Source organism: Pseudomonas sp. PAMC25584 (assembly GCF_058135675.1).
The window spans coordinates 461,374-692,059 of record NZ_CM176870.1; the positions used below are offsets into that span (position 1 = coordinate 461,374).

193 protein-coding genes, 2 tRNA genes, 4 pseudogenes and 1 riboswitch (2 of these 200 running past the window's edge) are annotated in these 230,686 nt (G+C 61.9%); of the genes and pseudogenes, 105 read left to right on the forward strand and 94 right to left on the reverse strand.

Annotation, left to right across the window (positions count from 1 at the left end):
• Positions 1-1,656 carry the 3' end of a glutamate synthase large subunit gene (gene gltB / locus ACS5Q8_RS02045; RefSeq protein WP_276195950.1) on the forward strand. The gene continues 2,790 nt to the left of window position 1, outside the view, so the window shows 1,656 of its 4,446 coding nt (coding positions 2,791-4,446); its start codon lies beyond the left edge, outside the window; its stop codon occupies positions 1,654-1,656.
• Positions 1,657-1,688: 32 nt separating this feature from the next.
• The gene (locus ACS5Q8_RS02050) at positions 1,689-3,107 is read left to right on the forward strand and encodes an FAD-dependent oxidoreductase (protein ID WP_426100465.1); all 1,419 of its coding nucleotides are present in this window, start codon (positions 1,689-1,691) and stop codon (positions 3,105-3,107) included.
• A 92-nt stretch (positions 3,108-3,199) separates the two neighbouring features.
• Here ACS5Q8_RS02050 and ACS5Q8_RS02055 read toward each other — a convergent pair.
• Positions 3,200-4,575 (reverse strand): IS3 family transposase gene (locus ACS5Q8_RS02055; protein WP_465159541.1). Its coding sequence is split into 2 segments (ribosomal slippage): positions 3,200-4,072 and positions 4,075-4,575, totalling 1,374 coding nucleotides; the frame shifts between segments, so codons are not numbered across the junction.
• A gap of 234 nt (positions 4,576-4,809) precedes the next feature.
• Here ACS5Q8_RS02055 and hemE point away from each other — a divergent pair.
• Positions 4,810-5,877, forward strand: a complete 1,068-nt coding sequence (gene hemE, locus ACS5Q8_RS02060) for a uroporphyrinogen decarboxylase (RefSeq protein ID WP_276195951.1) — start codon at positions 4,810-4,812, stop codon at positions 5,875-5,877.
• Positions 5,878-5,925: 48 nt separating this feature from the next.
• Here the strand turns inward: hemE and ACS5Q8_RS02065 are convergent, their stop codons facing one another.
• Positions 5,926-7,194 (reverse strand): MFS transporter, encoded by a 1,269-nt coding sequence (locus ACS5Q8_RS02065; protein ID WP_276195952.1) that lies wholly within the window; start codon positions 7,192-7,194, stop codon positions 5,926-5,928.
• 124 nt (positions 7,195-7,318) lie between these two features.
• On the opposite strand from ACS5Q8_RS02065, the gene ACS5Q8_RS02070 reads away from it, so the two are divergent.
• The gene (locus tag ACS5Q8_RS02070) at positions 7,319-8,233 is read left to right on the forward strand and encodes a LysR family transcriptional regulator (RefSeq protein WP_276195953.1); all 915 of its coding nucleotides are present in this window, start codon (positions 7,319-7,321) and stop codon (positions 8,231-8,233) included.
• A 202-nt stretch (positions 8,234-8,435) separates the two neighbouring features.
• On the opposite strand, the gene ACS5Q8_RS02075 is transcribed toward ACS5Q8_RS02070, so the two are convergent.
• The 20 genes from ACS5Q8_RS02075 to ACS5Q8_RS02170 form a co-directional block, all read right to left on the reverse strand.
• Positions 8,436-8,831 (reverse strand): hypothetical protein, encoded by a 396-nt coding sequence (locus tag ACS5Q8_RS02075; protein ID WP_465159787.1) that lies wholly within the window; start codon positions 8,829-8,831, stop codon positions 8,436-8,438.
• A gap of 25 nt (positions 8,832-8,856) precedes the next feature.
• Positions 8,857-10,083 carry a beta-ketoacyl-ACP synthase gene (locus tag ACS5Q8_RS02080; RefSeq protein ID WP_276195956.1) on the reverse strand — a complete coding sequence of 409 codons (1,227 nt, stop codon included), beginning with the start codon at positions 10,081-10,083 and terminating at the stop codon, positions 8,857-8,859.
• Positions 10,083-10,811, reverse strand: coding sequence for a 3-oxoacyl-ACP reductase FabG (gene fabG, locus ACS5Q8_RS02085; RefSeq protein WP_247402202.1), 729 nt, complete (start codon positions 10,809-10,811; stop codon positions 10,083-10,085). Before fabG ends, ACS5Q8_RS02080 begins: the two co-directional genes overlap by 1 nt.
• Positions 10,808-11,269, reverse strand: a complete 462-nt coding sequence (locus ACS5Q8_RS02090; RefSeq protein ID WP_276195957.1) for a hotdog family protein — start codon at positions 11,267-11,269, stop codon at positions 10,808-10,810. The genes fabG and ACS5Q8_RS02090 overlap by 4 nt, the downstream gene beginning before the upstream one ends.
• Positions 11,266-12,432 carry a beta-ketoacyl-[acyl-carrier-protein] synthase family protein gene (locus ACS5Q8_RS02095; protein WP_465159788.1) on the reverse strand — a complete coding sequence of 389 codons (1,167 nt, stop codon included), beginning with the start codon at positions 12,430-12,432 and terminating at the stop codon, positions 11,266-11,268. The genes ACS5Q8_RS02090 and ACS5Q8_RS02095 overlap by 4 nt, the downstream gene beginning before the upstream one ends.
• On the reverse strand, positions 12,429-12,911 hold the full coding sequence (locus ACS5Q8_RS02100; RefSeq protein WP_276195960.1) for a hypothetical protein: 483 nt from the start codon (positions 12,909-12,911) through the stop codon (positions 12,429-12,431). The genes ACS5Q8_RS02095 and ACS5Q8_RS02100 overlap by 4 nt, the downstream gene beginning before the upstream one ends.
• On the reverse strand, positions 12,908-13,642 hold the full coding sequence (locus ACS5Q8_RS02105) for a class I SAM-dependent methyltransferase (RefSeq protein ID WP_321850089.1): 735 nt from the start codon (positions 13,640-13,642) through the stop codon (positions 12,908-12,910). Before ACS5Q8_RS02105 ends, ACS5Q8_RS02100 begins: the two co-directional genes overlap by 4 nt.
• Positions 13,639-14,886 (reverse strand): NAD(P)/FAD-dependent oxidoreductase, encoded by a 1,248-nt coding sequence (locus ACS5Q8_RS02110; RefSeq protein WP_276195963.1) that lies wholly within the window; start codon positions 14,884-14,886, stop codon positions 13,639-13,641. The genes ACS5Q8_RS02105 and ACS5Q8_RS02110 overlap by 4 nt, the downstream gene beginning before the upstream one ends.
• A gap of 33 nt (positions 14,887-14,919) precedes the next feature.
• The gene (locus ACS5Q8_RS02115) at positions 14,920-17,232 is read right to left on the reverse strand and encodes an MMPL family transporter (RefSeq protein ID WP_465159789.1); all 2,313 of its coding nucleotides are present in this window, start codon (positions 17,230-17,232) and stop codon (positions 14,920-14,922) included.
• Positions 17,222-17,908, reverse strand: a complete 687-nt coding sequence (locus tag ACS5Q8_RS02120) for an outer membrane lipoprotein carrier protein LolA (protein ID WP_276195965.1) — start codon at positions 17,906-17,908, stop codon at positions 17,222-17,224. The genes ACS5Q8_RS02115 and ACS5Q8_RS02120 overlap by 11 nt, the downstream gene beginning before the upstream one ends.
• Entirely contained in the window at positions 17,902-18,330 is a 429-nt protein-coding gene (locus tag ACS5Q8_RS02125; protein WP_276195966.1) for an acyl-CoA thioesterase, read from the reverse strand. The genes ACS5Q8_RS02120 and ACS5Q8_RS02125 overlap by 7 nt, the downstream gene beginning before the upstream one ends.
• Positions 18,323-19,864, reverse strand: coding sequence for an HAL/PAL/TAL family ammonia-lyase (locus ACS5Q8_RS02130; protein WP_276195968.1), 1,542 nt, complete (start codon positions 19,862-19,864; stop codon positions 18,323-18,325). The genes ACS5Q8_RS02125 and ACS5Q8_RS02130 overlap by 8 nt, the downstream gene beginning before the upstream one ends.
• Positions 19,848-20,783: a lysophospholipid acyltransferase family protein gene (locus tag ACS5Q8_RS02135; protein ID WP_465159790.1), complete on the reverse strand. Its 936-nt coding sequence runs from the start codon at positions 20,781-20,783 to the stop codon at positions 19,848-19,850. Before ACS5Q8_RS02135 ends, ACS5Q8_RS02130 begins: the two co-directional genes overlap by 17 nt.
• Positions 20,780-21,514, reverse strand: coding sequence for a glycosyltransferase family 2 protein (locus ACS5Q8_RS02140; RefSeq protein WP_276195972.1), 735 nt, complete (start codon positions 21,512-21,514; stop codon positions 20,780-20,782). Before ACS5Q8_RS02140 ends, ACS5Q8_RS02135 begins: the two co-directional genes overlap by 4 nt.
• Before the next feature lie 167 nt (positions 21,515-21,681).
• Positions 21,682-23,352, reverse strand: coding sequence for an acyl-CoA synthetase family protein (locus ACS5Q8_RS02145; protein ID WP_276195973.1), 1,671 nt, complete (start codon positions 23,350-23,352; stop codon positions 21,682-21,684).
• On the reverse strand, positions 23,349-23,894 hold the full coding sequence (locus ACS5Q8_RS02150; RefSeq protein ID WP_276195974.1) for a COG4648 family protein: 546 nt from the start codon (positions 23,892-23,894) through the stop codon (positions 23,349-23,351). Before ACS5Q8_RS02150 ends, ACS5Q8_RS02145 begins: the two co-directional genes overlap by 4 nt.
• Entirely contained in the window at positions 23,891-24,145 is a 255-nt protein-coding gene (locus ACS5Q8_RS02155) for an acyl carrier protein (protein WP_276195975.1), read from the reverse strand. Before ACS5Q8_RS02155 ends, ACS5Q8_RS02150 begins: the two co-directional genes overlap by 4 nt.
• 9 nt (positions 24,146-24,154) lie before the next feature.
• Entirely contained in the window at positions 24,155-24,424 is a 270-nt protein-coding gene (locus ACS5Q8_RS02160) for a phosphopantetheine-binding protein (protein WP_247397227.1), read from the reverse strand.
• Complete coding sequence (locus tag ACS5Q8_RS02165; protein ID WP_276195976.1) at positions 24,402-25,214, reverse strand: lysophospholipid acyltransferase family protein; 813 nt, start codon at positions 25,212-25,214, stop codon at positions 24,402-24,404. The genes ACS5Q8_RS02160 and ACS5Q8_RS02165 overlap by 23 nt, the downstream gene beginning before the upstream one ends.
• Positions 25,190-25,909 carry a beta-ketoacyl synthase chain length factor gene (locus tag ACS5Q8_RS02170; protein ID WP_276195977.1) on the reverse strand — a complete coding sequence of 240 codons (720 nt, stop codon included), beginning with the start codon at positions 25,907-25,909 and terminating at the stop codon, positions 25,190-25,192. The genes ACS5Q8_RS02165 and ACS5Q8_RS02170 overlap by 25 nt, the downstream gene beginning before the upstream one ends.
• A gap of 337 nt (positions 25,910-26,246) precedes the next feature.
• On the opposite strand from ACS5Q8_RS02170, the gene ACS5Q8_RS02175 reads away from it, so the two are divergent.
• On the forward strand, positions 26,247-27,017 hold the full coding sequence (locus tag ACS5Q8_RS02175) for a ParA family protein (RefSeq protein ID WP_247397237.1): 771 nt from the start codon (positions 26,247-26,249) through the stop codon (positions 27,015-27,017).
• Positions 27,018-27,058: 41 nt separating this feature from the next.
• On the opposite strand, the gene trxC is transcribed toward ACS5Q8_RS02175, so the two are convergent.
• Positions 27,059-27,493, reverse strand: coding sequence for a thioredoxin TrxC (gene trxC / locus ACS5Q8_RS02180; RefSeq protein ID WP_276195980.1), 435 nt, complete (start codon positions 27,491-27,493; stop codon positions 27,059-27,061).
• Positions 27,494-27,730: 237 nt separating this feature from the next.
• On the opposite strand from trxC, the pseudogene ACS5Q8_RS02185 reads away from it, so the two are divergent.
• Positions 27,731-28,017, forward strand: a pseudogene (locus tag ACS5Q8_RS02185) (type II toxin-antitoxin system HigB family toxin).
• Positions 28,018-28,024: 7 nt separating this feature from the next.
• Positions 28,025-28,426, forward strand: coding sequence for a helix-turn-helix domain-containing protein (locus tag ACS5Q8_RS02190; RefSeq protein WP_443696664.1), 402 nt, complete (start codon positions 28,025-28,027; stop codon positions 28,424-28,426).
• Positions 28,427-28,466: 40 nt separating this feature from the next.
• Here the strand turns inward: ACS5Q8_RS02190 and selO are convergent, their stop codons facing one another.
• Genes selO through ACS5Q8_RS02205 form a run of 3 tightly spaced genes read right to left on the reverse strand, consistent with a single transcriptional unit; the run spans position 28,467 to position 35,154 of the window.
• Positions 28,467-29,930 (reverse strand): protein adenylyltransferase SelO, encoded by a 1,464-nt coding sequence (gene selO, locus ACS5Q8_RS02195; protein WP_465159791.1) that lies wholly within the window; start codon positions 29,928-29,930, stop codon positions 28,467-28,469.
• Positions 29,931-29,978: 48 nt separating this feature from the next.
• Positions 29,979-33,362: a mechanosensitive channel MscK gene (gene mscK / locus ACS5Q8_RS02200; protein WP_465159792.1), complete on the reverse strand. Its 3,384-nt coding sequence runs from the start codon at positions 33,360-33,362 to the stop codon at positions 29,979-29,981.
• Between the two features lie 49 nt (positions 33,363-33,411).
• The gene (locus ACS5Q8_RS02205; protein WP_276195987.1) at positions 33,412-35,154 is read right to left on the reverse strand and encodes a potassium/proton antiporter; all 1,743 of its coding nucleotides are present in this window, start codon (positions 35,152-35,154) and stop codon (positions 33,412-33,414) included.
• Positions 35,155-35,846: 692 nt separating this feature from the next.
• Here ACS5Q8_RS02205 and ACS5Q8_RS02210 point away from each other — a divergent pair.
• A complete protein-coding gene (locus ACS5Q8_RS02210; RefSeq protein WP_276195988.1) occupies positions 35,847-36,077 on the forward strand; it encodes a hypothetical protein in 231 nt (76 codons plus the stop codon).
• Positions 36,074-36,367: a cell division protein ZapA gene (locus tag ACS5Q8_RS02215; RefSeq protein WP_253392967.1), complete on the forward strand. Its 294-nt coding sequence runs from the start codon at positions 36,074-36,076 to the stop codon at positions 36,365-36,367. The genes ACS5Q8_RS02210 and ACS5Q8_RS02215 overlap by 4 nt, the downstream gene beginning before the upstream one ends.
• On the opposite strand, the gene ACS5Q8_RS02220 is transcribed toward ACS5Q8_RS02215, so the two are convergent.
• Entirely contained in the window at positions 36,364-38,166 is a 1,803-nt protein-coding gene (locus ACS5Q8_RS02220; RefSeq protein ID WP_276195990.1) for an acyl-CoA dehydrogenase, read from the reverse strand. The genes ACS5Q8_RS02215 and ACS5Q8_RS02220 overlap by 4 nt on opposite strands.
• A gap of 167 nt (positions 38,167-38,333) precedes the next feature.
• The gene (putA, locus tag ACS5Q8_RS02225; protein ID WP_465159793.1) at positions 38,334-42,287 is read right to left on the reverse strand and encodes a trifunctional transcriptional regulator/proline dehydrogenase/L-glutamate gamma-semialdehyde dehydrogenase; all 3,954 of its coding nucleotides are present in this window, start codon (positions 42,285-42,287) and stop codon (positions 38,334-38,336) included.
• Positions 42,288-42,749: 462 nt separating this feature from the next.
• Here putA and putP point away from each other — a divergent pair, with 462 nt between their 5' ends.
• Positions 42,750-44,234, forward strand: a complete 1,485-nt coding sequence (gene putP / locus ACS5Q8_RS02230) for a sodium/proline symporter PutP (protein WP_247397270.1) — start codon at positions 42,750-42,752, stop codon at positions 44,232-44,234.
• A 92-nt stretch (positions 44,235-44,326) separates the two neighbouring features.
• Here putP and ACS5Q8_RS02235 read toward each other — a convergent pair whose 3' ends face one another.
• The 3 genes and pseudogenes from ACS5Q8_RS02235 to ACS5Q8_RS02245 form a co-directional block, all read right to left on the reverse strand.
• Positions 44,327-44,716, reverse strand: coding sequence for a hypothetical protein (locus ACS5Q8_RS02235; RefSeq protein ID WP_465159794.1), 390 nt, complete (start codon positions 44,714-44,716; stop codon positions 44,327-44,329).
• Positions 44,706-45,653, reverse strand: a pseudogene (locus ACS5Q8_RS02240) (hypothetical protein). Before ACS5Q8_RS02240 ends, ACS5Q8_RS02235 begins: the two are co-directional and overlap by 11 nt.
• Before the next feature lie 299 nt (positions 45,654-45,952).
• The gene (locus ACS5Q8_RS02245) at positions 45,953-47,230 is read right to left on the reverse strand and encodes an O-acetylhomoserine aminocarboxypropyltransferase/cysteine synthase family protein (protein ID WP_443700744.1); all 1,278 of its coding nucleotides are present in this window, start codon (positions 47,228-47,230) and stop codon (positions 45,953-45,955) included.
• Positions 47,231-47,480: 250 nt separating this feature from the next.
• On the opposite strand from ACS5Q8_RS02245, the gene ACS5Q8_RS02250 reads away from it, so the two are divergent.
• Complete coding sequence (locus tag ACS5Q8_RS02250; protein ID WP_247397281.1) at positions 47,481-48,317, forward strand: 23S rRNA (adenine(2030)-N(6))-methyltransferase RlmJ; 837 nt, start codon at positions 47,481-47,483, stop codon at positions 48,315-48,317.
• A 114-nt stretch (positions 48,318-48,431) separates the two neighbouring features.
• Here the strand turns inward: ACS5Q8_RS02250 and msrA are convergent, their stop codons facing one another.
• The 4 genes from msrA to aceE form a co-directional block, all read right to left on the reverse strand.
• Complete coding sequence (gene msrA, locus ACS5Q8_RS02255; protein ID WP_276195998.1) at positions 48,432-49,079, reverse strand: peptide-methionine (S)-S-oxide reductase MsrA; 648 nt, start codon at positions 49,077-49,079, stop codon at positions 48,432-48,434.
• Positions 49,080-49,152: 73 nt separating this feature from the next.
• Positions 49,153-51,846: a putative bifunctional diguanylate cyclase/phosphodiesterase gene (locus ACS5Q8_RS02260; protein ID WP_276196000.1), complete on the reverse strand. Its 2,694-nt coding sequence runs from the start codon at positions 51,844-51,846 to the stop codon at positions 49,153-49,155.
• Positions 51,847-52,138: 292 nt separating this feature from the next.
• Entirely contained in the window at positions 52,139-53,773 is a 1,635-nt protein-coding gene (gene aceF / locus ACS5Q8_RS02265) for a dihydrolipoyllysine-residue acetyltransferase (RefSeq protein ID WP_465159795.1), read from the reverse strand.
• Between the two features lie 11 nt (positions 53,774-53,784).
• Complete coding sequence (aceE, locus tag ACS5Q8_RS02270; protein ID WP_247407726.1) at positions 53,785-56,430, reverse strand: pyruvate dehydrogenase (acetyl-transferring), homodimeric type; 2,646 nt, start codon at positions 56,428-56,430, stop codon at positions 53,785-53,787.
• Between the two features lie 383 nt (positions 56,431-56,813).
• On the opposite strand from aceE, the gene glnE reads away from it, so the two are divergent.
• The 16 genes from glnE (at position 56,814) to ACS5Q8_RS02350 (ending at position 75,598) form a co-directional block, all read left to right on the forward strand.
• Positions 56,814-59,753: a bifunctional [glutamate--ammonia ligase]-adenylyl-L-tyrosine phosphorylase/[glutamate--ammonia-ligase] adenylyltransferase gene (glnE, locus tag ACS5Q8_RS02275; RefSeq protein WP_426100445.1), complete on the forward strand. Its 2,940-nt coding sequence runs from the start codon at positions 56,814-56,816 to the stop codon at positions 59,751-59,753.
• Between the two features lie 204 nt (positions 59,754-59,957).
• A complete protein-coding gene (gene waaF / locus ACS5Q8_RS02280) occupies positions 59,958-60,992 on the forward strand; it encodes a lipopolysaccharide heptosyltransferase II (protein ID WP_443693748.1) in 1,035 nt (344 codons plus the stop codon).
• A 1-nt stretch (position 60,993) separates the two neighbouring features.
• Positions 60,994-62,055 carry a lipopolysaccharide heptosyltransferase I gene (gene waaC / locus ACS5Q8_RS02285; RefSeq protein ID WP_465159796.1) on the forward strand — a complete coding sequence of 354 codons (1,062 nt, stop codon included), beginning with the start codon at positions 60,994-60,996 and terminating at the stop codon, positions 62,053-62,055.
• Entirely contained in the window at positions 62,055-63,179 is a 1,125-nt protein-coding gene (locus tag ACS5Q8_RS02290) for a glycosyltransferase family 4 protein (RefSeq protein WP_465159797.1), read from the forward strand. The genes waaC and ACS5Q8_RS02290 overlap by 1 nt, the downstream gene beginning before the upstream one ends.
• On the forward strand, positions 63,176-63,982 hold the full coding sequence (gene rfaP, locus ACS5Q8_RS02295; RefSeq protein WP_276196007.1) for a lipopolysaccharide core heptose(I) kinase RfaP: 807 nt from the start codon (positions 63,176-63,178) through the stop codon (positions 63,980-63,982). Before ACS5Q8_RS02290 ends, rfaP begins: the two co-directional genes overlap by 4 nt.
• Entirely contained in the window at positions 63,982-64,716 is a 735-nt protein-coding gene (locus ACS5Q8_RS02300) for a lipopolysaccharide kinase InaA family protein (protein WP_276196008.1), read from the forward strand. Before rfaP ends, ACS5Q8_RS02300 begins: the two co-directional genes overlap by 1 nt.
• Positions 64,713-65,465 (forward strand): lipopolysaccharide kinase InaA family protein, encoded by a 753-nt coding sequence (locus ACS5Q8_RS02305; RefSeq protein WP_426100439.1) that lies wholly within the window; start codon positions 64,713-64,715, stop codon positions 65,463-65,465. Before ACS5Q8_RS02300 ends, ACS5Q8_RS02305 begins: the two co-directional genes overlap by 4 nt.
• On the forward strand, positions 65,465-66,916 hold the full coding sequence (locus tag ACS5Q8_RS02310) for a lipopolysaccharide kinase InaA family protein (protein WP_276196012.1): 1,452 nt from the start codon (positions 65,465-65,467) through the stop codon (positions 66,914-66,916). The genes ACS5Q8_RS02305 and ACS5Q8_RS02310 overlap by 1 nt, the downstream gene beginning before the upstream one ends.
• Positions 66,917-67,011: 95 nt before the next feature.
• Positions 67,012-67,368 (forward strand): YceK/YidQ family lipoprotein, encoded by a 357-nt coding sequence (locus tag ACS5Q8_RS02315; RefSeq protein ID WP_276196013.1) that lies wholly within the window; start codon positions 67,012-67,014, stop codon positions 67,366-67,368.
• A 142-nt stretch (positions 67,369-67,510) separates the two neighbouring features.
• The gene (locus ACS5Q8_RS02320; RefSeq protein ID WP_276196014.1) at positions 67,511-69,268 is read left to right on the forward strand and encodes a carbamoyltransferase family protein; all 1,758 of its coding nucleotides are present in this window, start codon (positions 67,511-67,513) and stop codon (positions 69,266-69,268) included.
• Complete coding sequence (locus ACS5Q8_RS02325) at positions 69,252-70,382, forward strand: glycosyltransferase (protein ID WP_276196015.1); 1,131 nt, start codon at positions 69,252-69,254, stop codon at positions 70,380-70,382. Before ACS5Q8_RS02320 ends, ACS5Q8_RS02325 begins: the two co-directional genes overlap by 17 nt.
• A complete protein-coding gene (locus ACS5Q8_RS02330; RefSeq protein WP_465159798.1) occupies positions 70,382-71,278 on the forward strand; it encodes an antimicrobial resistance protein Mig-14 in 897 nt (298 codons plus the stop codon). Before ACS5Q8_RS02325 ends, ACS5Q8_RS02330 begins: the two co-directional genes overlap by 1 nt.
• Positions 71,275-72,672, forward strand: a complete 1,398-nt coding sequence (locus tag ACS5Q8_RS02335) for a PIG-L deacetylase family protein (RefSeq protein WP_465159799.1) — start codon at positions 71,275-71,277, stop codon at positions 72,670-72,672. The genes ACS5Q8_RS02330 and ACS5Q8_RS02335 overlap by 4 nt, the downstream gene beginning before the upstream one ends.
• Positions 72,673-72,683: 11 nt before the next feature.
• On the forward strand, positions 72,684-73,652 hold the full coding sequence (locus ACS5Q8_RS02340) for a glycosyltransferase family protein (protein ID WP_465159800.1): 969 nt from the start codon (positions 72,684-72,686) through the stop codon (positions 73,650-73,652).
• Positions 73,653-73,704: 52 nt separating this feature from the next.
• Positions 73,705-74,466 (forward strand): glycosyltransferase family 2 protein, encoded by a 762-nt coding sequence (locus tag ACS5Q8_RS02345; RefSeq protein ID WP_426100427.1) that lies wholly within the window; start codon positions 73,705-73,707, stop codon positions 74,464-74,466.
• 46 nt (positions 74,467-74,512) lie between these two features.
• Positions 74,513-75,598 (forward strand): glycosyltransferase, encoded by a 1,086-nt coding sequence (locus ACS5Q8_RS02350; protein WP_465159801.1) that lies wholly within the window; start codon positions 74,513-74,515, stop codon positions 75,596-75,598.
• Here the strand turns inward: ACS5Q8_RS02350 and ACS5Q8_RS02355 are convergent.
• Positions 75,587-76,153, reverse strand: coding sequence for a BUD32 family EKC/KEOPS complex subunit (locus ACS5Q8_RS02355; RefSeq protein ID WP_276196023.1), 567 nt, complete (start codon positions 76,151-76,153; stop codon positions 75,587-75,589). The genes ACS5Q8_RS02350 and ACS5Q8_RS02355 overlap by 12 nt on opposite strands.
• Before the next feature lie 148 nt (positions 76,154-76,301).
• Here ACS5Q8_RS02355 and ACS5Q8_RS02360 point away from each other — a divergent pair, with 148 nt between their 5' ends.
• The 4 genes from ACS5Q8_RS02360 (at position 76,302) to ACS5Q8_RS02375 (ending at position 81,778) form a co-directional block, all read left to right on the forward strand.
• Complete coding sequence (locus ACS5Q8_RS02360) at positions 76,302-77,480, forward strand: O-antigen ligase family protein (protein WP_465159802.1); 1,179 nt, start codon at positions 76,302-76,304, stop codon at positions 77,478-77,480.
• Between the two features lie 9 nt (positions 77,481-77,489).
• Complete coding sequence (gene msbA / locus ACS5Q8_RS02365; protein ID WP_426100423.1) at positions 77,490-79,298, forward strand: lipid A export permease/ATP-binding protein MsbA; 1,809 nt, start codon at positions 77,490-77,492, stop codon at positions 79,296-79,298.
• Positions 79,299-79,425: 127 nt separating this feature from the next.
• Positions 79,426-80,850: a bifunctional D-glycero-beta-D-manno-heptose-7-phosphate kinase/D-glycero-beta-D-manno-heptose 1-phosphate adenylyltransferase HldE gene (gene hldE, locus ACS5Q8_RS02370; protein ID WP_276196027.1), complete on the forward strand. Its 1,425-nt coding sequence runs from the start codon at positions 79,426-79,428 to the stop codon at positions 80,848-80,850.
• Positions 80,843-81,778, forward strand: a complete 936-nt coding sequence (locus ACS5Q8_RS02375; RefSeq protein ID WP_465159803.1) for an NAD-dependent epimerase/dehydratase family protein — start codon at positions 80,843-80,845, stop codon at positions 81,776-81,778. Before hldE ends, ACS5Q8_RS02375 begins: the two co-directional genes overlap by 8 nt.
• Before the next feature lie 61 nt (positions 81,779-81,839).
• Here the strand turns inward: ACS5Q8_RS02375 and ACS5Q8_RS02380 are convergent, their stop codons facing one another.
• The 4 genes from ACS5Q8_RS02380 to ACS5Q8_RS02395 all read right to left on the reverse strand — a co-directional run bounded on the left by ACS5Q8_RS02380 (position 81,840) and on the right by ACS5Q8_RS02395 (position 85,254).
• On the reverse strand, positions 81,840-82,808 hold the full coding sequence (locus tag ACS5Q8_RS02380) for a metal ABC transporter ATPase (protein ID WP_276196030.1): 969 nt from the start codon (positions 82,806-82,808) through the stop codon (positions 81,840-81,842).
• Between the two features lie 40 nt (positions 82,809-82,848).
• Positions 82,849-83,661 carry an aldo/keto reductase gene (locus ACS5Q8_RS02385; RefSeq protein WP_276196032.1) on the reverse strand — a complete coding sequence of 271 codons (813 nt, stop codon included), beginning with the start codon at positions 83,659-83,661 and terminating at the stop codon, positions 82,849-82,851.
• On the reverse strand, positions 83,658-84,833 hold the full coding sequence (locus ACS5Q8_RS02390) for an NAD(P)/FAD-dependent oxidoreductase (RefSeq protein WP_465159804.1): 1,176 nt from the start codon (positions 84,831-84,833) through the stop codon (positions 83,658-83,660). Before ACS5Q8_RS02390 ends, ACS5Q8_RS02385 begins: the two co-directional genes overlap by 4 nt.
• An 85-nt stretch (positions 84,834-84,918) precedes the next feature.
• Complete coding sequence (locus tag ACS5Q8_RS02395; protein WP_247408357.1) at positions 84,919-85,254, reverse strand: DMT family transporter; 336 nt, start codon at positions 85,252-85,254, stop codon at positions 84,919-84,921.
• Between the two features lie 103 nt (positions 85,255-85,357).
• On the opposite strand from ACS5Q8_RS02395, the gene ACS5Q8_RS02400 reads away from it, so the two are divergent.
• Entirely contained in the window at positions 85,358-86,248 is an 891-nt protein-coding gene (locus ACS5Q8_RS02400; protein ID WP_426100421.1) for a LysR family transcriptional regulator, read from the forward strand.
• A gap of 23 nt (positions 86,249-86,271) precedes the next feature.
• Positions 86,272-87,549, forward strand: coding sequence for a lipid IV(A) 3-deoxy-D-manno-octulosonic acid transferase (gene waaA, locus ACS5Q8_RS02405; RefSeq protein WP_276196035.1), 1,278 nt, complete (start codon positions 86,272-86,274; stop codon positions 87,547-87,549).
• A 161-nt stretch (positions 87,550-87,710) separates the two neighbouring features.
• Here waaA and ACS5Q8_RS02410 read toward each other — a convergent pair whose 3' ends face one another.
• Positions 87,711-89,150, reverse strand: a complete 1,440-nt coding sequence (locus ACS5Q8_RS02410; protein WP_276196037.1) for a TolC family outer membrane protein — start codon at positions 89,148-89,150, stop codon at positions 87,711-87,713.
• Between the two features lie 196 nt (positions 89,151-89,346).
• A riboswitch (TPP riboswitch) is annotated at positions 89,347-89,452 on the forward strand.
• 149 nt (positions 89,453-89,601) lie between these two features.
• On the opposite strand from ACS5Q8_RS02410, the gene thiC reads away from it, so the two are divergent.
• Together thiC and cytX are read left to right on the forward strand one after the other, a co-directional pair.
• The gene (thiC, locus tag ACS5Q8_RS02415) at positions 89,602-91,491 is read left to right on the forward strand and encodes a phosphomethylpyrimidine synthase ThiC (protein ID WP_253393041.1); all 1,890 of its coding nucleotides are present in this window, start codon (positions 89,602-89,604) and stop codon (positions 91,489-91,491) included.
• 144 nt (positions 91,492-91,635) lie between these two features.
• On the forward strand, positions 91,636-92,925 hold the full coding sequence (cytX, locus tag ACS5Q8_RS02420) for a putative hydroxymethylpyrimidine transporter CytX (protein WP_443699815.1): 1,290 nt from the start codon (positions 91,636-91,638) through the stop codon (positions 92,923-92,925).
• Here cytX and ACS5Q8_RS02425 read toward each other — a convergent pair.
• Positions 92,894-93,640: an RsiV family protein gene (locus ACS5Q8_RS02425; RefSeq protein WP_276196040.1), complete on the reverse strand. Its 747-nt coding sequence runs from the start codon at positions 93,638-93,640 to the stop codon at positions 92,894-92,896. The two genes, cytX and ACS5Q8_RS02425, sit on opposite strands and share 32 nt — an antisense overlap.
• Before the next feature lie 192 nt (positions 93,641-93,832).
• On the opposite strand from ACS5Q8_RS02425, the gene ACS5Q8_RS02430 reads away from it, so the two are divergent.
• The 8 genes from ACS5Q8_RS02430 (at position 93,833) to ACS5Q8_RS02465 (ending at position 102,766) form a co-directional block, all read left to right on the forward strand.
• Positions 93,833-94,450, forward strand: a complete 618-nt coding sequence (locus ACS5Q8_RS02430) for an NUDIX domain-containing protein (protein WP_276196042.1) — start codon at positions 93,833-93,835, stop codon at positions 94,448-94,450.
• Positions 94,441-94,890 (forward strand): DUF1249 domain-containing protein, encoded by a 450-nt coding sequence (locus tag ACS5Q8_RS02435; RefSeq protein WP_276196044.1) that lies wholly within the window; start codon positions 94,441-94,443, stop codon positions 94,888-94,890. Before ACS5Q8_RS02430 ends, ACS5Q8_RS02435 begins: the two co-directional genes overlap by 10 nt.
• A gap of 97 nt (positions 94,891-94,987) precedes the next feature.
• Positions 94,988-95,803, forward strand: coding sequence for a 3',5'-cyclic-AMP phosphodiesterase (gene cpdA / locus ACS5Q8_RS02440; protein ID WP_276196045.1), 816 nt, complete (start codon positions 94,988-94,990; stop codon positions 95,801-95,803).
• 178 nt (positions 95,804-95,981) lie between these two features.
• Positions 95,982-96,590: a YqiA/YcfP family alpha/beta fold hydrolase gene (locus ACS5Q8_RS02445; protein ID WP_276196046.1), complete on the forward strand. Its 609-nt coding sequence runs from the start codon at positions 95,982-95,984 to the stop codon at positions 96,588-96,590.
• Positions 96,591-96,644: 54 nt separating this feature from the next.
• Positions 96,645-98,549: a DNA topoisomerase IV subunit B gene (gene parE / locus ACS5Q8_RS02450; RefSeq protein ID WP_276196047.1), complete on the forward strand. Its 1,905-nt coding sequence runs from the start codon at positions 96,645-96,647 to the stop codon at positions 98,547-98,549.
• On the forward strand, positions 98,549-99,544 hold the full coding sequence (locus ACS5Q8_RS02455) for an esterase-like activity of phytase family protein (RefSeq protein WP_465159805.1): 996 nt from the start codon (positions 98,549-98,551) through the stop codon (positions 99,542-99,544). Before parE ends, ACS5Q8_RS02455 begins: the two co-directional genes overlap by 1 nt.
• 73 nt (positions 99,545-99,617) lie before the next feature.
• Positions 99,618-101,882 (forward strand): DNA topoisomerase IV subunit A, encoded by a 2,265-nt coding sequence (gene parC / locus ACS5Q8_RS02460; RefSeq protein ID WP_443694627.1) that lies wholly within the window; start codon positions 99,618-99,620, stop codon positions 101,880-101,882.
• Positions 101,883-102,058: 176 nt separating this feature from the next.
• Entirely contained in the window at positions 102,059-102,766 is a 708-nt protein-coding gene (locus ACS5Q8_RS02465) for a PqiC family protein (RefSeq protein WP_276196050.1), read from the forward strand.
• 180 nt (positions 102,767-102,946) lie between these two features.
• Here the strand turns inward: ACS5Q8_RS02465 and ACS5Q8_RS02470 are convergent, their stop codons facing one another.
• Positions 102,947-104,479 (reverse strand): AhpA/YtjB family protein, encoded by a 1,533-nt coding sequence (locus ACS5Q8_RS02470; RefSeq protein WP_443694628.1) that lies wholly within the window; start codon positions 104,477-104,479, stop codon positions 102,947-102,949.
• Between the two features lie 134 nt (positions 104,480-104,613).
• Between ACS5Q8_RS02470 and serB the strand changes: the two genes are divergently transcribed.
• A complete protein-coding gene (serB, locus tag ACS5Q8_RS02475) occupies positions 104,614-105,828 on the forward strand; it encodes a phosphoserine phosphatase SerB (protein ID WP_247401834.1) in 1,215 nt (404 codons plus the stop codon).
• Positions 105,829-105,898: 70 nt separating this feature from the next.
• Here the strand turns inward: serB and asd are convergent, their stop codons facing one another.
• From asd to ACS5Q8_RS02490, 3 genes are read right to left on the reverse strand one after another with little or no spacing between them, the layout of a single operon-like run.
• Complete coding sequence (gene asd / locus ACS5Q8_RS02480; RefSeq protein WP_465159806.1) at positions 105,899-106,759, reverse strand: archaetidylserine decarboxylase; 861 nt, start codon at positions 106,757-106,759, stop codon at positions 105,899-105,901.
• A gap of 16 nt (positions 106,760-106,775) precedes the next feature.
• The gene (gene rhdA / locus ACS5Q8_RS02485) at positions 106,776-107,591 is read right to left on the reverse strand and encodes a thiosulfate sulfurtransferase (protein WP_426100407.1); all 816 of its coding nucleotides are present in this window, start codon (positions 107,589-107,591) and stop codon (positions 106,776-106,778) included.
• Between the two features lie 57 nt (positions 107,592-107,648).
• Complete coding sequence (locus tag ACS5Q8_RS02490; protein ID WP_276197887.1) at positions 107,649-109,184, reverse strand: HDOD domain-containing protein; 1,536 nt, start codon at positions 109,182-109,184, stop codon at positions 107,649-107,651.
• A gap of 167 nt (positions 109,185-109,351) precedes the next feature.
• Here ACS5Q8_RS02490 and motA point away from each other — a divergent pair, with 167 nt between their 5' ends.
• The gene (gene motA / locus ACS5Q8_RS02495; RefSeq protein ID WP_276196056.1) at positions 109,352-110,203 is read left to right on the forward strand and encodes a flagellar motor stator protein MotA; all 852 of its coding nucleotides are present in this window, start codon (positions 109,352-109,354) and stop codon (positions 110,201-110,203) included.
• 3 nt (positions 110,204-110,206) lie between these two features.
• Positions 110,207-111,223: a flagellar motor protein MotB gene (gene motB, locus ACS5Q8_RS02500; protein ID WP_247401846.1), complete on the forward strand. Its 1,017-nt coding sequence runs from the start codon at positions 110,207-110,209 to the stop codon at positions 111,221-111,223.
• Positions 111,224-111,272: 49 nt separating this feature from the next.
• Here motB and rsgA read toward each other — a convergent pair whose 3' ends face one another.
• On the reverse strand, positions 111,273-112,304 hold the full coding sequence (rsgA, locus tag ACS5Q8_RS02505; RefSeq protein ID WP_071491684.1) for a small ribosomal subunit biogenesis GTPase RsgA: 1,032 nt from the start codon (positions 112,302-112,304) through the stop codon (positions 111,273-111,275).
• A 108-nt stretch (positions 112,305-112,412) separates the two neighbouring features.
• Here rsgA and orn point away from each other — a divergent pair, with 108 nt between their 5' ends.
• Together orn and ACS5Q8_RS02515 are read left to right on the forward strand one after the other, a co-directional pair.
• The gene (orn, locus tag ACS5Q8_RS02510) at positions 112,413-112,955 is read left to right on the forward strand and encodes an oligoribonuclease (protein WP_276196058.1); all 543 of its coding nucleotides are present in this window, start codon (positions 112,413-112,415) and stop codon (positions 112,953-112,955) included.
• Positions 112,956-113,113: 158 nt separating this feature from the next.
• Entirely contained in the window at positions 113,114-113,731 is a 618-nt protein-coding gene (locus tag ACS5Q8_RS02515) for a trimeric intracellular cation channel family protein (protein ID WP_276197888.1), read from the forward strand.
• Here ACS5Q8_RS02515 and queG read toward each other — a convergent pair.
• The gene (gene queG / locus ACS5Q8_RS02520) at positions 113,725-114,792 is read right to left on the reverse strand and encodes a tRNA epoxyqueuosine(34) reductase QueG (RefSeq protein ID WP_247401853.1); all 1,068 of its coding nucleotides are present in this window, start codon (positions 114,790-114,792) and stop codon (positions 113,725-113,727) included. The genes ACS5Q8_RS02515 and queG overlap by 7 nt on opposite strands.
• Positions 114,793-114,855: 63 nt before the next feature.
• Between queG and ACS5Q8_RS02525 the strand changes: the two genes are divergently transcribed.
• From ACS5Q8_RS02525 to ACS5Q8_RS02580, 12 genes are all read left to right on the forward strand, one after another.
• Positions 114,856-115,716: an NAD(P)H-hydrate dehydratase gene (locus ACS5Q8_RS02525; protein ID WP_465159807.1), complete on the forward strand. Its 861-nt coding sequence runs from the start codon at positions 114,856-114,858 to the stop codon at positions 115,714-115,716.
• A complete protein-coding gene (gene tsaE / locus ACS5Q8_RS02530) occupies positions 115,704-116,174 on the forward strand; it encodes a tRNA (adenosine(37)-N6)-threonylcarbamoyltransferase complex ATPase subunit type 1 TsaE (RefSeq protein WP_247408696.1) in 471 nt (156 codons plus the stop codon). Before ACS5Q8_RS02525 ends, tsaE begins: the two co-directional genes overlap by 13 nt.
• 15 nt (positions 116,175-116,189) lie before the next feature.
• Entirely contained in the window at positions 116,190-117,611 is a 1,422-nt protein-coding gene (locus ACS5Q8_RS02535) for an N-acetylmuramoyl-L-alanine amidase (RefSeq protein WP_276196062.1), read from the forward strand.
• Positions 117,611-119,524 (forward strand): DNA mismatch repair endonuclease MutL, encoded by a 1,914-nt coding sequence (mutL, locus tag ACS5Q8_RS02540; protein WP_276196063.1) that lies wholly within the window; start codon positions 117,611-117,613, stop codon positions 119,522-119,524. The genes ACS5Q8_RS02535 and mutL overlap by 1 nt, the downstream gene beginning before the upstream one ends.
• Positions 119,524-120,495, forward strand: coding sequence for a tRNA (adenosine(37)-N6)-dimethylallyltransferase MiaA (miaA, locus tag ACS5Q8_RS02545; RefSeq protein ID WP_276196064.1), 972 nt, complete (start codon positions 119,524-119,526; stop codon positions 120,493-120,495). Before mutL ends, miaA begins: the two co-directional genes overlap by 1 nt.
• 94 nt (positions 120,496-120,589) lie before the next feature.
• Positions 120,590-120,850, forward strand: coding sequence for an RNA chaperone Hfq (gene hfq, locus ACS5Q8_RS02550; RefSeq protein WP_276196066.1), 261 nt, complete (start codon positions 120,590-120,592; stop codon positions 120,848-120,850).
• Positions 120,851-120,862: 12 nt separating this feature from the next.
• Positions 120,863-122,164: a ribosome rescue GTPase HflX gene (gene hflX / locus ACS5Q8_RS02555; protein WP_247398214.1), complete on the forward strand. Its 1,302-nt coding sequence runs from the start codon at positions 120,863-120,865 to the stop codon at positions 122,162-122,164.
• Between the two features lie 96 nt (positions 122,165-122,260).
• Positions 122,261-123,436, forward strand: coding sequence for an FtsH protease activity modulator HflK (gene hflK / locus ACS5Q8_RS02560; protein ID WP_276196068.1), 1,176 nt, complete (start codon positions 122,261-122,263; stop codon positions 123,434-123,436).
• Positions 123,436-124,302 (forward strand): protease modulator HflC, encoded by an 867-nt coding sequence (gene hflC / locus ACS5Q8_RS02565; protein WP_247398201.1) that lies wholly within the window; start codon positions 123,436-123,438, stop codon positions 124,300-124,302. Before hflK (ACS5Q8_RS02560) ends, hflC (ACS5Q8_RS02565) begins: the two co-directional genes overlap by 1 nt.
• A 280-nt stretch (positions 124,303-124,582) precedes the next feature.
• Positions 124,583-125,770, forward strand: a complete 1,188-nt coding sequence (locus ACS5Q8_RS02570) for an ATP phosphoribosyltransferase regulatory subunit (protein WP_276196070.1) — start codon at positions 124,583-124,585, stop codon at positions 125,768-125,770.
• Positions 125,771-125,824: 54 nt separating this feature from the next.
• Positions 125,825-127,114 carry an adenylosuccinate synthase gene (locus ACS5Q8_RS02575; RefSeq protein WP_276196072.1) on the forward strand — a complete coding sequence of 430 codons (1,290 nt, stop codon included), beginning with the start codon at positions 125,825-125,827 and terminating at the stop codon, positions 127,112-127,114.
• Between the two features lie 139 nt (positions 127,115-127,253).
• Complete coding sequence (locus ACS5Q8_RS02580) at positions 127,254-129,188, forward strand: methyl-accepting chemotaxis protein (RefSeq protein ID WP_276196073.1); 1,935 nt, start codon at positions 127,254-127,256, stop codon at positions 129,186-129,188.
• A 111-nt stretch (positions 129,189-129,299) separates the two neighbouring features.
• On the opposite strand, the gene ACS5Q8_RS02585 is transcribed toward ACS5Q8_RS02580, so the two are convergent.
• The 3 genes from ACS5Q8_RS02585 to ACS5Q8_RS02595 form a co-directional block, all read right to left on the reverse strand.
• Positions 129,300-130,865 carry an ABC transporter permease gene (locus tag ACS5Q8_RS02585; protein WP_426100403.1) on the reverse strand — a complete coding sequence of 522 codons (1,566 nt, stop codon included), beginning with the start codon at positions 130,863-130,865 and terminating at the stop codon, positions 129,300-129,302.
• A complete protein-coding gene (locus tag ACS5Q8_RS02590; protein WP_276196076.1) occupies positions 130,865-131,890 on the reverse strand; it encodes an iron ABC transporter substrate-binding protein in 1,026 nt (341 codons plus the stop codon). Before ACS5Q8_RS02590 ends, ACS5Q8_RS02585 begins: the two co-directional genes overlap by 1 nt.
• A gap of 144 nt (positions 131,891-132,034) precedes the next feature.
• A tRNA-Leu gene (locus ACS5Q8_RS02595) sits at positions 132,035-132,121 on the reverse strand.
• On the opposite strand from ACS5Q8_RS02595, the gene ACS5Q8_RS02600 reads away from it, so the two are divergent.
• A complete protein-coding gene (locus ACS5Q8_RS02600) occupies positions 132,096-132,290 on the forward strand; it encodes a hypothetical protein (RefSeq protein ID WP_276196078.1) in 195 nt (64 codons plus the stop codon). The genes ACS5Q8_RS02595 and ACS5Q8_RS02600 overlap by 26 nt on opposite strands.
• Positions 132,291-132,299: 9 nt before the next feature.
• Here ACS5Q8_RS02600 and ACS5Q8_RS02605 read toward each other — a convergent pair.
• Positions 132,300-132,386: transfer RNA gene (locus tag ACS5Q8_RS02605), tRNA-Leu, on the reverse strand.
• 224 nt (positions 132,387-132,610) lie between these two features.
• Between ACS5Q8_RS02605 and rnr the strand changes: the two genes are divergently transcribed.
• The 10 genes from rnr (at position 132,611) to ACS5Q8_RS02655 (ending at position 143,876) form a co-directional block, all read left to right on the forward strand.
• A complete protein-coding gene (gene rnr, locus ACS5Q8_RS02610; RefSeq protein WP_443694634.1) occupies positions 132,611-135,247 on the forward strand; it encodes a ribonuclease R in 2,637 nt (878 codons plus the stop codon).
• Complete coding sequence (gene rlmB, locus ACS5Q8_RS02615) at positions 135,244-135,999, forward strand: 23S rRNA (guanosine(2251)-2'-O)-methyltransferase RlmB (protein WP_465159808.1); 756 nt, start codon at positions 135,244-135,246, stop codon at positions 135,997-135,999. The genes rnr and rlmB overlap by 4 nt, the downstream gene beginning before the upstream one ends.
• 309 nt (positions 136,000-136,308) lie before the next feature.
• Positions 136,309-136,731, forward strand: coding sequence for a 30S ribosomal protein S6 (gene rpsF / locus ACS5Q8_RS02620; protein ID WP_226505553.1), 423 nt, complete (start codon positions 136,309-136,311; stop codon positions 136,729-136,731).
• Between the two features lie 28 nt (positions 136,732-136,759).
• Positions 136,760-136,990 carry a 30S ribosomal protein S18 gene (rpsR, locus tag ACS5Q8_RS02625; RefSeq protein WP_002551829.1) on the forward strand — a complete coding sequence of 77 codons (231 nt, stop codon included), beginning with the start codon at positions 136,760-136,762 and terminating at the stop codon, positions 136,988-136,990.
• A 36-nt stretch (positions 136,991-137,026) separates the two neighbouring features.
• A complete protein-coding gene (locus tag ACS5Q8_RS02630) occupies positions 137,027-137,917 on the forward strand; it encodes a YybS family protein (protein WP_276196226.1) in 891 nt (296 codons plus the stop codon).
• A gap of 18 nt (positions 137,918-137,935) precedes the next feature.
• Positions 137,936-138,382, forward strand: a complete 447-nt coding sequence (gene rplI, locus ACS5Q8_RS02635) for a 50S ribosomal protein L9 (RefSeq protein ID WP_247399617.1) — start codon at positions 137,936-137,938, stop codon at positions 138,380-138,382.
• A 111-nt stretch (positions 138,383-138,493) separates the two neighbouring features.
• On the forward strand, positions 138,494-139,888 hold the full coding sequence (gene dnaB, locus ACS5Q8_RS02640; protein ID WP_276196228.1) for a replicative DNA helicase: 1,395 nt from the start codon (positions 138,494-138,496) through the stop codon (positions 139,886-139,888).
• Positions 139,889-139,986: 98 nt separating this feature from the next.
• Positions 139,987-142,290 carry a YgiQ family radical SAM protein gene (locus ACS5Q8_RS02645; protein WP_276196230.1) on the forward strand — a complete coding sequence of 768 codons (2,304 nt, stop codon included), beginning with the start codon at positions 139,987-139,989 and terminating at the stop codon, positions 142,288-142,290.
• Between the two features lie 219 nt (positions 142,291-142,509).
• The gene (gene ssp4 / locus ACS5Q8_RS02650; protein WP_465159809.1) at positions 142,510-143,436 is read left to right on the forward strand and encodes an Ssp4 family T6SS effector; all 927 of its coding nucleotides are present in this window, start codon (positions 142,510-142,512) and stop codon (positions 143,434-143,436) included.
• Positions 143,436-143,876, forward strand: a complete 441-nt coding sequence (locus tag ACS5Q8_RS02655) for a hypothetical protein (RefSeq protein ID WP_426100395.1) — start codon at positions 143,436-143,438, stop codon at positions 143,874-143,876. Before ssp4 (ACS5Q8_RS02650) ends, ACS5Q8_RS02655 begins: the two co-directional genes overlap by 1 nt.
• Before the next feature lie 15 nt (positions 143,877-143,891).
• On the opposite strand, the gene ACS5Q8_RS02660 is transcribed toward ACS5Q8_RS02655, so the two are convergent.
• Positions 143,892-144,380, reverse strand: coding sequence for an Hcp family type VI secretion system effector (locus ACS5Q8_RS02660; RefSeq protein WP_247399627.1), 489 nt, complete (start codon positions 144,378-144,380; stop codon positions 143,892-143,894).
• A gap of 187 nt (positions 144,381-144,567) precedes the next feature.
• Here ACS5Q8_RS02660 and ssp4 (ACS5Q8_RS02665) point away from each other — a divergent pair, with 187 nt between their 5' ends.
• The 7 genes from ssp4 (ACS5Q8_RS02665) to ACS5Q8_RS02695 all read left to right on the forward strand — a co-directional run bounded on the left by ssp4 (ACS5Q8_RS02665) (position 144,568) and on the right by ACS5Q8_RS02695 (position 154,028).
• Entirely contained in the window at positions 144,568-145,482 is a 915-nt protein-coding gene (gene ssp4 / locus ACS5Q8_RS02665) for an Ssp4 family T6SS effector (protein ID WP_443693589.1), read from the forward strand.
• Positions 145,479-145,973, forward strand: coding sequence for a hypothetical protein (locus tag ACS5Q8_RS02670; RefSeq protein WP_443693587.1), 495 nt, complete (start codon positions 145,479-145,481; stop codon positions 145,971-145,973). The genes ssp4 (ACS5Q8_RS02665) and ACS5Q8_RS02670 overlap by 4 nt, the downstream gene beginning before the upstream one ends.
• A gap of 115 nt (positions 145,974-146,088) precedes the next feature.
• A complete protein-coding gene (locus ACS5Q8_RS02675) occupies positions 146,089-146,484 on the forward strand; it encodes a hypothetical protein (RefSeq protein WP_443693586.1) in 396 nt (131 codons plus the stop codon).
• 3 nt (positions 146,485-146,487) lie between these two features.
• Positions 146,488-146,982, forward strand: coding sequence for a hypothetical protein (locus ACS5Q8_RS02680; protein ID WP_443693584.1), 495 nt, complete (start codon positions 146,488-146,490; stop codon positions 146,980-146,982).
• A 202-nt stretch (positions 146,983-147,184) separates the two neighbouring features.
• Complete coding sequence (locus ACS5Q8_RS02685; protein WP_465159810.1) at positions 147,185-150,475, forward strand: transglutaminase family protein; 3,291 nt, start codon at positions 147,185-147,187, stop codon at positions 150,473-150,475.
• A 176-nt stretch (positions 150,476-150,651) separates the two neighbouring features.
• A complete protein-coding gene (locus ACS5Q8_RS02690; protein ID WP_426100385.1) occupies positions 150,652-153,138 on the forward strand; it encodes a circularly permuted type 2 ATP-grasp protein in 2,487 nt (828 codons plus the stop codon).
• The gene (locus ACS5Q8_RS02695) at positions 153,138-154,028 is read left to right on the forward strand and encodes a transglutaminase family protein (protein WP_247405602.1); all 891 of its coding nucleotides are present in this window, start codon (positions 153,138-153,140) and stop codon (positions 154,026-154,028) included. The genes ACS5Q8_RS02690 and ACS5Q8_RS02695 overlap by 1 nt, the downstream gene beginning before the upstream one ends.
• Before the next feature lie 47 nt (positions 154,029-154,075).
• Here the strand turns inward: ACS5Q8_RS02695 and ACS5Q8_RS02700 are convergent, their stop codons facing one another.
• Positions 154,076-154,264 (reverse strand): hypothetical protein, encoded by a 189-nt coding sequence (locus tag ACS5Q8_RS02700; protein WP_276196243.1) that lies wholly within the window; start codon positions 154,262-154,264, stop codon positions 154,076-154,078.
• A gap of 333 nt (positions 154,265-154,597) precedes the next feature.
• Here ACS5Q8_RS02700 and azu point away from each other — a divergent pair, with 333 nt between their 5' ends.
• Entirely contained in the window at positions 154,598-155,044 is a 447-nt protein-coding gene (azu, locus tag ACS5Q8_RS02705) for an azurin (RefSeq protein WP_276196245.1), read from the forward strand.
• Between the two features lie 135 nt (positions 155,045-155,179).
• Here the strand turns inward: azu and nadE are convergent, their stop codons facing one another.
• The 3 genes from nadE to ACS5Q8_RS02720 form a co-directional block, all read right to left on the reverse strand.
• On the reverse strand, positions 155,180-156,007 hold the full coding sequence (gene nadE / locus ACS5Q8_RS02710) for an NAD(+) synthase (RefSeq protein WP_276196247.1): 828 nt from the start codon (positions 156,005-156,007) through the stop codon (positions 155,180-155,182).
• 3 nt (positions 156,008-156,010) lie between these two features.
• Positions 156,011-157,225, reverse strand: coding sequence for a nicotinate phosphoribosyltransferase (gene pncB, locus ACS5Q8_RS02715; RefSeq protein ID WP_276196249.1), 1,215 nt, complete (start codon positions 157,223-157,225; stop codon positions 156,011-156,013).
• Between the two features lie 196 nt (positions 157,226-157,421).
• Positions 157,422-158,309: a LysR family transcriptional regulator gene (locus ACS5Q8_RS02720; RefSeq protein WP_276196250.1), complete on the reverse strand. Its 888-nt coding sequence runs from the start codon at positions 158,307-158,309 to the stop codon at positions 157,422-157,424.
• Positions 158,310-158,463: 154 nt separating this feature from the next.
• Between ACS5Q8_RS02720 and amaB the strand changes: the two genes are divergently transcribed.
• From amaB to ACS5Q8_RS02775, 11 genes are all read left to right on the forward strand, one after another.
• The gene (gene amaB / locus ACS5Q8_RS02725) at positions 158,464-159,954 is read left to right on the forward strand and encodes an L-piperidine-6-carboxylate dehydrogenase (RefSeq protein WP_276196251.1); all 1,491 of its coding nucleotides are present in this window, start codon (positions 158,464-158,466) and stop codon (positions 159,952-159,954) included.
• A 170-nt stretch (positions 159,955-160,124) separates the two neighbouring features.
• Positions 160,125-161,408, forward strand: a complete 1,284-nt coding sequence (gene amaA / locus ACS5Q8_RS02730) for an L-pipecolate oxidase (RefSeq protein WP_276196252.1) — start codon at positions 160,125-160,127, stop codon at positions 161,406-161,408.
• Between the two features lie 386 nt (positions 161,409-161,794).
• Positions 161,795-162,931 carry a branched-chain amino acid ABC transporter substrate-binding protein gene (locus tag ACS5Q8_RS02735; RefSeq protein WP_276196254.1) on the forward strand — a complete coding sequence of 379 codons (1,137 nt, stop codon included), beginning with the start codon at positions 161,795-161,797 and terminating at the stop codon, positions 162,929-162,931.
• Positions 162,932-163,114: 183 nt separating this feature from the next.
• Positions 163,115-164,029: an ABC transporter permease subunit gene (locus ACS5Q8_RS02740; protein ID WP_048727385.1), complete on the forward strand. Its 915-nt coding sequence runs from the start codon at positions 163,115-163,117 to the stop codon at positions 164,027-164,029.
• A gap of 2 nt (positions 164,030-164,031) precedes the next feature.
• On the forward strand, positions 164,032-165,309 hold the full coding sequence (gene livM / locus ACS5Q8_RS02745; RefSeq protein WP_276196256.1) for a high-affinity branched-chain amino acid ABC transporter permease LivM: 1,278 nt from the start codon (positions 164,032-164,034) through the stop codon (positions 165,307-165,309).
• The gene (locus ACS5Q8_RS02750) at positions 165,306-166,181 is read left to right on the forward strand and encodes an ABC transporter ATP-binding protein (RefSeq protein ID WP_247397735.1); all 876 of its coding nucleotides are present in this window, start codon (positions 165,306-165,308) and stop codon (positions 166,179-166,181) included. Before livM ends, ACS5Q8_RS02750 begins: the two co-directional genes overlap by 4 nt.
• Positions 166,178-166,894 (forward strand): ABC transporter ATP-binding protein, encoded by a 717-nt coding sequence (locus ACS5Q8_RS02755; RefSeq protein WP_276196258.1) that lies wholly within the window; start codon positions 166,178-166,180, stop codon positions 166,892-166,894. The genes ACS5Q8_RS02750 and ACS5Q8_RS02755 overlap by 4 nt, the downstream gene beginning before the upstream one ends.
• 735 nt (positions 166,895-167,629) lie before the next feature.
• The gene (gene hflK, locus ACS5Q8_RS02760; RefSeq protein WP_426100377.1) at positions 167,630-168,664 is read left to right on the forward strand and encodes an FtsH protease activity modulator HflK; all 1,035 of its coding nucleotides are present in this window, start codon (positions 167,630-167,632) and stop codon (positions 168,662-168,664) included.
• Positions 168,661-169,542 (forward strand): protease modulator HflC, encoded by an 882-nt coding sequence (hflC, locus tag ACS5Q8_RS02765; protein WP_276196261.1) that lies wholly within the window; start codon positions 168,661-168,663, stop codon positions 169,540-169,542. The genes hflK (ACS5Q8_RS02760) and hflC (ACS5Q8_RS02765) overlap by 4 nt, the downstream gene beginning before the upstream one ends.
• Positions 169,543-169,650: 108 nt before the next feature.
• Positions 169,651-170,868, forward strand: a complete 1,218-nt coding sequence (locus ACS5Q8_RS02770; RefSeq protein ID WP_426100375.1) for a TerC family protein — start codon at positions 169,651-169,653, stop codon at positions 170,866-170,868.
• A gap of 86 nt (positions 170,869-170,954) precedes the next feature.
• The gene (locus tag ACS5Q8_RS02775; protein ID WP_276196265.1) at positions 170,955-171,719 is read left to right on the forward strand and encodes an SDR family oxidoreductase; all 765 of its coding nucleotides are present in this window, start codon (positions 170,955-170,957) and stop codon (positions 171,717-171,719) included.
• 125 nt (positions 171,720-171,844) lie between these two features.
• Here the strand turns inward: ACS5Q8_RS02775 and ACS5Q8_RS02780 are convergent, their stop codons facing one another.
• From ACS5Q8_RS02780 to ureE, 5 genes are all read right to left on the reverse strand, one after another.
• Positions 171,845-172,966 carry an AGE family epimerase/isomerase gene (locus ACS5Q8_RS02780; protein WP_443693574.1) on the reverse strand — a complete coding sequence of 374 codons (1,122 nt, stop codon included), beginning with the start codon at positions 172,964-172,966 and terminating at the stop codon, positions 171,845-171,847.
• A gap of 187 nt (positions 172,967-173,153) precedes the next feature.
• Positions 173,154-173,726 (reverse strand): HupE/UreJ family protein, encoded by a 573-nt coding sequence (locus ACS5Q8_RS02785; protein ID WP_426100371.1) that lies wholly within the window; start codon positions 173,724-173,726, stop codon positions 173,154-173,156.
• Between the two features lie 22 nt (positions 173,727-173,748).
• Positions 173,749-174,363, reverse strand: a complete 615-nt coding sequence (gene ureG, locus ACS5Q8_RS02790; protein WP_017849719.1) for an urease accessory protein UreG — start codon at positions 174,361-174,363, stop codon at positions 173,749-173,751.
• Between the two features lie 38 nt (positions 174,364-174,401).
• A complete protein-coding gene (locus ACS5Q8_RS02795; RefSeq protein ID WP_276196271.1) occupies positions 174,402-175,076 on the reverse strand; it encodes an urease accessory protein UreF in 675 nt (224 codons plus the stop codon).
• Positions 175,073-175,573 (reverse strand): urease accessory protein UreE, encoded by a 501-nt coding sequence (ureE, locus tag ACS5Q8_RS02800; protein ID WP_247400546.1) that lies wholly within the window; start codon positions 175,571-175,573, stop codon positions 175,073-175,075. Before ureE ends, ACS5Q8_RS02795 begins: the two co-directional genes overlap by 4 nt.
• A gap of 338 nt (positions 175,574-175,911) precedes the next feature.
• Here ureE and ACS5Q8_RS02805 point away from each other — a divergent pair, with 338 nt between their 5' ends.
• The gene (locus ACS5Q8_RS02805) at positions 175,912-176,418 is read left to right on the forward strand and encodes a C40 family peptidase (protein ID WP_426100367.1); all 507 of its coding nucleotides are present in this window, start codon (positions 175,912-175,914) and stop codon (positions 176,416-176,418) included.
• Positions 176,419-176,422: 4 nt separating this feature from the next.
• On the opposite strand, the gene ACS5Q8_RS02810 is transcribed toward ACS5Q8_RS02805, so the two are convergent.
• Both ACS5Q8_RS02810 and ACS5Q8_RS02815 read right to left on the reverse strand, forming a co-directional pair.
• Positions 176,423-177,055: a TetR family transcriptional regulator gene (locus tag ACS5Q8_RS02810; RefSeq protein WP_253393162.1), complete on the reverse strand. Its 633-nt coding sequence runs from the start codon at positions 177,053-177,055 to the stop codon at positions 176,423-176,425.
• A 160-nt stretch (positions 177,056-177,215) separates the two neighbouring features.
• Positions 177,216-177,587, reverse strand: a complete 372-nt coding sequence (locus tag ACS5Q8_RS02815) for a hypothetical protein (RefSeq protein WP_276196274.1) — start codon at positions 177,585-177,587, stop codon at positions 177,216-177,218.
• 358 nt (positions 177,588-177,945) lie between these two features.
• On the opposite strand from ACS5Q8_RS02815, the gene ACS5Q8_RS02820 reads away from it, so the two are divergent.
• Positions 177,946-180,015 (forward strand): AsmA family protein, encoded by a 2,070-nt coding sequence (locus ACS5Q8_RS02820; RefSeq protein ID WP_276196275.1) that lies wholly within the window; start codon positions 177,946-177,948, stop codon positions 180,013-180,015.
• Between the two features lie 212 nt (positions 180,016-180,227).
• On the opposite strand, the gene ACS5Q8_RS02825 is transcribed toward ACS5Q8_RS02820, so the two are convergent.
• Positions 180,228-180,758, reverse strand: coding sequence for a ferritin-like domain-containing protein (locus ACS5Q8_RS02825; protein WP_276196276.1), 531 nt, complete (start codon positions 180,756-180,758; stop codon positions 180,228-180,230).
• A gap of 176 nt (positions 180,759-180,934) precedes the next feature.
• Here ACS5Q8_RS02825 and ACS5Q8_RS02830 point away from each other — a divergent pair, with 176 nt between their 5' ends.
• Positions 180,935-181,825 carry an esterase/lipase family protein gene (locus ACS5Q8_RS02830; protein WP_443693568.1) on the forward strand — a complete coding sequence of 297 codons (891 nt, stop codon included), beginning with the start codon at positions 180,935-180,937 and terminating at the stop codon, positions 181,823-181,825.
• 113 nt (positions 181,826-181,938) lie between these two features.
• Here ACS5Q8_RS02830 and ACS5Q8_RS02835 read toward each other — a convergent pair whose 3' ends face one another.
• Positions 181,939-182,826, reverse strand: a complete 888-nt coding sequence (locus ACS5Q8_RS02835) for a DMT family transporter (protein ID WP_426100363.1) — start codon at positions 182,824-182,826, stop codon at positions 181,939-181,941.
• 98 nt (positions 182,827-182,924) lie between these two features.
• Between ACS5Q8_RS02835 and ACS5Q8_RS02840 the strand changes: the two genes are divergently transcribed.
• The 3 genes from ACS5Q8_RS02840 to ACS5Q8_RS02850 all read left to right on the forward strand — a co-directional run bounded on the left by ACS5Q8_RS02840 (position 182,925) and on the right by ACS5Q8_RS02850 (position 185,259).
• Positions 182,925-183,713, forward strand: a complete 789-nt coding sequence (locus tag ACS5Q8_RS02840) for an AraC family transcriptional regulator (RefSeq protein ID WP_276196282.1) — start codon at positions 182,925-182,927, stop codon at positions 183,711-183,713.
• Between the two features lie 71 nt (positions 183,714-183,784).
• Positions 183,785-184,084 carry a PsiF family protein gene (locus tag ACS5Q8_RS02845; RefSeq protein WP_247400740.1) on the forward strand — a complete coding sequence of 100 codons (300 nt, stop codon included), beginning with the start codon at positions 183,785-183,787 and terminating at the stop codon, positions 184,082-184,084.
• Positions 184,085-184,245: 161 nt separating this feature from the next.
• A complete protein-coding gene (locus tag ACS5Q8_RS02850) occupies positions 184,246-185,259 on the forward strand; it encodes an AI-2E family transporter (RefSeq protein ID WP_276196285.1) in 1,014 nt (337 codons plus the stop codon).
• Between the two features lie 321 nt (positions 185,260-185,580).
• Here the strand turns inward: ACS5Q8_RS02850 and ACS5Q8_RS02855 are convergent, their stop codons facing one another.
• Positions 185,581-186,849, reverse strand: a complete 1,269-nt coding sequence (locus ACS5Q8_RS02855; RefSeq protein WP_247400746.1) for an Hsp70 family protein — start codon at positions 186,847-186,849, stop codon at positions 185,581-185,583.
• Between the two features lie 286 nt (positions 186,850-187,135).
• On the opposite strand from ACS5Q8_RS02855, the gene ACS5Q8_RS02860 reads away from it, so the two are divergent.
• Positions 187,136-188,080: a DnaJ C-terminal domain-containing protein gene (locus ACS5Q8_RS02860; RefSeq protein ID WP_276196287.1), complete on the forward strand. Its 945-nt coding sequence runs from the start codon at positions 187,136-187,138 to the stop codon at positions 188,078-188,080.
• 88 nt (positions 188,081-188,168) lie between these two features.
• A complete protein-coding gene (locus ACS5Q8_RS02865; RefSeq protein WP_465159811.1) occupies positions 188,169-193,340 on the forward strand; it encodes an NEL-type E3 ubiquitin ligase domain-containing protein in 5,172 nt (1,723 codons plus the stop codon).
• 58 nt (positions 193,341-193,398) lie between these two features.
• Here the strand turns inward: ACS5Q8_RS02865 and ureC are convergent, their stop codons facing one another.
• The 12 genes and pseudogenes from ureC to urtA all read right to left on the reverse strand — a co-directional run bounded on the left by ureC (position 193,399) and on the right by urtA (position 203,564).
• The gene (gene ureC / locus ACS5Q8_RS02870) at positions 193,399-195,099 is read right to left on the reverse strand and encodes an urease subunit alpha (RefSeq protein ID WP_426100359.1); all 1,701 of its coding nucleotides are present in this window, start codon (positions 195,097-195,099) and stop codon (positions 193,399-193,401) included.
• 113 nt (positions 195,100-195,212) lie between these two features.
• The gene (locus ACS5Q8_RS02875; RefSeq protein WP_465159812.1) at positions 195,213-195,518 is read right to left on the reverse strand and encodes an urease subunit beta; all 306 of its coding nucleotides are present in this window, start codon (positions 195,516-195,518) and stop codon (positions 195,213-195,215) included.
• Positions 195,515-196,048 carry a GNAT family N-acetyltransferase gene (locus tag ACS5Q8_RS02880; RefSeq protein WP_276196296.1) on the reverse strand — a complete coding sequence of 178 codons (534 nt, stop codon included), beginning with the start codon at positions 196,046-196,048 and terminating at the stop codon, positions 195,515-195,517. Before ACS5Q8_RS02880 ends, ACS5Q8_RS02875 begins: the two co-directional genes overlap by 4 nt.
• Before the next feature lie 5 nt (positions 196,049-196,053).
• Positions 196,054-196,566: a GNAT family N-acetyltransferase gene (locus tag ACS5Q8_RS02885; RefSeq protein WP_426100355.1), complete on the reverse strand. Its 513-nt coding sequence runs from the start codon at positions 196,564-196,566 to the stop codon at positions 196,054-196,056.
• Positions 196,567-196,575: 9 nt separating this feature from the next.
• The gene (locus tag ACS5Q8_RS02890) at positions 196,576-196,878 is read right to left on the reverse strand and encodes an urease subunit gamma (protein WP_010213535.1); all 303 of its coding nucleotides are present in this window, start codon (positions 196,876-196,878) and stop codon (positions 196,576-196,578) included.
• A gap of 147 nt (positions 196,879-197,025) precedes the next feature.
• Positions 197,026-197,865, reverse strand: coding sequence for an urease accessory protein UreD (locus ACS5Q8_RS02895; protein WP_443693561.1), 840 nt, complete (start codon positions 197,863-197,865; stop codon positions 197,026-197,028).
• Between the two features lie 30 nt (positions 197,866-197,895).
• On the reverse strand, positions 197,896-198,594 hold the full coding sequence (gene urtE, locus ACS5Q8_RS02900; protein ID WP_276196302.1) for an urea ABC transporter ATP-binding subunit UrtE: 699 nt from the start codon (positions 198,592-198,594) through the stop codon (positions 197,896-197,898).
• Between the two features lie 22 nt (positions 198,595-198,616).
• Positions 198,617-198,703 (reverse strand): annotated as a pseudogene (locus ACS5Q8_RS02905) (outer membrane lipoprotein carrier protein LolA); the annotation flags it as partial.
• A 25-nt stretch (positions 198,704-198,728) separates the two neighbouring features.
• Entirely contained in the window at positions 198,729-199,577 is an 849-nt protein-coding gene (urtD, locus tag ACS5Q8_RS02910) for an urea ABC transporter ATP-binding protein UrtD (RefSeq protein WP_247407980.1), read from the reverse strand.
• Positions 199,574-200,653: an urea ABC transporter permease subunit UrtC gene (urtC, locus tag ACS5Q8_RS02915; RefSeq protein ID WP_247407981.1), complete on the reverse strand. Its 1,080-nt coding sequence runs from the start codon at positions 200,651-200,653 to the stop codon at positions 199,574-199,576. Before urtC ends, urtD begins: the two co-directional genes overlap by 4 nt.
• A complete protein-coding gene (gene urtB, locus ACS5Q8_RS02920; RefSeq protein ID WP_443693558.1) occupies positions 200,653-202,155 on the reverse strand; it encodes an urea ABC transporter permease subunit UrtB in 1,503 nt (500 codons plus the stop codon). The genes urtC and urtB overlap by 1 nt, the downstream gene beginning before the upstream one ends.
• A 143-nt stretch (positions 202,156-202,298) precedes the next feature.
• Positions 202,299-203,564: an urea ABC transporter substrate-binding protein gene (urtA, locus tag ACS5Q8_RS02925; protein WP_276196305.1), complete on the reverse strand. Its 1,266-nt coding sequence runs from the start codon at positions 203,562-203,564 to the stop codon at positions 202,299-202,301.
• Positions 203,565-203,844: 280 nt separating this feature from the next.
• On the opposite strand from urtA, the gene ACS5Q8_RS02930 reads away from it, so the two are divergent.
• On the forward strand, positions 203,845-208,485 hold the full coding sequence (locus ACS5Q8_RS02930) for a DUF4329 domain-containing protein (protein WP_465159813.1): 4,641 nt from the start codon (positions 203,845-203,847) through the stop codon (positions 208,483-208,485).
• A 62-nt stretch (positions 208,486-208,547) separates the two neighbouring features.
• On the opposite strand, the gene ACS5Q8_RS02935 is transcribed toward ACS5Q8_RS02930, so the two are convergent.
• From ACS5Q8_RS02935 to cbiE, 9 genes are all read right to left on the reverse strand, one after another.
• Entirely contained in the window at positions 208,548-209,918 is a 1,371-nt protein-coding gene (locus tag ACS5Q8_RS02935; protein ID WP_465159814.1) for a PepSY-associated TM helix domain-containing protein, read from the reverse strand.
• 113 nt (positions 209,919-210,031) lie between these two features.
• Complete coding sequence (locus ACS5Q8_RS02940; protein WP_465159815.1) at positions 210,032-212,107, reverse strand: TonB-dependent copper receptor; 2,076 nt, start codon at positions 212,105-212,107, stop codon at positions 210,032-210,034.
• Between the two features lie 93 nt (positions 212,108-212,200).
• Complete coding sequence (locus ACS5Q8_RS02945; protein ID WP_426100339.1) at positions 212,201-212,626, reverse strand: DUF2946 domain-containing protein; 426 nt, start codon at positions 212,624-212,626, stop codon at positions 212,201-212,203.
• An 11-nt stretch (positions 212,627-212,637) separates the two neighbouring features.
• Positions 212,638-213,120, reverse strand: a complete 483-nt coding sequence (locus ACS5Q8_RS02950) for a copper chaperone PCu(A)C (RefSeq protein ID WP_247407431.1) — start codon at positions 213,118-213,120, stop codon at positions 212,638-212,640.
• Positions 213,121-213,167: 47 nt separating this feature from the next.
• Entirely contained in the window at positions 213,168-213,563 is a 396-nt protein-coding gene (locus ACS5Q8_RS02955) for a DUF2946 domain-containing protein (protein ID WP_465159816.1), read from the reverse strand.
• 96 nt (positions 213,564-213,659) lie between these two features.
• Positions 213,660-213,950 (reverse strand): addiction module antidote protein, encoded by a 291-nt coding sequence (locus ACS5Q8_RS02960; protein WP_198718356.1) that lies wholly within the window; start codon positions 213,948-213,950, stop codon positions 213,660-213,662.
• Between the two features lie 3 nt (positions 213,951-213,953).
• Entirely contained in the window at positions 213,954-214,256 is a 303-nt protein-coding gene (locus ACS5Q8_RS02965; protein WP_247407437.1) for a type II toxin-antitoxin system RelE/ParE family toxin, read from the reverse strand.
• A 373-nt stretch (positions 214,257-214,629) separates the two neighbouring features.
• Positions 214,630-215,349, reverse strand: a complete 720-nt coding sequence (locus ACS5Q8_RS02970; RefSeq protein WP_276196311.1) for a cobalt-precorrin-6A reductase — start codon at positions 215,347-215,349, stop codon at positions 214,630-214,632.
• The gene (cbiE, locus tag ACS5Q8_RS02975; RefSeq protein WP_276196312.1) at positions 215,346-216,551 is read right to left on the reverse strand and encodes a precorrin-6y C5,15-methyltransferase (decarboxylating) subunit CbiE; all 1,206 of its coding nucleotides are present in this window, start codon (positions 216,549-216,551) and stop codon (positions 215,346-215,348) included. The genes ACS5Q8_RS02970 and cbiE overlap by 4 nt, the downstream gene beginning before the upstream one ends.
• Positions 216,552-216,589: 38 nt before the next feature.
• On the opposite strand from cbiE, the gene cobG reads away from it, so the two are divergent.
• The 5 genes from cobG (at position 216,590) to ACS5Q8_RS03000 (ending at position 221,946) form a co-directional block, all read left to right on the forward strand.
• Entirely contained in the window at positions 216,590-217,942 is a 1,353-nt protein-coding gene (gene cobG, locus ACS5Q8_RS02980) for a precorrin-3B synthase (protein ID WP_276196313.1), read from the forward strand.
• The gene (locus ACS5Q8_RS02985; RefSeq protein WP_276196314.1) at positions 217,935-218,561 is read left to right on the forward strand and encodes a precorrin-8X methylmutase; all 627 of its coding nucleotides are present in this window, start codon (positions 217,935-217,937) and stop codon (positions 218,559-218,561) included. Before cobG ends, ACS5Q8_RS02985 begins: the two co-directional genes overlap by 8 nt.
• Positions 218,558-219,292 carry a precorrin-2 C(20)-methyltransferase gene (locus ACS5Q8_RS02990; RefSeq protein WP_465160346.1) on the forward strand — a complete coding sequence of 245 codons (735 nt, stop codon included), beginning with the start codon at positions 218,558-218,560 and terminating at the stop codon, positions 219,290-219,292. Before ACS5Q8_RS02985 ends, ACS5Q8_RS02990 begins: the two co-directional genes overlap by 4 nt.
• Positions 219,292-220,929, forward strand: a complete 1,638-nt coding sequence (gene cobJ, locus ACS5Q8_RS02995) for a precorrin-3B C(17)-methyltransferase (protein ID WP_465159817.1) — start codon at positions 219,292-219,294, stop codon at positions 220,927-220,929. The genes ACS5Q8_RS02990 and cobJ overlap by 1 nt, the downstream gene beginning before the upstream one ends.
• Positions 220,930-221,166: 237 nt before the next feature.
• The gene (locus ACS5Q8_RS03000) at positions 221,167-221,946 is read left to right on the forward strand and encodes a hypothetical protein (RefSeq protein WP_276196316.1); all 780 of its coding nucleotides are present in this window, start codon (positions 221,167-221,169) and stop codon (positions 221,944-221,946) included.
• On the opposite strand, the gene ACS5Q8_RS03005 is transcribed toward ACS5Q8_RS03000, so the two are convergent.
• The 3 genes from ACS5Q8_RS03005 to purD form a co-directional block, all read right to left on the reverse strand.
• Positions 221,943-222,539, reverse strand: a complete 597-nt coding sequence (locus ACS5Q8_RS03005) for a MarC family protein (RefSeq protein ID WP_221809711.1) — start codon at positions 222,537-222,539, stop codon at positions 221,943-221,945. The genes ACS5Q8_RS03000 and ACS5Q8_RS03005 overlap by 4 nt on opposite strands.
• A gap of 881 nt (positions 222,540-223,420) precedes the next feature.
• Positions 223,421-226,192, reverse strand: a complete 2,772-nt coding sequence (locus ACS5Q8_RS03010; RefSeq protein WP_276196317.1) for a hybrid sensor histidine kinase/response regulator — start codon at positions 226,190-226,192, stop codon at positions 223,421-223,423.
• 101 nt (positions 226,193-226,293) lie between these two features.
• Positions 226,294-227,586, reverse strand: a complete 1,293-nt coding sequence (purD, locus tag ACS5Q8_RS03015; RefSeq protein WP_276196318.1) for a phosphoribosylamine--glycine ligase — start codon at positions 227,584-227,586, stop codon at positions 226,294-226,296.
• Between the two features lie 21 nt (positions 227,587-227,607).
• Between purD and ACS5Q8_RS03020 the strand changes: the two are divergent.
• Positions 227,608-227,721, forward strand: a pseudogene (locus tag ACS5Q8_RS03020) (outer membrane lipoprotein carrier protein LolA); the annotation flags it as partial.
• 15 nt (positions 227,722-227,736) lie between these two features.
• On the opposite strand, the gene purH reads toward ACS5Q8_RS03020, so the two are convergent.
• From purH to dusB, 3 genes are all read right to left on the reverse strand, one after another.
• Positions 227,737-229,344 carry a bifunctional phosphoribosylaminoimidazolecarboxamide formyltransferase/IMP cyclohydrolase gene (purH, locus tag ACS5Q8_RS03025; protein ID WP_276196319.1) on the reverse strand — a complete coding sequence of 536 codons (1,608 nt, stop codon included), beginning with the start codon at positions 229,342-229,344 and terminating at the stop codon, positions 227,737-227,739.
• An 81-nt stretch (positions 229,345-229,425) separates the two neighbouring features.
• Positions 229,426-229,746, reverse strand: coding sequence for a DNA-binding transcriptional regulator Fis (fis, locus tag ACS5Q8_RS03030; RefSeq protein ID WP_043049474.1), 321 nt, complete (start codon positions 229,744-229,746; stop codon positions 229,426-229,428).
• Positions 229,743-230,686: the 3' portion of a tRNA dihydrouridine synthase DusB gene (dusB, locus tag ACS5Q8_RS03035; protein ID WP_247398770.1), read on the reverse strand. 70 nt of this gene lie beyond the right edge of the window; the window shows 944 of its 1,014 coding nt (coding positions 71-1,014); the start codon falls outside the window, past its right edge; the stop codon is at positions 229,743-229,745. The genes fis and dusB overlap by 4 nt, the downstream gene beginning before the upstream one ends.

Here is a 230,686-nt window from a genome sequence, read left to right on the forward strand (position 1 = left end):
GTCGCCCAGGGTGCCAAGCCCGGTGAGGGCGGCCAACTGCCGGGCGGCAAGGTCAACGGTCTGATCGCCAAGCTGCGTTATGCGGTGCCGGGCGTGACCCTGATTTCGCCGCCGCCGCACCACGACATCTACTCGATCGAAGACTTGTCGCAGCTGATTTTCGACCTTAAACAAGTCAACCCGCAGGCCCTGGTCTCGGTGAAATTGGTCGCGGAAGCCGGCGTGGGCACCATCGCCGCCGGTGTGGCCAAGGCCTATGCCGACCTGATCACCATCTCCGGCTACGACGGCGGCACCGGCGCTTCGCCGCTGACCTCGATCAAGTACGCCGGCGCACCGTGGGAGCTGGGCCTCGCCGAAACGCACCAGACCCTGCGCGGCAACGACCTGCGCGGCAAAGTCCGCGTGCAGACCGACGGCGGCCTGAAAACCGGCCTCGACGTGATCAAGGCCGCCATCCTCGGCGCCGAAAGTTTCGGCTTCGGCACTGCGCCGATGATCGCCCTGGGCTGCAAATACCTGCGCATCTGCCACCTGAACAACTGCGCCACCGGCGTCGCCACTCAGAACGAGAAGCTGCGCAAGGATCACTACATCGGCACCGTCGACATGGTGGTGAATTTCTTCACCTACGTCGCCGAAGAAACCCGTGAGTGGCTGGCCAAACTGGGCGTGCGCTCCCTCGAAGAGCTGATCGGCCGCACCGATCTGCTGGACATCCTCGAAGGCCAGACCGCCAAGCAACAACACCTGGACCTGACGCCGCTGTTGGGCAGCGATCACATCCCGGCAGACAAGCCACAATTCTGCCAGGTGGAGCGCAACCCACCGTTCGACAAAGGCCTGCTGGCCGAGAAGATGGTCGAGATGGCCACTTCGTCGATCAACGACGCCAGCGGCGGCGAATTCAGCATGGACATTTGCAACTGCGACCGCTCCATCGGCGCACGCATCTCCGGCGAAATCGCGCGCAAGCACGGCAACCAGGGCATGGCCAAGGCGCCGATCACCTTCCGCTTCACCGGCACCGCGGGCCAGAGCTTCGGCGTGTGGAACGCCGGCGGCCTGCACATGTACCTGGAAGGTGACGCCAACGACTACGTGGGCAAGGGCATGACCGGCGGCAAGCTGGTGATCGTTCCGCCTAAAGGCAGCGTCTACAAGACCCAGGACAGTGCCATCATCGGCAACACCTGCTTGTACGGCGCCACCGGCGGCAAGCTGTTCGCCGCCGGTACGGCCGGTGAGCGTTTCGCCGTGCGTAACTCCGGTGCCCACACGGTGGTGGAAGGCACTGGCGATCACTGCTGCGAGTACATGACCGGGGGCTTTGTCGCGGTACTGGGCAAGACCGGTTACAACTTCGGTTCGGGCATGACCGGCGGTTTCGCCTACGTGCTGGACCAGGACAACTCCTTCGTCGATCGGGTCAACCACGAGTTGGTCGAGATCCAGCGGATCAGCGGCGAAGCGATGGAATCCCACCGTAACCACTTGCAGCACGTGCTGGACGAGTACGTCGAGGAAACCGGCAGCGAATGGGGTCGTAACCTCGCTGAGAACCTTGATGATTACCTGCGTCGTTTCTGGCTGGTCAAGCCCAAGGCTGCCAACCTGAAATCGTTGCTTTCCAGCATCCGTGCCAACCCGCAGTGATATGCGCCTGAAGAGTTTGATGAGGTTTTAACATGGCTGAACGTCTGAATAACGACTTCCAGTTCATCGATGTCGGGCGCAAAGATCCGAAGAAGAAACTGTTGCGTCAACGCAAGAAAGAGTTCGTGGAAATCTACGAACCCTTCAAACCCCAGCACTCGGCCGACCAGGCCCACCGCTGCCTGGGGTGCGGTAACCCGTATTGCGAATGGAAGTGCCCGGTGCACAACTTCATTCCCAACTGGCTGAAACTGGTGGCCGAGGGCAACATCCTCGCCGCCGCCGAGCTGTCGCACCAGACCAACACCCTGCCGGAAGTCTGCGGCCGGGTGTGCCCGCAGGACCGTCTGTGCGAGGGTGCTTGCACCCTCAACGACGGCTTCGGCGCGGTGACCATCGGTTCGGTGGAGAAGTACATCACCGACACCGCCTTCGCCATGGGCTGGCGCCCGGACATGTCCAAGGTCAAGCCGAACGGCAAGCGCGTCGCGATCATCGGCGCGGGCCCGGCGGGTCTGGGCTGTGCCGACGTGCTGGTGCGTGGCGGCGTGACCCCGGTGGTGTTCGACAAGAACCCGGAAATCGGCGGCCTACTGACCTTCGGTATCCCCGAGTTCAAGCTGGAAAAAACCGTCCTGAGCCACCGTCGCGAAGTGTTCACCGGCATGGGCATCGAGTTCCGCCTGAACACCGAAGTCGGCAAAGACGTGACCATGGAGCAACTGCTCGCCGAATACGATGCCGTATTCATGGGCATGGGCACCTACACCTATATGAAAGGCGGCTTTGCCGGTGAAGACCTGCCGGGCGTGCACGACGCGCTCGATTTCCTGATCGCCAACGTCAACCGCAACCTGGGCTTTGAAAAGTCGCCGGAAGACTTCGTCGACATGAAAGGCAAGAAGGTCGTGGTGCTGGGCGGTGGCGACACCGCGATGGACTGCAACCGCACCTCGATCCGCCAAGGCGCCAAGTCGGTGACCTGTGCGTATCGTCGTGACGAAGCGAACATGCCGGGCTCGCGCAAAGAGGTGAAGAACGCCAAGGAAGAAGGCGTGAAATTCCTCTACAACCGCCAGCCGATCGCGATTGTCGGTGAAGACCGGGTCGAAGGCGTGAAGGTGGTCGAGACCCGTCTCGGCGAACCGGACGCCCGTGGCCGTCGCAGCCCCGAGCCGATCCCGGGTTCCGAAGAGATCATCCCGGCCGACGCCGTGGTCATCGCGTTCGGCTTCCGCCCAAGCCCGGCGCCGTGGTTCGAGCAGTTCCAGATCCAGACCGACAGCCAGGGCCGCGTCGTCGCCCCGGAACAAGGCCAGTACAAGCACCAGACCAGCAACCCGAAAATCTTCGCCGGTGGCGACATGGTGCGCGGCTCCGACCTGGTAGTAACGGCGATCTTCGAAGGCCGCAATGCCGCCGAAGGGATCCTGGATTACCTGCAGGTCTAACCCATTTCATCTTTGAAATGTGGCCAAAATGTGGGAGGGGGCTTGCCCCCGATAGCGGTGTGAAGTGCGCCCCAAAAGTTGGACAGTGATTGTTAGGCTACAGCGGACCTGGCTCTGTACGCTACAGGGCTCAGTCCGCCAAGTTTCGTTTTGATTCGCTTATGGTTGTAGTAATGGATGTATTCAGCCAGTCCAGCCTGCAACTGAGCCACACTCTCGAAGCTTTCCCGGTAGTAAAACTCTGACTTCAACGTGCCGAAGAAGCTCTCCATTGTGGCGTTGTCATAGCAGTTTCCTCTGCGTGACATGCTCTGTTCCAACCCTGCTTTTTCTAGTCGATCCCGGTACTTCGGGTATCGATAGTGCCAACCTTGATCCGAGTGCAACATGGGCTTGACGCCCTCAGGCAAGCGCTCAAGAGCTTGTTCCAGCATGTCGCCCACCAGGGCATATTGGGGGCGCGTGGCGGTTTGATAGGCCACAATTTCTCCGTTGTACAAGTCTAAAACTGGAGACAGATATAGCTTTTCGCCTGCCACTTTGAACTCGGTGACATCCGTTACCCATTTCTGATTCGGTTGCTCAGCCTCGAACTGACGAGCCAGGATGTTAGGCGATACTTCTCCCATTGGTCCTCGATACGATCTGTATTTCTTCGGTCGCACCGTACATTTCAGACTCAACTCCCCCATCAGTCGCCGCACAGTTTTACTGTTGATCAACTGTCCGTCGCTCCGCAGAGCTAAAGTCATACGGCGATAGCCGAATCGCCCCTTATGCTCGTCTTGAAGGCTCTGGATAGAGGCTTTTAGCGAAACGAACCGGTCTGCTCCGTCCATCGCCTTGAGTTGGTAGTAGTACGTGCTGCGGGCGAGCCCAGCCAGCTTGAGCAAATGGTCCAAGGGGAAGCTGTGCCTCAACTCAGAGACTAATTGGGCTTTTTCTTCGCTTCTTTCTCGCGCCTCATCACTGCCTCGCCTAACTCCCCAAGCTTTTTTAGGTAGGCGTTCTCCATGCGCAAATACTGGAGTTCATCAAGTAAAGCCTTGTGAGCACGTTCTTGGTCGGTGAGTGGAATGGCCGTTTTTCGAGGTTTAGCAGGTAGCTTGGACATAGCGGTATTCGATCCTTTTTCCCCTGAGGCCAGGGCTTCAATACCGCCACTGTAATACTGCTGCTGCCATCTGCCCACTTGGGTAGAGTCACCCAGATTGAAGAGTGCCGCTGCGCGGCGAAAAGAAAGGGAGTCACGCCACATGCGTTGCAGAACGGAGAACTTGAACAAAGCACTGTAACGTCCACCGGTACTACTCAGACTGGCCTCACCGTGCAGCCGGTAAGCTTCCACCCAACGGCGAAGTAAAGTGGGGTCCATATGAAATCGAGCAGCAATATGGCGAAAGCCTCGGCCTCGTTCCAGGAAGGCGGTAATGGCGGAAAGCTTGAACTGCGTTGTGTACTTGCTCATGAAAAAGCCCCAGGAGTTGGATGGGTGTCCAACTTCTGGGGCGCACTTCAGTGGTTCAGTTAAAGATACTGAGACTGACACACTGCAATCGGGAGCAAGCCCCCTCCCACATTTGGTGTTGATGTGCCCAAGAGATTGTCGTAAATCAACCCGATAGACAAAAGGCACGGCTCATCCCGTGCCTTTTGCGTCGCGCTCTGAGAAAATGCCCGTACTTTTTTTGCGGATGCCGACATGACTGCCCTCAAGAACGACCGTTTCCTTCGTGCCCTGCTCAAGCAGCCCGTTGACGTCACCCCTGTATGGATGATGCGTCAAGCCGGTCGCTACCTGCCGGAATACCGCGCCAGCCGCGCCCAGGCCGGTGACTTCATGAGCCTGTGCATGAACCCGGAGTTCGCCTGCGAAGTCACCCTGCAGCCGTTGGACCGCTACCCGGAACTGGATGCGGCCATCCTCTTCTCCGATATCCTCACCATTCCTGACGCCATGGGCCAAGGCCTGTACTTCGAGACCGGCGAAGGCCCGCGTTTCAAGAAAGTCATCAGCACCCTGGCTGACATCGAAGCGCTGCCGATCCCGGACCCGCACAAAGACCTCGGTTACGTGATGGACGCCGTCAGCACCATCCGCCGCGAGCTCAATGGCCGCGTGCCGCTGATCGGCTTCTCCGGCAGCCCCTGGACCCTGGCCACCTACATGGTCGAAGGCGGCTCGTCGAAAGACTTCCGCAAGACCAAGGCCATGCTCTACGACACCCCACAGGCCATGCACTTGCTGCTGGACAAGCTGGCGCAGTCGGTCACCTCTTACCTCAACGGCCAGATCATGGCCGGCGCGCAAGCGGTGCAGATCTTCGACACCTGGGGCGGCAACCTGTCGTCGGCGGCGTACCAGGAGTTCTCCCTGGCCTACATGCGCAAGATCGTCAGCGGCCTGATCCGTGAACACGAAGGCCGTAAAGTGCCGGTGATCCTGTTCACCAAGGGCGGCGGCCTGTGGCTGGAAAGCATCGCCGATGTCGGCGCCGATGCCCTGGGCCTGGACTGGACCTGCGACATCGGCGAAGCCCGCCGCCGCGTCGGCAACCAGGTCGCGCTGCAAGGCAACATGGACCCGACCGTGCTGTACGCCAAGCCGGAAGCCATCTGCACCGAAGTCGGGCGTATCCTGGCCAGCTACGGCAAGGGCAGCGGGCATGTGTTCAACCTGGGTCACGGCATTACGCCGGAAGTGAACCCGGAACATGCCGGCGCGTTCCTGCGTGCGGTGCATGAGTTGTCGGCGCAGTATCACGAGTGATTGGCGCGCAATAAAAAACGCCCGGCTTATGCCGGGCGTTTTTGTTTGTCAGGCCGTTTGCAGCGGCGCCAGTTTCGCCAGCTTCAGCGCCACCAGCAACGCGCCGATCAACAGTGCGACGATGAACCCACCAATCCCGTTCCACCCGGCGAAGTGCCAGAAGAACCCACCCGCGGTGCCGGCAACGCTCGAACCCGCGTAGTAGCAGAACAGGTACAACGACGACGCTTGCCCCTTGGCCTTCACCGCGCGGCGGCCGATCCAGCTGCTGGCCACCGAGTGGGCGCCGAAGAAGCCGAACGTGAACACCAGCATGCCGGGTATCACCAGCCACAGCGGGGTGAACAGGGTCAGGACGATGCCGGCAAGCATCGACACGATGGTGGCCCACAGCACGCGGCGGCGGCCGAGGCGGTCGGCCAGGGAGCCGATTTTCGCCGAGCTGTAGATGCCCGAGAGGTACACCAGCGACAGCAGACCGACCACGGCCTGGCTCAGGTCATACGGGTCGGCCAGCAAGCGGTAGCCGATGTAGTTGAACATCGTCACGAACGCGCCCATCAGCAGGAAGGCCTCGAGGAACAGCCACGGCAGGCCCGCGTCCTTGAAGTGCACGACAAAGCCGTCCACCAGGCTGCGCGGCTTGAGGCTACTGGCGCGGAAGTTGCGCGATTCGGGGAGGATTTTCCAGAACACCGTCGCGGCGATCAGGGCCAGGGCGCCGATGATCAGCATTGCCGTGTGCCAACTGACGAAGTCGATCAACACACCAATGATCAGCCGCCCGCTCATGCCGCCGATGGCGTTGCCGCCGATGTACAGGCCCATGGCGAGGCCGATGTGCTGGGGGTGGATCTCTTCGCTCAGGTACGTCATCGCCACGGCGGCCAGGCCACTCAGCGACAGCCCCACCAGCGCGCGCATCAGCAAAATCCCTTCCCAGCTCGGCATCAGGCCGCTGGCGATGGTGGCCAGCGCGGCGCAGAACAACGCGGCGACCATCACCGGCTTGCGCCCCAGCGTGTCGGAAATCGGCCCGGTGATCAGCAGGCCCAGGGCGAGCATCGCCGTAGACACCGACAGCACCAGGCTGCTTTGCGCCGCATTGATGGAAAACTCGTGGGACAACGCCGGCATCATCGGCTGCACGCAATACAGCAGGGCAAACGTCGCGAACCCGCCGGAGAACAGCGCCAACACGGTGCGCATGAACATCGGCGTGCCTTTTTCGATGTACGCGTCATTGAGCTGCGCCACGACCTCATCCAGGGCGGTCGGCGGGACTTCTTGAGCGAATGGAGCGACAGCAGATTTCACGGGGACCTCGGGGAGGAAAAGCCTGCCAGGACCGGCAATCTGAAAAAGAATATAGCTGCCTAATGATTCTTTCCAATATATTGTTCGACCTGTTTGATAGCTTTTACGACCTAATGGTATTGCTATGGAATTACGTCATCTACGGTACTTCATTGCCGTCGCCGAAGAACTGCATTTTGGCCGGGCGGCGCAGGTCCTCGGCATCTCGCAACCGCCTCTGAGCCAGCAGATCCAGGCGCTGGAGCACGAGGTGGGCGCGCGCTTGTTCGAACGCACCAACCGTCGGGTCGAGCTGAGCGAAGCCGGGCGGTTGTTCCTGCACGAGGCGCGACTGGTGCTGGCGCAAGTCGATAAGGCCGCAGATGTGGCACGCCGGGCGCAGTTGGGTGAGCTGGGTGAACTGAAGATCGGCTTCACGTCGTCGGCGCCGTTCAATTCGAGCATCCCCCAGGCGATCTTTGCGTTTCGTCAGGCGTTCCCGGCGGTCCACCTGAATTTGCAGGAAATGAGCAGCGCTGTGGTCGCCGAGTCGCTGGTGGATGAGTCGATCCAGGTCGGCTTGATGCGCCCGCTGCCGTTGCCGGATTCGCTGAGTGTGGTGGAGTTGATGCGCGAACCCTTGGTGGCGGTGCTCAACGCCGGTCATCCCTTGGTGCAAGGCAGCGAGTGCGGTTTGCACCTGGCGCAATTGGCAGACGAACCGTTCGTGTTTTTCCCGCGCAGCTACGGCAGCGGCCTCTACGCGCAACTGCTCAACCTCGCCCGCGACGCCGGCTTCAGCCCGCACTTTGCCCAGGAAGCCAGGGAGGCGATGACCATCATCGGGTTGGTGGCGGCGGGGTTGGGCGTGTCGGTGCTGCCGGCGTCTTACCAGCGCATCCGCATCGATGGCGTGGTCTATCGCACCTTGCTCGATCAGGAGGCGGTGACGGCGGTGTGGCTGGTGCAGCGCAAGGACGTGCAAACGCCGATGGCGAAGGCGTTTGTGGAGTTGTTGAGGCGTAAGGCGGCGGTTCGCAGCGCGCTTGGGTTGCGGTGAGTTTAGCGGCAGATGAGCGGCGGTTTGCCAGCAATTGCTGAGGGGAGGTTTTCAGGCATACTGCCCGAGTTCCCGAAAGGGGCTTGTGAGACTCTGAGGATCCTGGGCAACCAGCAATCGCAGAGCCAGGCAGGAAGCGGCGATGACAAGCCAACCTGTTTGTGAAGAGGGCGCCGAAAGGCGCCCTTTGTCGTTTCCGGGTCTACTGCATTCCAGCCGAACGCAACCCCGCCATGATGTCCCGATCCAGCATGCTCACCCAACGGTTGTAGTTGCGATGGATCTTGCCGTCCTTGTAGCCCAGGTCGCGGCTGTCGCGGTAGGTGATGGCGTAGCTGTTGCGGGTGTAGCGGATGTCGATGGCGGCGTAGTACTGGTTGCGCACAGTGATCTCGGCCTGCACCAGTTGGGGGCTCTGGCGTAGCACGGTCCATTCGCGTTTTTGCAGGGCGGCGACGATCACCTGTTTGACTTTTTCTTCGCTGATCTGGGCACTCGCTGGCAAGTCGTGCTGGGTGTTGAGCACCGGTTTGCTGGTGCAACCGGCGCTGGTCAGCAGGGCCAGGGTGATCAGGGTGGCGCGTAGCAAGGAAGACATTCCGTTTTCTCCAGTCGGTTAAAAGTCAGGGCCAGCGGCGGAAGATCAACGAGGTGTTGACGCCGCCAAAGGCAAAATTGTTGTTCATCACGTAGTCGTGGTGCATCTCGCGAAACTCACCTTGCAGGTAATCCAGCTCGCCGCACTTCGGGTCGACTGAATCCAGGTTGAAGGTGTGGACGTACTGGTCGCGGTTCATCATCTCGATGCTGAACCACGACTCCAGCGCCCCGCACGCGCCCAGGGTGTGGCCAAGGAAGCTCTTCTGCGAACTGATGGGCATGCGGCTGCCGAACAGGCTGTGGGTGGCCAGCGTCTCGGCGATGTCGCCCTGGTCGGTGGCGGTGCCATGGCCGTTCACATAGCCGATGGCCGAGGGCTCAAGCCCCGCGTCTTCCAGGGCCAGCTCCATGGCGCGGCGCATGGTTTTCTGTTCCGGGCGGGTGGTGTGCTGGCCGTCGGCGTTGCTGCCGAAACCGACAATTTCGGCGTGGATATGCGCGCCACGGGCCAGGGCGTGTTCCAGTTCTTCGAGCACCAGCATGCCGCCGCCTTCGCCGATCACCAAGCCGTCGCGGCCGCTGTCGTAGGGGCGCGGGCTGGTCTGTGGTGCATCGTTCTTCAGGCTGGTGGCGTAGAGTGCGTCGAACACCATGGCTTCGGTGGGGCACAGCTCTTCGGCGCCGCCGGCGAGCATCAGCGGCAGGCGGCCGAACTTGATCGCCTCGTAGGCATAGCCGATGCCCTGGCTGCCGCTGGTGCAGGCGCTGGACGTGGGGATCAAGCGCCCGGTGAGGCCGAAGAAGATGCTGATATTCGCCGCCGTGGTGTGGGGCATCATGCGCACATAGGAGTTGGCGTTCAGCCCCTCGGCCACCGAGTTGAGCAGCATGTTGCCGAAGGCCTTGATCTCGTCGGTGCTGCCGGTGGACGAGCCGCAGGCCACGCCCATGCGCCCGTCCTTGATCGACTCGTCGCCGAGTAAGCCGGCGTCTTTTAACGCCTGTTCCGCCGCCCACACCGCCAGGCGCGATACGCGGCCCATGCTGCGCAGTTGTTTGCGCGTCCAGTGCGCGGGCACGACAAAGTCATCGATCGGCCCGGCCAGACGCGTGTTCAATTCGCTAAAACGGTCCCACTCGTCCATGCGCCGGATGCCGCTGCGGTTGGCGCGAAAGTTGGCGGCGATGGTGTCCCAGTCGCTGCCCAGGGAGGTCATGCCGGCCATGCCGGTTACTACCACGCGCTTCATCAGCACAGACCTCCGTTCACGGCCAAGACCTGGCGGGTGATATAGCCTGCTTCGGCCGACATCAGGAAATTCACCGCGCCGGCGACTTCTTCCGGCGTGCCCATGCGCTGCGCCGGGATCATCTTCATCAGCTCTTCCACCGGCACGTTTTCATCGAGCATCGCGGTGTCGATCAAGCCCGGGGCGACGCAGTTGACGGTGATCTTGCGCTTGCCCAACTCGATGGCCAGAGCCTTGGCCGCGCCGATCAGGCCGGCCTTGGAGGCGCTGTAGTTGACCTGGCCGCGATTGCCGATCAGCCCGGACACCGAGGTGATACACACGATACGCCCGGCTGCGCGCCGACGGATCATCGGCATCATCACCGGGTGCAGCACGTTGTAGAAACCGTCGAGGTTGGTGCGCATCACCACGTCCCAGTCGTCTTCCGACAAGGCCGGAAACGCGCCGTCGCGGGTCAGGCCTGCGTTGAGCACCACGCCATAATACGCGCCATGTTGCTCCACGTCGGCTTCGAGGATTGCCTTGCAGTCGGCACGCTCGGAAACGTCGAATTGCAGCACCCGCGCCTTGCGGCCCAGGGCCTCGATCTCGACCTGCACCGCGTCGGCTTCTGCTCGACCGCTGCGGCAATGCAGCACGATGTCGTGCCCGGCCTGGGCCAGGCGCAGGGCAATGGCGCGGCCGATGCCACGGCTGGAGCCGGTGACCAGTACGGATTCAGTCATGGCGTTTCGTCCTTCGATTCATCTAAATAGGTGGCCGCCTGGGGCGGTCTAAATACGTTCAGGCGGGCACTGGCGTGGATACCCTCGCCGGTCAGGTGGCATTCGAACACACCCATGCCGTTGTCGTCTTCCAGGGAACGCAGGCCGTGGATGGTCAACTCGGCACCGGCTGGGAAGTGCTCGACGTTGCACTCGAACTTACGTGTGCCCAACAGGAAGCCCAGCTCCACCGCCTGGCCGTTCTGGCGCGCGCGGCAACCGGCGTAGGCCGCGACGCTTTGCGCCATCAGCTCGATACCGACCCAGGCCGGCAGGCTGCCGTCCGGGCGATTGAACAAGCCACCGGGCTTGACGCTGAGGCGGGTGTGAATCTGCTCTTCATCGAACGACAGCACCTGGTCGAGCAGGATCATGTCGCCCGCATGGGGCAGCAGTGTGGCGAGTGGCCAATCGATCATGGGGCCTCTCCGATAATCAGGCTGACGTTGTTGCCACCGAACGCAAACGAGTTGCTCATCAGGCAGCGTTTTTCCAGGGCGGCGCCGTTGCGTGCCCACTGCAAGGCGGGCAGCGCCGGGTCGCCCTGGCCGTCCCATACGTGGGGGGGCAGCCGGCCGTGGGCCAGGCTCAGCCAGCAGAACGCCGCTTCCAGCGCGCCGGCCGCGCCCAGGGTGTGGCCGCTCATCGGTTTGGTCGATGAACAGGCCACGCCGTCGGGGAACAGGCTGGCGACGGCCAGGCTTTCCATGGCGTCGTTGTGTTGGGTGGCGGTGCCGTGCAGGTTCAGGTAGCCGATCTGCTCCGGCGTTAAGCGAGCGCTGGCCAGGGCCTTGCGCATCGCCTGCAAGGCGCCTTTACCGCCAGGCTCCGGCGCGGAGATATGGTGCGCATCGCAACTTGCGCCACTGCCCAGCAGCGCGATGGGGGCGGGTTCCCGAGTCATCAGGAACAGCACCGCCGCTTCGCCGATGTTGATGCCGTTGCGGTTCACCGAAAACGGGTTGCAGCGCTCGCTCGATACCGCCTCCAGCGCGCTAAAGCCGTTGAGGGTCAGCTTGCACAGGCTGTCGACGCCGCCGCAGATCACCGCATCGCACACCCCCAGGTCCAGCAGGCGCCGGGCGCTCATCAAGGCGCGGGCGCTGGAGGTGCAGGCGGTGGAAATCACATAGGCCGGGCCGCTCAGTTGCAGCCAGTCGGCGAGGAAGTTCGCCGGGGCGCTGAGTTCCTGTTGTTGGTAGTCATAGTCGCCGGGGAACTGGTGATCGCGCAGGTAATGGGCAATGCCGCGACTGGCTTCGTCGATGCCCGAGGTGCTGGTGCCGAGCATAATGCCGACCCGCGCCGCGCCGTAGCGTTGGATCGCCTGGCGGATCTCGTCCTCGATCTGTAACGCGGCTTCCAGCAACAACTGGTTATTGCGGCTGCTCTGCTGGCCCAGCTCGGGCGGGATGGTCGCCAGTTCGCCCGGCACACCGGCAACCGGCAGCACCCGCTCGGGCACCCAGCCGCTTTCGGCGCGCATGCCGGAGCAGTCGCCGGCAAACAGGCTGCGGCTGACGTCGGCCTGGCCGCGCCCGAGGGCGCAGATCACGCCGAGGGCATTGAGGTAGGCGGTCATCGCGCCATTCCCAGCGGGGTGATGCGATAGCTCAGGGGCTGCCCGCTCATGTTCACGCGAAACACCTCGGATGACTGATACACGATTTGCCAATGGCCCGGCAGGGTGCGCGTCAGGTCCATCGCTTGGGCGTTCGGGTAAAGCGCGCGGAGGTCATCCGCCGAGCTCAGTGCAAACAGCAACGCGGCGAACAGCTCGCGCGCCTGGGGATTGGGCGGCAGCAACCCGTCGGCCTGCCACTGGCCGTCGATCAGTTTTTGCCGGGCCAGGGGGATGCCCAGCGGGTCCATCATCGACCAGCGAATCGCACGGCCTTCGCGCTGGATCACCAGCAACCAGTCCTGGCTCTGGCCGTCCGCCAGGCGCTGCACGTGCAGTTGCATTGGCAAGGCGAGTGCCGGGGCTCTTTCCGGCAATGACGGTTGGCTGGCGCAGGCGCTCAGCAGCAACAGGCAGCCGATCAGCAGCAAACGCATCATGGTGCCGCGCTCGCCAAGGGCTTGCGTGCCACGCAGTTGACCAGGGTTTCCTCGCGCTGGCCCACCGGCGGTGCCTTGCGCAGGCCCCAGCGTTCCAGCAGGCCGAAATCACTGGCCCGGCTCCACCACAAGTAGGGGTACGAGACGTTCTGCGCGCCGAACTCAAAGCCCTGTTCGTGCAGCATCTGCAGGTACTCTTCGGCGCTTTTCTGCACCTGCATGGGGTGGCGGAACAGCCAGCGAATCACCCAGGTGTCGATATAGGCCTCGGTGGACTCGGCAAACAGCAAATAGCCGCCGGGCTTGAGCACCCGATAGAACTCTTTCAGTGCGCGATGCTGCTCAACCAGATGATGGAAGGTCTGGTGGCAAAACAGGATATCGACACTGGCGTCCGCGACGTTGAGGGTGGCGCAGTCGCTGCCGATCAGCTCGACGTTCAGCCCTTGGCGCGCGGCCTCCGCCTTGCTCAGCTCAAGGCTGTGCGGGTCGGCATCCAGCCCGATCAGGCGCGACGGCTCGAACACTTGCTGTAGCAGCTTGAAGGATTTGCCCTGGCCGCAGCCGGCGTCCAGCAATACCGGCGCCACCGGCAGCGGCTCGCTGAACAGGCGGCGCAGGTCGTTGATCGCCACGCGCAACACGTGGTGCTGCCAGGTGTGGCTGCGCAGGAACCAGAAGCCGAACTTGGTTTCTTCGACGTAATTCTTGCTTAAGTACTGACTGCTCACACGGCATCCCCTGCACAAATTTCCGACAACATCCGTAACCGCCGTTTGGGCTCGCTGACAAACGGGTTGCGCTCATCCCAGGCGTAGCCGGCGAGGATCGAGCTGATCATCCGGCGAATCTCCGGCGAGCTGCCGGCGTGAAAAATAACATCCTGGAACGTCCCGGCGTACCAGCCTTCAACGTAGCAGCGGAAGGTGTCGACGCCGCGCTTCAGTGGTTCGGCAAACTCGCGCTGCCAGTCCACGGCTTCGCCGTTGAGCTGACGATGCAGCACGCCGGCCGCCATGCTCGCCGAACGCATGGCGATGGTCACGCCCGAGGAGAACACCGGGTCGAGGAATTCTGCCGCGTTGCCCAGCAGCGCAAAGCCCGGGCCGTGCAAGGTTTTGACGTTGGCCGAGTAGCCGCCGATGGTGCGCGCGGGGGTGTCCCACACGGCGTTCTGCAGCACGCCGGACAGGCTCGGGGTTTCGTCGATGAACCCGCGCAGGCAGGCGTCGAGATCGGCGTCACGGCCGGCAAAATGCTCCTTGGCCGCCACCACACCTACCGAGCAACGGCCGTTGCTGAACGGAATGGTCCAGAACCAGATGTCGCGTTGGGTCGGGTGGGTTGTCACGAGGATCTTGGTGCGGTCGAAGCCTGGGTGTTCGATGCGGTCCTCGACATGGGTGAACACCGCCTGGCGCACCGGGAAGTCCGACGGCGCTTCGAGGTCCAGCAGGCGCGGCAGTACGCGGCCATAGCCGCTGGCATCAAGCACGAATTTGGCTTTGACGTGATACTCGCTGCCGTTCTCCCGGCGCACATGCAGGTAGTGGGTTTCACCGCTGAAATCCACGCCGACGATGGTTTCGCCGTAACGGATGTCGACGCCTTGCAACGCTGCTTGATCGGCCAGCAACTTGTCGAACTCGCCGCGCTGCACCTGGAAGGTGGTCGGCTTGCCGTGGCTGAACGTGTCAGCGAAATCAAACGCGCTGTAGCGCTCGCCCCAGGCGAACGCGGCACCGGTTTTTACTTGGAAACCCGCCGCCTGCACGGCGTCGAGCATGCCGGCTTCTTCGATAAAGTCGATGCAGTGCGACAGCAGGCTTTCACCAATCGAAAAGCGCGGGAAATGCTGGCGCTCGATAATCAGCACATCATGCCCTTTACGCTTTAACAGCGCGGCGGCGATGGCACCGGACGGGCCGGCACCGATCACCACCACCTGGCGACGTTCCATTTCAACTATGGGCACGAGGGCTCCTTGCCAGTTTGGCGATAATCACATTCATGAGGCATGCTTCTGTCGGCCGGCCCAGGGCGCTAGCATAAAGCTGAAGGCCAGGCCCAGGCTGACCGACAGGCCGAAATTACTCACCGCAGGCGTACTCGACACCGCCAGCAGGCCAAACGACAACCACGTCGTCAGCGCCGCCAGCAGTGTTCCCAAAAGGCTCACCGCCGGGCCGCCGATCTGCTCACGCATCAGGATCGCGTAGTCGACACTGATGGCGGTGACCAGCAGCAGGCCGAACAGGCTGAACAGCGTCAGCGGCTGGCCCAGCCAACCGAAGCTGGCCAGGCTGCACAGCGCGGCCAGCAACGGCAGGGCGACAATGCGCAGTGCGCCGCCAAACCCGAAGGGCACGATCAGCAACAGCACGATCAGCCCGCAGGACATCAGTTTCAATTCAGCCGCGCTGATCTGCGTGGCGGCGAACACCCGGTTCAAATCCCCCAGGCGATCCACCAGTTGCACTCCCGGCAAGTCCACGGCCTGCACCTGCAGCAGCGCTGGGTTGTTCAAGCCTTGCAGGCTGACCATGGCTGCTACGCCGCCGTCGACCGGGCCCAGCCACAGCGTGCGCCAGGGTTCGCCCAGCGGCCCGAGCAGTGCGGCGTCGATGTCTTCGGTGGGCAGCGCTTGCAGTTGCGCGACTTCGGCTTGCAGTGCGCCGACGGGCACGCCGAGGTCGAGCAGCGGCTGCCAGTGCTCTGGCAGTTTATTCAGGGCCTCGCGCAACTGTTGTTGCTCGGCGGGCAGGTTGACCAGTTGATTGAGCGCCAGATAACCCTGGAGCTTGTCCATATTCACCAACTGCTCCAGGCGCTGGCCCAGGGCGGCCTGGCGTTCCAGCATCTGCTGCTGATTGTCGGCGCGCACCAGGAAGAACTGGCTGGTGGGTTGGAACCCGGTGATCCGCGCCACGGCCTGGGCTTCCTGCAGCAATTGCGGCGGGGCGCCGATCCACTGGCGCAGATCGTTTTTACTGTTCAATTGCCACAAGCCGCCGGCACAAAACAGCAGCACCCACACCAGCAGCACTGCGCTCGGCACCCGTTTGATCAACCCGCTACGCATCAGCCACAGGCCTTCGGCGATGCGCAGCGGCCATTGCGCCGGGCGCAGTTCGACACCGTTGAGCAGCGCCGGCAGCAGGCACACGGCGCACAGGTATGCACCGGCTAGGCCTGCGGCGGAGAACACGGCGATCTGGGTCAGCGCCGGGAACGGCGTCCAGGCCAGCGCCAGGTAGCCGATGCAACTGGTCGCCAGGCTCAGGCTCAGGCCCGGCAGGGTCAGGCGCAACGCCGGCCAACTGCGCCACGGCTGCAGGCTCCAGCTTTTCGACAAGTAGTGCAGCGGGTAATCCACCGCCACGCCGATCAGGCTGGAGCCGAGCACCAGCGTCATCACATGCATATGCCCGAACAGCGCCACACAGGCCACCGCGCCGAACAGCATGCCCACCAGCACCGGCACGAAGGCCAGCAGCACGCGCCAGCGCCGGAACGCCAGGAGCAACAGCAGCAGAATGCCGACGGTCGCGCCGCCGCCGACCCAGGTGATTTCGCGGGAGGCTTGCTGTTGCCCTGCGGCGGCGTAGAGCAAACCGCTGGCCGCGAGCAGTTGCGCGCCGTGCTCGGCGGCCTGGGCGCGGCTGGCCTGGAGCAAATCGGCGACTTGCAGCGGCAGTTTCATATCGAAGGCATTGCCGGTGGTGCGCGCGCGCAGCATCACCCAGCTCTTGCCGTCGGCATCGGCGATCAACGTGCCGCTGCCGATATCCAATTGCACCGCGCCGCGCTGCGGCTGGCTGTTCTGAATGCGCCCGGTCAGGCCCAGCCAGTCGTCCTGGCTCGGCACCAGGCTGAACCCGGTGAACGGGTCGAACAGCACTTGCACGCGCTGCTGGATGAACGCGTCGGGGTGGTCGATCAGTTGCTCGCGGTCCTTGGCCGCGAGCATCGACAGGCGACCGCGCAACAACTGCGCACGCAGCGCCGGCAGGTCGGCTTGCAGGTTCCATTGGACTTTTTCAAACAGGCCGCTGGCTTGCCAGCGCTCACCCAATTGCTCGGCTACGTTGACCGCTTGCTGGCGGTCGGCGTGCCCCACCAGGACCAGCATTTCGCGGTTCAGCGGTTCCTGCATGCGCTGTTCGGCTTGCAGTTCGAGGGCGTCCGGCGTGCTACCCGGCACCAGTTCCATCAGGTTGGCCGACAACGGCGCGCCATGGCGCCATTGCCAGCCGGCCAGCGCCAGCACGGCCACCAGCAGGATCAGGAACAGGCGCGGCAATAAACGCTCACTGGGCAAAGTCGTGTTGCTCCGCAGCGCTCAGGGGAAGGTCGGCGCTGCTGTCCTGCATGCGCAGCACGGTGCTGTCGCCCTGGGTTTCCAGCAGTTCGATGGTGTGTACCAGCGTGCCGCCGTCGATATTGATCTGATTGAACACTTGCTTGAGCAGCAGCGAGCGCGGGGTCAGCGTCAGCTTCCACTGCTCGGCTTCACCCTGTAGTTGCAGGTCGAAGTCACGCTGCAAGCCGCTGCTGTCGCCCTGCAGCACGGCGAGGAACAGGCGGTTCTGCTCGGCCCCGGCGCTCTTGTTCGGCAGCGTTTGCCAGCCATTGGCATCCCGCCGCGCAATGCCTTGGGCGCTGATGCGGTAATCCTGTTGCAGCGGGGTTTTGAGCAGCCACAGCAGGCCGTGGTCCTTGGCCAGGACGAAGGTGCCTTTGCTGACCAAGGGTTGCGGCAGGGCGCGCAGGTGTTTTTCCTGGATGAAGCTGCCGTGGATCACGCTGGGTTTGGCCAACTGGTCGCTGAGTTGCTGTAGGTCGAAGGCATGGGCCGCCGCCGAAAAACCAAACAACGCGAACACTGTAGGAGCGAGCTTGCTCGCGAAAAACCTGAGGGCACCACGGGGTGTCAGGTGACCAGCGTTATCGTTGACGATCTTCGCGAGCAAGCTCGCTCCTACAGGGGTCAGCATTTCAAGGCCCTTTCGACGGCGTGGGTGAAGACTGTGGGGGACGCCAGTTGCATCTCGCGGCTGGCGATGTCTACCGCCACTTGCACCGTGCTGGCGCGGGTCAGGCGTTCGCCGCTGGCGCGGTCGGTGATCAGGTAGTTGACCTTCAAACGGTTCTCCCATTCCACCAGGCTGGCGCGCACGTTGATCGTCTGGCCGAAGGTAGCGCCGCGCACATAGCGCAGTTGCAGGTCGATCACCGGCCAGGCGTAGCCCGATTCGAGCATCGCCGTGTAGTTGTGGCCGATCGTGTCGAGCAGGGCGCAGCGGGCGATTTCCAGGTACTTCACGTAGTGCCCGTGCCAGACCACGTTCATGGTGTCGATGTCGAAAAACGGCACGAGGATTTCAGTGTCGCAATGCAGCACGCCCTGACTACGCATGCAGCCTCCAGTGTTGTTCGGCGATGCGTTGCAGGCACAGGCGCAGTTCGCCTTCGAGGGCGCGGTCTTCGATCACCGGCGGGAAGTCTTTGGCCAGCTCGCTGTGCATCGCCGCCAACGCCGGCGGCAGCGGGCGCGCTTCGGCGGCCTGGGCGCGCAGCCACACGCCTTGGTTGGCGGCGAGCAGGGTGGCGGCGGCGACTTGCTCGGTCAGTTCCAGCACGCGGATTGCGTCGCGGGCGGCGATGGTGCCCATGCTCACTTTGTCCTGGTTGTGGCACTCGGTGGAGCGCGAGAACACACTGGCCGGCATGGTGTTTTTCAGCGCTTCGGCGGTCCAGGCGCTGGTGCCGATCTGCACGGCTTTGAAGCCGTGGTTGATCATCGCGCGATCGGCCGGGGCTCCCGACAGGTTGCTCGGCAGGCCGTGGTTGTAACGCACGTCGACCAGCAGCGCGAGCTGGCGGTCGAGCAGGTCGGCGACGTTGGCCACCAGGGTCTTGAGGCTGTCCATGGCGAAGGCGATGTGCCCGCCATAGAAGTGCCCGCCGTGCAGCACGCGCTCTTCTTCAGCGTCGATGATCGGGTTGTCGTTGGCGCTGTTGAGTTCGATCTCGATGAACGAGCGCAGCCAGTTCAGGCTGTCGGCCAGCACGCCGAGGACGTGGGGCGCGCAGCGCAACGAGTAGCGATCCTGCAAACGGTGCAGCGGCGCGGTCGGCGCATCAATCGCCAGATCCTTGCGCAACCACGCGGCGACTTGCATCTGCCCCGGGTGCGGTTTGGCGGCGAACAGGCGCTCGTCGAAGTGTTCCGGGTTGCCTTGCAGCGCCACCACGTTCAGCGCGGTGATGCGCGTGGCCAGTTGCAGCAGGTAGTCGGCGCGGGCGAAGGCCAGGCAGGCGAGGCCGGTCATCACGGCGGTGCCGTTCATCAGCGCGAGGGCTTCCTTGGGGCGCAGTACCAGCGGTTCCCAGCCCAGTTCGCGGTGCACGTCGATGGCCTGGCGGCGTTCGCCACGGAACAGCACGTCGCGTTCGCCGGACAGCGTCGCGGCCACGTAGGACAGCGGCGTCAGGTCGCCGCTGGCGCCCACCGAGCCTTCTTCCGGGATCAGCGGCAGCACGTCGTGTTCGAGGAACGCGTGCAGGCGCTCGAGCAGTTCCACGCGCACCCCGGACACGCCGTGGCACAGCGACTGCAAACGCGCCGCGAGCACGGCGCGGGTGGCTTGGGCGTCGAGCAACTTGCCCAGGCCGCAACCGTGGAAGGTGTACAGGTGACGCGGCAGGGCTTCGACGTGCTGCAACGGCACGGCCACCACGCACGAGTCGCCATAGCCGGTGGTCACGCCGTAGATCACGCCTTCCTTGTCCAGCAGCGAGTCGAGGAACTGCGCGCCCTTGGCGATGCGCTGGCGATAGGCGGCATCGTCCTGCAAGTGCGTGGGCACCTGACGGTTGGCCAGGGCCAATACGTCTTCAATGCGCAAAGCGCGTTCGCCAAACGTTACCGGCTCAAGATGCGTCGTCATCGTTCTTCCAGAAAGGGTAAAAGTTGAACCATTGTTGGGGCGCTTCCAGGCAGAACTGGCCCAGGCGTGCGGCGTAACGCGCGGTCCACAGGGCTATGACCTGCTCGCGGGTGCTGCGTTTCCATTCGATCAGTTGGGTAAACGGTTCGATGGTCAGGCGATAGCGGCCCTGGTGCTTGAGGCACATCAGCAGATTCACCGGGCATTTCAGCAGCCCGGCCAGCAGCCACGGGCCTTGGGGGAAGGCGGCATCGTGGCCGAGGAAGTCCACGCGCACCGTGCGCCCGCCGTGCAGCGGCACGCGGTCACCGGCAATCGCCAGCCATTCGCCGTCGTCCAGGCGTTGGCTGAGCAGCAGCATGGTGGCCGGGTCCAGCTCGCTGACCTGGATCAGGCGCAAATGGGTCGCGCCGGCTTCGCCCAGCAGGCGGTTGAAGCGTTCGGCGTGCTTGGTGTGGACCAGCACGTTCATGGTGACTTTTTCGCCAATCTCCGCGAGCGCGCGGCACACTTCGAGGTTGCCCAGGTGTGCGCCCACTAGCATCTGCCCGCGTTCGCCACGCAATTGGCCGCGCAATTGCGCCGGGTCGTTGATTTCGATCTGCTCGATGCGCAGCTTGCCGTTCCACACGTCGAGCTTGTCCAGCAGTGCATCGGCAAACGCCATGAACTGGCCGAAGACTTTGCGCTGGGTCGGGCGCAGCTCATCGCGGCCGCTCCATTGCGCCAGGCGCTGCTGGTATTGCCAGGCGCTCTGGCGCGCGGTGCGGCCGAACAGGAAGAAGTACAGCACGATGCCGTACAACAGCGGGCTCAACAGTCGGCGCCCGAGCAGCTTGGCGGCGACAGCGGTGAGTTTCATCAGCCAGAAACTGCCGCGCTCTTCGCGGTCGGCCCAGTGTTTGCCGCTGTCGCTCATGCCTGCCACCGTCGCCACAGAATCATCGGTGCGCGCACCAACATGCCGAAGAACAGCCGGGTGTGCATGGCCGAGATGCGCACGTTGTCGCGGAACAGGCGGAAGTGCGACAGGCCGTCGGCGGGGTAATGCACCTTGGTCGGCAGCCAGCGCATCGGCTGGTTGCGCCAGGCCAGGCGCACCAGGATGTCCGAGTCGAAATCCATGTGGGTGCCGATGTAGGCCGAGTTCATCAGGGCCAGGGTCGGTGCCAGCGGGTACACGCGAAAGCCGCACATCGAATCGCGAATCTGCAGCGACAGCGTATTGATCCACACCCACACGTGGGTCAGGTAACGCGCGTACAGGCGGCCCTTGGGCACGCTGTCGTCGTATTCGGGATAGCCGCAGATCACCGCCGTGGGGTGCCGGCGTGAGGTGTCGATAAAGTTCTCGACTTCGCGCAGGTCGTGTTGGCCGTCGGCGTCCACTTGCAGGGCATGGGTAAAGCCCAGGCGCGCTGCTTCGCGGAAACCCGCCATCACGGCGCTGCCCTTGCCTTGGTTGCTCGGCAGGGTGAGCAGGCTGACGTTGTCGAGGCTCGCCAATTGCGCCAGCACCGCCGCGCACGCCGGGCTGCTGCCATCGTCCACCAGCAGGCACGGCAGGCCGCTGTCGAGCAGGCTGTGGACCACGGCCGGTACGGCGGCTTCATGGTTGTAGACCGGGATCAGGGCGCAGGGGTTATGCATGATGCACCTTCTTAAGGTTACCGCTCACCTTGTGGCGAGGGCGCTTGCTCCCGCTGGAGTGCGAAGCGCTCCCAACCCAGGCTGCGCAATTAACCTGGATGATTTCGGTCGCCTGTATTGGGGCCGCTTCGCAGCCCAGCGGGAGCAAGCTCCCTCGCCACAAGAGCTCAATCATCTGTCGCCTCCAGTTGAATCCGGCCACTGGAGCAGGCCGCGACGCCGTTACGGTAGGCGAAATACAGCTTGCTGCGTTCCGGGTCGAAGCGCAGGTGCAGTTCGATCTGGTCGCCGGGGCGCACCAGTTGCTGGAACTTGAGCACTTCCATGCCGGCAAAGGTCGCCGGCAGGTCGAGCAGTTGCTGGCCGAGGTTGAACGCCCACTCCACCTGCACCACGCCCGGCAGCACTGGCGTCACCGGGAAGTGGCCGCTGAAGTAGGCCAGGTCCGGCGGGATGCTCAGTTGCAGGGTCCATTCGCCGTCGGCTTCGACTTGCTCCAGCACGTCGGGTGCTTTTGGCCGGGGCGCGAGCAGCAGTGCTTCAATGTCGGCCTGGGGCAGCTTGCCTTGGCTGTTCAGGGGCAAGTGCCGCAGTAGACGCCAGCGACGCGGCAGGGCCAGGGCTTCGCAGTGTTGGCTGAGGTGTTGGCGCAGGGTTTGGGTGACGGTACGCCGGCCCTGGTTGCGCAGGGCATGCAGGCCGTCGGCGCTCAGCACCACGAGGGCCCCGAGGCTGGCGCGGTTTTCCTGGACCACGCCCAGGCGAGTGTCGGCGACCCAGGGGTGCGCCATCAGGGCCTGTTCGAGCATGGGCAGGGAGATACGTTTTTCTTCCAGTTTGACGATGCGATCCAGGCGGCCCAGCAGTTCGAAGCGGCCGTCGGCATGCAGGCGGGCGGCGTCGGCGGTCTGTTCGATATGCCCGACGGGCAGGTACGGTGAGGCGATGCACAGGGCGCCGTCGGCGTCCTGGCTCAGTTTTACGTCGGCGAACGCTTGCCACGGTTGCGCGCCTTGGCGCCAGGCAATGCCGCCGGTTTCCGAGCTGCCGAGGATTTCCGTCGGCCATTGCTGCAAGCGCTCGTACAGGCTGGCGGCCGCGTCGATGGGCAACGCGCCGCCGGAGGAGAACACCCGCGACACTTGGCTCAGGGCCGGCCAGTCGAGGTTGTCGCCCATCCGCTTGAGCAGCGCCGGGCTGGCGACCCAGGCGAACTGCGCGTGCTCGCGGCTGGCGCGCTGCAAATCCTCCGGGAAGGCCAGTTGGCGGCGCACGAAGGTGCGGCCGGCGCATAACGGCCATAGCACGCGGAACAACAAACCGTAGATGTGCTGGGTGGCGACGCTGCCGATGATGCACGCGTCTTTAAGATCTGCGCCCCACAGCGCTTCCAGCGCCTGCACCTCGTTGGCCAGTTGGCGCAGGGTCTTGTCGATGCGCTTGGGCTCGCCGCTGGAACCGGAGGTACACAGGCTTAACTGGCAGGCATCCAGATCGAGGGCGGCAGGGCTCAACGGCGCTTGATACAGCACGTCCAGATCGGCCGCTTCGGTCAGCCAGGCGTCGACGGCATCGGCCCAGCGTTGGCGGGTCTGCGGTTGCAGATCGGCGGGCAGCAGCACGCCGACGCCGGCGCGCCAGGCACCCAGCAGGGCGATCGCCAGCAGGCCGGCGTCTTCCAGATGCACGGCCACGCGCTGAATGCCGCGTGCGTGCAGGCCTGCCGCCAGGCGCAGAGATTGCTCCCACAGTTGGGCGTGATTCATCGCAGGCTCGGTGGTGACCCAGCGCTGTTCCAACGGCTCAAGCAGCAAGTGCTCAAGTTTCAACCCATTCATACGCGGCCTCGAACCCTTTGTCGTACCAGCCATTCCACGGCAAACAACAGCCCCATCAGCCCGTAGGCGATCAGGCCGTTGTACAACGTCCACCAGCTCAGTGGCGCCCACAGGGTGAGGGCGGCGGCGAGCAGGCCATTACACAGAAAAAACACGCTCCACACCACGGTGACCTGGCGCGTATACACAATGGCTTTCGGCGGCAATTGCGGCTCGGTCATGCGTGCCAGGCGCTCGACCATCGGCGGGCCGTATTTCAGGCTCAGGCCGAACAGCGTCAACATGAACGCACTGACCAGGCTCGGGTACCAGCGCAGCAGGTGCGGGTTGTCAAACCAGGCCAGGGCCAGGCAAAACACGATGATCGCCGCTGCCATCCAGCGGCTGCCGGGGCGCCGTGCACCCGTGAGCGCGCGCAGCAACCACAGGCCGCCGAGCAGCAGGCCGAATTGCCAAGGTGCAAAGTGTTCGGTGCCGTAATACACCGCAAAGGGGTACAGCAGCCCCGCCAGCAACAGGCCAAGGCCGATCAGCCGGCTCATGCGGCAGGCGCGACCAGACGGTACACCGCCTCAACCACGTCATTCACGGTGCGCACGGTCTTGAACTCTTCGGCCGCGATCTTCTTGCCGGTCTGGCGCTTGATATGGTCGATCAGGTCCACCGCGTCGATGCTGTCGATTTCCAGGTCCTGGTACAGGTTGGCGTCGAGGGTGATGCGTTCAGGTTCCAGTTCAAACAGTTCCACCAAGGCAGCGCGCAGGGTGTTGAAAATATCGTCACGAGTTTGCATGGTACGGTCTCAAGCTGCCTTTCTGGCCGTGACGAACGCCGCAAGGCTGGCCACGTTGGTGAAGTGATTGCGGGTGTCCTTGGCGTCGGCATCTATCTTGATGCCGTACTTTTTCTGGATCGCCAGGCCCAGTTCCAGGGCATCGACTGAGTCCAGGCCCAGGCCTTCGCCGAACAGGGGATCTTCGCTTTTGATGTCGTCGACGCTGATGTCTTCCAGGCCCAGGGCCTCGATGATCAGCGTCTTTATGTCGTGCTCAAGGCTGTTTGGGTTGCTCATCTTCGGCGAGCTCCTTAATGAAATAGTGATGCAGGTAATCGTTGAGCTTGCGTGAAGCCTGGGGCGCGGGCCCGAGTGCGGCGAACGCCTGTGGTTCTATATCGGCACCCACCCGTAAACTGAAGTGAAAGCGGCGTTTAGGAATGCGATACCAGGGTTCGGCCTTGGTCAGGGTGGTCGGGCTGACCTTGATCACCACGGGGGTGATGATTGTCGCACCGCGCAACGCAATCGCGGCGGCGCCGCGATGAAAGGCAGGCGCCGCGCCGGGTGTGGTGCGGGTGCCTTCTGGAAAGATGATCAGGGTCTGACCTTCGCGCAGGGCATCGGCGGCGGCGTCGAGCATGTCCGCGCTGCCGTCGTTGCTGATGTAGCCGGCATCGCGCACCGGTCCACGAGTGAACGGGTTTTGAAACAGGCTCTGCTTGACCACGCAGTTGGTCTGGCGCATCAGGCCGATCAGGAACACCACGTCGATCAGTGACGGGTGGTTGGCGACGATCATCTGGCCGGGGCGCCCGAGTTTGTCGGCGCCGTCGACACTGAAAGTCAGAATGCCCAAGCGCTGCATCATCCGAATGAACAACCAGAACAGGCGACTGATGGTGTGGCGCGCACGCCGTTGGTGCTGCTTGGCAGTCCCCGGCAGGCAACTGAGCAACGGAAATACCAACAAACGCAGGCACAGGCCGCCGACGCCAAACAGCGTGAAGCTGGCGGCGGTGGCGAGCAGGCGCCAATAGTAGGCGTCCCGTGGCTTATCGTTCACGGTTTGCGTTGCCAGTTCCATACGCGGTTCTTCCAGGCATGTTGGCAGGCGCCCTGTTCGGTCAACAGGGCACGCAGCAGGTTCAGGGCGTGGGGCCACTGGGTGTGAGTGGGTTGGACAGTGCTGCTGGTGAGTCCCAGTTGCCACTCGTCGCCTGGTGTCAGCAGCAGGCCGAGGGCGTAAGGGAAGGGTACATCCATGATCCAACTGGCGTAGGCCTCGGGGGGCTGCTCCTCGGTGATCACCAGCAGTACCGCCGGTGCGCCTTCGTGGAGCAGCGCGGCCGCTTCGAGCATGCCGTGTTCCAGGCCATCGCCGGCGGCGGCAAGGGCGGTCATTTCGCTGGTTTCATTGCGCAGGATCGACCACAAGCCAATCACCGCGTTATGCACCGACAGGCTGAACTGGGTCGGTGACAGTGGCTGGTCGTTGGCCAGGTCGCTAAGGATGTCGAGGGTGCGCGGGGTTTCGCCGTGGCGGGAAATGAACACCAGCGGCAGGTCTTGCAAACCCTCGGCCATCGGCCAGCCTACGCTGAATGCCATGCGCGCCAGGCGGCTCAGGCGGCGGCGCTGCATGGCCGGTAAAAACGAGACGTCGGGGGAGGCTTCGCTGGCGGGCAGCAACACGGGGGCCTTGCACCAGGCGCGCCAGTCGTCCGCACTTTCGAGGCCCGGGGCCCAGGCGCGCCATTGGGCGATATTGAAATTGATCACTGAGAAGTTATCCCGCCCCTGCGGGCTTCCATGTGCGGCCACTGGCCCCGAATACCGGGACAGGGAGCAACAGCCGAATGGCGTGCATTATCCCGGTGCTGCGGGGTTCTAGCAAACTTTGGTAAACAATTGTTCACGGCTGATTACAATTTGCAGGGGAAGATTTACAGATTGTCCTCGGCTGAGAGCCGAGTTGGATTGTCGGACTGTTCCTTTTCATTTGTACGTTGAGTCCTGCATCCGGGCATCAATGCAGCAGTGCATGGATGAACGAGGTAGCTAACAGGCGCTTTTGCCCTCTACACTCGGGCATTCATTGGTACCCGGAGGTTTTTCCATGCGGCGCGTGGTGTTCAATCAAAAAGGCGGGGTTGGCAAGTCCAGCATCGCCTGTAACCTGGCGGCGGTCAGCGCCAGTGAAGGCTATCGAACCCTGTTGGTGGACCTTGATGCACAAGCCAACTCCACTCAGTACCTCACTGGGCTGACTGGCGACGATATCCCGATGGGTATTGCCGAGTTCTTCAAGCAAACCCTGTCTTCCGGGCCGTTCGCCAAGAAAAACCGGGTGGATATCTACGAAACGCCGTTCGACAACCTGCACGTGATCACCGCCACCGCCGAGCTGGCGGACTTGCAGCCCAAGCTCGAGGCCAAGCACAAGATCAATAAGTTGCGAAAGCTGCTGGATGAGCTGAGCGAAGACTACGACCGGATTTACCTGGATACCCCGCCGGCGTTGAATTTTTATGCGGTGTCTGCGCTGATTGCCGCTGATCGTGTATTGATCCCCTTCGATTGCGACAGCTTCTCGCGCCAGGCTCTGTATGGCGTGCTGGCGGAAATCGAAGAATTGAAGGAAGACCACAACGAAGGCCTGGAAGTGGAAGGCATCGTGGTCAACCAGTTCCAGGCGCGGGCGAGCCTGCCGCAGCAGATGCTCGACGAGTTGATTGCCGAAGGCTTACCGGTGCTGCCGGTGTACCTGGCGAGTTCGGTACGCATGCGTGAGTCGCACCAGCAGAACAAACCACTGATCCACCTGGACCCACGGCACAAGCTGACGCAGCAGTTTGTGGAGTTGCATAACCTGCTGGAAAACGCCTGACCTAAAGCACCACACTGGCCTGCGTTGTGCTCAAGGTCGGGTTAAACCCCTTGGCTACGCAGCCAGCTCATCAACTGCGGTAACGGAAACGCCCCACTCTGGCGCGCCACTTCGCGGCCGTTCTTGAACAGAATCAAACTGGGAATCGAGCGAATCCCCAACTGCGCTGACAACTGCTGATTGGCCTCGCTGTCGAGCTTGGCCAACCGACATTTACCCTCTAACTGCCGAGCCGCCTGCTCAAACACCGGCGCGAACGATTTGCACGGCCCACACCACTCGGCCCACACATCCACCAGCAACGGCAGGTCGCCCTTGATCTGACTGGCGTAGTCGCCCTGTTTCAGCTCAAAAGGCTGGTTCAACAACACCGGTTGCTTGCAGCGCCCGCACTTCGGCGCGTCAGCCAGGCGTTCGCCGGGGATGCGGTTGAGACCGTTGCAGTGCGGGCAGGGAATGACGAGAGGGTTGGACATGGTGGCGCTCCTTTGAGACTGGCCAATAGATCCTATTTGGAGTCGGGCATAGGTTTTATCAAGATCGAGGGCGACGACGCATATGCTCACAGATTCGCCTGGGTGGATTTGTGCATGGCTATCTAGGCTTTGAGGGCTTGTTCGACATAGCACCATTGGTCCGTTCGCAGTTATAGCAAATTGCGATAATTGGCGGTCGGGTTTAACCTTCATAGCAAGATGCGATAGGGATGTTGCATGCGAGTGATTAGTGCGAAGCAAATCCGAAATGCCAAGGAAAAATGGCCCCATTCAGCCAGTGCGTTGGATGAGTGGTATCGGAAAATAAAAGTCCTCAGTCCTGAAGACTTTGCGGCGTTGAGATCGGTTTTCCCCACAGTGGATAAGGTGGGGTATTACACGTCTTCAATATTGGCGGCAACAAGCTAAGACTCGTTGCGGCTGTGCGCTACCGCATGCAACGCCTTTATATCCGGCATGTTCTGGACCACCGGGAATACGACAAGGGTAAATGGAAGGAGTAACTGGAAAATGAGTGTACTGATCGAGCAAGTAGCCGAGCACTGGCAATTCATATCGCCGCTGTTGCGTAAGCCTAAAACGGAGGCTGACTATGACGTCCTGGTGGAAGCGCTCGACGAATTGTTGGATATCGTCGGGGAAGACGAAGCCCACCCGTTGATGGGGGTGGTCGATATCATCGGTGACTGGGTCGAGGCGTATGACTTGGAGCATTGGCCAGTACCAGAGGTGAGCGGCGTCGACGTATTGCGATCGATGATGCAGGAGCACGGTTTGACGCAGAGTGATTTGCCAGGTGTTGGTGCTCAATCGGTTGTCTCAGAAATCCTCAGTGGAAAGCGCCAGCTCAACGTGCGGCAGATTCGTTGGCTGGCGGAGTTCTTCAAGGTGCCGGTGGACATGTTCATCTGATCATGCCCAGGACGATGGGCGATCGGCTGTCGATGTCTCCTTACGAAGAACAACTAATCTCCAAATGCTTGCCCCAATCCGGCGGCCGCTGCGCGTAATGCTCCATCCCCGGCTGTTCCTCAAACGGCTTGCTCAACACCTCGTGCAGCCGTCGCACTTCGCTGTAATCCCCCGACTCGGCGGCGGTGATGGCGTTCTGTGCGAGGTAATTGCGCAGGATGTACAGCGGGTTCACCGCATGCATCCGCGCACGGCGCTGTTCTTCGCGGTACTCGCCATCGCGCGCCACGCGGGCCTTGTACGTGTCGGCCCAGGCATCGAACCCGAGCCTGTCGACAAAGTCGTCACGCAACCGCGCCAGCGCGAGCGCCGCCGGCTCATCGCCCAGGCGCCGGAAGAACAGCGTGTAGTCAACGCTGCTGTTCTGCATCAACTGCAGCAAGCGCTCCACCAGTTGCGGGTCATCGTCTTCGGCGGTGGTCAGCCCCAGCCGGCGGCGCATCAGGTCCAGGTAGTGCGCCTGGTACAGCGGCAGGTACAGGCCGAGGGTTTCCTTCAAGGCGTCGACGCTGATAAACGGTGTGAGCGCCTGTGCCAGCGCACTGAGGTTCCACTGCCCGATCGGCACCTGATTGCTGAAGGAGTAGCGCCCTTCATGATCGGAGTGGTTGCAGACGAAGTGCGCGTCAAAGTCGTCGAGAAACGCAAACGGCCCGAAGTCGAAGGTGATGCCGAGGATCGACATGTTGTCGGTGTTCATCACCCCGTGGCAGAAGCCATAGGCCTGCCATTTGGCGATCAGTGCGGCGTTGCGTTCGACGACTTCGCGGAACATCGCCAGGTACGGTTCGGGCTGTTCCTGGCTCTCGGGGAAGTGCAGCTTCAATACATGTTCCGCCAGTTCCGCCTGCTGCTCGGGCTTCTTGGTGTAGTAGAAGTATTCGAAATGGCCGAAGCGGATATGGCTATGGGCCAGGCGCAACACCATCGCCCCGCGTTCCTGCTTCTCACGCCAAACCGGCGTGCTGGAGCCGATCACGCACAGCGCACGGCTGCTGGGGATGCCCAGTGCGTGCAGCGCTTCTGACGCCAGGAACTCCCGAATCGACGAGCGCAGCACTGCGCGGCCATCGCCCATGCGCGAGTAGGGCGTCTGCCCGGCGCCCTTGAGGTGCAGGTCCCAGTGTTCGCCGGCGCGGTTATATACCTCGCCGAGCAGCAAGCCACGGCCATCGCCCAGTTGCGGGTTGTAGGAGCCGAATTGATGCCCGGAATACACCATCGCGCGCGGTTCGGCTTCGGCCCACAGTTTGTGGCCGCCGAACAGCTCCGCGAATACGGGTGTTTCTGCTACGGCCGGGTCGAGGTCGAGCAGGGCCATGGCGGCGTCGCTCGCCACGACCAGGCGCGGTTCGTCGAGGGGCTCGGGCAGGACGTGGGTTGAGAACGCGTCGCCCAGGCGTGCGAAGCGGTTGTCGAAGGTCAGTTCGTCGAGGGCTTTCACCGGCCATCTCCAGCAGAATGTCCGAGCATTCTGCTGGGGATAGGCGCTTTAGTCGAGCGTGGAGGGCGGCGGCTCGGGTGCGTCGACCACTTTGCCTGGCGGTGGCTGCGGTGCGTCTGGGGCCTTGGCCGGGTTGGCGATGGCGTGGTTCTCGTCTTCCACCGGCACCAGTTTGTACTCCTGGCCGTGCAGGTTTTTCAGGTAAACCTCCATCTGCCGGAACGAGATGTTGATATGGTTATTCTTGAACTCGCGGTTGATAAAACGGTTCACTTCGTCGACCACCGGGTTGCGGTCACCGAGGTCACGCACGTGCATGCGCAGTTCGTGGTCGAGGGTGCTTTCGCCGAAATTGAGGAAGTACACGTGCGGTTCGGGGTCTTTCAGGACCCGTGGGTTTTCCCGCGCGGCCTGGAGCAGCAGGGCCTTCACCAGGTCGAGGTCGGAGCCGTAGTCCACGCCGAGTTTGAGGGTGACCCGGGTAATGGTGTCGGTCAGCGACCAGTTGATCAGTTGCCCGGTGATGAAGGTTTTGTTCGGGACAATGATGTCCTTGCGGTCGAAGTCGGTGATGGTGGTGGCGCGGATGCGGATCTTGCTCACCGTGCCTGACAGGTTGCCGATGGTGATGGTGTCGCCGATCCGCACCGGGCGCTCGAACAGGATCATGATGCCGGAGATAAAGTTGGCGAAGATCTCCTGCATGCCGAAGCCCAGTCCCACCGACAGCGCCGCCACCAGCCATTGCAACTTGTCCCAGCTCACGCCGAGGGTCGACAGGGTCGAGACAAACCCCACGCCGGCAATCACATAAGACAGCAATGTGGTGGTGGCGTAGGCGCTGCCCTGGGCCAGGTCCAGCTTGGACAGCACCAACACCTCCAGCAAACCGGGCAGGTTGCGCGCCAGGGCGAACGTGATGCCGATGATGATCAGCGCGCCGAGCATGTCGCCGATGCTGATCGGCACCATGCTGATATTGGCCCCGGTGCCGCTGGTGTATTCGTAGAGGGTGACGTTGTCCAGGTAGGAAAACACCGAGATCAGATCCGACCACACCCAGTACAGCGCCGCGATGAAGCCGCCGAGCAGGGCCAGTCGGATCAGGCGCATGGATTGTTCGTTGACCTGTTCAATGTCCAGGGTCGGCTCTTCGATCACCGCCTCGCCGTCGCCGGCTTCTTTGGCGGCCTGGCGTTTTGCCAGCGCCCGCGAATAGGCCAGACGCCGGGCCGCGACGCCCAGGCCGCGGACGAATGTGGCTTCGATCACCAGCCAGAACATCAGCAGGTACAGGGTGTTGATCAACCGATCGCTGAGCTTCAGGGCGGTGTAGTAATAGCCAAAGCACACGGCGATAAACAGTGCGATGGGCAGCGCGGTAAACAACAGGCCCGCGCCTTTGCGAAAGAGTGAGGCTTTCTCGTGGGTCGTGCTGTGCAACAGCAGGCGGCCCAACAGCCAGGCCATCAGCGCGTAGCAGGTCAGCACCACGCCGATGCCGAGCACGTCGTCGGCCAGTGCCGCCGGCTGATGCTCGGCAATGGCCACCACGGCCACCAGCGCCAGTACCACGAGCCCGAGCTTGCGCACCCAGCCTTGCAGGAATTCGACCTGCGGACGTTCCCAGCGAAAGTGCAATTCGGCTACGCCGCCCGGCGCGAGGATTCGGTAGGCGGTGTAAAACACCATCCATGCCTGGGCGATCTGCAACAGTGCGGCGCCCAGGTTGGCGTTTTGCCCGCGGGCGTCGATCTGCAGCGCATAACCGCATAACGCCAGGCCCAAGGCCACGGGCATGGCCAGCAGGATATTCACCAGGATCGCCTGGGGCGTGTGCCATTGGCTGTCACGCTTGAAGTGGCCGATGTCCAGGTGGACCTTTTTCAGGCGTGCGTACAAGGCGTTGCGCCGCCACAGCAGCGCGCCGATCAACAGCAGCAACGGCAGGAACAGCAGCGGGCGCTGGGTCAGGCCGTCGTACAGTTCGCTGACACTGGAGGCCCAGGGCAGGGAGGTGACTTGCTTGCTCAGGTGATCCGGGACGGTTTCCAGCCACTCGGTGTCCAGTGGCTTGTTGCTGGGAATCCAGAACATCTGTTCATCGAGAGTCGCACGCAGGCTGGTGGCGGTGCTGAGCAGTTGTTTCTGGTTCAGTTGCAGGGTGATCGATTCATTGAGCAGCGCGCTCAGCTCGCGGCTCAGGCGCTCGAGCAGGTCGCTGCGGGTAATCGCCAGTTCCAGCAGGGTGCGCCGCAATTGCGGGGTGACCTCATCCGGCGGCTGGTTGGCCAGCAGGTTATCCACGTAGGTGCTGGGCGAGCTGATCAGTTCGCGTTGCTGGTTGACCTCGAACTGGTACAGGCGAATGTTGGCGATGTTGTCCGCCAGGTCGCGGTCGACCGTCAGGCGCGGCAAGGCCTGCTTCTGTTTGTACAGAATCTTCGACAGCAGCAGGCTGCCCTTGAGCACGTTGATCTGCTCGTCCAGCGCCGAGTCGCTCTGGGTCACGGTGTCCAGTTGCTGCTTGGTCTGCAGGTTCTTCTGGGTCAGGTCGTTGAGGCGGTCGGTGCTTTTAAGCAGGTAGTCGGACAGTTTCAGGTTGGCCGCGCTTTCCGTGGCCAACAGGCTGCTGCCGCCGGCTTTCTGCGCTTCGATGGACTGTTGGGTCACCGTCTGCTGGGACTGGGCTAGGCGTTTCTGGTTGATCAGGGTTTGCAGGTCCTGGATCTCTTGCTCCAGGCGCGCGGTTTTTTCCACCACCAGGTCATGCTGGCTGTTGCCCAGGTCTTGCAGTTGGCTGTTGCCGGCCAGTTCCTGGCGGCGCAGCGGGATCAGTGCATTCAGCGACGCCAGTTCGGCGTTCAACTGGTTGCGCTGGTCGGCGCTGAGGGTTTTGCCATTGTCCTTGCCAGCCTTGAGGGTCGCGTTGATCTGCTGGATGCGCGTCTGGCTGCTGCTGATTTCGGTCTGGGCGCGCTCGGGGCGGGTCTGGGCGGCGATGGTCAGGCTGTTGGCGTCGGCCAGGTCTTTTTGCAGGTCGCCTTGCTGGGTGGTGCGCTGTACCAGCAGTTGCTCCAGTTGCGGCACCGGCAAGGTGGCGTAGCGCTGGGCCACCGGGACGACTTTAGTCGCCTTGAGCCGGGTCAATTCGCGCTGGTTTTCGCTGGTCAGGCGCGGGGCGTCTTGCAACTGGCGCTTGAGATCGGCCAGGCGCTGCTCGTAATCCTGCTTGTTGCCCAGGTAGGTCAACGTCTGCTGCAGGATCGCCTGCAGCGCCTTCATGTCGGCGTCGGGCAGCTTGCGGTCGGGCAGCTTGTCCAGGGTTTGCTGGATAGCGTCGGCGTTGGGCGGGTCGGCGGCGTATACGCTGCCGACACAAAGGGTCAGGCCCAGCAGGGCAGTGGCGAGAAAAGTGCGCAGGGTAGGCATAGAGACCGGTCGAGCAAGGTGAAGAAACGGGGCAGTGTTGCCCCGCAGTTTAGAGGAAGAGTCCGGGGCCCGGGCGACTTCCTTCGGGGAATCTGACGCCGACTTTGCCGATCTTGTTCCCGTCCATGACCGCGACGGTCCAGATCGTGTTGTTCCACTCCACCTGGTCGCCGACCACCGGCGCGCCGCCGACTTTCTGGGTGATGAAGTGGCTCAATGGCATGTCCGCGTCGATGCCTTCGAGTTGCAGGCCATACAACGCCGATACCGCGCCGAGCTGGGCGTCGCCTTCGAGGACGAAGTCGCCGAAGAAGCGCAAATCCAAGCCGCGTTGCGGCGCCTGGCTGAACAGTTTGCCCAGGGCTGGCAGGTTGTGTTCGTGACCGATCACGCAGAGCAGGTCGTCGGCTTCCAGCACCGTGCTACCCGACGGATGGAGCAGTTGCTGGCCACGGAACAGTGCCGCGATGCGCGTGCCTTCGGGCATTCTCAGTTCGCGCAGGGCTGCGCCGATGCACCATTTTTCCGCGCCCAGGCGGTAGACGAACAGCTCCCACTCGCTGGTGACGTGGACTTCCAGGGCCGCGCGGGAAATCGGCGCCGGCTCCGGTGGTACGGTTACTTTCAGCAGCTTGGCCACCCACGGCAGGCTGGTGCCTTGCACCAGCAGCGAGACCAGCACGATAAAGAACGCCAGGTTGAAGTACAGCTGCGCATGGGGCAGGCCGGCCATCAGCGGGAACACCGCAAGAATGATCGGCACCGCGCCGCGCAAACCGACCCAGGCGATAAAGGCTTTTTCACGGTCGTGGAACGCCTTGAACGGCAGCAGGCCGACCATCACCGACAGCGGCCGCGCAAACAGGATCATCCACAGCGCCAGGCCCAGGGCGGGCAGCGCAATCGGCAGCAGATCGTGGGGCGTGACCAGCAGGCCCAGCACCAGGAACATGCCGATCTGGGCGAGCCAGGCCATGCCGTCGAGCATATGCAAAATGCCATGACGGCTGCGCACCGGGCGGTTGCCGATCACCAGGCCGCACAGGTACACGGCGAGGAAGCCGCTGCCGTGCAGTGCGTTGGTCAAGGCGAAGACAAACAGGCCGCCGGCGATCACCAGGATCGGGTACAGGCCGTTTGCCAGGTTGATCCGGTTGACCATCTGCAGCATCAGCCAGCCGCCGCCCAGGCCGATGAAGCCGCCGATGCCGAACTCGCGCACCAGGTGAATCAGCAGGCTCCAGTGCAGGCCGGTCTGGCCGCTGGCGAGCATGTCGATCAGGGTGACGGTCAGGAACACCGCCATCGGGTCGTTGCTGCCGGATTCGATTTCCAGGCTGGCGGAGACCCGTTCGTTGAGCCCCTTGCCGCCGAGCAGCGAGAAGACTGCGGCGGCGTCGGTGGAGCCGACAATCGCGCCGATCAGCAAGCCTTGAATGATATTGAGGTCGAACAGCCAGGCTGCGGCCATGCCGGTGAGGCCGGTGGTAATCAACACCCCCACCGTGGCCAGCGACAACGCCGGCCAGAGTGCCACGCGAAAACTTGCCACCCGTGTGCGTAAGCCGCCGTCGAGCAGGATCACGGCCAGGGCGAGGTTGCCCACCAGGTAGGCGGTCGGGTAGTTATCGAAGATGATGCCGCCGCCGTCGACGCCGGCGACCATGCCCACGGCCAGGATGATCACCAGGATCGGGATGCCCAAGCGGGACGAAAGAGAGCTCACCAGAATGCTCGCACTCACCAGCAACGCGCCGATCAAGAACAGGCTGTTGATGGTTGTCGCATTCAAAGGCAGTACTCCATGGGCAAAATTAAGACGGGCGCATTCTGACCATGCAGTCTGCGTGCCAGCGATTCTAACCTGTTGAATTGCCGCGCTGTCAAAAAGGTTTTAACGACGGGCGCCGATCTAAATATGGGAGGGGGCTTGCCCCCGATAGCTGAGTGTCAGTCAGCACATCTGATTCTGATACACCGCAATCGGGGGCAAGCCCCCTCCCACATTTTTAGAGGCGAAACCGCCCGACCATCCCATTCAAATCCACCGCCAGGCGCGACCACTCGCTGGTCGGCCAGGTCGCAGATCAGCGTCGCGGATTTTGCTCATTTGGTTGAGGGCGAACACACCGAGAAACAACATGAGTATGCCAATCAGGGCGAAGCCGAGGAAGGCGCGCGGCGCGATATTCATATTACGAAGAGACATGCGGGAACCCTGGGAAGATGCGCGATCCACGCGGCCATGAGGCGGGAAATGCATCACCTATCGGCAGTACGACTAAAATCTAAAAGCGCATGTGCTTTTATCGCATCTGACGAGGGGTTGGGCCGATTCAGGAACCTGATGGGGGAAATGCAGTCACTAAGGCTCGAAAGTGTGGCCCGGCCCTTAACCATCGGGCTGCGCGCCGGGGATAACCCTGGCATCCGAGGTGAATTTTCTTTATCGTCACCGCCCTTTTAAAAGCCCAGGAAATCAAAATGTTAGAAGCATCCCTCAGTCAACTGGAACAACTGGTCAGCGACCTGGTACAGCAGAATCACGACCTGTTGGGCACTCATGAATCCCTCAAGGCGGAACTGGCCCGCGCCAAGGATGAGAACGACAGCCTGCAACTGAACCTGATGGAGCAGGAAGAAAAGAACGGCGCCACCGCTGCGCGTATCCAGGCGTTGGTTGAGCGTGTGAGCGCAGGTCCTGTCAGCGCATGAACGAAGGGATAAAGGTCGTTTCGATTCTCGGAGAGGATTACTCGATCAAGGCTCCGGCCGGAGAAGATCAAACCCTGATGCGCGCCGTGACCCTGCTCAAGGCCTCCCTGGCGACTACCAAGCAAAAGTACCCGACCCTGATCGGTGACAAGCTATTGGTGCTGGCCGCGCTGAACCTGTGCGCCGAGCAGATCGAAATGCAACAGCGTCACCAGCAGGAACTCGACCGTTACCAAGAGCAAGTCAGCGCCACGGTCGAGGTGATTTCCAAGGCTATCGGCCAGCCTTAGAACCACTCATCCTGCATGCCGAGGCACGTATCATCGCGGGCCTCGAGAATTGCCAGTTCATGATGGCAGCCCGGTACTTCCCAGGTCAGGAAGTACCGGGCTGCCTGGAGCTTGCCTTTATAGAAGGCGGTGTCCGCCGCATTGCCCTTGGCCAGGCCTTCTTCGGCGCGAATCGCCTGCTCCAGCCAGCGCCAGCCAATCACCGTGTGTCCGAACACCTTCAGGTACAGCGCCGAATTCGCCAGGCTGCTGTTGACTTTGCCTTGGGCGAGATCCGTCAGCAGGCCGATCGTCACGCTTTGCAGGCGCGCCACCAGGTGTTCCAGCGGCTCTCTCAAGGCATTCAGCGAGGGGTATTGCTGCGCCCGTGCGCCCGTTTCGGCGATCAACCGAATCAACTGCTTCAGGCCGGCGCCGCCGTTCTGCGCCAGCTTGCGCCCGAGCAGGTCCAGGGATTGGATGCCGTGGGTGCCTTCATGGATCGGGTTGAGGCGGTTGTCGCGGTAGTACTGCTCCACCGGGTATTCACGGGTGTAGCCGTGGCCGCCGAGAATCTGGATCGCCAGCTCGTTGGCCTTGAGGCAGAACTCCGAGGGCCAGGATTTGACGATCGGGGTCAGCAGGTCGAGCAGTTCGTGGGCGTGCTTGCGCTCGCCGTCGGTTGCCAGCGTGGTGGTGTCGTCGAATAGGCGTGCGGCATACAGGCCGAGGTCGAAGGCGCCTTCGACGTAGGCTTTCTGGGTCAGTAGCATGCGCTTGATGTCGGCGTGCTGGATGATCGACACCGGCGCGGTGCTCGGGTCTTTGCTGTCCGGCAGGCGGCCCTGCGGACGTTCGCGTGCGTACTCCAGGGAATACAGGTAACCGGCGTAACCGAGCATCACCGCGCCCATGCCGACGCCGATGCGCGCTTCGTTCATCATCTGGAACATGCAGCTCAGGCCTTGGTGCGGCTGGCCCACCAGATAGCCGACGCAGTGCCCGTTATCGCCGAAGTTCAGCGCTGTGGACGTGGTGCCGCGCCAACCCATCTTGTGGAATAGCCCGGCCAGCAACACATCGTTGCGCTCGCCCAGGCTGCCGTCGTCGTTGACCAGGAATTTGGGCACGATAAATAGCGAAATACCCTTCACCCCGGCCGGCGCGTCCGGCAGCTTGGCCAGGACCATATGCACGATGTTTTCCGACAGTGGGTGGTCGCCGCCGGAGATAAAAATCTTGTTTCCCTTGAGGCGATAGCTGCCGTCCGCCGCAGGCTCGGCGCGGGTCCGAATGTCCGACAGCGACGAGCCGGCGTGGGGCTCGGTCAGGGCCATGGTGCCGAAGAAACGCCCCTCGATCATCGGTTGCAGGAAGCGTTGCTTCTGCTCCTCGGTGCCGAAACTTTCGATCAGGTTGGCGGCGCCCATGGTCAGGAACGGGTAGGACGTTGACGCGGCGTTGGCCGACTGGAAGTGCGCGAAGCAGGCCTGGGACAGCAATGTCGGTAACTGCATGCCGCCGGCTTCGAAACTGCGCGCGGCATTGAGAAAGCCCGCTTCGAGGAAGGCGTCCACCGCCGGTTTGACTTCCGGAATCAGGATGGCCTTGCCGTCCTCGTAGCGTGGTTCGTTTTCGTCGTTCTTGCGGTTATGCGGCGCGAAGTACTTCTCGGCAATGTTCCGGGCGGTACTGATGGCCGCGTCGAAGGTTTCGCGATTGTGTTCGGCAAACCGCTCGCGCTGGGTCAAGCCCTCGGCATCAAGGACTTCGTACAGCTCGAAAGCCAGATTGCGGGAACTGAGTAGCGTCTCGGACATGGCGGCTTACCTGTGTGGGAAGGGGCCTGAGTCTAAGTGCGGGAATGGAGGGCGGCTAGCAAGATTGATCTGGGTGATGGAGGGGCAGAACGCGGACGAGGAGTTTAAATGCAGTCGAATGTGGGAGGGGGCTTGCCCCCTCCCACATGTTGACCGCGTTCCGGCAGTTAGCCGATGGTCATCAGGCTGGCGTTACCACCGGCTGCTGCGGTGTTGACGCTCAACGCACGCTCGATCACCAAACGCTCCAGGGCAATTGCAGTTTCGCCTTGGGACAAACCATGCACCCCGACAATCGCCCCGCCACGCTGGGCGACTTGCTGGCAAACCGCGCGCAGTTGATCGGAGTCGCCGTGGTGCAGGACTGCGTCGAACACGACTTCGTCCTTGGTCCAGTCGGCCACACGCTTGATCTTCGCCTGAATCTCCCTCGGCAGGCGTGGGAACAAGGCTTTGGTCAGCTCAGTTTCCGGCCATACCGCCGAACCGCCGACGGCCAATACCGCCGCCAGTTGGGTCAGCAGGTCGCCTTCCACTTCCGCCAGGCACAGCACATGCTCGCGGGGCAGGATGGCGTAGCTGTTGCGCTCGCCGGTCGGACCGGCCAACAGGCGGGTGATACCGCTTTGCGATTGCGCGGCGAACCGGCTGCACAGGGCACTCAGTTCGCTGAACGTGTTGCTGTCGGCCCAGGCTTTTAAGGCGGTCAGCGGTTGGCTCATGGCATCGCGCAGGCGCACGTCCGGTGCGGACAATGCATCACCCCGAGCGAAGGATTGCTCGATCGCATCGGTAGGACGCGTCGACAGCAGGCGGTACAGGTACAGCGGGCCACCGGCTTTCGGGCCGGTGCCCGACAAACCTTCGCCGCCAAACGGCTGCACGCCGACCACAGCCCCGACAATGTTGCGGTTGACGTAGACGTTACCGGCATGAACGTTGTCGATCACCTTGGCGATGGTCTCGTCGATGCGCGTGTGTACGCCCAGCGTCAGGCCGTAGCCGGAAGCGTTGATCTGGCCGATCAACTGGTCGATCTCTTTGCGCTTGTAGCGCACCACGTGCAGCACCGGGCCGAAGATCTCCCGTTGCAGCTCGTCGAAGCTTTCCAGTTCGATCAGGGTTGGCATCACGAAGGTGCCGCGCTTGATCTCTTCGCCGTCGGCAATCGCCACCTGGTACACGGCGCGGCCTTTGTCGCGCATGGCCTGGATGTGCTTCTCGATGCCGGCCTTGGCGTCGGCGTCGATCACCGGGCCGATATCCACCGACAGGCGCTCAGGGTTGCCCAGACGGCATTCAGCCATGGCGCCCTTGAGCATTTCGATGACGCGGTCTGCAGAATCTTCCTGCAGGCACAGGACACGCAGGGCCGAGCAACGCTGGCCGGCACTGTCGAAGGCCGACGACACCACGTCGATGACCACTTGTTCGGTCAGGGCCGAGGAGTCGACGATCATCGCGTTCTGACCACCGGTTTCGGCGATCAGCGGAATCGGCCGGCCCTGGGCATCCAGGCGCCCGGCGACATTGCGCTGCAGCAGGCGTGCGACTTCGGTGGAACCGGTGAACATCACGCCTTTGACGCGCTCATCACCGACCAGACGCGCACCGACGGTTTCGCCCCGGCCCGGCAGCAGTTGCAGCACGCCTTCCGGAATGCCGGCTTCGAGCAGGATGCGCACCGCTTGTGCGGCCACTAGCGGGGTTTGCTCGGCAGGCTTGGCCAGTACCGGGTTGCCGGCGGCCAGTGCAGCGGCGACTTGACCGCTGAAAATCGCCAGCGGGAAGTTCCACGGGCTGATGCAGACCACCGGGCCTAATGGGCGGTGGGCGTCGTTGGTGAAATCGTGACGCGCCTGCACGGCGTAGTAACGCAGGAAGTCCACGGCTTCACGCACTTCGGCGATGGCATTGGCGAAGGTCTTGCCGGCTTCACGGGCCAGCAGGCCCATCAGCGGCTGGATCTCGCCTTCCATCAGGTCGGCGGCACGTTCGAGGATCGCGGCACGCTCGGCGGGCGGGGTGGCCTGCCAGATCGGGCCGGCGTTGATGGCGCACTGGATCGCGTTGTCGACGTCGTCGACGGTGGCTTCCTGTACGTGGCCGACCACATCACGCAGGTCGGACGGGTTCAGCACCGGCGCAGCGGCTTCATTGCTGGCGGCGCAGCCCAGCATCGGCGCGGCTTTCCAGTGGTTGTGTGCGGTGGCCAGCAGGGCGCAGGACAGCGACGCCAAGCGGTGTTCGTTGGCCAGGTCGATACCGGCCGAGTTGGCGCGGTCGCTGCCGTACAGGTCACGCGGCAATGGGATACGCGGGTGCGGCAGGCCGAAGCCGCCTTCCAGCGTCGCCATTTGCTCGATGCTGGCCACTGGATCGGCCACCAGCTCCTGGATCGAGATGGACTGGTCGGCAATGCGGTTGACGAACGAGGTGTTGGCGCCGTTTTCCAACAGGCGACGCACCAGGTAGGCCAGCAGGGTTTCGTGGGTGCCGACCGGTGCGTACACGCGGCACGGACGGTTCAGCTTGCCATCGGCAACCTTGCCGACTACCTGCTCGTACAGCGGTTCGCCCATGCCGTGTAGGCATTGGAACTCGTACTGGCCGGGGTAATAGTTCTGACCGGCGATATGGTAGATGGCCGACAGGGTGTGGGCGTTGTGCGTGGCGAACTGCGGGTAGATGACTTCCGGCACCGACAGCAGTTTGCGTGCGCAGGCAATGTAGGACACGTCGGTGTACACCTTGCGGGTATACACCGGGTAGCCTTCCAGCCCTTCGACCTGGGCGCGCTTGATTTCGCTGTCCCAGTACGCGCCTTTTACCAGGCGGATCATCAGGCGGTGGCGGCTGCGGCGCGCCAGGTCGATGACGTAGTCGATCACATATGGGCAACGCTTCTGGTAGGCCTGGATCACGAAACCGATGCCGTTCCAGCCGGTCAGTTGCGGCTCGAAGCACAGGCGTTCGAGCAGGTCCAGGGACAGCTCCAGGCGGTCGGCTTCTTCGGCGTCGATGTTCAGGCCGATGTCGTATTGCTTGGCCAGCAACGTCAGGGACAGCAGGCGCGGGTACAGCTCGTCCATCACGCGTTCGTACTGGGCGCGGCTATAACGCGGGTGCAGGGCCGACAGCTTGATGGAAATGCCCGGGCCTTCATAAATCCCACGGCCGTTCGAGGCTTTGCCGATGGAATGAATGGCCTGCTCGTAAGACGCGAGGTACTTCTGTGCATCATGTTCGGTGAGTGCGGCTTCACCGAGCATGTCGTAGGAATAGCGGAAACCCTTGGCTTCGAACTTGCTCGCATTGGCGAGGGCTTCGGCGATGGTTTCGCCGGTGACGAACTGCTCGCCCATCAGGCGCATGGCCATGTCGACGCCCTTGCGGATCATTGGCTCGCCGCTCTTGCCGATGATGCGGCTCAGGGACGAGGTAAGGCCGGTTTCGTTATGCGTGGAGACCAGTTTGCCGGTCAGCAGCAAGCCCCAGGTGGCGGCATTGACGAACAGCGACGGGCTGTTGCCCAGGTGCGGCTGCCAGTTGCCGGTGCTGATCTTGTCGCGGATCAGTGCGTCACGGGTGCCTTTGTCGGGGATGCGCAGCAGCGCTTCGGCCAGGCACATCAGTGCCACGCCTTCCTGGGACGACAGGGAGAATTCCTGCAGCAAGCCCTGGACGATGCCGGCACGGCCGCCGGCGCTCTTCTGATTGCGCAGTTTTTCTGCAATCGACGCGGCCAGCTTATTCGTGGCTTCGGCCATCTGTGCCGGCAGGCGAGCCTGTTCGATCAGCATCGGCACCACTTCCGGCTCAGGGCGACGGTAAGCGGCGGTGATCGAGGCGCGCAGGACGGATTGCGGCAGGATGCTCTCGGCGAACTCGAGGAAACACTGATGGGCGTGGTCGGACTGGACCTCGCCGGCATCATCGGCTTCCTTGCAGCTCAAGCCATTGAGCTCGGTCAGGGTTGCACCACCCTCTAGTTTCTCCAGGTAATTAAAAATCGCCTGCTTGATCAGCCAGTGCGGCGTGCGATCAATGGAGGTCGCGGCCGCCTTCAGGCGTTCGCGGGTCGGGTCGTCGAGTTTGACCCCAAGGGTGGTCGTAGCCATTTTCTTATCCTCATGGGTGCCACTACCGAGTGGCATCAGCTGGCGGCAAGATTAGCTTCGCTCTGGAAGAGGTGCAACCGGGTGCAACCCTTTTTATGCATGAAATTTTCGACGTTCAATCGGAAAAAAACCAGACCTCGACCGAATCCGCTTCGATTTTGTGCATTTGCTTCTGAGATCGGCTGTGCTTGCTCCGAAAAGGAGCAAAAACGGGGTGTTTTGAGCAAAACACATCAAGGTGCAACTTATTCGCAAGAAACTGGTTGCACCTTATTTGCTTTGTTGAATAGCATTCGCGGCCAAGGTGCAACCGCGCTTATGGTGCGGTTCATCGGCTGGCGGCTTTCCTGGGGAAACGTCAGTCATAAATGCGTGCGATGTAGGTACATCCACTCACTGAATCAGTGGGTGGCCGTCTGACAGACCGCCGCTACATAAAAACAAAGCCAGGGCGTCACTTCTATGAGCGTTAGCAATCCAACCCTGATCACGTTCGTGATCTACATCGCAGCAATGGTGCTGATCGGCTTAATGGCCTATCGCTCCACCAACAACCTTTCCGATTACATCCTGGGCGGTCGCAGCCTCGGTAGCGTGGTGACTGCCTTGTCAGCCGGTGCTTCCGATATGAGCGGCTGGTTGTTGATGGGCCTGCCGGGTGCAATCTACATGTCCGGCCTGTCGGAAAGCTGGATCGCCATCGGCCTGATCGTCGGTGCGTACCTCAACTGGCTGTTCGTGGCCGGTCGCCTGCGCGTGCAGACCGAGCACAACGGCGACGCCCTGACGCTGCCGGATTACTTTTCCAGCCGTTTCGAAGATAAAAGCGGCCTGCTGCGGATCATCTCTGCGGTGGTGATCCTGGTGTTCTTCACCATCTATTGCGCTTCCGGCATCGTAGCCGGTGCCCGCCTGTTCGAAAGCACCTTCGGCATGTCCTACGAGACCGCCCTGTGGGCCGGCGCTGCGGCGACCATTGCCTACACCTTCGTGGGTGGTTTCCTGGCCGTGAGCTGGACCGACACCGTACAAGCCACCCTGATGATCTTCGCGCTGATCCTCACACCGATCATCGTGCTGCTGGCCACTGGCGGCATCGACACCACGTTCCTGGCGATCGAAGCGAAGAACCCCGACAACTTCAACATGCTGAAAAACACCAGCTTCATCGGCATCATCTCGCTGATGGGCTGGGGCCTGGGTTACTTCGGCCAGCCGCACATCCTCGCGCGCTTCATGGCGGCGGATTCGGTGAAGTCGATCGCCAAGGCGCGTCGCATTTCGATGACCTGGATGATCCTGTGCCTGGCCGGCACCGTGGCCGTGGGCTTCTTCGGTATTGCCTACTTCTCGGCGCACCCGGAAGTGGCCGGCCCGGTCAACGAGAACCACGAACGTGTGTTCATTGAACTGGCCAAGCTGCTGTTCAACCCATGGATTGCTGGCGTTCTGCTGTCGGCGATTCTGGCGGCGGTCATGAGCACCCTGAGCTGCCAATTGCTGGTGTGCTCCAGCGCCCTGACCGAGGACTTCTACAAGACCTTCCTGCGCAAGAACGCCTCCCAGGTTGAGCTGGTGTGGGTCGGCCGTGTCATGGTGCTGCTGGTGGCGTTGATCGCCATCGCCATGGCTGCCAACCCGAATAACCGCGTGTTGGGCCTGGTGAGCTACGCCTGGGCCGGTTTCGGCGCTGCGTTCGGCCCCGTGGTACTGATCTCGGTGATCTGGAAACAGATGACCCGCAACGGCGCACTGGCTGGCATTCTGGTTGGCGCGATCACCGTGATCGTGTGGAAGCATTTCGAATTGTTGGGCCTGTACGAAATCATACCAGGCTTCATTTTCGCCAGCCTGGCGATCTACATCGTCAGCAAGCTGGGCGCGCCGACTGCGGGTATGGTCGAGCGCTTTGATGCTGCGGAGAAAGACTACAACCTCAACAAGTAATCGGTAGGTTTTGGCGACTCGTTGAAATGAAACAGGCCCGCATTTTTTGAATGTCGGGCCTTTTTTATGAACAATGCGTCGCGGTCGGGTGCTTACAAGCTCAATTGGTTGCGGAAATGAAAGATCGTTGTGCCTCCAACGCCGAGTAGCCCGATGAATGCTGTTCCATGAAGAGCAAATTTCAGGCGGCTCGGAAACGCCTCAACCTGCTGTAAATCAACGACGCCACGTTTTGCATTCCATCGCGGCAGAGCGATTGCGACATAGACCACGCATAGCCTGCCCAACCTGCCGCGTAGGGAGTTGCTCAACAGGTGTTTGTAAGTGTTCAAGATGCTGCACTGATCCAGGTAGCGTTCCATCCTCTCTAATTTTCGATAGGCCAGAAATAGATCGAGAATAACCGCTATGAGCATTGCAGCCGCTGACCCAAGCGCTATTTGGTCTTTTGTTGGTAAATTGAGGAAGTGCTCAATATTCATACAGAACCTCTCCAGTCGCAGCACCAATTTCGCTACCCCAGTTCCCAAAAACAGCGCCTCCGACTCCGCCGGCTATCAAAAGACAGCTCAAGGCGACTGGCCCGGTTGTAGGGGCCATTACGGCTACACACAAGCCCATTCCTATCTGACCTCCAAGGATTCCTCCTGCCACACCGAAGGTTAATTTACCTGCCTCCACATACTTCGCTTTCCTGCACTGCTCCTCTCTCCCGGTAGAACACGCCTCCTTGATCTCCAACGCCGTTGCAGTCGCACTCAGCGCGATGCCCAGCGGCGTGCCTTTTTTCAGCAGTTTTGCCGTCTTCGAAACCCGCGCAATCGTTTCGCTGTACTTCTTTATCTCTCCACTATGCAAATAACTCTTGGTCGAGATACCCAGCATTTTCTTGATCGAACCTTCATTGCGTAGCCCTGTGCCATAACGCGCAAAACTACGCATTTACGCGTCCAGTTTGGCAAACAGGGTTTGGCGTCGAGCGAGGAACTCATCTCGCGCAGCACCGCCACCCCGGCGCAGGAATTGTTTGTGCAGTGCATCAATTTCTTCGAGGGTCTTTGCAATGTTTTGCAAGTGTCGACCCCAGGCAGCCCCTGCGGTGCCTATCCCCAGCGAAGCGTAGCCCAGCAGTTTTTTCAGCAAGTCATAGTTGTGCAGTGCAAAAGCATCCCCACCTGCGGCCATCACGCTATGCCGAATATCCCAGGCGGCTCGCATCAAGTGTGACTCTTGCGGGGTGAAGATCGCAGTGGTTTCGTCACCGATGATCACTAACTGCCCTGGCAGTACGACAACATTGCGAATGTGGGTATTGAGGGTGTCGAACTTGGCTTCGGCGTATGGGCTCAAGCGCAAACTTGCCTTGAGCTCCACCGAGGTTTGTTGGCGGTCATTGATGAAGGCATAGGGCTGAGGCATTAGCGACTCCCAAGCCATAGTGATCGGTTCGAAGGGAGGTCGTTGCTTGCCATGGAAACAGTCCTTTTTGAATGAGCATGGCTGCGCAATTTAAAGAGCGGTTCGAGCGGTGTCGTGGTTTTGGCGGGGGATTTTTCGGTGGTTTTTTGCTTTTGGGAAAAGGGCTACTGAGTTGCGGTATGTTTCCGACAGAGGCGTGAATTTTCACTGCCTTTACGCCGACGACCTCGCGGCACAAGGTCGCCTGCTTCACGCGCCATGCGGATGTTAGCCATGACGCACGGGCCGATGACCTGGCCTCAGACGTGCGTTGCAGCCAGCGCCTGTTGCAGATCCTCGATCAAATCTTCAATCGCCTCAATCCCCACCGACAGGCGAATCATCTCCGGTTTCACGCCGGCCTTGGCCTGTTCCTGCTCGTTCATCTGGCGATGGGTGGTGGACGCCGGGTGGCAGGCCAGGGATTTGGCGTCGCCGATGTTCACCAGGCGCTTGAAGATGTGCAGGGCGTCGTAGAAGCGTACACCGGCTGCGTAGCCGCCCTTGAGGCCAAACGACAGGATCGCCGAGGGTTTGCCCTGCATGTATTTCTGCGCCAGTGCGTGGTGCGGATGATCGGGTAGGCCGGCGTAGCTGACCCACTTCACTTCGGCGTGATCTTGCAGGAATTGCGCGACCTTCAGCGCGTTCTCGGTATGGCGCTCCATGCGCAGGGCCAGGGTTTCCAGGCCTTGCAGCAGCAGGAAGGCGTTCATCGGCGCCAGCGCTGCGCCGGTGTTGCGCAGTGGCACGGTGCGGGCGCGGGCGATGAAGGCGGCGGGGCCGAATTTTTCGGTGTAGACCACGCCGTGGTAAGCCGGCTCGGGCTGGTTGAGGCCGGGGAATTTTTCCGCGTGTTTCGTCCAGGGGAACGTGCCGCTGTCGACAATCACGCCGCCCAGGGAGTTGCCATGGCCGCCGACGTATTTGGTCACCGAATGCACCACGATATCGGCGCCGAACTGGATCGGTTTGCACAGGATCGGCGTGGCCACGGTGTTGTCCACCATCAGCGGTACGCCACGGGCGTGGGCCACATCGGCCAGGGCTTCGATGTCGATGATATTGCCTGCCGGGTTACCGATGCTCTCGCAGTAGACCAGCTTGGTGTTGTCGTCGATCAGTTCGGCGATGGCGGCGGCGGAATCGTCGCGGGCGAAGCGCACATCGACGCCGAAGCTCGGCAGCAGGTGGGCGAACAGGGTGTAGGTGCCGCCGTAGAGCTGCGGCGTGGTGACGACATTGTCACCGGCGCGGGTCAAGGTCTGGATCGCATAATGAATCGCTGCGCTGCCGGCGGACACGGCCAGCGCAGCGATACCGCCTTCGAGCGCGGCCATGCGCTGTTCCAGCACATCGTTGGTCGGGTTCATGATCCGCGTGTAGATATTGCCGGGCACGTCCAGGTTGAACAGGTCGGCGCCGTGCTGGGCATTATCGAATTCGAAGGCGACGTTCTGATAGATCGGCACCGCGACGGCTTTGGTGGTCGGGTCGGACTTGAAGCCGTGGTGCAGGGCGATGGTGGCGTCTTTCATGGTTTTTGTTGACCTCCTTGGTTTTTATGGGCGCCCCCTGGCAGGGTGGGAGCTGGCTTGGCTGCGATGGCTTCATCGCGGTGTGCAGGTAATACCGCGTCAGTTGCATGCGGGCAAGCCCGCACACAGAGTAGGGGTTAGATTGTTTTCAGTCGTACACCTGTATTTGCGGCATAAGCACCGCCCGGCATGCGCCCCTGCACCTTTGCCCGTGTAGCAGGTAAACTTCGCCCCCTGCGCAGGAGCAACCATGAATTATCGTCACGCCTTTCACGCCGGCAACCACGCCGATGTCTTCAAACACCTGACCTTGACCCGACTCATCGCCTTGATGTCGCGCAAGGAGCAGCCGTTCGCCTACCTCGACACCCATGCCGGCATCGGTCTGTACGACTTGCAGGGCGACCAGGCCAACCGCACCGGTGAATACCTGGAGGGCATCGCCCGTCTGTGGGGCAAGAGCGACCTGCCGCCATTGACCGCCGACTACATGCGCGTGCTGCACGAGATGAACCCGGATGGCCAATTGCGCTATTACCCAGGTTCGCCGGAACTGGCACGACGCCTGACCCGTCCCCAGGACCGCGTGCTGCTCAATGAAAAGCACCCGGAAGACGGCGTGTTGCTCAAGGACAACATGAAGGGTGATCGCCGCGTCAAGGTTCACCTGGGCGAAGGCTGGCATGTGCCGCGCGCCATGCTGCCGGTGCAGGAAAAGCGTGCCTTGATGCTGATTGATCCGCCATTTGAGCAACTCGACGAAATGCAGCGCTGCGCGGCGTCGCTCAAGGAGGCGGTCAGCCGCATGCGCCAGACGGTCGCGGCGATCTGGTATCCGGTGAAGGACCAACGCATGTTGCGCCGTTTCTACCAGGACCTGGCCGGCACCGGTGCGCCGAAGTTGTTGCGCGTGGAATTGCTGGTGCATCCGCTGGACACGCCCAACACCCTGACCGGCTCGGGCCTGGCGATTGCCAACCCGCCGTGGGGTTTGGAAGAGGAATTGCGTGAGCTGCTGCCGTGGCTGTCCAAGCAACTGGGCCAGACCCAGGGCGGGTGGCAGATGGATTGGCTGATTGCCGAGTAACCGAGTCTGGCGCAAATCAATGTGGGAGGGGGCTTGCCCCCGATAGCGGTGGTTCAGTTAAAGATACTGAGACTGACATACTGCAATCGGGGGCAAGCCCCCTCCCACATTTTTTTAGATCGGGCAAGTCACGCCGGTGCCGCCGATCCCACAGTAACCCTGCGGATTCTTCGCCAAGTATTGCTGGTGATACGCCTCGGCGAAGTACACCGTCGGGGCTTCGTCGATTTCCGTGGTGATGGTGCCCAGGCCGGCCTTGCTCAGCTCTTGCTGATACGCCTGCGCACTGGCCTGCGCCGCCGTCAATTGCTCCGGCGTGGTGGCGTAGATCACTGAACGGTACTGGCTGCCGATGTCATTGCCCTGGCGCATGCCTTGGGTCGGGTTGTGCAGCTCCCAGAACATCTTCAGCAAGTCTTCGTATTTCAGCTTGGCCTGGTCATACACCACCAGCACTACTTCGCTATGGCCGGTCAGGCCCGAGCAGACTTCTTCGTAGGTCGGGTTCGGCGTGTAGCCGCCGGCATAGCCGACCACGGTGCTGACCACGCCATCGCGCTGCCAAAATTTGCGCTCCGCCCCCCAGAAGCATCCCAGGCCGAAGATCGCGAAGCCGACGTCGTCGATGAACGGGCCGAGCAGCGGGTTGCCGTTGACGAAGTGCGTTTCCGGCAGGGTCATCGGGGTTTCACGGCCGGGCAAAGCTTGTTCTGCAGTAGGAAGCACGTTTTTGTTCACCAGAATTTCCGAGCGCAAGACCATGAGCAGTCCTCTCGTCAGGTTGAGTTAACAGTAAAGAGTCAGACAGCCAGTGTGCCCGAGTGTTACAGCGCTGTCAGGCGATTGGCCCGCGAGGATAGCGTTTAAGCTTCTCGAGCAGCTCTGAACCGGGAATAGGCCGGTCGAACAGATAGCCCTGGCCGACGTCGCAACGGTGCCGACGCAGGAACGCCAACTGATCGGCGGTCTCGATGCCTTCGGCCACGACCTTGAGCTTGAGGTTGTGGGCCATGGCGATCACGGCGGAGGTGATTTCCATGTCGTCCTGGTTGTCCGGGATTTCGTGGATAAAGCTGCGATCGATCTTGATGATGTCGATCGGGAATTTTTTCAAGTAGCTCAGCGACGAGTAACCGGTGCCGAAGTCGTCCATGGCCAGGGTCAGGCCCAGGCTCTTCAACTGGTCCAGTTGCAGGCGGGTGTCCTCGGTGGCTTCCAGCAGCAGGCCCTCCGTCAACTCCAGCTCGAGCAGGTTGGCCGGCAGCTCTTCTTCTTTGAGGATCGCGGTAATCGAGGCCACCAGGTCCGGGTCGGAGAACTGCTTGGGCGACAGGTTGATCGCCACCTGCAGGTTGCCCAGGCCGGCGGCGCTCAGTTGCTTGCTCATGCGGCAGGCCTGGCGGGCGATCCATTTGCCGATGGGGATGATCAGGCCGGTTTCTTCGGCCACGCTGATGAACTGGTCGGGGCGGATCATGCCCTTTTCCGGGTGGTTCCAGCGCAGCAGCGCCTCCATGCCCAGCAAGCGGCCGCTGCGCAGGCACAGTTTGGGCTGGTAGAACACGTCCAGCTCGTTCTGGGTCAGGGCGCGACGCAGGTTGTTTTCCACAAACAGCTTGTAGCTGGCCTCGGCGTTCAGTGCTTCGGTAAACACCTGCACCTGGTGTTTGCCGTTGGCTTTGGCCTTGTGCAGGGCTAGCCCGGCGTTGCGCATCAGGGTTTGCGGGTCGCGGCCATGCAACGGCGCGCAGGCCAGGCCCACGGAGCCGGTGACGCTGATCAATTGGTTGTCGACGAACATCGGCTTGTCGAGGGTCGCCAGCAGTTGGCTGGCGACGAACTGGCCGCTCTCCAGGTCGGTCTCGTCGAGCAATACCGCAAACTCGTTACTGGCAAAGCGCGCCAGGCTGCCGCCGGCGCTGAGGCTGTTGCGCAGGCGCCGGGCCAGGCTGATCAGCAGCTTGTCGCCGGTCTGGTGGCCGAGGCTATCGTTGATCCGCTTGAAGTTGTCGATGTCCACCAGTAACAGGCAGATCGGGCTGTCGCTGTCGCGGGCAAAGCGTTCGTCGAGGTTGCGGATGAACGCCGGGCGGTTGCCCAGGTTGGTCAGGTTATCGGTGTAGGCCAGGCGCTCGATGCGCTGCTGCGCCAGCTTGGTCTGGGTGATGTCTTCGTAGATGCCGATGTAGTGGGTCAGCTCGTGATTGTCGCCATAGACCTTGGAGATCGACAATTGGCCCCAATAGGGTTCCAGGTTCTTGCGCCGGCTTTTGAATTCACCCTGCCAACTGTTGCTCTGGGCCAGGCTCGATGGCGCGTCGAACAACAGCTCGTTGAGGTTTTCCAGCGCCGGCAATTGCGCCAGGCGGTGGCCGTGGACCTCTTCGGTGCTGTATTGGGTGATCGCGGTAAAACTGGGGTTGACGTACTCCACCACGCCATCGCAATTGACCAGCAGGAAGGCGTTGGCGCTTTGTTCCACGGCGCGCTGAAACAGGTGCAGCGCGCTGGTGGCGGCACGAAGGTTGTGGTTGTTGATCACTTGCGCGAACTGATCCGCCAGCTCGCCGGCAAAGGCGATTTCGTCGGACTGCCAGACGCGCGTGTCGCCGCCTTGTTCCAGGCACAACACGCCAACGACCTGACCATCGACGCGGATGCTCGCGTCGAGCATTGCATGTGTGTCTTTGGCCTTTAGGGATTCGGCCATTTCGCGGGTGCGGAGGTCGGGCTTGACGTTGCTGGCGTCGATCGCACGGCTGGTTTGCAGGGCTTCGAGGTAGTCCGGAAAGCCGCTGGCGTCAATCGGCTCGGGCAAGTGGTGCTGCTGATCGGCGCGGTGGTACGCCGAGATCGGCACCAGGCGCTGGTCTTCGAGGTTCCAGATGCTGGCGCAATCGATCTGGTAGATGTCGCAGGCGCTGCGGGTGATCAGCTCGGCGGCTTCCTGCAGCGAATTGTTCGTGGTGTAGCGCTGGCGGGCGAGCAGCAGGATCAACGCTTGCTGGGCGCGCACCCGTTCCAGGTGCAGCAACTGTTCCTGTTGCGCGCGCTGGTTGAGTTCCAGGGCGATCTGCAGGCGGCTGTTCTGGCTTTCCAGGTCTGCCGTTGGCGTCGTCGACGGACTCTCGCTGAACACGCCGTCGACCACCATCAGGTAGCCCCGCAGCAGGTGGCGATTGTGTTGTTTGTAGGCTTCGCCCATTTCCAGCAGGCTCAGGGGGCCGTCGTTGGTGTGCAGGGTGTAGCGCACCAGGTAATGAGGGCTCTCGGTCAGTTGCTGCTGGATCGCATCGTGCAGTTGATAGCGCGCCTGCGGCTCCATCAGGCTGGCGTAGGGCGAGCCGATCAAGGCGCACAGTTCAACCGCCGGCAGGCCGAATGGGCGCTCGCAATTGGGGTCTAGGTAGAGCAGGGCCCAGCTTGCCTCATTCTGCCGCTCGAAACGCAGCATACCGAGGCGCGAAGGCACCGGTAATTGCGTCACTACCTCGGCCGCCGTCCGGGCAACATCGGGTTGGCTTTTCATGGGGAAGCTCACTTGAAAAAACGCACACGGCGCCGGGCTCTCGCCCTCTTTACTGTTGCCTGCCGCAAGGTTGCATCATGCAGGCCGGGCTGACAAGAGAGGATGAAGGCTAAGTGCTATATGGATTATATCGGTTGCGTAGGTGATTTCTGCAGTCGAGGCGACGGAAGGTGTACAAACCTGTTTATTTGTACAAAAAAAGCCCCGCCAAGTGGCGGGGTTGAGGAACGAGCGTGGCGCTCGGAAATCGATGCAATCAGGCCTCCCGGTTACCAGGGAGGCCTATCGCGGCTTACAGCAAGATGGTGCGGATATCGTTCAGCAGTTGGCTCAGGCGCTGCGTGAAGCGTGCAGCCGCCGCGCCATTGATCACACGGTGATCGTAGGACAACGACAGTGGCAACATCAGCTTCGGCTGGAACGCTTTACCGTCCCATACCGGCTGGATAGTCGCCTTGGAAACACCCAGGATCGCTACTTCCGGCGCGTTGACGATTGGCGTGAAGCCAGTACCGCCAATGTGGCCGAGGCTGGAGATGGTGAAGCACGCGCCTTGCATGTCGTCTGCGGTGAGCTTTTTGTCGCGGGCTTTGGCCGCCAGCGCAGCAGCCTCGGCCGCAAGCTGCAGCAGGCTCTTCTGGTCGACGTTCTTGATGACCGGCACCAGCAGGCCATCCGGGGTGTCGACCGCAAAGCCGATGTGAACGTACTTCTTGCGAATGATCGCCTTGCCGCTTGGCGCCAGCGAACTGTTGAAGTCCGGCAGCTCCTTGAGCAGGTGCGCGCAGGCCTTGAGCAGCAGTGGCAGCACGGTCAGTTTCACGCCGGCCTTCTCGGCCACGGCTTTCTGCGCAACGCGGAAAGCCTCCAGGTCGGTGATGTCGGCCTGGTCGAACTGGGTCACGTGCGGGATGTTCAGCCAGCTGCGGTGCAGGCTCGACGCGCCGATTTGCATCAGACGGGTCATCGCCACTTCTTCGGTTTCGCCGAAGCGGCTGAAGTCCACGACCGGGATCGGCGGGATGCCCGCGCCACCGGTAGCGTTGCCGGCAGCCGGGGCTTCCTTGGCCTTTTGCATCATGGATTTGACGTAAACCTGCACGTCTTCCTTGAGCACTCGACCATGAGGACCGGTGGCCGCGACGGCGTTCAACTCGACGCCGAATTCACGGGCCAGTTGGCGCACGGCAGGGCCGGCGTGAACCTTGGCGCCGCTTGGCGCCGGTGCAGCCGCCGGGGCCGGTGCGGCCTCGGCTTTTGCAGCCGGTGCCGGAGCGGCAGCAGCAGGGGCGGCTTCAGCCTTGGCAGCCGGCGCAGCGGCCGGTGCTGGAGCAGCCGCCGGCGCAGCGCCTTGGACTTTCAGCTTGAGGATGAAATCGCCAGTGCCGACTTCGTCTTCCAGCTTGACCGCGATGCTTTCCACCACGCCGGCAGCCGGCGAAGGGATTTCCATGGAGGCCTTGTCGGACTCCAGGGTGATCAGCGACTGGTCGGCTTCGACGGTATCGCCGACCTTGACCAGCAGCTCGATGATCTTGGCCTTGCCCGACGAACCGATGTCCGGGACATGAATGTCCTGAACGGTGGCCGCAGCCGGTGCAGCAGCCGGGGCCGCTGGGGCCTCGGCGGCAGCAGCAGGTTTTTCAGCCGGCGCCGCTGCAGCAGCGGCAGCAGCCGGAGCCGCATCGGCGGCGCCCTCGATTTCCAGCTCCAGCAGTTCGTCGCCTTCTTTCAGGCGATCGCCCAGCTTCACTTTCAGGCTTTTGACCACGCCGGCCTTGGGAGCCGGGATTTCCATGCTCGCCTTGTCCGATTCCAGGGTCAGGATGCTCTGGTCGGCTTCGACGGTGTCGCCGACCTTCACAAACAGCTCGATTACTTCACCTTCACCGCTGCCGATGTCAGGTACGCGAATGAGTTCGCTCACAAAAAGTCTCCTCAGCAGTCCAGTGGGTTGCGTTTTTCCGGGTTGATCCCGAACTTGACGATGGCGTCAGCCACCACCTTGGGTTCGATCTCACCACGGTCAGCCAAGGCTTCCAGGGCTGCCAACACCACGAAGTGACGGTCGACTTCGAAGAAGTGACGCAGCTTCTTGCGGCTGTCACTGCGGCCGAAACCGTCGGTGCCCAGGACTTTGAATTCCTTGGACGGGACCCACTGGCGAATTTGTTCAGCAAACAGCTTCATGTAGTCGGTGGACGCGATAACCGGACCCTTACGGCCAGTCAGGCATTCTTCGACGTAGCTCAGCTCAGGCTTCTGGCCCGGGTGCAGGCGGTTGTTGCGTTCTACGGCCAGGCCGTTGCGACGCAGTTCGTTGAAGCTGGTCACGCTCCACACGTCGGCGCCGACGTTGAAGTCGTCACGCAGGATCTTCGCCGCTTCACGCACTTCGCGCAGGATGGTGCCGGAGCCCATCAGTTGCACGTGGTGCGCTGCTTCCTTGGTGTCTTCTTCGAGCAGGTACATGCCCTTGATGATGCCTTCCTCGACACCGGCCGGCATGGCAGGTTGCTGGTAGGACTCGTTCATCACGGTGATGTAGTAGAAAACGTCCTGCTGCTCCTGGGTCATCTTCTTCATGCCGTCCTGGATGATCACCGCCAGCTCATAGCCGTAGGTTGGATCAAAGGTGCGGCAGTTCGGAATGGTGGCCGCCAGGATGTGGCTGTGACCGTCTTCGTGTTGCAGGCCTTCGCCGTTCAGCGTGGTCCGGCCGGCGGTGCCGCCGATCAGGAAGCCACGGGTACGGCTGTCGCCTGCTGCCCAGGCCAGGTCGCCGATACGCTGGAAGCCGAACATCGAGTAGAAGATGTAGAACGGCAGCATCGGCTGGTTGTGGCTGGAGTACGAGGTCCCGGCAGCGATGAAGGAGCTCATGGCGCCCGCTTCGTTGATGCCTTCTTCGAGGATCTGGCCCTTCTTGTCTTCTTTGTAGAACATCACCTGGTCTTTATCGACTGGCTCGTAGAGCTGGCCGACGGAGGAGTAGATGCCCAACTGACGGAACATGCCTTCCATACCGAAGGTACGGGCTTCGTCCGGGATGATCGGCACGATGCGCGGACCGACTTCCTTGTCCTTGACCAGTTGCGCGAGGATTCGCACGAAGGCCATGGTGGTGGAGATCTCACGGTCGCCCGAGCCGTCGAGGATAGCCTTGAGGGTATCCAGCGCAGGTGTCGGGATGTTGAAGCTCTTGGCACGGCGCTGTGGCACGAAACCGCCCAGTGCGGCACGACGCTCGCTCAGGTAACGGGCTTCGGCGCTGTTCGGCTCCGGCTTGAAGAACGGCAGGTTTTCCAGCTCTTCGTCCTTGACCGGGATGTCGAAACGGTCGCGGAACAACTTCAGGCTGTCGACATCGACTTTCTTGGTGTTGTGCGCGGTGTTCTTCGCTTCGCCAGCACCGGTGCCATAACCCTTGATGGTCTTGGCCAGGATGACAGTCGGTTGTTCTTTGTGGTTGACCGCTTCGTGGTACGCCGCGTAGACCTTGTACGGGTCGTGGCCGCCACGGTTGAGTTTCCAGATCTCGTCGTCGGACAGGTCGGCAACCATCGCCTTGAGTTCCGGCGTGTTGAAGAAGTGTTCACGCACGAACGCGCCGTCTTTGGCTTTGTAGTTCTGGTACTCGCCGTCGATGACTGCGTCCATGCGACGTTGCAGGATACCGTCGACGTCCTTGGCCAGCAGTGGGTCCCAGAAACGGCCCCAGATGACTTTGGTCACGTTCCACTGAGCACCGCGGAACACACCTTCGAGTTCCTGGATGATCTTGCCGTTGCCGCGAACCGGGCCGTCGAGGCGCTGCAGGTTGCAGTTGATGACGAAGATCAGGTTGTCCAGCTTCTCGCGGCCGGCCAGGGAGATGGCACCCAGGGATTCCGGCTCGTCGCACTCGCCGTCGCCCAGGAAGCACCAGACTTTCTGCTTGCCTTCGGGGATGAAGCCACGGGCTTCCAGGTACTTCATAAAGCGCGCCTGGTAGATCGCCTGGATTGGGCCCAGACCCATGGAAACCGTCGGGAACTGCCAGAACTCAGGCATCAGCCAAGGGTGCGGATAGGACGACAGGCCCTGACCGTCGACTTCCTGGCGGAAGTTGTTCATCTGTTCTTCGCTGATGCGACCTTCCATGAACGCACGGGCGTAGACGCCTGGCGAGGTGTGGCCCTGGAAGTAGATCAGGTCGCCACCGTGTTCGTCGGTCGGGGCCTGGAAGAAGTAGTTGAAGCCGATGTCATACAGGGTTGCGCTGGACGCGAAGCTGGAGATGTGACCGCCCAGGTCAGAATCTTTCAAGTTCGTGCGCATTACCATCGCCATGGCGTTCCAACGTACCAGCGAGCGAATGCGGCGTTCCATGAACAGGTCGCCAGGCATGCGTGCTTCGTGGGTAACAGGGATGGTGTTGCGATATGGCGTGGTGATGGCGTAGGGCAGTTGCGAGCCACTGCGGGTCGCGAGTTCGCCCATACGGGTCATCAGGTAGTGAGCACGGTCTTCGCCTTCTTTGTCGAGAACCGATTCCAGGGCGTCCAGCCATTCCTGGGTTTCGACGGGATCGAGGTCTTGCATGGCTTGCTCCAGGGCGGAAAGGCTACCAGAATCGGTTGCCTGAAGTTTGCGACTGGCCTTGTGGGCAGACGACATAGATTCTTGGATGGCCGGAGGTTGTTCCGGCGTCCTGTAGTTTTACTACAAATCGTCGGCCATTTCAGCCTTTCGAATGTATATACGAGTAGTAAAACTACACAGAACTGAGCGGGGTACTCGGTCAGTTAGGTGAGCATAATCGTTATCGTTGATCTTTTGCGAACAAGAAAAGGTAGAGGTTTAATGTTGCCTGCCAAAATTTATGAATTTTCAGCTATTTATAACTTTTGTTCGACAGTCCTTTGCCGAGCGTGGTTCCTGCGTTCACAGCAACAAGCCCATAACACGCCGATCAAGGATAGACCATGAGCCTTCCAACGCTGGCCGAACTGCCGGCCATTCTTTTGCCGTTCGCCGATCGGGCAGTGCAGTCATTTCGTGATGCAGTGGCTGCGCTGGACGACGATCATGGCCTTTGCGCGTGGACGTCGCAACGCTGGGCCGACTTCGCCCGCGTGTGCGCCGCCAGTGATTTCGTCATTGAACAGAGTGTTCGTGACCCTTTGATGTTGCTCGAATTGGTCGCCTGGGGCGAGCTGGACCGTGGCTTTGCGCCGGGCGAGCTGTGCGGGCAAATCGCCGGCGCTGTGCAACAGGCCCAAACAGAAGATGAGCTGGGCCGCGTCCTACGCCGCCAGCGCACCCGCCAGCAAGTGCGCATCATCTGGCGCGACCTGACCCGCCAGGCGGACCTGGTGCAAACCTGTCGCGAGCTCTCCGACATGGCCGACGCCAGCATCGACCAGGCCTACCAATGGCTGTACCAACGCCATTGCGCACAATTCGGCACGCCGACCGGGGGCCGCAGCGGTGAGCCGCAGCACATGGTGATCCTCGGCATGGGCAAGCTCGGTGCGGTGGAACTGAACCTGTCATCCGATATCGACTTGATCTTCGCCTACCCCGAGGGCGGCGAGACGGTGGGCGTGAAGCGCGCCCTGGATAACCAGGAATTTTTCATTCGCCTGGGTCAAAAATTGATCAAGGCCCTCGACCCGATGACCGTCGACGGTTTTGTCTTCCGGGTCGACATGCGCCTGCGGCCCTACGGCTCAGCCGGCGCGCTGGTGCTCAGCTTCAATGCGCTGGAACAGTATTATCAGGACCAGGGCCGCGACTGGGAGCGTTACGCCATGATCAAGGCGCGCGTCGTGGCCGGCGATCAGGTGGCCGGTGCGCAGTTGCTCGATATGCTGCGACCGTTCGTCTACCGCCGCTATTTGGACTTCTCCGCCATCGAAGCGCTGCGCACCATGAAGCAACTGATCCAGCAGGAAGTGCGGCGCAAGGGCATGGCCGAAAACATCAAGCTCGGCTCGGGCGGCATCCGCGAAGTGGAATTTATCGCCCAGGCGTTCCAGCTGATCCATGGCGGGCGCGACCTCAGCCTGCAACAACGGCCATTGCTCAAGGTGCTGGGCACCCTGGAAGGGCAGGGCTACCTGCCGCCGGCGGTGATCGCCGAGTTGCGCGATGGCTACGAATTCCTGCGTTACACCGAGCATGCGATCCAGGCGATTGCCGATCGCCAGACCCAGATGCTGCCGGACAGCCCCGAAGACCAGGCGCGCATTGCCTTTATGCTCGGCTTTGCCGATTGGGCCGCGTTCCATGAGCGCCTGATGTACTGGCGTGGGCGGGTGGACTGGCATTTCCGCCAGGTGATCGCTGATCCGGATGAAGAAGACGGCGAAGAACGCGAATTGGTCGTCGGCGGGGAATGGTTGCCGTTATGGGAAGAGTCCCAGGACGAAGACGCGGCCTGCCGCCAATTGGCCGAAGGCGGTTTCACCGACGCGCCCAAAGCGCTCAAAGCCCTGGCCGGCCTGCGCGGGAGCCCGCAACTGCGCGCCATGCAACGCCTCGGTCGCGAGCGCCTGGATGCGTTTATCCCGCGTCTGCTGGCCCAGGCCGTCGAGCACGTCAGCCCGGACCTGGTGCTGGAGCGCGTATTGCCGCTGGTGGAAGCCGTCGCCCGCCGGTCCGCCTATCTGGTGTTGCTCACGGAAAACCCCGACGCCCTACGCCGCCTGCTGACCCTGTGCGCCGCTAGCCCGTGGATCGCCGAACAGATCACCCGCTTCCCGCTGTTGCTCGACGAATTGCTCAACGAGGGCCGCTTGTTCAAACCGCCGTTGGCGCCGGAACTCGCCGCCGAATTGCGCGAACGCCTCACGCGCATCCCCGAAGATGACCTTGAGCAGCAGATGGAAGCCCTGCGGCACTTCAAGCTAGCCCACCGCCTGCGGGTGGCCGCCTCGGAAATCGCCGGCAGCCTGCCGCTGATGAAAGTCAGCGACTACCTGACCTGGCTCGCCGAAGCCATCCTCGAACAAGTGCTGGCCCTGGCCTGGCGCCAGACCGTCGCTCGCCACGGCGCGCCGCAACGGCTGGACGGCACCTTGTGCGATCCTGGGTTCATCATTGTCGGTTATGGGAAAGTCGGCGGCATCGAATTGGGGCATGGTTCGGACCTGGACCTGGTGTTTATCCACGACGGCGACCCGCAGGCCGAAACCGATGGCGCCAAGCCGATTGACGGCGCGCAGTTCTTTACGCGCCTGGGCCAACGGATCATTCACTTGCTGACCACGCAGACCAACTCGGGGCAATTGTATGAAGTGGATATGCGCCTGCGACCTTCGGGCGCATCCGGTTTGTTGGTGAGCTCCCTCGGTGCCTTCGCGCGCTATCAGGAAAACGAAGCCTGGACCTGGGAACATCAGGCGCTGATCCGCGCGCGGGTGCTGGTGGGCAGCCAGGATGTGGGCCGCGCCTTCGAGCAGGTGCGGGCCAAGGTGTTGGGTCGTGAGCGCGACCTGACGAAGCTGCGCCAGGAGGTCAGCGAGATGCGCGCCAAGATGCGCGACAACCTGGGGACCCGGGCCACGGCGGCCGGTACCGGCGCCAATGCCTTCGAACCCACAGTGGCGTTCGACCTCAAGCAGGACGCCGGAGGTATCGTCGATATTGAATTTATGGTGCAATACGCGGCGTTGGCGTGGTCTGCGCAACATCCATCGTTGCTGCGCTACACCGACAATATCCGCATTCTAGAGGGCCTGGAGCAGGTCGGGCTGATGCCCGCCGCCGATGCCCATTTGCTGCGCGAGGTGTATAAAGCTTACCGTTCCGCGGCTCACCGCCAGGCCTTGCAGAAAGAGGCCGGTACGGTGGCCGGGGATCAGTTCGCCGACGAACGGCGCCAGGTGATGCGAATCTGGCAGGCACTGGGGTTAAGCTGACACTCGATTTAATGAGCGACGCCAATCTAATGTGGAAACCGGCTTTATGTGGAAGCGGGCTTGCTCGCGGTGCAGGCGCTACGGTCTGTCTATCAGGCCGCGGTGATGCTATCGCGAGCAAGCCTGTTCCCACACACTGCACGCCCTACAGTAATCATCGAGGCGGGGAGGCGTAAGCCTCCCCGCATCGTTTGTGGAAACTACATGAATATTCTGATCGTTGGGCCCAGTTGGGTCGGTGACATGGTGATGGCGCAGACACTGTTCCAGTGCCTGAAACAACGTCATCCCGACTGCCAAATCGACGTGCTCGCCCCCGAGTGGAGCCGGCCGATCCTTGAGCGCATGCCGCAAGTGCGCAAGGCCTTGAGCTTCCCGCTCGGCCATGGCGCCCTCGAACTGGCGACCCGCCGTCGCATCGGCAAATCCCTGGCCGGCCACTACGACCAGGCGATCTTGTTGCCCAACTCGATGAAATCGGCGCTGGTGCCGTTTTTCGCCGGCATTGCCCAGCGCACCGGCTGGCGCGGCGAGTTTCGCTACGGCTTGCTCAATGACGTGCGCAAGCTCGACAAGGCGCGCTACCCGCTGATGATCGAACGCTTCATGGCCCTGGCTTACGCGCCGGGTGCCGAGTTGCCGACGCCGTACCCGCGCCCGAGCCTGCAGATCGACCCGATCACCCGCGACGCGGCCCTGGCCAAGTTCAGCCTGGCCCTCGACCGTCCGGTGCTCGCCCTGTGCCCCGGCGCCGAGTTTGGCGAGTCCAAGCGCTGGCCGTCGGAGCATTACGCCAAAGTCGCGGAGATGAAGGTCCGCGAAGGCTGGCAGGTGTGGCTGTTCGGCTCGAAAAACGATCATGCGGTGGGTGAAGACATTCGCCAGCGTCTTATCCCCGGCCTGCGCGAAGAGGCAGTGAACCTCAGTGGCGACACCTCGCTGGCCGAGGCTATCGACTTGCTGTCCTGCGCGGATGCGGTGGTGTCCAACGACTCCGGGCTGATGCACGTCGCGGCGGCGTTGAACCGCCCGCTGGTCGCGGTGTACGGCTCGACTTCCCCAGGCTTTACGCCGCCGTTGGCCGACAAGGTCGAAGTGGTGCGCCTGGGCCTGGATTGCAGCCCGTGTTTTGAACGCACCTGCCGTTTCGGCCACTACAACTGCTTGCGCCAGTTGCTGCCGCAACCGGTCAGCGATGCCTTGCAGCGGTTGCAGGGCACTGTGGTCGAGGTTCACTGAGTTGCGGGTACTGGTAATCAAGACCTCATCCCTGGGCGACGTGATCCATGCGTTGCCGGCACTGACCGATGCGGCGCGGGCGATCCCGGGCATCCGGTTCGACTGGGTGGTGGAAGAAGGCTTTGCCGAGATCCCCACCTGGCACCCGGCGGTGGACAAGGTGATTCCGGTGGCGATACGCCGCTGGCGCAAAAACCTCTGGCAAACCTTCAAAAGTGGCGAATGGCGGCGCTTCAAACAACGTATCCAGTCGACCAAATACGACCTGGTGATCGACGCCCAAGGCCTGCTGAAAAGTGCCTGGCTGACTCGCTACGTGCGTGCCCCGGTGGCCGGTTTCGACAAGAACTCCGCCCGTGAACCGATCGCGGCGCACTTTTATTCACGGCGCCTGGCCGTAGCCCGTGGGCAGCATGCGGTGGAGCGCTTGCGCCAACTGTTCGCCGTCGCCCTCGGTTATGACTTGCCCAAGGCCTTGGGCGACTACGGCCTGAGTGTCGACAAGCTGCTCGGCCTGCCGCCGAAAAAACCCTTTGTGTTGTTGTTGCACGGCACCACCTGGGACACCAAGCACTGGCCCGAAGCCTACTGGCGCGAGCTGGCAGAACGCATGGGCCGCCTGGGCGTGGACGTGAAGTTGCCGTGGGGCAATGCCGCCGAAAAGGCCCGCGCCGAACGCCTGGCCCACGGCTTGAATAACGCCGAGGTGCTGCCCAAATTGAACCTTGCCGGCGTCGCCCGTGTTCTGGCTGGCGCCCGCGCCTGTGTCGCGGTAGACACCGGCCTCGGTCACCTGGCCGCGGCCTTGGACGTGCCGACCATTTCCCTGTTTGGCCCCACCAACCCTGGCCTGACCGGCGCCTACGGCAAGAGCCAGATTCACCTGGCCAGCGACTTCCCGTGTGCGCCCTGCCTGCAAAAGCAATGTACTTATCAACCCACGGCCGACGATCTGCGTCGGTTCGACCTCAAGCGCGAATCGCCCCTGTGCTTCACGCGGCTAAACCCCGAGCGTGTGGCGAGCCGGCTGAGCACGTTGTTACTGGCCGAGGAGATGCACTGATGCAACTGGCGTTTATTCTGTACAAGTATTTCCCGTTCGGTGGCTTGCAACGCGACTTCATGCGTATCGCCCTGGAGTGCCAGCAGCGCGGTCATCAGATCCGTGTCTACACCCTGATCTGGGAGGGCGATGTGCCGCCCGGCTTCGAAGTGCTGGTGGCGCCGGTCAAGGCGCTGTTCAACCATCGACGCAACGAAAAACTCTACGCCTGGATTCAGGCCGACCTGGCCAAGCGCCCGGTGGACCGCGTGGTTGGCTTCAATAAAATGCCGGGGCTGGACGTGTACTACGCCGCCGACGGCTGCTTCGAAGACAAGGCGCAAAACCTGCGTCACTCGATGTACCGCTGCTTTGGCCGCTATCGCCACTTTGCCGAGTACGAGCGCGCGGTGTTCGCCAAGGACGCCAAGACCGAAATCCTGATGATCTCCGAAGTGCAGCAGCCGCTGTTCATCAAGCATTACGACACCCCGTTGGAGCGCTTCCACCTGCTGCTGCCGGGCATTGCCCAGGACCGCCGCGCACCACCGAACGCTGCCGAAATCCGCGAAGGTTTTCGCCAGGAATTCCACCTGGCCGACGATGACCTGCTGCTGGTACAGATCGGCTCGGGCTTCAAGACCAAGGGCGTGGATCGCAGTCTCAAGGCCCTGGCCGCGTTACCCGGCGAGCTGAAAAAACGCACGCGCCTGCTTGTCATCGGCCAGGACGACCCCAAAGTATTCCAACTGCAAAGCGCTACTCTGGGGCTGGGCAATAACGTGCAGTTCCTCAAGGGCCGCAGCGATATCCCGCGTTTCCTGTTGGGCGCCGACCTGTTGATTCACCCGGCGTACAACGAAAACACCGGCACCGTTCTGCTCGAAGCTCTGGTGGCCGGTTTGCCGGTGCTGGTATCGAAAGTGTGTGGGTATGCCCATTACATCGCCGAAGCCGACAGCGGCCTGGTGCTGGATGAGCCGTTCGAACAAGCGCAGCTCAATGAGTACCTGTCCCGTATGCTCACCGACACTGCACAGCGCACGGCCTGGAGCCGCAATGGGTTGGCCTTTGCCGAGACGGCCGACCTCTACAGCATGCCGCAGTGCGCTGCGGATGTGATTCTGGCGGAGCCAAAACGATGAAGTTGATTCTTGCCGAACCGTTCAAGACCTTATGGGACGGGCTCGATGCCTTTGCCGAAGTCGAGAAACTGCAAGGCCAGGTATTTCGCGAACTGGCGGCGCGTCGCACATTGCGCACCGAGGTTGAGGGTCGCCCGTATTTCGTGAAGATCCACCGGGGCATCGGCTGGGGCGAAATCTTCAAGAACCTGATCACCGCCAAGTTGCCGGTGCTGGGTGCCGGCCTCGAGTGGGCGGCTATCCATCGCCTGCAGGACCTCGGCGTGCCGACTATGACTGGCGTGGCTTTCGGCGAAAAGGGCAACAATCCGGCCGATCAGCACTCGTTCATCATCACCGAAGAATTGGCGCCGACCATCAGCCTGGAAGACCTGGCCGTCAACTGGGTCGCCGAACCGCCGTCCCCTGCGCTGCGTCATGCCCTGACCGCGGAACTCGCGCGCATGGTCGGTGACATGCACCGGGGCGGCGTCAATCACCGCGACTGCTACCTCTGCCACTTCCTGCTGGACACTTCACAGCCGATCGATGCGCGCAACCTCAAACTCTCGGTCATCGACCTGCACCGCGCCCAACTGCGGGCCCATCTGCCGCTGCGCTGGCGCGATAAGGACTTGTCCGCGTTGTATTATTCGGCACTGGATATCGGCCTGACCCGACGCGACAAACTGCGCTTCCTCAAGGGCTACTTCCGCCAGCCGCTACGCCAGATCCTGGCCGAGCAATCGGCGTCGCTGGACCTGATGCAACGCAAGGCCGACAAGCTCTACGCGCGCAAACAACGTTACGGAGATGCGCTCTGATGGCGGGTTGGAACCTGGAACCCGCATACGCTGGCCTGGCGAATGATTTTGGAAGCCTTGAAGCGGTGTTCGCCTTGCAAGGCGAGCGGCTGACCCGCGACCCGCTGTCGGAAGTGATCCGGGTGGAACGTGGTGGGGTCAATTATTACGTGAAGCGCTATGTCGGTGCCGGCAAGGGCCTGCGCCGCTACCTGGGCAAGCCGCGGGTGAAGTCCGAATGGCAGAACCTCAAGCGTTTCGCCAAGTGGGGCATTCCCACTGCCGACGTGGTCGCTTGGGGTCTGGAGCGTAATGGCCTGGCGTACGCCCGGGGTGCGCTGATCACACGTGAGTTGCCCAGGACCGAGGACTTGTCGGTGTTGGCCGAGCGCAACGATGTGCGCCTCAAAGACCCTGCGTGGGTCGATGCGGTCAGCCGCCAGCTCGCCGAATACACGCGTACCCTGCACGATCATCACTTTACCCATAACGACTTGAAATGGCGCAACCTGCTGATCGATGATCAGCGCACCCTGTACCTGATCGATTGCCCCAACGGCGACTTCTGGCGCGGGTTCTGGCTCAAATACCGCATCACCAAAGACCTGGCCTGCCTGGACAAGGTGGCCAAGTATCACCTGTCGGCCACCCAGCGCCTGCGCTTCTACCTGCAATACCGCGAACGCGCGCACCTGAGTACGTCGGACAAGCAGCGAATTCGCCATGTGGTGAAGTTTTTCGAGGGACGTGAATGAGTGATTTCCTGGCGGCCGAAGACCGCGCCCTGCTGGAGCGCAACGGCCTCGCCCACTTCGATGCCCTGTGGGCCAAGCAACTGGACGCGGTGGACGAGCCGAACACCAGCCATGGCGGCTGGAGCAGCGTGTTTCGTCTGGAGCTCGACGGCTGCGGTTATTACCTCAAGCGCCAGAGCAACTACCTCACGCGCAGCTTGCACCGACCGTTTGGCGAGCCGAGTTTTTCCCGCGAGTTTCGCAACATCAGTCGTTATCGCACGTTGGGCATCCCGGCCTTGCAGGCGGCGTTCTACGGTGAGCGCAAAGTCGCCGGCGAGCACCGCGCAATGCTGCTGACCCGCGCCCTGGACGGCTGGAATGACCTGGACTCGTTGCTCGAGCAGTGGTCGCAACTGAGCGACGCCCAGCATCGTGCGATCCTGCTGGCCTGCGGCCAATTGGCGCGCCGCCTGCACAGCGTGGGTCAGGTCCACGGTTGTTTTTACCCCAAGCATATTTTCCTGCGGGCCACCGGTGACGGTTACACCGCGCAGCTGATCGACCTGGAAAAAACCCGTCCGCTGCTGTTTGGGTGGCGTGACCGGGTCAAGGACCTGGAGCCGCTGTTGCGCCGTGCGCCGCAGTGGTCGGATGCGCAAATTCGTCACCTGCTCGCGGTATATCTGGAGCACCCTGAAGACAGCCCGCTGGTCGCCACCTGGCAGCAGCGCCTGACCGCTCGCCGCAGTCACAAGGAGAGCCGCTGATGCGTTTATCCGCGCTGAAAAATGCCGGCCGCACACCGAGCCTGCCGATGACGATCGAACTGGCGGACGCGGCGGGCCCCGGCCAACTGCAATTGCTCAGCCTGTTGCGCGTGCTGCCGGGCCAGCGCTATGTGGGCGCGGCCGTTTGGCGCGGTCGCGCGGTGTTGGCCAAGTTGTTGGTGGGCAGCAAGGCGGCGCGGCATTTTCAGCGTGAGCTCAAGGGCGTGCGCCTGTTGGCCGAACAAGGCCTGACCACGCCGCTGCTGCTGGCCGATGGTTTGCAGGAAGGCGAGGGCGGCTGGCTGCTGTTTGAGTTTATCGACGGCGCCGAAAGCCTGGCCGATGCCTGGCAGGCGGTCGAAGGCTTGCCGCCGTTGGCCGATGAGCAGACCGCCGTGCTCGCTGAAGCGCTGGGCGCGATTGCCCGCATGCACGCCAAGGGCCTGTGGCAGGAAGACCTGCACCTGGACAACCTGCTGCGCCAGAGCGGCAAGCTGTACCTGATCGATGGCGGCGGGATCTGTGTGGAACAGGCGGGCCAGCCGCTGTCGCGCAACCGGGTGCTGGAAAACCTCGGGGTGTTTTTCGCTCAGTTGCCGAAAAACCTCGCACCGTTTACCGAAGAATTGCTGGTGTATTACTTGCTGAGCAACGGCGAGCACGCGTTACCGCTGGAAGCCCTGGAGAAGCAGGTGCGCAAGGTCAGCAACTGGCGCCTGAAGGACTTCCTCGACAAGGTCGGCCGCGAATGCACGCTGTTCAGCGTGGTGCGCGGCGCGTTTGGCTTGCGTGCGATCCGTCGCGAGGAAGAACCCGCGATGCTCCCGGTGCTGGAGCAGGCCGATGCGTTGCTCGACCAGGGGCATTTGTACAAGACCGGCGGTGCGGCCAGCGTGGCCAAGGTCGAGGTGGCCGGCCGCCCGCTGGTGATCAAACGTTACAACATCAAGGGCTTTGCCCATTGGCTCAAGCGCTTCTGGCGCCCGAGCCGCGCCTGGCATTCCTGGCGCGAAGGCAATCGCCTGGCGTTCCTCGGCATTGCCACGCCCAAGCCGCTGGCCGTGCTGGAAAAACGTTTTTTCTGGCTGCGCAGCCGTGCTTACCTGGTCACTGAATACCTGCCAGGGCCGGACATCATCGAACGCTTTGCGCCGTATGTGGAGCAGGGCGACGCGCCTGAAAACGAACTGCTCGCGCTGGACCATCTGTTCGCCGAGCTGATACGCGAGCGCATCAGTCATGGCGATTTCAAGGGCCACAACCTGTTCTGGCACGACGGCCGCTGGGCGTTGATCGACCTGGATGCGATGCATCAGCACAGCTCCGTCGCCAGCTTCGCCGCGGCGTTTGCCAAGGACCGCGCACGCTTTATGCGTAATTGGCCGCAAGGCAGTGCACTGTATCAGGTCATCGATCAGCGCTTGCCGAGGGAGATCGGCGCTGCCGGTTGAAGAAGGCCTTCAATCCCATCGCGAGCTTGACCGCTTCGGATCTTTCTTGCACGGCGCGTCGGCGTGTCGGGTCTGCGGTATCAAAGGAGTGTTTCGTGAACCATGGAACCCAAGTGCTGCTGGCCGCAACCCTGCTGACGCTCTGCGGTTGCGGAACGATCAACACCGTCTTTCGCCCGGACGCCGTCGCCAGTCAGAACCTCAAGGAATCTCGCAGCTACTGCGAGAACATCCCGCGCATCTACAGCGGGGTGATCTACGGGTTTTGTACGCTCAATGCCGAGCCCGTCCCTGAAAAAAGCCTGAATGAGCGAGCCCTGTCGGACCACGAGAACAATGCCTTCCCGATCATCGCTATCGAGTTCATCGGCTCCAGCGTGCTGGATACGCTGGTCCTGCCCTATACGATCTACCGTCAGAACAAGGACGGCAGCATCGAGATCTTCCGCTGAGCCTCCTTGATGCTTGCCGCTAACAGCTTCCCCCTGCTTTTAAGCTATAATCCCGCCCTTTAGCTGTTTCCTGCCCAGACGGGAAGCACACTTTTTTCAGGCGCAGCGCGCCTGCATGCAGACTAAAAGAGGCTAGACCCCTGTGGCATTGACGATTCTTGGCCTGTCCGGCGCCCTTAGCCATGATCCTTCCGCAGCCCTGTATATCGACGGCAAGCTGATTGCGGCCGCCGAGGAAGAACGCTTCGTTCGCGACAAGCATGCAAAGCACCGCATGCCCTACGAATCAGCAAAGTTCTGCCTGGAACAGGCCGGTATCAAGCCTTCCGACGTTGATGTGGTCGCGATCCCGTTCGCACCGATCAGCCTGTTCGGTGAAGCGCGTTGGCACTATGCCAAGCGTTACTGGTACGCCCCGGACCGCGCCCTTGACGCGATCCTGATGGGCAACCGTCGCTACAAGCGCTACCGCAACAAGATCGTCTGGTGCCTGGAGCAACTGGGCTTCGATCCGAAGAAAATCAAGATCGAGCCGGTTGAACACCACTTGGCCCACGCCTCCAGTGCCTACCACTGCTCCGGTTTCAAGGAGAAAACCGCGATCCTGGGGATCGACGGCAAGGGTGAGTACGCCACCACGTTCTTTGGCTACGGCGAAAACGGCAAGATCCACAAGATCAAGGAATTCTACGATCCGGACTCCCTCGGCGGCCTGTACGGCGCGGTCACCGAGTTCCTCGGTTTCGAGATGCTCGACGGCGAGTTCAAGGTCATGGGCATGGCGCCTTATGGCGATGCCAGCAAGTACGATTTCTCGCGCCTGGCCTCCTTTGAAAACGGCGAGCTGGTGATCAACACCGACTATGCCAACGTCATCGGCCTGCGTCGCTACAAAGAGAAGGGCAAGGGTTTCTACTTCTCGCCGAAGCTGATCGAGTGGCTGGGTCCCAAGCGCGAAGGCGACATCGCCGATGAGCCTTACATCCACTACGCGGCGAGCATGCAGGCGCTGTTCGAGAAGCTGTCCCTGCAGATGATCGACTACTATCTGGGCGACGTCCTCAAGGAAACCGGCAAGCTGGCCTTCGCTGGCGGCTGTGCGCTGAACGTCAAGCTGAACCAGAAGATCATTGCCCGTGACGACGTGAAGGAGCTGTTCGTGCAGCCGGCGTCCGGCGATGCCGGCACCGCCGTGGGCGCAGCCGCTTACGTGTCCCACGCCCGTGGTGTGCCGGTGGAGAAGATGGAGCACGTCTATCTCGGCCCGTCCTACAGCAACGAAGACGTGATCGCCGCCTGCGCCAAGCACCCGAGCAAGCCGAACTGGCGCAAGATCGACAGCATGCCTAAACGCATCGCCAAGATCATGGTCGACGGCAACCCGGTGGCCTGGTTCCAGGGCCGCATGGAGTTTGGCCCGCGTGCTTTGGGCGGTCGTTCGATCATCGGTTGCCCGAGCGCCACCGGCGTGGCTGACCGCATCAACCATCAGATCAAGTTCCGCGAGCGCTGGAGGCCTTTCTGCCCCTCGATGCTCGACACCGTGGCCCCGCTGATGATCAAGGTCGATCACCCGGCGCCGTTCATGACCTTCACCTTTGAAGTGTCGGAAGAGTGGAAGGCCCGCGTACCGGAGGTGGTCCATGAAGATGGCACGTCCCGCGCCCAGGTGCTCAAGCGCGAATACAACCCGCGCTACTACGACATGATGAAAGAGCTGGAAGTGCTGACCGGTAACGGCGTGTCCCTGAACACCTCGCTCAACCGTCGTGGCGAAGCGATGATTTGCTCGCCGACCGACGCGCTGAACATGTTCTTCGGTTCCGATCTGCAGTACCTGATCATGGAAGACATCCTGGTGGTCAAGGACGGCGTGGACCCTTATGACGCGATCGGCTGACCGCCACATTCTGCAGTTCTGCCACGGCTATGACGGGCCGTTCCTGGACTGCGCCCGGCAGTACGCTAGTTTGTTTGCAGGCACCGGCTACAAGGTGACCACGGTGTTTCTCACCGGGGTCGCCGATCCCGAAGTGGCCGCTGGTTGCGCATCTGATGAAGTGTTGTTCATGGAATTCAGCTCCAAGGCCATTCGTGGCCTGAAGCTGGGCGCCATCGGCAAGCTGCGCAAGATCGCCGCGTCGCGCAACTTCAGTTTCTGCATTGCCCACCGTTTCAAGCCGATCTATATCGCGTTGCTCGGCACGCGGCTGCCAGTGATTGGCGTGCATCACGCCTTCGGTGACTACCAGCGCCGCAGTCGCAAGCTGTTTGCCGGGATTTTCCGCAAGCGCCTGAGCCTGCTGGGGGTGTCTGACGCGGTGCGTGACGACATGCGCCGCTGCCTGCTAGCGTGGCCGACGGCACGTATCCAGACCTTGTATAACCGTATCGACGTCGAGGCCATGCAGGCCAGCCAGGTGCCCGTGCACGAGGCGCGCGCTGCGCTAGGGTTGTCGCCGGGCGAATGGGTGGTCGGCAATGTCGGTCGCCTGCATCCGGACAAAGACCAGGCCACGCTGCTCAAGGGCTTTGCCCTGGCGCTGCCGCACTTGCCGGCCGAAAGCCGCCTGGCGATCCTCGGCAGCGGGCGCCTGGAGCAAGACCTCAAGCACCTGGCGCATGAGCTGAACATCGCCGACAAGGTGCTGTTCCTCGGCCAGGTGCCTGAGGCTCGCCGGTATTTCCGGGCCTTTGATGTGTTTGCCCTGAGCTCCGACCATGAGCCTTTCGGCATGGTGCTGCTGGAAGCCATGGCGGCCGGCGTGCCCTTGCTGGCCACGGCCTGCGGCGGGGCGAAGGAAGTGGTCGAAGGTGTCGGTATCCTGTTTCCCTTCGGCGATGCCGAACATCTTGCCCAGGGTCTGCAGCATCTGGCGGCGATGGATCACCACCAGCAACTGCAGTGCGCCGAGATGATGCTGGAGCGCCTGCGCACGCGCTTCTCGGATCAGGCGGTACGCGATACCTTCTGGCAATTGCCGCACGTTATTGAACTGACCGCGGGGGCTTGATGCTCAATCGATTTCAAGGCTGGCGCGAACGGGGCTGGTCCGTCGTTGACGCGCCTTTCTACAACGAGGCTTGGCAGCGTTTTGGCGGCAGTGTCGCCACCCATCCCCAGGTGATCGAGCGCTTGGCGGGGCTGGCCGACATCCCGGTGCGTTACCTGGCCTGGGAGCAAGAGGGCGCACTCAAGGCATGCATCGCCACCTGGGGGCGGGACCTGGCGTTGTCCAAGGATGTGCTCAAACGACGGGGCAAGAAGGGCCTGTTCGACCTGGGCAATGCCGAGTTGATCCTGCCCGCCGCACCTGACGCCCAGGCGCCCTTGCGGCACCGCGCCCGTTACCTGTCGACCCTGAACGAAGGCCGCTTCAGCGGCCTCAAGCCCCAGGCCGAGCAACTGGCCATGGCCCGTACCCCGGAAGAACTGTCGAAGAAATTCCGCTACAACCAGCGCCGCGAACTGCGCCTGCTGGAAGAGGCCGGTGGCGTGGTGCGGCCGGTGAGTGAGTTTTCCAGCCAGGAACTGGCGGCGATCTACTGCGATTTGTTCCTGCGGCGCTGGGGTTTTGTCGCTACGGGTGCCGAGCACATGGCCGAGGTGATTGAGCTGCTGCGCGAGTGGCTGATCGGCTCGGTGATTTTCCTTAATGATGCGCCGATTGCGGTCCAACTGGTGTATCGGGTCGAGTCGCCTGAGTGGATCAGCGTGGAATACGTCAACGGCGGCGTCGATCCCCAAACCCGTGCGTTCAGCCCGGGCAGCGTGCTGAGTTTCCTCAACACCCAGAGCGCCTGGGAGCAGGCACGTGAAGTCGGTAAGCCGCTGCGGTTTTCCTTCGGGCGCGGCGACCGGGAGTACAAGGACCGTTGGTGCAACCCTGTGCCGGTGCTGACCGTATGAGTCGCAAACAGCAATTGCTCAAGCGCCACCGGCGCAACAAGCGCATCGGCGTATTGATCGGCTTGGTGCTGCTGGTGTTGATCGGTATCTGTGTTGCCTGGTGGCTGCCGTTTGTACTCGGCGTGCTGGCCTGGGCAGCCCATGAAGCCTGGTTTGCTGATCACCTGTTCTATGAGCCACGCGAAGATTATCAATACCGTTTTTCGGCGGACGCGCAGCGCACTGATGTTCGCTTCGAGGGCGGGCGACTGCGGGTTGATTCGCCCCTGGAAGCCGATGCGACGTTGGTGTTGGCCGTCAAGGTCAAGAGCGGCTGGCTGGGGCGCTTCCTGGACCCGGCCATTGACGTCCTCGGTGCAGACAGCAGCGACCGGCAGACATTCGAGCGCGGCGTGAATGGCGTCCGTTACCTCAACCTCAGCGGCCTGGCCCCGGCCCTGATGGCAGGCGAACTGCGCCTGCACGGGCGTTTTTGCAGCCTGCAGGGCGCACCACGGCTGTGGGCCTGGGCCACTCCAGATTATTCGGAGCAACGGGTGATGGTCATCGCGCCCCATGCCGACGATGCCGAATTGGCGGCTTTCGGTCTTTACAGTCAGGCCGAGAAGCCCTGGATCGTGACCCTCACTGCGGGCGAAATCGAAGCCGAGCACTATCAGAAGATGGGCCTGGACTCGGTCGAAGCTGCGCGGATCAAAGGACGTCTGCGCGCCTGGGACAGCATCGCCGTGCCGCGTTGGGCTGGCGTGCCGCAGGAGCATTGCGTGCAATTGGGTTATTTCTGCCTGCAATTGTCGGCGATGCGCGCCGCGCCGGATCAGCCCATCGCTTCGCGCGAGGCGGATCTGTCGGATATCCGCTTGTTTCGCCAATTCAACTCTTTCCCGTTGCCGGCGGACCATGACGGCCTGCCGACCTGGAACAACCTGCTGGCGGACCTGCGCCAATTGCTGCTGACCGCACGTCCCGAGGTGATCGTGTTGCCCCACCCGGTGCTCGACCCGCACCCGGACCATGTCTGCGCGCAGCAAGCGGTGATCGAGGCCCTGCAAGGGCTGGCGTGGCAACCCACGACTGTGTTGGGTTATGCCAACCACCTGCACGACAACGACCGCTGGCCCATGGGTGACGCGGGCGCCGGGATTGCCTTGCCGCCGCTGTTCGACGACACGCTGGCGCTGCGGCCCTGCAGCCTGCCGCTTTCGCTGGCCCAACAGCGCGACAAGGCCATGGCGCTGGGCATGATGCATGACCTGCAGCCCACGCCGCCGCTCAAGCGCCGTGTCCGACGCTGGCTGCAGCGTGTATTGGCGGGTCGTGCGCCGTCGCCCTATGGTGAGAACGAGTTTTTCCGCAAGGCCGTACGACGGCATGAGTTGTTCTGGCATTTGTGAAAGGGAAAGTCATGAAAGTTTTGTTTCTGGTGCAGAAAGAACAGCGCGCCATTCTGGATCGTCTCTACGAAGGCGTGGCCGCGCACTGCGAGTGCGATACGCGCTGGTTGAGCAGCGACGAGCAGCGCAACCTGCGGGCCTACTTCCGCCGTGAAGTCGACGTGATCCGCTATGACCGCATTGTCTTCTTCCTGCGTTTCAAACAGGAAATCCGCCAGGCCGGGTTCATTCGTTCGATCCCTAATCTGGTGATCCTCGAGCACGATGCTTACCAGAACTACATTCCCTGCAAGTACACTGGCAAGTTCAGCGCGCACTACCGCCGTTTGCCATGGGCACGGGTTATCAGCTCCGGCTATATGGTCACCGAGCGCCTGCGCGCGGAAGGCTTTGACGCGGTATTTGTGCCCAAGGGCTACGACCAGGCGCTGTTGCAGGCACCGCCAGTCGAAGAACGGCGCGAGCGCGACATCGAGCTGGCGTTTGTCGGCAGCACCAACAGCGTGGCTTACAGTGGTCGCAAAGCGTTGCTTGATCAGTTGGCACAGGTTGAACCTTTGGTGGTGACACGTACCAAGTCCGGCGAGGAATACTGCGCGACCCTCAACCGTATCCGTTTTTTCGTCAGTGCCGATGTGGGCATGGGCGAGTACATGATCAAGAACTTCGAGGCCATGGCCTGCGGCTGCGTGTTGCTGGCGTTCGATCAAGGTGCCGCCGAAAACCAGGCCCTTGGCTTCAAGGACATGGTCAATGTGGTGTTCTACAAAGACATCCCGCAGTTGCAGGAAAAGCTGTCGGTGTTGCGCTCCGACCCGCAGTTGGCGGCAGACATCGCACGTAACGGGCAAGACCTGGCTGTCAGCCAGTTCAGCTTTGCCCGTATCGGCCAGCGCATTGTCGATGCACTCCAGCCACCCCTGCGGCCCCGGGCGCCCTTGAGTTTACTGGAGCGGTTACGTTTGACGATGGGCGTTTGATGGCGGCCAACCTGGCCTAAAATAGTGGCTTTATGGTATCATCGAGGCAGGCATGCAATTCTCCGATCAAAGCAACATAACGCTCGTGGTGACCAGTTGCGGTCGCTTCGATTTGTTGAAGCGTACGCTTGAGTCCTTCGATCTGTTCAATACCGCCGATATACGCGAAGTCTTTATTACCGAAGACTCCGGCGATGAGGCCGTACGCCTGGCGATTCCTGAGCACTGGCGCAGTCATTGCAAATTCTTGATCAACCGCCCGAAACTTGGGCAACTAGCATCCATTGATTTGGCTTACGAGTCGGTCAATACCCCCTACATATTCCACTGCGAAGATGACTGGGCGTTTTATCGACCCGGTTTTGTCGAGGATTCCAAGGTGGTGCTGGAGCTACGTCCCGACATTCTTCAAGTCTGGTTGCGCAACTACGTGTACGACTTGCAGGTGCACAGTCCCTACATCCATCTGGGGCCGCGCGAAGTGATCGGCGGTGTGCCTTGTTATCCCTTGTTGTCCGACAAGCCAGAGTGGCAGGGCTTCTCGCTGAACCCGGGCCTGCGGCGGATCAAGGAGTACCGGTTGTGCGCACCCTATGCAGGGTTCGAGGGTGAAAAGGGGCTTTCCAGGCGGTACGCGCAGTTGAATCTGGGCGCTGTGACCCTGGAAGGCGATGCGGTCCTGCATACCGGCTTCGGCCTGCATGTGGCGACAGCAGAAGAACGCTTGAACAAGGCTCGGCGCAAGCGTCGAGAGCGGATCAAGCTGGTAGCCATGCTGATACTGGGTGTTGGTATCGGCTGGTTGATCCGTTAGTTACGTATGACAAGCCACCACAACGCCGCATAAGGTCATTTTTTCGATGAGTATCCTCAACATCATGTGGGCCGGTGGAACTGCTTACGCCTCGGTGCAGAAGGTTCATCAACAGATACTGTCCCACGTCGTCGGCCTTGCGCCGGGCGACACCTGGCTGCTTCAGGGCAGTGCAGCGGCGGGCGAGCCGGCGCTGGAGTGGAAACTCTCCTCGGCCCAGCTCAAGGGCAAGCACCTGTGGAAGCTGCTGATGCCGAGGTTGCGGGCGCGTTTTCAAAAGGCGCTGCCCGACGGCTTGGAGGTCGTACTGCTCGACGGCGTGGGCGTCGCCCGGGTGATGTTGCCGATGCTCAAGCGCTTGCCGCAGGTGCGGGCCGTGGTTTTATTTCATGGTGCCACGCGCTTGCGTCGGGCCGACCAGGCGCTGTTCGGGCAGTTCCCGGCGGCGCAGTTGACGCTGGCGGCGGTGTCGCAAACGCTGGCTGACTCGCTTGAGTGTTACCTGCAACGGCCTGTGGCGGTGCTGCGCAGCGCTTTCGACCCTGTCGCTTTTTGTGCTGCCGCGCTTTCTCGGGAGCAGGCCCGGATGCGCCTGGGACTGCCGTTGGACGCTGCGCCGGTGCTGGGTGCGGTCGGTCGGCTGGTCGATGACAAGGGATTTGGTTGTTTGCTGGAGGCATTCGCCGGCGTGTCGCCAGATTGGCCTGATGCGCGCCTGGTGATCGTCGGCGAGGGGCAGGCGAGGTCTGCCCTTGAGGCGCGTATCGAGCAGCTCGGCTTGCAGGGCAAGGTGTCACTGTCTGGTCATCTGTCGGACGCGGCGACGCTTTACCGGGCCTTTGACTGGGTGGCCGTTCCGTCGACGCAAGAAGGTTTGGGGTTGATCCTGCAGGAAGCGGTGATGGCCGGTGTGCCGGTGCTGACCAGTGACTTGGCGGTGTTCCGCGAACAGCTGGCGGATGCGGGCTGGTACGCCCCATCGGGCGATGTGCAGGCCTGGGGCCATCTGATGGCCCATGCATTTGCCACGTCCGCGCGGGAGGTGCTCGCGGCTCAGTCGCGGGCGCTGGCGCCGGAGCAAGCCTGGAAAGACTTCAGTGAAACCTCCCAGCGCCTGTTTTCATGCCGCTAGCAGTGCTTGCTCCAGTGCGGGCATTGGAAAGCGATCGTTCAGCTTCTCGCGTGCAATATAACGCGCGAAGTGCTGCAAGTTGCGTCGTGCGAGTTCCGGGCTAAGGGGGGCGCGCAGAAAGCGCATGTCGGCCACGTCGATCAGCCCCATTTCGTTGTCTGGCGTCACGACAATATTGCCCAGGTGCAATGAGCGGAAGTAGATGCCCGCAGCATGCAATCGACGGATGAGTGCCACCAGCGGGTCGAGGTTCGATTGCCAGTCAAAGCCTTCCTTGTTGGAAATCTGACGCAGGGTTTCCCCCGGCAACGGTCGATACAGCACGGCGGTCATGCCGGGCGCTGCCAGTTGAAAGAATGCAAGAACGGTCAAGGTCGGAATGCCGCGTTGCTGCAGTTGCGCCACGTTGTCGATGAACCGTTTGGAATACGGGCGAAACAGCGCGGACGAAAACAGACGTTTGCGACGAAACAGTTTAAGGATATTCCCGTCGGCCAGCAGGTAGACTTTCGGGCCGTAGCTGTCCTTCTCTAGGACTCTGGCGCCTTCAATCATCGCGGTTAAATCGACTTGGGCAAGCCTTGAACATTGCATTGTTGGAAAGCCTTGTGGGAGTCGCGGGGCACAGTGGTCGGTAATAATGCCGAAAATTTCAGGTTTTAACCATGCCGGGTGGCGGGTTGAACGTATTCAGGAGCGGGTGATGCAGGCAAGTCGTTGGGCGCAGGGATGGATGTTTTTTGGGTTGCTTTGGTTTTTGCTAGCGATTGCCTTCGCGCCGACCAACAAGATTTATCAACAAGGGTTGACCCTGTTTCTCTGGTTGCCGGCCATGGTCTTTGCCTGGTCGGCGCGTGAGCGTCTCAAGGAGGTCTGGCGCGAACAGCGCTGGATGTGCCTGATGGTCGCAGCGCTCGCCGTCTGGGGTGCAGTCAGCCTGACGTGGACCAATGCCGAAGATCCTTCGCGCGAAGCCAAGCGTATGCTGTATATCGGCGTGTTCCTGCTGTTTTTTCCGGTATTCGCCTGTGGCCGTACCGAGCAGGTCATTCGCGTGATGCAGTGGGGTGGTTTCGGGCTCGCCTTGTCGTCGCTGCTGGCAATCATCAAGTTTTATGGTCTTGAGCATAATGATTGGAACGCCCGTCTCAGCGGGTTGGGGCAATTGGATCATCCGATTCTTGGCGCCTACGTGATTGGCCTGGCGGCAGTCTGGCTATTGCACTGGTTGCCGCATGGTCGCTGGATGCAAGTGGCGTGGGTCTTGTCCATCGCGCTGCTCGGTCTGTTCGTGGTGCTCAGCCAAAGCCGCGGGGCCGCACTGGCACTGCTGCTGACGGTCGTGGCCATGCCCGCCTGGTGCCGTGACCGTCGTTCCGCAGTGATTGCCGTCGTCGCGGTCGTGGCCGCGCTGGCGGTGTTCTTTGCCATGCAATCGTTGATGCTGGCCCGTGGTGTCTCCTACCGGCCACAGATATTTATGGCCGCCTTGCAGATGATCGCCGAGCATCCGTGGGCCGGCCTGGGCTTGGGCGGTGATTACAAAGTCTTTGCCGATAATCTCTACTTCGACCACGCCCACAACCTGTTCACCCACGTGGCCATCGAATTGGGCCTGCCGGGGCTGCTGCTGTGGTGCGGGCTGTGGTTCGGTGTGTTGTGGCAAGCCTGGAAGGCCCGCGACACTCTCTATGGCAAGGGCATCATAGGCATGTGGGTGTTCTCGTTCCTGGCCATGCAGTTCGATGCTGCAAGCCTCACGGGTACGCCACGGGCCGAGTGGTTCATCTCGTGGTTGCCGATTGCGCTGGCCAGTGTCTTGGTCTGGGCTCGGGCCAAACCCGACGCTTGTGATAAAGTTCGTGTCTTATCCAATCAGTGAGCTCGACACATGAGTGACGCACCGCCCAAAGCGGACCAGGAATCCAGCCTGAAAATCTATTTCAGGCTGCTGGGCTATGTGAAACCGTATATCGGCATGTTCGTGCTGAGTATCGTGGGCTTCGTGATCTTTGCGTCCACCCAGCCCATGCTCGCCGGGATACTCAAGTATTTCGTGGATGGCCTGAGCAATCCCGATGTGGTGTTCCTGCCCAATATTCCGTTGTTCAAGGACCTGAAGTTGCTGATGGCCGTGCCGCTGCTGATCATCCTGATCGCCGCGTGGCAGGGCCTGGGGTCTTTCCTGGGTAACTATTACCTGGCCAAGGTTTCCCTGGGACTGGTGCACGACCTGCGGGTTCAACTGTTCAACAAGCTGCTGGTGCTGCCCAACCGCTATTTCGATACCCATAACTCCGGGCACCTGATTTCGCGCATCACCTTTAACGTCACCATGGTCACCGGGGCGGCCACGGATGCGATCAAGGTCGTGATCCGCGAAGGTCTGACGGTGGTGTTTCTGTTCGGTTACCTGCTGTGGATGAACTGGAAGCTGACCCTGGTAATGCTGGCGATCCTGCCGATGATTGCGCTGATGGTCGGCAGCACCAGCAAGAAATTTCGCAAGCAGAGCAAGAAAATCCAGGTGGCGATGGGGGACGTGACCCATGTGGCCTCCGAGACCATCCAGGGCTATCGTGTGGTGCGCAGCTTCGGTGGCGAAAGCTATGAGCAGCGTCGCTTTGCCGCCGCGAGCCAAGGCAACACCGATAAACAACTGCGCATGAACAAGACCGGTGCGGTCTACACCCCGATGTTGCAACTGGTGATCTACACCGCCATGGCCGCACTGATGTTCCTGGTGCTGCTGCTGCGCGGTGAGGCCACGGCGGGTGATCTGGTGGCGTATATTACCGCTGCCGGTCTGCTGCCCAAGCCGATCCGCCAACTGTCGGAAGTCAGTTCGACCATCCAGAAGGGTGTGGCGGGCGCCGAAAGCATTTTCGAGCAACTGGACGAAGAGCCTGAAGTCGACAAAGGCACAATCGAACGCGACAAGGTCAGTGGCCGCCTGGAAGTGCGTAACCTCAACTTCACCTACCCCGGCACCGAACGCCATGTGCTCAAGGACATCAGCTTTACCGCTGAGCCTGGGCAGATGATTGCTCTGGTGGGACGCTCGGGCAGCGGCAAGTCGACCCTGGCCAGCCTGATTCCGCGTTTCTACCACCATGAACACGGTGAAATCCTGCTCGATGGTGTCGAGATCGAAGACTACAAACTGCTCAACCTGCGCAAGCACGTCGCCCAGGTGACCCAGCACGTGACCCTGTTCAGCGACACCGTGACCAACAACATCGCCTACGGCGACCTGGCCGGCGCGCCACGGGCCGACATCGAAGCTGCCGCGATGGATGCCTACGCCAAGGACTTCATCGACCAGTTGCCTAAAGGCTTCGACACCCAGGTCGGCGAAAACGGCGTGCTGCTGTCCGGCGGTCAACGCCAGCGGCTGGCAATTGCCCGCGCCTTGCTCAAGAATGCGCCGCTGCTGATTCTCGACGAGGCCACCTCCGCCCTCGACACCGAGTCCGAGCGCCACATTCAGGCGGCGCTGGACAAGGTCATGCAAGGCCGCACGACCCTGGTGATTGCGCACCGCCTGTCCACCATCGAGAAGGCTGACCTGATCCTGGTGATGGACGACGGTCGTATTGTCGAGCGCGGCACCCACGCCCAATTGCTCGCACTGAACGGCTATTACGCCCGCCTGCATTCCATGGGCCTGGATGCACCCGTGTCGGCGGATATCACCTGACAAGCCGGGTGAGGCGGGCAATCCGCCTCACCCAGGTTCCTGCAACATCTTCTGTCACACCCCCACAAGCCTCTTGTAACCCTGTGCTAATATCGCGCCCCTGTTCATTTTGTATGTGGGTTGCTCCATGAAGTTGTCCATGCCGCGATTCGATCAAGCCCCTGTCTTGGTGGTCGGCGATGTCATGCTCGACCGTTACTGGCATGGCGGAACCTCACGGATTTCCCCTGAGGCGCCGGTACCGGTAGTCAAGGTCGAGCAAATCGAAGACCGTCCAGGTGGCGCTGCCAACGTTGCCCTCAATATTGCCGCCCTCGGCGCCCCAGCTTCCCTGGTGGGCGTGACCGGCGACGACGAAGCCGCCGACAGCCTGGCCAACAGCTTGCGCGGTGCTGGCGTGCGCGCGTTGTTCCAGCGCATTGCCCATCAGCCGACTATCGTCAAGCTGCGGGTCATGAGCCGTCACCAGCAACTGCTGCGTATCGATTTCGAAGAGCCCTTCGCCACCGACGCCCTGGCCCTCAGTGCGCAGGTCGATGAGTTGCTCGAAGGCATCAAGGTGCTGGTGTTGTCCGACTACGGCAAAGGCGCCCTGAAGAACCACCAGATGCTGATCCAGGCCGCCAAGGCTCGCAATATCCCGGTGCTGGCCGACCCCAAGGGCAAGGACTTTTCGATCTATCGCGGCGCCAGCCTGATCACGCCGAACCTCAGCGAGTTCGAAGCCATCGTCGGCGGTTGCGCCGATGAGCACGAGCTGGTGACCAAGGGCGCGGCGCTGATGGCCGACCTCGACCTGGGTGCCTTGCTGGTGACCCGCGGCGAGCACGGCATGACCTTGCTGCGCCCAGGCCACGCGGCGATGCACCTGCCGGCGCGGGCCCGTGAAGTATTTGATGTCACCGGCGCCGGCGACACCGTGATTTCCACCCTGGCTGCCTCCATCGCGGCCGGGGAGGAGTTGCCCCACGCTGTGGCCCTGGCCAACCTGGCGGCGGGCATCGTAGTCGGCAAGCTCGGCACCGCCGCGATCAGCGCGCCCGAACTGCGTCGTGCGATCCAGCGTTCCGAAGGCTCGGAGCGTGGCGTGTTGAGTCTTGAGCAATTGCTGCTGGCGATTGACGATGCGCGGGCCCACCACGAAAGCATTGTGTTCACCAACGGCTGCTTCGACATCCTGCACGCCGGCCACGTGACTTACCTGGAGCAGGCGCGCGCCCAAGGCGATCGCCTGATCGTCGCGGTCAACGACGATGCGTCGGTCAGCCGCCTCAAGGGCCCGGGTCGTCCGATCAACAGTGTCGATCGACGCATGGCAGTCCTGGCTGGCCTGGGCGCGGTGGACTGGGTGATCAGCTTCCCGGAAGCGACCCCGGAAAACCTCCTGGCCCAGGTCAAGCCCGACGTACTGGTCAAGGGCGGCGACTATTCCGTCGATCAGGTGGTAGGGGCCGACATCGTCAGCGCCTACGGCGGCAAGGTCAAAGTGCTGGGGTTGGTCGAGAACAGTTCGACCACCGCTATTGTCGAGAAGATCCGCAACAATGAGTGAAGCCAAGAAGCGCGTCCTGATCACCGGCGGTGCTGGCTTCATCGGCTCGCACCTGGTCGATGCATTGCTTGCCAAGGGCTACGCGGTGCGGGTGCTGGATAACCTGTCCACCGGCAAGCGCAGCAACCTGCCGCTGGACAATCCTCGTGTCGAACTGCTGGAAGGCGATGTGGCCGACGCCGATCAGGTGGCGCGTGCCGCCATCGGCATGACGGCGGTGGTGCACCTGGCAGCGGTGGCTTCGGTGCAGGCGTCGGTGGATGATCCGGTCAGCACGCACCAGAGCAATTTCGTCGGCACCTTGAATGTCTGCGAAGCCATGCGCAAGGCCGGGGTCAAACGCGTGGTGTTTGCTTCCAGCGCCGCGGTGTATGGCAACAACGGCGAAGGCGCTTCGATCGACGAAGAGACCGCCAAGGCGCCATTGACGCCCTATGCCTCCGACAAGTTGGCCGGTGAGCATTACTTGGATTTCTACCGTCGCCAGCATGGCCTGGAGCCGGTGATTTTCCGCTTCTTCAATATCTTCGGGCCGCGCCAGGACCCGTCGTCGCCGTATTCCGGCGTGATCAGCATCTTCAGCGAACGTGCCCAGCAAGGCTTGCCGATTACCGTGTTCGGCGATGGCGAGCAAACCCGCGACTTTATGTATGTGGAAGACCTGGTGGACGTGTTGGTGCAGGCCATCGAAGCCGCCGACGCGCCTTTGGGGGCGATCAACGTCGGTTGGAACCGCACCACCACCCTCAAGCAGGTGCTGCAGGCGTTGGAAGAAGCGGTGGGCGCGCTGCCTGCCGTGACCTACGGGCCGGCGCGGTCGGGGGATATCCGCCACTCGCGGGCGAATAATCAACGGTTGCTGGCCAGTTTCAAACTGCCCGAGCCCACACCGTTGAAAGTGGGGCTGGAACGTTTGCTCAAGGCTTGATCGTTTGCCCTGTATCTGTAGGCGCGAGCAAGCTCGCTCCTACAGTTTTTGGTGTCGGTCTTTAGCTGTTGGCGTTTTTCTTCGGCACGATCTTACGCAACATCTGCCGCGCCTTGCCGGTCAGGCGCTTGAGTTTCGACTCTTTTTCCGGGGCTGCCAGGCCTTGCTGCCTGAGCCAATCCTTCCAACGAATCCGCTCGTCGCGCACCACCCAGCCTTCCTGCTGGGCGAAGCTCTCCGCCAGGTACAAACCCCGCGTGCTGGCCGGGTAGAGCTGATCTTTCTTGACGGTGTACAGCTCGGCGAGGGGTTGGCCGTCCTTCAATGGCATCAGGTACAGGTCCGGGCGCTGGCGGTCCAGGCGTGCGACCAGTTGATCGCCTTCGAGTCGCTCATCCACATGGAACAGGCTCAGGGACTTGGCTTCCTTGGGCACTTCCAGGCGCAAGTCATAAATCAACTGCAGTGACGCTGTGGGCAAGTGGACGTAGGCCCGTGGACGCTCTATCAGTTGCGTGGTCGCGCAGCGCACCGGGCGGGCTGCGCCGGACAAGGGGCTCAAGCGAAACGGCAGGGCTTCGCGGTAATGCAGCGCGGTGGAGTACGGCGCCGGTAGCCAGGTGTCGTTGAAGCGCCCGCTGAGCCAGCCTTCGGGCGTCTCCAGCAGGCACTCTTCGGCAATTTCCTGGATGGCGGTGTGCAGCGGCAGGTTCAGTTCATGGGCGGGGACGTAGCCGGAAATCAGCTTGAGCACTACGTCGCCACGGTCCTGGCGGCGTTGGCGTACCAGCACCCAGTAATCCTTGTTTTGCCAATGCAGGGTCAGGCGTACCGACACGCCGAGGTTGGCCAGTTCGAGGGCGAAACGCTCAGGGTCTGCCACGTCTACCGGCTTGCGCCGTTGCAGGGTCTGGGCAAAGTTGAGCGGCATGCCCACGCTCTGGTAGCTCAGGCCTTCGGGGGTGGCTTCAACGTGCAGTGGCAGAGTCTTGAAGTTGCTGGGGTTTTTTCTTATGAGCGTTCGCGACATGTCGGCTCCTTCTAACGTCGGGGCGGCCGCGTCGGCGGCATCATAGTTGACGAATGACCTGGGCAGCGGTCGCCACGTTGTGAGCCAGGTGTAGCGGATTAATGGTCCCGACAATAGCACTGGCGACGCCCGTTTGCGCAAACAACAACATGAAACTGGCACGTATGGGGTCCATTCCCGGCTCCAGGCACACATGGCCGCTGGCGAGGGCTTTTTTTACCAGGATGCCTTTGCCATGGGCGGCCGCATAATCAATGACGGCTTTCTCGGCCTGTTCGTTCAAGTTGTAGGTGACCATCGCGCAATCACCCTGTTCCAGAGCCTTCACGCCGCCTTCGACGGTTTTACCGGAGAAGCCGAAACCGCGAATTTTGCCCTCTTGTTTCAAGTCCGCCAGGGTCTGGTAAACCTCGCAATCGTTGAGGATGTGCAGGTCGTTGCCGTCGGAATGCACCAGCACCAGGTCGATGAAGTCGGTTTCCAAGCGTTTCAAGCTGCGTTCGATCGACAGCCGGGTATGCGCCGCGCTGAAATCGTGACGGGACACGCCATTGTCGAACTCTTCGCCGACCTTGCTGACAATCACCCATTCTTTGCGCTGTCCACGCAACAGCGGCCCCAGGCGTTCTTCGCTACGGCCATAGGCCGGCGCGGTATCGATCAGGTTGATGCCCAACTGACGGGCCTGGCGCAGCAGCAGGCGCGCTTCGTCATCATCGGGAATCTGGAAACCGCTAGGGTATTTGACCCCCTGGTCGCGACCGAGCTTGACGGTGCCCAGGCCCAGCGGCGACACCAGCAGGCCGGTACTGCCCAGCGGGCGGTGCAGGTCGTGCAGGGTGGGCAGGCTCATGGCAACAGTTGCTCCCAGGCCGGTTGGCCGATGGCCGGTTTGGGCAACTCGGGCAGCGGAGTGGCAGGCCCGGGTTGGATGCCGTCGCGTTCGAGGGCGTGGATCACCCGGTCGGCGAAGTCCGGCGCCAGGGCCAGTTTGGTCGGCCAGCCTACGAGCAGGCGGCCCTGTTCGGCGAGGAAGGCGTTGTCGGGGCGCGTCAGGCCCGACTGCAGCGGCTCGGCACGGTCGACGCGCAGGGTGGCCCATTCGGTGTGACTCATGTCGATCCACGGCAGCAGATGCGCCAGCTCTTTCTGGGCCGTGGCGATTTGTTCTTCAGGCGTGCGCGCTACACCATCGGCCTCGGCGATATCACCGCCCATGTACCACACCCAGTTGCCATCGGCGGCCGGGTGCGTGGTCACGGTGATACGCGGTTTGGTGCCGCCGCCCAGGCAGTGGGCGTACAGCGGCTTCAAGCCCGGACCTTTGGCGATGATCATGTGCAGCGGGCGTATTTGCATGGCCGGCTGGCTCAGGCCCAGGGCGGCGAGCAGGTCGGCAGTGCCGCCGCCGGCGCTCAAGATGATGCGCTGGGCGCGGATCTCGCGACCGTCGACTTTCAAGCCGACCAGTGTGTCGTTTTCCCGCAGCGGTTCGATGTGCTGCCCGGCGAGCAAACCGTCGCCGGCCAGGTGCGCCAGGCGTTCGATCAGGCTGGGTACATCGATGACCAATTCCGCCAGGCGATAGACCTTGCCCTTGAAGCGACGGTCTTGCAGGGCCGGCGGCAGGTCGTCGCCTTTGACCTGATCGACACGGCCGCGCACGGCCTTGCTGGCGAAGAAGCTGGTGAGATTGCCCGCGAGTGTGCCGGGGGACCACAAGTAATGGGCTTCGGAGAGCAGGCGCACGCCAGTCAGGTCCAGCTCGCCGTTACCGGCCAGGGCCTCGCGCCAGCGCCGCGGCATATCGGCAATCGCTTCGGAGGCCCCGGTGAGGGCGCCGTGTAGCGCGTATTTCGCACCGCCGTGAATGATCCCCTGGGACTTCACGCTTTGCCCGCCACCCAGGGTGGCGTTCTCCACCAGCACCGTGGAAAACCCCTGGCGGCGCAGGCGCGCATTCAGCCAGAGGCCGGCAACCCCGGCGCCGACAATCAGAACGTCGGTGGAAATAACGGATGGCATGGGCAACCTCAGTGTTCAAATCAAGGTGCCAAGTATACAGGCTCAATGGATCGATCTTTGCCCGGGATCAATATTAGGAGGGCTGTCAGTGCCCGGCGGTTTTCGAGAACAACTGAATCACCACCACGCCCAGCACGATCAATCCCATCCCGAGCATCGCCGGTAGATCGAGCTTTTGCCCATAGATAAACAGCGCCGCAATGCTGACCATCACAATGCCCATCCCGGCCCACACCGCGTAGGCCACACCCACCGGCACGGTGCGCACCACCAGGGTCAGCATCCAGAACGCCACGCCGTAGCCGACGATCACCAGCAGCAGCGGGATCGGTGTGCTCAAGCCCTTGATGGCTTTCATGGAAACGGTGGCGATCACTTCCGAGCAGATGGCGATGGCGAGGTAATAGTAAGCAGGAGTCATGGGGCAGTCCTCGGTGTAGAGCGCGCTGGATAAGGTCGGCATTTTAGCGCGTCGCCAGATGGGGTAAAGTCATTACCTATCCGAATTAAAGATGGGTCACGCCATGAGTGTGCAGTGGAACCTGGAGCAGATGCGCCTGTTCGTCAGCGTCGCCGAGCAGCGCTCGTTTTCGGCCGTGGCGCGTCAGCAGCGCAAGGCCCAGTCGGCGGTCAGCAACGGCATCGCCTTGCTCGAAGCGGACCTGGGCGTCAGCCTGTTCGAGCGTAGCAGTGGCCGTCAGCCCCGCTTGACCGAGGCTGGTACGGTGCTGCTCGAAGAGGCCAGGGAAGTGCTGCGCCAGTGCGAACGCCTCAATGGCCGCGCGATGTCGTTGGTGCGCGGCGAAGAAGCCTGCCTGCGGCTGGCCCAGGATGAGGCGATGCTTTATCAGCCGGTCCTCGATAGCCTTGACGCCCTGGCCGGTCGATTTCCCAACCTTGAAGTGCAGCTTTCCAGCGCGGCCCAAGGCGATGTCGCACGCAAGCTGGTGGAGCGCAGGGCCGATCTGGGCATGTTGTTCTATCACGATCAAATCCCCGAAGCGCTGGAGCGTCGGGTCGTCGGCAGTGTGGAAATGGTCACGGTGTGCGGGCGCAACCATCCGCTGGCGGCGCAGAAAACCGTGGACTGCCAGGGGTTGGCGCAATATCGCCAGTTGCTGATGTCGACCCAGACCAGCGTCTACCCCGGCAGCGAGGCTGCCAGCCCGCAGGTGTGGCGCGCCGACAGCTTCTACGTGCTGGCCGAATGGCTTATCCGTGGCCTGGGTTGGGCCTGGTTGCCCCGGCATGTCGTGCAATACCCGGCCTATCAGAACCAGATGGTCGAACTCGACAGCGAATGGACCCCGCCGGCCCTAGTTGTTGAGCTGGTATGGCGCCGCGATGAACCCTTGGGCCCCGCCGCGCGCTTTCTCGCCGAGCGTTTTGCCGAGTGCTTGCAGGCGATCGACTGAAAAAGCCGATAAACTCCGCCGCCATGAATAGAACTCTCTACAGCTGTCTGTTTTACCTGGCGCTGCCGTTGGTGGCTTTACGTCTGTGGCTGCGTGCGCGCAAGGCGCCAGCCTATGCCAAACGCGTGGGCGAGCGGTTCTCTTACGGCTTGCCGCTGATGCAACCGGGCGGGATCTGGGTGCACGCCGTGTCGGTGGGCGAAAGCATCGCCGCCGCGCCGATGATCCGTGCCCTGCTGGAGCGTTATCCAGAGCTGCCGATGACCGTCACGTGCATGACGCCGACCGGCTCCGAGCGTATCCAGGCGTTGTTCGCGAATGAACCGCGCGTCCAGCATTGCTACTTGCCCTATGACGTGCCCTGCGCGGCCAAGCGTTTTCTCGACCGTGTACAGCCGAAACTGGCCGTGATCATGGAGACCGAGCTGTGGCCCAACCACATCCACGCCTGCGCGCAACGCGGGATTCCGGTGGCGCTGGCCAATGCGCGGTTGTCGGCGCGTTCGGCCAAGGGCTATGCACGTTTCGCCAAGCTGACAGGGCCGATGCTGGCAGAAATGAGCCTGTTTGCTGTGCAGACTGAGACCGAGGCCGAGCGTTTTCGCAGCCTGGGCGCGCGGCCGGACACGGTGCAAGTGACCGGCTCGATCAAGTTCGACCTGACCATCGACCCCGAGCTACTGGCGCGCGCGGCCGCGTTGCGCGAGCAGTGGGGTGCCAGCGAGCGCCCGGTGTGGATCGCCGCCAGCACCCACGAGGGCGAAGATGCGGTGGTGCTCGCGGCCCATCGCCAATTGCTCGCCAGCTACCCCAATGCGCTGCTGATTCTGGTGCCGCGCCATCAGGAACGCTTCGGCCCGATGTTTGAGCTGTGCGGGCAACAAGGGTTCACCACGGTGCGCCGCTCCAGTGGCGAGCCGGTCACCGCGCACACCAACGTATTACTCGGTGACACCATGGGCGAGTTGCTGTTTCTGTATGCCTTGGCCGACAGCGCGTTTGTCGGTGGCAGCCTGGTGGCGACTGGCGGGCATAACCCGCTGGAACCGGCGGCGTTGGGCAAGCCGGTGATCATGGGGCCGCACCGGTTCAACTTCCTCGAAATCAGCGCGATGCTGCGCGACGCCGGGGCGTTGCGTGAGGTGGATGACGCCGAAGGCTTGGCCGAGGCCGTGCGGCAGTTGTTCGAGCTGCCGCAGGATGCCCAGCGGATGGCGCAGGCGGGGCTTAAGGTGATGCAGGCCAACCAGGGCGCGCTAACCCGTTTACTGGATGGCCTGGATAGGCTGATAACGCACTAAATGTGGAAGGGGGCGTGCCCCCGATAGCGGTGTGCCAGATGAAGTCATGTCAACTGACACGCCGCCATCGGGAGCAAGCCCCCTCCCACATCGGTTCTGTGGTGTGTCAGTCAACATTGGTGCACCTGACACGCCCTATCGGGGGCAAGCCCCCTCTCACATTAGTAGCCAGGTCGGGCCTTCAACTGCTCGGAGGCGGCCTTGGCCAGGTCCGGCGGCAGGAAGTCGCGGTCCGGGTTGTAGTCGGCCTTGAGATAGCGCTCCAGGTCCTGCAGATCTCCTGGGTTCAACGTGCCCGCTGCCTGCTTCAAGCGCAGGCTGTCGAGGATGTAGTCGTAGCGGCTATTGTTGTAGTTGCGCACCGACGCATAGAGCTGGCGCTGGGCGTCGAGCACGTCGACGATATTACGCGTACCCACCTGATAACCGATTTCCGTGGCTTCCACCGCGCTCTGGTTCGAGATGATCGACTGGCGGCGTGCCTGGACCTGCTCTACGTCGGTGTTGACCGCGCGGTGCAGGTTGCGCGTGTTTTCCACCACCTGGCGGCGCAGGCCTTCGCGTTGCTGCTCGGTCTGGCCCAGGCGCGAATACGATTCGCGCACTTGCGAGCTGGTCAGGCCGCCGCTGTACAGCGGGATATTCAGGCGCAGGCCGATGGTGCGTTGCGAGACATCGCCGCCGTAAGGCGTGCCGAAGGCATTCGGGTTGCTGAAGCCCAGGGCGTCGTTATCGCCTTTTTCGTACTGCGCCACGGCGTCCAGAGTCGGCGCATGCCCAGCCTTGCGCTGCTTGAGGGTTTCCTCGGCAGCGGTGACCGCGTAGTTGCTGGCGAGCAGGTTCAGGTTCTGGCGGCCGGCGGTTTCGACCCAGGCCTTGGCGTCGTTCGGCAGCGGCGGCAGCACCGGGAGCGTATGCACAATGCCCTGGATCGAGTTGTATTGGCGGTTGGTCAGCGTGATCAGTGCTTCGAAGGCGTCATCCACCTGACGTTGCGCGACGATCCGGTTGGCTCGCGCGGTGTCGTAGCTGGCCTGCGATTGCAGCACGTCGGTCTTGTCCGACAGGCCCACATCGAAGCGCTCGTTGGACTGGTCCAGTTGGTGCTTGAAGGCGTTTTCTTCGGCCTTGGTAGAAGCCAGGTTGTCCTGGGCACGCAGCACGGCGAAGTAGTTCTCGGCGCTTTGCAGGATCAGGTTCTGTTCGGTGGCCGAAAGTTGCAGCGCAGCCTGTTCGTTGACGGCTTCGGCGGCTTGCAGCTGGAACCAGCGATCGGCACGGAACAAGGGTTGGCTCAAGGTCGCGCGCCAGGAATGCGCATCGCGGTTGGCAGTGGCGGCCGGGGTGTCGATCTGGGTGCGCGAATTGTTGATATCGGCACCGGCCGACAGGTTGGGCAGCAAGCCTGCGCGGGCCTGGGGCACGACTTCTTTTTGCGCGTCGTATTGGGCGCGGGCGGCGGCCAGGTCGGCGTTGTTGTTCGCCGCTTCCTGGTAAACGCTGACCAGGTCGGTTCTGGCGGACAAGGGCGCTTCAGCTGCCCAGACCATTCCGTTGGTCGCACAAGACACGGCAAGCGCCAGTGAGAGTTTGCGCAGCATGAATTGATCCCTAGTGTGAATATTACGGTAATAATTTATCGCCCAACGCTACGGCTGGCCATTCCTGGCGTCAAGCATTGGGGCAGTCCCCGAGTGTAGTGGCGGTTACACGGCACAACAATCCTGCAATTGCGCCATTCATCACGCTGTTTGCTCCGCTATTGGCAATTTGCCCCCACCCTGGTCTAGACTGGCCGCGTTCTTGTCGGGGTGCCTTGTTGGAAGGCTGAGATCGGTAAATACCGGATCCCGTTGAACCTGATCAGGTTAGCGCCTGCGTAGGGAACAAGATTTCTCGTCACCCGGCGAGTCCTCTTGTGCTTCGTCCGGGATGAACGTTCGACCATCGAACAGCTCTCGCGTACCGAGCACAGCACTGTTTTCAGTGCGTCCATCCGTCACAGGTTCGCTCCGACAAAAATCCACCGCCTGGATAGTTGGAGAGCCCGTGATGAGTACAACACCAAAAAATACCGTGCATTTGAGTGAATCGGCCAAGGTCGACTCCGGCTCCGTGCAACCCTTTACCCGCTCGCAAAAAATCTACGTGCAAGGCACCCGCCCGGACATCCTTGTGCCGATGCGCGAAATCAGCCTTGATGTGACCCCCACCGATTTCGGCGGCGAGATCAACGCCCCCGTGGTGGTCTACGACACCTCCGGCCCCTACACCGACCCCAACGTCATCATCGACGTGCGCAAGGGCCTGGGCGATGTGCGCTCGCCGTGGATCGAGTCGCGTGGCGACACCGAACGCCTGTCCGGCCTGAGCTCGCACTTCGGCCAGCAGCGCCTCACGGATGCCGAACTGACCGCGCTGCGCTTTGCCCATGTGAAGAACCCGCGCCGTGCCAAGGCCGGTGCCAACGTCACCCAGATGCACTACGCGCGCAAAGGCATCATCACCGCTGAGATGGAATACGTCGCCATCCGCGAAAACATGAAGCTCGAAGAAGCCCGCGCCAGCGGCCTGCTCGATCAGCAACACGCCGGCTACAGCTTCGGCGCCAGCGTGCCGAAGATCATCACCCCGGAATTCGTGCGCGAAGAAATCGCCCGTGGCCGCGCGATCATCCCGGCCAACATCAACCACACCGAACTGGAACCGATGATCATCGGCCGTAACTTCCTGGTGAAGATCAACGGCAACATCGGCAACAGCGCCCTGGGTTCGTCCATCGAAGAAGAAGTGGCGAAACTGACCTGGGGCATTCGCTGGGGGTCGGACACGGTGATGGACCTGTCCACCGGCAAGCACATCCACGAAACCCGCGAATGGATCATCCGCAATTCGCCGGTGCCGATCGGCACGGTGCCGATCTATCAGGCCCTGGAAAAAGTCGGCGGCGCCGCTGAAGACCTGACCTGGGAGCTGTTCCGCGACACCCTGATCGAACAGGCCGAGCAGGGCGTTGACTACTTCACCATCCACGCCGGCGTCCTGCTGCGCTACGTGCCGCTGACCGCCAAGCGCGTCACCGGCATCGTCTCGCGTGGCGGTTCGATCATGGCCAAGTGGTGCCTGGCGCACCACAAAGAGAACTTCACCTACACGCATTTCGACGAAATCTGCGAAATCATGAAGGCCTATGACGTCAGCTTCTCCCTCGGCGACGGCCTGCGCCCAGGTTCGATTGCCGACGCCAACGACGCCGCGCAATTCGGCGAGCTGGAAACCCTCGGCGAGCTGACCAAGACCGCCTGGAAGCACGACGTGCAAACCATGATCGAAGGCCCCGGCCACGTGCCGATGCAACTGATCAAGGAGAACATGGACAAGCAGCTCGAATGCTGCGACGAGGCGCCGTTCTACACCCTCGGCCCGCTGACCACCGACATCGCGCCGGGTTACGACCACATCACCTCCGGCATCGGTGCGGCGATGATCGGCTGGTTCGGTTGCGCCATGCTCTGCTACGTCACGCCCAAGGAACACCTGGGCTTGCCCAACAAGGATGACGTGAAGACCGGGATCATCACCTACAAGATCGCCGCGCATGCAGCCGATCTCGCGAAAGGGCATCCCGGCGCGCAGATCCGCGATAACGCGCTGAGCAAGGCGCGCTTCGAGTTCCGTTGGGAAGACCAGTTCAACCTCGGCCTCGACCCGGACACTGCACGCTCGTATCACGACGAAACCCTGCCGAAGGACTCGGCCAAGGTCGCGCATTTCTGTTCGATGTGCGGGCCGAAGTTCTGCTCGATGAAAATCACCCAGGAAGTGCGTGAATACGCGGCCAACCAGCGCATCGATGCGGTAGATGTGGAAGTGGCCAAGGGCTTGGCCGAACAGGCGGAGCGGTTCAAGCAGGAAGGCAGCCAGCTCTACAAGAAGGTCTGATCCGAGGTTGTAGGCGCTTTTAATGGCCTTATCGGGGGCAAGCCCCCTCCCACACTTGAACGTGTTCACCATTCAAAATGTGGGAGGGGGCTTGCCCCCGATAACAATCTTTCAAACAACAAATGCCCCTCAGAGATTCCATCCTTGAGCATTCAACCCAGCACCTATTCCCCCGACATCGCAGTGCCGACTGACAAACGCGTCTTCGGCGCCCGCGACCTCTTCTCCCTGTGGTTCTCCCTCGGCATCGGCCTGATGGTCCTGCAAACCGGCGCGCTACTCGCACCGGGCCTGGGCCTGGCCGGTGGGTTGCTGGCGATTTTCCTCGGCACCCTGGTCGGCGTGCTGTTGCTCGCCGCCGTCGGTGTGATCGGCAGCGACACCGGCTTGTCCGCCATGGCCGCGCTCAAGCTCAGCCTCGGCGCCAAAGGCGCGAGCCTGCCGGCATTATTGAACCTGCTGCAGCTGATCGGCTGGGGCGCGTTTGAACTCATCGTCATGCGCGATGCCGCCAGCCTGTTGGGCGCGCGGGCGTTCAGCGACGGCAGCCTGTTTGCCAGCCCGCTGCTGTGGACCCTATTTTTCGGTGGCTTGGCGACCCTGCTGGCGGTCAGTGGCCCACTGACGTTCGTAAGGCAGATCCTGCGCAAATGGGGCATCTGGCTGCTGCTAGCGGCCTGCCTGTGGCTGACCTGGAACCTGTTCGCCAAGGCCGACCTCGCCACACTGTGGGCCCAGCCCGGTGACGGATCGATGCCCTTCGCGGTGGGGTTTGATATCGCCATCGCCATGCCGCTGTCGTGGCTGCCGCTGATCGCCGACTACTCGCGCTTCGGTAAACGCGCGAAAAGCGTGTTCGGCGGCACGGCGCTGGGCTTCTTTATCGGTAATTTCTGGCTGATGAGCCTGGGTGTGGCCTACACCCTGGCGTTTGCGCCGAGCGGTGAAGTGAACGCGCTGTTGCTGGCGCTGGCTGGCGCAGGGCTGGGGATTCCGTTGTTGCTGATCCTGTTGGATGAGTCGGAAAACGCCTTTGCTGATATTCACTCGGCGGCGGTGTCCAGCGGGATTCTGTTGCGCCTGAAAGTCGAGCACCTGGCCTTGGCCATCGGTGTGCTCTGCACGCTGATCGCCTGCTTTGCTCCGTTGGCGCAGTACCAGAACTTTCTGCTGTTGATCGGCTCGGTATTCGCGCCGCTGTTTGGCGTGGTGCTGGTCGATCATTTCATCCTGCGCCGCCGCGGCCAGGGCGTGCTCGCCACGCTACGCTGGACGGCGCTGCTGGCCTGGCTGGGTGGCATCGGCACCTACCACCTGCTGGCCAACCTGTATCCGGATATCGGCGCGACCCTGCCGGCACTGGTGCTGGCAGGGCTGTTGCAGTTCATCCTCGGGCGCGCCTTCAACGGCGTGCAGGCACCAGCTCAGGCTTGATGATGCCTTCCAGGCGCGAGTAAGGAATCTGCAGCTCGACATGGCCCAGGGCATAGGGCGCGATCGTGGTGGTGGGGTACTTGAGGGTCACGCCACCGGAGGTCAGCGCCACGTTCGGGGTTTTCTGGAACGGGTAGCTCTTGACGAATTCCGGCTCCAGGCTCAGGCGGGTGCTGATCAGCCAGCTGTTGTGTGCGACCTGGGCGGCTTTCCAGAAGGCCTCTTCCTTGCCGGGCAGCAGCATGTCGCTCAGCGAAAGGGCTTTTTGCTGCTGGCGCGAATAGTTGATGAAGGCGCGGCCCGGTTCGCCGTGGGTGGCGCCCTGGTCTAGGTAGCTGGACAGTTCGACGATCACCAAGCCGTCATGCTGCTCACGTACCTTGGCCTGCAAGTACATGCTGTTGCGTGGTGCGGCGGTGCTCAGGAACTGCTCGCGGTAGGTCGCCAGGCTCGACGGCAGCGGGTCGCTCGACCGGGTGCGGGTCATTTCCAGCAGGCGTTGTTCGATCAGCGCGTCGAGCCTGGGCTCCTTGGCAAAATGCACGGTGTCGATATTCACCAGCGGGCAATCGGCGTTGGTGCAGTCCGGCTTGCTTTGCTCGCTGGCGTCGCGGGTGGCGTCCAGCGGGGTGCGATAGCTCGGTTGGAACAGGCTCTGGCAGGCGCCGAGGGTCAAGGCGATACACGCCACGGAGGCGATTTTTAAAAGCGACATGTAGGGTCTTCGTCCGTCGATAAGCGCGAAATTTATGGAGCTTCGACTACCGGCATGGCAGTCAGTTCGCCACTAAGCTGATTAGAGTGAGTTTGACGCCCGCCGTCTATCCCGGCAACCGGAAAGGGGCTGCGCCAACCGGCGAGAGCGCGTTAGGATGGCGCGAATTGCACGGGCATAACGAGGAAGGATATGACGGACATCGCGAAATCCACGCCGAGCACGATTGAGATCGTTCAGCGCGACAATGCCTACCAGGGTTTCTACAAGCTCGATCGCGTACAACTGCGCCACGAAAAATTCGACGGTGGCATGAGCCGGGTGATCAACCGCGAAGTCTTCGTGCGGCATGACGCCGTGTGCGTGCTGCCCTATGACCCGCAGCGCGATGAAGTGGTGCTGATCGAGCAGTTTCGCGTCGGCGCCATGGGCCGTACCGCTAACCCGTGGTTGGTGGAAATGGTCGCCGGCCTGATCGATAAGGATGAAGCGCCGGAGGAGGTTGCACACCGCGAAGCCGAAGAGGAAGCTGGGCTGACATTCTCCGCACTGTGGCCGATCACTCAATATTTCCCTTCGCCCGGCGGCAGTACCGAATTCGTCCACTTGTACCTGGGGCGTTGCGACAGTTCGGGCGCCGGTGGCGTCCATGGACTGGAAGAAGAAGCAGAAGATATCCGCGTCAGCACCTGGGCTTTCGAAGACGCCTTGCAAGCGGTGCGTGATGGTCGGATATCCAATGCGCCCAGCATTATTGCCTTGCAATGGCTAGCGCTCAATCGCGCGGAAGTGAGGGGGTTATGGCAGTAAAGGCACGGGAACGATACCGAGTTGACCTGATCGGGCTGCAAGCCGCCTGCGAGGCCAACTATGCGCGGCTGATGCGCCTGCTGCCGGACATGCGCCACGCCCCCGAGGCGCGGCGCATCGCCGTGACCCACGGCGACCAGATGCTCGGCGTGCTGACCCTGGAAGTCATCGTCAATTGCCCCTACACCACCACCCTGCGCGTGCGCCAGGAACACAGCCTGCCGTGGCTGCCGGTGCCGCAACTGGAAGTACAGGTGTACCACGATGCGCGAATGGCCGAAGTCATCAGCGCCGAACATGCGCGACGCTTTCGCAGCATCTATCCTTACCCGAATGTGTTCATGCACCAGCCCGATGAGAAAGCACAACTCAATGTGTTCCTCGGTGAATGGTTGAGCCACTGCCTGGCCCTGGGCCATGAGTTCGCAGTGGTGCGGTAGATGTGAACTGCGTCTGCTTCCTTGGGTTTCCTCTTTGTGTCCTGCCCAGCATAATCGCGCCACACGTCCATTCCTGTGATTGCCTTGGGAGAGCGCCTTGCCCCGCGTATCCACCGTGACCCACGATGCACCGGCGTTGCTGGTGCAGTTGTCCGACAGCCACCTGTTTGCCGAGGCCGACGCCACGCTGGTGGGCATGAACACCCGCGAAAGTTTGCAACGGGTGATCGACCTCGTGCGCGAGCAGCAGCCCCAGGTCGACTTGCTGCTGGCCACGGGGGACTTGTCCCAGGACGGTACGCTGGCCTCCTATCAGCACTTTCGTGAGATGACCGCGTTCTTTGGTGTCTCGACGCGCTGGATTCCCGGCAACCACGACGAGCCGCAGATCATGGCCCACGCCGCCCTGCACAGCGACCTGCTGGAACCAGTGGTCGACATTGGCAATTGGCGCATTACCCTGCTGGACTCCGCCGTATCCGGTTCGGTGCCCGGTTATCTGCAGGACAGCCAACTGCAACTGCTGGCCCAAGCCTTGAGCGAAGCGCCGCACCGTCATCATCTGGTGTGTTTCCACCATCATCCGGTGCCCATCGGGTGTGCGTGGATGGAACCCATCGGCTTGCGCAACCCGGAGGCGCTGTTTGCCGTCCTGGACCGTTTTCCCCAGGTCCGGGCCGTGCTCTGGGGCCATGTACACCAGGAGATCGACCGCCAGCGCAACGGCGTGCGCCTGCTGGCCTCGCCGTCCACCTGCATCCAGTTCGCGCCGGGCAGCGAAGACTTCAACGTCAGCACCGAGGCGCCAGGCTATCGCTGGCTGCGCCTGCATGCCGACGGGCGGTTGGAGACTGGGGTCGAGCGCGTCAAAGACTTTGCTTTTACCGTCGATTACGCCAGCAACGGCTACTGAAGGTGGGAGGGGGGGTGCTCCCGATAGCGGTGGTTCAGTGCCACGTGTATCAACTGGCAGCCTGTCATCGGGAGCAAGCCCCCTCCCACATGGGTTCCGCTGTGACTGGAAGACAGGGGACTCGCCACTCCGATCCCTGTAAACTGCGCCTTTTTGGCGCAAGCACGGAGAGCCCGGCATGTCCGCTTCGATCCTGTATATCCACGGTTTCAACAGCGCGCCGGCGTCCAATAAGGCCAGCCAGTTGATCGGTGTGATGGACACCCTCGGCCTGGCCGACCAGTTGCGCGTGCCGGCCCTGCATCACCATCCCCGTCAGGCGATTCCTCAGTTGGAGGCGGCCATCGCGGAACTGGGGCGGCCACTGCTGGTCGGCAGCTCCCTCGGCGGCTACTATGCAACCCATCTTGCTGAACGCCATGGCCTCAAGGCGCTGCTGGTCAACCCGGCGGTCAGCCCCCATCGGATGTTCGACGGTTACCTGGGCACGCAGAAGAACCTCTACACCGATGAAACCTGGGAACTGACCCACGATCACGTCACGGCGCTGGCCGAGCTGGAAGTCCCTGCCCCCCAGGACGCCGTGCGTTATCAGGTGTGGTTGCAGACCGGGGACGAAACCCTGGATTATCGCCTCGCCCAGCAGTATTACCGGGCCTGTGCCTTGCGCATCCAGGCCGGTGGCGACCACGGTTACCAGGGTTTTGCCCGGCAGTTGCCGGCGCTGTTGAGCTTTGCCGGCATTGGCGCCGATCAGTATCAATCCTTCGATTTCGCGGCACTGTAATTGCCTTGCAAATCCCAGGTTACTTTTTAATCGAACGAATCACGACGAGACCCCATGGCCACTCCCAGCGCTAGCTCTTATAACGCCGACGCCATCGAAGTCCTCTCGGGCCTCGACCCGGTGCGTAAACGCCCTGGCATGTACACCGACACCAGTCGGCCGAACCACCTTGCCCAGGAAGTCATCGACAACAGCGTCGACGAAGCCTTGGCCGGGCACGCCAAGTCGGTGCATGTCATTCTCCACGCGGACCACTCCCTGGAAGTGTCCGACGACGGTCGCGGCATGCCGGTGGACATCCACCCGGAAGAGGGCGTGTCGGGCGTCGAGCTGATCCTCACCAAACTGCACGCTGGCGGCAAGTTCTCCAACAAGAACTACCAGTTCTCCGGTGGCTTGCACGGTGTGGGTATTTCCGTGGTCAACGCCTTGTCGACGTTGGTGCGGGTCAGGGTCAAGCGCGACGGCAACGAATATGAGATGACCTTCGCCGATGGCTACAAAGCCACCGACCTGCAGGTGATCGGCACCGTTGGCAAGCGCAACACCGGCACCAGCGTGTACTTCGCCCCGGACCCGAAATACTTCGATTCGCCAAAATTCTCCATCAGCCGCCTCAAGCATGTGCTCAAGGCCAAGGCGGTATTGTGCCCGGGCCTGCTGGTCACCTTTGAAGACAAAGGCACTGGCGAAAAGGTCGAGTGGCACTACGAAGATGGCCTGCGCTCCTACCTGGAAGACGCTGTCAGCGACTTCGAGCGCCTGCCCAACGAGCCATTCTGCGGTAGCCTGGCCGGGAACAAAGAAGCCGTTGACTGGGCGCTGCTGTGGTTGCCCGAGGGCGGCGACAGCGTGCAGGAAAGCTACGTCAACCTGATCCCCACCGCCCAGGGCGGCACCCACGTCAACGGTTTGCGCCAGGGGCTGCTCGACGCCATGCGCGAATTCTGCGAATACCGCAGCCTGCTGCCGCGCGGCGTGAAGCTGGCGCCGGAAGACGTGTGGGAGCGCATCGCGTTCGTGCTGTCGATGAAAATGCAGGAGCCGCAATTCTCCGGCCAGACCAAAGAGCGTTTGTCGTCCCGCGAGGCGGCGGCGTTTGTCTCTGGTGTGGTCAAGGATGCCTTCAGCCTGTGGCTCAACGAACACCCGGAACTGGGCCTGGCCCTGGCGGAGCTGGCGATCAACAACGCCGGGCGTCGCCTCAAGGCCAGCAAGAAGGTCGAGCGCAAACGCATCACCGCGGGCCCGGCACTGCCGGGCAAACTGGCCGATTGCGCCGGGCAGGACCCGATGCGTTCCGAGCTGTTCCTGGTGGAAGGTGACTCCGCCGGCGGTTCCGCCAAGCAAGCGCGGGACAAGGAATTCCAGGCGATCCTGCCGTTGCGCGGCAAGATCCTCAACACCTGGGAAGTCGATGGCAGCGAAGTCCTGGCCAGCCAGGAAGTGCACAACATCGCCGTGGCCATCGGTGTCGACCCCGGCGCGGCGGACATCAGCCAACTGCGCTACGGCAAGATCTGCATCCTCGCCGACGCCGACTCCGACGGCCTGCACATCGCCACCCTGCTGTGCGCGCTGTTCGTGCAGCACTTCCGTCCGTTGGTGGATGCCGGTCACGTCTACGTCGCCATGCCGCCGCTGTACCGTATCGACCTGGGCAAGGAAATTTTCTACGCCCTCGACGAAGGCGAGCGCGATGGCATCCTCGACCGCCTGATCGCCGAGAAGAAACGCGGCAAGCCGCAGGTCACGCGATTCAAAGGCCTGGGTGAGATGAACCCGCCGCAACTGCGCGAAACCACCATGGACCCGAACACGCGGCGCCTGGTGCAGTTGACCCTGGACGACTTCGCCGCCACCTCGGAAATGATGGACATGCTGCTGGCGAAGAAACGCGCGCCGGACCGCAAGTCCTGGCTGGAGTCCAAAGGCAACCTCGCCGAGGTCCTGGGCTGATGCGCACAGGTTTCGCCCTGGCGATCCTGATGTTGAGCGGGTTGGCGGCCACCCAGGCGGTCGCCGCGCCCGTGGCTGAGCTCAAACTGGTGTCCGAACACCCGGTGGACGGCATGCGCGGCGGTAACCTGTCGGGCCTGGCCTTGTGTGGCAAAGAATTGTGGACGGTTTCCGACCGCGATGACGACCAGATCTACCGCCTGGATATCAGCGCGCCGACCTGGCAGGCCGAAACGGTGACGATCGACGTGCCGCCGGTGCCCGACTCCGGCCTGCCCTGGGGGCTGCGTTCGCGCACCAAGGCCGCGTCGCTGATTCGCGGTGGCGACCTGGATTTTGAAGGCATCAGTTGCGATGCCGCCGGCAACCGTTACGTGGTCAGCGAAGCCCATGCGGCGGTGCTGAAAGTACCGGCGAGCGGTGCGCCCGAGTGGTTGAAAATCGCCCCCGGCATGGTGCGTGAAGCCCGCGCCAGCGGTATGTTGCTGCATTTCAATGCCTTGTTCGAAGGCCTGGCGGTGAACCCCGAAGGCAATCAGATCTGGCTGGCGGCGGAGCGTGAGCGGCGTGGGCTGATCTCCATCAAACGCCCGCAAAGCCTATGGGATTGCGACGGCGCATGCGTGCTGTTGAGCGAGGCCGGCCAGGAAATGCAGCCGGCGCAGTTCCCCAACGCCAAGGCGGTCTCCAAGGATTTTTCCGACCTGGCGCTGTTCAACGGCAAGTTGTTTACCCTGGAGCGCAATGCGTTTCAGATTTGTCGGCGCGATGCGGTCACCGCTAAGGTCGAGCTGTGCTGGTCGTTTGCCGACGAAACCCTGACGCCCGAGCGGCGCTACGCCCAGCCATATGGCCTGGCCGAAGCCCTGGTGCTTGACGCAGACGGTGCCTGGTTGGGCATCGACAATAATTTCGGCGCGCGTGCCGATGGTGAGAAACGCCCGGTGGTCTATCGTTTCGCCGCCCCCGCCGGTGGCTGGAGCGCCCAGCCATGAGCCACCCCTGTTTTGAATTGACCCGGCGCCGCGGCATTTCCGCGGCGCCTTACCAAACAATGATGAGGCCCGCATGAGTGACATCCTCGCAGACAGCTTAGACGGCGTAGAACGCCGGTCGCTGGCTGACTTCACCGAAAATGCCTACCTCAACTACTCCATGTACGTGATCATGGACCGTGCCTTGCCGCATATCGGCGACGGCCTGAAGCCCGTACAACGGCGCATCATCTACGCCATGAGTGAGTTGGGCCTGGACGCAGATTCCAAGCACAAGAAGTCGGCGCGTACCGTCGGTGACGTGCTCGGTAAGTTCCACCCCCACGGCGACTCGGCCTGCTATGAAGCCATGGTGCTGATGGCCCAGCCGTTCAGCTACCGCTACACGCTGGTGGATGGCCAGGGTAACTGGGGTGCGCCGGATGATCCCAAGTCCTTCGCTGCCATGCGATACACCGAGGCGCGCCTGTCGCGTTATTCGCAAGTGCTGCTCAGCGAACTGGGCCAGGGCACCGCGAACTGGGGCCCGAACTTCGACGGCACTCTCGACGAACCCCTGGTGTTGCCGGCACGTTTGCCGAATATCCTGCTCAATGGCACCACCGGCATCGCCGTTGGCATGGCCACCGACGTACCGCCGCATAACCTGCGGGAAGTCGCCGCGGCCTGCGTGCGCTTGCTCGATGAGCCCAAAGCCACGGTCGAGCAGCTCTGCGAGCATATCCAGGGCCCGGATTACCCGACCGAAGCGGAAATCATCACGCCGCGCGCCGACCTGCTGAAAATGTACGAAACCGGCAAGGGCTCGGTGCGCATGCGTGCCGTCTACCACGTCGAAGACGGCGACATTGTCGTCACCGCACTGCCGCACCAAGTGTCCGGCGCCAAGGTGCTGGAGCAGATCGCCGCGCTGATGCAGGCCAAGCCGTCGAAATTGCCGCAGGTCACTGACTTGCGTGACGAGTCCGACCACGAAAACCCGTGCCGCATCGTGATTATTCCGACCAACAGCCGGGTCGACCATGAAGTGCTGATGCAGCATCTGTTCGCCAGCACGGACCTGGAGTCCAGCTACCGGGTCAACGTCAACATCATCGGCCTGGACGGCAAGCCGCAGCTGAAGAACCTGCGCAATCTGCTGGTGGAGTGGCTGGAGTTTCGCGTGCAGACCGTGCGTCGCCGCCTGCAATTTCGCCTGGACAAGGTCGAGCGCCGCCTGCACCTGTTGGACGGCTTGCTGATTGCCTACCTCAACCTGGATGAAGTGATTCACATCATCCGCACCGCCGAGCACCCGAAAGCCGACCTGATCGCGCGTTTTGAACTGAGCGAGATCCAGGCCGACTACATCCTCGACACCCGTTTGCGTCAATTGGCGCGACTGGAAGAGATGAAGTTGCGCGACGAACAGGACGCGTTGCTCAAGGAACAAGCCAAGCTGCAAGCCCTGCTGGGCAGCGAAGCCAAGCTCAAGAAGCTGGTGCGCAGTGAGCTGATCAAAGACGCCGAGACCTATGGCGACGACCGTCGTTCGCCTATCGTTGAGCGCGCAGACGCGAAAGCACTGACAGAAACCGAGCTGTTGCCAAACGAGAAAATTACGGTCGTTCTGTCGGAAAAGGGTTGGGTTCGTTCCGCCAAGGGGCATGATATTGATGCGACGGGCTTGTCGTACAAAGCTGGCGATGGCTTCAAGACCTCCGCTGCCGGGCGTTCCAACCAGTTTGCGGTGTTTATCGACTCCACCGGGCGCAGTTACTCGGTGCCGGCGCACACCTTGCCATCCGCGCGCGGGCAGGGCGAGCCGCTGACCGGGCGCCTGACGCCGCCACCGGGGGCGAGTTTCGAGTGTGTGTTGCTGCCGGAAGATGACTCACTGTATGTGATCGCCTCCGATGCGGGTTACGGCTTCGTGGTCAAGGGCGAAGACCTGCAGGCCAAGAACAAGGCCGGCAAGGCGCTGTTGAGCCTGCCGAACAACGCCAAAGTGATCCTGCCGCGGTCGGTGGACGATCGCCAGGGCAATTGGCTGGCGTCGGTGACCACTGAAGGGCGCTTGCTGGTGTTCAAGATCAGCGACCTGCCGCAGTTGGGTAAAGGTAAAGGCAACAAGATCATCGGTATTCCCGGCGAGCGGGTAGCCAGTCGCGAAGAGTACGTGACGGACATCGCGGTGATCCCGGAAGGCTCTACCCTGGTGCTTCAGGCCGGCAAGCGCACGTTGTCGCTGCGCCCTGACGACCTTGAACACTACAAGGGTGAGCGCGGCCGGCGCGGCAATAAATTGCCTCGTGGTTTCCAGCGAGTGGATGCTTTACTGGTGGAAACGCCCGTTTAGCGCGGATTAGAGCTCTCGATCTACGATTTAACGCGTAGATCGACGCTTTCGCGCTGGAGTCATGGCGCATATTCACGGATGATATGGCCTTTCCAGCGCCGGCGTGGCCGAGCGTGTTTAGGTTATTTTTAGTATTACATTGTGGTTTGCCTTGTGGCAGCCGCCTGGATGGGATGATGACTGCTCCACGCCTTCCTTTTATTTTCGTGCTCGCTGGCCTTCTCGGGCTGGCGGGTTGCAGCACACACCAGCCGGTGTCGCTGTACCAGCTGGACAGCGGAAGTCCGGCTCAGCCAGCTCAAGCCGCTGGCATGGCCGTCTTGCTGGGCCCGGTTGTTGTTGCTGACTACCTGCAACGCGAAACATTGCTACAACGTCAGAACGACGGCAGCCTGCAAGGTTCCACCGATGGTCGTTGGGCGGGCAGTTTGTCGTCCGACATCAACCAACTGATGTTGCGCCAGGTGGCGGGTCAGTTGGACAGTCAGCGTGTGGTCCTGGCGCCTGCGCCCACCGGTTTTTCTCCGGATGTGCAGGTTTTGTTGACCATTACCCGGCTCGACTCCGGTACCTCGCAACCGGCGATTCTCGATGCGCAATGGCGCTTGATTGATCGCCGCGGCCAGGTGCGTGATAGCCGCATCGTGCATCTGCAGGAAGAGCATGCCGGCACCACTGCGTCCCAGGTCCAGGCCCAGGGCGTGCTGTTGCAGCATCTGGCTCAGCAATTGTCGGTGGCCCTCAAACCATTGGCCAACCAGCCACCGGTCGCCGAGGCGCCGCGCAAGCAAGCGCCAGTACAGGCCAAGCCGGCTGCACCGGAAAAGCCGAAAATTCCGATGGCTACGCCGATCCGCACGGACATGGAAGTGTTCAGGTTCTGATCTGAATGGCTCCAACAAAAAAAGGCCCGCTTATTCAGCGGGCCTTTTGTTTGTGCGCGATTTACTTGAGGCGTGTGGAGTCCAAATGTGGGAGGGGGCTTGCCCCGATAGCGATGTGTCAGTTGCAGCCGTTTTGACTGACACTCCGCCATCGGGAGCAAGCCCCCTCCCACATGTCAGTCAGTGCTTGGCACGGGTCTCGTGCATTCGCGCCAATTGCCGCTCCAGCATCGATGGGTACGGCTCCATCAAGCGTTCTACGCAACTGGCGCCCTCAGGGCTGGCAATCGGGCGGATACGTGCGCGTTGGCGGATCAGTGTGTCTTCACTGATCTTGCGCTCCACCAGCAACAGGTTGCGGCTGTGTTGGGACAGGGCCAGGGCGTCCTGGGCGATCTCGGTCAGCAACAGGTCGATTTGGCTCATGCCGAACAGGTCGTCGCCGACGGTCAGGCCCAGTTGCAACTGCAACGTGATGCCGCTGTCGGCCACTTCGATCTGCAACTCATGGCCCAGGGCGCGTAGCAGCTCGCCGCAGCAGATGGCGTTGGTCAGGTAGTCTTCGCCGCTGTCTTCGCTGTGGAACAGCATCAGTGTGCTGCCATCGTTCAGGGTGTGCAGTTCGCTCTGGTAGAGCGAGGCGGCCTGGTCGAGGCAGTCGCGGTAGCGTTCCAGTAATTCCGTCAGGCGGGCGCGGGGCAGGCGGCGCAGTTGGTCCTGGGCACCCAGTTGCACGGCCAGGACAGCGCTGTGCTGGGGCTCGGCGTTCTTTACCGGTGCGGGCTTCGGCGCGACGACCGGGCTGCTGGCAGAGGTGTCGCGCAGGTCGGCGAACGGGTCTTCGTCGTCCAGCTCGTCTTCTTCGGCCCTGATCACATGGCGTGGTGCAGGCTTCAAGCCAGCGACCGGCGCGCTTTCGTCAAAGCCCGGGTCGCGCAGGTTGCGCACTTCAAAGGCGGGCTCGTCGTCGTAATCGCTGTCGTCGAACTCGGGCTCGGGTTCAACCTCGGGCGCTCCCGGTTCCGGAGCGAAGCTGGCGTGAAGCTGGCGCGCAAGGTCGCCGATCTCGTCCTGACGATCGGTGGCCGGGGTGTGTTCGTCGATATCCCGCAGCCAGATGCGCAGTTGCATCAGCGGCGTGGAGATATGCCGTCCCAGGCGCAGGCTCAAGGCCAGGGCCAGGGCTAGCAGGATCGCGCTGAGGATGCCCATGCTTTGCAGGCTGATGGTCATCGGCTGCTGGAATTGCTGCATGTCCAGGCTGATGCGCAATTGGCCGGCTTTCACATCCTGAAACGTGATATTGCTCTGGTACAGGCCTTCGGCTTCACCCAACAGGCCGTTTTTCGGGCGTTGCCCGGCTTCGGCCATGATCCGGTTGTCCACGCTGTAGATGGCGGCGTGGGCCACCAGCGGGTTCTTGGTCAGGTTGTTGAGCAGCACGTTGAGGCTGAGGATGTCGTTGGACACCAACAGTTCGGTCGCCGAGGTGGCGGTCTGGGTGGTCAAGCTCTCGCCCAGGGCATCGGCTTGCTCGTGCATGGCCTGTTTGAACTGCAAACCCATCACGCAGGCGTAGATCACCAGTGCCAGAGCGACCAGGATCACGTTATGGCTGGCGATGCGTAATGCGATCGGTACACGGCGGTGGCGCAGTGCCCGGAAGATCAGCAGGAAGAAGTTATCGGTTTTTACTGGCGTGGGCCGGTTCACTTGAGCTCGGCTCTTTAGTCCGTGAAATTGACGCGCAGTATAGCGACAGGCCCAAGACCGGCAAAGCGTTGGCTGTGCCCGGTGGTCACTGAAAGTGGGTAGAATGCGGTTTTTTTCCAGCCTGGGGGTGCGCTTTGCGCGAAATTGTCCTGATTAACATCACGGGGGAAGACCGACCAGGTCTCACCGCCGCCATTACCGGTGTTTTGGCCCAGGGTGGTGTGAACATTCTCGATATCGGCCAGGCGGTGATCCACGACACCTTGTCGTTCGGGATTCTGGTGGAAATTCCCAGCACCGAGCAGGCGTCGTCCGTCCTCAAGGACATCCTGTTTACCGCGTACAAGCTGGATCAGCAGGTGCGCTTTACCCCGGTGTCCGAAGAGGATTACCGGCAGTGGGTGTCTGGCCAGGGCAAAAAACGCCATATCGTGACCTTGTTGACCCGCAAAGTGACGGCCGAGCAGTTGCAGCGCGTCAGCTCGATCACCGCGCAATACGGTTTGAATATCGACCATATCGACCGTCTGTCGGGCCGCATGCCATTGGACACGCCGGCTGACCAAGGCAAGGGCTGCATCGAATTCTCCGTGCGCGGCGAGCCGGCCGACCCCCAAGCCTTGCGTGCCGACTTCCTGAGCGTGGCCCAGGAGCTGAATGTCGATATCGCCTTCCAGGAAGATTCGCTGTTTCGCCGCAACCGCCGCCTGGCGGTGTTCGATATGGACTCCACGCTGATCGAAGCCGAAGTCATCGACGAGTTGGCCAAGGCCGCCGGTGTCGGTGAGCAAGTCTCCGCAATCACCGAGCGCGCCATGGCCGGCGAGCTGGACTTTCGCGCCAGTTTCAAGGAGCGCCTGGCGCTGCTCAAAGGCCTGGATGTCAGCGTGCTGGACTCGATCGGTGCCTCCCTGCGCCTGACCGAAGGCGCCGAAACGCTGTTCGCCGAACTCAAGCGCCTGGGCTACAAGACCGCGATCCTGTCCGGCGGCTTCACCTACTTCGCCAAGCAATTGCAGGCCAAGCTGGGCATCGACTATGTGTTCGCCAACGAGCTGGAAGTGGTGGATGGCAAGGTGACCGGCGTGGCCGTGGAGCCGATCGTCGACGCGCAGCGCAAGGCCGACTTGCTGCGGGAATTGGCGCACAAGGAAGGTTTGCGTCTGGAACAGACCATTGCGGTCGGCGACGGTGCGAATGACTTGCCGATGCTGGCAATTGCCGGGTTGGGTGTGGCGTTTCGTGCCAAGCCGCTGGTCAAACAATCGGCCAAGCAGGCGATTTCGACCCTTGGGTTAGACGGTGTGCTGTATTTGCTGGGCTTTCGCGACCGCGATGGTCAGTTGTAACTGACAAATGTGGTCAAAAATGTGGGAGGGGGCAAGCCCCCTCCCACATTAAACTTTTGCAGGTTTCGGATCAGGCTTTCGGCAATGCGATACCCTGGCCCATCTGCACGGGCGAACCCGCCACCAGTGCTTCTGCCCACTTCACCTGATCTGGCCCGAACAGCACGATCGCAGTCGAACCCAGCTTAAAGCGGCCCAGCTCCGCACCTTTCTCCAGGTGGATCGGCGCACGCGCGGCTTCGTCGTAGCGGAAGGTTTTCAGCTCGCGCTTGGGCGGCGTGACCAGGCCGGCCCATACGGTTTCAATCGACGCCACAATCATCGCGCCGACCAATACCACCGCCATCGGGCCGCGTTCGGTGTCGAACAGGCAGGCAACACGCTCGTTACGCGCAAACAGCTCCGGCACGTTCTCGGCGGTGGTCTGGTTGACCGAGAAAATCCGCCCTGGCACGTAGACCATCTCACGCAAGGTGCCCGCCAGTGGCATATGCACCCGGTGGTAGTCCTTCGGCGACAGGTAAATGGTGGCGAAATCGCCGCCCATGAACGGCGCAGCCACGGCCGCATCGCCGCCCAGCAATTCCAGCACGCTGAAGCTGTGGCCCTTAGCCTGGAACACGCGACCATGTTCGATCGGGCCGAGCTGGCTGACGGCGCCATCGGCGGGGCTCAGGACGGCGCCCGGGGTTTGATCCAGTGGGCGCGCGCCGTCTTTCAGGGCGCGGGTGAAGAATGCGTTGAAGTGCTCGTAGGCCGTCACGTCTTCAACCAGGGCCTGGGACATGTCCACTTGATAGCGCTTGGCGAACCACGTGGTGAAGGCGTTCTTGAACCAGCGCACGCGGCACTCGGCAATGCAACCGGCCAGACGCGACAGCAGGTGGTGCGGCAGCAAGTACTGGCTGAGGATGAACAACTGCTTTTTCATTAACTGTCCTTAAACCTTAAATCTCGACGGGGGTGTCGGGGTGGTTGCCCCATTCGCCCCAGGAACCGGCATAACCTTTGACTCGCGGATAACCGAGCGCCTTGGCCACCAGGTAGGTGAAGCCAGAGCGGTGGTGAGTCTGGCAGTGGGTGATGATTTCTTTATCTTGGGTCAGCCCGAGGTTCTCGAGGATCTGCGGCATGTCGCGGCGGATGCGCAGGTTGCGCGCCTTGTCCATGCCGGCGGTCCATTCGAAGTTCACGGCTCCGGGGATGTGACCGCCCTTGGCTGCCAGGACTTTTTCGCCGGAATATTCCAGCGGGCCGCGTGCGTCCCAGATGCCCAGGTCGGCAGCGCCGAGACGGCTTTGCAGGTATTCGCGGGTCGCGGTGGGGCCATCATGCAGGGTGAGGCTGACAGGCCCGCCAGCCAGGGCCGGCACTTCGGTAGACAGCGGGTGCTTGTCTGCCAGCCACGCCAGCAGGCCACCGTCGAGGTAGTGGTATTTTGTGTGGCCGATCACGTCGAGCAGCCAGATAAAACGCCCGGCCCAGCCACCGCCTTCGTCGTCATAGACCACGTAGGTCGCGTCCGGGGTGTGGCCCAGTTCGCCGAACAGTTTCTCCAGATCAGCCTTGTTCGGCAACAGACCGGGAGCTGGCGCCTGGCCCAGTTGGGTGCGCTTGGGGTCAACGAAATGCGCGCCGGGGATATGCCCTTCGGCGTAGCGGGCGGCGCTGGTGAGGTCCACCAGAATCAGTTGGTCGGCATCGAGGCGGCCAAGCAGGTCGCTGGATTCGATCACCAGCGGCAAGCCAGAGAAGTCAGGCATGTGAGGTCTCCTGGGCACAAATGTTGGCGATAAAAGACGGCGATTGTAGCGCAAGCATCAACCGGTGCGGTTGGTAAAGCTGTGCAGGGCTTTTTCGATGCATTGAGCGGTTTTACCGAAGGCCTGCACGGTGGTTTCCGAGAGCGGCCCACCACCCTGGTCGGCGATCATCACCATGACCACCCGACCATTGCAGCTCAGTGAGCGCAACAGCAGGTGTTCGCCGTTGAACAGGCGACGCAGGATCGGCGGCAACAATGCGGCGAATTGCGCGTGGTTGTCGGGCGTGAAGCGCACTTGGGCGGGTTTTTCGAGCATGCGTTGCAGCAGCGTGCTGTTGACCACGTCCAGGCTCAAGTTCGTGGCGTCCCTCGGCAGGCCGGCGGCCTGGTGGACGCGCAAGGTGCTCAGGGCGCGATCCGCCATGAACAGCAAGACGCGCTGCATGCCGCTGGCCTCCAGGGCTTCCTTGGCGCAGGTGGTCAGGTGCATGGCGTTGGCGAAGCGGCTCGGCTCCACCAGTAATTCGGTGCAACGCTTGCGCCAAACGGCCAGGGCCTCGGCCGTCGGCGGCGGTGCGGGCAGCAGGCCGCGATGGATTTTCTGTACATGCCACGGCCAGATCAGCGACAGCGCCGGGTGCCAGAGGTCGGGCATCAAGGTGGCGCGAGCGTTGATCACCGCTTGCTGGTGAACCTGTTGCTGCACCTCGCTCAACGGCTGTTGCAGGTACAGCGCGGTGAGGTATTGCCAGCGCTCGGTATGCGGGCAGGTCCAGGATTCCTGGGCCGACATCGCCAGGCCGTTAGCCAACAACACTGTATTGGCCGGCTGGTTCAGCCAGCGCCGCAAACTGGGCTCGGCATCCAGCAGTTGTTGCTGGCGCAGTGGGTCGTCTTCGCGGGCGATGCGCAATGCCTTGACCAGCAAGCGTTGCTCGGTCAGCAACAGGTGATAGCCCTGGGATACCCAGATCGGCAGGTGCCAGGTTTCGGTCAAGCCGAGGCACAGGTCCAGCAGGCGCACGCCGAACAATTCCTGCTCGACCCGGCGCGCCGATTGACCTTTGTGGATCACCCGCAGCTCCCATTCTTCCAGGAGCTTGGGGTAGGCCACCGCCATCGGCCACAACGGCGCCAGAAACAGCAGGCTGCCCCAGTGGATGTCCTGCCACAGCCGCGCCAGGCGGCTGGCGAACAAACCGCTGGCTTGCTGCGACGCGTGCCGGCTGACCAGCACCAACTGGCGAAAGGCCACGGGGATTTCATTCATCGGCACTGACGGTAGGCGTGCCAGCAGGTCCTCGGCGCGTTTGAGGCCGAGACGGTTAAGTGCCACTTCAAGGTTTTCTGCCGGTTCCGCCATGCTGCCATGGGTGTGGCTGTTGGCCTCGCGCATCACGCTGAGTACCAGCGACGGGCTGCCCTGCATCAGCTCGGCAATATCTCGCAAAGAACTGCGGCTATCGCGGATGGCTTTGCACACGCGGTCGTGGCTGGCCTGGGGAACCGGCAGCCGAACGTCGTCCAGGCACTTGATCCAAGCCGCGAGAGAGAGGGGTCTTACAGATGGGTCTGTCTTTTCATTGGCCATGATTGGGGGCGCGATCATCACTTACTTCAACACGCCCTAAACGGGCCGAACTGGCTTTTCGCCTTGACGGTCTATAGTCTGGCGCAGTTTTGCCGATAAGTAGAACAAGAGTTTTCCAGTTCCTCCAAATATGTCCATGAACCCGACGGCGCAAGTACAAATTCCCTATGGCTAAAATAATCGGCATCATCGTCGTCCTTGCAAGCGTGCTCGGTGGCTATGTCCTATCTCACGGTAAGATTGCCGCGTTGATCCAGCCCTTCGAAGTGATGATTATTGGCGGCGCGGCATTCGGCGCATTCCTGCAGGCCAACCCCGGCTACATGACCATGCACGTGATCAAGAAGTCGCTGGGCATGTTTGGCTCGCGCTTCTCCCACACCTTCTACATGGAAGTGCTGGGGCTAGTTTACGAGATCCTCAACAAGAGTCGCCGTGAAGGCATGATGGCCATCGAAGCGGACATCGAAGACGCCTCGGCGAGCCCGATTTTCGCCAAGTACCCGGCAGTGCTCAAAGACGAGCGCATGACCGCCTACATCTGCGACTACTTGCGCATCATGTCCTCCGGCAACATGGCCCCCCACGAGCTGGAAGGCCTGTTCGACATGGAATTGTTCAGCCTCAAAGAAGAGCTGGAACACCCGTCCCACGCGGTCACCGGCGTTGCCGACGGCATGCCCGGCTTCGGTATCGTTGCGGCGGTACTCGGTATCGTGGTGACCATGGCCTCCCTGGGCGAGGGTGACCAGGCGGCCATCGGCATGCACGTGGGTGCGGCGCTGGTCGGTACGTTCTTCGGTATTCTCGCGGCCTACGGGTTCTTCGGCCCGCTCGCGACCTCCCTGGCCCACGATGCCAAGGAAGAAATCAATCTGTACGAAGCGATCAAGGCCAGCCTGGTGGCTTCGGCCTCCGGCATGCCGCCTTCACTGGCGGTGGAATTCGGTCGCAAGGTGCTGTACCCGAAACATCGCCCGAGTTTTGCCGAGCTGGAACAAGCGGTTCGCGGTCGCTAAGCCATGGAAAACAACCAGCCGATAATCATCAAGCGCGTCAAGCGCTTCGCTGCGGGGCACCATGGTGGCGCCTGGAAAATCGCCTTCGCCGACTTTGCAACGGCGATGATGGCGTTCTTCCTGGTGCTGTGGCTGATGTCCACCGCGACCCCCGAGCAAAAGATCGCCATCGCCGGTTACTTCAAAGACCCGATTGGTTTCTCGGAAAGCGGCACGCCCTTCGTGATCGACCTGGGCGGTTCGCCGCAGTTGGCGCCGGAGCGCACCATCAACCCTGAGGTCAAGACTGAGGCACCGCAGGAAAACATTCCGATCGAGCGTAAAACCGTTGAAAGCCTGGCCGAACAGGTCGAGCAGGAGCGCCTCGAATTATTGCTGAAGGAGTTGCAGACCAAGGTTGACGAAAACCCGCAGCTGCTGAAATTCAAGGATCAGATTTCGTTCGAAATCACCCCGGACGGTTTACGCATCCAGATCACCGACGCCGCCAACCGGCCGATGTTCGACTCCGGCAGTGCGCGATTGAAACCGTACTTTGAAGACATCCTGCTGGCCATGGCCGACACGATCAAGGCCGTGCCGAACAAGATCAGCGTCAGCGGCCATACCGATGCCAAGCCGTATGCGGGGCAAGGCGACTTTGGCAACTGGGAGCTCTCGGCCAACCGCGCCAACGCCGCCCGGCGTGCGTTGGTGGCCGGCAGCTACCCGGACTCGCAAGTGGCGCGGGTGGTGGGTTTTGCTTCGTCGCAGCTGTTTGATGCCAAGGAGCCGTTCAACCCGATCAACCGCCGGATCGATATTGTTGTGCTGACCAAAAAGGCTCAGCGCGCGATTGAAGGTGATCAGCCGCCACCGCCTCCGACCCCAGATGCGGGCGCGCAGGGCGGAGCACCGGTCGACCCGAACGCGATCCCGCCGGGGCAGGAGCCATTGCCGGCGCATGAGCTACGGCAGAAGCTGAACCTGTTTGATGATGGCGGCGCGAAAGACCCGACGGCGCCTGTCAAGGGCTCGTAAGCTGCATACAACAAGGCCGCGATAAACGCGGCCTTGTTGTATGCGCTGTTTAGTAACTGCTCTCAGGCAAACTCGCAATAATCGACCGATAGCTGTTCATCCGTTGTTGCTGCACGCGGCCATCTTCCAGCGCCTTGAGCAGGGCACAACCGGGTTCGCGGTCGTGTTTGCAGTCGCGGAAGCGGCAGGTGCCGATCAGGTCGTTGAACTCGATGAAACCGGCTTCCACGTCGCTGCGGCTGACATGACCGAGGCCGAATTCACGAATGCCCGGGGAGTCGATCAGCTCACCGCCGCCGGGGAAGTGGAACAACCGCGCGGTGGTGGTGGTGTGGGTGCCCTGGCCGGACAGCTCCGACAGCGGGCCGACACGGGTGTCGACTTCCGGCAGCAGGCTGTTGACCAGCGATGACTTGCCCACGCCCGACTGGCCGACGAACACGCTGATGCGCCCGTCCAACTGCTGTTGTAGCTGTTCCATGCCATTGCCGTGATGGGCCGACACTTCCAGCACCGGGTAGCCCAGGGTGCGGTAGACCGCCAGCAATGCGTTGAGCGCCGGGGCGTTCTGTTCGTCGATCAGGTCGAATTTGTTCAGCAACAACAGCGGACGAATGCCCGCATGCTCGGCCGCGACCAGATAACGGTCGATCAGGTTGGCATGGGGCTCGGGCAGGGGCGCGAAGACGATGACGATCATGTCGACGTTGGCCGCCACCGGCTTCAACTGGCCGCGGCTGTCGGGGCGACGCAGTTCGGTGGTGCGCGGCAGTTGGGCGACGATCACGCCGATGCCTTGGTTGCCGGCACGCCACACCACGCGGTCGCCGGTCACCAGCGCCGGCAGGTTGGCGCGCAGGTGGCAGCGGAAGACCTGGCCGGCGAGTTCGCCTTCGAGCGCCTCGACTTCGACCTGCACACCAAAGTGCGCGATCACCAGGCCCGTTTGTTCGGGGCCCAGGTCGCCGCCCTCGAGCGCTTCCACGGCGGAGGATTCACGTTTGGCGGCGCGTGCGGCGCGTTCGCCCTGAATCTTTTCGATGCGCCAGTTTTGGCGACGGTTGAGCTGGCGTTTGGCCATTGGTGTTCCGTGTCGATAATGCAAAGGTTAGGTAAAACGGTCGCGAGTCTAGCACGGCCCCGCCTGCTAAACTGTGCGGCTACGCCAAGGTGCCAAGAGAATCAAGCCATGCAAAACCCACAAAATCTGATTTGGATCGATCTGGAAATGACCGGTCTGAACCCCGACACCGACGTCATCATCGAGATGGCGACCATTGTCACCGACAGCAACCTCAATACCTTGGCCGAAGGTCCGGTGATCGCCATCCACCACAGCGACGCCATCCTCGCCACCATGGACGAGTGGAACACCCGCACCCACGGCAACTCCGGCCTGACCCAGCGCGTGCGTGACAGCCGCATCAGCATGGCCGAAGCCGAAGCCGAAACCATCGCCTTCCTGGAAAAGTGGGTGCCCAAGGGCAAGTCGCCGATCTGCGGTAACAGCATCTGCCAGGACCGCCGCTTTCTTTATACCCACATGAAGGCACTGGAAAGCTACTTCCACTACCGCAACCTGGATGTGTCCACTCTTAAGGAGCTGGCCGCGCGCTGGGCGCCGGAAGTCAAAGACAGCTTCCATAAAGGCAGCACTCACTTGGCGCTGGATGATATTCGTGAGTCGATCGCCGAGTTGCAGCACTACCGCAAGCACTTCATCAAGGCTTGATGCCGGCTCTCTGTGGCGAGGGAGCGTGCTCCCGCTAGAGTGCGCAGCACGCTCGGTTCAGCCATCTGGATCTACCTGCCACACGCCATTCTCCGATACCTGGGGCTGCTGCGCAGCCCAACGGGAGCAAGCGCCCTCGCCACATTGTAAGGATCGCCATCATGCTGTTGATGCTCTACCTCATCGCCATCACTGCCGAAGCGATGACCGGTGCCTTGTCTGCCGGTCGGCGCGGCATGGACTGGTTTGGCGTGGTGCTGATCGCCTGCGTGACGGCGTTGGGCGGCGGTTCGGTGCGCGATGTGCTGCTCGGGCATTACCCGCTGACCTGGGTCAAGCACCCGGAATACCTGGTGCTGACGTCCGTCGCCGCGCTGGTGACGATCTTTATCGCACCGCTCATGCGCCGCCTGCGTTCGCTGTTTCTGGCGCTGGATGCGGTGGGTTTGGTTGCCTTCACCCTGATCGGCTGCATGACCGCCCTGGAAATGGGCCACGGTATGCTGGTGGCGTCGGTCAGCGGTGTGATCACCGGGGTGTTTGGCGGCATCCTGCGGGATATTTTCTGCAACGACATCCCGCTGATCTTTCGCCGTGAGCTATACGCCAGCGTGTCATTCCTCGCCGCCTGGTTCTACTTGCTGTGTCTCTACCTGCAGTTGCCGAGCGAGCAGGCGATCTTACTCACCCTGTTCAGCGGCTTTCTCCTGCGCCTGCTGGCGATCCGTTTTCACTGGGAAATGCCCAAGTTCGTCTACAACGACGACGTTCATTGACGCTCGGCGTGCTGCTTCAGCGCCCATTCCACGTGTTCGCGCACCAGCTCCGAGGGGTAGTCCCGGCGCGCCTTCAAGGCTTCCAGCACCGGAATGCTTGATGGCGCGTTGCCCAGGCCCACCGCCAGGTTGCGCAGCCAGCGCTCGTAGCCGGCGCGGCGTAGGGGCGAGCCTTCGGTGCTGCTGAGGAATTTATCCTCGTCCCACATGAACAGTTCGGCCAGTTGCGCGTTATCCAGGTTGTGCCGTGGCTTGAAATCGCTTTCGGCGGTGGAGCGGGCGAAACGATTCCATGGGCAAACGATCTGACAGTCATCGCAACCGAAAACCCGGTTGCCGATCAGTGGGCGCAAGTCTTCAGGGATCGCGCTCTTGAGTTCGATGGTCAGGTAGGAAATGCAGCGCCGCGCGTCCAGCACATAGGGCCCGACGAACGCGTTGGTCGGGCAAATATCCAGGCAGGCGGTACAGCGGCCGCAATGTTCGGTAGCGTGAGGCGGATCGACCGGCAACGGCAAGTCGACAAACAGCTCGCTCAGGAAGAAGTAGCTGCCGGCCTTGCGATTGAGGACCAGGGTATTTTTGCCGATCCAGCCCAGCCCGGCTTTTTCGGCGATGGCTTTTTCGAGCACCGGTGCGCTGTCGACAAAGGCGCGAAAGCCGAAGGGGCCGATTTGCGCCTGGATGCGTTCGGCCAGTTGTTGCACGCGCTTGCGGATCAGCTTGTGGTAGTCGCGGCCGAGGGCGTAACGGGAGATGTAGGCTTTTTCCGGTTGGGCCAGCAGTTGCGCCATGTGCGTGTCGCCGGGCAGGTAGTCCATGCGCAGCGAGACCACGCGCAAGGTGCCCGGCACCAACTCTTCGGGATGTGAACGTTTGCTGCCGTGGGCGCCCATGTACTCCATCTCGCCGTGGTAGCCCGCGTCGAGCCAGCGTTGCAGGTGCTGTTCATGCTCGGCCAGGTCCAGGCCGCTGATGCCGACTTGTTGAAAGCCCAGCTCGCGGCCCCAGTCTTTGATCGATTGGGCGAGCGCGGGCAGATCGGAGGTAATAGCAGGCATGAGACACGGGAAACCACAGGTTAGATGGGTATAATTCTGCCAGACATCGGAGCTTGAAGACGCATGCCGCAGACAAAACACGAAATAACCGACGTTCAGCCCCTGTTGCCCGGCAATTTGCCGCGACTGGCTGCGCGTTCCCCGGACGCCCATAAAGGCCAGTTCGGTCACTTGCTGGTCATCGGTGGTGACAGAGGCTTTGGCGGCGCTGCGTTGCTCAGTGCCGAAAGTGCGCTGCGCAGCGGCGCGGGCATGGTGTCCCTGGCGACCCGCCTTGAACATGTGCCCGCCGCATTGGCGCGCTTGCCGGAAGTCATGACCGTCGGTGTGAGTTCGGCCAACCAGTTGATGGGGTTGCTGGAAAAAATCTCGGTTATCGTCATCGGCCCGGGCCTGGGTGATGCCGCCTGGGGCAAGAGCCTGCTGTCCGTCGCCGCTAATGCCAAACAGCCGCAAGTCTGGGACGCCGATGCCTTGAATCAACTGGCGACCGGCAGCGTAAGCCTTCCTGCCAACTGCTTGATCACCCCGCATCCAGGCGAAGCTGCGCGTTTGATGGGGATGTCGACAGCAGAGGTTCAGGCGAATCGTCTTAACGTGGCGCGCGCGTTGAGCCAGAAATTCAACGCAGTGGCTATTCTCAAGGGGGCGGGCAGTTTGATTGCCAGCCCGGACGGCCGCGTTGCGCGCTGCGACCAAGGCCATCCGGCCATGGCGACCGCAGGGCTCGGCGACGTTTTGGCCGGCCTGGTGGGTGCGTTGCTGGCGCAGGGCATGCCCGCTTATGACGCCGGTTGCCTGGCCGTGTGGTTGCACGCCACGGCGGGAGCTCGGCAGGGCACCTTTGGTCGCGGCCTGGCTGCCAGCGACCTGATACCCGCCATTCGTCAATTGCTTGAGGAACAGTCACCGTGTCTGAAGTAATCCTTTTCCTGGCGGATGAAGAGGCAATGGTTGCGTTCGGTCATCGGATTGCCCAGGTGACGGGCGGGGCGGGGCTGATCTTTCTCGAAGGCGACCTGGGGGCGGGCAAGACCACGCTGTCCCGGGGGATCATTCGCGGGTTGGGCCATGCGGGGGCGGTGAAAAGTCCGACCTTTACGTTGGTCGAGCCTTACGAGATCGGTGCGATAAGAGCCTTCCACTTTGACCTCTATCGCCTGGTAGACCCCGAAGAGCTGGAGTACATGGGTATTCGGGATTATTTCGAGGATGACGCGCTGTGCCTGATCGAGTGGCCAGATAAAGGCACAGGCTTTTTGCCAAAGCCGGACCTGACCATTACCATTACGCCGCATGATCACGGACGTCGGCTGAAGTTGTTGCCCCAGGGCGCGCGCGGTGAGTCGTGGTGCGCCGCTCTGGCATTGGAATTCAAATAATTGGTGGGGTTAGGTATGCGCTTTCGCGCGTTGGTTGCTGTCGTAGGGGTGTTGCTTGCGGCAATGACTGTGAATGCTCTGGCTGCTTCACAGGTGAAGAGTGTTCGCCTGTGGCGAGCGCCGGATAACACGCGACTGGTGTTCGACCTGTCTGGCCCGGTCCAGCACAGCGTCTTTACCCTGACGGCGCCTGATCGCCTGGTGATCGACATCAACGGTGCGACCCTGGCCGCGCCGCTGAAGGTGTCTACCGCCAACACCCCGATTACCAGCATGCGCTCGGCCCAGCGCACGCCGACCGATCTGCGCGTGGTCATCGACCTGAAAAAGGCCGTGACCCCGAAAAGTTTCTCCCTGGCGCCCAACGCCCAGTACGGCAACCGCTTGGTGGTTGACTTGTACGACAACGCCGCCGATGCCGCGCCACCGCCCGCGCCGACGCCGAGTGTGGCAACCGTGCCGGCTGTGCCGGTCAGTCAGTCGCAACCGCAGGTCAAGTTGCCGCCGCCACCGCCGGCGCCTGCGGGTAAACGTGACATTATCGTGGTAATCGACGCCGGTCACGGCGGTGAAGACCCGGGCGCTTCCGGCTCGCGTGGTCAGCATGAAAAAGACGTGGTATTGGCCATCGCCCGTGAATTGCAGCGCCAGGTCAGCGGCATGAAAGGCTATCGCGCCGAGCTGACCCGTACCGGCGACTACTTCATCCCGCTGCGCGGCCGCACCGAAATCGCGCGCAAGAAGGGCGCCGACCTGTTCGTCTCGATCCACGCCGACGCCGCGCCTTCGTCCGCCGCCTTCGGCGCCTCGGTGTTTGCCCTGTCGGATCGCGGCGCCACGTCCGAGACGGCCCGCTGGCTGGCCGACAGTGAAAACCGTTCCGACTTGATTGGCGGGGCCGGCAACGTGTCCCTCGACGACAAGGACAAGATGCTTGCCGGTGTACTGCTCGACCTGTCGATGACCGCCTCGCTGACCTCCAGCTTGAACGTCGGGCAGAAAGTCCTGAGCAACATCGGCCGCGTGACATCGCTGCACAAACAGCGCGTGGAACAGGCCGGGTTCATGGTGTTGAAATCGCCGGACATCCCGTCGATCCTGGTGGAGACCGGGTTTATCTCCAACGCCAACGAAGCCTCGAAACTGGCCAGCGCCAGCCACCAGCAGGCATTGGCACGCTCTATCAGTGCCGGTGTGCGTCAGTTCTTCCAGCAGAACCCGCCGCCGGGCACGTATGTCGCCTGGCTGCGCGACTCCGGGAAAATCGCCCAGGGCCCGCGTGACCATCGTGTACAGCCTGGCGACACCCTGGCCATGCTGGCGGTGCGTTTCCAAGTGTCGGCCGCGACCTTGCGCAGCGCTAACAACCTGAAAACCGATGAGTTGAAGGTCGGCCAGGTGTTGACCATCCCCGGCACTGAATTGGCGGCACAGTAATGAGTGAATCGATCCTCAACAGCGGCTCGCGCATCGAACTGCTCAGCCCGCGCCTTGCCAACCAGATTGCGGCGGGCGAGGTGGTCGAGCGGCCGGCTTCGGTGATCAAGGAGTTGCTGGAAAACAGCATCGACTCCGGCGCCAAGCGCATCGATGTCGACGTCGAGCAGGGCGGCGTCAAGCTGCTGCGGGTGCGTGACGACGGCAGCGGCATCTCCTCCGACGACCTGCCACTGGCTCTGGCGCGGCACGCCACCAGCAAGATTCGCGACCTTGAAGACCTTGAGCGCGTGATGAGCCTGGGCTTTCGCGGCGAGGCCCTGGCCTCGATCAGCTCCGTGGCGCGCCTGACCCTGACCTCGCGCACGCGCAGCGCCGACCAGGCCTGGCAAGTGGAGACCGAAGGCCGCGACATGGCGCCTCGGGTCCAGCCGGCTGCGCATCCGGTGGGCACTTCGGTGGAAGTGCGTGACCTGTTCTTCAACACCCCGGCGCGACGCAAATTCCTCAAGGCCGAGAAAACCGAATTCGATCACCTGCAGGAAGTCATCAAGCGCCTGGCCCTGGCGCGGTTCGACGTGGCATTTCATCTGCGTCACAACGGCAAGACCATCCTCAGCCTGCACGAAGCCAATGACGACGCCGCGCGCGCCCGGCGGGTGGCGGCGGTCTGCGGCGCGGGGTTCCTGGAGCAGGCGCTGCCGATTGAAATCGAACGCAATGGCTTGCGCCTGTGGGGTTGGGTGGGGTTGCCGACGTTCTCGCGCAGCCAGGCGGACTTGCAGTATTTCTTTGTGAACGGGCGGGCGGTGCGCGACAAACTGGTGGCCCACGCGGTGCGCCAGGCGTATCGCGACGTGCTGTTCAACGGGCGGCACCCGACGTTTGTGCTGTTCTTCGAGGTCGATCCGTCGGTGGTCGACGTCAACGTACACCCGACCAAGCATGAAGTGCGCTTCCGTGATGGGCGCATGGTGCATGACTTCCTCTACGGCACCTTGCACCGCGCGCTGGGCGATGTGCGTCCGGATGACCAACTGTCCGCGCCGATCGTGACGGCGGTGGTTCGCCCGAGTGGCCCGGAAGCCGGCGAGTTCGGCCCACAGGGCGAAATGAGCCTGGCGGGCAACCTGCTGCAATCGCCGCAACCGCAGCCGAACTACACGGCGCCGGGCACGGGTTCGGGGGCGGGCTATCAGTATCAATACACTCCGCGTCCGCAATCGGCGGTGCCGGTAGCTGAGGCGCAGGCGGCCTACCGTGAGTTCTTTGCGCCGCTACCGGGGGCCGAGCCGAGCGCCGTCGCCCTGCCCGAAGGAGGGGGTGATATTCCGCCATTGGGCTATGCGTTGGCGCAGCTCAAGGGCATCTATATCCTCGCGGAAAACGCCCACGGCCTGGTGCTGGTGGACATGCACGCGGCCCACGAGCGGATCATGTACGAGCGCCTGAAAATCGCCATGGCCAGCGAAGGCCTGAGCGGCCAGCCGCTGCTGGTGCCGGAATCCCTGGCGGTCAGCCAGCGTGAAGCCGATTGCGCCGAAGAGCACGCCAGCGTGTTCCAGAAGCTGGGTTTCGAACTGCAACGCCTGGGCCCGGAAACCCTGGCGATCCGCCAGATTCCCGCGTTGCTCAAGCAAGCCGAGGCCAACCGGCTGGTGGCCGACGTCTTGGCGGACCTGATGGAATACGGCACCAGCGACCGTATCCAGGCGCACATCAACGAGCTGCTTGGCACCATGGCCTGTCACGGTGCGATCCGCGCCAATCGCCGCCTGGCCTTGCCGGAAATGAACGGCCTGCTGCGCGATATGGAAAACACCGAGCGCAGTGGACAATGCAACCATGGCCGACCGACCTGGACCCAAATGGGCCTGGACGATCTGGACAAACTGTTCTTGCGCGGCCGTTGATGAGTGCCTTGCCCCCCGCGATCTTCCTGATGGGCCCCACGGCCGCCGGCAAGACCGACCTGGCCATCGAGCTGAGCAAAGTGCTGCCCTGCGAGCTGATCAGTGTCGACTCTGCCTTGGTTTACCGTGGTATGGATATCGGAACTGCCAAGCCTTCAAAGGAACTGCTGGCTCACTATCCGCACCGATTGATCGACATCATCGACCCCGCAATGAGCTATTCGGCGGCAGATTTCCGCACCGACGCGCTGGCGGCTATGGCCGAGATCACCGCGCGCGGCAACATCCCGCTGTTGGTGGGCGGCACGATGCTCTACTACAAGGCTTTGCAGGAAGGCCTGGCGGATATGCCGCCGGCCGACGCCCAGGTGCGCGCCGAGCTCGAAGAAGAAGCAGCGCGCCTTGGCTGGCAAGCCCTGCACGACCAATTGGCGGCAGTCGATCCGGTGTCCGCCGCGCGCATCCACCCCAACGACCCCCAGCGCCTCAGCCGAGCCCTGGAAGTCTGGCGGGTAAGTGGTCAGACCATGACCGAGCATCGGCAGCGACAATCTGCGCAAAGTGCTGACGCAGGCGCATCGGGGCGGTCACAATTGCCCTATACTGTGGCGAATCTGGCGATTGCTCCGGCAAATCGCCAGGTGCTGCATGAACGAATTGCACAAAGATTCACAATTATGTTGGAACAGGGGTTTGTGGACGAGGTCGTAGCACTGCGTTCAAGAGGTGATCTGCATTCAGGGTTGCCTTCGATACGTGCTGTAGGCTATCGCCAAGTCTGGGATCATCTGGATGGCAAGCTGACGTCAGCCGAAATGCGGGAGCGCGGCATTATTGCCACGCGCCAATTGGCGAAGCGTCAGTTCACCTGGCTGCGCAGTTGGAGCGATTTGCACTGGCTGGACAGCCTGGACAGCGACAATCTGTCACGCGCCTTGAAATACTTGGGAACGGTCTCCATATTGAGCTGAGTCCTTGCAATTGCCGTCTATCCTTGGGGGTGTGACGGCCATAAGCTATCTATTTTCCGATTTTTTATTATTGATCCTTAAAGGAGTGCGGCACATGTCAAAAGGGCATTCGCTACAAGACCCTTACTTGAATACTTTACGTAAAGAGAAAGTTGGGGTTTCCATCTACTTGGTCAACGGTATCAAGCTGCAAGGTACGATCGAGTCGTTCGACCAGTTCGTGATCCTGCTGAAAAACACCGTCAGCCAAATGGTTTACAAGCACGCTATCTCGACAGTCGTTCCAGTTCGTCCAATCCGTCTGCCTAGCGCGGCCGATGGCGAACAGGGTGACGCTGAGCCAGGTAACGCCTGATAGGAGTCTCCTTTGTTCTTTGAGCGCCACGGTGGTGGTGAGCGAGTGATCCTCGTTCACTTGGATGGACAGGACCCTGAGGCGCGCGAAGATCCGCAGGAGTTTCAGGAGTTGGCTAATTCGGCCGGCGCCGAGACCGTTGCGTTTTTTAACGTACCGCGTCATCGGCCAACCGCCAAATACCTGATTGGCAGCGGCAAGGTCGAGGAACTGCGCGACCTGGTCCATGCCGAACAGGCCGATCTGGTGATTTTCAATCACATCCTCACGCCCAGTCAGGAGCGTAACCTCGAACGTGTTTTCGAGTGTCGCGTGATCGACCGTACCGGCCTGATTCTCGATATTTTCGCCCAGCGCGCCCGTACCCATGAGGGCAAGCTCCAGGTTGAACTGGCCCAGCTTGACCACATGAGCACCCGGCTGGTGCGTGGCTGGACTCACCTTGAGCGCCAGGGTGGCGGTATCGGCATGCGTGGCCCTGGCGAGACCCAGCTCGAAACCGACCGGCGACTGCTGCGGGTTCGCCTGCGTCAGATCAAGGGCCGGCTGGAAAAAGTCCGCAGTCAGCGCGAACAATCGCGACGTGGCCGCAGCCGAGCGGATATCCCTACCGTTTCCCTGGTGGGTTACACCAACGCCGGCAAGTCCACGCTGTTCAACAACTTGACCAAATCGGACGTGTACGCGGCCGACCAACTGTTCGCGACCCTTGACCCGACCCTGCGCCGCCTGGAACTGGCGGACCTGGGGCCGATTGTCCTGGCCGACACAGTGGGCTTCATTCGTCACTTGCCGCACAAACTGGTCGAGGCATTTCGGTCTACGCTCGAAGAGTCGAGCAACTCCGACCTGCTGTTGCACGTGATTGATGCGGCTGAGCCTGATCGCATGTTGCAGATTGAACAGGTGATGGTGGTGCTGGGCGAGATTGGTGCCCAGGACTTGCCCATCCTCGAGGTCTATAACAAACTCGATTTGCTTGAAGGCGTTGAGCCACAAATTCAGCGCGACGAAGACGGCAAGCCCCAGCGGGTCTGGTTGTCGGCGCGTGATGGTCGCGGCCTGGACTTGCTTGAGCAAGCGATCGCCGAGTTGCTCGGCAACGATTTGTTCGTCGGCACCTTGCGCTTGCCTCAGCGTTTTGCTCGACTGCGTGCACAGTTTTTCGAGTTGGGCGCGGTACAGAAAGAAGAGCACGATGAAGAAGGTGTCAGCTTGCTGGCCGTTCGATTGCCGCGCTCGGAGCTGAATCGGCTAGTCAGCCGCGAAGGCGTTATACCGACAGAGTTCATCGAGCAACACACTTTGCAATAAAAGCCTGAGAAAGCGGTTGTGCCGCAGTAGCAGGCATTCTGTAGCATTGGTCGGCGCGCCGTGGGTGCGTCTTTGCTTTATCAGATGGAGAGCGCTATGGCTTGGAATGAGCCGGGTGGCAACTCGAATAATCAGGATCCTTGGGGTGGTAAGCGCCGCAATAATGGCGACCGCAAGGGGCCACCGGATCTCGACGAGGCCTTCCGAAAGCTGCAGGAAAGCCTGAATGGGTTGTTCGGTGGTGGAAAAAAACGCGGTGGTGACGATGGCGGTCGCACAAGCAAGGGCGGCGGCTACGGCCTGCTGGGCCTTGGGCTTGTCGTGCTCGCGGCTGTGTGGCTGTATAGCGCGGTCTACGTGGTGGACGAGCAGGAGCAGGCCGTGGTGCTGCGCTTCGGCAAGTACTACGAGACTGTCGGCCCAGGCCTGAACATCTACTTCCCGCCGATCGACAAGAAGTACATGGAGAACGTCACGCGTGAGCGTGCCTACACCAAGCAGGGCCAGATGCTGACTGAAGACGAGAACATCGTCGAAGTGCCGCTGACCGTGCAGTACAAGATCAGCAACCTGCAGGACTTCGTGCTGAACGTCGATCAGCCGGAAGTCAGCCTGCAACAGGCGACTGAGAGCGCCTTGCGCCACGTGGTGGGCTCCACCGCGATGGATCAGGTGCTCACCGAGGGTCGTGAGTTGATGGCCAGCGAGATCAAGGAGCGCCTGCAACGGTTCCTCGACACGTATCGCACCGGTATCACCGTCACCCAGGTCAACATACAGAGCGCAGCCGCACCGCGCGAAGTACAGGAGGCCTTTGATGACGTGATCCGCGCCCGTGAAGACGAGCAGCGTTCGCGCAACCAGGCTGAAACCTACGCCAACGGCGTCGTGCCGGAAGCCCGTGGTCAGGCCCAGCGCATCCTTGAAGATGCCAACGGTTACCGCGATGAAGTGGTCTCCCGTGCCAAGGGTGAAGCGGATCGCTTTACCAAACTGGTCGCCGAGTACCGCAAGGCACCGGAAGTTACGCGTGAGCGTCTGTACCTGGACACCATGCAGGAAGTCTTCAGCAACACCAGCAAGGTTCTCGTGACCGGCAGCAAGGGTGGGCAGAACAACCTGCTGTACCTGCCGCTGGACAAGATGATCGAAGGTGGTCGTAGCGGCGCCAGCGCACCGGCTACCGGTTCGAATGCCGCTGCCAACGAAGCGAGCGCCCGTGCGGCCGCTGACTTGCTGCAACAGCAAACACGTACCAGGGAGAGTCGTTGATGAACAATAAATCGCTGACAGCCCTGATTGTGGGCGTCGTCGTGGTCATCGCTGCCTGGAACTGCTTCTACATCGTGGCTCAGACCGAGCGTGCGGTGCTGCTGCAATTCGGTCGCGTGGTCCAGGCGGATGTCCAGCCGGGCCTGCATGTGAAAGTCCCCTACGTCAACCAGGTGCGCAAGTTCGACGCACGCCTGATGACCCTGGATGCACCGACACAGCGTTTCCTGACCCTGGAAAAGAAAGCCGTGATGGTTGACGCCTACGCCAAGTGGCGCGTCAAGGATGCCGAGCGCTTCTACACCGCGACCTCCGGCCTCAAGCAGATTGCCGACGAGCGCTTGTCGCGTCGTCTGGAATCGGGTCTGCGTGACCAGTTTGGTAAGCGCACCCTGCACGAGGTGGTGTCCGGTGAGCGTGATGCGCTGATGGCGGATATCACTCGTTCGTTGAATACGATGGCGGAAAAAGAGCTGGGGATCGAAGTTGTCGATGTCCGGGTCAAGGCCATCGATCTGCCGAAGGAAGTGAACCGCAGCGTGTTCGAGCGCATGAGCACCGAGCGTGAGCGTGAAGCGCGTGAGCACCGTGCCAAAGGTAACGAGCTGGCCGAGGGTATCCGTGCGGATGCCGACCGTCAGCGTCGTGTGCTGTTGGCCGAGGCCTATCGCGAGTCTGAAGAAGCGCGTGGTGATGGTGATGCGCAAGCCGCGTCGATCTACTCTAAAGCCTACGGCCAGGACCAGGAGTTCTACGCGTTTTACCGTAGCCTGCGTGCCTACCGTGAAAGCTTCGCGAGCAAAACCGACGTCATGGTGCTGGACCCGAGCAGCGACTTCTTCCGTTACCTGGAAAAGTCCAAGTAACTCAATGTTCACTCCCGTCGGGCGGCTAAAACGCCTGGCGGGGTGATCCTTTGAGAAAACGGGTGTATGATGCGGCAGCCGGGAAATTCCCGGCTTTTTTGCGTCTGCATGTTTGATTCGGCAGGCGCGACAGGTTTTTCGAGGAAAGTGCCCGACGAGGCCGTTTGCAGGCCGTTCGTCACGTCGCTCTTGCGCGTGGTTTATGCCAGGGGCGGGCATTTTCTGCTTCACTCAAGGCTCGGCCGAGGGTTGGCCGCCCGGATCATAGGGGAATGGCGTAATGGCAACGGTAGACCGCTGGCTGCTGCCAGATGGCATCGAAGAAGTACTGCCACCAGAAGCTGCGCGCATTGAAGTTGCGCGTCGCCAGGTGTTGGATCTGTTCCAGAGCTGGGGTTACGAGTTTGTCGTGACCCCCCATATCGAGTACCTGGAATCCCTGCTGACCGGCGCGGGCCAGGACCTGGATCTGCGCACCTTCAAGGTCATCGACCCGCAATCGGGCCGGCAAATGGGGTTCCGTGCCGACATCACGCCGCAAGTGGCGCGCATCGATGCGCACACCCTGCGTCGCGAAGGCCCGAGCCGTCTGTGCTACGCCGGCAGCGTGCTGCATGCAAAGCCGCGGGCGTTGTCGTCGTCGCGCAGCCCGATCCAGTTGGGCGCCGAGTTATACGGCGATGCCAGCCCGAGCAGTGACGTGGAAGTCATCAGCCTGATGCTGGCCATGCTGCAACTGGCTGACGTGCCGGATGTCCACATGGACCTGGGCCACGTTGGTATCTACCGTGGCCTGGCCCGTGCGGCGGGGTTGTCCGGTGAAGTGGAACAACAGTTGTTCGATGCCCTGCAGCGCAAGGCGATCGACGAAGTCATTGCCCTGACCGAAGGCGTGCCGGCCGAACTGGCTGACATGCTGCGCGCGTTGGTGAACCTGTGCGGCAGCCGCGAAGTTCTGGATGCTGCACGTGAGCGCCTGGCCAATGCGCCGGCGCCGGTATTGGCGGCACTGGATGACGTGCTGGCGATTGCAGAGCAGTTGTCGGCACGGTTCCCGCAACTCCCGCTGTATTTCGACCTGGGCGAGTTGCGCGGCTACCACTACCACACCGGTGTGGTGTTCGCGGTGTTTGTGCCGGGTGTTGGCCAAGCCATCGCCCAAGGCGGTCGCTATGACGATATCGGCGCCGACTTCGGTCGTGCGCGTCCGGCCACCGGTTTCTCCACCGATTTGAAAACCCTGGTGACCCTGGGGCGTGCTGAGGTCGAGCTGCCGTCTGGTGGCATCTGGATGCCCGACAGTACGGATGCAGCACTCTGGCAGCAGGTTTGCCAGTTGCGCGGTGAGGGTCAGCGTGTCGTCCAGGCTTTGCCTGGGCAACCATTGGCCGCCGCCCGTGAAGCGGACTGCGACCGGCAATTGATTCTGCAGAACGGGCTTTGGCAAGTATCGCCACTGGCTTCTTGAGTTTTCCTGCCGGCCAACGCCGGCACCAAGTTTGCGCGAATGAGGACAAGTGTTATGGGTAAGAATGTCGTAGTCCTGGGCACCCAATGGGGTGATGAGGGCAAAGGCAAGATCGTTGATCTGCTGACCGAACATGCTGCCGCCGTAGTGCGCTACCAAGGCGGCCACAACGCTGGCCACACCCTGGTCATCGATGGCGAAAAAACCGTCTTGCACCTGATCCCGTCGGGCGTACTGCGCGAAGGCGTGCAGTGCCTGATCGGCAACGGCGTCGTGGTTGCACCGGATGCCCTGCTGCGCGAGATCACCAAACTGGAAGAGAAAGGCGTACCGGTGCGCGAGCGCCTGCGTATCAGCCCGTCCTGCCCGCTGATCCTGTCCTTCCACGTTGCGCTGGACCAGGCCCGTGAAAAGGCGCGTGGCGAGCTGAAGATCGGCACCACCGGTCGCGGTATCGGCCCGGCCTATGAAGATAAAGTCGCGCGTCGCGGCCTGCGTGTTGGCGACCTGCTCAACATGCCGCGCTTTGAAGACAAACTGCGCGAACTGGTGGAATACCACAACTTCATGTTGGTGGGTTACTACAAAGAGCCAGCCATCGAATTCGACAAGACCCTGGCCGAATGCAAGGAATACGCTGAGCTGCTCAAGCCGCTGATGCTCGACGTGACCGCCGAGCTGCACGACCTGCGTCGTGCTGGCAAAGACATCATGTTCGAAGGCGCTCAAGGCTCGTTGCTGGACATCGACCACGGTACCTACCCGTATGTGACCAGCTCCAACACTACCGCTGGTGGCGTGGCTACCGGTTCGGGTGTTGGCCCTATGTTCCTGGACTACATCCTGGGCATTACCAAGGCTTACACCACTCGCGTCGGTTCGGGTCCATTCCCGACTGAGCTGTTCGACGAAGTCGGTGCACACCTGGCCAAGCAAGGTCACGAGTTCGGCGCAACCACCGGCCGTGCTCGTCGTTGTGGCTGGTTCGATGCCGTTATCCTGCGTCGTGCTATCGATGTGAACAGCATCTCGGGTATCTGCCTGACCAAGCTGGACGTGCTCGACGGTCTGGAAACCATCAACATCTGCGTCGGCTACAAAGATGCAGAAGGTAAGAGCGTTGCTCCGACTGACGCTGACAGTTACGTGGGTCTGCAGCCGGTGTACGAAGAAGTGCCAGGCTGGACCGAATCGACCGTGGGTGTCAAAACCCTGGAAGAGCTGCCAGCCAATGCGCGTGCTTACATCAAGCGCGTTGAAGAGCTGATCGGCGCGCCGATTGACATTATTTCGACGGGCCCGGACCGCAACGAGACCATCGTTCTGCGTCACCCGTTCGCTTAATAAGCTGTTGATGTAAAAAGCAAAGGGCTCCTTCGGGAGCCCTTTGTCGTTTCAGTTCGCCAAACGGCACGACCCTTGCTGTATTTCCTTTTTTCGCGGTGCTATCAAATTAATGGCACCCGTGGTGGAGGGATTCCCGATGTCTGCCGTTCTCTCATTGTTACAAAGTCGACTGTTGCGGCCGGTGTTCGTTACCCTAGGTATCGCTCTTTTGGTGCAAGTGCTGGTGGCGGTTGCTCTAACTCGGAGCACAGTCACGGCGCTGGAAGCTGATTTGGGCAATCGCCTGGGGCTCGACAGTCAGAAACTGTCGAGCGAATTGGCCCAGGCTGGCAAAGAAGTCACATCCAGCCTGGACAGCTTGTCCAGCAGCACCCGTCAGCGTCTGACTGCTGGGCTTTCCGCGCGCCTGCAGGAAGAGCAGAAGCAACTGCGTGCGACCCTGGAAAAAGACCTGCAAGACTCCGCTAATGACATGGCGCAATTGCTGGCCTCCGTGGCGCCCCGTGCCATGTGGGACAACGATGTGCCGACGCTGTCGGAGTTCGCCCGACGGGCCCAGCGCAATCCCAACGTGTTGTTCGTGGTGTATGACGACGCTGCCGGTGAGCATCTGACGCGCTATCTGAACCGGGAAAACCCGATCAACCAGGCTTTGCTGGAAAAGGGCAAGGGCGACCGTGCTCTCGATAAAGTGCTGGACGCCGCCAAGGCGGACGCCTCCGTGTACTACGTCGAAGCGTCCATCAGCCCCAACGGTGTCGAGATCGGCAAGGTCCGCATGGGCGTCTCGACCGCGTCGGTAGAGGCCGACCTGCTGGCGCTGGATAAGCGCTTTGCGGCACTGATTGCCAGCGGCGATCAGTTGGTGGGTGACAGCCTCAAGGGCGCTGCGGCGGATAGTGCTGCCGCCATGGGCGCGAGGTTGCAATCGGCGCAGGCGACCGCTACCCAGATGACCGCCAACACCACGAGTGTCGTGCAAGAAGCGGCGGGTACGCTGCGCTGGCGCATCGGCATGGGGCTCGCGGTGGTCGGTTTTGGTGTCTTGCTGCTGATCGCGGTGGTGCTCGGGCGGCGCGTGGTTAATCGTCTGAAACTGTTGATCGCGGCCATGGATGACCTGGCGGCGGGCGAGGGTGACCTGACCAAGCGCGTGCAGATCAACAGCAAAGATGAGATCGGCGACATGGCCTCCGCGGTCAATCGCTTTGTGGATAAGTTGCAGCCCATCGTGCGCGAGGCCGGCGATGTGGCGCAGCGTACCGGTGTGGAAATCGGCGCGATGACCTTGCGCAATGCCGGCGCCGACGCGGCGGCGGGTTTGCAGCGCGACGAAGTGGCCGAGAGCCTGCGCGCGCTGTCGCAGATGGCCGATGAGGCCCAGGCCGAAAGCCATGCGATGCAGGCCGCGCTGCAGCAGGTGGTGGATATTCGCCAGGCTACGGATGAAAACTCACGCACGTCGGCTGAAGTGGGCAGCTTGATCGAAGCGCTGGCGGGCCAGGTGCAGGCCGGTTCCAAAGTCATCGAGCGCCTGGCAGCGCAAAGCGAGCAGATCGAAGTGGTGCTGACAGTGATCCACGGCATCGCCGAGCAGACCAACCTGCTGGCGCTCAACGCGGCCATCGAAGCGGCGCGTGCCGGTGAGACCGGGCGTGGCTTTGCGGTGGTGGCAGACGAGGTGCGTGCGCTGGCGAGTAAAACCCAGAGCTCCACCGGTGATATTCAGGCGCATATCGTGGCGTTGCAGCAGGGCGCTCGCGAGGCGGTCGAAACCATCGGCAAGGCAGGGCGCCAGGCCAACGAGGGCTTGCTGGTGCTGCGCGACAGTGTGCGCTTGCAGCAGACGGTGCAGGTCTCGGTGGAGCAGGTACACGCGGCGATTGGCCTGGCCACTCGTGCGGCTGAGCATCAAGCTCGGGGCGCGCATGCGGTACGTGGGCGGGTCGAGGTGATTCACGCTCAGGCCGAGCGTGCCGCGCAGGCTGTGGTGGAAACCACGGCCAGTGGCAAGGTGCTGGATGGTTTGGCGGCGCAGTTGAAGGCGAGCCTGGGGCAGTTCCGGGCTTAGTGTTGTCTGTGCCGCCGCCATCGGGAGCAAGCCCCCTCCCACAGTTGACCGAGTTCCAGCATTTGGAATGCGGCCGAATGTGGGAGGGGGGGCTTGCCCCCGATAGCGGTTTCAGCGGCTCAAATACATCCGAGTGGTGAGCAAATAAACCGGCAACCCCGACACCAGAATCAACAACCCTGCATAAGGCGCTGCCGCCGCGAACTCCACGTTCGAGGTATGCGCCCACACGGCGGTCGCCAGGGTATTCAACCCGGTCGGGCTCAGTAGCAACGTCGCCGTCAATTCCTTCATCGCATCGAGAAACACCAGCGCGAACGCCGCACCCAATGCCGGGAAAATAATCGGCAAGGTCACCCGGCAAAAAGCGCTGAACGATGAAGCACCCAGTGTGCGAGCGGCTTCCTCCAATTGCGGCGCAGCCTTGTTCAGGGCTGTGCGAATCGGCGCCTGGGCCAATGGCAAAAACAGCAGCGCATAAGCAATCAGCAACAGTGCTGACGTCTGGTACAGCGCCGGCACGTAATGCAAGGCGAAGTACACCAGTGTCAGTGCAATCACCAGGCCGGGCAGGGCGTGCAGCAAGTACGGCAGGCGCTCGGCCCAAATCGCCAGATGGCCTTTATAGCGCACCACCAACAACCCCACCGGCACCGCGAGTACCAGGCACAGTGCCGCGCCAGCCAGCGACAGCGCCAGGGAGGACAGCAACGCCTGGCCAATTTCGGTCACCGGGAACGCGGCCGACGAGCCTACCGCCAGCCAATAGCCGAGCATCCCCAATGGAATGCCGCTGCCGATGATCGCCAGCGCCAGGCAATACAGCTGCCCCAGCGGCGCCCACTTGCCCAGTCGAACCTGCTCCGCATGCCGCGCCGCACCCTGGCCGATACGCACATGTCGACCCTTGCCGCGCACGCGCAACTCCAGCCACAGCAGCGTCAGGCACATCGCCAGCAACACCGCCGACAACATCGCGGCATTGGCATTGCTGAATTCCAGTTCGAATTGCTGGTAGATCGCTGTGGTAAAGGTCTGCAGGCCGATGATCGACAGCGCGCCGAACTCCACCAGCATATGCAGCGCGATCAGCAGTGCCCCGGCCAGCAGTGACGGCCACAGCAAGGGCAAAGTGATGCGCCAGAACACGCCCCAGCGATTCAGTCCCAGGGTGCGCGCAGACTCTTCAAGGGAGGGGTCGAGATTGCGCAGGGTCGCCGCCACGGGTAGAAACACCAGCGGGTATTTGGACAGGGTCATCACCAGGATCGCCCCGCCGAGCCCTTCGAAGTTGGCGCTCAGCGACACCCAGGTAAAGCTGCTGACAAACGCCGGCACCGCAAACGGCAGGCACAGGATCACGCCCCACAGGCGGCGCCCCGGTAGGTTGCTACGCTCCAGCAGCCAGGCCAGGGACAGGCCAATCACGCCGCACGCCACCGTCACTCCAATCATCAGGGCCAGGGTGTTGCGCAGCAGCCCGAACACATACGGCCGCCACAGCAGATGCACCGCTTCCGCCCAGCCGGCTTGCCAGGCTTTGAGCCCGACATACGCCAGCGGCAGCAGGCTCAAGCCAACCAGAAGCAGCACGGGCAGCAACAGCCAGATCGAAGGACGCTTGCGCCTCGGGCTGTAACCCCCGCGCAAGGCCGGGGTGGGGAGCGATGGGTTCATCAGTTCAGGCCAACGTCACGTTCCATTTCCAGGGCTTCTTCAGCGTTGCCCAGGTCGGCGGGGGTGACTTTCGGCGGTTGCAGCTCGCTGAACGGCTTGAGGCCGCGATTGGACTCCATGCCCTTGCGCAGCGGGTATTCTGCCGAGGTGTTGGTGATCACGCGCTGGCCTTCTTCACTGGTCATGAACGCCAGCAGTTGTTGGGCTTCTTTCGGGTGCTTGCTGGATTTCAGCGCGGCAGCGGAAGACACGGTGATCAGGCCGCCAGCATCGCCATTGGTGAAGTAGTGCAACTGCGAGTCCAGGTTGGTTTTTTCCTTCTTCAGGGCAAACCAGTAGTAGTTATTCACCAGAACGGTGGCGACTTCGCCGTTTTCCACGGCTTTGAGGGCGACCATGTTGTTGCTGTACACCTTGCCGAAGGCGCGCAGGCCGGTCAGCCATTCTTCGGCGGCCTCACGACCGTGCAGCGTGATGATCGCCACGGCCTGCTCCTGGAACGCGCCGCTGGTGGGTACGAAGCCGACCTTGCCTTGCCATTCGGGGCGGGCGAAATCCAGCACCGACTTGGGCAGGTCTTTCTCGGCAATCAGTTTCGGGTTGAAGGCTACGACGCGGGTGCGTGCGGTCACACCCATCCAGTCGCCATTCCTGCTGACATAGTCCTTGGGTAATACATCGAGCGTGCTGGCGTCGATTTTTGCCAGCAGGCCTTGCTCGCCGAGTTTGTTCAGCGGCGGCGATTCTTCTGTGTAGATAACGTCGGCCGGGGAGCGCTCGCCTTCTTCGACGACCTGGCTGGCCAACTGGTTGCTGCTGCCTTTGCGCACATTGACGTGGATGCCGGTCTTGGCTTCGAAGGCCTTGGCGAGGTCATCGCCGACTTCTTTGTGTTGGCCGTTGTACAGGGTTAGGGAGATTTTGTCGGCGCAATAGGCCGCGGGCGAGAGCAGGGTCAGGCCGAGCAGAGTGATGCTCAGGCCGCGCAGAAGAGATGTCTTGAGATGGGTGTCGCGGATCATCATCCGGAAGTTTCCTCGCTTGAGTGCAACAAATCGTTGCAAGGATAAACGATAAAGCTTCTCAAGTGCGGACGAGGGGGAAATCGATGGGGAAGTTTTCATGCCCCGGAAACGAAAAAACCCGCTTTCGCGGGTTTGATCTGAATTTGGTGCCCAGGAGAAGACTCGAACTTCCACGACCTTGCGATCACCAGCACCTGAAGCTGGCGTGTCTACCAATTTCACCACCTGGGCATTATCAAGCAACGTTGCCGCTGTCGATGGAGCGAACTATACGGCGGGCTTTTTGATCTGTAAACCCCTGATTCAAAAAAATAAATCGGGATTTGCTTTAAAAATCAAAGGCCTGAAACGCAAAAACCCGCTTTCGCGGGTTTTTGGGAGACTCAAGGTTGAACCTTGAGTTTGAAATTGGTGCCCAGGAGAAGACTCGAACTTCCACGACCTTGCGATCACCAGCACCTGAAGCTGGCGTGTCTACCAATTTCACCACCTGGGCAGCATCAACAACGTTGCCGTCGTCGATGGCGCGCACTATACGGAGTGGTTTTTGAACTGTAAACCCCCGCCATGAAAAAAGCCTGGAAAATTTCGCCAATGGTCGTGCAAGGTGCGTCTTGGGGGCTGCAAAGTGTTTTAAAACGCTTGTTGACGCCTGAAATTTCCCGTTTCAATACGCGTATGCCAAACTAACCCACATATAGACAAGGTGAAAACTCTCTAATGGCCGATTGGCAGTCCCTCGATCCCGAGGCCGCTCGTGAAGCGGAAAAATATGAAAACCCTATTCCTAGCCGCGAACTGATCCTGGCGCATCTCGCCGATCGTGGTTCGCCTGCTAGCCGCGAGCAGTTGGTTGAAGAGTTCGGTCTGACCACCGAAGACCAGCTCGAAGCCCTGCGCCGCCGCCTGCGTGCCATGGAGCGCGATGCTCAGTTGATCTACACCCGCCGTGGCACGTATGCGCCCGTGGACAAGCTCGACCTGATCCTGGGCCGCATTGCTGGCCACCGTGACGGCTTCGGCTTCCTGATCCCGGATGACGGCAGCGACGACCTGTTCATGAGCCCGGCGCAAATGCGCCTGGTGTTCGATGGCGACCGTGCGTTGGCGCGCGTGTCGGGCCTGGACCGTCGCGGCCGCCGTGAAGGCGTGATCGTCGAAGTAGTGTCCCGTGCCCATGAGTCCATCGTCGGGCGTTACTTCGAAGAAGGCGGCATCGGCTTCGTCATTCCGGACAACCCGAAGGTCCAGCAGGAAGTGCTGGTGACCCCGGGCCGCAATGGCGCCGCCAAGGTCGGTCAGTTCGTGGAGGTGAAAATCACTCACTGGCCAACCCCGCGCTTCCAGCCCCAGGGCGATATCGTCGAAGTGGTCGGCAACTACATGGCGCCGGGCATGGAAATCGACGTCGCGCTGCGCACCTACGATATTCCTCACGTGTGGCCTGACGCCGTGCTCAAGGAAGCCGCCAAGCTCAAGCCGGAAGTCGAAGATAAGGACAAAGAGAAGCGCATTGACCTGCGCCATCTGCCGTTCGTCACCATCGACGGCGAAGACGCCCGCGACTTCGACGATGCGGTGTATTGCGAAGCCAAGCCTGGCAAGCTGCGCCTGTTCTCGGGTGGCTGGAAGTTGTACGTGGCGATTGCCGACGTCTCCAGCTACGTGAAGATCGGTTCGGCGCTGGATAACGAAGCTCAGGTGCGCGGCAACTCCGTGTACTTTCCTGAGCGTGTGATCCCGATGCTGCCTGAGCAGTTGTCCAACGGCCTGTGCTCGCTGAACCCGAAAGTCGACCGTTTGGCCATGGTGTGCGAGATGACCATCTCGAAAACCGGCGAAATGACCGACTACCAGTTCTACGAAGCGGTGATCTACTCCCAGGCGCGCCTGACCTACAACAAGGTCAGCACCATCCTGGAAGCGCCGAAGACCAGCGAAGCCAAGGCCTTGCGTACTGAATACGCCGGTGTGGTGCCGCATCTCAAGCAGCTGTATGCGCTGTACAAGGTGCTGCTGGGCGCACGCCATGTGCGTGGTGCGATCGATTTTGAGACCCAGGAAACCCGGATCATTTTCGGTTCCGAGCGCAAGATCGCCGAGATCACCCCGACCACCCGCAACGACGCGCACAAGCTGATCGAGGAATGCATGCTGGCGGCCAACGTGGCCACCGCAGAATTCCTGAAGAAGCACGAAATTCCTGCGCTGTACCGGGTGCATGATGGTCCGCCGCCGGAGCGTCTGGAAAAACTGCGCGCCTTCCTCGGCGAGCTCGGCCTGTCCCTGCACAAAGGCAAGGATGGCCCGTCGCCGAAGGATTACCAGGCACTGCTGGCCAGCATCAAGGACCGTCCGGATTTCCACCTGATCCAGACCGTGATGCTGCGTTCCCTGAGCCAGGCGGTGTACAGCGCCGACAACCAGGGCCACTTCGGCCTGAATTACGAGGCGTACACCCACTTCACGTCGCCGATCCGGCGTTACCCGGACTTGCTCACGCACCGCGCGATCCGCAGCGTGATCCACTCCAAGCAGGACACCCCGCACGTCAAGCGCGCCGGTGCCATGACCATTCCGAAGGCGCGGATCTATCCATACGACGAAGCGGCCCTGGAACAGCTCGGGGAGCAGTGCTCCATGAGCGAGCGCCGTGCCGACGAAGCCACCCGCGACGTTGTGAACTGGCTCAAGTGCGAGTTCATGAAAGACCGCGTAGGCGAGTCGTTCCCAGGCGTGATCACGGCAGTGACCGGCTTTGGTCTGTTTGTCGAACTGACCGATATCTACGTCGAGGGCCTGGTGCATGTCACCGCCTTGCCGGGTGACTACTACCACTTCGATCCTGTGCATCACCGCCTGGCGGGCGAGCGTACCGGTCGCAGCTTCCGCTTGGGCGACACCGTCGAAGTGCGCGTGATGCGCGTCGACCTGGACGAGCGCAAGATCGACTTCGAGATGGCCGAAAAAACCATCGCCGCGCCGATCGGCCGTAAAAAGCGTGGCAGCGAAACCGCCGCTCCGGCCACCAAAGGCAAGGGTGCTCCTGCGAAAGCTGCCGCCACCGAGCCTGCGCCGGCGAAGGCTGGTCGTCGTCCGGCTGCCAAGGACAAGGCCCCTGAAGCCTACCGCCCGAGCGATGCAGCGGCGAAAAACGCCGAGCTGCGCAAGAGCCGTGAGTTGAAGCAGCAGTTGCTCAGCGAAGCCAAAAGCGGTGGTAAAGCGGCGTCTGGGGGAAAGTCCCAAGGGGCGGAAAAACCGTCGAGCAAGCCCAGTAAACATCGTAAAGGCCCGCCCAAAGCGGGTTCGGCTCCCGCGAAAAGCGGCGGGTCGCGTAAACCTAAGGCCAAGTCATGAGTCTGGAAAAAATCTACGGCGTCCACGCCGTAGAAGCACTGCTGCGTCATCACCCTAAACGCGTCAAGCAGGTTTGGCTGGCGGAAGGTCGCAGCGAGCCGCGCGTGCAGGCGTTGGTCGAGTTGGCCAACGAAAACCGCGTAGCGATCGGTCAGGCCGAGCGTCGCGAAATGGACGTGTGGGTTGAAGGCGTTCACCAAGGCGTCGTCGCGGATGTCAGCCCGAGCCAGATATGGGGCGAGGCCATGCTCGACGAGTTGCTCGACCGGACCGAAGGCCCACCGCTGTTGCTGGTGCTGGACGGCGTGACCGACCCGCACAATCTCGGCGCCTGCCTGCGTTCGGCGGATGCTGCTGGTGCGCTGGCGGTGATCGTGCCCAAGGACAAGTCGGCCACGTTGACGCCGGTTGTGCGTAAAGTCGCGTGCGGGGCGGCGGAAGTGATTCCGCTGGTGGCCGTGACCAACCTCGCGCGCACCCTGGAGAAACTCCAGCAGCGCGGCCTGTGGGTCGTGGGTACGGCGGGGGAGGCGGAGGTCAGCATTTATGACCAAGACCTCACCGGCCCGACCATCCTGATCATGGGCGCCGAAGGCAAAGGCATGCGTCGCCTGACCCGCGAGCATTGTGATTATCTGGTTCACCTGCCAATGGCCGGTAGCGTTAGTAGCCTCAATGTGTCTGTTGCGACGGGTGTGTGCTTGTTTGAAGCCCGACGCCAGCGCGGCGCCAAGGCCAAGACCAAGAAGTAATTTTGAGTCTGGCATAGATGCAAAATGTGGGAGGGTGCTTGCTCCCGATAGCGGTAAGGCAGTCACACATTGTGTCACTGATAAACCGCAATCGGGAGCAAGCCCCCTCCCACATTTGTTTTGAGGTGTCTGGATGATTGTTCAAATAATCACCAATCACCTTGCGCCCGTCCTCCCCCTTCTCTACAATTGCGCCCCTTGCCTTCCTGGCAGGCACCGATGTGCCTCCCTGCGGCAAGATCCATAAGTGTCATTCACTCCTTGTCTGACCGTTTTTGAGCGGCAGGCTACAACCCGTAAGGAGCATTCATGCGTCATTACGAAATCATCTTTTTGGTCCACCCGGATCAAAGCGAGCAAGTCGGCGGCATGGTAGAGCGTTACACCAAGCTGATCGAAGAAGACGGCGGCAAAATCCACCGTCTGGAAGATTGGGGCCGTCGTCAACTGGCCTATGCAATCAACAATGTTCACAAGGCTCACTACGTGATGCTGAACGTTGAATGCACTGGCAAGGCTCTGTCCGAGCTGGAAGACAACTTCCGCTACAACGATGCTGTGATCCGTAACCTGGTCATCCGTCGCGAAGAAGCCGTTACCGGCCAATCCGAGATGCTCAAGGCTGAAGAAAACCGCAGTGAGCGCCGTGAGCGTCGCGACCGTCCTGAGCACGAAGGCGCTGAAAGCGCTGATAGTGATGACAGCGACAACAGCGATAACGCTGACGAGTAATCCACGGACCTTTTAAGGAGCCTATCAAATGGCACGTTTCTTCCGTCGTCGTAAATTCTGCCGCTTCACCGCTGAAGACGTGAAAGAGATCGATTACAAAGATCTCAACACTCTGAAAGCCTACGTATCCGAGACCGGCAAAATCGTTCCAAGCCGTATCACCGGTACCAAAGCACGTTATCAGCGTCAGCTGGCCACCGCTATCAAGCGCGCCCGCTTCCTGGCCCTGCTGGCCTACACCGACAGCCACGGCCGCTGAGACCGGGCAGTCGACAAGTAGTAAGGGATTGAATGCATGCGCGCCTTAGCTGAGTTCATCATGCGCGGTCGTGTGCAGGCCACTCTGGTAGTGGCTGGAGCTGCAGTGTTGCCGTTGTTGTTTTGGTTGAGTGCCGCCGCGGTTTGCCTTGTGCTGCTGCGGCGCGGTTCGGACGCCTTGAGCGTCCTGGGTGTAGGCGTGTTGTCAGTGTTGGTGAGCTGGCACTTCCTGCAAGATCCAACGGCCCTTTTGGTGCTGCTCGGGACTTGCGGTCTGGCGTTGGTTTTACGCGCCGGTTACTCCTGGAATCGCGTGCTGCTGGTCAGCACGGCCGTGGGATTGTTGTGTGCGGTGAGTCTGGGAACCGTATTCGGTTCCTTCATCGAATCATTGGCGCAGACGTTTCAACACGTTATGCCGCTGGTGATGGGTGAGTCTTACGAGAAACTCTCGGCAGACCAGAAAGCAGTTCTCGCTTCACTGACGGTCCCACTGATGATCATTTCGACGGCGGTTTCGTTGCAGATCTTTAGTGTGTTGTGCCTGATTCTTGGGCGCTACTGGCAGGCGTTGTTGTATAACCCCGGTGGTTTCGGACGCGAGTTTCGCGCAATCCGAATCCCCAAGCGCGTTGCGCTGTCACTGCTGGCCGTCATGTGTGTTGCTCCGCTTATCGGGTGGAACGCCTTGATCCTGTTGCCGCTGTGCAGTGTGCCGCTGTTCTTCGCTGGGCTGTCTTTGCTGCATGGACTGGTCGCGCAGAAAAAATTGGCCAGTTTCTGGCTGGTGGGGTTTTACGTCACGGTCTTGCCGCTCATGCACTTGATCGGTCCGTTATTCGTGGTCTTGGCCATTGTCGATAGCCTGATTGATATTCGCGGTCGTCTCGCGTCCAAAGACGCCGATAACGCGAACGGTGAAGGTTAAAAGTTAGAGGATTTTCACATGCAACTGATCCTTCTGGAAAAAGTCGCCAACCTGGGCAACCTGGGCGACAAAGTAAACGTTAAGGCCGGCTACGGTCGTAACTACCTGCTGCCATACGGCAAAGCCACCGCTGCAACCGCTGCCAACCTGGCTGCGTTTGAAGAGCGTCGTGCTGACCTGGAAAAAGCAGCAGCAGACAAAAAAGCTTCGGCCGAAACTCGCGCTGCCCAACTGGCTGAGCTGGAAGTGACTATCACTGCCACCGCCGGTGACGAAGGCAAGCTGTTCGGTTCGATCGGCACCCACGACATCGCTGACGCACTGACCGCCTCCGGCGTTGAAGTTGCGAAAAGCGAAGTTCGTCTGCCGAACGGCACCATCCGCAACGTAGGTGAATTCGACGTAGCCGTGCATCTGCACGCTGAAGTTGAAGCCACCGTACGCGTTGTCGTGGTAGCAGCTTAAGCAACACCTAACTGACTGGCACCTCGCGTGCCAGGCGGTTAACATCGGGCACGATCCTGTTTACAGGTCGTGCCTTTTGTTTTTTTACACACCCCCTAATTCCAAGTGGCCATGAACGATATTTCAGCTCCTGAGCAATACGATCTGCAAACCGCTGCCCTGAAGGTGCCGCCGCATTCCATCGAGGCCGAACAGGCCGTGCTCGGTGGTTTGATGCTGGACAACAACGCCTGGGAACGCGTGCTGGATCAAGTCTCGGACGGTGATTTCTATCGGCATGACCACCGCTTGATCTTCCGCGCCATTGCCCGGCTGGCCGACCAGAACTCACCGATCGACGTGGTGACGCTGGCCGAGCAACTGGACAAGGAAGGCCATACTTCACAAGTCGGCGGCCTGGGCTACCTGGGCGAACTGGCGAAAAACACGCCGTCGGTTGCCAACATCAAGGCCTATGCGCAGATCGTCCGTGCGCGGGCCACGCTGCGGCAATTGATCGGTATCGCCACTGAGATCGCTGACAGTGCCTTCAACCCGGAAGGCCGCACCGCTGAAGAAATTCTCGACGAAGCCGAACGGCAGATTTTCCAGATCGCCGAAGCCCGCCCGAAAACCGGCGGCCCGGTCAGCGTCAACGACCTGTTGACCAAGGCCATCGACCGGATCGATACCCTGTTCAACACCGACAACGCTATCACCGGCCTGTCCACCGGCTACACCGACCTCGATGGCATGACCAGCGGCCTGCAACCGTCTGACCTGATCATCGTCGCCGGCCGTCCATCCATGGGTAAAACCACCTTTGCGATGAACCTGGTGGAGAACGCCGTACTGCGCAGCGAAAAGGCCGTACTGGTCTACTCGCTGGAGATGCCAGGCGAATCGCTGATCATGCGGATGTTGTCGTCCCTGGGGCGTATCGACCAGACCAAGGTGCGTGCCGGTCGTCTGGAAGACGACGATTGGCCGCGCCTGACCTCGGCCGTCAACCTGCTCAACGACCGCAAGCTGTTTATCGATGACACCGCGGGTATCAGTCCCTCGGAAATGCGCGCACGTACCCGTCGCCTGGTGCGTGAGCACGGCGATATCGGCCTGATCATGATCGACTACCTGCAGTTGATGCAGATCCCAGGTTCCAGTGGCGACAGCCGTACCAACGAGATTTCCGAGATTTCCCGCTCGTTGAAAGCCTTGGCCAAGGAATTCAACTGCCCGGTGGTTGCCCTGTCGCAGCTCAACCGTTCCCTGGAGCAACGGCCGAACAAGCGCCCGATCAACTCTGACTTGCGGGAATCCGGAGCGATCGAGCAGGATGCTGACGTGATCATGTTCGTTTACCGCGATGAGGTCTATCACCCGGAAACCGAGCATAAGGGCATCGCTGAAATCATCATCGGTAAGCAGCGTAACGGCCCCATCGGCACCACGCGCCTGGCCTTTATCGGCAAATACACCCGTTTCGAAAACCTTGCGCCGGGCAGCTATAACTTCGACGACGAGTAAAAGCGCCTTTTCTAATTCCTACTGCAAAGGTCGGAATTGGTTAAAATTTGTGCTATATTCCGCGCCCGCGATTTTTCATCTCAACACCGGTCACCGTCATGCAAACAGCCAAGCCGTTATTTGACTATCCCAAGTATTGGGCCGAATGTTTCGGTCCTGCGCCATTCCTGCCGATGAGCAGGGAGGAGATGGATCAGCTTGGCTGGGATTCCTGCGACATCATCATCGTCACCGGTGATGCCTACGTTGACCATCCGTCGTTCGGCATGGCAATCATCGGCCGGCTGCTGGAGTCCCAGGGCTTTCGCGTCGGGATCATTGCCCAGCCCAACTGGCAGTCCAAAGACGACTTCATGAAGCTCGGCGAGCCGAACCTGTTCTTCGGCGTCGCGGCCGGCAACATGGACTCGATGATCAACCGCTACACCGCCGACAAGAAAATCCGCTCCGACGACGCCTACACCCCAGGCGGCATGGCCGGCAAACGCCCGGACCGCGCGAGCCTGGTGTACAGCCAGCGGTGTAAGGAAGCCTACAAGAACGTGCCGATTGTCCTCGGTGGCATCGAAGCGTCCTTGCGCCGCATCGCCCACTACGACTACTGGCAGGACCGGGTGCGCAACTCGATCCTGATCGACGCCGCCGCCGACATCCTGCTGTACGGCAACGCCGAGCGTGCCATCGTCGAGGTGGCCCAACGCCTGTCGTGGGGCCACAAGATCGAAGACATCACCGACGTGCGCGGCACCGCGTTCATTCGCCGTGATACGCCGGCGGGCTGGTACGAAGTGGACTCCACGCGTATCGACCGGCCGGGCAAGGTCGACAAGATCATCAACCCGTATGTGAACACCCAGGACACCCAGGCCTGCGCCATCGAGCAGGAAAAGGGCCCGGTCGATGACCCGGAAGAAGCCAAGGTCGTGCAGATATTGGCCAGCCCGCGCATGACCCGCGACAAGACCGTGATCCGCCTGCCATCGGTGGAAAAAGTCCGTGGCGACGCGGTGCTCTATGCCCACGCGAACCGCGTGTTGCATCTGGAAACCAACCCGGGCAACGCCCGCGCCCTGGTGCAGAAGCACGGTGAAGTGGACGTGTGGTTCAACCCGCCGCCCATTCCGATGACCACCGAAGAAATGGACTACGTGTTTGGCATGCCTTACGCGCGTGTCCCGCACCCGGTGTATGGCAAGGAAAAAATCCCGGCCTACGACATGATCCGTTTCTCGGTGAACATCATGCGTGGCTGTTTCGGCGGCTGCACCTTCTGCTCGATCACCGAGCACGAAGGCCGGATCATCCAGAACCGCTCCGAAGAGTCGATCATTCGCGAAATCGAAGAAATCCGCGACAAGGTCCCGGGCTTCACTGGCGTGATTTCCGACCTCGGCGGCCCGACCGCGAACATGTACCGTATCGCCTGCAAGAGCCCGGAAATCGAATCCGCGTGCCGTAAGCCGTCGTGCGTGTTCCCAGGTATCTGCCCGAACCTGAACACCGACCACTCGTCGCTGATCCAGCTGTACCGCAGCGCCCGTGCGTTGCCGGGTGTGAAGAAAATCCTGATCGCTTCCGGCCTGCGCTACGACCTGGCCGTTGAGTCGCCGGAGTATGTGAAGGAGCTGGTCACCCACCACGTCGGTGGTTACCTGAAGATCGCCCCGGAACACACCGAGGAAGGTCCGCTCAACCAGATGATGAAGCCGGGCATTGGCAGCTATGACAAGTTCAAGCGCATGTTCGAGAAGTACACCAAGGAAGCGGGCAAGGAACAGTACCTGATCCCGTACTTCATCGCCGCCCACCCCGGCACCACCGATGAAGACATGATGAACCTGGCCCTGTGGCTCAAGGGCAACGGCTTCCGCGCCGACCAGGTGCAGGCGTTCTACCCGTCGCCGATGGCCACCGCCACCGCGATGTACCACTCGGGCAAGAACCCGCTGCGCAAGGTCAGCTACAAGAGCGAATCGGTGACCATCGTCAAGAGCGAAGAACAGCGCCGCCTGCACAAGGCGTTCCTGCGCTACCACGATCCGAAAGGCTGGCCGATGCTGCGTGAAGCGCTGACCCGCATGGGCCGCGCCGACCTGATCGGGCCGGGCAAGGATCAACTGATCCCGTTGCACCAGCCGGCCACCGACAGCTACCAGAGTGCGCGTCGCAAAAACTCGACGCCGGCCGGCAGCCACAAGGTCGCGAAGGAAACCACCACCAAGATCCTCACCCAACACACCGGCCTGCCGCCCCGTGGCAGCGACGGCAGCAACCCCTGGGACAAGCGCGAACAAGCCAAGGCTGCGGCCATGGTGCGCAACAAACAGGCCGCCAAGGAACGCACTGATGCGGCCAAGGGTAAGGGCGGCAAGCCAGCCCGCAAGCCGGTGGTGCCGCGTTGATCGCAGCCTGAATATGCCAAACGCCAGCCTCGTGCTGGCGTTTTGCTTTCTAGCCGGTGGGTAGCCTGTTTGTTAAGGTGGCGCCCATTAAATCGCCATCGGGAGCAAGTCGCACCGCCCCTCCCACATTAGATGTGTGAATACATTCAAAATGTGGGAGGGAGCTTGCCCCCGATAGCGTCAGTCCTGTCCCCAACTTTTCAAGGAAGAACACCCCCCATGAGCAACCCCCTGCTCAACATCGGCATGGACTCCAACCGCTCGCAGTTCATGGCGCGCCAGCGCATCGAGAGTGAAGTCAACCTGCCCCGGCTGTTTGCCATCATCGACGCCGACCCTGGCATCGTCGGCGCTGGCGTGGTGTATATCGACGCCGACTTCAACGTCGTGACCCTGCGCGAGTTCAAACCGATCTGCAGCATTCGACCCAAGCGCATCATTGTGCGCGAAGCGCAGAAATACATCGCCCCGGCACAGTTCGCCGACCAAGTGCTGAACAACCCACGCGAATCGCGATTGGTGAGTGAAGCCTTCAACACCACCTTGTCCTGCAGCGGCGCGGTCATTGGCTGGCTGGTGGTGTTGAGCGGCACCATCGCCATCCCGTTTACCGCCGGAGCCAGCACGGTCGTGACGGCCATCGGCTATACCGCTGCCTCGGCCAGCACCGTGTCGTGCCTGGTCGGTGGGTTCCGTACACGCAACGAAATCGTCAACCCGGCGATGAACGATTACCTGGATAACGAAGAGTGGTACCAAGCGGCGACCAAGATTCTCGACGGTGCCGCCTTGGTCGGCGTCGGCGCATCGGCGTTGACGACAGTCAAGCTGGTCAACGTCGCTCGTGCGGCCACAGGCAAAAGCATGCGTCAGGTGCTGAAAGGTCTGAGCGGGCAGGAGCGGGAGAAACTCACCAAAGAACTGCTGAAAGTGGCCGACCCGCAAATGTCGAACAAGATGCGCAAGCTGCTGCAACTGAGCGGCGAGTTGCCTAAACGCTTTACGCCGACCCAGCTCAAGCACGCCACCTACGTCCAATTGGGCGATGCCTTCAGTGCGGGGCTGAGCGTCTGGGGCTTGAAGCGTTCGGATAACTACAAACAGGCCAAGACCTTGGCGATTGGCTTGTACGAAGAGGGCGAGTGATGAGTGGTGTTCCGTCGCTGAAACCGTTTTTGCTGGAGCATTTCCCCGCGTTCATCGGCGTGATTCTCGCCGGTTGTCTCGGCGGTTCTGCGGCGATTTCCCTGGCGGCCAGCACCTATTTCGCCGACGTGCCCATGGCCACCAATGCCAGCGTGTCCTGGTTCGTGGTGATAGCGGCTGCACTGTTCGTGGCCAACAGCAACTTTTTGGTGGTGCGCGGTCGAGCCTGGGCGGTGTGGGGGATGGTAGCGTTTTTTACGACGTGCCTGCTGGTGGTCCTGCCGACGCTGCACTACCGGCCGCACTGGTTTATCTACAGTGAAAGCCTGTTCTGGCCATTGCTCGGGTTGCTGCTGATCAACAGTAAGGGCTATCGGTCGATGGTGAGCAAGTTGGTCGAAGTGCGGCGGTTGCGGGAGGCGGCCAAGGCGGGGCTGTAGCCTCGGCACACGGTTTCAGACTTTGACGTTTTGGCGAATGTTCCAGCCGTACTTGACCGCGCCGCCGTCTTTGCCACCGTCGGATTTTTGCGGCTGGTAGCTGACTTCGACCGTGGCGAAGTTCAGGGCTATCACCTCAGTCAGCACATCGCTGCTGGTCACCGCGTCGGTTTGGTAGGACGTGACCATGACTTCCTTCAGCGTGATCACCAGATACTCCACGGCATTACTGCCACCGGCCTTGCGCACCACCAACCGCGCCTCCGGGTAATGCTTGCCGGTGGAGCAGGCCATCATCAGGTTGGGTGAAGACTTGTCCATGACCTTGGAGATGGACAGGTTTTCAATATTGACCTTGCCGGCGCCACCGCCGCTGCCGGTATGCATGGAACCGGTCTGGGACATGCCCCAGCCCCATCGGCTGATCTCGATTTCGTCGCGATGCGCTTGGTCTTTGGACTCGCCCTTGATGTCCCCCAACTTCAAAAACATATCAGTTGCCATTGTCGCTCCCTGTTTTGGTGTGCGCCGGAAGTGGCGTGGGGCGTACTTTTTCTTATTCGGGATATGGCTTACAAGGTGCTGCATCACGATCAGGAAGTGCCTGTCCGGATAAAGCGAAACTTCTGACATTTTTCGGGGGGAGGCAGTCTTTACCCTCTGCGCTCTTGTGAACCTCAGGAGTAAAGGGATGACTTCCAGCGTATTCAGAGACGGTTTCCTCAGTTCCAATTACATGACGCGGCAGTGGTTGGAAAACAGCATTGATCTGCGCAAGTTATTTGCGGCGATTGATGCTGATCCGGCCATCGTCGGTGCCGGCGTGGTGTATCTCGATGCGCAACTACGGATAGTCGTGCTGCGTGAATTTCAGCCGATTTGCAGTATCGCGCCGAAGAATGTGATTTTGCGCGAGGCGCCCAGCTATGTCGGGCGGGTGGAGTTCGCTCGGCAACTGGCGAATGAACCGCGAGACTCGCAGGTGGCGTTTGAGGCCATGAATACAGCTTTGGCGTGTACTTCGGCGGTGATTAGTTGGTTGGTGATACTGGGGGGCTCGGCGTTGAGTCCTTTTACCTTTGGGGCGACTGGTGTGGTTGCTGTGATCGGCTATACGTCAGCGATGGCCAGTTCGGTTCAATGCTGGATTGGCGCTCAGCGGACTAAAAATGAAATGACGGACCCTGCCCGTAACGACGCTCTGGATAGCGATCAGTGGTACCAGGCCGTAACGGCCGGATTGGATGCGGCCTCGTTGTTAGGTGCTGGTAGCGCAGCGATGTCGACGATTCGATTCGTCAGCATGATCAAAAAGGCGACTGGGAAAAGCACACATCAGGTACTCAAAGGGCTGAGTCGGCAGGAGCGGGTAAAGCTCACAAAGGAATTACTGAGTATCAACCATCCGGAAATGACCCGGAAAATGATCAAGCTGAAACAAATGGCTAGAGAGATGCCAAAGCGCTACACCTCGGCCGAAGTCAGAAATGGAACCATGCTGCAGATGCTTGATGCCCTTGGCGCCTTATCGGCCGTTGCTGGCAGTGTGGGGTCCGGGAACATCCGGATTATCGCGGTTGGGCTGTATGAGGAGATATCAGAGTGAGACTTCTCGGACGGAAACCTCTCATACCGGTACGCCCTTTTCTTTTGCGCTACTTTCCCGTGTTTATCGGCGTAATTTTAGCGGGCATCTTCGGCAGTTCTTCTGTTGTTGTGCTGGTGGAAAACTATTATTTTCCATCGTTATCGAACGCGGTTGCTAAAAGTGCCGGCGTGGTCTTGGCCTGGTTTATCGCCCATTGCAATTTCATGATCGCCTACGGGCGGCCTAAGTGGGTCTGTGGCATGTATGGCCTTTTCATCGCCTGCCTGTTGGTTGCTGTGCCAGGTTTTCATTTTTCACCGAACCCATTCATTTACGCTGAATGCTTCTTTTGGCCGGTACTCGGCCTGCTGCTGCTTCGCAGCAAACGCCACCGGGAAATGCGTGCCAAATGCGTAGAGCTTCGCCATATGCGCGGGAAAGTAATGGTTGCCATTGAAAAGCGGCGTAAACACGAGCGCGCAATAATCAGAATAAAGAAATCGAGGTAGTGAGTGAGACTTCTCGGACGGAAACCTCTCATATCTATGCGCCCTTTTCTTTTGCGTTACTTCCCCGTCTTTATCGGTGCGATTTTTATGGGTATTTTGGGGGGGGGCCGCTGTTGTGGCATTGCTGGAACACTACTATCCGCGCGCTGCCCCCTGGGCTTTATCGGCGTCTGCTGCTGAAGATGCGTGTGTAGTGTTGGCCGTCTTTATCACCCTCTGCAATGCCATGATCGCCTACGGGCGACCGAAATGGGTCTGGGGTATGTATGGCCTTTTCATCGTCTGCCTATTGATCGCTTTACCGGCTTTTCGATTTTCACCGCACCCATTTATTTACGCAGAAAGCATTGTGTGGCCGCTGCTAGGCCTAGTACTGCTTAGTAGCAAACGCCACCCGGAAATGCGCGCCAAATGCATAGAGCTTCGCCATATGCGCGGGAAGGTAATGGTGGCCATTGAAAAGCGGCGTAAACACGAGCGCGCAATAATCAGAATAAAGAAATCGAGGTAATGAGTGAGACTTCTCGGACGGAAACCTCTCATACCGATACGCCCTTTTCTTTTGCGCTACTTTCCTGTGTTTATCGGCGTAATTTTTTCGGGTATTTTCGGCGGTGCTACTCTTGTCGTGCTGGTGGAAAACTATTATTTACCATCGTTATCGAACGCTGCGGCTGAAAATGCCTGCGTGGCGTTAGCCCTCTTTATCACCCTCTGCAATTTCATGATCGCCTCCGGGCGCCCGAAATGGGCCTGGGGCATGTATGGCCTTTTCATCGCCTGCCTATTGGTCGCTGTGCCAGGTTTTCATTTTTCACCGAACCCATTCATTTACGCTGAATGCTTCTTTTGGCCGGTACTCGGCCTGCTGCTACTTCGCAGCAAACGCCACCGGGAAATGCGTGCCAAATGCGTAGAGCTTCGCCATATGCGCGGGAAGGTAATGGCGGCCATTGAAAAGCGGCGTAAACACGAGCGCGCAATAATCAGAATAAAAAAACCGAGGTGATTCCCCACCCTCGGCACCCACCCAACCGATACCGCTTCACCCACTCGCGCCACAAATATGTGCAACCCTCGCACCATTACCGCAGCCACAGCGCCGTTTTGGTGCTGTACTGCACCGGGTCTTACGATAAAGCGCAATGACCGCCGCTCTGGCATAAGTCTTGCGCGCGTTGTGTCCATGCCCTGGCTCGCAGGAGGCCGCCGTGTCGATTCATGTCGCGTTGCACCACGTTACGCATTACCGCTACGACCGCGCTGTTGAACTCGGCCCACAGATCGTGCGTTTGCGCCCGGCGGCCCATAGCCGCACGCGGATTTTGTCCTACGCACTGAAAGTGCTGCCCGAGCAGCATTTCATCAATTGGCAGCAGGACCCCCAGGGCAATTACCTGGCGCGCCTGGTGTTCCCGGAAAAGACTGACGAACTGCGTATCGAAGTCGACCTGGTCGCCGAGATGGCAGTGTTCAACCCGTTCGACTTTTTCCTTGAGCCCTACGCGGAAAAAATCCCGTTCCGCTACGCCGCCGACGAGCAGCGCGAGTTGGCGCCGTACCTGGAAACCTTGCCGCTGACGCCGAAATTCGCCGCTTACCTGGCGGCTATTGACCGCACGCCGCTGCCGGCCGTGGATTTCCTGGTGGGCCTCAACCAGCGCCTGGCTGCCGATATCGGCTACCTGATCCGCATGGAACCCGGCGTGCAGACCCCGGAATTCACCCTGGAAAACGCCTCCGGCTCGTGCCGCGATTCAGCCTGGTTGCTGGTGCAATTGCTGCGCAACCTGGGGCTGGCGGCGCGATTTGTCTCCGGTTACCTGATCCAGCTCACCGCCGACGTCAAAGCCCTCGATGGCCCGTCCGGCACCGAGGTGGACTTCACCGACCTGCACGCCTGGTGCGAAGTGTATTTGCCCGGCGCCGGTTGGATTGGCCTGGATGCCACCTCCGGGTTGTTCGCCGGTGAAGGCCATATTCCGTTGGCCTGTAGTCCCGATCCATCGTCTGCCGCGCCGATCAGTGGCCTGGTGGAGCCGTGCGAGTGCGAATTCACCCACGAGATGTCGGTAGAGCGCATCTGGGAAGCGCCACGGGTGACCAAGCCCTACACCGAAGAACAATGGCTGGCGATCCAGGCCCTGGGTCGGCAGATCGATGGCGACCTGCTGGCGGACGACGTGCGCCTGACCATGGGCGGCGAGCCGACCTTCGTCTCCATCGACGACCCAGACGGCGCCGAGTGGAACACCGCGGCCCTGGGGCCGGACAAACGTCGCCTGTCGGCCGAGCTGTTCCAGCGCATGCGCAAACACTACGCGCCCAAAGGCCTGGTGCATTTCGGCCAGGGCAAGTGGTACCCCGGCGAGCAACTGCCGCGCTGGTCGCTCAACTGTTACTGGCGCCGCGATGGTGAGCCGATTTGGCACAACAGCGCGCTGATCGCCGACGAACAACTGGATTACGGCGCTGATGGCGTGTTGGCCGGGCGTTTCCTGGCCAGCGTTGCCGAGCGCCTGAAACTGCCGGCGCGGTTTGTGTTCCCGGCCTTTGAGGACAACTTCTACTACCTGTGGCGCGAAGGCGCGCTGCCGCAAAACGTCACCGCTCTGGACCCGCGCCTGAGCGATGAGCTGGAACGCGAGCGCCTGCGCAAAGTGTTCAGCCAGGGCCTGGATAAAATCATCGGCCAGGTGCTGCCACTGGCGCGCACCGCCGCCAATGACCGCTGGCAGAGTGGGCGTTGGTACCTGCGCGACAACCACTGCCGATTGGTGCCGGGGGATTCGCCGCTGGGTTATCGCCTGCCGCTGGCCTCGCAGCCCTGGGTGACGGCGGCGGAGTACCCGTTTGTCCACCCGACCGACCCCAACCAGGACCTGCCCGAGCTGCCGAGCACGGCGCAATTGCAACGCCATGGCGAACCGGCGCCGAGCGCCGAACGCCTGCCGAAGATCGACGAGTCCGCCGACTGGCTGACCCGCACCGCGCTGTGCGCCGAAGCGCGCGAAGGCCGCCTGTATCTGTTCATGCCGCCGCTGGAGCGCGTCGAGGACTACCTGGAGCTGGTGGCCGCCATCGAAGCCACCGCCGAAGAACTGCACTGCCCGGTGCTGCTGGAAGGCTACGAGCCGCCGGCGGATTACCGTCTGAGCAACTTCCGGGTCACGCCTGACCCAGGTGTGATCGAGGTCAACGTGCAGCCGTCCGCCACCTGGGACGAGTTGGTGGAGCGCACCGAGTTCCTCTACGAAGAGGCGCGGCAAACCCGCCTGACCACCGAAAAGTTCATGATCGACGGGCGCCACACCGGCACCGGCGGCGGTAACCACTTCGTGCTGGGCGGCGCGACACCCAAGGACTCACCGTTCCTGCGGCGTCCCGATTTGCTGCGCAGCTTGATCAGTTACTGGCACAACCATCCGTCGTTGTCCTACCTGTTTTCCGGCTTGTTCATCGGCCCGACGTCCCAGGCGCCCAGGGTCGATGAAGCCCGTAACGATGCGCTGTATGAGCTGGAAATCGCCTTCGCGCAAATGCCCGCGCCAGGCGAAGAATGCCCGCCGTGGTTGGTGGACCGGCTGTTGCGCAATCTGCTGATCGACGTGACCGGCAACACTCACCGCGCCGAATTTTGCGTCGACAAGCTCTACTCCCCCGATGGTGCCACCGGGCGCCTGGGCCTGCTGGAGTTGCGCGCCTTTGAAATGCCGCCCCATGCACGCATGAGCCTGACCCAGCAATTGCTGCTGCGCGCGCTGGTGGCACGCTTCTGGCGCGAGCCGTATGCGCCGCCGAAACTGGCGCGCTGGGGCACCGAGTTGCATGACCGCTTCCTGCTGCCGCACTTCATCGAGCAGGATTTTGCCGACGTGATCGTCGAACTCAACGCCGCCGGCTACCCGCTGCGCGCCGAATGGTTTGCCGCGCACCTGGAATTCCGCTTTCCCAAAGTCGGCGACTACGCCGTCAGTGGCATCGAACTGGAACTGCGCCAGGCCCTGGAGCCCTGGCATGTGCTGGGCGAGGAGGGCGCGGTCGGCGGCACGGTGCGCTATGTGGATTCGTCCCTGGAACGCCTGCAGGTGAAGTTGAGCGGGCTGCCACCGCAGCGCTATTTGCTGACCTGCAACGGCATCCCGGTGCCGCTGCAACCGACCGGGCGCATCGGCGAGTTCGTCGCCGGCGTGCGGTATCGCGCCTGGCAACCGGCCAACTGCCTGCAACCGACCATCGAGGTGCATGCGCCGTTGGTGTTCGACCTGCTGGACACCTGGATGCAGCGCTCGCTGGGCGGTTGCCAGTATCATGTGGCGCATCCGGGCGGGCGGAACTACGACAGCCTGCCGGTGAACGCCAATGAAGCCGAGAGTCGGCGCATGGCGCGGTTTTTCCGCTTGGGGCATAGCCCGGGCAAGCTGCCGGTGCCGACCGTAGTGGTGAACGATGAATTACCGATGACCTTGGATCTGCGACGTTTCCCAAATAAAAATGACTGAATGCAATCCAAAATGTGGGAGGGGCGGTGCGACGATTCGACTTGCTCCCGATTGCGGTGAATCAGCCGATACATGAGTTGACTGACCCACCGCAATCGGGAGCAAGCCCACTCCCACAAAGGATTTGCAGTGTTTGTTAGGTTAATCTGAGCCCCCTTGCCCCTGCCGAGCGTTCCATGTCCGACTTGCTCGACCGTTACCCGCTGACCGCGGGCACTTATCACGAACTGCTGGACGATCGCGGCGCGGTGCGTGCCCATTGGCAGCGCCTGCTCGACCACCTGCAACGCAGCACCCCCGCGCAACTGGCCCAGCGCCAGGCGTTGCTGACCCGGCAGATCCAGGAAAACGGCGTGACCTACAACGTCTACGCCGACCCCAAGGGCGCTGATCGCCCGTGGGAACTGGACCTGCTGCCCCACGTGCTGGCGGCCGATGAGTGGCAGCACTTGTCGGCCGGCATCGCCCAGCGTGCGCGGCTGCTCAACGCGGTGCTGGCGGACCTCTACGGCCCGCAACGCTTGATCAAGGAAGGCTTGCTGCCGGCCGAACTGGTGTTCGGGCATAACAACTTCCTCTGGCCGTGCCAGGGCATCCAGCCGCCCGACGGCGCGTTTTTGCACCTGTACGCCGTCGATTTGGCGCGCACCCCGGATGGCCGCTGGTGGGTCACCGCCGACCGCACCCAGGCCCCTTCCGGCGCCGGTTATGCGCTGGAAAACCGCACCATCGTGTCGCGTGCCTTTCCGGACCTGTACCGCGACCTGCAGGTGCAGCACCTCACCGGTTTCTTCCGCACCCTGCAGGAAACCCTGGCGCGCCAGGCGCCCAGCGATGAGCAACCGCCATTGATCGTGCTGCTCACGCCCGGGCGTTTCAACGAAAGCTATTTCGAACACCTGTACCTCGCCCGCCAGCTTGGCTACCCGCTGGTGGAAGGCGGCGACCTCACGGTGCGCGACAGCACGGTGTTCCTGAAAACCCTCAGCGGCCTGCGCCGGGTACACGCGATCATGCGCCGCCTGGACGACGATTTCTGCGACCCCCTTGAGCTGCGCACCGACTCGGCCCTCGGCGTGCCCGGCCTGCTCGACGCCGCGCGCCAAGGTAACGTGCTGGTGGCCAATGCCCTGGGCAGCGGTGTGCTGGAGTCCCCTGGCCTGTTGGGCTTTCTGCCGAAGATCAACGAGTTTTTGTTTGGCGAAGAACTGATCCTGCCGTCCATTGCAACGTGGTGGTGCGGCGAAGCGCCGGTGCTTGCCGAAGCCCTGGAGAAACTGCCCGAGCTGCTGATCAAGCCGGCATTCCCTTCGCAAAGTTTTAATCCGATTTTCGGTCGCGACCTGGATGACGAGCAACGCCAGGCTCTGGCCGAGCGCATGCGCGCACGGCCTTACGCGTATGTCGCCCAGGAGCTGGCGCAGCTGTCCCAGGCGCCGGTGTGGCACACCGTCGAGGATCACCTGCAACACCGCGCCATCGGCATGCGCGTCTACGCCGTGGCCAGCGCTGACGGTTACCGGGTATTGCCCGGCGGCCTGACCCGCGTGGCAGCCGATGCCGATGCCGAGGTCGTTTCGATGCAACGCGGCGGCGCGAGCAAGGACACCTGGGTGCTCGGCGAACGCGCAGCCGGCAGCGAGCACTGGCGCGCGCAGCGGCCGATCGGCGCCCATGACCTGGTACGCCGCGACCCTTATCTGCCGTCGCGGGTGGTGGAAAACCTGTTTTGGTTTGGCCGTTATTGCGAGCGCTGCGATGACAGCGCGCGCTGGCTGCGCATCGTGTTAGCGCGCTATGTCGACGGCGACGATCCGCTGGCGTTGCAGGCGGCGGTCGAGCTGGGCGAAAGCCTGCACTTGCTGCCGGAGGAGGGCGAGTTGCCCGAGCGCCTGCTCGCGGCCTTGCTCGGCGACGACTGGCCGTCGAGCCTGCGCGCCAACCTGCAGCGCTTGCAGTGGGCCGCGTCCCAGGTGCGCGGTAAGTTGTCCCGGGAGAACTGGCAGGCCCTGGTGGAGCTGCAACGCGAAGCCCTGGAGCTGGAAAGCGAAACCCCGGACTTTGGCGAGTTGCTGGACTTCCTCAACCGCCTGGTGATGTCCCTGGCGGCGCTGTCCGGGTTTGCCCTGGACGACATGACCCGCGACGAAGGCTGGCGCTTTCTGATGATGGGCCGGCGCATCGAGCGCCTGCAGTTTCTCAGCAGCAGCCTCGCGGCGTTCCTGCGTGGCGTGGCGGTGTTCGATCAAGCTGGGCTGGAGTGGTTGCTGGAACTGGGCAACAGCAGCATCACCTACCGCTCGCGCTACCTGGCGGTGCCGCAACTGATCCCGGTGCTCGACTTGTTGCTGCTGGATGAGCAGAACCCCCACGCCGTGCTGTTCCAGTTGAAGCTGGTGAGCCGCACCTTGCGTCGCCTCAACGATGATTTCGCGGTGCCCCGGGAAACCGGCCTGGCGCCTTTGGTCGAGCGCCTTGCGCGGTTCGACCTGGGTTGCCTGGAAAACTCGCTGTTTGGCGAGACCAGCGTGCGTGCCGCGTTGGACGGCCTGGCCGACCTGCTGCAAGCGGTCGCCGATGAGAGCGGGCAAGTGTCGGATCGCCTGGCCTTGCGCCATTTTGCCCATGTGGATGATGTCAGCCAGCGAACGGTGTCGGTGTGATGAGTGCGCGCTATCAGATTTTTCACGATACCCATTACCACTACGACAGCCCAGTGTCCCTGGCCCAGCAGTTGGCGCATCTGTGGCCACGGCCATGCGCCTGGCAGCGCTGCACCTCGCAGCAGTTGGATATCAGCCCGTTGCCGTCGTCGCGCCGCGATGAGCTGGACGTGTTCGGCAACCCGATCACCCGCCTGGCGTTCGAGCGGCCCCATGATGAATTGTTGGTGAACGCCGGGCTGACCGTGGAAGTGCTGGCGCGGCCGCTGCTGGATTTCCAACAGTCGTTGGCCTGGGACCAAACCCGCGACAGCCTGACCTACAGCAGCCAGCCGCTGTCACCGGCGTTGATCGAAGCCTGTCGCTTTCGTTTCGAATCGCCCTACGTGCATTTGAAGAAAACCTTCGTCGATTTCTCCGAAAGCTGTTTCCCTCCTGGCCGTCCGTTGCTGCTGGGAGCCCAGGCCCTGATGGAAAAAATCTTCGGCGAATTCACCTTCGATGCCGAAGCCACCCAAGTCGCCACGCCGCTGGTGGAAGTGCTCGAGCGCCGACGCGGCGTGTGCCAGGACTTCGCTCACCTGATGCTCGCCTGCCTGCGCTCACGGGGCCTGGCGGCGCGCTATATCAGCGGCTACCTGCTGACCCAGCCACCGCCCGGCCAGCCACGGATGATCGGCGCGGATGCGTCCCATGCGTGGATTTCGGTGTATTGCCCGGTGTTGGGCTGGGTGGACTTTGATCCGACCAACAATGTGCAGCCGGCACTGGAGCACATCACCCTGGCCTGGGGCCGGGACTTCTCCGATGTTTCGCCGTTGCGTGGGGTGATTCTGGGGGGAGGGAGCCATGACCCGGAAGTGCGGGTGACGGTGATGCCGCTGGAGTAAAGATCATCCCCGCGCAGGCTGCGGGAATGATCAGAATCCGGTGTTTCTCAGGCGTCTGGCGCCGGGTCTTTCGGTGTTTCGGTGTCGTCGGTTGTCACTTCGCCTTCCGCATCCGGGTTCAATGCGCCGGCCTCTTCATCTGCAGCGGCTTTCTTGCGTTGCAGCTTTTCGTCTTTCTTCTGTTCCTTGGCCAAGTCTCTTTGACGTTTGGCGAAGGAGTAATTAGGTTTGGCCATGGGCGATCCTCTAGGGTCGAAGGTGAGGGTGGGCGGCGCGCAGCTGCCTTGGGTCGCTATGGTAGCAGCTTCGCGGCGCGCTTGGCCTTCACTTACCGCAGGCGTATGCGGCCAACAGACCGCTGAATAGATGATTGAGGTGCATGATCCGTACTCCAGTGGGTGATGGACCGATCATAGGCGGGCTGTGGCACTTTGGCTGGTTGATTGTGTCGATAAGTCTGATAGCCTAAAGTTGTATACAATCTGTTGATTCAGGTCATAAGAATTTCTGCCTGTCTCAGGCACGCTTGTCGCAATACGCGCTTTTAAAACCCTGCCTTGGAGATTCACATGTTTGCCAAACTCGTTGCTGTTTCCCTGCTGACTCTGGCAAGTGGCCAGTTGCTTGCTGCAGAGTGCAAGGTCACCGTCGACTCTACCGACCAGATGTCCTACAACACCAAGGAAATCGTGATCGACAAGAGCTGCAAGACGTTCACCGTCGAGCTGACTCACTCCGGCAGCTTGCCGAAAAACGTCATGGGTCATAACTGGGTGCTGGCCAGCGCCGCCGACATGCAACCGGTTGCGACCGACGGCATGGCTGCCGGCCTCGACAAGAACTACCTGAAAGAAGGCGACGAGCGCATCATCGCCCACACCAAGGTGATTGGTGCTGGCGAGAAAGATTCGGTGAGCTTTGATGTGTCCAAGCTGAAAGCGGGCACTGACTATGCGTTCTTCTGCTCGTTCCCGGGCCACATTGCGATGATGAAAGGCACTGTGGTCGTCAAGTAAGACCGCGTTATCGTTCATCGGGGGCAAGCCCCCTCCCACACTTGGAATGCATTTCGAATGTGGGAGGGGCGGTGCGACGATTCGACTTGCCCCCGATGGCTGCCTGACAATCAACACAAAACTATCTGGTTCACCTCACGGCGCAAACGGCATCACCCGCTTGTGCTCGGTCTTGCGATACGTCTCGCAGATGATCCTGAACGCGTCCTCCCGCACTGGCTCGCCGTGCAGGAACGCATCGATCTCGGCATAGGTCACGCCATGTGACGCCTCGTCCGGCTTGCCCGGCGAGAGGTCTTCCAGGTCGGCGGTCGGGACCTTCTCCACCAGCGACTCCGGCGCCCCGAAGTGCCGCGCAATCGCCCGCACCTGATTCTTCACCAACCCGCTCAACGGTGCCAGATCGCAGGCGCCATCGCCGAATTTGGTGAAAAAGCCCATCACCGCTTCCGCCGCATGGTCGGTGCCGATCACCAGGCCACTGGCTGCGCCGGCGATGGTGTACTGCGCGACCATGCGCATGCGCGCCTTGGTGTTGCCCAGCACAAAATCACGCGATACCGCAGCCTTGCCTTCAAACGCCGCCACTTCATTGGCCAGGCATTTCACCGCCGGGCCGATGTTCACGGTGTGGCGCTCGTCCGGTTCGATAAAGTCCACCGAGGCCTGGGCGTCGATTTCATCGAACTGGGTTTCGTAGGGTAGGCGCACGGCGATAAAACGGTAGCCTTCGTCGCCGGTACTGGAACGCAGTTCCTGCATGGCGCGTTGGGCCAGCAGGCCTGCGGTCAGGGAGTCGACGCCACCGCTGATGCCCAGCACCAATGTCTTGAGCCCTGAATTGCGCAGGCAGTCCTGGATAAAGGTCACGCGCCGGGCGATTTCGGACTCAAGGGCGGCCTGGTCTTTGAACGGTGCTTGAACCTTGAGCTGCTGCGCAATCTCACGCTGTACGGCTTGCATGATTCACTCCTTGCTGGAAAGGGCAGGTACTTTGAAAACGTGCCGCAAATAGGCGACGAAATTCGGGTCGGTGCAGTGGGTCTTGCCCGCTTCATCGGAGATCTTCGCGACGGGCTGGCCATTGCAGGCCGTCATTTTAAGCACAATGCTCATCGGTTCCACACCTGGAATATCGCAGGTCAGGTTGGTGCCGATGCCAAAGCTCACATTGATTCGACCGCGCAGCGCCCGGAATATCTCCAGGGCCTTGGGCAGCGTCAGGCTGTCGGAGAACACCAGGGTCTTGCTCATCGGCTCGATGCCCAGCTTGTGATAGTGGGCGATGGCTTTTTCTGCCCATTGCACCGGGTCGCCGGAGTCGTGGCGCAGGCCGTCGAACAGCTTGGCGAAGTACAAGTCGAAGTCGCCGAGGAAGGCATCGGTGGTGATGCAATCGGTCAGGGCGATACCCAGCAGGCCGCGGTATTCGCGGACCCAGCAATCAAGGGCAGCGATCTGGCTGTCGATCAGGCGCGGGCCGAGTTGCTGGTGGGCCATGATCCATTCATGGGCCATGGTGCCCAGCGGTTTCATATCGAACTCGCGGGCCAGGTGGACGTTACTGGTGCCGACAAACCGGCCGGGGAAGTCATGCTTGAGCACGCTCACCACTTCTTCCTGCACGCGGTAGGAGAAGCGTCGGCGCGTGCCGAAGTCCGCCACCTGCAGCTCGGAGAGCTCGTCGCTGCTGGCGTTCGCGGTCAGCCAGTCGAACTTGCGGTACAACTGCTCGCGGGCCTGCTCCAGGGTCACGGACTGGTAGCGGTAGCGGTTACGCACTTCGCTGATGATCGCGAGCATCGGCACTTCAAACAGGATCACATGCAGCCACGGCCCGCGCAGGCGGATAAACAGCTCGCCGTTTTCGATGCCGGTGTGGACATAGCGCAGATTGAAGCGGAACAAGCCGAGGAAACGCAAAAAGTCCGGTTTCATGAAGCTGATGCGTTCCAGGAAACCCAGTTGGTCAGGGCTCAGGCTCAGCTCGGCGAGGCGCTCGATCTGGTAGCGGATCTCCGCCAGGTACGGGCGCAGGTCTTCACTGTTGCGGCAACGAAACTCCCATTCAACTTCCACGTTGGGGTAGTTGTGCAGCACCGCCTGCATCATGGTCAGCTTGTAGAAGTCGGTGTCGAGCAGGTTCTGCACGATTCGATCGGCAAACACACTCTCGCTCATAACGGGAATCTCCAGACGGGACGGCGACGGGCGCCGACCTTTACGCACAATTAGGGAAGGGGGCTAGTGGCGCATAGACCTGTGGGGTTTTGCCAGTGATTTTTTCAGTGAGGCCACAGGCACTATCGGGGGCAAGCCCCCTCCCACAGGTTGGAATGCGTTTCAAATGTGGGAGGGGGCTGCAGACAACACAGGTTCACACCTGCTCCATCATCCACTTCACAAACTCCCGCACCTTGGGCACCTCCGCCGAATGCTCGGGGTACGCCAGGTAATACGCATCCTGGCTCGGCATCGCATGCTGCCAGGGGATCACCAACTTACCGTCGGCCAGCTCTTCTTCCACCAGGAACCGCGGCAACAGCGCCACGCCACAGCCCACCTGCGCTGCACGAATGCACATATAGAAGGTGTCGAAGCGCGGCCCGTGATAGCTGTGCTCGGTGTGAAAGCCCTGGTCGGCGAACCAGTCATGCCAGCCCTGGGGCCGCGAGGCGTTTTGCAGCAGCACCAGGCTGCTCAGTTGCGTGGGGTCGGTGAATGGCTGCGCGGGCAGGCTTTCCGGGGCACACACGGGGATCAGTTCTTCGCTGAACAGTTTCAGGCTCTCGGTGCCGGGGCGTGAGCCTTGGCCGAAGTAGAACGCCATATCGGCCTTGCCTTGCAGCAGCTCGTCCGGTTCCTGTTCGTTGCACAGGTCCAGGTGGATCTGCGGGTGACGCAAGCGCCAGCCCTTGAGGCGCGGCACCAGCCAGCGGGCGCCGAAGGTGTAGGGCGTGGACACGCGTAATACTTCGGTCTCGCCGCCGTAGGAGCGCAGGTAATGGGTGGACATCTCCACCTGCGTGAGGATTTTGCGCACTTCCACCAAATACAAATTACCCGCCGGGGTCATTTGCAAGCGTCGGCGTACCCGGCGAAACAGCAGGTGCTGCAGCAGTTCTTCCAACTGCGCCACCTGTTTGCTCACCGCGCTTTGCGTAAGGTTCAGCTCCTCGGCGGCGCGGGTGAAGCTCAGGTGGCGGGTGGCGGCTTCGAAACACTGCAGGGCAGTGATCGAGGGCAAATGTCTTTTGTTCTGCACGGCACGCCTCGTTTTGTTCTTTGCATGAATAAACGGAATGATATCTCGCCTAATCGTCGTTTGTTGGCAAGTCTTGGGGCAGCTACAAATAAGCCTTGGATCGCCGTGCGGGCTGCGGCGCAATTTTTCTGTTTGTAGATTGAAGGAGTGACCCATGGTCGCCGCATTGCTTGATCGTCTCGGGGTAAACCCGGCGCTGTACCAAGCGGGGAAACAACCCGTGCATTCGCCGATCGATGGCAGCCGTATCGGCAGTGTGAACTGGGAAGGTGCCGCCGAGGTGGAGCAACAGGTCAGTCGTGCCGAGCATGCATTCGAGGCCTGGCGCAAAGTGCCGGCCCCGCGTCGCGGCGAGCTGGTGCGCCAGCTCGGCGACGTGTTGCGCGAATACAAGGCCGACCTGGGCGAACTGGTCTCCTGGGAAGCCGGCAAGATCACCCAGGAAGGCCTGGGTGAAGTGCAGGAAATGATCGACATCTGCGACTTCGCCGTCGGCCTGTCGCGCCAGTTGTATGGCTTGACCATCGCCTCTGAGCGCCCCGGTCACCACATGCGTGAAACCTGGCACCCGCTGGGCGTGGTCGGCGTGATCAGCGCGTTCAACTTCCCGGTGGCGGTGTGGGCGTGGAACACCACCTTGGCCCTGGTGTGCGGCAACGCCGTGATCTGGAAACCGTCGGAAAAGACCCCGCTGACCGCCCTGGCCTGCCAGGCGCTGTTCGAGCGCGTGCTGAAAAAATTCAACGACGCGCCGCAATACCTGAGCCAAGTGATCATCGGCGGCCGCGAGGCCGGTGCGGCGCTGGTGGATGACCCGCGTGTCGCGCTGATCAGCGCCACCGGCAGCACCCGCATGGGCCGTGAAGTGGCGCCGAAAGTCGCCGCGCGGTTTGCCCGCAGCATTCTCGAACTGGGCGGCAACAACGCGATGATCCTCGGCCCAAGCGCCGACCTGGACATGGCCGTGCGCGCCATCCTGTTCAGCGCCGTCGGCACCGCTGGGCAGCGCTGCACCACGCTGCGCCGGCTGATCGCGCATGAATCGGTCAAGGAAGAAATCGTCACCCGCCTCAAGGCCGCCTATTCCAAGGTGCGCATCGGCCACCCGCTGGAAGGCAACCTGATCGGCCCGCTGATCGACAAGCACGGCTTCGACAGCATGCAGGACGCCCTGGAGCAAGCCCTGAGCGAAGGCGGCAAGGTGTTCGGCGGCAAGCGCCAGTTGGAAGACAAATTCCCGAATGCCTACTACGTGTCGCCGGCGATTGTGGAAATGCCGGAGCAAAGCGACGTGGTCTGCACTGAAACCTTCGCGCCGATCCTGTACGTGGTTGGCTACAGCGACTTCGCCGAAGCCCTGCGCCTGAACAACGCCGTGCCGCAAGGCCTGTCGTCGTGCATCTTCACCACCGATGTGCGCGAAGCCGAGCAGTTCATGTCGGCGGTGGGCAGCGACTGCGGCATTGCCAACGTCAACATCGGCCCGAGCGGCGCAGAAATCGGCGGCGCGTTTGGCGGTGAGAAAGAAACGGGCGGCGGGCGTGAGTCGGGTTCGGATGCGTGGCGTGGGTACATGCGTCGCCAGACCAACACCGTGAACTACTCGCTGGAACTGCCGCTGGCCCAGGGCATCACCTTCGACTGATTACCTGTCGAAACACGGTTAAAAAGGTGGGAGGGGGCTTGCCCCCGATGGCGGTGTGTCAGTCAACAGATGTAAAGCTGATCCACTGCCATCGGGAGCAAGCCCCTCCCGCATTTGACCTCATTTGCAGTTCGGAATAGATGTTTGTTAGGTCTCATCGGAGTCTGGCAATGGCACTGCGCGAAACATGTTTGTGGGAACAACTCACCCCTGGCCGGCCGGATCGCGCCGCGCTCAAGGGTGAAGTGACGGTGGATGTGTGCGTGATCGGCGCCGGGATTACCGGTTTGTCGGCGGCCATTCACTTGCTGGAACAGGGTAAAACTGTCGCCGTGCTCGAAGCCCATCGCACCGGCCATGGCGGGTCGGGGCGCAATGTCGGGCTGGTCAACGCCGGGCTGTGGATTCCCCCGGACGAGATCGAAGCCGGTTTCGGCGAGGCGGTGGGCAGCCAGCTCAACCGTATGCTGGGTGCGGCGCCGTCGCTGGTGTTCAGCCTGGTCGACAAATACAACATCGATTGCCAATTGCGCCGCGAGGGCACTTTGCACATGGCGCACAACGCCCGGGGCGAGGCGGATTTGCGCAGTCGTGAAGAACAATGGCAGCGCCGTGGCGCGCCGGTTGAATTGCTCACCGGCGCGGCCTGCGAGCAAGCCACCGGGACTAAAAAAATCGCCGCTGCGTTGCTGGATAGACGTGCCGGCACCTTGAACCCGATGGCCTATACCAGCGGTCTGGCCAACGCGGCCGTGGGGTTGGGCGGGCAGCTTTTCGACCATTCCCCCGTCACGCAGTTGGAACGCCAAGGTGCGAATTGGTCGGTGCAGACCGCGAACGGTGCGGTGCAGGCTGCACAAGTGGTGATCGCCTCCAATGCCTACACCGAAGGCGAATGGACTGCGCTGCGGCGCAATTTCTTCCCTGGCTATTACTACCAGGTCGCCTCCGCGCCGCTGACCGACGACGCGGCCAAACACATCCTCCCCGGCGGCCAGGGTTCCTGGGACACACGCCAGGTGCTCAGCAGCATCCGCCGCGATGCCGATGGCCGCCTGTTGCTCGGCAGCCTGGGCAACGGCAACCAGAAACCGGCGTGGTTCCTCAAGGCGTGGGCCGATCGGGTGCAGCAGCACTACTTTCCGTACCTCAAATCGGTGCAGTGGGAATGCACTTGGACCGGCTGCATCGCGTTCACGCCGGACCATCTGATGCGCTTGTTCGAACCCGCGCCCGGCCTGGTGGCCGTGACCGGCTACAACGGCCGCGGTGTGACCACCGGCAGCGTGGTCGGCAAGGCCTTTGCCGACTACTTATGTCACCAGAATCCCCAGGCGTTGCCGATTCCGTTTGCGCCGATGCAACCGCTGGCCGGGGTGGGCCTGCGCAGTTGCCTGTATGAAGCCGGATTTTCGCTGTATCACGCCGGCCAATGCTTGCGGATCGTGATCTGATCAGCGAAATAGCCCTCAGAAGCCGGCATGTTCTTCGCCGGCTACTCATCTGTATTGGTGCAAGTTGTAGCAATCACGCACTGTAAATGTGCAGTTCCGTTACGTGCATGGTTACAGCTGTAGGAAGTGTCGTTTGGCTGTCCGGTTGCAGGTGCGACCCGTGGAGGTTGTACTTTTTTGGTCCATGGGTTGCACCTATTGAAGTTAGAGGGTTGCACGTACTGACGAACGGCGCCGAAACGCCTGCAATAACAATGACACCGTGTCTTTTTGAAGAATAAAAAAGTAATGGCACGCGGCTTGCTCTGGGCTTTCACTGAAAGTTTTAGTTGAAGGTTTGCAGTGAATACGTAGTGCCAATAAACAAAAACCTCGGAGCACCACTCATGTCCCAGACGTTTTACAAGAAAGGTTTTCTGGCCCTCGCCGTTGCAGCGGCGCTGGGTGTTTCTGCGTTTGTTCAAGCTGATGTGAAGATTGGCGTGGCGGGGCCGATGACGGGCGCTAACGCCGCTTTCGGTGAGCAGTACATGAAGGGCGCCCAGGCGGCAGCCGATGCCATCAACAAGGCCGGCGGCATCAACGGTGAGCAGATCAAGCTGGTTGCCGGCGACGATGCCTGTGAACCCAAGCAGGCCGTGGCTGTGGCCAACCGCCTGGCGGACCAGGACAAAGTGATCGGCGTGGTCGGGCACTTCTGCTCGTCCAACACCATCCCGGCGTCCGAGGTCTACGACGAAGCCGGCATCATCGCAATCACCCCGGGCTCCACCAACCCACAGGTCACCGAACGCGGCCTGGGCGCCATGTTCCGTATGTGCGGACGTGACGACCAGCAAGGCATCGTGGCCGGCGACTACATCGTCGACGTGCTCAAGGGCAAGAAAGTCGCGGTCATCAACGACAAGGACACCTACGGCAAAGGCTTGGCCGACGCCACCGCTGCCCAGTTGACCAAGCGCGGCGTGAAACCGGTGCTGGAAGAAGGCCTGACCCGTGGCGAGAAAGACTTCAGCGCCCTGGTCACCAAAATCCGCTCCCTGGGCGCCGACGTCGTGTACTTCGGCGGCCTGCACCCGGAAGCCGGTCCGCTGGTTCGTCAGATTCGTGAAGCGGGCCTCAAGGACGTGAAGTTCATGTCCGACGACGGCATCGTGACCGACGAACTGGTGGCGACCGCCGGTGGCAAGCAATATGTGGATGGCGTGTACATGACCTTCGGCGCCGACCCGCGCCTGCTGCCGGACAGCAAGGCGGTGGTTGAAGAGTTCCGTAAAAACGGCACCGAGCCAGAAGGCTACACCCTGTATGCCTACGCGTCGGTCCAGGCCCTGGCTGCCGGCTTCAACGGTGCCAAGTCCAACAAGGGTGAAGAAGCTGCCAAGTGGCTCAAGGCTCACCCGGTAAAAACCGTGATGGGTGAAAAAACCTGGGATGCCAAGGGCGACCTGAAAATCTCCGACTACGTGGTTTACCAGTGGGACAAAGACGGCAAATACCGCCAGTTGGAAAAGCAGAAGTAATCCAGGTGGGAGGGGGCTTGCTCCCGATAGCGGTGTGCCAGTCAACAGATGTGTAACTGACCCACCGCATCGGGGGCAAGCCCCCTCCCACAGGGGGACTGTGTTGTTATTGAGATCTGTCTTTTCCTCCAGAAGGACCGCACACCTAGCGGTGTGCAGGTTCTCACCGCGTGAGATTGCGTTATGGATGGTATTTTCCTGCAGCAACTGGTCAACGGCCTGACCCTCGGGTCGGTCTATGGCCTGATCGCCATCGGCTACACAATGGTCTATGGCATCATTGGCATGATCAACTTCGCCCATGGCGAGGTTTATATGATTTCCGCTTACCTCGCGGCGATCAGTCTGGCACTGCTGGCTTACTTCGGCATCGAATCCTTCCCGCTGCTCATTCTCGGCACTCTGGTCTTCACCGTCGTCGTTACCGGCGTTTACGGTTGGGTCATCGAACGGGTCGCCTACAAACCGCTGCGTAACTCCACCCGACTGGCACCGCTGATCAGCGCCATCGGGATCTCCCTGATCCTGCAGAACTACGCGCAGATCGCCCAGGGCGCCAAGCAACAAGGCATTCCGACCCTGCTGGCCGGCGCTTGGCGCGTCGATATCGGCACCGGGTTCGTCCAGTTGACGTACACCAAGGTCTTCATCCTGGTCGCTGCCTTCGCCGGCATGGCCTTGCTGACCTACATCATCAAGTACACCAAGCTCGGCCGCATGTGCCGCGCGACCCAGCAAGACCGCAAGATGGCCTCGATCCTGGGCATCAACACCGACCGCGTGATCTCCTACGTGTTTGTCATCGGTGCCGCCATGGCGGCCCTGGCCGGCGTGTTGATCACCCTCAACTACGGCACGTTCGACTTCTACGCCGGCTTCATCATCGGCATCAAGGCCTTCACCGCAGCGGTACTCGGCGGCATCGGTTCCCTGCCTGGGGCCATGCTGGGCGGGATCATCCTCGGTATTTCGGAGTCGCTGTTCTCGGGGTTGATCAACTCTGACTACAAAGATGTGTTCAGTTTCTCCCTGCTGGTGGTGATTCTGATTTTCCGTCCCCAGGGCCTGCTTGGTCGCCCACTCGTGGCGAAGGTGTAAACATGTCTGCTGCCAAATCGATTGATATCAAAAAAAGTGTGGTCGATACGGTCCTCGCCGGGCTGATTGCGTTGATCGTGTTCGGTCCGATCGTCGGCGTGGTGCTCGACGGCTACAGCTTCAACCTGCAACCTGCGCGCGTGGCGATCCTGGTCGCCATCGTGATGGCCGGTCGCTTCGCCCTCAGCCTGTTCCTGCAAACGCCCAAAGGCGTGAAGATTCTGCAGGGCTTCGAGAGCAGCGGTTCCGGCGTCCACGTGCTGGCGCCGGACTACAAGTCGCGGCTGCGCTGGATCATCCCGGCGCTGATCGTGATCGCCATCGTGTTCCCGATCTTCGCCAACAAGTACCTGCTCACCGTGGTGATCCTCGGGCTGATCTACGTGTTGCTCGGCCTGGGCCTGAACATCGTGGTCGGCCTGGCCGGCTTGCTCGACCTGGGTTACGTGGCGTTCTACGCGATCGGTGCCTACGGCCTCGCGCTGGGGTATCAATACCTCGGCCTGGGTTTCTGGACGGTGCTGCCGCTGGCGGCCATCGCGGCGGCGCTGGCGGGGTGCCTACTCGGCTTCCCGGTGTTGCGCATGCACGGCGATTACCTGGCAATCGTGACCCTGGGTTTTGGCGAAATCATCCGCCTGGTGCTGAACAACTGGCTGTCGTTCACCGGCGGGCCAAACGGTATGCCGGTGCCATCGCCGACCTTCCTCGGCCTGGAGTTCGGGCGTAAAGCGAAGGATGGCGGGATTCCGTTCCACGAGTTCTTCGGCATCGATTACAACCCCAACATCAAGTTCATGTTCATCTATATCGTGCTGTTCCTGGTGGTGCTGGCCGTGCTGTACATCAAGCATCGCCTGACCCGCATGCCGGTCGGCCGCGCCTGGGAAGCCTTGCGCGAAGATGAAATCGCCTGCCGTTCCATGGGCCTGAACCACGTGCTGGTCAAGCTCTCGGCCTTCACCATTGGTGCGTCCACCGCCGGTCTGGCCGGGGTGTTCTTTGCCAGCTACCAGGGCTTCGTCAACCCGTCGTCGTTCACTTTCTTCGAGTCGGCGCTGATCCTGGCCATCGTGGTACTGGGCGGCATGGGCTCGACGGTCGGCGTGGTGATCGCGGCGTTCGTCTTGACCGTGGCGCCGGAACTGCTGCGCAGCTTCTCCGAGTACCGCGTGCTGCTGTTTGGCGTATTGATGGTGGTGATGATGATCTGGCGACCGCGCGGCCTGATCCGGATCAGCCGTACCGGTGTGACCCCACGTAAAGGAGTGGCGCCATGAGCAAGGAAGTCGTCCTGTCCGTGGAACATCTGATGATGCACTTCGGTGGCATCAAGGCCTTGAGCGACGTAAGCCTCAAGGTCGAACGCAACTCGATCTTCGCCCTGATCGGCCCCAACGGCGCCGGCAAGACCACGGTGTTCAACTGCCTCACCGGCTTCTACAAAGCCAGTGGCGGCAAGATTGAGCTCAACGTGCGCGGCCAGAAGACCAACGTGATCCAACTGCTCGGCGAACGCTTCGAGGCCGTCGATTTCGTCTCGCCGAAAAGTTTCTTCAGCCGTGTGTACTACAAGATGTTCGGCGGCACCCACCTGGTGAACCGCGCCGGTCTGGCGCGGACCTTCCAGAACATTCGCCTGTTCAAGGAAATGTCGGTGCTGGAAAACCTGCTGGTCGCCCAGCACATGTGGGTCAACCGCAACATGCTCGCGGGCATCCTCAACACCAAGGGCTACCGCAAGGCTGAAAGCGACGCCCTCGACCACGCGTTCTACTGGCTGGAAGTGGTCGACCTGGTGGACTGCGCCAACCGCCTGGCCGGCGAACTCTCCTACGGCCAACAGCGCCGCCTGGAAATTGCCCGCGCCATGTGTACGCGGCCGCAGATCATCTGCCTCGACGAACCGGCAGCGGGCCTCAACCCCCAGGAAACCGAAGCCCTCAGCGCGATGATTCGCCTGCTGCGCGACGAACACGACCTCACGGTGGTGCTGATCGAACACGACATGGGCATGGTGATGAGTATTTCCGACCACATCGTGGTCCTCGACCACGGCAACGTGATTGCCGAGGGCGGGCCGGACGCGATCCGCAACGACCCGAAAGTGATTGCCGCCTACCTCGGCGCCGATGAGGAGGAGCTTGTATGAACGGGCCTATCCTCGAAATCAAGGACCTGGACGTGTTCTACGGGCCGATCCAGGCCCTGAAGAAAGTCTCGCTGCACATCAACGAAGGCGAAACCGTCAGCCTGATCGGCTCCAACGGCGCGGGTAAATCCACGCTGCTGATGTCGATCTTCGGCCAGCCACGGGCGGAGTCGGGGCAGATCATCTACAACGGCGTCGACATCACCCAAAAGTCGTCCCACTACATCGCGTCCAACGGCATCGCGCAGTCGCCGGAAGGGCGGCGGGTGTTCCCCGACATGACCGTCGAGGAAAACCTGCTGATGGGCACCATCCCCATCGGCGACAAGTTCGCTCAGGAAGACATGCAGCGCATGTTCGAGCTGTTCCCACGGCTCAAGGAGCGGCGTAACCAGCGGGCGATGACCATGTCGGGTGGCGAACAGCAAATGCTCGCCATCGCCCGCGCACTGATGAGCCGGCCCAAGTTGCTGCTGCTGGACGAACCGAGCCTGGGCCTGGCGCCGATTGTGGTGAAGCAGATCTTCGCGACCCTGCGCGAGTTGGCGGCCACCGGGATGACCATCTTCCTGGTGGAGCAGAACGCCAACCACGCGCTGCGTCTGTCAGACCGGGCGTATGTGATGGTCAACGGCGAGATTCGCCTGACAGGCACCGGTAAGGAACTGCTGGTGAATGAAGAGGTGCGTAACGCTTATCTGGGCGGACATTAAAAAACACGCGGCCCACATGAAAAGACGCCCTGACTTGCTCCAAGTCAGGGCGTTTTTTTATGCCGGGCGCCTAATCTCGAAATTGTGGAAAACAATTTTGGGACTTGTTGTCGCGCGGCATAAAGACGCTGCAAACACTTGTTTTGTCATGATTTTGACTTGTCCCCGATTGCTGTGGAACGGCCTGTGGGTAACGTGGGAGTAGCTGGCTGCAGGCCTTTGATTACGTGGGCTACAGAGGGTTGATCGGTTTTTGAGCAGGGCGTTTTTCGTAACCTGTCGAAGGTTTTGTCAACCTGTTTATCGAAACAGCAATATGACCAAAGCACGTCGTTCCAGCCTGTGGATAAGTCTGTGACTAAACTCTGGAAAGACTCCGGCAGGCGGCGTAATTACTGGCTTGGAGCCATCCCGTTACGCTGCTCTAATGTCCAGGATGGAGGAAGGGCTACATAAGCGCAGGGAGCGGGTCAAGCAAAAAACTTCCATGGACGTGCTGCAGGCCTTGTAGATAGCGGCTTGAGCAGTTTTCGACTTGCCCCCAAAGACTGTGGACCGCCCTGTGGATAAGGTGCGCGTAGCTGGCTGTGAGGTACGGCCAGCAAGGCTTGGACGCCGCTGGGTGTTTTTTGTACAACGGCCTTGGCCCAACCCTCCCGATGAGGGGCATGGCGCCGGGTAATCTGCGCCATGCCCCTATAGGGGCGTCTGTGGTTTGACGACTGGAGTAACTGCATGACCGATAGCCCCGCCTCTGTTCCTGTGGCGCCTGGCAGCCCGACGCTGCGGCTGCGCGAGCGAATCCGCTATAACCTGGCCTTGCTGGATCTGCGCGGGCGCGGTTTTGTCTTGATCGGCGGGCTGTTGCTGCTGGCCTGGCTCAGTTCGGGCATCTACAAGGTGCAGCCCGACGAGCAAGGCATTGTGCTGCGCTTTGGCCGATGGCAGCAGACCGCCGAATCGGGGTTGCACTACCACTTGCCCTATCCGATCGAAACCGTCCTGCTGCCCCGGATCACTCAGGTCAACCAACTGCAATTGGGCAGCGGCGCCAGTGGCTTGAGCTCCGCCGGTAACGGCGCTCGGGACAAGCAGATGCTGACTGGCGACGAGAATATCGTCGAAGCCGATTGCACGGTGTTCTGGCGTATCAAAGATGCGCGTTTCTACCTGTTCAAGATCAGCGACCCTGAGCGCTCGGTGAAATTGGCCGCCGAGAGCGCCCTGCGGGAAGTCATCGGGCGCACGCCGATCCAGTCGGTGATGTCCGACAAGCGGGCGCAGATTGCCGATGAAACCCGCGACCTGCTCCAGCAACTGCTGGACCACGAACAAGCCGGAATCCTGATCACGCAGGTGCAATTGCAGCGGGTCGATCCGCCGCCCCAGGTGATCGATGCGTTCAACGATGTGCAACGCGCCCGTGCCGACCAGGAGCGTGCCCGCAACGAAGCCGAAGCCTACGCCAACGATGTGATCCCACGGGCCCGTGGCGATGCGGCGCGCATCACCCAAGACGCCGAAGCCTACAAGGCCCAGGTGGGCAACCTGGCTGACGGTGAGGCCAAGCGCTTTCTGTCGGTCTACAACAGCTACGTTCAATCCAAGGAGGTGACCGCCTGGCGCTTGTACATGGAGAGCATGGACGAAGTCTTGAAGAAGGCGTCCAAGGTCATCATCGATTCTTCAGGTAAAGGCATGTCTGGCGTGGTGCCTTATATGCCGCTGAGCGAGCAGGGCAAACCCGTGCAGAAGGACACCCGACCATGATCGGCAAACTCAAGTGGTTGGCTGCGGCCCTCGCGGCGGTGGCGCTCTGGGCGCTGGCGTCTTCGGCCTACGTGGTGGATGAGTCGCAGCAGGCGCTGATTATCCGCTTTGGTGCGCCGATGGGCGTGGCCGGCGAGCCGGGGCTGAAATTCAAGGTGCCGTTCAGTGATTCGGTGGTGTTCTATGACAGCCGCCTGCAAACCTTATTGTCTCCCGCCGAGCAGGTGATTCTGGGCGACCAGAAGCGTATTGAAGTGGAGACCTTCACGCGTTTTCGTATCAGCGACCCTCTGCGGTTCTACCAGGCGGTGGGCACCCTTGATCAAGCCAACGCGCAGTTGACGCAGATGGTCAGTTCCTCGGTGCGCCGGGAGTTGGGTGAGGTTGCCCTGCGTTCGTTATTGTCACCGGCACGTCGGGACGAAGTGGCCATCATCGAGAAAGACGTCGCCGACAAAGCCCGGTCCCTGGGGATTGAGGTCACCGAAGTGCGCCTGCACCGCGCGGATTTGCCGTTCGAAGCCAGCCAGGCTATTTACGATCGCATGAAGTCCGAGCGCCAGCGCGAAGCCAAGGAATTGCGTGCCCAGGGCTTCGAGTGGGCGCAGCAGATCCAGGCCAAGGCCGACCGCGACCGTACTGTGTTGCTGTCTGAAGTCCAGCGCCAGGCGGCGATCACCCATGGTGAAGCGGACGCCGATGCCAACCAGATTTTATCGCTGGCCTTCAGCAAGGACCCGGCGTTCTACAAGTTGTATCGTTCGTTGCAAACCTACCGCCAGACCTTGGCCGAGAGCCAGCCGATGCTGGTGTTGACGCCCTCCGCTGAATTCCTCAAACAGTTTCAAACCGGGCCTGCGGCTGTCAGTGGGAAATGACAGCCCTTCGCGTTCCCGCTGACAGCAAGGCGTTGTGCCGGCGCCTCATAGGGCGCCGGGCTCAGCGGTACTCTGGGATGACGCCCTCTTTGTTCAGGAATTTTCTGCATGTTATTTGAAGGTGCGCTGCACGGGCTGAGTATGGTCTTTCAGGTGTTTGTCCTGGACTTGATCCTGTCTGGCGACAATGTGCTGGTCATTGCCCTGGCCTGTCGAGGCCTGCCGGCGGAGCAAGTGCGGCGGGCGGTGATGATCGGCACCAGTGGGGCGATCATCCTGCGCGTGCTGTTGACGACCCTGGCCGGCTGGCTGCTGCTGGTGCCTTGGTTCAAGTTGGCCGGGGCGCTGTTGTTGGTGGTGATTGCAATCCGTTTACTCTGCGAAGAAGAAGCAGCCGAAGACGGCCAGCCGCCGGTTCCTTCGCTGATGACCCTCGGCAGTGCGGTGCTGACGGTGTTGAGCGCCGACCTGATCATGAGCCTGGATAACGTGGTCGGGCTGGCGGCTGTGGCGCAAGGCAATCTGTTCTATCTGGTGCTGGGCCTGCTGTTGAGCGTGCCGATGTTGATGTTCGGCAGCGTCTGGGTCAGTGGCCTGTTGCAGCGTTATCGGATGCTGGTGCCGGTGGGGGGCGCCCTGTTGGGGTACATCGCGGGTGACATTGCGGTATCCGATCCGGTGGTGGTGGGGTGGGTCAACACCCAGTCCCCCGCGCTGAACCAGGTAGTGCCGTTGTTGTGTGCTGTCTTTGTGCTGGTCCAGTCAGGGATTATCCAGCGCCAACGTCTACGCTTGCCCCGGCCTGCGCCCAGGTTGCGAACGGTGGTGCCGGTGCCGGTGATTGAGCCGGTGCTGATGCTGGCGCAGGTGCAGTCGCTGCCGCTGCCGCTGCCGCGTGAGCCGGTTGCGCCACAGCCTGTCGAGGTACTCGCGGAGGCTCGCCACGAAAAGCGCCCCTATGCGGGGCTGATCCGCGTGCTTACCGGTATCGTCGTGATTCTGCTGGCCAGCGGGTTGCTATACGGCCTGATTGGCGGTTTGTCTGGCCACCTGATGCCCACGCCACAGAAGGACAACGCTTACCTCTGTACCGGCGCGAGCACTACGCTTTACTTCCGACCGGGTGGCAGCACGGTGCGGCTGGTGGCCGGTGGCGGTGAAGCCAAAGGCTACGTGGACTACAAGAAAATCCTATGGGAAAACCCCCAGAGCGCAGAGCGTGATTTGCACCTGAGCCTGCCGGATGAAATCGAAAAAACCAGCGCCACGGTGGTGACCTTGAACGGCGGCAGCTTCGCACAGATCCAATGTGCCTTAAGCCGATAGACGGCGCGGTTGCCGCTGCGCGCCGAGCCGGGCATGCTGCTCACGGTTTTTATCTGTGGCTACAGCGGCCCTTCGAGGAGAGCAACATGACATCCACTCTGTTTATCACCGGCGCCACGTCCGGTTTCGGCGAAGCCTGCGCCCGTCGGTTTGCCGAAGCCGGCTGGAAACTGGTGCTCACCGGTCGTCGTGCCGAGCGTTTGAACGCGCTGGTCGAAGAGCTTTCCAAGCAGACCGAAGTACACGGCCTGGTGGTCGACGTGCGTGACCGCAAGGGCATGGAAGACGCTATCGCCAACCTGCCGCCGTCGTTCGCCACGCTGCGTGGCCTGATCAACAACGCCGGCCTGGCCGTGGGCACCGACCCCGCGCCCAAGTGCAGCCTCGACGACTGGGAAACCATGGTCGATACCAACATCAAGGGCCTGCTGACCACCACCAGCCTGCTGCTGCCACGCCTGATCGCTCATGGTCGCGGTGCGGGGATCGTCAACCTGGGCTCCATCGCCGGCAGCTACCCGTACCCGGGCAGCCACGTGTATGGCGGTTCCAAAGCGTTCGTGAAGCAATTCTCGCTGAACCTGCGCTGCGACCTGCAAGGCACCGGCGTGCGCGTGACCAACATCGAGCCGGGCCTGTGCGAAAGCGAGTTCTCCCTGGTGCGCTTCGGCGGCGACCAGGCGCGCTATGACGCCACCTACGCTGGCGCCGAGCCGATCCAGCCGCAGGACATCGCCGACACCATCTTCTGGGTGCTGAACACCCCGGCGCACGTCAACATCAACCGCCTGGAGCTGATGCCGGTGAGCCAGACCTGGGCCGGGTTTGCGATTGAGCGTGGGGCCAAGTAAGGGGTTAGACCGAGTCGCCTGCATCGGGGGCAAGCCCCCTCCCACATTTGAATGGGTTCACACATCAAAATCTGTGAACCCAATCCAGTGTGGGAGGGGGCTTGCCCCCGATGAGGCCCCTGAGGTCAACCGAGAACCTTGACCAACCCCTGATAACAAGTCGCCAGATGATACGGCGTGGTCGACGGCATATCCCGTCGGCTCACGCTGCCCTGGGCATCCAGGCACTCATTCCAGCCCTTGGCATGCAGGAAGCGTTGCTGCAACGCAAGCAACTGGCGCCGCAGCACGGCTTCGCTGCCCGGGCGCAAGGTCAATGCGCGCAGGTATTCCGCCTGCGCCCAGATGCGCTGGGTGCCGTCGCGCACACTGCCGTCCAGGGTGAGCATGCCGCTGACCGCACCAGTCTGCTTATCCACACCCTTGTGCTCGGCATAAGCAAAGGCCCGCGTCAGCGAAGCATGCAGCGGTGTGCCGCGCAGCACGTCTGAAGACTCGAGCAAGAAGAACCATTCGAACTGGTGCCCCGGCTCAAACCAGTTATCCACAGCACCCAGCGGTTTTTCCATCATCACGCCATGCTGGGGCTCGATGAAACGCTGCTGCATGGCCGTCGCCAAGGCCAGTAATGCGCTTTGCACCTCGGCGTCTGCACGCACCGCCAGGGTGGCGAGGAAGCCTTCAGCCAGGTGCATCAACGGGTTTTGCAATGGGCCGGACTTGAGCGACGACCAGTTACGCTCCAGCACCGCCTCGTACAGGCCATCGCCGCTGGCGAAGCGTTGGGCGACCACTTCCAGCGCCGCATTTAACACCGACTCCACCAGCGGTTCGCGCACTTTGGCCCAGTAATGGGCGCAGGCGAAGATGATGAAGGCGTGGGTGTAGAGATCCTTGCGCTTGTCCAGCGGCTGGCCGGCGGGGTCGATGCTGTAGAACCAGCCGCCGTGCTCGGCGTCGTGGAAATGCCGTTGCAGCGAGCGGAACAACGCGGCGGCGCGGTCTTCGGCAAAGGCTGCGCCGGGTTCGCCGATCAGGCTGGCGAACAGGTACAACTGCCGGGCGCAGGCCATGGCACGGTAGCGTTGCGGCGGCAACGGCCGGTGGTCGGCGTCCAGCGCCTCATAGGGCAGCGCCAGCTCGGCGTTCCAGCCCGGGCCCTGCCAGAGCGGCACGATCAGGTCATGGAAGTGCGTGAGCACGGCATTCAAGGAAGGCTGAGGGGCGGAGCTTGGAGCGATGGGCATCGGCTGGCGTCGTCACGGCAGGGGTGTAGGCGCGCATGGTAGCAGGCTTGGGAGCGGTGGTGTCTGCGCCACCGCTATCGGGGGCAAGCCCCCTCCCACAGGTTTGAGCTGTGAACCCAAGCGAATGTGGGAGGGGCGGTGCGACGATTCGACTTGCCCCCGATGAGGCGCTTAATCGCGCCGCAAATCAGCCAGCCAGTAACCAAACCCCAGTCGCCGCCGAAGCCGCCCCGGCAACCCGCACCAACGGCGCCGCCGCAGTCGGCAGCCAGCGCACCACGGCATAACCGGCCGCGTGCAACACAGCGGTTGCGCCGACAAATCCGGCGGCATACGCCCAAGGGCTGGACATGTCCGGCAGCTCCAAACCATGGGCCACGCCGTGGAACAGCGCGAACAACGCCGTGGCCCCCAGCGCCATGAACAATGGCGGCCGCACCGCCAGCGCAACGGCCAGGCCCAGGGCCAGCACCGAAGCGGCAATCCCGCTTTCCAGCGCCGGCAACGCCAGGCCTTCAAAGCCCAATAGGCCGCCCAGCAGCATAGTGCCGACGAAGGTGCAGGGCAGCGCCCAACGCGCCGCGCCTTTTTGCTGGGCGGCCCACAAACCGACCGCCACCATGGCCAGCAAATGGTCGAGACCGCCCAATGGATGGCTGATACCCGCCACCAGGCCGTTGTCACCGTGACCCGGGTGAGCGAAGGCCAGGGCTGGGGCGAGCAGCAGGGCGGCGGCGGTGAAGAGTTTTTTCAGGCTCATGGACAGCTTCCTTATGGGTTGATCAGGCCGCGGTCAGCAGGCCCTGGCGTTCGATGAAGGCGACGATCTCATCCAGGCCGACGCCGGTTTTCTGGTTGCTGAACACAAAGGGTTTACCGTTGCGCATGCGTTGGGTGTCGCTGTTCATCAGCTCCAGCGAGGCACCGACCAGGGGCGCTAGGTCGATCTTGTTGATCACCAGCAGGTCGGATTTGCAGATACCCGGACCGCCTTTGCGCGGCAGCTTGTCGCCGGCCGACACATCGATCACATAGATGGTCAGGTCCGACAGCTCCGGGCTGAACGTCGCCGACAGGTTATCGCCGCCCGACTCGACCAGGATCAGGTCCAGGCCGGGAAAGCGCCGGTTCAGTTGGTCCACCGCTTCCAGGTTGATCGAGGCGTCTTCACGGATCGCCGTGTGCGGGCAGCCGCCGGTTTCCACGCCGATGATGCGTTCGGGCGCCAGGGCCTGATTGCGCACCAGGAAGTCGGCGTCTTCGCGGGTATAGATGTCGTTGGTGACCACCGCCAGGTTGTAGCGATCGCGCAAGGCCAGGCACAGGGCCAGGGTCAGGGCCGTCTTGCCGGAGCCCACCGGGCCGCCGATGCCGACACGCAAAGGTTGTGTGTTCATGTGCTTCTCCAAAATAAAAGGCGCCAAAGTAAACGCGCTTATGAACGGAACAGGCGGCTGTACTGGCGCTCGTGGGCCATGCACGCCAGGGACAGGCCGAACGCGGCGCTGCCCAAATGGTTGGGCTCGATGCGGCCGGCGTCCTGTTGGGCGTGCTGCAGCAGGGGCAGCAGTTCACTGGTCAGGCGCTGCGCGGCTTGCTGGCCGAGCGGCAGGGTTTTCATCAGCACGGCCAATTGGTTTTCCAGCCAGCTCCACAGCCAGGCGGCGAGGGCGTCGTCCGGGCTGATGCCCCAGGCGCGTGCGGCCAAGGCCCAGCCCAGCGCCAGATGCGGCTCGGCGTGTTGTGCGAGAAAATCACGCGCCGCGTCGTCCAGTTCCGGCAAGCCGTTGAGCAGTTGCTGCAGGGAGTACCCCATCTGCCGGCTCTCCTGATACAGCTCGCGGGTCTCGCGACTGGCGCGGTGTTCTTCGCACCGTTGCGCCAGTTGCGACCAATCGCCGGCCACGGCGGCGCGGCAATGCGCGAGCAACAGTGGCGCTTCGAAACGCGCGAGGTTGAGCAGCAACTGGTCGCTGATCCAACGGCGGGCGCCGGGCGCATCCTTGACGCGGCCATTTTCCACGGCCATTTCCAGGCCCTGGGAATAGCTGTAGCCGCCAATCGGCAATTGCGGACTGGCCAGACGCAGCAGCGCCCAGGCTGGGTTCATAAACGCACGCCGAATTGATGCAGCTTCGGCGGGTAGTTGAAATCTTCATCGCCATGGCGCGAATGATGGTGCCCGCCGCCGTAGGCCCCGTGTTCCGGTTGGAACGGCGCTTCGAGGCTTTCGGTCTGCGCGCCCAGTTGTTCAAGCATGGCCTTGAGCACGTAATCATCCAGCAGGCGCAGCCAGCCGTCGCCCACTTGCAAGGCCACATGGCGATTGCCCAGGTGATACGCGGCGCGGGTCAGTTCAAATGCGTTGCGGCAGGTGACGTGCAGCAATTGTTCAGGGCGCGCGCAGACACGCACGACACGTCCGTCTTCAGCCTGTAGGAACTCGCCATCGTGCAGCGGCGGCTGGCCACGCTCCAGGAACAGGCCGACGTCTTCGCCGTCGGCACTGAAACAGCGCAGGCGGCTTTTGCTGCGGGCTTCGAAGTTCAGCAGCAACTCGGCGGCCCAGAGGGCTTGCGGGGCGATTCGGCGGTGGATCACCAGCATCAGAAGGCTTCCAGCTATGAGCGATAAGAGAGCTAGAGCAAGGGGCTTGCCAATCACGTGCGGGGGTAGGAATTCCCTGTAGGTAAACAGGCCGTGCCACCGAATAGGGCGTCAGCTATTTTTCTGCGTGCTTCAATTTGGTGCGCGCACTGGAAGTGTGGCACTGGATGGGTGCGTTTGTGTGGATATCGTGTACGTGCAGTATGAAGTTTCCTTCATCTACTTCGCACTTGTACTTTTTCGGATTTCTCCTACGCGGTAACCGGATTCGGCGTTCAAAAAGCTACGCACTATTTCTTTAGGATTTGCGCCGTCTTTACACCACAGCGATGTTCGTCATGTTCAAGTCATTTTTCTTTTTAATCCTTTTCTCTCTCTCTTGTGTCATCTCATCGGCCTCGGCCAACCTGAAATCCCAATCGACCTTCGGCTCTTCGCTGCAAGGTGTTCCATCGTCTTCGGTGGCGAATGTGATCGACCGCGCCCATGCCTTGCTGGGCACGCCTTACAAATGGGGCGGCAGCTCGGCCGAGCAGGGGTTTGATTGCAGCAGTTTCCTGGTCTATCTGTTCAAGACCGAAGCCAACATTCATATCCCGCGTACCACGGCGGCGATGCACCGTTCAACGGCCGCGACCGTCAAGCGCAACGAGCTCAAGCCGGGGGACGCGGTGTTTTTCAAAGGCAACGGGCGCGGCCAGGTCAGCCATGTGGGGCTGTATATCGGCGAAGGTAAATTCATTCATTCGCCGCGGGCCGGCAAGAACGTGCGCATCGATTCGCTCGGCAACAACTACTGGAACAAGAACTACACCGGCGCCAAGCGTTTCCATAAAGCGGGTTGACGGCTTACTCGGTGCTGCCGAGGCCCTGCCAGTGCTTGAGGCCAATGAAGATGAAGCGCAACTGCTGGGTGATTTTCGCCTGGGGCGTGAGATGGGCGGGCAGCGCGTGGGCGGGCGGGTCGATGATGTCAGGCAGGGTAGCGAACACACTTTTGACGATCAGGTCGGCCATCACGTGCAGGCCGTCGGCATCCAGGTGCTGGAGCTTGGGCATCAAGGTCAGGTCGGCGGCCAGGTCACGGGTGATGTCTTCGCGCAAGGCGCCGATGGCTTGGCGCACGGCGAGGCAGCCACCGTACTGTTCGCGGGCCAGGAACAGGAATTGCGAACGATTGGCTGAGACCACATCCAGGAAGATCCGCACGGACGCATCGATAATGCCGCCCATCACGAATTCGTTGTGGCGCACCAGGCGGATCGTAGCGCGGAAGGTCTGGCCGACTTCGCTGACCAGCACCAGGCCCAGTTGGTCCATGTCGGCAAAGTGACGATAGAACCCGGTGGGCACGATCCCGGCCGTCTTGGCCACTTCGCGCAGGCTCAGGCTGCCGAACCCACGGCCACACTCCATCAGATGGCGGGCTGCGTCCATCAGGGCGAGGCGGGTCTGTTGCTTCTGTTCGGCACGGGGCAGCATGGCAGGCGGGCTTTGTCGGCAAGTACAGCGACGCACTCTAGCAAAACCGCTTCATTGACGTCGAACTTGGCGGGGGATTGCTGCGTGGATACGTGACACGTTCTGCAAAAAGTCAAAAGCCCGATCCAGGGATCGGGCTTTTTTCCGGGCCACCACGGGCTTAGCTCTGAGCTTGATGCAGTTCTTGCAGACGGTCAGCACCACCTTCAGCAACACCTTGGGTGTAGGCGCGTTCGTTGGCTTGTTCAGCACCACCTTCAACCAGACCTTTCTCTTCCAGGCGGTTGCGGCCGTTTTCGGTTACACCTTCGGTGTAAGCGCGTTTGTTGGCTTGTTCCGAACCATTTTCAGCAACGGCACCTTTGGCGTAGTCACGGTTCTCTTCTTCTTGCGACCCGCTACGGGCGAGGGTTTGGCTGAACTGAACGGCATCGGCTTTGACTTGTGGGATCGCTTGTTCAGCGGCCGGCAGGGCAAAAGCACTGGAAGCGAGGACAGACAGCAGCACGGTAGCGAGTACTTGGCGTTTCATGATCGGTTGCTCCTTGGGAGGGCGATTAAGTGGGTACGGGGCTAATGCTACTCTCGATAAGTCGATATAAAAGTTCATAAACACAATGGTAATAATCAACGGAATTGATTGTTCTCGTAGGAGGCTCTAAGTCGTGCCTCTCAAGCCCGCGGTTTTGCACCGTACTGGGTATTTTCGACACGCACCTGGGTACCAATGGTGCGCTGGCGTAGGAAAAAACTGTCGAGGCGGTCAGAAAAATGGGTTTTTTCTGGCAAAACGCCGATCGGGTTAAACCCCGGGGTGGTTTGCCAGTCCTAGCTGTATAAGTTGTCTTAAGGGCTGTGACTCGGCCAGTCGTATTCAGGAGTTCTGTGCAATGACGCGCACTCGTAAAATCGTCGCTTGGTGTTGCGCCAGCATCGTTCTGTCAATCGTCGTGGTGGTGGTGTTTTTGTTGTTCTTCGACTGGAACCGCATCAAACCGCCGCTCAATGCCAAGGTCTCCGAAGAACTGCATCGCCCGTTTGCCGTCAATGGCAACCTGGCGGTGGTGTGGCGCCGTGAACTGGACCAGGGTGGCTGGCGTGCCTGGGTGCCATGGCCCCATGTGATCGCCGAAGACCTGAGCCTGGGCAACCCCGAGTGGTCGAAAACCCCGCAAATGGTCACGCTCAAGCGAGTGGAACTGCGTATCTCACCGTTGGCCTTGCTGGTGCAGCGCGTGGTGATCCCGCGCATCGACCTCACCGAGCCGAGCGCCGAGTTGCAGCGCCTGGCCGATGGGCGTGCCAACTGGGTATTCACATTTGATCCCAAGGACCCCAACGCTGAGCCCTCCAACTGGGTGGTGGAGATCGGCGCCATCGGCTTCGACAAGGGCCACGTGACGCTCGACGACCAGACCCTCAAAACCCAGCTGGACGTGATCGTCGACCCGTTGGGCAAACCCATCCCCTTCGGTGAAATCGTCGGCGAGACGGATGCCAAAAAGGCCCTGGAAAAAGGCGCGGCCCCCCAGGACTACGCGTTCGGTCTCAAGGTCAAAGGCCAGTACCACGGCCAGAAACTCGACGGCAGCGGCAAGATCGGCGGCCTGCTCGCTTTGCAGGACGCGGCCAAGCCGTTCCCGCTGCAAGCCCAGGTGAACATCGCCGACACCCGCATCGCCCTGGCCGGCACCCTGACCGACCCGCTCAATCTCGGCGCCCTGGACCTGCGCTTGAAACTCGCAGGCGCAAGCCTGGGCAACCTGTACCCGCTGACCGGTGTCACCCTGCCGGACTCGCCGGCCTATTCCACCGACGGGCACCTGATCGCCCAACTGCACCAAGCCAGCGGCGCGACGTTCCGCTACGAAAACTTCAACGGCAAGATCGGCGCCAGCGATATCCACGGCAACCTGGCCTACGTCGCCAGCCAGCCACGCCCCAAACTCAGCGGCACGCTGGTGTCCAATCAACTGTTGATGGCCGACCTTGCCCCCTTGATCGGTGCTGATTCCAACGCCAAGCAAAAGGCCCGGGGCGGGATGAGTAAACAGCCGGCGACCAAAGTACTGCCGGTGGAAGCCTTCCGCACCGAGCGTTGGCGTGACATGGATGCCGACGTCGAATTCACCGGCAAACGCATCGTCCACAGCACCGACTTGCCCTTCACCGACCTCTACACGCACCTGGTGCTCACCGACGGCGAACTGAGCCTGCAACCCCTGCGGTTCGGCGTGGCTGGCGGCAAGCTCGATGCGCAGATTCGCCTGAACGGGCGCGTCACGCCAATGGAAGGCCGCGCCAAATTGACCGCGCGCAACTTCAAGCTCAAGCAGTTGTTCCCGACCTTCGAACCGATGAAAACCAGCTTTGGCGAACTCAATGGCGATGCGGATATTGCCGGGCGCGGCAACTCGGTGGCGGCGTTGCTGGGCTCGGCCAACGGCGACCTGAAGATGCTGATCAACGACGGCGCCATCAGCCGGGGGCTGATGGAAATCGTCGGGCTCAACGTGGGCAACTACGTCGTCGGGCGTTTGTTTGGCGACAAGGAAGTGAAGATCAACTGCGCAGCGGCGGACTTCGGCATCAAGACCGGGCTCGCGACCACACGCTTGTTTGTGTTCGATACCGAGAACGCGATCATCTACATCGATGGCACGGCGAACATGGCCTCGGAGCAGCTTGACCTGACCATCACCCCGGAGTCGAAAGGCTTCCGCCTGTTCTCCCTGCGCTCACCGCTGTATGTGAACGGTCCGTTCATCAAACCGAATGCCGGCGTGAAAGCCATCCCCCTGGCACTGCGCGGCGCCGGCATGGTCGCGTTGGGGATCATCGCCGGCCCGGCCGCCGGGTTGCTGGCACTGGTCGCGCCGAGCGGTGATGTGCCCAATCAGTGCGCGCCGTTGTTGCAGCAGATGAAGGAAGGCAAGGCGCCGAAGACTGTGAAAGGTTGATTCGGCGCTAATGCCGGTCAGTTAAGCGATAGAGCGGGCAACCGCTAACCCGTGGCGAGGGAGCAAGCTCCCTCGCCACAGTGACAGTGTTCTTCCCTACCTGCTCACACTCTCGTCCATGGCGGGGATGGCCCTATCATGGTTTCTGACGAACTGACGGTCAAAAGGGGAAGCTGGCTAACCCGCTTCCCCCTTTTTAGATGCGCAGTCATTTACAGACTTTCGAGAATATCCGCCATGTCATCCGCATGCTCTTCTTCCTGAGCCAGGATTTCTTCAAGCAGACGGCGAGTGGTCGGGTCTTTATCGCCGATGTACTGGATGATTTCGCGGTAGCTGTCGACCGCAATCCGCTCGGCGACGAGGTCTTCGTAGACCATTTCCTTCAAATTGTTGCCGGCCACGTATTGCGCGTGGGCGTTCTTCGACAGCAGGTCCGGGTTGAATTCCGGCTCGCCACCCAACTGCACGATACGTTCGGCGAGTTTGTCGGCGTGTTCGCCTTCCTGGGTCGCATGTTCGAGGAATTCTTCAGCGGCGATCTGCGCTTTCACGCCGCTGGCCATGAAGTAGTGGCGCTTGTAGCGCAGCACGCAGACCAGTTCAGTGGCCAGCGAGGCGTTGAGCAGGCGAATGATCTCTTCGCGGTCGGCGCCGTAGCCTTCGGTCACGGCGCCGTTTTCGACGTTCTGGCGGGCGCGCTGGCGCAGGGTCGCAACGTCAGTCAAGTGTGCTTCGGTCATCTCAATCTCCTGGTGCTAATCCGGTTTTACGCCACGCTCTGCCGGCGTGATCGCTCCAAGGTGTGAGTCGTGCGCAACGCAAAAAGTTTTATTGGATTTACCGACAGGTGTCATCAGCGCGTCGCCGGATTGGGTTAGCCTGCTCGCATCCTTTCTTGATCAAGGACGTTCGCTTCATGTCGCAGTCGTTAGCCACGCGTTACCCCTTGGTGCTGGTGCCGGGCATGCTGGGGTTTGTGCGCCTGGGATTGTTTCCTTACTGGTATGGCATCGTCCCGGCGCTGCGGGCGGGTGGGGCGCAGGTGTTTGCGGTGCAGGTGGCGCCGCTCGATGCCAGTGAGGTGCGCGGTGAGCAGTTGCTGGTGCAGGTCGAGCGGATTCGCCGCGAAACCGGCGCCGACAAGGTCAACCTGATCGGCCATAGCCAGGGCGCGCTCACCGCGCGTTATGCCGCCGCCAAGCGCCCGGAGTGGATCGCGTCGGTGACGTCGGTGGCCGGGCCCAATCACGGCTCGGAGCTGGCGGATTATTTCCATGCCCATTACCCGATGGACAGCGTCAAAGGCCGGGTCGTCAGCGCGCTGTTTCATCTGGTCGCCGCCGTCATGAGCCTGCTCGAAACCGGCTACCGTGGCCCGCGCTTCAGGGCGGACCTGCACGCCTCGCACCAGTCGCTGACCAGTGCGGGGGTGGCGTTGTTTAATCGTGAATATCCCCAGGGATTGCCGCAGACGTGGGGCGGGCAGGGCGCCGAAGCGGTGAATGGCGTGCGCTATTACTCGTGGTCCGGCACCTTGCAACCGGGTAAGACCGATCGCGGGCGCAACCTGTTCGATGGCACGAATCGCAGTTGCCGCCTGTTCGCCCGCAGCTTCGTGCGTGAGAAGGGCCAGTGCGATGGCATGGTCGGACGCTACAGCTCACACCTGGGCACGGTGATCGGCGATGACTACGCCCTCGACCATTTCGATATCGTCAACCAGTCGCTGGGGTTGGTGGGCAAGGGGGCGCAGCCGATCCGCTTGTTTGTCGAGCATGCGCGGCGGCTCAAGGCGGCTGGGGTGTAGCAGATGCACCGCGTTATCGTTCATCGGGGGCAAGCCCCCTCCCACAGTTGACCGAGGCGCCAGGGCGAACGCGGTCCAATGTGGGAGGGGGCTTGCCCCCGATGAGCGATAGCTCAGGCAACGCCCAGCTTGCGGCCAACCGGCGTGGTCCAGCGCTCCGACAAAATCACCCCGCCCAACGTCAACAGCCCGCCCACCAGGTGATACGGCGCCAACGCTTCCTTCAACACCAGCGCCGCAATCAGCGCGGTAATCAGCGGCAGCAGGTTGAAAAACAACGTGGTGCGGCTCGGCCCCAGGGTTTTGACCGAGTGCATCCAGGCCAACGGCGCGAGCATCGAGGCCAGCAGGCAGGCGTACAGCACCAACGGGATATTCGCCCAGCCCAGCCCGGCTTTTGCCGAAAACAGAAACAGCGGAAACAGCACCACCACCGCCACCAGCACCTGCAAATACAGCAACACCAACGGCGGGAGGCGCAGCTGCCATTTTTTCAGCAGGGTGCTGTAGACCGCGTAGGCCAGGGTGGCGACCAGCATCATCGCGTCGCCCAGGTTGACCCCGTGTTGCAGCAACGCGCCCAGGCTGCCGGACGACACCACCACCACCACGCCGGCGAACGACAGCAGCGCGCCGCTCAGTGCGCCAAACGTCAGGCGTTGGCCGAGGCTGATGATCGCCGCCGTCAACGCCATCAATGGCATCAGCGACAGGATGATGCCCATGTTGGTGGCGCTGGTCAGCGACGCGGCGTAATAGGCCAGGCTTTGATACACCGCCATGCCCAGCACGCCGAGGATAAATATCTTGCCCAGGTTCGGGCGGATGATCGGCCACTGCGCAATCACCGGCTTGAGCATGAACGGGGTAAACAGCAGCGCCGCCAGCAACCAGCGGTAGAAGCCAATTTCAGCGGGGAAGATCGAACCCACGGCCAGTTTGTTGACCACGGTGTTGCCGGCCCAGATGAAAATGGCCAGCAGGGGATACGCGTATTGCATTGAAAGCAGCCCAATGTGTTGATGAGGCGCGATTATCCCCCTGTCTGGATCGAAGCCTATACTGCGATCCAGACAAACGACCTCTGAATCCAGACAACATGCCCCGACACACCGTCCGCCTTGCGGATTTCCCCAGCCTGCCGAGCCCGGTGTACTTCCGTTACTCCGATTTTGCCCCGAACACCGAATGCACCCCGCACCGGCACTTCTGGGGTTCGTTGGATTATTCGGCCAGCGGGGTGATGCGCATGGAAGTGGCCGGCAGCCGCTTTATGTCGCCGCCGCAGTACGCGGTGTGGATACCGCCGGACACCGAGCACAGTTCCTACAATGCCCAGGCAATTGTCTACCGCTCGGTGGGCCTCGCCCCGGCGTTGTGCGCGCAACTGCCCAAGCAGCCTTGTACCCTGGCGATCAGCGATATCCTCAAGGCGATTCTCAGTGACTTCGCCCAGCGTGACGTCAACATCCCCCACACCGAAGCCGATATCCGCCTGGCCCAGGTGTTGGTGGACCAGCTCAAGCAGGCACCGGTCCACGATGGTTTCCTGCCCTACGCGCGCCAATCCGGGCTGCTCGGCGTGCTCGAAGGCATGCAGGCCGAACCGGGGGATAGCCGCCCCTTGGCGCAATGGGCCGAGCAGGTGCATGTGAGCGAACGCACCCTGGCCCGCCAATTTGTGCGCGAGCTGGGCATGAGCTTCGGCGAATGGCGCCAGCGCCTGCGCTACCTGGCAGCCATCGAAGCCCTCGACAGCGAGCGCAGCGTGCAACAGGTGGCCTTCGACCTCGGCTACAGCACCGCCTCGGCGTTTATCGCGATGTTCCAGCGCCACGCCGGCTGTACCCCGGAGCAGTACCGACGGGCAAACATCCGTGGCCGGTGAAGATGTTACAAGGTTTGGCTACACTCGTCGGTAGGCCGTGCCGTCCGGCACGGTAACAGGGAGAAAACTCCATGAAGATGCTGCGAATTCCGTTGTTGATGATGGGCCTGATGCTGTGTTCCCAAGGTTTTGCCGCGACCGCCCAGCAAACTAAAATGACCACCTGCAATGCCGAGGCCACCACCAAGACGCTCAAGGGCGACGAGCGCAAGACCTTCATGAAAACCTGCCTGTCGGCGCCGGCGGCCAATGATGCGAAGACATTGACCCCGCAGCAGCAGAAGATGAAGGATTGCAATGCGTCGGCGAAAACCAAGGCGCTGATTGGCGATGCACGCAAGACGTTCATGAGCACCTGCCTCAAAGGCTGATGGCGATTTCGCGGCCGCTGAAGAGCAAATGTGTGAGGCTGGCTTGCCTGCGATAGCACGCCAGCTCCCACACTTGATCGCATTCACCACCGATCCCCTCGCTTGATTCCGCCAAGGCTGGCAGACTGCCCATCCTTTAACGCCGTTCGTTTTGAGGCTGTATGCCAACGTTTTCTCAGCGTCACGTGTTGTTGCTGGCCAGTTACATCATCATTTTCGGCGGGTTACTGCTGGTTCTGCCGCTGAAGTTACTGCCCAGCCTGCTGGCCGGTCTGTTGGTGTTTGAACTGGTCAACATGCTTACCCCTCAACTGCAACGGCTGATCGAAGGTCGGCGTGCGCGCTGGCTCGCCGTCGCCTTGCTCGGCACCTTGATCGTCAGCGTGTTGGCCCTGATCTTTGCCGGCGCGATCAGCTTCCTGCTTCACGAAGCGGAAAATCCCGGGGCCTCCCTCGACAAATTCATGGGCGTGGTCGACCGCGCGCGCGGCCAACTGCCACCGTTTCTCGATGCCTACCTGCCCGCCAGCGCCGCCGAATTCCGGGTGGCCATTGGCGACTGGATCAGCAAACACCTGAGCGACCTGCAACTGGTGGGCAAAGATGCCGCCCACATGTTCGTCACCCTGCTGATCGGCATGGTGCTCGGCGCGATCATGGCGCTGCAGCGCGTGCCTGACCTGACCAAACGCAAACCCTTGGCCGCCGCGCTGTTCGATCGTCTGCACCTGTTGGTCCAGGCGTTTCGTAACATCGTCTTTGCACAGATCAAGATCGCGGCCCTCAACACCGTGTTTACCGCCGTGTTCCTCGCCGTGGTGCTGCCGCTGTGCGGGATTCACCTGCCGCTGACCAAAACCCTGATCGTGCTGACCTTCCTGCTCGGCCTGCTGCCGGTGATCGGCAACCTGATGTCCAACACCCTGATCACCATCGTCGCGCTGTCGCTGTCGATCTGGGTGGCGGTGGCGGCGCTGGGGTATTTGATCGTGATCCACAAGGTCGAGTACTTCCTCAACGCGCGGATCGTCGGCGGGCAGATCAGTGCCAAATCCTGGGAGTTGTTGTTGGCGATGCTGGTGTTCGAGGCCGCGTTCGGCCTGCCAGGCGTGGTGGCTGGGCCGATTTACTACGCGTATTTGAAGAGTGAGTTGAAGCTCGGTGGGATGGTCTGAGTGTGGGAGGGGCGGTGCGACGATTCGACTTGCCCCCGATAGCGATGTGTCAGTCAATATTCCTGGTGACTGACCCACTGCAATCGGGGGCAAGCCCCCTCCCACAATTTAGATTGCATTTCAAAAGTTGGAGGCGGCGGAGCGGGTCAATCAACTAATGGCAACCCTCCTCAACGCCCAGCCTTGATGCAATCCAATGTGGGAGGGGGCTTGCCCCCGATAGCGGAGTTTCAGTCGATGCAGGTATCAACTGAGCGAATGCCATCGGGGGCAAGCCCCCTCCCACATTTTGATTTTCAGTGCCCGTGAGTTGGGGGCAGATCAGCAGCCGTAGCGCTTGCTCGCCTCAATCGCCAACCCGCTACCGATACTGCCAAAGATATTCCCTTCCACATGCCGCGCATTCGGCAGCATCGCCGAGATGCTGTGGCGCAGCGCCGGAATGCCGCTGGAACCGCCGGTAAAGAACACCGTGTCCACCTGCGCCACGTCCACCGACGCGTCGGTGAGCAATTGGGTGACGCTGTTACGCACGCGCTCGAGCAGCGCATCGATGGCCGACTCGAACAGCGCACGGCTCAGGTCCACGCTCAACCCTGGCTCCACCCGGTCGAGCAGCACATGGCGGCTGTTTTCGTGGGTCAGCTGGATCTTGGTTTCTTCGACTTCCATCGCCAACCAGTGCCCGGCACGCTGTTCGATCAGCTTGAACAGGCGGTCGATGCCGCCGGTGTCTTCGATGTCGTAGCGCATGCTGCCCAACGCCAGCTGGGATTTTTGCGAGTACACCGAGTTGATGGTGTGCCACGTGGCCAGGTTCATGTGGTGGCTGGTGGGCATGTAGGCGCCGCTTTTCATGCGGCTGCCGTAGCCGAACAGCGGCATCATGCCGGCCAGCGAGAGCTGTTTGTCGAAGTCGGTACCGCCGATGTGGACGCCGCCGGTGGCGAGGATGTCGTCGTGGCGGTTGTCGTTGTGACGACGGTCCGGCGACAGGCGCACCAGCGAGAAGTCCGAGGTACCACCGCCGATGTCGACAATCAGCACCAGCTCTTCTTTTTCGATGGTGGACTCGTAGTCGAAGGCCGCGGCAATCGGTTCGTACTGGAACGAGATGTCCTTGAAGCCGATCTTGCGTGCCACGTCGACCAAGGTGTTTTCGGCTTCCTGGTCGGCCATCGGGTCGTCGTCGACGAAAAATACCGGGCGACCCAGCACCACTTCTTCGAACTCGCGGCCGGCAGCAGTTTCGGCACGGCTCTTGAGTTGGCCGATAAACAGCGCCAGCAAGTCGGTGAACGGCATCGCGGTGCCCAGCACGCTGGTGTCATGCTTGATCAGCTTGGAACCCAGCAGGCTCTTGAGCGAGCGCATCAGCCGGCCTTCGTAGTTCTCCAGGTATTCGTGCAGCGCCAGGCGACCGTAGACCGGGCGGCGCTCCTCGAAGTTGAAGAACACCACCGACGGCAAGGTGATTTTGTCGTCCTCCAGCGCGATAAGCGTTTCCATGCCGGGACGAATCCAGCCGACGGTGGAGTTGGACGTGCCAAAGTCGATGCCGCAGGCACGGGCTGGGGATGGGTTTTTCATGTCTATCGGGTTCCGGTTGAAAAACGGCCGCGCAGTGTATGCCACCCGCGCGCAGATGCGTAGGCCGACGATCTGTTAAATAGCCGGCCGCGCGCCTTGAAAGACCAGCGTTTGCCCCCAACTTGTCCAGCATACGGTCGGTGGCTGCAAGGTTATTCGTGCGGTGCCGATAAACTTCTGACGCAGCCATCGGCTTGGGATTGAGTTCAGTCAATCCAAACGCTGCAAACCGGCGCATGCTGTGCCGCTGGCTGTGCGATATCGATGACGGAGGGTGACCCCCCAGATGGACTTTAAAGACTATTACAAGATCCTTGGCGTGGAGCCGACGGCGGACGACAAGGCGATCAAGACCGCCTATCGCAAGCTGGCGCGCAAATATCACCCGGACGTGAGCAAGGAAAAAGACGCCGAAGCCAAGTTCAAGGACGCGTCTGAAGCCTATGAAGCGCTGAAAAGCGCCGACAAGCGCGCCGAGTACGATGAGTTGCGCAAATACGGCCAGCATGGCCAGCCGTTCCAGGGGCCACCGGGCTGGCAGAGCCGTGGCGGCTACAGTGGCGGCGAGGATCAGGGGGATTTTTCGGACTTTTTCAGCTCGATCTTCGGCGCCCGTGGCGACGGCTTCAGCGGCGGTCAGCGCCGCAGTACCGGGCGCAAAGGCCAGGATGTGGAGATGCAACTGTCGGTGTTTCTTGAAGAGACGCTGTCCACCGAGTCCAAGCAGATCAGCTTCCAGGTACCGCAATACGACGCTTCGGGCCGGCATGTCAGCAACACCGTCAAGAGCCTGAACGTGAAGATCCCCTCCGGGGTCACCGACGGGGAGCGCATCCGCCTCAAAGGCCAGGGCGCACCGGGCATTGGCGGTGGGGCCAACGGTGATCTGTACCTGATCGTCAAGTTTGCGCCGCACCCAACATTCGAGGTCGAAGGCGAAAACCTGGTGATCACCGTGCCGGTGGCACCGTGGGAACTGGCGTTGGGCACCGAAGTCGCCGTGCCGACCCTGACCGGCAAGATCAACCTCAAGGTCCCGGCCGGCAGCCAGAACGGCCAGCGCATGCGCGCCAAGGGCCATGGCCTGATGAACAAGGGCGGGCAGCGCGGTTATCTGTTCATCCAACTGAAAGTGGTGATGCCCAAAGAGGCCAGCGAGGAAGTGCTCGGGTTGTGGAAGGCACTGGCCGACAGCGCCGCCTTCGATCCGCGCAAAGGCTGGAACAACTGATCCACCCGGGCAACTGTCTTGCATAGTTAGGCCCAGGCCCGTGGGGGCCATGAATAAGCTGCTCATTTTCACAATGAGGTAGTTTTTCATGGCCCATACCCAAGCCCCGCTTCCTGCGGGAGACCAAGGGCAGCACTACGCAACGCTCGCCAGCCTGATACCGCAGGCACTCGTCAACGCCTCCGCGCACAACCGCGCCGCACTGCGCCAGCTCAGCCCTGAGTTGCCTGGCTGGTACATCTGGACCACCCAGCAGCAAAAAGACACGCTCAAGACCTTTGTCGACGCCAGTTGGAACTCATTGAACCAATGGGAAGCGCAGATGGCAAAGGTCCAGACGGTCACGGCGTTCGCCCAGCCGTTGTTGGAAGCCGCATTAAAAGACGCCGGTTACACGCTGGATGTGCAGCAAACGTATCTGCTGCTGTATGTGCCGGCAGAAGACGCCTTCGGCCGGCAAACGGGCGGGTTCAAGACCAAGACGTTTTCCCTGCTGCAAGCGGCGCTGAACAACTTTGAAGCACCGGAAGCGGCGCCCGGCTTTTTCAACAGTGCTTCAGGTTTCATCACCCGGCCCAACGATGACACCGGTCGTTTTGAGCGTGTCACCACCGCGCTTCCCCTCGATACGTTCGTCACGCTCTGCCGTGAGCTGGACCTGGGCGGTCAGTACCAGGCCTACCTCAATAGCCACCTGCGCTCCGCCAATGTGGTCGACGAGGCGTTGTTGCGCCTGCGCTTTACCCGCTGGAAAAAAGACGCCCTCAAGGTCGCGGCGCACCTCGCGTTGCTCAAGGGGGATATCGGCGCGGATGATTTTGCGTTGCTGTTGAAAGTGGCCAGCGGTGAGCAAAACATCAAGATCGGCGACAAACAGATCTGGTACAGCACGCCCTGCCTGATGCACCTGCGGCTTCAAGGCTGTTTGCTCATCGAGCCGAGCGTGATCCGGCGTTATGGCACCTGGTTTATCGCCTGGTTTCCCGACGATCCGGTCCAGCCGATCAAGCGCTACGAGTCGTTTGCCCAATTCCGCCAGGACATGACGGACCGCCTGACCCACGGCAGCCAAGATGACGACCGATCCAAGGGCATCGAACCCACGCAATACCAGGTGTTTTTCAGCCGTTTTGTGGCCAAAAAGGACCGCCCCTATTACTTTCGCCGGTTGACGGAGTTGGTCGACGACGCGCCGCAGCAGTCATGGGCGGCGCGGTGGATGCGCTCGGAGCGTGGGCAGTTCTGGTCAAAATTGCTCGCGCCGACGCCGTTCACCCAGGTGCTGGGTGACCCCGCCCATACCGTTCGAATCCCCATCAAAGGCCCGAATCTGGATATCAACAGCGACCCGATCAAGGGGCTCTGGAGCATCATCGACCTGTGGGACGAACTCTACGAAAGCCAGCTCGAGCGCTTGCTGGACGATGGGCTCGCCGAAGCCATAACGACCGCGCATGCCGATGCCGCCAACCGCGCCCGCCGCTGGTCGCATTACCTGGGCCTGGGCATGTTGGTGTTGAATACGGTCTCGATGGCGGTGCCGCCATTGGGCTATGCGATGTTGGCGGTGACGGCTGCCCAGTTGCTGTTTGAGGTCTTTGAAGGGGTTCATGAGCTGAGCTCGGGGGACCGCGAGGCCGGCTGGTTGCACGTGGGCGATGTGTTGGAAAACCTGGTGATGCTCGGCGCCGGCGCAGTGGTTTTCCACTTTAGCGTCTCGCCGTTTGTCGAAAGCCTGAAGTTGGTCAAAGTGCCCGGCGGCAAAGTCCGGCTCTGGAAGCCGGACCTGAAACCCTATGTGCGCAACATCAACATCGCGGCGGATTCGCTGCCCTCGGCGGAAGGCTTGCATATCTATGGGCGTGACCAGATTCTGCTGCTCGAAGGCCAGCCCTTGGAGCTGAAAAAAGACCCGTACCCCGGCAAATATCGCATTCAGCATCCGCGGCGCCCCGATGCCTACCAGCCGGAGATCCGTCACAACGGTTCCGGTGGCTGGCACCATGAGATGGAGCAGCCGCTGAGCTGGCAGCCGCCACGCTTGATGCAACGCCTGGGATCGTCCATGGAGGCTTTCAACGACATCGAGCTGGAGCAGATTCGCACGGTCAGTGACGTGGATGACGGCGTATTGCGCCGCGTACACAGCGAAAGCGCGGCGGTCCCGGCCGTGCTTAACGACACGGCCAGCCAGTTTCGGGCCTACGCCGATGCGGTGAAGGTGAGCGAGCTGATTCGCAGCGGCAACCTGTCCAGCCCCTTGGCCCAGTATGCGGTGCCGCTGGCGGTAGAGCTGCCAGAGTGGCCGGCTTCGTGGGCCATTGAAGTGACTGAGGGCTCGGGAGCAGCGACCCAACGTGTTCGGTACGCGCCTGCGGGGCAGTCCGCGACGCAGGTGATCAACATCAGCATGACGGACCTGATGACCGGCAAATTACCCGAACGCATCATCCAGGCGTTCAGTCGAGACCAGGTGGCGCAGATCCTGCGCCAGTTCTATCAGTACATTCCCGTCGATAACGCCGCGCGCATAACGCTGCTTCAATCGGCCCTGGCGGATTTTTCGGTCGGGCAACGCGCGCGGTTGTTCAACAGTTTGTATCACCGTCAGGCGCCTGTCGCCGACTCGGCATTGCAGGTGTTGCAGCGTGATTTCAAAGGTTTGCCGAATGCCATGGGCCGCGAGTTGCTTGACGGTGCACCGACGGCTGAGCTGGCAAGCCTCAAACACACCGGCAAGGTGCCGCTGGCGCTGGCTCAGAAGGCCCGTGGCATGCAGCGCCAGGTGCGCCTGGTGCGCGCCTATCAAGGGCTGTACCTGGAGGCCCTGGTCGGCCCGGACACCGAGACGCTGGTGCTCAACACCCTCGAAGCGCTGCCCGGCTGGCAAGACGACTTGCGGCTGGAGGTGCGCGAACGTGACTACGAGGGCGCATTGCGCGCCAGTGTCGGCCCCGTCGACGCGAGCAGCCGCAAGGTGCTGGTGTGGGTGTCTCCAGGTCGGTATCAGGCGTTCGATGAAGCGGCCAATTCGCTGTACATCATCAACAGTCTCTATGGCTCGATCCAGCATGCTTTGCCTGATGCGCATCGCGTTTCCCTGGGCTTGCCTCACGTCGGGCAGGGGCAACAATTGAAGGCGCTGATCCAGCGACATGCCTTGCCCCGGCCGCAATTACGCAGTCTGTTGCAAATGCTGCCCGAGAGCCGGCCGTTCTTCGTCGCGCCCAGCGTCTTGCCCGGCAATCGCCGTGGCTATCCCTTGAGTGGCCGGGGCGTAGGCCTGGGGGACTGGGATCGCCTCCTTGAGGCGCGCCTGAGCAGCTTGTACCCGGACTTCACCGACGAGGAGGTGATTGCACTGCGGGCGGCCAACGATCCCTACAGCGACCTGTGGCTCAAGGCGCTGGAGCGCGAGTACAAGGTGCTGGATGCCGCGCTGCAACATTGGATGAGCGTACCGATTGAAGGCGTGGGTGAGTTCGGCAGCCCGGCCTACCACGAACAGTTGCTGATGCGCAGCGAGATCGTGCGCGCGCTCAAGGATGCCTGGCGCCGGATCGGCGCCCGGCATTACGACGCCGCCGGGCGCTACCTGGGGCAGAAGATCGAACTGGCGAACAAACCGTTTCACCGGCAACTGCAAAGCCTGCCGGCATTGAGTGCCAACTTTGACCATGTGAGCGGGCTGGATCTGTCGAACTCCGATTTCAGCGATGTAAACGTGCCGTTCCTGTCGCACTTTACCGCCCTGCAAGCCCTGGATATTGCCGCGTGCGAGCTGACTCGACTGCCGCCGCAGATCACGCAGATGTCACGTCTTGGGGTGCTGGAAATGGCGGAAAACCATATCGTTCTGGATGCAGAGGCGGTCGGGCGCTTGAGGCTGATGCGGCATTTACGCGAACTGTGGCTGGATGGCAACCCGTTGGGGCTCGCGCCTGATATCAGCCAAATGCATGAGCTGCGATTGCTCTGGCTGGGCGGCACCGGGCTGACCGACTGGCCTGTAGGCCTCCTTGAGGTGCCACGGCCGCGCTCGTTCGTGCTGGATTTAAGCGCCAACTCCATTGACCGCATACCCGCCGTGGCCCTGGGCTCTGATCAAGCCGGTGTGCTCGCCCGCGCGCGTGTTGACCAGTTGCTTTTGACGCCAGAGGTGCGCAGCACGCTCAGAGGCTATATCGAGTCCGTCGGTATCGACCCGCAGCGGCGCCTACCGCCCGCCGGGACGCAAGACAGTGCGCACTGGATGGCCGGTTTGACGGCGGACGAATGGCAGGCCAAACAGCCGGTCTGGGATGCCGTGGAAGGCGCGCACGGTTCGGAACCATTTTTCGATGAGATCAGAAAGCTGTCGGAGTCGTCCGATGCGCTTTTAGCGCCGTACAAGATCGAACTGACGGCGAAAGTCTGGCGCATGCTCGAGGCTGCCGACGCCGAACCCCGGCTACGCGCAAAACTCTTCCAAATGGCCACGGCGCCGACTACCTGTGTTGACGCCGGCGCCCAACTGTTCAACGCGATGGGGGTCGAGGTACTGCAGTGGGAAGCCCATGCGTCGGGTCGCCCGGAATGGGTCCGGCTTGAACTGCTGGACCTGGCCAAGGGCAAGTCGCGCTTGGAGGAGGTGGGCAGGATCGCCCGCGCCCGCGTGGAAGAACTCAGGGCACAGGGGCGGCCTTTTCCTCGCTACGATGCCGAGGGGAATTTGGTTGCCCAGTACGATGACCAAGGCAACCGGTTACGCACGCTGGATGAGGTGGAGATCCACCTGGCGTATGTCACCGGGCTTGCCCAAAGGCTGGACCTGCCCTGGCAATCCAGGAGCATGCGCTTCAGTGAACCGGACGTGACCCCCAAGATGCTCGATGACGCCTATGAGCGTGTCACGCGCCTGGAGGAGGGCGATCTGCTGCGGGAACAACTGATCGAGCAGGACTTCTGGCGCAACTACCTTGAAGCCACAAACGCCGAGGCGTTTGAGGTGCTGCTCAATAAGAGCCGGGCGCTGGATGATCTGCTGGAAGCGCAGACGGCGTGGGCCACCGATGGCAACCTGTCGGATACGCAAAAGGCCGCACAACGAAAAATCATCGAAACCACCGCCCGCACCCTGGGCAAGCCCGCCAGCGAAATCGCCCCCGGCCAGGTGATGAGTGACGCGCGATACTACGCAGACATTGCCGTGTTGGCCGAGGAAAGTAAAAACATCCTGCGCCGGCTCTGCGACCAGGCGATGGGGCGCAGCGTCGATTGATCATGCGGCGTGCAACGCAACCCTGAACACCTCGGTTTTCAGGGTTGAATCAGCGGCGCTAAAACAAGAAATACCGCTGCGCCATCGGCAGCACGTCCGCCGGTTCGCACCACAGCAACACGCCGTCGGCCTTGACCTGATACGTCTGTGGGTCCACGTCGATGTGCGGCAGGTAGTCGTTGTGGATCAGGTCGGTTTTCTGCACGTTGCGACAGCCCTTGACCACCGCGATCTGCTTCTTCAAACCCAAGGCTTGCGGTAAGCCGGCATCCTCGGCGGCCTGGCTGATAAAGGTCAGGCTGGTGGCGTGCAGGGCGCTGCCGAAGCTGGCGAACATCGGCCGGTAGTGGACCGGCTGCGGCGTGGGAATCGAGGCGTTGGCGTCGCCCATCAGGCTTGAGGCAATCGCGCCGCCCTTGAGGATCAGGGTCGGCTTGATGCCGAAGAATGCCGGGCGCCACAGCACCAGATCAGCCCATTTGCCGACTTCGATGGAGCCGACGATATGGCTGATGCCGTGGGTGATCGCCGGGTTGATGGTGTACTTGGCGATGTAGCGCTTGGCGCGGAAGTTATCGTTGCCGGGGCCGTCGCCGGGCAGGGCGCCGCGCTGTTTTTTCATCTTGTCGGCGGTTTGCCAGGTACGCGTGATCACTTCGCCGACGCGGCCCATGGCCTGGCTGTCGGAGCTGATCATCGAGAACGCGCCGAGGTCGTGCAGGATGTCTTCGGCGGCGATGGTTTCGCGGCGGATGCGGCTTTCGGCGAAGGCCACGTCTTCGGCGATGCTCGGGTCGAGGTGATGGCAGACCATCAGCATGTCGAGGTGTTCGTCGATGGTGTTGCGCGTGAATGGCCGCGTCGGGTTGGTTGAGCTGGGCAGCACGTTGGGGAAACCGCAGGCCTTGATGATGTCCGGCGCGTGGCCGCCGCCGGCGCCTTCGGTGTGATAGGTGTGGATAGTGCGGCCCTTGAGCGCGGCCAGCGTTGTTTCGACGAAGCCGGACTCGTTGAGGGTGTCGCTGTGGATCGCCACCTGCACGTCGTATTGGTCGGCGACGTTCAGGCAGTTATCGATGCTCGCGGGTGTGGTGCCCCAGTCTTCGTGCAGCTTCAAACCGATGGCGCCGGCCTTGACCTGCTCGATCAACGGCTCGGGCAAACTGGCGTTGCCCTTGCCGGTGAAACCGATGTTCATCGGGAACGAGTCGCTGGCTTGCAGCATGCGCGCCAGGTGCCACGGGCCGGAGGTGCAGGTCGTCGCGTTAGTGCCGGTGGCCGGGCCGGTGCCGCCGCCGATCATGGTGGTGACGCCGCTGGTCAGCGCCTCTTCGATCTGCTGCGGGCAGATGAAATGCACGTGGGAGTCGATGCCGCCGGCGGTGAGGATCATGCCTTCACCGGCGATCACTTCGGTGCTGGCGCCGATGGCCATGGTCACGCCGGGCTGGATGTCCGGGTTGCCGGCCTTGCCAATGGCGTGGATGCGGCCGTTCTTGAGGCCGACGTCGGCCTTGACGATGCCCCAGTGATCGATGATTAGCGCGTTGGTGATCAGGGTGTCGACCACTTCATGGGCGAGCAATTGGCTCTGGCCCTGGCCATCGCGGATGACCTTGCCGCCACCGAATTTCACTTCTTCGCCATAGACGGTGAAGTCTTGTTCCACTTCGACAAACAGCTCGGTGTCGGCCAGGCGGACCTTGTCTCCGACGGTGGGGCCGTACATGTCGGCGTAGGCTTGGCGGCTGATTTTCATGTGTGTGAGCCCTGAGAAAAATGTGTTGAATGTGAAATCGCTATCGGGGGCAAGCCCCCTCCCACCTGGGAATGCATTCCAACTGTGGGAGGGGGCTTGCCCCCGATGAGGCGCTAAAGGTCGCCCATGATCCGCCCGGCAAACCCAAACACCCGCCGCCCACCGCCGAAATCGACCAACTCGACGTCGCGACTCTGCCCCGGCTCAAACCGCACCGCCGTGCCCGCTGGAATATTCAGGCGCATGCCCCGGCTCAGCGCACGGTCGAAGGCCAGCGCGTCATTGGTTTCGAAAAAGTGATAGTGCGAGCCCACCTGGATCGGCCGGTCGCCGCTGTTGGCTACGCTCAGGCTGACGGTGCGGCGGCCGACGTTGAGTTCGATGTCGCCAGGCTGGATCTGAAATTCACCAGGAATCATGCAGGTTGCCCCAGGGTCTTGTAGTAGAGGGCGGTCGGGCTGTAGCGCCCGTCCGGGCTTTGGCAGTAATCGGGCAGCTCACCGACCTTGGTGTAGCGCAGCGACTGATAGAAGGCTTCGGCCTCGGAGCCGGCTTCGGTGTCCAGGTACAGCAGGCCGCGCTTGTGTTGGCGCGCGGCGAGTTCCAGGGCTTGCATCAATTGGTGGCCCAGGCCGTGGCGACGGGCGCTGCTGTGTACCAGCAGTTTTTGCACTTCGGCGCGGTTCAAACCGTTGGCTTTCTGGCACAGCGCCAGTTGTACGCTGGCGATCACGCGCTCGTCGCGCACCACCACCCACAGCAACAGGCTGGCGTCTTCGATGCTCGCTTGCACGCCGTGCAAATACGCGCGGGCCTGGGCCTCATCGAAGTCGGCCATGAAGCCGATCGACGCGCCGTGCCTGACCGCATCCAGCAACAGCTCGATCAAGCCCTGGCGATAGTGGGCAAAACTTTCAGCATTGACTCGACGCAGTTGCGCGGCGTTCATCGATCTCACTCCTGGGGCGGTTCGGCGCCCGGATTCAAGGTCAGTTGCATAAAGGTCAGGTCGAGCCAGCGGCCGAACTTGATGCCCACTTGCGGCATCTGCCCGGTGGTGCTGAAACCCAGGCGCTCATGCAGGCGGAGCGAGGCCTGGTTGCCGCTTTCAATGGCCGCGACCATCACGTGTTTGCCGCCGGCGCGGGCGCGTTCGATCAGGGTTTGCATCAGGCGTGGGCCGAGGCCTTTGCCGCGCTGATCGTTGCGCACGTACACCGAGTGCTCGACGCTGTAGCGATAGCCTTCGAAGGGGCGCCAATCGCCGAACGAGGCGTAGCCCGTCACTTCGTGGTTTTCCACCGCGACCAGGATCGGGTAGCGCTGCGCCTGGCGCGCGCTGAACCAGGCCTGGCGGTTGGCCAGGTCCACCAGTTGCTCATTCCAGATCGCCGTGGTGTTCAGCACCGCGTCGTTGTAGATGTCGCGGATCGCGGGCAGGTCGTGCTCGGTTGCATCACGAATCATGGCGGGGCCTCACGCGATGGGTTGGTGGACGGTCACCAGTTTGGTGCCATCGGGGAAGGTGGCTTCCACCTGGATATCCGGGATCATTTCCGGGATGCCTTCCATCACCTGTTCGCGGCTGAGCAGGGTGGTGCCGAAGTGCATCAGGTCGGCCACGGTGCGGCCGTCGCGGGCGCCTTCCATCAGCGCCGCGGAGATGTAGGCGATGGTTTCCGGGTAGTTGAGCTTCACACCGCGCGCCAGGCGCCGTTCGGCGACTAAGCCTGCGGTGAAGATCAGCAGTTTGTCTTTTTCCCGTGGGGTCAGGTCCATGGTTCAAGGTCCTTCATAAAATGCATTCTTAAATACAATGGAGATCAAGTGTGGGAGGGGGCTTGCCCCCGATGGTGGTGGGTCAGTGACAGATGCATTGCCTGACACTCCCCTATCGGGGGCAAGCCCCCTCCCACATTTTGATCTTCATGTGCTCCAGATTCGGGGTGCCACGGCCTCTCGCCCCAGCACCGCCGGGCGCAACAGCCGCCATAAATCAATCAACCAGCCCCGCGCCAGCAGCGCTTCGCTCGCCAGGCAGCGGGCGACCAGCAGGCCGGGCAGTTGGGTCAGGTCGCCGCGCACCGCGTGGGGCAGCGAGCGGCAGTGTTCGAGTAACTCAGGCTCGATATCGCCGGTCAGCAACAAGGTGGCGAAGACCGGTTGCCCGTCCAGGCCGATCGGCGAGTCGAGCAAGCCATCGTCGCCCACAATGCGCTGGCGTTCGTGCCAGAGCAACTGGCCGTCGCGGCGGATGTCCAGGTGCGCTTGAAAGTGCCCGAGGTCGAAGCGCTCGCCGCTGGCCGGGCGGCCCAGGGCGACTACGTCCCAGTAGAACAGCCGCGCATCGCCGTGCAGCGCGATGCGTGTGCTGAGTTCGGCCTGGGCGGCGCTGAACACGATGGTTTCCTGGGGCAGCCATTCCAGGGTGGCGCCGGCCTCGACGCTCAGCTCGAGTTGCTGAAACGCCGGGCCGCTGGCGCGGTACCACTTGGCCGCGCCAGGGCTGGTCAATTGCGCCCAAGCGCCCTCGGCGACGTGGGCGCGGATGTCCAGGCGGTCGCCGCCGGCAATCCCGCCGGGCGGATGCACGATGATGTGCTGGCACACCTCGGGGCCTTCGGCGTACAGGTGTTTTTGCACGCGCAGCGGGCCGAGGTGGCGACGCATCACCGGGCGCGTGGTGTCGCCGAAACGCGCGTAGCCGAGTTCCAGCTCGGCGTGCCAGCTGGGGGTGAACAGGGCAGGGGAAACGGGCAGGTTCATGGCGTGTGCTTGTCGTTAGGAGGCTACAGATTAGATGGTTACGAGACCGCGCACACCGTCGCTTTCCATATTTTCTCCACGGCCTTGCTGGACGATTTCACCGCGCGACATCACCAGGTACTGGTCGGCCAGTTCGGCGGCAAAGTCGTAGAACTGCTCCACCAACAGAATCGCCATGTCGCCACGGGCCGCGAGTTTCTTGATCACCGCCGCGATCTCCTTGATCACCGACGGCTGGATGCCTTCGGTCGGCTCGTCGAGAATCAACAGGCGCGGGCGGCTCGCCAGCGCGCGGCCAATCGCCAACTGCTGTTGCTGGCCACCGGACAAGTCACCCCCACGGCGGTGCTTCATTTGCAGCAGCACCGGGAACAGTTCATAGATAAACGCCGGGACTTCCCGGGCTTCGGCGCCGGGGAAGCGCGACAGCCCCATCAGCAGGTTTTCTTCCACCGTCAGCCGCCCGAAAATCTCGCGCCCCTGGGGCACGTAGGCGATCCCGGCGTGTACGCGCTGGTGCGGCTTGAAGCCGGTGATGGCCTTGCCTTCCCAGTTCACCGCGCCCTCTTTGGCGGGCAGCAGGCCCATCAGGCACTTGAGCAGGGTAGTCTTGCCCACGCCGTTACGGCCGAGCAGGCAGGTGACTTCGCCGATCTTCACGTCAAAAGACAGCCCGCGCAGGATGTGGCTGCCGCCGTAGTATTGGTGCAGCTTGTCGACTTGCAACATATCCAAAATCTCCTCAATTCCCTGTAGGAGCGAGCTTGCTCGCGAAAAACCTGAGGGCGCCGCGTGCATTCAGGCTGCCCGCGTTATCGTTAACGATTTTCGCGAGCAAGCTCGCTCCTACAGAAAAAGCGAACTCAGCGCCCGAGGTACACCTCGATCACGCGCTCGTTTTCCTGCACCTGTTCCAGCGACCCTTCGGCCAGCACGCTGCCCTGGTGCAACACGGTCACATGGTCGGCAATCGAACCGACAAAGCCCATGTCGTGCTCCACCACCATCAGCGAGTGCTTGCCCGCCAGGCGCTTGAACAGTTCGGCGGTGAATTCGGTTTCGGCGTCGGTCATGCCCGCCACCGGTTCGTCGAGCAGCAACAGTTGCGGGTCTTGCATCAGCAGCATGCCGATTTCCAGGAACTGCTTCTGGCCGTGGGACAGCAGGCCGGCCGGGCGCTGCACCGAGGCGGTCAGGCGGATGGTGTCGAGCACTTCATCGATGCGGTCTTTCTGCTCGCCGCTCAGGCGTGCGCGCAGGCTGGCCCACACCGACTTGTCGGTCTTCTGCGCCAGCTCCAGGTTTTCGAACACGCTCAAGGCTTCGAACACCGTGGGTTTCTGGAACTTGCGGCCGATGCCGGCCTGGGCGATCTGCACTTCGCTCATCGCGGTCAGGTCGAGGGTTTCACCGAACCAGGCGTTGCCGTGGCTGGGCCGGGTCTTGCCGGTGATCACGTCCATCAGCGTGGTTTTGCCCGCGCCGTTGGGGCCGATGATGCAGCGCAACTCGCCGACGCTGATGTACAGGTTCAAGGCGTTGAGTGCCTTGAAGCCGTCGAAGCTGACGCTGATGTCTTCCAGGGTCAGGATCGTGCCGTGGCGCGTGTTGAGGCCCGTGCCGGCGGCCTGGCCGATGCCGATCGCATCGCGGCCGCTGCCGGCGTCGAGAATAGGTTCGAGCATAAATTCTGCGGTCGCCGTGACTCTCATTGTTCACCCCGTTTCTTCAACAGCCCGATCACGCCCTTGGGCAAATACAGGGTGACGATGATGAACAGCGCCCCCAGGAAGAACAGCCAATACTCCGGGAACGCCACGGTGAACCAGCTCTTCATGCCGTTCACCACCCCGGCACCGAGCAGCGGCCCGATCAAGGTGCCGCGCCCACCCAAGGCCACCCACACGGCGGCTTCGATGGAATTGGTCGGCGACATTTCGCTGGGGTTGATGATGCCCACCTGCGGCACGTACAGCGCCCCCGCCAGGCCGCACAGCACCGCGCTCAACACCCACACGAACAGCTTGAAGCCACGCGGGTCGTAGCCGCAGAACATCAGGCGGTTCTCGGCATCGCGCAAGGCGGTCAGTACCCGGCCGAACTTGCTGCGGGCCAGGCGCCAGCCGATGTACAGGCTGCTCACCAGCAACAGCACGGTGGCCACAAACAACGCCGCGCGCGTGCCCGGTTCGGTAATACCGAAGCCGAGGATGCTGCGGAAATTGGTAAAGCCGTTATTGCCGCCGAAGCCGGTCTCGTTGCGAAAGAACAGCAGCATCCCGGCGAAGGTCAGGGCCTGGGTCATGATCGAGAAATACACGCCCTTGATCCGCGAGCGAAAGGCGAAGAAGCCGAACACCAGCGCCAGCAACCCCGGCGCCAACACCACCAGGCACAAGGCCCAGAGGAAGTGCTCGGTGCCGACCCAGTACCAGGGCAATTCGGTCCACGACAAGAAGGTCATGAACGCCGGCAACTCATCGCCGGAGGCCTGGCGCATCAGGTACATACCCATGGCGTAACCGCCGAGGGCGAAGAACAAGCCGTGGCCGAGGGACAACATCCCGGCGTAACCCCACACGAGGTCGAGCGCGAGCGCCACGATGGCATAGCAGAGAATCTTGCCCACCAACGTCAGCGTGTAAGCCGAGACGTGCAGCGGATTGTCCGGCGACAACAGCGAACACAGCGGCAGGGTCAGCAGCAGGATCAGGATCACAGCGCCGACGGCAATCGTCAGCTTGGGGCCGGCCTTTTGTGTGGCCGTGAGCATCAATGGCTGGTTCATCAGTCGATCACCCGTCCTTTCAGTGCGAAGAGGCCTTGCGGGCGTTTCTGGATAAACAGAATGATCAGCGCAAGGATCAGGATCTTGCCGAGCACGGCGCCGATCTGCGGTTCGAGGATCTTGTTGGCGATCCCCAGGCCGAACGCGGCCATCACGCTGCCGGCCAATTGGCCGACACCGCCGAGTACCACGACCAGGAAGGAATCGATGATGTAGCTCTGGCCCAGGTCCGGGCCGACGTTGCCGATCTGGCTCAGCGCCACGCCGCCCAACCCGGCGATGCCGGAGCCCAGGCCAAACGCGAGCATGTCCACGCGCCCGGTGGGCACGCCGCAGCAGGCGGCCATGTTGCGGTTCTGGGTGACGGCGCGCACGTTGAGGCCCAGGCGCGTCTTGTTCAGCAGCAGCCAGGTCAGCACCACCACGCACAGGGCGAAGGCGATGATCACGATGCGGTTGTACGGCAGCACCAGGTTGGGCAGCACTTGAATGCCGCCGGACAGCCAGGCGGGGTTGGCCACTTCGACGTTCTGCGCGCCGAACACCAGGCGCACCAGTTGGATCAGCATCAGGCTGATGCCCCAGGTGGCGAGCAGGGTTTCCAGGGGGCGGCCGTACAGGTGACGAATCACCGTGCGCTCCAGGGCCATGCCGATGGCGGCGGTGACGAAAAACGCCACCGGCAGCGCGATCAGCGGGTAGAACTCGATGGCGTGCGGCACGTAGCGCTGCATCAGCAACTGCACCACATAGGTGGAATACGCGCCGAGCATCAGCATCTCGCCGTGGGCCATGTTGATCACGCCCAGCAGGCCGAACGTGATCGCCAGGCCCAAGGCCGCGAGCAACAGGATCGAACCGAGGGACATGCCGCTGAAGGCCTGGCCGAGGATCTCGCCCAGCATCAATTTGCGTTTGACCTGGGCCAGGCTGGTCTCGGCGGCGGTATGCACCGCAGCGTCGGTTTCCACGCCGGGGGCGAGCAGGGTTTCGAGGCGTGTGCGGGCCAGCGGGTCGCCGGTGCTGCCGAGCAAGCGCACGGCGGCGAGGCGCACCGCCGGGTCGGCGTCTACCAATTGCAGGTTGGCCAGGGCCAGGCTGAGGGCGGTGTGGACGTCTTCGACGGTTTCGGCGGCGACGCGCTGGTCGAGGAATTTGAGCTGCGCCGGTTGCGCGGTTTTTTGCAGGGTTTGCGCGGCCGCGAGGCGCACCTTGGGGTCGGCGGCGAGCAGTTGCTGGCTGGCCTGTACGTTGTCGATCAGACCGCGCAGGCGGTTGTTCAGGCGCACGGTCTTGGTTTCGCCATTGACCGTGAGTTGGCCTTGTTGCAGGGCGTCCACCAACTCGATGCGCGCCGGGTCGGGCTGGGCGGCCCAGTCCTGGAGCAGTTTGGCTTGTTGTGTCGGGTTGGCGGCAAGGAAATCTTCGGCGTCACCGGCGTGTGCGCCGAAAGGCAGCAACAGCAGGGCCGTGAGGATGAAGCGGTAGACGGCAGTGGGCATAACAAAATGTCCTGAGCATGCACGGGTCGGCTTTATGTGGGAGGGAGCTTGCCCCCGATAGCGATGTGTCAGGCAATGCATGTGCTGACTGATCCACCGCTATCGGGGGCAAGCCCCCTCCCACAAGGGTCCGTGGCGGGGCTTTAGTTACTTTTCACGGCGTAATCAGGTTTCTTGTCGTTGCCGGGGATGTACGGGCTCCATGGCTGTGCGCGGATCGGTTCCTGGGTCTGCCAGACCACCGAGAACTGCCCGTCGGCCTGGATCTCACCGATCATCACCGGCTTGTGCAGGTGGTGGTTGGTCTTGTCCATGGTCAGGGTGAAGCCCGACGGCGCGGCGAAGGTCTGGCCGGCGAGGGCTTCACGCACTTTGTCGACGTCGGTGGACTTGGCCTGCTCCGCCGCCTGTGCCCACATATGAATGCCCACGTAGGTGGCTTCCATCGGGTCGTTGGTCACGGCTTTGTCCGCGCCCGGCAGGTTGTGTTTCTTGGCGTAGGCTTTCCAGTCGGCGACGAACTTGGTGTTCACCGGGTTCTCCACTGACTGGAAGTAGTTCCAGGCAGCGAGGTTGCCCACCAGCGGCTTGGTGTCGATGCCGCGCAGTTCTTCTTCGCCCACCGAGAAGGCCACCACCGGCACGTCGGTGGCCTTCAGGCCCTGGTTGGCCAGTTCCTTGTAGAACGGCACGTTGGAGTCGCCATTGACGGTGGAGATCACCGCCGTCTTGCCGCCGGCGGAGAACTTCTTGATGTTGGCGACGATGGTCTGGTAATCGGCGTGGCCGAACGGGGTGTAGACCTCTTCGATGTCTTTATCCGCAACGCCCTTGGAATGCAGGAACGAGCGCAGGATCTTGTTGGTGGTGCGCGGGTACACGTAGTCGGTGCCCAGCAGGAAGAAACGCTTGGCGCTGCCGCCTTCTTCGCTCATCAGGTATTCCACCGCCGGGATCGCCTGTTGGTTCGGCGCCGCACCGGTATAGAACACGTTCGGCGACATCTCTTCGCCTTCGTATTGCACCGGGTAGAACAGCAGGCCGTTGAGCTCTTCGAACACCGGCAACACCGATTTGCGCGACACCGAGGTCCAGCAGCCGAATACCACGGCGACCTTGTCCTGGGTCAGCAACTGCCGGCCTTTTTCGGCGAACAGCGGCCAGTTCGACGCCGGGTCCACTACCACAGGCTCCAGCATCTTGCCGTTCACACCGCCCTTGGCGTTGATCTCGTCGATGGTCATCAGCGCCATGTCTTTGAGCGAGGTTTCGGAGATGGCCATGGTGCCGGACAACGAATGCAGGATGCCGACCTTGATGGTCTCGGCGGCCTGCACGGTCCAGGTCATGCCCATGGCGGCAATCGATGCTGTGAGTGTGAAAGCCTTGATCAAGCTGCGACGCTTCATGGTGCGATCTCCGTGAACTCGATGTTGTTATGAGGGCGTTGCACAGGCTTTTGCAAAGGCTGTGCCGAGGTGCGTATTCGCGGGGGCGCGTGCAGCGATGCACATGCGTTGAGGGGCATCGGTGCACCAGTTCGGCGCCGTTACGGGCGCGCCGTGCACGCTCGCGCACCCTAAAGGGGCTGTTTTGGGCGTTGGTTAATTAGCTACCGCTTGAGCCGGGTTCGGCGTGACAAGAATGCCCCCTGACAACATCGATTCAGGTGTTCTACAGGGAGTGTTTATGGCTATCAGATTATCGCGGGAAGAACGTGCCGCCGGTTCACGCAGGGGCGCTGCGAGCCTGCCATTGCTGAGCCCGGAATTTTTAAAGGAAGAAGATGCGGCTTACTGGGCGCACACCCGGATCGGTGCCAAAAGAGACCGTGAGTACGGCGGGGTGATTGTGCGTGGGGCGACGGGCAAGTATCTGGCGACCGAGCCTGTGCCTGGGGAAAAACAGGCGTTCGACTTGCTCAAGGTCCTGGCGGTCGGTGCCGACGGTTTTTATCAGCAACCCAAGGGCTACACCTGTGTGGCCAGCTACCATTCGCACCCGGCGATCCATGCGCAAGTCGCCCGGGACGACCCCTCGATGGATGAGCGCATGGTCAAAGCGTTCGTGAATTTTTTTTCGTCGGCCGACTTCTTTTACGACGTCAATGAGCGGCAGTTTTTCCCGGCGGCGTATCTGTCCGGGCCGGACGGCTCGCTGATGCGCTATGCGCCCAGTGGCTCGCCAAGGGAGCGAAGTTTCGCGCTGTGGATCGGCGCGGGCAAGCCGGCCGGCAACGCGGTGGGGGTGTATGGCCCGTTCAGCGAGTTCGTGAAGAAGCTCTCCACCCTGGGCGAGTTGAGCCTGATCGTACCCACTGCATTGTGGGGCGGCTCCATCGGCACGGTGCCGGCGGATTGGGTGGTGTTCGAGCCGTTCACGTCTAACGCCGTGACCCGCCAGCCCTTGTTTACCGCGCTCCTCGGCAGCGCTGAAGCGGCGGTGAGTGCGGCGCAGCGTCATGCCCCGACGACGCCCGACCGTCGCACCTTCGGGGTTGTGCTCAAGCATCTGACGGACGAACGCTATGTGGCGACTTTTCCAGAGGAGGCGCGCCCGCCCTTGTTCGCCGCAGCAGGGCTGTTCCCCGAGCGAGCCCCGGGCAAACTGAAGCTGCCCTCCAACTTTCGGCTGGAAGCCCTCTACTACCGCTCTAAACCCGAGCCAACGGATATCCCCGAAAACGAGCCCTGGTTGTACGCCACATTCCCGACGCCTGCGGAGTTGGTGGCGGCGATCACGCAGTCAGAAGCGACCCAGGACATACAGAACAGCAGCCGAGGTTTGCGCCTTTACATTCAAACCTCGGATGACGCACTGCTTGTACTCAAGGTGCCACTGGCGAGTGATGCCGGCGGGCTGGTCAAAGAGGGCCGCGATGGCCTGCTCGACGACAATGGTGCCCAGGCCGCGCTGAAGGCCGGCACCCTCAGCCCGCGCGACTACGTGCGTCGGGTGATTGCCGCGACGGCGTTGTCAGTGGTCGAGGCTGGGTTGCTCTGGCGCACGGTCGGTGCGGTGGACAATCGCTCGGCGGTGTTGAACGGTTTCCATCAGGCGGTATTAAGCCCGCCCTTTATTGGCGCGCACGACGCGGCCGTCTATGCCCACGAGCAGATCGGCTCACGGCGCGACCGTGCCTACGGCGGCTACATACTCAAGGACAAGGACGGCCGCTTCTTCATCACCCAGCCCCAGGCAAGCGACCCCAACCCGTTCGCCCATAAGCTGTTTTTTTCGGCGGATATACCGGGCCCGTTGATCCCGCCCGAGCCGTACTTCGTTCACGGCCGTTACGGCTCCCACCCGGCGCTGTCGATGGTTGACCCCGGCTGGGTCAAGCAACGCGACTGGACGCGCGAAGACGCCCTCATCAACCTGCAGATTTTTGACGCCGCTGAACTCCACGACGTGATCCAGTCAGGGCGCCCTGCGTACTTGTCGGGGGCCGAGGACTGTTTGCTGGCGTACACCCCGAGCGGCTCCGCGCAGGAGGCACTGCTGTTAACCGCCACCGCGCCGAAACCGGGTGGCAGCGTGGCCCAAAAGCGCATGGACAGCGGGTTTTTCAAGCCCGCACTGTGGGTCGCCAGGTTAGCTGAGGCGGCTGATTTGCGGGTGGTCCAAGGCAACCCGTTATGGGGCCCGCGTTCGCCGATCTATAAGGATTGGACGCCGTCTTTCGACTATGCGCCCAGGCTCGGCGCACCCGACTATGCCACCTATGGCGCGCTGTTCAGCACGGCGGATGAAGCCGCCCGTGATCTGCATGCGCGGGTCCATGGGCGCAACCTGCCCGAGCAGGCGTACTTTGGTTTTATCCTCAAGCACAAGGAAACGGCGCACTACGTGGCCACCGAGGTGGTGGGTGTCAATCAACAGGCCAAGTTGTTCAATCTCAACAGTGTGTTTGCCCCGACACAAGCGAGTGACTATCGGTTTCCTGATGGGTTTGTGCTCTGCGGGCTGTTTCGCTCGCAGCAATGGCAGCCGAGCGGGCTGTCGGCGTCCAGTGCTTGGCTGACCCGCTATTTTGTGATGCCGATGGTGTTGTACGAGGCGATTTACGAGAGCAAGCGCAGAGGGGCGAAATACAACAGCGGTAGAAACCTGCCGGTGTATTTTTCGACGCAAGAGGGGGCCTTGTTGCGATTCGTACCGCTGCCCTTCAACGTGGGCAGCGGCGGGCCGGTGGAAAGCGCCTTTGAAGCGGCCAGTACCGCGTTGGCCTCCGGTCAGAAGACGACGCAGACATTTGTCCGGGAGTGGGCCAACGGCGGGGAACTCAACGTGGTGCGCACCAGCCAATGCTGGGACAAACACGGGCGGGTGCCGCGCACCTGGTCCGGCTACGAAAACCTGACCCGACGCCGCGTTGGCCCGGCGTTTGCCAACCCGGACGATGCGGCGCGTTATGCCGCGGCCATTGTCGGTGAAGGCCGGCGCCGCACCTATGGCGGCGTCTTGCTCAGGCTGCCCGATGGCTTGTTCGTGGCGACTGATCCGCTGGTGGTGCCGCCCCAGGGGTTTGCACTGAACTGGATTTACCCTGAGTCGGCGATTACGCAAGGGCTGTATCCGCCGGGAAGTACCATCGTCGCGCGGTATCGCTCAGTGCTCAGGCAGGAGACGCAGATACTGTTGTCGGCCACCCAAAAAGCCGTCTACCAGAGCATGTTGCCCACCAGCGTGTTGTCGGACCTGCTGCGCCGTAAAGTCCACATCAAGCGCGAATACCTGTTCGGCCCCGAGGGTGTGATCCTGAGTTACCAACTGACGGGGTCCCCTGAGGAGGAGGCGCTCAAGCCGACGTTGGCGGCCTTGAACCTGGTCAGGGAGGATGTCGCGGACAATCAAATCGAACGGCAACTGCGCAGCGGCGCGCTGGCCCCGGTCGACTTCGTCACACAGGTGGCGAAGGCCGGCGATTTACAGGTGGTCAACGGTAATCATCTGTGGGGCTATCCGCGACGGTTGAGCGCGCCGTTCGTGCCGAACGTGGTCTCCCAGGCGGCGCTGGCGATCAAGCAGGTGTTTGCCGATGCGCCATGCAGCCCGATCTTTACCCAGGCTTACGACGCCGTGCGTTATGCACAGCGGTTGGCGTCGCCGCAGGCGCAGTTGCGGTTCGGTTATGTACTCAAGGACGCGCGCAAGCAGGCCTATATGACGACGTTACCGTTGGTGCGCGGCGACTACACGCGCTTCGAGCAGGTCTTCGTCGATGGTTTGTTGCCCCAGGGGTATACGCTGGAGGGCTTGTATTTGTGCGCCTCTACCGTGGCGATTGCGCCATCGAACGATGCCATGGCGCTGAGCTTTTTCTCGCCCCAGGCCCTGGCCAACGGCGTCAATTTTGTCAGCAGCCTGGCGGGTAACGGTGCCCTGCCGCTCTACCTGCTGTGCGCCGACGGCGCGCTGCTGAGGTATTCATTCACCAAGAACGGGCGGCAATCGCTGAGTGCGCTGAACGCCGAGGCCAGAACCCTCGAGCCTAAGTTGCTGGCCGGCACCGCGACGGTTGCCGACTACGTGCGCGGGCTTGCGACCCAGGGCGAGTTGTATGTGCGTGTCAGAAGCGTGGTGTGGGGCAAGGAACAAGCCGTTACCGCGCAATGGCAGCCCAACACCGCGCCCTGGCCGGTGCAGGACAACCCGCACTTTCTGTCATTTTGCGGGCCGCTGTTCAACCATGCCGACGACGCCGCACGCTGGGCCGAAAAACAGCTGGGCAGCTTCAAGGGCCGCGAATACCTCGGCGCCGTGCTGGCGCCGCCAAAGGGGCGGGGGTTTGTCGCGCTTGAGCCGGTGGAGGACCACCGTGCGTGGCTGGCGGACACGATTTCACAACTGTTCTGGTTCGGCCATCTCGGCTTCGATGTCACGCCCGATCACCCGCTGTTCTTCTACACCATCAAAGCGCTGCAGGCGTTTTACAAAGTCATCCCTTTGCGTCTGAATCTGCCGTCGCTGGATCAGCGCTTGCTGGACAACTTTGTCGACAAGGATGATCTGCGCCTGTACCTGGACATCATCGGCAGTAACCGTCCGGTCGCCGACAGTGTGTATCTGTCGTGTCGCGGCGGTGCGCTCCTGAAGTATGTGCCGGGTTTCACGGAGGATGAGACGCGACTGCTGAGTGTCGACGCATCACCGTTGCCCAGCGTGCTGGTCAGCGGCTTGCGCGAGGCCGGCATGCTGGCCGTGCTGGAAACCGATGCCTTCTGGACGCGTCCGGGCGCACTGGGCGCGGAATGGCAGGTCAAGGATGTACTCGCCGAGCCGGACCCGCAGGCCGTGCTGTACGGTCGCGACAAGGACGAACTCTGACAGGTGTTCAGCGCTGCCGAAGCCGGCCGCCGTGGATCGACCGATCCACGGCGGCGTCGGCGTCAAGCGCGCGAGGGTTGCGCCAACAGCCGCGACAGCAGCAGGCGATCCAATGCCCACACGACGATCAACGACGCGCCCACCAACGGAAAGATGATCGCCAACCCGAGCATGATCACCATCGCGGTTTTCCACTTCGGCAGGTCATGACGCAACGGCGGCACACCCAGGCCGCCCGCCGGTCGCCGCTTCCACCAGATCACCACGCCGCTGACGGCGCTGAGCAGGATCATCAGGCAGATCAGCAGCACGATCAGTTGATTGACCCAGCCGAACATCTTGCCCTCGTGCAACATCACGCCGGTCTCGGTCGCTCGCGCCACGCCGTTGTAGTGTTCCCAGCGCACATCGGCCAGGACCTTGCCGGTGTACTGGTCCACATGCAGGGTCGCGTCATTGCGCGGGTCGTTGGCGAATACGGCGACAGTGAATACGCCCTCGGCAGTGGTGGGCGGGGTGATGCTGTAGCCGGGTTCGACCTTGCGTGCGGTGGCCAGGTCGACCACTTGTTGCAGGCGGATGGTGGGCGCGGCAGGGGCGGCATGCATCGCGCCGTGGTTCATGTGTTCGGCATGGTCGCCGGACACCGGCATCGGTGTGTTTTCCAGGGCCCAGGGCACGGTCTGTTGTGTCGCGGTGTTGAGCACGCGGGCCTGTTGATCGGAGGTCGGCACGCTGTTCCACATCGCCGCCGGGAAGCGGTTCCACAGCTCGGCGTATTGCTTGCCCCAGAAGCCGGTCCAGGCCATGCCGCTGAGCAGCATCACCAGCAACAACGCGGCGCCCCAGAAGCCGGTGACCACGTGCAGGTCGCGCCAGAACACCCGGCCACGGGTGGTGAAACGCGGCCACAGCACGCCGGACGATGACTTGCCGCGCGGCCACCACAAGTACACGCCGGAGATCACCAGCATCACGCCCCAGCCGGCGGCGAGCTCGATCAGGCGATCACCCACGGTGCCGATCATCAACTCGCCGTGCAGGGCGCGGGCGATGGCTTGCAGGTTGTTTTTCGCGTCCTGCGTGCCGAGCACGGTGCCGCGATACGGGTCGACGAACACCGTCACTTCGCGGCCGCCGTCGTGCATGACGAACTGGGCGCTGCTGGTGGCGTCGGCCGGTGGCAGGTATTTGCTGAGCGTGCCCCGCGGGTAGGCGGCCTTGGCGCGCTGCAGTTGCTCGTCGGCGCTCAGCGCGTGTTCGGCGGCGGGGACGGTGAGCAGGTCGCCGTACATCAGCGGGTCGAGCTGGGGCTTGAACAGGTAGATGATGCCGGTCAACGCCAGCAGCACCATGAAGGGGGCGACAAACAGCCCGGCGTAGAAGTGCCAACGCCAGGCCAGGTTGTAGAAGGAGATTTTTTGTGTGCTCATCAGGGCTCCGCAAGGTTTTGTTTTTTGGGGTCAGTTACACCGCCATCGGGGGCAAGCCCCCTCCCACATTTAGAATGCATTTCAGGTGTGGGAGGGGGCTTGCCCCCGATGCTTTAGAAGCTCATGTCGACCTTGGTCCAGAGCGTGCGCCCCGGCTCATTGATGGCCTGCGGATCGTTGGCCGGGTAGCCGAACCCGGCGTTGCCGGCCAGGTTCAAATGCTCGGCGTAGGCTTTGCCGAACAGGTTGTCGACGCCGGTGCTGACCTTGAAGTTTTTATTGATGCGGTACGCCGCGTTCAGCGAGAACACGCCAAAGCCGCTGCTCTTGTCGTAGTCCTTGCCGACCACGTTGCCTTTGTTCGGGTCGATGCGGTTTTGCGCGGCGACCACTCGCCACAAGGCGCCGGCGCTCCAGTCGTCCTCGCTGTAGGTCAGGCCCAGGCGCGCATCCAGCGGCGGCATTTGCGGCAGGGGCTTGCCGTCGCTGCTGTTCTTGCCCCAGGCATAGGCGAGGGTGGCGTCGGCCTTCCAGTGTTGGGTCAGCTTGTACGCCGCGCCCAGTTCGCCGCCCATGATCCGTGCGTCGACGTTACGCGCCTGGGACGTGGTGCCCATCATTCCGGCCTGGTAGTCGAAGAGGATGAAGTCGCGCACCTGGCCGATATAACCCGAGGCCCAGGCTTCGAGGTCAGCGGTCTTGTATTGCGCGCCGAAGTCGAGCTGAGTGGTTTTCTCCGGCTTCACGCCATCGAACGCATTGACCGAACCGGCCGCGCCGGTGTTGGCGGAAAACAGTTCCCAGTAATCCGGGAAGCGCTCGGCGTGGCCCAGCCCGGCGTAGAGCGTGGTCGGGGTGTCTGCCAGGTCGTGCTCATAACGCATGAAGCCCGAGGGCAGGGTGTCGGCGCGGGTGTCATCGGCGGTCGGGTTGGGGCGCGCCGACATGCCTGAACCGATGGTTTGGCGGAAGTCCTTGGCCGAGGCGCGGTCCAGGCGTGCGCCGGTGATCAGGCGGTCGCGGTCGGCGGCGTACCAGGTCAGTTCGCCGAAGACGCCGTAGTTATGGAAATTGGCGTCCTTGTTGCGCGGCAACTCCTTGTAGGTGTCGACGCCCATGCTGCTGCGCTGGCGGTGTTCGTTGGTCTGCGCATCCAGGCCGCCGATCAGTTGCAGGTCGGCCCAGCGCCAGGTCGCCTTGATCCGCGCACCGAGGGTGCGGCGGTCGACGTTGGAGGCCATGGGGCCGGCCATCATCCCGGTGCCCGACGGGACGCGCAGGCTGTAGTTGTCCATTACGTGGTCGGCGTAGTTGTAGTAGACCTGGGCTTCGACCTTGTCCAACACCTCGCCGATGTTGGACTTCTCGAAGCGCAGCCCCAGGCTTTCGCGCAGGAACTGTGAGCCGTCCATACCGCGCCCGGCGTAGCGCGCCTCGCCATCGCCGCGGCCAGCGCTGAGTTCGAGCAGGGTGTCGGCGTCGGGAGTGAAACCGACTGCGACGTCGCCGTTCCACTTGTCGTAACGCGAGGCAACCGTGTTGTTATTGCCGTCCTTGTAGTCGTCGGAGTGCGCTTGGTTGCCGATCACCCGCACGTAGCCCAGGGGCCCGCCGGCAGCGGCATCGACGACTTTGTCGAAGCGCCCGTTGGAGCCGGCCAGCACGCTGGCGTTGAGCCGCGTGCCCAGTTCGCCGAAGTGCTCGGGCTCGCGCTCGAACAGGACGGTGCCCGCCGATGCGCCCGGGCCCCAGAGCACGGTTTGCGGGCCTTTGATCACGGTGAGTTTGTCGTAGGTTTCCGGGGAAATGTACGACGTAGGCGCGTCCATCCGGCCGGGGCAGGCGCCGAGCATCATGCTGCCGTTGGTGAGGATGTTCAGGCGTGAGCCGAACATGCCGCGCAATACCGGGTCGCCATTGGTGCCGCCGTTGCGCACCAGGGCGAAACCGGGGATGGTCTTGAGGTAGTCGCCGCCATCGCTGGCGGGCACCGGCTGGCGTGGGTCTTTCGGGTTGGTGACCACCGTCAGCGGCGAGCTGGGCGCGATCGCCGTGATCACGGTGGGGCTCAGTTCGTGCTCGGCGTGCTCATCGGTATCGGCATGGGCCTGTGGCATCAAGAGCGCGCCGCACAAAACGGCGAACACGGAGGTGCTTCCCAAACGGGTGTCAGCAGAAAACCTGGACATGAAAAATTCCATCGATCAATCGTAAACAACACGGCCAGCAGCCTGCGGCTGTCTGTCTAAAGTCGGCCGGGGTGAGGTAACGGTATTGAGTGCTTACGCGGCGATGGGCGGGGCACGGCTGCGTGCGCCGGGGAAAATGCTCTGCCGGGCATGGCCCAGGCGCGGTGAGGGGATGAGGGCGTTGATCGGCGGTGGGGCGCCGAGGGTGACGTGGGACACGCTGCCAGGCAGTGCCGGGCAACTGAAGAGCAGGCTGCAATAGCCGCACTTTTCCCAGAGGACGTGGTGTTCGTCGGGGGCCTGTTTTTGCGTCGGACGCTGTTGCGGTTCGCCGTGGCACTCGGGCATGTCCATGGACATGCTCATGGACATACCGGCGTGCTGATTCATCGGCATCGCTTGGGAAATCAGCGGACCGATAAAGATCATCAGCATGGCGAACAGGCTGATCCAACTGCCGCGCTTAAGGCTTATGGGCCTGCGGCGATGCACGGACAACCTGGCGCGCGGGGCGCCCATCGAGTGTTGGCCTACTGAGCGTGTTTATGCTCGTGGGGCGCCATCTGCGGGACTTTCTGTACGGACACTTGCACCTCGACGTCCCCGGCTTTTTCGAAGGTCAGGGTCAGTGGGAAGTGTTTGCCGTCAGCCAGCACGCTGCGGTCTTTGAGACCGAACAACATCACGTGATACGCCATGGGGGCGAAGGTCAAGTCACCCTTGGCCGGGACGGCAACGCTGGGCACTTGTTGCATCTTCATCAAGGCGCCTTGCATCACATGCTCATGCAGTTCGGCTGTGTCTGCCACCGGGGTCTTGACGCTGAGCAGGCGGTCCGGGGTTTCGCCGGTATTGTGAACCACAAAGTAGGCCGCGACGGTCGGCGCATTGGGTGGCAATTCCTGGGACCAGGGATCGCTGACCAGCAGGTCGCCGGCCTTGTAGTCATCGGCATTGGCAGCACTGAACGCCGGCAGCAGCAACGCGGCCAGAAGCAGGGAAGATTTGAGCATGGCAGTTCTCCAGAACGGTTCTAAACGCAGTTGATTTGCGAAGACCATCAGACCGTTGGAGAGGCACGCGGGTTAAGGCTCGGCCATTGCTGGCGCGGCGTGGGCGACTGCAATGACGGCGGCGGCAGGCTCTGCACCGCCTCGAACCGTGTGACATACAACTGCGGCACATGCCCCGGCAACGCCACCAACGGCGCCGAGCCCGAGCAACACCAGCAATGCTGCATGGCGGAGTGATCGTCCTGCTGCGGTGCCGGAATGTCCAACTTGCCCAGGGCTACGGTTTTCAGGCTGGCGCCATTGGACGAACAGAAGCTGCCCCACAGCAGTTGCTGCAGGGGGGCCTTGGACTGCTGCATCGCCCCGGCCAGCGGCATCGCAAAGGCGTTGAACAGCACTGCAAAGCAGGCGATCCAGACGATTGCAAAGCGTTGACGGGCCATGGCGGACAATCCGTAGGGTTAAACGATCAGGTGGGTATTTAGCCTGATCGGGGGGGATAAGTAAAAAGTGGCGGTGTGGTTTGGTGTCGCAGTGTGTCAGACCGCTGTGGCGTGAAGCTTGAGGCCCAGCGCTTTCATGACTTTCATGATAGTCGCGAACTCGGGATTGCCAGTGCTGGAGAGGGCTTTGTACAAACTTTCTCGTCCTAGGCCGGCGTCGCGAGCGACTTGGGTCATGCCTTGGGCGCGAGCGATATCGTTCAGCGCTGTGCGAATCAACAGACCGTCGCCAGCATCTTCTTCAAAGCAAGCATCCAGATAGGCGGCCATCTCAAAAGGAGTCTTAAGGTATTTTGCCGCATCGAAACGGGTAAAAGATTCGCTCATAAGTCACTCCTGGCTGCCAAGATTTTTTGCCATGTGTATTGCACGCTTGATGTCTCGGCTTTGTGTTGATTTGTCGCCGCCCATCAGCAGCAGATAAACCACCTTGTCTCGGCGAGTGAAGTAGACCCGATACCCGGGGCCTTGGTGGATTCGCATTTCGCAAACACCCTCACCTACAGCCTCACAGTCGCCGAAGTTTCCTGCTTGCGCCATGCGCAGCCTCGTCACAACGCGTACTTTTGCGAGCGGATCGCGCATTGCTTCGAGCCATTTGACAAACTCGATGGATTCTTCGAACTCAATCATCGCAAATCGTATTCCTTGGGATACAGAATGGCAAGCTGCGACGCGCTGCAAAAGCAGTGCATCCCCATCGCGCAAGCTGGTGCAAAACCGCGAGAGGGGAGGTTAGGGCGGGGGCGTTTAGCTGAACCAGCCGGCTGGTTCGGAGTTGGTCGTAAGGTGAATCGTCTTTCTGCTGGGTAAACCAAACAGTGGGTGTTTTGGCTAGGTGTTCGTACAAACAGAAACGTGCGACACCTTTTTGAGGTTGCTGGTCGCAAACGTGATCTCTAGTCTGCGGACATCGCTGCAAACTCAGCGATCATGCGACTGCTACGCAGTCGAACGGGAGCAAGTTCCCTCGCCACAGCAAGTCCCCACATTGGCGAGGTGTCGTTTAGCGAGACCAGATTGCCTGTAGCACCGCAGCCACGGTTGTGAATTCTCGATCTGCCGCAGCCAACACCGGCCGCCTCAACACCAACACCGGCACCCCACGCTCGCGCGCCACTTCCAGCTTCGGTTCGGTGGCGGTGCTACCGCTGTTCTTGCTGATCAGCACATCGATCTGTTGTCGATCGAACAACGCACGCTCGTCTTCGATCAGAAACGGCCCACGCGCGCCGATCACTTCGCAGCGTTCATTGCCCGGATACACCTCCAGCGCGCGCAGCGTCCAGAACTGCTCCTGCGGGATTTCATCAAGATGCTGCAACGGCTCGCGGCCCAATGTGAACAGCGGGCGCTTGAATGGCTTCAGTGCATCGATCAGCTCCGCCCAGTCACCGACTTCGCGCCAGTCATCTCCCGCTTGCGCTTGCCACGCCGGGCGGCGCAGGGCCCAACACGGAACACCGCACAACCGCGCCGCCTGGGCGGCGTTGTGGCTGATCTGTGCCGCGTAAGGATGGGTGGCGTCGAGGATCAGGCTGATCTGCTCGTCGCGCACGAACTGCGCCAAGCCTTCAAACCCGCCGTAGCCACCGACCCGCACTTGGCACGTGAGGTCAGTCGGCACGCGGCCCACTCCGGCCAGGCTGTAGATATGTTCCGGCCCCAGGGTGCGGGCGATGGCGAGGGCTTCGGTGACGCCGCCCAGCAGCAGGATGCGTTTCATAGTGGCTTGATCACGTCCAGCAGGGTGATCGGCAGCGCCTGGCGCCAGGTGTCGAATTCACCGAGCGGCTGGGCCTGGGCCACGTGGATACGGGTCAGCTCGCCGCCGTGTTGGGCGCGCCAGGCCATCAGGGTCATTTCGCTTTGCAGGGTCACGGCATTGGCGACCAGGCGCCCGCCGGGGCGCAGGTGTTGCCAGCAGGTCTCGAGCACGCCGTCGCGGGTGACGCCGCCGCCGATGAAGATCGCGTCGGGCGTTTCCAGGCCGCCCAGGGCTGCGGGTGCGGTGCCGCGTACCAGTTGCAGGCCGGGCACGCCGAGCGCGTCGCGGTTATGTTCGATCAGCGTTTGGCGGCCGGCATCGGCCTCAATCGCCAAGGCGCGGCAGCTCGGGTGGGCACGCATCCATTCGATGCCGATGGAGCCGCTGCCCGCGCCCACGTCCCACAGCAGTTCGCCGGGCAGTGGCGCCAGGCGGGCCAGGGTCATGGCGCGCACGTCGCGTTTGGTCAGTTGACCGTCGTGCTTGAACGCCGCGTCCGGCAGGCCGGCGAGGCGCGACAGGCGCGGGGTATTGGCGTCGGCCAGGCAGTCGATGGCGACCAGGTTCAGATCGGCGACTGAGGCGTGCGGCCAATCGTGGGCCACGCCATCGAGACGCTGCTCATGCGCACCGCCCAGATGTTCAAAGACGCTCAGACGACTCGGCCCAAAGCCGGCTTCAACCAACAGCGCCGCAATCGCCGCCGGGCTCTGCCCGTCATTGCTCAACACCAGCAAGCGCACGCCGCTGGCCAGATGCGCATTCAGCGCCGCCAAGGGCCGGGCGACCACGGATAACGTCATCACGTCCTGCAACGGCCAGCCCAGGCGCGCGGCCGCCAACGACACGGAGGAGGGCGCCGGCAAAATCAGCAACTCTTCAGCCGGCACCTGCCGCGCGAGGCTGGCGCCGACGCCGTAGAACATCGGATCGCCGCTGGCCAGCACGCACACCGGTTCGCCGCGCCGCGCCAACACCGGTTCCAGGGAAAACGGGCTCGGCCATAACTGGCGCTCGCCGCGAATACACAGCGGCAACAGGTCCAGTTGGCGTTGGCCTCCGATGATCCGCGACGCGCGCAACAAGGCATGCCGGGCGTTTCTGCCCAGCCCTTTGAAGCCGTCTTCACCGATGCCTATTACCGTCAGCCAGGGCGACATATGAATTCCTTGAACGACATCCGACGGGCAGGCTTTTCATGCCGTCGGACAAAGCAGGCATAATACCGCGCCTTGACCCGCGAACCGGTAGCCCCGTGAACCCAATCCCTGCTCTGAACACCTTGCGCCCCTCGGCTTGTCCGGGGTTGCTGCGTATCGTCCAGGCGTTGGACGGCGGCATTTGCCGGATCAAACTGGCCGGCGGCGCCATCAGCGCCGCGCAAGCCCATGCCGTGGCGGATGCGGCCCAGGCCTATGCGGGCGGGGTGATCGAGGCGACCAACCGCGCCAACCTGCAGATTCGCGGGATCGGCGCCGAGCAGGACGCCTTGATCGCAATGCTCCTTGCCGCAGGCCTCGGGCCCAGCACCGCCGCCGGTGACGACGTGCGCAACCTGATGCTCAGCCCCAGCGCCGGTATCGACCCGCAGATGCTGTTCGACACGCGCCCGCTGGCCGACCAGATCCTCGCCACCCTGCAAACCCACGCGCGCTTCCATGAGCTGTCGGCCAAGTTCGCCGTGCAACTGGATGGCTTTGAGGCCCTGGCGATGCTCGAACATCACCATGACCTGTGGCTGTCGGCCTTTGAACAACACGGCGAGACGCTGCTCGCGTTCGGCCTGGCCGGTTGCCCGGGGTTGGATGCGCCGCTGGCGGCGGTGCGACTGGAGCAGGGGCACGCCTTGGTGGTGGCGGTGCTGGAACGGTTTCTGGACCTGGCCACGCCGGCGCACACGCGGATGCGTCATCTGCCTGTGGATAACTTCCTCGCGGGTCTGCACCTGCCGCTGTTGCCGGTCGATGGCTTCAAACGCCCGGCCAGCGGGGCGTTGCTGCACCTGGGAAGTTATCCACAGCGTCAGCAGGATCGGGTCTACGTCGCCGCCGTGGCGCCGCTGGGTCGACTCGACTCAAGCATGCTCAAGGGCGCAGCCCAACTTGCCAATGAGTATGGCGACGGCACGCTGCGCTTTACCCCCTGGCAAGGCCTGCTGCTGCCCAACGCCAAAAGCCACGATGCCGCCGCGATCACTGCGCGTCTGGAACAGTTGGGCTTCCTCTGCTCGGCGGAGCAACCGCTGGCGCACCTGATCGCCTGCACCGGCTCCAGTGGCTGCGGCAAAGGCCTGGCCGACACCAAGGCCGACGCCGTGCAACTGGCCGCGCTGCACCCCGGCCACGCGGTACACCTGTCCGGCTGCCCGCGTTCCTGCGCGGCGGCGCACAGTGCGCCGGTCACTTTGCTGGCGGTCAGCCCCGGTCACTACGACGTCTATTTTCGCGAGGCAGCCCAGCCCGGTTTCGGCCGGCTGCACGCGCGCACTCTTTCTATTGAAGCGGCGGGCGCCCTGCTGCGCGCTCACCCACGGAGCAACACCGATGATTGATTACATCCGCGACGGTCAGGAGATCTATCGCAACTCCTTCGCCATTATTCGCGCGGAAGCCAAGTTGGAGCGCATCCCGGCCGACCTGGAAAAACTCGCGGTGCGGGTGATTCATGCCTGCGGCATGGTCGAGGCGATCGACGGCCTGCAGTTCTCCGAAGGCGCAGGCAAGGCCGGGCGCGCAGCGCTGGCCGCCGGCGCGCCGATTCTGTGCGATGCGCGGATGGTCTCCGAAGGCGTGACCCGTGCGCGGCTGCCGGCCAACAACGAAGTGATCTGTACCCTGCGCGACGACCGCGTGCCGGCGTTGGCGCAGGAGCTGGGCAACACCCGTTCCGCCGCCGCCCTGGAGCTGTGGCGCCCGCACCTGGCAGGCAGTGTGGTGGTGATCGGCAACGCGCCGACCGCCTTGTTCTACCTGCTGGAAATGCTCGACGCCGGCGCGCCGAAACCGGCGTTGATCCTTGGCTTCCCGGTGGGCTTCGTCGGCGCCGCCGAATCCAAGGCAATGCTCGCCGCCGACAGCCGTGGCGTACCGTTCGTGATCATGCAGGGCCGTCTGGGCGGCAGCGCGATGGCGGCGGCGGCGGTCAATGCCCTGGCCACGGAGGTCGAATAATGTCGGCACGCGGACGTTTGATTGGCCTGGGCGTAGGCCCCGGCGACCCGGAACTGATCACCCTCAAGGCCCTGCGCCTGCTGCGCGAATCGCCCGTGGTGGCGTACTTCGTGGCCAAGGGTAAAAAGGGCAACGCCTTCGGCATCATCGAAGACCACCTGGTGGCGCAGCAAACCCTGATGCCGCTGGTGTACCCGGTGACCACCGAAGCGTTGCCGGCGCCGCTGTCCTATGAACAAGTGATCAGCGATTTCTACGACAGCGCCAGCCTCGACGTCGCCGCGCACCTGGACGCCGGCCGCGATGTGGCGGTGATCTGTGAAGGCGACCCGTTCTTCTACGGCTCCTACATGTACCTGCATGACCGCCTGGCCGAGCGTTACGAAGCGCAGGTTATCCCCGGTGTGTGTTCGATGCTCGGCGGCGCCTCGGTGCTCGGCGCCCCGCTGGTGTATCGCAACCAGAGCCTGTCGGTACTGTCGGGGGTGCTGCCCCATGAAGACCTCAAGCGCCGCCTGGCGGATGCCGACGCGGCGGTGATCATGAAGCTGGGGCGCAACTTCCCAAAGGTGCGCCAGGTGCTCGAAGAGCTCGGCCTGGCCGAGCGTGCGCTGTATGTGGAGCGCGCGACCATGGCCAACCAGAAGATAGTGGCGTTGGATCAAGTCGAGTCGATGTCCTCGCCGTATTTCTCGCTGATCATCGTGCCTGGTGAACGGTGGCAAGGTTGATGCGCCCGGCGATTGTCATTCTGGGGCAGGGCAGCCTGGCCACGGCGCGCCGGATTGCGCAGGTGTACCCGGGCGCGGTGATCCACGGCCTGCTGGGCCGGGTTGACGGCGCAGACCAAACCTACAGCGAATTCGGCACGACCCTGCGCCAGCTCTATCAGCAAGGCACGCCGCTGATCGCGCTGTGCGCCGCCGGCATCGTGATCCGCACCCTGGCGCCGCTGCTGCTGGAAAAAGGCGAAGAGCCCGCCGTGCTGGCGGTGGCCGAAGACGGCAGCGCGGTGGTGCCGTTGCTCGGTGGCCTGGGCGGGGTGAATGGCATGGCGCGGGAGATTGCCGCTGCGTTGGGCGCGACCGCCGCGATCACCACCAGTGGCGAGCTGCGGTTCGGCACGTGCCTGCTCAACCCGCCGACGGGTTATCGACTGGCGGACCTGGAGCTGGGCAAGCGCTTCGTCTCTGACCTGCTCGCCGGGGAAAGCGTGCGTATCGAAGGCGCCGCGCCGTGGCTTGACCAGGCCAACCTGCCGCAGGACCAACAGGCGCGCCTGGCGATCCACGTGGGCAGCGCCGAGCGTGTACCGGCGCCCAACGAGTTGCTGATTTATCCACAGAACGTATGCGCCACCTGCAAGCCCGGTGCGCAATTGGCGCAGCGTGTGCGCGCGGCGTTGCATGCGTCGGGGCTTGCCGTGCAGTCCCTGGCCTGCCTGTTGGCCAGCGATACCCAGATGGCCGAACCGTCGTTGCACGAAGCCGCGTTGGAATTGGGTGTGCCGCTGCGTTTCGCCGAGGTGGCGCAAGCGGAAGACATCGTTGTTTCGGTCGCCGAGCAGCCCCTGAACGTGTCCCAAGTCGGTCGCCCGCGTGGCCGCCTTGCGGTGATCGGCCTCGGCCCTGGCGCCGCCGACCTGATGGTGCCGGCGGTGAAGGCCGAACTGGCGCGCTGTACCGATGTGCTGGGGTACGAGACTTACGTGCGCATGGCCGGGCCGTTCCGTGACGATCAGGTGCAGCACTGCACCGATAACCGCGAAGAAATGCAGCGCGCCCGCCACGCCTTCGAATTGGCCGCCCAAGGCCGTTCGGTGGTGGTGGTGTCGTCCGGCGACCCTGGCGTATTCGCCATGGCGGCGGCGGTGATCGAGGCGCTGCATGAGTCCAGCGACCCGGCCTGGCACCAGGTCGACCTGCAAATCCTGCCGGGTGTTTCCGCCTCCCTGGCCACCGCCGCCCAAGCCGGCGCGCCGTTGGGGCATGACTTCTGCGTGATGTCGCTGTCGGACAATCTCAAGCCCTGGTCGATCATCGAGCAGCGCCTGGACCTGGCGTCCCAGGCCGACCTGGCCCTGGCGTTCTACAACCCGATCTCGCGTGCGCGCCCGTGGCAATTGGGGCGCGCCCTGGAGATCGTCGCGCAACACCGCAGCGCCGAAACACCGGTGGTGCTGGGCCGCGACATCGGGCGTCCGGGCCAGACCCTGCGCGTGACCACGCTGGGGCAACTGACCCCGGAACAGGTGGACATGCGCACCATGGTGCTGATCGGCTCGTCCACCACCTGCGTGTTCCCGCGTGCGGGCGGCGGTGAGTGGGTGTACACACCGCGCTGGTACGGAGAAAAACCGGCCTCCTGAAAACCGCCGCGCAACCGCCGGAAAGCTCCGAATGACGCTGGGTGAACACCCGCCGTCATTCGGGGCTTTTTCTTTTTTTGTCGATGAAATACGCACGTGCCCACGGGGCACCCAACGAATGCTGGGCAGCGCCGTGCGGGCACTGTCGGCAAGGCATGTTTGTCGTGTGGAAAGCCCGCCAGCGCCTGGACTAGTGTGGACACACGCCCCATGTGGGGTGCTTGTGGAGAACTGAAAATGGAGCGACATCACAGAAGGATCAACAGCACCAAGCGGCGCAAATTGATTGCGGCCTATAAGCTGCCAGGTGCGCCGGGGACGCACGCTGTTTTACCGCTGGATACCGAGGACGACTGCAACGCGGCAGTGGTCAACAATGGCGTGATCTCGTTCGCTGATGGCCTGAGCGGCCTGAACCGCGAATACATCCGCAAAAGTTATCTGTTGGCCAGCAGCTACGTGAGCGATGTCTTGAAAGTGCGTCGCGGCACGGAGGGTTGGTACGACGAATTTATCAAGGTGATGATCAGCCTGGGCTGGCTGCCGGTGCGTAGCCGTTTCGAGCGGGTCTCAAGCGCCGGTAAGGGCCTGACGGTGCAACTGGCGGCGCTGAATATCATCGCGACCCTGCTGGCCTCGACCTCGTTGACCGGGCCACTGCTGGCGGCCCTACCGAAACTGGCTGCCGATGCGCTGGACGCCTTGAAGCAGATGCCCGCGTCGTTCGAGCTGTTCAAGCGCAATAGCACGGTGCATCAGGGCGGCGATTTTGGCCTGGCCTCCTGCGCCGAAACCGACGGCGAAGTCATGATGGTGCTGGTGACCTACAGCTCCCATGGCGTCAGCAAACAGGTGGGGCTGCCCTTTCTTGAGTGGGACAGTTCCTCGTTCGAGGCCTTCAGCGGGCAAACCTGCCTGGTGCTGAATACCTCTGTGGTCAACGAAAAAACCATCCAGTTGATGCGTGAGAGTGCGGGCGACAAGGTGCAACTGGCGATCGCCAAATACCGGATCTAAGGCACCAGGTAGCCGCGCACCCCGGTAAAGATAATTTGTGCGGCCAAGGCGCACACGAACAAGCCCATTAACCGACTGACAATTTGCAAGCCCTGGTCACCGAGAATCCGTTCGATACGGTTGGACAAATACAGCACCACACCCACCGTGAAGCTGGCCAGGGCGATGCTGAGGATGGCGGTGAGCTTGTCATCCCAATGGGGCTGGCTGACGCCCATCACCAGCAGCGCGCCGATGGTGCCGGGGCCGACGGTGAGGGGGATGGTCAGCGGGACGATGGTCACGTCCTGCTGCACGTTATCGGTCTGCACCGCCGACTTGCCCTGGGCCATGCCCAGCGCCGAGATAAACAGCACGCTACCGGCGCCGATGCGGAAGGCGTCCACGGTGATGCCGAACACACTGAAAATCACCCGGCCGAACAGGTAGAGCAAGACGCTCGACACCAGGGTCGCCAGCGCCACTTTCCAGGCCAGGCGTCGCCGTTCTTTGCTGGAGTAGCCGCGGGTCAGGCTGATAAAACAGGACAACACGAAGAACGGGCTGTAGAGCACCAGCATCTTCAGGTAAACGCTGAATAACACGTGGAGCATGGGGGTGGCTCGCGACAGAAGGAGATTGGCGGAGTCTATCAGGCGACAGCGCACAAATGTGCGAGGGGGCAGGCCCCTCCCACATAGGATCTGTGGTGTTCATCCATTGTGTGGCAGACGCAGGCTCAGTGTGGGAGGGGGCTTGCCCCCGATGGCGGTGTGAGAGTCAGCTTATGTGTAACTGTTCCAGCGCTATCGGGAGCAAGCTTGCCATTGCCGTCTTTCAGTCGATGCATCGGTGACTGATCCGCCGCCATCGGGGGCAAGCCCCCTCCCACATAGGATCTGTGGTGTTCATCCATTGTGTGGCAGACGCAGGTTCAGTGTGGGAGGGGGCTTGCCCCCGATGGCGGTGTGAGAGTCAGCTTATGTGTAACTGTTCCAGCGCTATCGGGAGCAAGCTTGCCATCGCTGTCTTTCAGTCGATGCATCGGTGACTGATCCGCCGCCATCGGGGGCAAGCCCCCTCCCACATAGGATCTGTGGTGTTCATCCATTGTGTGGCAGACGCAGGTTCAGTGTGGGAGGGGGCTTGCCCCCGATGGCGGTGTGAGAGTCAGCTTATGTGTAACTGTTCCAGCGCTATCGGGAGCAAGCTTGCCATCGCTGTCTTTCAGTCGATGCATCGGTGACTGATCCGCCGCCATCGGGGGCAAGCCCCCTCCCACATAGGATCTGTGGTGTTTATCCATTGTGTGACAGACGCAGGTTCAGTGTGGGAGGGGGCTTGCCCCCGATGGCGGTGTGAGAGTCAGCTTATGTGTAACTGTTCCAGCGCTATCGGGAACAAGCTTGCCATCGCTGTCTTTCAGTCGATGCATTGGTGACTGATCCGCCGCCATCGGGGGCAAGCCCCCCCCACACTGAGCCTGCGTTTGACGTTAAGAGGGCGCGCGCTCCGGCTGTGGCTGGCGCTGCGCCACCCAGTATTCCACCAGTTCGCGCAATTGCGACAACTCCACCGGTTTGGCCATGTGCCCGTCCATCCCGGCCTGGCGTGCGCGCTCTTTGTGTTCCGAGAGGATGTGTGCAGTGAGCGCCACCACCGGCGTGCGAATGCGCTGGTGGCTGACTTCCCAGGCCCGTAGCTGCTGGGTCGCGGAGAAGCCATCGAGGATCGGCATTTCACAGTCCATCAACACCAGGTCGTAGCGCTGGGCTTTCATCGCCAGCAGGGCTTCTTCGCCGTTGCTCGCGGTGTCCGGGTTGAGGTTGAGCTTGCCGAGCATGCCGCGGATGACTTTGGTGGAGATGCTGTTGTCTTCGGCCACCAGGATGCGGAAGTCGCTGGGCACGGTGATGGGCGCCGGGATGTTGAGGGGCGCGCGTGGCTGCCCGCCGCCTTTGCTGCGCTGGGTCAGTTCGTCGGCCAGGGTGGTCTTGAGGGTGTAGCCGGCCACTGGCTTGGCGAGGATGCGCTTGATCCCGCAATTGCGCGCAATGATCTTGCTCGGCGCGTTACTGATGCCGGTGAGCATGATCAGCAGGATGTCGTGGTTCAGGCTCGGGTCTTCCTTGATCTTTGCCGCCAGTTGCATGCCGGTCATGCCGGGCATGTTCTGGTCCAGCAGCACCACGTCGAAGTAATCACGCAGGTGCGCCTTGGTGCGCAACAACGCCAGGGCTTCTTTGCCCGACGGCACTGCGCTGACGTTGAGGCCCCAGGCGGTGCATTGCTGCACCAGCACTTTGCGGCAGGTGTCGTTGTCGTCCACCACCAGCACCCGGGCACCCTTGAGCGGGCCGTCGAGGTCGGAGGTCGGGTGTTCCAGGCGTTCCGGGTCCAGCGGCAGGGTCAGCCACAGGGTGCTGCCCTGTTGCGCGCCGCTCTTGATGCCGAATTCGCCGTTCATCAACAGGATCAACTGGCGGGCGATGACCAGGCCCAGGTGACCGCTCAAACGGGTGGCCGAGAGGAAGTTCTTACTGTGCAGTTCGCTGTGCAGCAACGCATCGCGTTCGGCGGCTTCCATAGGCAGGCCGCTGTCTTGCACGGCAATGCGCAGGCGCGGCTTGGTGCTGCGCTCGTCGAGGGCGACGACGATCAACACTTCGCCTTCGTCGGTTTTCTGCAGGGCGTTTTCCAGCAGGCTCAACATTGCCTGGCGCAGGCGCGTCGGGTCGCCGCTGATCACCCGCGGCACCTGGGGCTGGATAAAGCTGATCAGCTCGACGTTCTGCTGCTCGGCCTTGGCGCGGAAGATGCTCAGGCAATCTTCGATCAGCGCATTGAGGTCGAATTGCACGTCGTCCAATTCGATCTGTCCGGATTCCAGCTTGGAGATATCGAGGATTTCGTTGATCAGTGTGAGCAGTTCGTTACCGGCGCTGTGGATTGTCTGCACATAGTCGCGCTGCTTTACCGACAACGGCGTGCCCAGCAGCAGCTCGGTCATGCCCAGCACGCCGTTCATGGGGGTGCGGATTTCGTGGCTGATCTTTGCCAGGAACTCGGCCTTGGCGGCGATTTCGGCGTTGCTGGCCGCCAGCTCACGGCTGAGGTTGAAGCGTGCTTCGACAAGGGCGCGTTGGCGCTCGCCCAGGGCCAGGCTCATCAGCAGGCCGCTGAGGCAGATAAAGCCGAGCAGGGTAATGATCAAGCCTTGCGGCGCCAGTCGCGTGAGGCCAAGCAGGGCGGGCAGGATGATCAGTATGCCGATGTTGAACACCACCATCCCCGCCACGAACAACCGCGCCGGCCGGTAGCCTTTTTGCCAGTGATACGCCGAGACAAACAACATGCTCAGGCCGGCCAGGGCCACCAGGGCGTAGGTGATGAAGTTCAGCGGCAAGGTGTTGACGAACAACAGCAACAGGCCGCACAGCACGATCAGCAGAATGTCGGCCATCAACAGTTTGTTCAGCGGGTGCGGGCCCAGGGGCATGAAGAAGCGATAGGCAAACATCAGCCCGCACGGCGCGGTCAGCAGCAGGGCGAGGTAGGCGCCCGGTGTCTGGACCGCGTGCCAATTTTTCAGCCATGGCCCCAGCAGGTTGAGCAGCAACGCCAGGCTGAGCATCAACAGCAATTCGCTGGCCGCCAGCCACAGGCTGCTGCGTGAGCGGTGGTAGGCGAAGCGGGAGAGGTTGTGCAGGATCAGCATCAGCAGGCAGCCGAACAACAGGCCGTAGATCAGCGTCTGGGTCTGGTCTGCGGCGGCGAGTACGGCCGGTTCCAGGGTGATATAGGGGCGCAGTTCGTGTTCCGAGACCAGGCGCAGGTAGACCTCAAGGGGCTTCGGGCTCTGTGGCATCGGCAGCATGAAGTCGCTGCTGGGCAGCGGTCGCTCGGATTGGGGCTGGCGGGTGCCGGTGGTTTGCTGTTCCACCAGGGTGTCGCCATCCAGCACATAGAGGCTCAGGTGGGAAACGTCCGGGGCGAATACCCGCAGCACTTGCTCGTGCTGGCCGGGCTGCAGCTTGAAACGTACCCACAACGCACCCTCCGGCTCGGCGGCGGTGATCCGGTCCAGTTCGGTGGGGCTGAATTGGTTGGTGTAGCGCGGGGAACGAATGTCGCTCAGTTGCAGGTCGGCTTGTTCATCAAGCAATACTGCCCAACCACTGCCTTGCGCGGCGGCCTGGGCCGGGAGCAAACAGAGCAATGTCAGCAGACTGAGAGTGAAACCTATGGCGATCCTGAGCCAGCGCACGGCGAAATCCCTTCGTAGGTTGATGCACGGGTTAACTATGCGCGGGGTGACCTGAGTACGGCAAGGGCCAGAGGCCCTCACCTAACCGAACGGATAGCGACTTAATGCGTCTCGCCACGTTCACGGGCAATCGCGCGATAGCCGATGTCTTTGCGGTAGAAGCAGCCTTTCCAGCTGATTTTTGCGGCCAGCTTGTAGGCCTGTTGCTGCGCGGCGTCGACACTGGCGCCCATCGCCGTGGCACACAGCACACGGCCACCTGCGGTTACGACCTTGCCGTCCTGGAGCGCGGTGCCCGCATGGAACACCTTGCCTTCCAGCGTCGCCGCCGCGTCCAGGCCTTCAATCACATCGCCCTTGGCGTAGTCGGCAGGGTAACCACCGGCCGCCAGCACAATGCCGACGCTCGGACGTGGGTCCCACTGCGCTTCAACCTTGTCCAGGGCCTGGGCCAGTGCGGCTTCCACCAGCAGCACCAGGCTCGATTGCAGGCGCAGCATCACCGGTTGGGTTTCCGGGTCGCCGAAGCGGCAGTTGAACTCGATGACTTTCGGGTTACCGGCTTTGTCGATCATCAGACCGGCGTAGAGGAAACCGGTGTACACGTTGCCTTCGTCGGCCATGCCACGCACGGTTGGCCAGATCACCAGGTCCATCACGCGTTTGTGCACTTCGCTGGTGACCACCGGGGCCGGGGAGTAAGCCCCCATGCCGCCGGTGTTCGGGCCGCTGTCGCCGTCGCCGACGCGCTTGTGGTCCTGGCTGGTGGCCATCGGCAGGACGTTCTTGCCGTCGACCATCACGATAAAGCTGGCTTCTTCGCCGTCGAGGAACTCTTCGATGACCACGCGCGAACCGGCTTCACCGAAGGCGTTGCCGGCGAGCATGTCGCGCACGGCGTCTTCGGCTTCCTGCAAGGTCATGGCGACGATCACGCCTTTGCCCGCAGCCAGGCCGTCGGCCTTGATCACGATCGGCGCGCCTTTTTCACGCAGATAAGCCAGGGCCGGCTCGATCTCGGTGAAGTTCTGGTAGTCGGCGGTCGGGATCTTGTGGCGCGCCAGGAAATCCTTGGTGAACGCCTTGGAGCCTTCCAGTTGGGCCGCGCCGGCGGTCGGGCCGAAGCAATCCAGGCCGCGGCTGCGGAACAGGTCGACGACGCCGGCAACCAGGGGCACTTCCGGACCGACGATGGTCAGGGAAACGTTTTTCTCGGCAAAGTCTGCCAGTTGTTCCAGCGCCAGCACGTCGATGGCGACGTTTTCGCACTTGGCTTCAATGGCGGTGCCGGCGTTGCCGGGGGCTACGAATACTTTCTGGACGCGTGGGTCCTGGGCAACTTTCCAGGCCAGGGCGTGTTCACGGCCACCGCTGCCAATGATCAAAACATTCATTTCAAAAACCTCTGAGAAACGCTGTGCTTCCCTGTAGGAGCGAGCTTGCTCGCGAAGGTCGTCAACGATAACGAGGGAAACCTGACACCCCGTGGCGTTTTTGAGCTTTTCGCGAGCAAGCTCGCTCCTACAGTCGGGAAGCGGTGCTGTTTAGTGACGGAAGTGGCGCATGCCGGTGAAGACCATGGCGATGCCGGCTTCGTCAGCAGCAGCAATCACTTCGGCATCACGCATCGAGCCGCCCGGTTGGATCACCGCGGTCACGCCAGCGTTCGCGGCATTGTCCAGGCCGTCGCGGAACGGGAAGAACGCGTCGGACGCCATCACCGAGCCCGCAACCTGCAAACCGGCGTGTTCAGCCTTGATCGCAGCGATACGCGCCGAGTTTACGCGGCTCATCTGGCCGGCGCCGACACCGATGGTCTGGCGGTTTTTGGCGTAGACGATGGCGTTGGACTTAACGTACTTGGCCACTTTCCAGGCGAAGATCAGGTCGTTGATTTCCTGCTCGGTCGGCGCGCGCTTGGTCACCACTTTCAGATCGGCGCTGCTGATCATGCCGATGTCGCGGCTTTGCACCAGCAGGCCGCCGTTGACGCGCTTGTAGTCCCAGGCAGCGGCACGTTCAGCCGACCACTCACCGCAGGCCAGCAGGCGCACGTTGGCTTTGGCGGCGACGATGGCGCGGGCTTCTTCGCTGACGGACGGGGCAATGATCACTTCGACGAACTGACGCTCGACGATGGCCTTGGCGGTCTCGGCGTCGAGTTCGCGGTTGAAGGCGATGATGCCGCCGAAGGCCGATTCGGTGTCGGTGGCGTAGGCCAGTTCGTAGGCCTGGCGGATACCGCCTTCAGCGTCCGGGCTCACGGCCACGCCGCATGGGTTGGCGTGTTTGACGATCACGCAGGCCGGCTTGACGAAGCTCTTCACGCATTCCAGCGCGGCGTCGGTATCGGCCACGTTGTTGTAGGACAGTTCTTTACCTTGCAGTTGGGTCGCGGTGGCGATGCCCACTTCGGCCGGCTTGGCTTCCACGTAGAACGCCGCACTCTGGTGCGGGTTCTCGCCGTAGCGCATTTCCTGGGCCTTGATGAACTGGCTGTTGAAGGTCCGTGGGAACTGGCTGCGACCTTCTGTGCTGAGGGTCTCGGCGGCCTGGTTCACGGTGCCCATGTAGTTGGCGATCATGCCGTCATAGGCGGCAGTGTGTTCGAACGCCTTGAGCATCAGATCGAAACGCTGGGCGTAGGTCAGGCCACCGGCTTGCAGGCTTTCAAGCACCTGGGCGTAGTCGCTGGCGTTGACCACGATGGCCACGTCTTTGTGGTTCTTGGCGGCCGAGCGAACCATGGTTGGGCCACCGATATCGATGTTTTCGATGGCGGTCGGCAGGTCGCAGCCCGGCTTGTTGATGGTAGCTTCAAACGGGTAGAGGTTCACCGCGACCAGATCGATCGGCTTGATGCCGTGCTCGTTCATGATGGCCTCGTCGATACCACGACGGCCTAGGATGCCACCGTGGATTTTCGGGTGCAGGGTCTTGACCCGACCGTCCATCATTTCTGCGAAACCGGTGTAGTCCGCGACTTCAACTGCGGCCACGCCGTTGTCCTGCAGCAGTTTGAAGGTCCCGCCCGTGGAGAGGATTTCCACACCCAGGGCTTCCAGCCCCCGGGCAAATTCGAGAACCCCGGTCTTGTCGGAGACACTGATCAAGGCGCGGCGGATCGGCAGGCGGGTGGTCTGGTCGGTCATTTCAATTTCCATCAAAAGCAAAGGAGTCAGCAAAAAAGGCGACCGGTGTTACGCGGGCGCCTTTCTGGTCGGATTGAATGCTTACAGCAAATCGTATTGTTTGAGCTTTTTGCGCAAGGTGCCACGGTTCAGACCCAGCAGTTCACTGGCTTTGGTCTGGTTGCCCTTGACGTAGTTCATCACGCTTTCGAGCAAGGGCGCCTCGACTTCGGAGAGCACGAGGTTGTACACGTCCGTGACGGAAGCGCCCTCAAGGTGGGCGAAATAATTGTGCAGCGCCTTCTCGACACTCCCGCGAAGGGTCTGGCCTTCTTCGCTCGGCGTGTTGAGGTGCTGTTTCAAATTGACGTTGTCGCTCACGGGTGTTGTTCCACTCACTAAAGTCTCGGTCATCGTCGTCATGCGGCCACCCCTTCTCCGTCCCCTGTCACCAGGCTCTTGTCACGCTCGCTGAAGTACTCTCGAACGGTGGCGACCTGTGCTTGCGTATCATCCAAACGATTGAACTGGGCGCGAAACTCCCTGGCGCCCGGCAGGGTTGCGAGATACCAGCCGACATGCTTGCGAGCAATGCGTACTCCCATCACGTCTCCATAGAAGACGTGCAGGGCGGCCAGATGCTCTAGCAGAATACGTTCCACCTCGATCAACCCCGGTGCCGGCAGGAGCTCGCCGGTACGCAGAAAATGCTCGATTTCACGAAAAATCCACGGCCGCCCCTGGGCGGCCCGGCCAATCAACAGGCCATCGGCGCCGGTCGCGTGCAGCACGCGCCGGGCTTTCTCGGCTGAGTCGATATCGCCATTGGCAAACACCGGCATCGACACCGCCTGCTTGATCGCGGCAATGGTGTCGTACTCGGCTTCACCGGTGTAAAGGTCGGCGCGGGTGCGGCCATGCACCGCCAGCGCTGAAATACCCGCCTGTTCGGCGATCTTCGCCACCGTCAGGCCATTCTTGTTGTCCCGGTCCCAACCGGTACGAATCTTCAGGGTGACCGGTACATTCACTGCGGCGACAACGGCCTGCAGGATCTCGGTGACCAACTGTTCATCTTTCAACAGCGCGGAACCGGCGGCCTTGTTACAGACCTTCTTGGCCGGGCAGCCCATGTTGATATCAATGATCTGCGCGCCCAGCTCCACGTTGGCCCGGGCCGCCTGCGCCAGCATCTGTGCATCGCCACCGGCGATCTGCACCGAGCGGGGCTCGGGATCGCCTTCGTGGATCATGCGCAGCCGCGATTTGCGGGTGTTCCACAAGCTCATGTCGCTGGTGACCATTTCCGAGACTACTAGACCCGCGCCCAAACGCTTGCACAGCTGACGAAAGGGCTGGTCGG

Excerpts from the sequence above, each read along its gene's own strand:
- waaF (WP_443693748.1), top strand. The coding sequence starts at position 59,958 with ATGAATATTCTGATCGTTGGGCCCAGTTGGGTCGGTGACATGGTGATG.
- ACS5Q8_RS02175 (WP_247397237.1), top strand. The coding sequence starts at position 26,247 with ATGCGGCGCGTGGTGTTCAATCAAAAAGGCGGGGTTGGCAAGTCCAGC.
- orn (WP_276196058.1), top strand. The coding sequence starts at position 112,413 with ATGCAAAACCCACAAAATCTGATTTGGATCGATCTGGAAATGACCGGT.
- ACS5Q8_RS02355 (WP_276196023.1), bottom strand. The coding sequence starts at position 76,153 with ATGATTGAAGGCGCCAGAGTCCTAGAGAAGGACAGCTACGGCCCGAAA.
- motA (WP_276196056.1), top strand. The coding sequence starts at position 109,352 with ATGGCTAAAATAATCGGCATCATCGTCGTCCTTGCAAGCGTGCTCGGT.
- livM (WP_276196256.1), top strand. The coding sequence starts at position 164,032 with ATGTCTGCTGCCAAATCGATTGATATCAAAAAAAGTGTGGTCGATACG.
- ACS5Q8_RS02100 (WP_276195960.1), bottom strand. The coding sequence starts at position 12,911 with ATGATGCGTTTGCTGCTGATCGGCTGCCTGTTGCTGCTGAGCGCCTGC.
- ACS5Q8_RS02955 (WP_465159816.1), bottom strand. The coding sequence starts at position 213,563 with ATGGCCCGTCAACGCTTTGCAATCGTCTGGATCGCCTGCTTTGCAGTG.
- ACS5Q8_RS02050 (WP_426100465.1), top strand. The coding sequence starts at position 1,689 with ATGGCTGAACGTCTGAATAACGACTTCCAGTTCATCGATGTCGGGCGC.
- ACS5Q8_RS02325 (WP_276196015.1), top strand. The coding sequence starts at position 69,252 with ATGACGCGATCGGCTGACCGCCACATTCTGCAGTTCTGCCACGGCTAT.
- putP (WP_247397270.1), top strand. The coding sequence starts at position 42,750 with ATGAGCGTTAGCAATCCAACCCTGATCACGTTCGTGATCTACATCGCA.
- ACS5Q8_RS02810 (WP_253393162.1), bottom strand. The coding sequence starts at position 177,055 with ATGCTGCCCCGTGCCGAACAGAAGCAACAGACCCGCCTCGCCCTGATG.
- ACS5Q8_RS02090 (WP_276195957.1), bottom strand. The coding sequence starts at position 11,269 with ATGATCGATTGGCCACTCGCCACACTGCTGCCCCATGCGGGCGACATG.
- pncB (WP_276196249.1), bottom strand. The coding sequence starts at position 157,225 with ATGAGCGAGAGTGTGTTTGCCGATCGAATCGTGCAGAACCTGCTCGAC.
- urtB (WP_443693558.1), bottom strand. The coding sequence starts at position 202,155 with ATGCCCACTGCCGTCTACCGCTTCATCCTCACGGCCCTGCTGTTGCTG.
- ACS5Q8_RS02310 (WP_276196012.1), top strand. The coding sequence starts at position 65,465 with ATGCGTTTATCCGCGCTGAAAAATGCCGGCCGCACACCGAGCCTGCCG.
- ACS5Q8_RS02250 (WP_247397281.1), top strand. The coding sequence starts at position 47,481 with ATGAATTATCGTCACGCCTTTCACGCCGGCAACCACGCCGATGTCTTC.
- ACS5Q8_RS02305 (WP_426100439.1), top strand. The coding sequence starts at position 64,713 with ATGAGTGATTTCCTGGCGGCCGAAGACCGCGCCCTGCTGGAGCGCAAC.
- ureE (WP_247400546.1), bottom strand. The coding sequence starts at position 175,573 with ATGCTGGTGATCCACCGCCGAATCGCCCCGCAAGCCCTCTGGGCCGCC.
- ACS5Q8_RS02525 (WP_465159807.1), top strand. The coding sequence starts at position 114,856 with ATGCCGCAGACAAAACACGAAATAACCGACGTTCAGCCCCTGTTGCCC.
- ACS5Q8_RS02660 (WP_247399627.1), bottom strand. The coding sequence starts at position 144,380 with ATGGCAACTGATATGTTTTTGAAGTTGGGGGACATCAAGGGCGAGTCC.
- ACS5Q8_RS02795 (WP_276196271.1), bottom strand. The coding sequence starts at position 175,076 with ATGAACCCAGCCTGGGCGCTGCTGCGTCTGGCCAGTCCGCAATTGCCG.
- ACS5Q8_RS02190 (WP_443696664.1), top strand. The coding sequence starts at position 28,025 with ATGAGTGTACTGATCGAGCAAGTAGCCGAGCACTGGCAATTCATATCG.
- hflC (WP_247398201.1), top strand. The coding sequence starts at position 123,436 with ATGAACAATAAATCGCTGACAGCCCTGATTGTGGGCGTCGTCGTGGTC.
- ACS5Q8_RS02630 (WP_276196226.1), top strand. The coding sequence starts at position 137,027 with ATGCGCGCCTTAGCTGAGTTCATCATGCGCGGTCGTGTGCAGGCCACT.
- ACS5Q8_RS03000 (WP_276196316.1), top strand. The coding sequence starts at position 221,167 with ATGGAGCGACATCACAGAAGGATCAACAGCACCAAGCGGCGCAAATTG.
- ACS5Q8_RS02580 (WP_276196073.1), top strand. The coding sequence starts at position 127,254 with ATGTCTGCCGTTCTCTCATTGTTACAAAGTCGACTGTTGCGGCCGGTG.
- ACS5Q8_RS02395 (WP_247408357.1), bottom strand. The coding sequence starts at position 85,254 with ATGACTCCTGCTTACTATTACCTCGCCATCGCCATCTGCTCGGAAGTG.
- rsgA (WP_071491684.1), bottom strand. The coding sequence starts at position 112,304 with ATGGCCAAACGCCAGCTCAACCGTCGCCAAAACTGGCGCATCGAAAAG.
- ACS5Q8_RS02860 (WP_276196287.1), top strand. The coding sequence starts at position 187,136 with ATGGACTTTAAAGACTATTACAAGATCCTTGGCGTGGAGCCGACGGCG.
- ACS5Q8_RS02425 (WP_276196040.1), bottom strand. The coding sequence starts at position 93,640 with ATGTCGCTTTTAAAAATCGCCTCCGTGGCGTGTATCGCCTTGACCCTC.
- rpsF (WP_226505553.1), top strand. The coding sequence starts at position 136,309 with ATGCGTCATTACGAAATCATCTTTTTGGTCCACCCGGATCAAAGCGAG.
- ACS5Q8_RS02740 (WP_048727385.1), top strand. The coding sequence starts at position 163,115 with ATGGATGGTATTTTCCTGCAGCAACTGGTCAACGGCCTGACCCTCGGG.
- queG (WP_247401853.1), bottom strand. The coding sequence starts at position 114,792 with ATGCCTGCTATTACCTCCGATCTGCCCGCGCTCGCCCAATCGATCAAA.
- ACS5Q8_RS02840 (WP_276196282.1), top strand. The coding sequence starts at position 182,925 with ATGCCCCGACACACCGTCCGCCTTGCGGATTTCCCCAGCCTGCCGAGC.
- ACS5Q8_RS02390 (WP_465159804.1), bottom strand. The coding sequence starts at position 84,833 with ATGCCATCCGTTATTTCCACCGACGTTCTGATTGTCGGCGCCGGGGTT.
- ACS5Q8_RS02930 (WP_465159813.1), top strand. The coding sequence starts at position 203,845 with ATGGCTATCAGATTATCGCGGGAAGAACGTGCCGCCGGTTCACGCAGG.
- ACS5Q8_RS02155 (WP_276195975.1), bottom strand. The coding sequence starts at position 24,145 with ATGCAAACTCGTGACGATATTTTCAACACCCTGCGCGCTGCCTTGGTG.
- ACS5Q8_RS02775 (WP_276196265.1), top strand. The coding sequence starts at position 170,955 with ATGACATCCACTCTGTTTATCACCGGCGCCACGTCCGGTTTCGGCGAA.
- cobJ (WP_465159817.1), top strand. The coding sequence starts at position 219,292 with ATGCGCCCGGCGATTGTCATTCTGGGGCAGGGCAGCCTGGCCACGGCG.
- ACS5Q8_RS02945 (WP_426100339.1), bottom strand. The coding sequence starts at position 212,626 with ATGGGCGCCCCGCGCGCCAGGTTGTCCGTGCATCGCCGCAGGCCCATA.
- ACS5Q8_RS02375 (WP_465159803.1), top strand. The coding sequence starts at position 80,843 with ATGAGTGAAGCCAAGAAGCGCGTCCTGATCACCGGCGGTGCTGGCTTC.
- ACS5Q8_RS02350 (WP_465159801.1), top strand. The coding sequence starts at position 74,513 with ATGAGTATCCTCAACATCATGTGGGCCGGTGGAACTGCTTACGCCTCG.
- ACS5Q8_RS02935 (WP_465159814.1), bottom strand. The coding sequence starts at position 209,918 with ATGAGCACACAAAAAATCTCCTTCTACAACCTGGCCTGGCGTTGGCAC.
- ACS5Q8_RS02835 (WP_426100363.1), bottom strand. The coding sequence starts at position 182,826 with ATGCAATACGCGTATCCCCTGCTGGCCATTTTCATCTGGGCCGGCAAC.
- ACS5Q8_RS02400 (WP_426100421.1), top strand. The coding sequence starts at position 85,358 with ATGAGTGTGCAGTGGAACCTGGAGCAGATGCGCCTGTTCGTCAGCGTC.
- ssp4 (WP_465159809.1), top strand. The coding sequence starts at position 142,510 with ATGAGCAACCCCCTGCTCAACATCGGCATGGACTCCAACCGCTCGCAG.
- ACS5Q8_RS02490 (WP_276197887.1), bottom strand. The coding sequence starts at position 109,184 with ATGGCCAATGAAAAGACAGACCCATCTGTAAGACCCCTCTCTCTCGCG.
- dnaB (WP_276196228.1), top strand. The coding sequence starts at position 138,494 with ATGAACGATATTTCAGCTCCTGAGCAATACGATCTGCAAACCGCTGCC.
- ACS5Q8_RS02150 (WP_276195974.1), bottom strand. The coding sequence starts at position 23,894 with ATGAGCCGGCTGATCGGCCTTGGCCTGTTGCTGGCGGGGCTGCTGTAC.
- ureG (WP_017849719.1), bottom strand. The coding sequence starts at position 174,363 with ATGAACACACAACCTTTGCGTGTCGGCATCGGCGGCCCGGTGGGCTCC.
- msbA (WP_426100423.1), top strand. The coding sequence starts at position 77,490 with ATGAGTGACGCACCGCCCAAAGCGGACCAGGAATCCAGCCTGAAAATC.
- ACS5Q8_RS02245 (WP_443700744.1), bottom strand. The coding sequence starts at position 47,230 with ATGAAAGACGCCACCATCGCCCTGCACCACGGCTTCAAGTCCGACCCG.
- asd (WP_465159806.1), bottom strand. The coding sequence starts at position 106,759 with ATGAAAAAGCAGTTGTTCATCCTCAGCCAGTACTTGCTGCCGCACCAC.
- nadE (WP_276196247.1), bottom strand. The coding sequence starts at position 156,007 with ATGCAAGCCGTACAGCGTGAGATTGCGCAGCAGCTCAAGGTTCAAGCA.
- ACS5Q8_RS02770 (WP_426100375.1), top strand. The coding sequence starts at position 169,651 with ATGTTATTTGAAGGTGCGCTGCACGGGCTGAGTATGGTCTTTCAGGTG.
- purH (WP_276196319.1), bottom strand. The coding sequence starts at position 229,344 with ATGACCGACCAGACCACCCGCCTGCCGATCCGCCGCGCCTTGATCAGT.
- ACS5Q8_RS02215 (WP_253392967.1), top strand. The coding sequence starts at position 36,074 with ATGAACGAAGGGATAAAGGTCGTTTCGATTCTCGGAGAGGATTACTCG.
- glnE (WP_426100445.1), top strand. The coding sequence starts at position 56,814 with ATGAGCCTTCCAACGCTGGCCGAACTGCCGGCCATTCTTTTGCCGTTC.
- ACS5Q8_RS02865 (WP_465159811.1), top strand. The coding sequence starts at position 188,169 with ATGGCCCATACCCAAGCCCCGCTTCCTGCGGGAGACCAAGGGCAGCAC.
- ACS5Q8_RS02080 (WP_276195956.1), bottom strand. The coding sequence starts at position 10,083 with ATGAAGCGCGTGGTAGTAACCGGCATGGCCGGCATGACCTCCCTGGGC.
- ACS5Q8_RS02455 (WP_465159805.1), top strand. The coding sequence starts at position 98,549 with ATGCGCACAGGTTTCGCCCTGGCGATCCTGATGTTGAGCGGGTTGGCG.
- ACS5Q8_RS02875 (WP_465159812.1), bottom strand. The coding sequence starts at position 195,518 with ATGATTCCTGGTGAATTTCAGATCCAGCCTGGCGACATCGAACTCAAC.
- rplI (WP_247399617.1), top strand. The coding sequence starts at position 137,936 with ATGCAACTGATCCTTCTGGAAAAAGTCGCCAACCTGGGCAACCTGGGC.
- ACS5Q8_RS02855 (WP_247400746.1), bottom strand. The coding sequence starts at position 186,849 with ATGAAAAACCCATCCCCAGCCCGTGCCTGCGGCATCGACTTTGGCACG.
- miaA (WP_276196064.1), top strand. The coding sequence starts at position 119,524 with ATGAGTGCCTTGCCCCCCGCGATCTTCCTGATGGGCCCCACGGCCGCC.
- parC (WP_443694627.1), top strand. The coding sequence starts at position 99,618 with ATGAGTGACATCCTCGCAGACAGCTTAGACGGCGTAGAACGCCGGTCG.
- ACS5Q8_RS02850 (WP_276196285.1), top strand. The coding sequence starts at position 184,246 with ATGCCAACGTTTTCTCAGCGTCACGTGTTGTTGCTGGCCAGTTACATC.
- ACS5Q8_RS02260 (WP_276196000.1), bottom strand. The coding sequence starts at position 51,846 with ATGAAAAGCCAACCCGATGTTGCCCGGACGGCGGCCGAGGTAGTGACG.
- purD (WP_276196318.1), bottom strand. The coding sequence starts at position 227,586 with ATGAATGTTTTGATCATTGGCAGCGGTGGCCGTGAACACGCCCTGGCC.
- ACS5Q8_RS02570 (WP_276196070.1), top strand. The coding sequence starts at position 124,583 with ATGGCAACGGTAGACCGCTGGCTGCTGCCAGATGGCATCGAAGAAGTA.
- fis (WP_043049474.1), bottom strand. The coding sequence starts at position 229,746 with ATGACGACGATGACCGAGACTTTAGTGAGTGGAACAACACCCGTGAGC.
- ACS5Q8_RS02430 (WP_276196042.1), top strand. The coding sequence starts at position 93,833 with ATGACGGACATCGCGAAATCCACGCCGAGCACGATTGAGATCGTTCAG.
- ACS5Q8_RS02120 (WP_276195965.1), bottom strand. The coding sequence starts at position 17,908 with ATGCTGACCCCTGTAGGAGCGAGCTTGCTCGCGAAGATCGTCAACGAT.
- ACS5Q8_RS02655 (WP_426100395.1), top strand. The coding sequence starts at position 143,436 with ATGAGTGGTGTTCCGTCGCTGAAACCGTTTTTGCTGGAGCATTTCCCC.
- ACS5Q8_RS02845 (WP_247400740.1), top strand. The coding sequence starts at position 183,785 with ATGAAGATGCTGCGAATTCCGTTGTTGATGATGGGCCTGATGCTGTGT.
- ACS5Q8_RS02830 (WP_443693568.1), top strand. The coding sequence starts at position 180,935 with ATGTCGCAGTCGTTAGCCACGCGTTACCCCTTGGTGCTGGTGCCGGGC.
- urtA (WP_276196305.1), bottom strand. The coding sequence starts at position 203,564 with ATGAAGCGTCGCAGCTTGATCAAGGCTTTCACACTCACAGCATCGATT.
- ureC (WP_426100359.1), bottom strand. The coding sequence starts at position 195,099 with ATGAAAATCAGCCGCCAAGCCTACGCCGACATGTACGGCCCCACCGTC.
- ACS5Q8_RS02690 (WP_426100385.1), top strand. The coding sequence starts at position 150,652 with ATGTCCGACTTGCTCGACCGTTACCCGCTGACCGCGGGCACTTATCAC.
- urtC (WP_247407981.1), bottom strand. The coding sequence starts at position 200,653 with ATGAACCAGCCATTGATGCTCACGGCCACACAAAAGGCCGGCCCCAAG.
- trxC (WP_276195980.1), bottom strand. The coding sequence starts at position 27,493 with ATGTCCAACCCTCTCGTCATTCCCTGCCCGCACTGCAACGGTCTCAAC.
- ACS5Q8_RS02780 (WP_443693574.1), bottom strand. The coding sequence starts at position 172,966 with ATGCCCATCGCTCCAAGCTCCGCCCCTCAGCCTTCCTTGAATGCCGTG.
- parE (WP_276196047.1), top strand. The coding sequence starts at position 96,645 with ATGGCCACTCCCAGCGCTAGCTCTTATAACGCCGACGCCATCGAAGTC.
- ACS5Q8_RS02950 (WP_247407431.1), bottom strand. The coding sequence starts at position 213,120 with ATGCTCAAATCTTCCCTGCTTCTGGCCGCGTTGCTGCTGCCGGCGTTC.
- ACS5Q8_RS02360 (WP_465159802.1), top strand. The coding sequence starts at position 76,302 with ATGCAGGCAAGTCGTTGGGCGCAGGGATGGATGTTTTTTGGGTTGCTT.
- hfq (WP_276196066.1), top strand. The coding sequence starts at position 120,590 with ATGTCAAAAGGGCATTCGCTACAAGACCCTTACTTGAATACTTTACGT.
- ACS5Q8_RS02135 (WP_465159790.1), bottom strand. The coding sequence starts at position 20,783 with ATGAGCGACAGCGGCAAACACTGGGCCGACCGCGAAGAGCGCGGCAGT.
- ACS5Q8_RS02695 (WP_247405602.1), top strand. The coding sequence starts at position 153,138 with ATGAGTGCGCGCTATCAGATTTTTCACGATACCCATTACCACTACGAC.
- ACS5Q8_RS02825 (WP_276196276.1), bottom strand. The coding sequence starts at position 180,758 with ATGACCGAAGCACACTTGACTGACGTTGCGACCCTGCGCCAGCGCGCC.
- amaA (WP_276196252.1), top strand. The coding sequence starts at position 160,125 with ATGGCACTGCGCGAAACATGTTTGTGGGAACAACTCACCCCTGGCCGG.
- ACS5Q8_RS02165 (WP_276195976.1), bottom strand. The coding sequence starts at position 25,214 with ATGGAACTGGCAACGCAAACCGTGAACGATAAGCCACGGGACGCCTAC.
- ACS5Q8_RS02340 (WP_465159800.1), top strand. The coding sequence starts at position 72,684 with ATGAAAGTTTTGTTTCTGGTGCAGAAAGAACAGCGCGCCATTCTGGAT.
- ACS5Q8_RS02700 (WP_276196243.1), bottom strand. The coding sequence starts at position 154,264 with ATGGCCAAACCTAATTACTCCTTCGCCAAACGTCAAAGAGACTTGGCC.
- rlmB (WP_465159808.1), top strand. The coding sequence starts at position 135,244 with ATGAGTCTGGAAAAAATCTACGGCGTCCACGCCGTAGAAGCACTGCTG.
- amaB (WP_276196251.1), top strand. The coding sequence starts at position 158,464 with ATGGTCGCCGCATTGCTTGATCGTCTCGGGGTAAACCCGGCGCTGTAC.
- msrA (WP_276195998.1), bottom strand. The coding sequence starts at position 49,079 with ATGGTCTTGCGCTCGGAAATTCTGGTGAACAAAAACGTGCTTCCTACT.
- hflC (WP_276196261.1), top strand. The coding sequence starts at position 168,661 with ATGATCGGCAAACTCAAGTGGTTGGCTGCGGCCCTCGCGGCGGTGGCG.
- ACS5Q8_RS02575 (WP_276196072.1), top strand. The coding sequence starts at position 125,825 with ATGGGTAAGAATGTCGTAGTCCTGGGCACCCAATGGGGTGATGAGGGC.
- motB (WP_247401846.1), top strand. The coding sequence starts at position 110,207 with ATGGAAAACAACCAGCCGATAATCATCAAGCGCGTCAAGCGCTTCGCT.
- rpsR (WP_002551829.1), top strand. The coding sequence starts at position 136,760 with ATGGCACGTTTCTTCCGTCGTCGTAAATTCTGCCGCTTCACCGCTGAA.
- hemE (WP_276195951.1), top strand. The coding sequence starts at position 4,810 with ATGACTGCCCTCAAGAACGACCGTTTCCTTCGTGCCCTGCTCAAGCAG.
- urtD (WP_247407980.1), bottom strand. The coding sequence starts at position 199,577 with ATGAGAGTCACGGCGACCGCAGAATTTATGCTCGAACCTATTCTCGAC.
- ACS5Q8_RS02820 (WP_276196275.1), top strand. The coding sequence starts at position 177,946 with ATGACGCGCACTCGTAAAATCGTCGCTTGGTGTTGCGCCAGCATCGTT.
- ACS5Q8_RS02220 (WP_276195990.1), bottom strand. The coding sequence starts at position 38,166 with ATGTCCGAGACGCTACTCAGTTCCCGCAATCTGGCTTTCGAGCTGTAC.
- ACS5Q8_RS02125 (WP_276195966.1), bottom strand. The coding sequence starts at position 18,330 with ATGCGTAGTCAGGGCGTGCTGCATTGCGACACTGAAATCCTCGTGCCG.
- ACS5Q8_RS02465 (WP_276196050.1), top strand. The coding sequence starts at position 102,059 with ATGACTGCTCCACGCCTTCCTTTTATTTTCGTGCTCGCTGGCCTTCTC.
- mscK (WP_465159792.1), bottom strand. The coding sequence starts at position 33,362 with ATGCCTACCCTGCGCACTTTTCTCGCCACTGCCCTGCTGGGCCTGACC.
- ACS5Q8_RS02140 (WP_276195972.1), bottom strand. The coding sequence starts at position 21,514 with ATGCATAACCCCTGCGCCCTGATCCCGGTCTACAACCATGAAGCCGCC.
- ACS5Q8_RS02095 (WP_465159788.1), bottom strand. The coding sequence starts at position 12,432 with ATGACCGCCTACCTCAATGCCCTCGGCGTGATCTGCGCCCTCGGGCGC.
- cobG (WP_276196313.1), top strand. The coding sequence starts at position 216,590 with ATGCCGTCGGACAAAGCAGGCATAATACCGCGCCTTGACCCGCGAACC.
- ACS5Q8_RS02815 (WP_276196274.1), bottom strand. The coding sequence starts at position 177,587 with ATGAAACGCCAAGTACTCGCTACCGTGCTGCTGTCTGTCCTCGCTTCC.
- ACS5Q8_RS02345 (WP_426100427.1), top strand. The coding sequence starts at position 73,705 with ATGCAATTCTCCGATCAAAGCAACATAACGCTCGTGGTGACCAGTTGC.
- hldE (WP_276196027.1), top strand. The coding sequence starts at position 79,426 with ATGAAGTTGTCCATGCCGCGATTCGATCAAGCCCCTGTCTTGGTGGTC.
- ACS5Q8_RS02735 (WP_276196254.1), top strand. The coding sequence starts at position 161,795 with ATGTCCCAGACGTTTTACAAGAAAGGTTTTCTGGCCCTCGCCGTTGCA.
- ACS5Q8_RS02880 (WP_276196296.1), bottom strand. The coding sequence starts at position 196,048 with ATGAACGCCGCGCAACTGCGTCGAGTCAATGCTGAAAGTTTTGCCCAC.
- ACS5Q8_RS02645 (WP_276196230.1), top strand. The coding sequence starts at position 139,987 with ATGCAAACAGCCAAGCCGTTATTTGACTATCCCAAGTATTGGGCCGAA.
- ACS5Q8_RS02330 (WP_465159798.1), top strand. The coding sequence starts at position 70,382 with ATGCTCAATCGATTTCAAGGCTGGCGCGAACGGGGCTGGTCCGTCGTT.
- ACS5Q8_RS02965 (WP_247407437.1), bottom strand. The coding sequence starts at position 214,256 with ATGATTGAGTTCGAAGAATCCATCGAGTTTGTCAAATGGCTCGAAGCA.
- ACS5Q8_RS02385 (WP_276196032.1), bottom strand. The coding sequence starts at position 83,661 with ATGAGCCTGCCCACCCTGCACGACCTGCACCGCCCGCTGGGCAGTACC.
- ACS5Q8_RS02750 (WP_247397735.1), top strand. The coding sequence starts at position 165,306 with ATGAGCAAGGAAGTCGTCCTGTCCGTGGAACATCTGATGATGCACTTC.
- ACS5Q8_RS02805 (WP_426100367.1), top strand. The coding sequence starts at position 175,912 with ATGTTCAAGTCATTTTTCTTTTTAATCCTTTTCTCTCTCTCTTGTGTC.
- ACS5Q8_RS02160 (WP_247397227.1), bottom strand. The coding sequence starts at position 24,424 with ATGAGCAACCCAAACAGCCTTGAGCACGACATAAAGACGCTGATCATC.
- aceE (WP_247407726.1), bottom strand. The coding sequence starts at position 56,430 with ATGCAAGACCTCGATCCCGTCGAAACCCAGGAATGGCTGGACGCCCTG.
- rnr (WP_443694634.1), top strand. The coding sequence starts at position 132,611 with ATGGCCGATTGGCAGTCCCTCGATCCCGAGGCCGCTCGTGAAGCGGAA.
- ACS5Q8_RS02300 (WP_276196008.1), top strand. The coding sequence starts at position 63,982 with ATGGCGGGTTGGAACCTGGAACCCGCATACGCTGGCCTGGCGAATGAT.
- ACS5Q8_RS02585 (WP_426100403.1), bottom strand. The coding sequence starts at position 130,865 with ATGAACCCATCGCTCCCCACCCCGGCCTTGCGCGGGGGTTACAGCCCG.
- fabG (WP_247402202.1), bottom strand. The coding sequence starts at position 10,811 with ATGACTGAATCCGTACTGGTCACCGGCTCCAGCCGTGGCATCGGCCGC.
- ACS5Q8_RS02210 (WP_276195988.1), top strand. The coding sequence starts at position 35,847 with ATGTTAGAAGCATCCCTCAGTCAACTGGAACAACTGGTCAGCGACCTG.
- ACS5Q8_RS02970 (WP_276196311.1), bottom strand. The coding sequence starts at position 215,349 with ATGAAACGCATCCTGCTGCTGGGCGGCGTCACCGAAGCCCTCGCCATC.
- ACS5Q8_RS02075 (WP_465159787.1), bottom strand. The coding sequence starts at position 8,831 with ATGTCTTCCTTGCTACGCGCCACCCTGATCACCCTGGCCCTGCTGACC.
- ACS5Q8_RS02410 (WP_276196037.1), bottom strand. The coding sequence starts at position 89,150 with ATGCTGCGCAAACTCTCACTGGCGCTTGCCGTGTCTTGTGCGACCAAC.
- ACS5Q8_RS02890 (WP_010213535.1), bottom strand. The coding sequence starts at position 196,878 with ATGGACCTGACCCCACGGGAAAAAGACAAACTGCTGATCTTCACCGCA.
- ACS5Q8_RS02895 (WP_443693561.1), bottom strand. The coding sequence starts at position 197,865 with ATGAACCTGCCCGTTTCCCCTGCCCTGTTCACCCCCAGCTGGCACGCC.
- putA (WP_465159793.1), bottom strand. The coding sequence starts at position 42,287 with ATGGCTACGACCACCCTTGGGGTCAAACTCGACGACCCGACCCGCGAA.
- ssp4 (WP_443693589.1), top strand. The coding sequence starts at position 144,568 with ATGACTTCCAGCGTATTCAGAGACGGTTTCCTCAGTTCCAATTACATG.
- ACS5Q8_RS02435 (WP_276196044.1), top strand. The coding sequence starts at position 94,441 with ATGGCAGTAAAGGCACGGGAACGATACCGAGTTGACCTGATCGGGCTG.
- ACS5Q8_RS02235 (WP_465159794.1), bottom strand. The coding sequence starts at position 44,716 with ATGAATATTGAGCACTTCCTCAATTTACCAACAAAAGACCAAATAGCG.
- ACS5Q8_RS02940 (WP_465159815.1), bottom strand. The coding sequence starts at position 212,107 with ATGTCCAGGTTTTCTGCTGACACCCGTTTGGGAAGCACCTCCGTGTTC.
- hflK (WP_276196068.1), top strand. The coding sequence starts at position 122,261 with ATGGCTTGGAATGAGCCGGGTGGCAACTCGAATAATCAGGATCCTTGG.
- azu (WP_276196245.1), top strand. The coding sequence starts at position 154,598 with ATGTTTGCCAAACTCGTTGCTGTTTCCCTGCTGACTCTGGCAAGTGGC.
- ACS5Q8_RS02755 (WP_276196258.1), top strand. The coding sequence starts at position 166,178 with ATGAACGGGCCTATCCTCGAAATCAAGGACCTGGACGTGTTCTACGGG.
- ACS5Q8_RS02335 (WP_465159799.1), top strand. The coding sequence starts at position 71,275 with ATGAGTCGCAAACAGCAATTGCTCAAGCGCCACCGGCGCAACAAGCGC.
- ACS5Q8_RS02380 (WP_276196030.1), bottom strand. The coding sequence starts at position 82,808 with ATGTCGCGAACGCTCATAAGAAAAAACCCCAGCAACTTCAAGACTCTG.
- ACS5Q8_RS02985 (WP_276196314.1), top strand. The coding sequence starts at position 217,935 with ATGATTGATTACATCCGCGACGGTCAGGAGATCTATCGCAACTCCTTC.
- rhdA (WP_426100407.1), bottom strand. The coding sequence starts at position 107,591 with ATGCCTGACTTCTCTGGCTTGCCGCTGGTGATCGAATCCAGCGACCTG.
- ACS5Q8_RS02960 (WP_198718356.1), bottom strand. The coding sequence starts at position 213,950 with ATGAGCGAATCTTTTACCCGTTTCGATGCGGCAAAATACCTTAAGACT.
- ACS5Q8_RS02445 (WP_276196046.1), top strand. The coding sequence starts at position 95,982 with ATGTCCGCTTCGATCCTGTATATCCACGGTTTCAACAGCGCGCCGGCG.
- ACS5Q8_RS02785 (WP_426100371.1), bottom strand. The coding sequence starts at position 173,726 with ATGAGCCTGAAAAAACTCTTCACCGCCGCCGCCCTGCTGCTCGCCCCA.
- rfaP (WP_276196007.1), top strand. The coding sequence starts at position 63,176 with ATGAAGTTGATTCTTGCCGAACCGTTCAAGACCTTATGGGACGGGCTC.
- thiC (WP_253393041.1), top strand. The coding sequence starts at position 89,602 with ATGAGTACAACACCAAAAAATACCGTGCATTTGAGTGAATCGGCCAAG.
- ACS5Q8_RS02535 (WP_276196062.1), top strand. The coding sequence starts at position 116,190 with ATGCGCTTTCGCGCGTTGGTTGCTGTCGTAGGGGTGTTGCTTGCGGCA.
- ACS5Q8_RS02590 (WP_276196076.1), bottom strand. The coding sequence starts at position 131,890 with ATGATGATCCGCGACACCCATCTCAAGACATCTCTTCTGCGCGGCCTG.
- ACS5Q8_RS02130 (WP_276195968.1), bottom strand. The coding sequence starts at position 19,864 with ATGACGACGCATCTTGAGCCGGTAACGTTTGGCGAACGCGCTTTGCGC.
- ACS5Q8_RS03005 (WP_221809711.1), bottom strand. The coding sequence starts at position 222,539 with ATGCTCCACGTGTTATTCAGCGTTTACCTGAAGATGCTGGTGCTCTAC.
- cbiE (WP_276196312.1), bottom strand. The coding sequence starts at position 216,551 with ATGTCGCCCTGGCTGACGGTAATAGGCATCGGTGAAGACGGCTTCAAA.
- urtE (WP_276196302.1), bottom strand. The coding sequence starts at position 198,594 with ATGTTGCAAGTCGACAAGCTGCACCAATACTACGGCGGCAGCCACATC.
- mutL (WP_276196063.1), top strand. The coding sequence starts at position 117,611 with ATGAGTGAATCGATCCTCAACAGCGGCTCGCGCATCGAACTGCTCAGC.
- waaA (WP_276196035.1), top strand. The coding sequence starts at position 86,272 with ATGAATAGAACTCTCTACAGCTGTCTGTTTTACCTGGCGCTGCCGTTG.
- ACS5Q8_RS02290 (WP_465159797.1), top strand. The coding sequence starts at position 62,055 with ATGCAACTGGCGTTTATTCTGTACAAGTATTTCCCGTTCGGTGGCTTG.
- hflK (WP_426100377.1), top strand. The coding sequence starts at position 167,630 with ATGACCGATAGCCCCGCCTCTGTTCCTGTGGCGCCTGGCAGCCCGACG.
- ACS5Q8_RS02145 (WP_276195973.1), bottom strand. The coding sequence starts at position 23,352 with ATGAATGGGTTGAAACTTGAGCACTTGCTGCTTGAGCCGTTGGAACAG.
- ACS5Q8_RS02885 (WP_426100355.1), bottom strand. The coding sequence starts at position 196,566 with ATGATTCGTGATGCAACCGAGCACGACCTGCCCGCGATCCGCGACATC.
- ACS5Q8_RS02070 (WP_276195953.1), top strand. The coding sequence starts at position 7,319 with ATGGAATTACGTCATCTACGGTACTTCATTGCCGTCGCCGAAGAACTG.